A 230,686-nucleotide genomic window follows, 5' to 3' on the forward strand; every position below is an offset into this window, starting at 1 on the left:
AGCATAAAGGGCTCGGTCCAACAGGCTCAGGCGCTTCAAACCGTGCCTTTCATTATGTACCTTCACCGCGTAGACCACATCCGCAGGCAGGCCGTTTTCCTCCAGGATTTGAGCACCCAACAGCGAATGCTTTTCCAGATCGTCTACCGTAATATCATAATCAATATCATGCAGCAGCCCAGCCAGGGCGAATTTTTCCACATCTTCACCCAAGCTTTCCGCCAAACCCCGCATTATGGCTTCAACCGCCAGGGAATGATGGAAGAGATTTTCATTATGCAGGTGCGTTTTCAGTAATTCCAGGGCTTCCTCTCTTTGCATATTTCTTATCTCCTTTCTCAAAGCTAATTTCATTAAATTCATCTTATGATTAGCACGAAAAGTGAGGAGTGAAAGGTAAGGGGTGAGGGGTTTAGTTTATTCCCTGCAACATCTTACCATTCAAGCTCTTACTAAATCACTTTTCATCGGTGGTTGTGGCCCCCGGCCATGAGGGGTTCTACGGCAAAAGGCTATTAGTGTTCATTGGTTGTATAAATATACCGCTCAGCTCCATTAATAGCGACCGTAGGGAGCATCAGTTGTACCCGACAGGGCGCTTCGCATGGGCAGGCTTGGCAGGTCTTCATCTCGTTATAAACTCGGCCAATTCGCGGGCAATTTTCTCCTTCTCCGGACCCATGGTAGCAACATGTTCGGAATTCTCTAATTCCACCAGCCTTGCCTCCCTATGGCGAAGCTGTGCGGCCAAATACCTGCCGCTTTCGCTTTTCACCACTTCATCATTTTGCGACTGCATTATAAGCACAGGAACTCTCAAATCCCCCAGCTCCCGCACCACCTGATTTCGCAATTCCATCATACTCTGAAAAGCCCGCAGGGGAAAGCAGTCGTAGGCAAACCTCCCCTCTGCTTCCAGTTGCCGCTGTCGTCCCTGCTCCTGCTTGGGCCAGTAAGGCCGGAATATTCTGATAAGAGGAGCCAGGGCGGTCGTCCGGGTGGAGCGTTGAAAAACGGGGGCGTTTATGGATGATACCCCACAGACGCCTGGTACATGAAGTCCGGAGTACAGTGCCAGCAGTCCTCCCATGGAAAGACCCACCGCGAAAACTTGGGCATATTCCTCCTGCAAATCCAATAACGCTTTTTTTACGGCGGCAAACCAGTCCTGCCAGCGGCAAAGGTTCAAATCCTCCGGCCTGCTTCCATGACCCGGCAAGAGCAAGCCGCTTATGCTGCAAGCACAGAGCTCATGCAGCAATTCCGCAACCGGATAGAGCTCGGAAGGTGAAGCGGTAAAGCCGTGGATAAAGAGCAAGGCCACCCGGCTATCCCCTTTAAGAAAAAAAGGCTGAGCTTGTTTATACATAGCTGATTATTACCTCCTCTGCCCTTTCCACCTCAAGTTTTGCAATAAGAAAAAGCAGGTAAGAATCCCTCACCTGCTGCTTTGCTGCCCTCTATTTTATTATTCCTGTCCTACTGGTTCATTATCGCCAGAGTCAGAGTCAAAATCATAAACAATACGGCAACATAGGCGGTTATTTTGGCCAACAGGTCGTCCAAGCCTTTTTTCTTCCCGCCAAAAATGGTCTCACCGGCTCCGGCTATACTTCCCGAAAGACCAGCACTCTTTCCCGACTGCAGAAGAACGGTGGCAATCAGCCCCAGAGCGCAGATTACTTGCAGGATCAGGATAATAGTTTTTAACACGGGTACACCTCCAATTAATTCGGCATCCTTAAGAACTGGCTATTATTTTATCACAAGGAGTTGTGAAAAAACAAGCTGTCCTTTTGCAAATATATCCTTAACTCTACTGCAAAACCCCTTTTATTTGCATAAGGGTTGCATAAATATACAAAGCGAGCCGTTGACGAAGCATTACCCTGCGGGTAGTCCTGAATATAGTTAAGTTAAGTTATTTTAAAAAAGAATCAGCATTAATCATAAAAATCAGCGTCCCCCTGCGTCAGAAACCATATTTTCTTACTAACCACCCTTTTATTATCCAATCAATATAGCTGAGTGCCAGGCCATTCCACCCTCCGATTTCCGCCTTCTGTCTTCCGTCACGACTTCTCTGCTAGCGTTTAAAAGCCTTTATGCCCCGGTATACAGCGAAGACATCCAGTTCCTCCTCGATCCGCAACAGTTGGTTATACTTGGCTACCCGGTCAGTACGAGCCGGAGCACCGGTCTTGATCTGCCCGGCATTGGTGGCCACGGCAATATCGGCAATGGTAGAATCCTCCGTCTCCCCCGAGCGATGCGATATTACACAAGTATAGCCGGCTCTCCTGGCCATTTCAATAGTATTCAGGGTTTCGCTTAAGGTGCCGATCTGGTTCACCTTAATGAGAATACTGTTGCAAACTCCCTCTTCTATCCCCCGCGCCAATCTCTGGCAATTGGTAACAAAGAGATCGTCACCCACCAGTTGTATTTTAGAGCCCAGACGCTCAGTAAGCTGTTTCCAGCCTGCCCAATCATCCTCCGCCAGGCCGTCTTCCAGGGATATAACCGGGTATTTTTCCATCATTTGGGCATAGAAATCGACCATTTCGGAGGAAGACAATACCTGCCCGCTGCTGGCCAGGTGATATTTGCCATCTTGGAACAGTTCGGTGGCGGCAACATCCAGGGCCAGGTTAATATCACTTCCCGCCTGGTATCCCGCAGCGGCAATGGCTTCCAGGATCAGGTCCAGGGCGGCCTCATTGGAGGGCAGGTTGGGCGCGAATCCTCCCTCATCGCCAACTCCGCTGCCTAGTCCCTTATTGTTTAAAACCTTTTTCAGGCTGTGGTAGACTTCTACCCCCATACGCAAGCCTTCGGCAAAATTAGGCGCTCCGCTGGGAACAATCATGAATTCCTGGATATCCACATTATTGTCCGCATGTTTACCGCCATTTAATATATTCATCATAGGTACCGGAATCTCCCGGGCGTTTACCCCGCCGATGTATTGATACAGCGGAATAGCCAGGTGAGTAGCGGCGGCCCGGGCGACAGCCAGCGACACCCCCATTATGGCATTGGCCCCTAATTTAGCTTTGTTCGGTGTATCATCCAGATCAATCATCAGTTGGTCTATATCGATCTGCGCAGTGGCATCCATGCCGATGACTTCCGGCGCAATTATCATATTCACATTGTCTACCGCCTGCAATACCCCTTTGCCCAGGTATCTTTTGCTGTCGCCGTCCCGCAGTTCTACGGCTTCATGGGCTCCGGTAGAGGCACCCGATGGCACTACGGCTCGTCCCATAGTCCCATCTTCCAGAATTACCTCCACTTCTACGGTGGGATTCCCGCGGGAATCCAATACTTCGCGCGCAAATACATCTACTATGGTACTCATCTTTTCGCTTCCCTTCCTCCTATGTTACTATTTTATGCCCTCATACCTTACCCCTCACAGCTTACCCCTCAAGCCTCACCCTCTTAAAATAGTTTTCCCGGTCATTTCTGCCGGAACCGGCAAATCTAAAAGCTCCAAGATGGTAGGGGCAATATCCGATAAAATAGCATCATCCCGCAGCTGGCAATCGATATGTTCATTTGAAACCAGAATAAAAGGTACCTTTTCGCAAGTATGAGCCGTAAAGGGATTCCCTGTTTGCGGACAAACCATCATCTCACAATTGCCGTGGTCTGCCGTTATCAGAGTTATCCCCCCTTTCTCCCGCACCAGCCTTACCACCTCTATCATACATTCATCCACAGCTTTAACTGCCTTGACGGCGGCTTCCAATATACCGGTATGGCCGACCATATCGGGATTGGCATAATTCATTATTACTACATCATAGAAATCCCGCTCTATTTCCCGAATAACCCTTTTGCTTACTTCCGGGGCACTCATTTCCGGCTGCAGGTTGTAAGTGGCCACTGCGGGCGAAGGTATTAAAATTCTATCTTCCCCCGGGTTGGCTGTTTCCACACCACCATTGAAGAAAAAAGTGACATGGGCATATTTTTCCGTCTCGGCGATGCGCAACTGCTTTAGACCGGCGGCGGCCAACACCTCCCCCAGGGTATTCTCCAGATTCTGCGGGGGGAAGGCAACCGGGGCCTCGATAGTAGCATCATACTGGGTCAGGCAAACAAAGAAAACCTCGGGCCGGACTTTTCTCTTAAAGGAATGCAGTTCTCTGTCTGTGAAAGCCCGGCTTATTTGCCGCGCCCGGTCCGCCCGGAAATTAAAAAATATTATGCTGTCCCCGTCCTTTATTAATCCTAAAGGCTCGCCCTTTTCATCTATTATCACTGCCGGTTCCATGAATTCATCGCTTAACCTGGCTTCATAACTGTTCTGCAGAGCGGCAAAAGCATTGGGGGCCTTCCGGCCTTCCCCTAAAACCATGGCATTATAGGCTTTTTCTATCCTATCCCAATGCTTATCCCGGTCCATGCCATAAAACCTGCCGCCCAGAGTGGCCATCTTTCCCACTCCGAGCCGCCGCATTTCTTTCTCCAGTTCCGCAATATACTTGCCTGCCGTTTGGGGCCCCACATCCCGGCCATCAAGAAAGGCATGCACGAATACTTTTTCCACCTCTTGCATCTGGCACAGGCGCAGCAAGGCATAAATATGCTCGCTGTGGCTATGTACCCCTCCATCTGATAATAAGCCCATAAGGTGAACGGCTCCCTTTTTCGCACGAGCAGAATTAATGGCTGCTAAAAAAAGCGGATTGGAAAAAAAGGAGCCATCTTCAATAGCATTGCTGATGCGGCTTATCTCCTGGAATACGATGCGGCCTGAACCTATGTTCAGGTGCCCCACCTCGGAGTTGCCCATTTGCCCGTCCGGCAAGCCCACATCCTTCCCGGAACAGGCCAAAAGAGTAGATGGGTATTTTGTTTGCAAACGGCAAAAATGCACGGGGTTGGCCAAGCTGATAGCATTGTCGCTACAGGCTGCCCGGTTGCCCCATCCATCGAGAATCATCAAAACCAGCGGTTTTTTAGGCATGGCTGCTCAACCTCACAATACGGGCCAAAGAGTCAGCCTGCAGGCTGGCCCCGCCTATCAAAGCCCCATCCACATCCGCTTCTTCCAAAATTTCGGCGATATTTTCCTCTTTAACACTGCCTCCATATAAGATTCTGGTCGAATCTGCTTCTTCCCGGCTATAGATTTTCTCCAGACAGCTGCGGATAAAAGCAATCATCTCCTGGGCATCATCACTGCTGGCGTTAACTCCGGTACCGATAGCCCAGACCGGTTCATAGGCTACCACCAGTTTCTCCCCGGAGAGCTTGATATCCTTCAGGCATTTGGCAAGCTGCTCCTTCACTACTTCCCGGGCCCTATCTTTTTCCCTCTCCTGCAGGGTTTCCCCCACACAGAGCAGGGGAGTGATTCCTGCCTCCGCAGCGGCCTTGACTTTACGGTTTATCATATTGTTGCTTTCTCCCATTATCTGCCGCCGTTCGGAATGCCCCAGAATCACATAACTGCAAGCGGCGTCCAAGAGCATGGATGGGGAAATCTCCCCGGTATAAGCTCCCTTTTCTTCCCAGAAGGCATTTTGGGCGCCCAGTTTAATCCCGGAACCTTCCATAATAAATCTTAATGTACTTAAAGCCGTAAATGGAGGACAAATCACTATCTCCGGTCGCTCGTTACTGTTAGCATCCGGGATTAGTTGCAAAAACTCCCGGGCAAAATCTTCGGCCTCCCCGATACTTTTATTCATTTTCCAATTAGCGGCAATTAATCTCCGGCGCAGAAAATCCCCTCCCTTTAACTTTTTTCCCACAAGGGCGCTCCCTGGCCCAACTCGGCTCCTGTTCCGCGGGATGCTTTCTCCTGGCAGGCAGCCACTCCGGGAAGCCTTATTCCTTCCAGAAACTCCAGGGTAGCTCCCCCACCGGTGGAAATATGGGTAATGCCTTCTTCCAAACCCATATCATGTACTATTACTGCCGTGTCTCCTCCACCGATTACGCTTACCGCGGAAGAACGAGCTATAGCACGGGTTATCTCCTCGGTTCCCCGGGCAAAGTTCGGGTATTCATACACCCCCAGGGGACCATTCCATACAATGGTCGAAGCCTTCGCAATATATTTTTTAAAAAGCTCTATGCTTTGCGGCCCTATGTCCAGAATCATCATCTCCGCAGGAACATGATCAATATCCACGATTTGCCCCGGGGCCTCAGCTGATAATTCCGGGGCCACGACCGCATCCAGCGGCAGGATTAGATTCACATTTTTCTTTTCGGCCTCTTCTACCAAACCCCGGGCCTGTTCCAGCAAGTTATCCTCGCAGATTGATTTTCCTATAGTTTTTCCCAAGGCTTTTAAAAAGGTATTGGCCATACCCCCGCCAATAAGTATTACATCCATTTTTTGCAGAAGATTACCAATCAGGCCCAGTTTATCCGCTACTTTGGCTCCACCCATTATAGCCATCCTTGGGCTCTGCGGGTTTTCCAGAACCTTTTCCAGCATTTCCACCTCTTTTTCCATCAAAAACCCGGCATAGCAAGGTAAATAATCAGCTATGCCGGCAGTTGATGAATGAGCCCGGTGTGCTGTGCCAAAAGCATCATTAACATAAATATCACCCAGGGACGCCAGCTCCCGGGAAAAGGCGGGAGCATTCTGCTCTTCTTCCGCATGAAAACGCAGGTTTTCCAAAAGCAGTACTTCCCCATCCTGCAGTCCCATTGCTGCCTCCCTTACTTCCGGACCAATACAATCATGGGCCATGTATACCGGTGCTGCCAGCAATTTTCCCAAATGGGAAGCCAGCTTTTTCAGGCTGTATTTTTCATCTATCTTACCCTGGGGTCGACCCAGGTGGCTCATAAGAATAAGCCGCCCGCCTTGAGCCAGTACATGCTCAATACTGGGGAGTGCTGCCCTCATCTTGGTATCGTCAATAATATTGCCTTCTTTATCTGTGGGTACATTGAAATCCACCCGCATTAAAACTCTTTTTCCTTTTAGTTCGAGCTCTTTTAGACTACGCAAGCAACATACCTCCAAATCAACTCGTTATAGCCCTTTGGCCGCTAAATAGGATACCATATCAACCACCCGGGCCGAATAACCCCATTCATTATCATACCAGGCAATAACCTTGGCCAATCTATCACCCATTACCATGGTCAAGGGTCCATCTACGATAGCGGAATGTTCATCCCCGCGGTAATCTATGGAAACCAGCGGCTCTTCTTCATAACGCAAATAGCCCTTCAGGTAACCCTCACTGGCCGCCTTGAAGGCCTGATTAATTGCTTCAGCAGTGGCCGGCTTCTCCAGTTCCAGGGTAAAATCCAACAAAGAAACATCCGGGGTGGGAACCCTTACCGCCAAACCATCCAGTTTCCCCTCCAGTTCAGGCAAGACCAGGCCCAGGGCACTGGCCGCTCCGGTAGTCGTAGGAATCATGGACAGCCCTGCCGCTCGGGCCCGGCGCAAATCATCATGCTCCAAATCTATAACCCGCTGGTCATTGGTATAGGAATGTACCGTATTAATCAAGCCTTTATTAATCCCAAACTCATCCAAGAGCACTTTGGCCACGGTAGCCAGGCAATTAGTGGTACAGGAAGCATTTGATACCACATCGTATTCCGGCCGGTATTGCTCGTGATTGACTCCCATGACCATGGTCAACTCCACCCCTTTGCCGGGTGCGGTTATAACTACTTTTTTAGCCCCGGCCTGCAGGTGCTGGGCGGCCTTTTCCCGGGTACGAAAGGCTCCACTGGCTTCTACCACCACCTCGGCCCCCATTTCTTTCCAGGGTAGTTGCCGGGGGTCCTTTTCTGATAAATACCTGATTTTTTGTCCATTGAGAAGCAAATACTCGCCATCAATTGCCACCTGTCCTTTGAACTCTCCGTGAACCGAATCATATCTAAAAAGATGACTGCTGGTTTTAATATCTCCCAGTCCGTTGACGGCCACAATTTCTACGTCTTCTCTCTGCAACGCAATCCGGCCTACCAACCTCCCGATACGCCCAAAACCGTTGATCGCAACCTTGACTGCCATTACCCATCATCCTTCCCATTGTTTTCTTCTATAATTTTTCTTGCCGCTCCTTCGTCGGTTATTAACACACTCTCATGCTGATGACTCAAAACGGCTTTGATGGCATCAGCTTTATTCTTTCCTCCAGCTACCGCAGCGATAATTCCGATATTCTGCAAATCAGGGAATTCCAGCCCTATTCCCGGCACTTCATAGACTATTTTGCCCTTTTTATCAAAATAATATCGAAGAGCTTCTCCAATTGCCCTCTTTTCTTGCAAATAATCAATTTCCTCAGGAGCCAATCCTCTACGGTTAGCCATTTCCATAGCCGAGCCTATACCATGCAGGAGAATATCACTGTTCTTTATGGCTTGAACTACGGTCTTAATATGTACATCATTTTTCAATATCTCCACCGTACTCTCCTCCAGGTTATCAGGAATATGTAAAAGACGATATTGGGCACCAATGGCTCCCGCAATCCGGGCGGCTATCACCCCGGCCTGCTGTTCCATTTCCTCCCCCAGTCCACCGCGGGCCGGTACTACCAAAACATCTCTGGCATTGATGCCATCACCAAAAGCTGTAGCCATTTCCGCCAAAGTACTTCCCCCGGTTACGGCTACCGTACAAGCAGGATACAAGTTTCTCTTGAGAAAGCGGGCGGCGGCCCGGCCTAAATCCCGTTTAGCCAAATAATCATCCTGCGAATCCCCTGGAACAATAATAACTTCTCTGAGATTAAACATTTGTTTAATTCTTTCAGCTAAAGTTTGTGTGTCAAAAATATAGGGTATTAGTTCATCTATATCACCTAATAGTTCTTCACCATATGCCGTCAGACAGATGCCTGCAGCAGTGAAATAAACCGCCCCCCTTGATCTCAGCAGTTCCATCTCACTTCTTACCATTCTCTCACTAAGTCCCAGCTCTTTACCCAATTGTCTTCTTCCCACTGGTTGGTGGTGAAGTATCTGTCGCAACAAACGATATCTTGTTTCCATAATCTCCAGGCTTTCCGGAGCAAAACGCTGTACGATGGTAAAAAATCTATCCATAATCTATCCTTTTCCAAGTTTATTCCGGGACTCAATTTAATATTAGGGACAAAATTGTCCCATTAGGCACAAATATTTTTAGGAAATATTCTTTTTTGATGTCACTGCAAAAAGTTATAAATATGCATTAGCTTGCATAAATATACCGCTCCAGCGTCCTTAATAGCGACCGAAGGGAGCATCAGTTGTGCCCGACAGGGCGCTTCGCATGGGCAACACCTGCGGCTTGTCTCGTGGCTCAAGGGGTGCCGCGCCTCCCATCCTGGTCACAACCTTAATAGTGACACCCGCAGGGTGGAACACCAGGAGTACCCGCAGGGTGATAGCGCTCTCGCGACGTCCTGTCGCTCGCCCCCTTTCGCCTGCTCGCCTTCGCCGGTGCAACCTTAATAGTGACATCCGAAGGATGGAACATCAGGAGTACCCGCAGGGTGCTGCATCCATGCTTCGCCAACGCTCGCTTTGTATATTTATGCAACCCTCATGCAACAAAAGGGGTTTTTGCAGTAGAGTCTTTTTTTAATATTATATCACAATAGGATAAAATGATGCACATTAGAAAAAATCTACCTGTTGCAAAGGCTTTCCGAATTTTCCAAAATAAAGCTAGCCAAAGCAGAATTCTATTGTAAAATAATTAATAGGGTAATCTAAGGGGGAATATTAAATTGAAAGATATTGATTTTCAGAATCTGGTGATTGAACAATTATCGCAAATAAATTGCCGCTTGGATAAACTGGATGAGGGACAGGCTAAACTGGAAACTGGTCAAGCTAAACTCGAAGCCGGTCAGGCTAAATTGGAAGCTAGACAAGCTAAACTCGAAACCCAGGTAACTAAACTCGAAACCCAGGTAACTAAAATACAAAAAGATGTTAACGTTATCAAGCGGGATTTAAAAGGTGTTTGGTCTGATATTGGCCGTCTGGATAAGCGTTTAACTTCTCAAGAAAACGAGATTGACTCTCTAAGACGGTAAAGCGACTGCTATATCGAAGCCCCCGCCCTACTTTTGTCGTTGCATATATGAAGCAGTTTGGGTTGCTAATGAAAGGAAGTTGCGCAGATGGAACTCGACCAATGCCTGAATTTTGTTCTTACCAAGGCTCAACAATCGGTACATCAACTTTTTAAAGCCGAGCTAATGCCCTACGGGGTAACCCCTGGACAATATTCCGTTCTCAAGTGCCTTTGGAAAGACAACGGTCAAACCGTAAAGCAACTGGCAGAACACCTATATCTGGACAGTTCAACCGTCACCGGTATTCTCGATCGTATGGAACAAAAAGGAATGATTAAAAAAAAGGCTGATCCGAAAGATCGGCGTGCCCTGCAAGTCTTACTGACCGAAAAGGGTCAGGACCTCGAAGAACCCTTGACCCAGGCCATCCTCAATGCCAACAAAAAGGCCTTGCGGCAAATGGATGAAAATCAATTCGAATCGCTTAAAGAACTTCTGCACAAACTAAGCCCCGGCAACTAATCCGGGGCTTTTTTTGTCGAATAAAGAAAAATGATTGGTGTACAAACTAATGGTTGACAACATATATTTCCGGTTTTACAATGCTTACAAGGGCAGTTTTTGGTTTAGAGTAAGTCATCGTTCCTTGACTTATTCAAAAATGAAAGGAGTTGGGTTTTAGTGGATTTTAAATTAAGTGAAGAGCAGGAATTGATCAGGGAAAATATAAGAGAACTGGTCAAGAAGTACCTTGACCCCATTGCGGTGGAAATCGATGAGTCCAGTCGCTACCCGGCTGAAGTCATTGAGCAATTGGCGGCAGGCGGCTGGATGGGGATGCCTTATCCGGTTGAGTACGGCGGAGCCGGTTTGGATTATGTCAGCTATGCCATGGTAATCGAAGAAATATCCCGTTCCTGTGCGGCTACCGGTTTTACCGTCTCCTGTCACACCTCCCTGGCCAGCGGCCCCATCTTCAATTTCGGGAATGAAGAACAGAAGCAAAAATACCTGGTTCCCCTGGCCAAAGGCCAGCACATAGGAGCTTTTGCGGTGACTGAACCGGGAGCAGGCACTGATGTCGGAGCAGCTACTACCACTGCCACTTTGGACGGTGATAGCTATGTGCTCAACGGAATCAAAACCTTTACTTCCAACGGCCCGGTTGCTGATACTTTTGTGGTTTTTGCCTTTACTGACAAATCCCTGGGAGGCAAAGGATTGAGCGCCTTTATTATCTCCAAGGATAATCCGGGTCTTAAAGTAGGACAACATTTTTATAAAATGGGCATAAGAGCTTCCCAGACTTCGGAGATTATTTTGAAAGACTGCCGGGTTCCCCGAGAAGACCTGCTGGGCAAAGAAGGGCAGGGGTTGCAGATAGCTATGTCCTCTTTTGACCATGGCCGTATCGGCATTGCCGCCCAGGCCGTTGGTATTACCCAGGCTGCTCTGGACGAGTCCATAAGCTATTCCAAACAGCGCGTGCAGTTTGGCAAACCCATATCCAAAAACCAGGCTATTCAGTGGATGATTGCCGACATGGCTACCGATATTGCCGCCGCGCGTTTCCTCTATTCCTATGCCGCTTTCTTAAAAGACCAGAAACAACCTTTTACCAAGGAAGCTGCCATGGCCAAGGTTTTCGCTGCGGAAATGTCTACCCGTCATACTTCCAAAGCGGTGCAGATCCACGGGGGCTACGGTTATATTAAAGGTCAGAAAGTTGAGCGCCTGATGCGCGATGCCAAAATTACCGAAATATACGAGGGTACCTCAGAAGCCCAGCGTATGGTTATAGCAGGTAATCTTTTGCGTTAAGCCCGGGATTATGAGCCTGGATTAAGAAACGAGGTGTTTTGATGCCCCGAATTATTGCTTGTTATAAATGGGTAGTTGACGAAGCCTATATAAGAACCGACAGCTCGCCGGAGCTGGATTTGGAATATGCTGATAAGAAAATGAGCGACTATGACCGCAATGCCATTGAAGCAGCCATGCAGCTCCATGAAAAATATGGCGGCAGCGTGGCAGCCATTACCGTAGGTCATCCTGACGATACCAAGGGAGTTAAGGATGCCCTCTCCCGCGGCCCGGAAAAAGCCTATTTTATTAATGACCCCTCTTTTGAGAATTTGGAGCCGGCGCAAACCGCAGCTATTCTCGCTGATGTCGTCACTGCAAAAACAGAATATGACCTGATCATCTGCGGTGAGGGATCGAGCGACCTTTATGCCCAGCAAGTAGGCCCGCGCCTGGCTGAACTTCTCGATATTCCATGCGTTACCATGGTAAGCAAGATAGAATTGGCAGGGGAGCAGCTCATTGCCGAGCGCAAAGTAGATGATGGTATCGAAACTGTTTCGCTAAGCCTGCCTGCTCTCTTAACGGTATTGCCGGATATTAATTCTCCGCGAATACCGGGACTCAGAGATACCCTGGCGGCTTCCAAAAAACCAGTAATCGAAATCGTCAAAGATGAACTGTCCGGAGATTTTACACCCTGCCTGCAAGTCCTGGCTAGCTTCAAAGCCAATATGGAACGAAACGGGCAGAAACTAAGCGATGAAGCCGCAGATATCGCGCTTCTGCTGGATACTCTTCAAAGCAAAGGAATAATTGCTCGGGGGGTGAAATAGATGGCGGGAATTTGGATTTTTGCTGAAGACTACGAACATAATCTCGAACTAATACAGGGGGGAAAGGAACTGGCCCAAAAGCTGGCCGGTAAAATCGTGGTTATCCTTCCCTATAATTCCGGGAACGATGAAAAAGCCCATGACTGTATTGCCCGTGGTGCCGATGAGGTACTCTATCTCCCTCCCCTGACCGAAGATGGGGATTTTATGGCTTGTATTCCGCTAATAGTCGCCGAAGCTTTACAGGAAAAACCTGATATTTTCCTTATCGGTTCTTCTTTACGTGGAAAAGAGCTGGCAGCCCGAATTGCTGCCCGTTTAAACACCGGTTTGTGCAGTGACTGTATTTCTCTAAAGCCAAGTAATGACAACCAGAGTTTGATAATGGAGCGGCTTATCTTTGGCGGCGCAGCGGTACAAAGGGTTGCTATACCCACCCGCCCCCAAATGGCCACCATTCCTCCCCGTCTCTTCTTCCCTGCTGCTGTGCAGGAGGGAAGAACAGGGAATATACGGGAACTGCCACCTGCGCCTCCATCGAAAGTAAAAATTCTGGGGAAAAAGACCCGAACCCATGAATCCGCTGCCCTTACTGAGGCTAGAATCCTGCTCTGCGCGGGCCGGGGAGTGGAAAAGGAAGAAGACCTCTCCCTCGTGCGGGAACTGGCTGATTTACTGGGGGCAGAAATAGGCTGTACCCGCCCTATTTCCGATGAAATGCATTGGCTGCCGGAAGAATGCTGTATAGGCCTTTCGGGAATACAGGTTAAACCGGAGCTTTATATCGGCATCGGGGTTTCCGGTCAGATTCAGCATATTACCGGCATCCGTGATGCTCGCATCATCTGTTCCATAAACAATGATGAAAACGCTCCCATATTTGCTGTCTCCGACTATGCTATTCAAGGAGACCTTTATAAAGTTCTTCCCCTAATGATTGAAGGACTTAAGAAGTCAAAATAAGGTGTCAGGGGAGGTGTCAAGGGGACGACCCTTTTGATACCTAACCCCTCACTCCTTACTCCTCACCTTTCACACTAAAACCTTTTACGTACCCGTTCCGAGCCGGGACAGGGTTTTTTCAGCACGGATGGCAAATCATGGTCGGATGTAACCGGGGTTTTTGAAGCAGGCAAGGGGACGGTTCTGTTGCCTGCTAAAACCTTTTGCGTGCAGTGGTAGCCGGGATGCCCATTTCCTGACGGTATTTGGTCACGGTTCGGCGAGAAATACGATAACCCCGTTTCTTCAAGAGCTTGGCAATGGCTTCATCACTCAAGGGCTTTAAGCTATCTTCCTCGGCAATAATCTCCTCTACCTTGCGTTTAATACTCTTGCTGGAAACCTTCTCTCCACCATAACAAGACTCCAAACCAGCCCCAAAAAAATACTTCAATTCAAATAAGCCCTGTGGAGTTTGAATGTACTTGTTGGTAGTGGCACGGCTGACCGTTGATTCATGCACATCAACTATTGTTGCCACTTGCCGGAGATTAAGCGGTTTTAAAAACTCGATACCTTTGTCCAGGAATTCGCTTTGTACATCAACAATACAACGGGCCACTTTATACAGAGTCATACGCCTCTGCTCTATACTGCGGATAAGCCATATCGCTGAACCCATTTTATCCTCCAGGTATTTTTTGGCATCCTGAGGAAAGGAGTCAGGCTGACGCAGGATATTTCCATAAAGTTGATTAACCATCAAGCGCGGAAAATGGAAATCGTTTACAATTACTATGTACTCACCCTCTACTTTTTCCACAAATACATCGGGAATTATATATTTGATTTCATCAATATTGCTGTATTGCAATCCGGGCCGGGGATCCAGGGTTCGGATTAAGTCGGATATTTCCTGAACCTGGTGAACTGGAACCGAAAGGGACTGAGCAATTTTATTTAGCCTGCCCCGGGCCAGGTCATCCATGTGCTGTTCAATAATTACCCGGGCCAGAAAACTCTCCTTGCCATAATGCTTGAGTTGCAGCAAAAGACATTCCGGCAGGTCCCGAGCCCCAACACCGTGGGGATGAAAAGAATGAACCATCTCCAGAACTTCCTCTACCTGTTCCAGGCTAACCTCCAAATGAGATGCCAGTTCCTTCAAATCTATACCCAGGTAGCCATTCCTATCAATACTGCCAATTAAATAGTTCCCTATTGCCAACTCATCCCGGTTCTTGCAGCTCAAGCGCAGTTGGAATTCAAGGTGTTCATAAAGGCTGGGTCGCCGGGCAAAAAAGTTTTCAAAGGATTTTTCTGCTTCTGCTTCTCTGCTTAAAAAGCCAATGTCGCGGTCATTGTAATATTCAAGCCAATCTTCCAGTTTACTATCGCTGTTATCAGCAGCCTCCTTTTCGTAGTCCACATTTTCTTCAGACTCTTTCTCCTCCAAAAAAGGGTTCTCTTCTAACTCTCTTTGAATATACTCGTTTAATTCCAGGGTGGACATCTGCAATATTGCAATAGCCTGACGCAATTCAGGCGTCATCAGTAGCTTCTGTTGTTGCTGAATAGAAATATCCTGAACTAATTTCATGTTCTTGTCTCCCCTTATATCTCTCTAGTACTATATCTATCTATAATTAAGTATAATGAGGTGAAATATATCTCCCGCTTCTTTAGGCGGTCAGGTTCCTATTAACAAAACAGGCGGCGGGTTCTAATCCCCCTCCTCGCTGCAGTGGTGTGTTGAAACTGCTCCGCAGTTTCTTCCGATGCTTTAAATACTCCCCTGAAAATAACCTATCCTTAGTAAACTATAAAAAATATTCTCCACCCGCCGGATAATATCCTGCCTTTCTTGCACAATAATAGCTTTACAAAAATGGAAGTTTAATCTTCCTGCAGTATCTCCTTTATCGTTTCCTCCAGTTTTCGCATCCGATAGGCCACTCCGGACTTGCTCAAGGGCGGGTTCAATAAAGCTCCCAGTTCCTTCAAACTAGCATCACTATAGCTCATCCTCATTTCCGCCAAATCCCGCAAGTTTCCCGGGAGAATTTCTAAACCTTGCTCTTCCAGCAGTCTCCTAATCAGTTCAATTTGCCGCAGCGAGGCATCAATGGTTTTGCTAAGATTGGCTGTTTCACAATTGACCTGTCGGTTGACATTATTGCGTACAGATTTGATAATGCGGACATTTTCAAAGTTCAATAAGGCTCTACTCGCCTCCACCACTCGTAAAAAATCTACGATTTTTTCACTTTCTTTGAGATAAACGACCAAATAGTTTTTTCTCTCCACCAGCCCAGGTTCCAGGGCAAATTTATCCAGCATTTTCTGAACAGCAAGAGCCATACGGCTATCATTCAAGAGCAATTCCAAATGGTATTCTCCTTCGGGGCGATTAATGGAACCACGGCTTAAAAATATCCCCCGCAAATAAGCCCGCTTACAGCATGTCCGCCCCAGCAACGAACGGTTAAGCACTGAAGTTGTTTCCTTTTCCCGGAGAAGAAGAATCTCTTCCAACTCTTTATTCAGGGCTTCATCTTCTCCGTCCAGGAGTACATTGACTTCATATATTCGTTTCCTTTTAAATCTCTTTTGTTCTAATGCCTTAACCGTTGATGGTACTTGATAATTCTCTTTGAGCAGGGTAATGATTTTCCTGGCGGTAGCTGCGTTGTCTGCTTGCACTCGCAGAACCCGCCGGCCATCTTCGCCTCCAACAAGATCTCCACTGATGGCCAGCAATGCTGCCAGTTCTGCCTTGCGGCAACATTCCTTCTCCGGAATAATCCGGGCCAGCTCATTTCTAACATCACTGGAAAAACTCATAGCTGCTCCTTTTTCCCGATTACGGCTCTGCTACAAAACGCCTTTTGTTGCATAATGATTGTATAAATATACCAGCAAGCGTTGGCGAAGCATGGATACAGCACCCTGCGGGTACTCCTGATGCTCCCTTCGATCGCTTTCAAGGTTGCTGAGCATTATATTTATACAAGCTTTACCACATCATAGGTTCATAATAACCCGAGCCAATTTCTCCGAGTCATGCCAGGCCAGATCAGAATCAGAAACCAGGTCCGCCTCAATAAGCTTGATACCCATAGCTTCAATTACCGGACGATTAGAAAGCACCGGAACCGCTTGCTCCCCTCGATATCTTTTCAATATCCCTTCATCAATAACCCCATTGTTGACGATTACGTATTCAACAACGGACTCTGGCAGGTATCTCATTATCACCCGCAGATGATCGGCAGCAGTAAAACTATCGGTCTCCCCGTGCTCGGTCATGATATTGCTGACATAGACCTTCCGGGCTTTGGATCTTGCTAGGGCAAAGCCTATCCCTTCTACCAGGAGATTAGGAATAATACTGCTGTACAAACTGCCAGGACCGAGGACTATTATGTCAGCTTCCATAATGGCTTCCAGAGCATCCGGCACCGGCAGGCATTTTTCCGGTACCAGAAATAAACTCTCGATTTCTCCCCCATAGTTCCTAATGGATGTCTCACCATATATCAACATCCCGTCTTTCATACGAGCTCCCAGGGCCACATGTTCCAGAGTGGCTGGCAATACCCGGCCACGAACCTTCAGTACCTTGCTTACTTCTTGTATAGCGGAGATAAAATCCCCCGCTATTTCGGTCAGGGCAACCAGCAGCAAATTACCCAGATTATGGCCCTTCAAACTTCCCGGATGGTTAAAACGGTGCTGAAACACTTTGTCCATGAGCGTCTCCGTCTCCGCCAGGGCCACCAGGCAATTACGAATATCCCCAGGTGGCAGGACTCCCATCTCTGCCCGCAGGCGCCCGGAGCTTCCTCCATCATCGCTAACCGTTACCACAGCCGTCAGGCGGGAAGTGTAGTTTTTTAATCCTTTTAACAGAACAGACAGTCCCGTCCCCCCACCTATAACCACCACTTTTGCTTCCTTCTCAACTACTATCATTTATTCCTCCGTCTTGTGTTTTGCAATATCTCTATGCCTGACGATTACATTATATCCCATCTTCTCTAGCTGTTTTCCGGTATAATCCGCTAAAACCACCGAGCGGTGCTGTCCGCCCGTACATCCAATAGCAAGGGCCAGATTGGTTTTGCCCTCTTTAATATAATACGGAATAAGGTATTTTAAGAGGTTTAAAAAACGCCGCGTAAAGGATTTGGTGACCGATGAGTCCAGTACATAATCTATTACCATGGGGTCTTTTCCCGTCATAGTTCGCATAAGCGGGTCATAAAAGGGATTGGGCAAAAAACGGACATCGATTACCAGGTCGGAATCCATAGGCAGGCCCAGCTTATAACCAAAAGAGACTATGCTGGCCGAGAAACGAAGCGATTCATTCTCGCTATAGCGAAGATCCAATTTTTCCTTAAGTTCTCGTGGACTGAGATTGGAGGTGTCAATCAAGAAGTGCGCTTTACCTCTTAATTCCTGCAGTATTCTTCTTTCCTCTTGGATGGCCTCCAGCAACCGGGAGGAACTGCCCAGGGGATGGCGGCGGCGGGACTCTTTGAATCGTCTAATCAGAACCTCATCCGAAGCTTCCAGGAAAATAATCTGGTAGTTGATTTGGCTATCTTCCAGTTCCTCAAGTACCAAAGACAAATCCGGAAAGAAATCCCCTCCCCGAACATCGATAACCAGGGCCACCTTTTTTATGCCTGCGGATTGCATGCTCAATTCAATAAACTTAAACATTAATGCCGGAGGAAGATTATCTACACAGTAATAGCCGACATCTTCCAGGCAATTTATGGCCTGGGTTTTCCCGGCTCCAGATAAACCAGTAATTATGAGTATCTGCAGTTCTTCATTTTTTTCCCCCATTGTGCATAACCTCCCCCTGCTTCCAGGTTTACCACCCTATCAGGGTCAATCTTCAGCTGTTCAAGTACCTTAGCACCATAATCCAGCTCCCCCACCGTTTCTTCAAAATGGGAATCGCTGTTTACTATAAAGCAAGCCCCCGCCCGTTCTGCTTCCATTATATCAGAAATATCGGGATGCTCATGAGCACAATTTATTTCAAACAAAACCTCTTTCTGGGCACAAGCCTCGGCTATTTCCTGGACATCCACCGTAAAAAAAAGACCCGGGTGAGCCAAAATATCTAAATCCGGGTTTTGGCAAATGGCCTCTTTACATGCCTTGGTATTGGCATTGATAGCCTTTTCCCGCTGCGCTGCCCCCAGATGACGCAGCGAATTGCGAGCAAATAAATCCCAACCATCCTTGATTGTGCTTGGCAAAGTATAGGGATGCATACCGGCAATGAGCAGGTCTAAATCCTCAATAACGCTCGGAGGGATATCCAGAGTTCCCTGCAAATCCCGAATATTGGCCTCAGCCCCGAGCAGAACCCGCGGTCCCTCCTTATCCCAGCAATCCTCGTCTATCCTCTCTCTTATCTTTGAGTATTCACCGGCATTATCCACCCCGATAACCGCCGCCAGAGGACCGTGGTCAGTAATCGCTACCTCTTTGAGACCTCTCTTTCTCGCCGCCGCAGCAATATCTGCCTCACTTTGCCGCCCATCGCTATGCCGGGAATGGGTATGATAATCACCATAGAACTCCATCATAAAACTCCTTGAATCCAATATATCAAGGGGACAGCCCCGGTTTATAACTATTTATCAAAAGTGCGCTTTTCCCGACAGCTTTATTATTTAGCCAGTTCCCCCTTTAAATAATCGATTAACGCCACCGGAGTCGGGTTTATTCCGTTTTCCAAAGCCAAATAAAAGCTGGCATAGTCTCCGGTATAACAGAGCGAATAGAGCCGGGCCAGGAATGATTCGCCCCGGCTTTCTACCTCAATAAAACCCTTAACCCGCTGCTTGATTATATCCCGGCTTATTTCCATCCGCCGTTTTACCCGCTCATGGTCAAAACGGTCTTTCAATATAACTACAAAGAGCCGGGATACAAGTTCAGCAGGAACTTCAAATCCGACAATCTCGTTGTGGTTGAGCTCGGGGAAAATATGGTAATAAGCCGGACTCTTGGCATTCTCGTTAATCTGAGCTTTCCAGCGCAGGGCCGCCGCCTCGGAAATTCCGCTGCTGCCCCAGATTATCGGGATACTATCCTTAAGCTCCCGGGCTATTTTTTGAGCCGGGTTTTTCTCTATTTCGATTTCCGGATGAAGTGAATCACGGATATCCCGTAAAACCTGGACACATTCCTCCAATTCGTCCCTTGCACCGGCTACTATCTCCAGCTTTTCCAGCAACAAGGCCAATGGAGCAAAGAGATAGCCGGTAGCTGCTCGCGGTACCAGACCAGCCGGTACTTTTACCACCGGCTTGCCATCCAGCCGGGCCATCTTCTCCAGTTCTCCCCCACTGCTAAAGCAGACTATGGCTGCCCCCCGTTCCCGCGCTTGCCGGTAAGCGCTCAAGGTTTCTTCCGTATTCCCGGAATAGCTGACCGCGTAGAAAAGGGTCTTCTCCCCCACAAAGGCGGGAATATTATAATCGCGGTTTACCACTACCGGTATACTGGCTTTTTGTAGTGCAAAAGTACGCAATATATCCCCACCAATGGCTGATCCCCCCAGGCCGGTAACCACAATATTTTCATAGGCTGAGCGGTAATCCCCGGCAAAGTCGAATTCCATCTTGAGGCTTTCGGCAAACTGCTCCGGCAGGTGATACAGGTAGTCCCTCATTTTCTCGACTGTCATATCAGCTTCAACCTTCCTTTCCCAAGTACTTCCAATACTTTTATTTATGCCACCCTGGTTCTACTGCAAAAACCCTGTTTTCGGGTATATGCCCACCACTACATATGGTGCTCAAAACCTCACCATTATACTAGATATGGCGGTTCTAATTTTGAAAAATGACTTTTTGCAGTGGAATCAACCCTTATCCGTCCCCTGTCTTCCAACATCTGACACCTGATGACCGATGACCTATCCCCCGTCTTCCGTCTTCCGACATCTGACGACTGACGTCTTATACCCCCCTATGTCCGATGCCTATCTTCCGTCCTCCGTCTTCCGCCTTCCGACATCCGCTATGCATCCATAAAGCACTACATCCTCCCCCAGGCGAGTAACCTCTATCCGCAAATCCCGGGCATTAAGCGGGAAAACTTCCGCCTTAACCCTTTCCCGCAGCGGCTCCAGAAGAAGGTCTTCCCAACCCAGGCTTACGGCCCCGCCCAATACTATTTTCTCGGGATTGAATATATTAACCAGGTTGCTCAGGGCTATTCCCAGATAATCTACCACCTGAGCTACAATGGTCCGGGCTTCCCTATCTCCCCGGCGGGCGGCTTCTCCCACCTCTTTGGCCCCGGCCGTGCCCAGGTCGAAAGATATTCCCTGTCCTTTTCCCTCCTGCCCAAGTTCCTTCGCCATCTGCGCTATGGCGGTTCCTGAAGCCTGAGCTTCCAGGCAGCCCCGCCTTCCGCAGCCGCAGGTTCTCCCCCCGGAATCCACTACCATATGCCCGATTTCTCCGGCTCCCCCATTTTGACCCCGGTAAAGCTGGCCTCCTAGCATTATTCCTCCGCCGATTCCGGTACTAACAGTAATATAGAGCAGGTTCTGGCAGCGCTGCATCTGGCCAAAATAATATTCTCCCAAAACAGCCATATTGGTGTCTTTCTCCACCAGCGGCTCCCAACCCAGCCGGGCTTTCAATTCCTCCTTAATGTTCACCCGGTTCCATCCCAGATTGGGCGAATCCCAAACCACCGTATCCGGAAACGAAAGCGGCCCGGGAGTAGCTACTCCTATAGCCATAATCCTATCAGCTGTTTCCGCCTCTGCTTTTAACATTTCCTGAACCCCGGTTGCTATACGATCCAGAATATCTTCCGGCCCCTTTTCGCACTGCGTGGGAAACTTCAGGCGGCGCAAGAACTGCCCCTCAGCTGTAGCAATAGCCATCAGCACTTTGCTTCCTCCCAGATCCACACAGAGAATCAAATCCCTGTTATTCGGCTTAATTATGCGGGGGGCTTTTCCATGCATCTTTCCTTTGTCGATATCCGTAACAATCCTGCCCCCCTTACATAAACAACATAACTATGGTTCTTCTGCAAAAAGTTATTAATTCTCATTGGCTTGCATAAATATACCGCTCCAGCGTCCTTAATAGCGACCGAAGGGAGCATCAGTTGTGCCCGACAGGGCGCTTCGCATGGGCAACACCTGCGGCTTGTCTCGCGGCTCAAGGGGTACCGCGCTAATCTCCCATCCATGGGAGGAAGCGCTCTCGCGACATCCTGTCGCTCGCCCCCTTTCGCCTGCTCGCCTTCGCCGGGTGTTGCATCCATGCTTCGCCAACGCTCGCTTTGTATATTTATGCAACCCTTATGCAACAAAAGGGGTTTTTGCAGCGGAGTCAACTATGATTAGTACAAAAATAGCCATCAGTTTATCTTCCCCGGCTTTTCATCCTTCTATTATGACAGGTATAAGCTCACACCTTAACCCTTATTACTGTTCTTATCAAGTATTAATTCATGCAATACCCGGGCTACTCCATCTTCCTCATTGGAAGGGGCCAGATAATCAGCGGCTTCTTTTACTACTTCCGGAGCGTTGCCCATGGCTACACCAATTCCGGCCCACTTTATCATAGCCAGGTCATTATAACTGTCACCAAAGGCCAGAACCTTTTCCCGAGGAATACCAAAGTAACGAGCCAGCATCTTTAAAGCCAGCCCTTTATCAACGGAACGCTTCATTACCTCCAGGAAAACCGGTTTAGAACGGGTAATATACAATTCTTCCCCGTAACGCCGGTTCAATTCTTCTTCTATCGATAGCATCAGCCTTTCATCGAAAATAGAGGCTAATATTTTAGGTGTATCTTGCTCCCGCGAAACAGCTATGAGGTCATCATGAAACCAGGGCTCCATTCCGGATAATTCCGCGTAATATTGTGCTTCCGGGCTCCATCTCTCTATACAAAAACAATCATTAAAATAGCTCTGGTAAAATATCCCTCGTTCTTTAAAAAATATCATAATCTCGGTTGCCAGCTTGCGCGGCAATGGCTCATAATAGAGAACCTCCTCGGAAAGCGAATTTTTTACCAGGGCTCCTTGATAGGTGATTAATGGTATATCTACCTTTAATTGTCGGGCATAGGGCACGGCAGAGCGAAACATGCGCCCGGTAGCCAGCGTTACTTTAACTCCTTTTCTTTGCACCTGGCTGATAGCTTCCAGACAGGATTCCGGTATCTTCCAGGTAGAATCCAGCAGGGTATCATCCAGATCAATTGCAACCAGTTCTATGGACATCTTTTTCCCCCAGTTCGACAGGCATGGGGACGGTTCTCTTGCCTGTTTAAGGGGGACAGGCATGGGGACGGTTCTCTTGCCTGTTTAAGTACTACATGAGCAGTATAAGCATATTAAAAAATCATCACCTTGACAGAAAAGCCGAGCAGAGGCCCGGCTTCCCGTATAAATATTTTAAATCAATAGCTGACTCTGCTGCAAAACCTATTTTGATGCAGAAGGGTTGCATAAATATACAAAGCGAGCGTTGGCGAAGCATGGATGCAGCACCCTTCGGGTACTCCTGATGTTCCATCCTGCGGGTGTCACTATTAAGGTTGCTGAGCGGTATATTTATACAAACCAATAAACATTAATAACTTTTTGCAGTAAAATCAATATCTTAATTCCTGAATCTAAAGGTCTTGTCATCGATAAAGAAGCTGATTATAAAACTGATGATACTGATAAGCAAAGCACTGACAATAGCCCAGCCGAAGCCATGAATATCAAAACCCTTGACGGTTGCCGAGGTTATCCACAGCATTACACCGTTAATAACAAAGGTGAAAAGCCCTAGCGTAACAATATTCAGAGGTAAGGTCAAGATAATCAACAACGGCCGGATTACCGCATTTACTATTCCCAGAAATATGGACCCGACAATAGCCCCCCAGAGCGTAAGTTCGAAATTCTCTAACAAAGCAGCAGTAATAACAATAGCCAGGATATTTAAAAACCACCTGAGCACCCAACCCTGCAAACAAGCCCCCTCCTTTCTCGCTTTAAGTATCGGAAGAAACTGCGGAGCAGTTTCAACACATAATAATCTCTTTCTTAAATCATACGGAATTTTCTTGCTTATTCCAACAGCTTTTTTCTCCACTTCGACTTATTTCCCGGGAAATATTCCGATAAGTGGAGTTTTCAACAAGCAGACTGGCGAAAGGAGGCGAATTGGGCGGAGCAGTGAGCAACAAAACCAGGTTTTAAATTTTTATTAGACTTATAGGTTCTGATTTTGGAAGAACTCTACTACCGCCAGCGCCGCTTTCCGGTTCATTCCCGGAACGGTTGCTATTTCATCCAGTGAAGCTTCCTTAATTTTGGCCACCGAAGTGAAATGAGCCAGCAGATTATTCTTTCTCTGCTTCCCTATTCCCGGTATTTGGTCCAGGGCGGAAGACCTGATTTTTTTTGCCCTTCTTTTCCGGTTATATTCAATAGCAAAACGATGAGCTTCATCCCGAAGCCTTTGCAGTAATTGCAGTCCATTATCCCGGGCCGCCAATACCAGCGGCTGGCTTTTACCTGGCCGGTATATCTCCTCATTCTTTTCAGCCAAACCAAACATCGGGATATCCAGATTCATTTCCTGCAAAACTGCTGCCACAGCATTAACTTGCCCTAATCCACCATCGACCAGTATTAAATCCGGCTCAGGCAAAAAAGCCGGATTAGCCTGGCGGGCATTCTCCAAACGCCTTCTTACGGTTTCAGCCAGTGAGGCGGTATCATTATTCTGTTGAGTTCTGATTTTAAAATGGCGATAAGCCTTTTTTTCCGGCTGGCCTCCGACAAAAACCACCATAGAGGCCACTGTTTCCTCCCCGGCCAGATGAGATACATCAAAACATTCCAGGCGATTAGGTACAACTTCCAGGTCCAGGACCCGCGCCAAATGTGAGAGGGCGGAGAACTGCTTATTTTCTTCCCGCTGCTTTTCCTCCAGCAACAAACGAGCATTTTCCAGCAGCATGTTGAGAACCTGTTTCTTTTCTCCTCTTTGCGGAACCCGGAGTTCTACCCGGTGGGAGACCCTGGATTTCAGCCAGGCCTCCACCAGTTTGGACTCGGAAGGCAGGTGGCTCAAGAGTATCTCCGGTGGAATATCCGGGTTTTCATCATAATAGTGTTTAATAAAAAATTCCATGGTTTCATTCTCATCTTCTTGGATAGGGCGCTTCAGCCAGAAGGTATCTTTGGCCACTATCTTTCCCGAACGGACTTTAAAAACCAGGACCAGGTTCTCCTTTTCCCCGCTTAGCATCCCCACCAGGTCCAATTCATAAGGTGAAGCCAGCTCAATCTTTTGTTTTTCCCCCAACTGGCGCAGGGATTGGATCTGATCCCGCAGGCGAGCGGCTTTTTCGAACTCCAGACTCCTGGCGGCCATAGCCATTTCTTTTTCTTTTTCCCGGACTATCTCTTGAAAATCACCCTCCAGAAAAGTGATTAAGGCTTGAACCTTCTGGCTGTATTCTTCTTCTGAAATTTCACCGCTGCAAGGAGAGAGGCATTTACCCATGTCGCGGTTGAGACAGGGCCGGCGCCGGGACTTCATAGTCCGGCAACTGCGCAGCCCGAAAACGGCGTTGAGCAGCTTGAGCGTATCGCGCAAGGAAGTAACATCGGTATAAGGTCCAAAGTAGCGTGATATTCCGTCTTTTTTCTCCCGAGCCAGATAAACCCGCGGAAATTTGTCAGCGACAGTGACTTTGATGTAAGGATAGCTTTTATCATCGCGCAAATCGATATTATACCTGGGCTTATAGCTTTTTATAAGGTTGTTTTCCAGAATGAGAGCTTCCATCTCACTGTGGGTGACGATAAAGTCAAAATCACTTACCCAGGCCATCATCGCCTTTACCTTGGGATGCATTCGCTCCGGGGCCTGAAAATAGGAGCGCATTCGCTGGCGAAGAACCCGGGCTTTTCCTACATAGAGCACCTGCCCCTCCCGATTTTTGAACAAGTATACTCCCGGTTGGAGCGGCACCTTTTTTAATCTTTCCTTCAGCATCTCATCACCCATACTTCCCTCACCCCATGCCCCCGATTCTTGTATAAATATACCGCTCCAGCGTCCTTAATAGCGACCGAAGGGAGCATCAGTTGTGCCCGACAGGGCGCTTCGCATGGGCAACACCTGCGGCTTGTATATTTATGCAAGCCTTCTATATCAACAGGAGTTTTACAGTAGAGTCATAACTAACTCCTGAATACCCCCTACGTCCTCCGTCTTCCGTCATCCGTCCTCCGTCTTCCGCTCCGTCCTCCGTCTTCCGTCATCCGCCCTGTCATCCGCCTTCCGACCTCCGACTTCCGTCTTCCGCTCCGTCATCCGTCATCCGTCATCCGTAAGGCATCTTGCAAATACTTGCCGGTATAAGACAAGGGGTGCTTGGCCAATTCCTCCGGGGTCCCTTCGGCTACAATATAACCGCCTTTTTCCCCGCCTTCCGGCCCCAGGTCGATTATATGGTCAGCGGATTTGATCATATCCAGGTTATGCTCAATAACCAGTACGGTATTTCCATTATCTACCAATCTGTTTAGTACCGTAAGCAAATGTTTAACATCTTCCTTATGCAAGCCGGTGGTGGGCTCATCCAATATATACAGGGTCTTGCCGGTCGAACGTTTGGAGAGCTCGGTGGCCAGTTTCACCCGCTGGGCCTCGCCGCCGGAAAGACTGGGGGCCGGCTGGCCCAGTTGGATATAACCCAGGCCCACATCCTGCAAGACCTTGAGTTTACGATAAACCCGCGGGATATTTTCGAAAAGCTCCACTGCTTCATCTACGGTCATTTCCAGTACATCCGCAATAGTTTTACCCCGGTATTTGACCTCCAGGGTCTCCCGGTTATAGCGTTTGCCCTTGCAGACCTCGCAAGGTATATAAACATCAGGCAGGAAATGCATTTCTATTTTTATTATCCCATCTCCGGAACAGGCCTCGCAGCGTCCTCCCCGCACATTAAAACTGAAGCGTCCGGGCCGGTAACCGCGCAGGCGTGCTTCTCCCGTATGGGAAAACAGCTCCCGGATACCATCGAAAGCCCCGGTATAAGTAGCCGGATTGGAACGGGGAGTGCGTCCGATAGGGGACTGGTCAATATTTATTACCTTATCGATATTTTCCATCCCTTCCATCTGCCTATAACTGCCGGGACGATGCCGGCCTCCATGCAGTTCCTTCATCAAAGCAGGGTAGATTATATCCTCCACCAAAGTACTTTTGCCGGAACCTGAGACACCGGTAATAAGCACCAGTTGGCCCAGGGGAATGGCGACTTCAATCTCTTTCAGGTTATGCTCCGCCGCCCCTTTCAGCAGCAGTTTTTGCCCGTTTCCTGCACGCCGCCGTGAGGGAATGGCTATTTCCAGTTTTCCGGCCAGGTATTGGCCGGTCAGCGATTCTTCCGCAGCCATAATGTCTTCCAGCCGTCCTGCGGCCACTACCTGTCCTCCATGTATGCCGGCCCGGGGGCCGATATCCACAATATAATCCGCCGTTCTAATCGTATCTTCATCATGTTCCACTACGATTACCGTATTTCCTAAATCCCGCAGCCGCTTCAGCGTAGCCAGCAGGCGATCGTTGTCGCGGGGATGCAGTCCGATACTTGGTTCATCCAGCACATAGAGAACCCCTACCAGGCTGGACCCCACCTGGGTGGCCAGGCGGATGCGCTGGGCTTCACCCCCGGAAAGACTCCCCGCTGCCCGGTCCAGGGTCAGGTAATCCAGCCCCACATCCACCAGAAAAGTCAGCCTTTCCCGGATTTCTTTTATCACCTGCCGGGCAATAAACAAGTCCCTCTCGTTCAGCTCCAATTGGCGGAAAAAATCCAGGGCATCCCTTACGGAAAAAGCGGTAACCTGGTTGATGTTCTTTTCCCCCAGCAATACCCATAAAATTTCGGAGCGCAGCCGCTTTCCCCCGCAGGCCGGGCAGAGGGTGGAACTCATATATCTTTCGATATCTTCCCGGGCCGCCTCGGATTTGGTCTCGTGGTAACGGCGCTTAAGATTGTTGAAGACCCCCTCGTAACTGGAGCGAAAGCTGCCGGTTTCTCCGTAAGAATTGGTATAAACTATCTCAAAGCGCTCCTTACCGTTTCCATATAAAATAGTTTTAATTTGTTTGGAGCTCAACTCCTTTAAAGGACTATCTACAGGGATATTATTCCTGGCCGCCATAGCCGCCAGTATCTGGTTATAATAAGTGTGAAAGTTCCTGGACCAGGGGATTACCGCCCCCTGCTCCAGGCTCTTGTTCATATCCAGCAGCAAATCCGGGTCAATTTCCCGTTTCTCCCCCAACCCATCGCATTCCGGGCAGGCCCCGAAGGGACTGTTGAAGGAAAACATGCGGGGACTGAGCTCCGGCAGGCTGAACCCACATTCCGGACAGGCAAATTCCCGGCTGAAGAGAATTTCTTCCTCATTGCCATCTTCCTGGAGCAAGCGGGCTTTAACTATACCCTCTCCCAGTTCGAAAGCCAGCTCCAGGGATTCCGCCAGGCGGCTCCTGATGCCCTCTTTCAGCACCAGGCGATCAACCACCGCAGCGATATCATGCTTCTGGTTTTTAGCCAGAACAATCTCCTCATCGGCCGTGTACTCGAAGCCATCCACCAGCACCCTTACGAAACCGTCCCGGAAGAGGTTCTCCAAGACTTTCTTATGCTCCCCCTTTTGCCCTTTGATAATGGGCGCGAGCAGTTTGAGCCGGCTTCCGGCAGGCAGGGCGAGCAAACTATCCACTACCTGGTCCACCGTCTGTTTTTTGATGGGCTGCCGGCAATGGGGACAATGCGGTTTCCCCACCCGGGCAAAGAGCAGGCGCAGGTAATCATAGATTTCGGTCACCGTCCCCACCGTGGAACGGGGATTATTGGAGGTGGATTTCTGGTCAATGGAAATGGAAGGAGAAAGCCCTTCGATATGGTCAATATCCGGCTTGTCCATTTGCCCCAGAAACTGCCGGGCATAGGTGGAAAGCGACTCCACATAACGCCTCTGTCCCTCGCTGTATATGGTATCGAAAGCCAGGCTGCTTTTGCCCGAGCCCGATACTCCGGTAAATACCACCAGCTTATCCCGCGGTATCTCCAGGTCAATGTTCTTCAAATTATGCTCCCGCGCACCTTTTATTATAATGCGGTTTTTCATCTTTTCCCCCGTCTCCTGCTTTTCTTGACCGGTTGCTGCAACTCCCGAATACTGTCCCGTAAGCGGGCGGCCTTTTCAAATTCCAGGTTTTCTGCCGCCCGGTACATATCGGCCTCCATTTCCCGCAAGAGCTTTTCCCTCTCCTCCCGGGGCATTTTTTGAAAATCGCGGATATCGTATTCCACCGCTTCTTCGGCAATAGTTGCTTCTACCGGAGCATATATGGCCTTCCTGATGCTTTCCGGAGTAATATGGTGTTCCCGGTTATACTCCAGTTGTTTTAAACGGCGGCGGTTGGTTTCATCTATAGCCGACTTCATTGAGGGGGTGATTTCATCCGCATACATTATCACCTTGCCCTCAACATTGCGGGCGGCCCGGCCGATAGTCTGAACCAGCGAGCGGGCTGAACGAAGAAATCCCTCTTTATCAGCATCGAGTATGGCTACCAGGGCCACTTCCGGCAGATCCAGACCTTCCCGCAGCAGGTTTATCCCCACCAAAACATCAAAAACTCCGCTGCGTAATTCTCTCAAAATCTCCAACCTTTGCAGGGCGTCTATGTCCGAATGCATATAACGCACCTTCAAACCTGTATCAGCCAAATAATCCGTCAGGTCTTCCGCCATCCTCTTGGTCAGGGTGGTTATCAGAACCCGGTAACCCTTATCCACCACCGCCCGGGCCTCAGCCATAAGGTCATCTATCTGATTCTGGCTGCTCCTGACCTCCACCTCCGGGTCAACCAGTCCGGTCGGGCGGATAATCTGCTCACTCACCTGTACGCTATGCTGTAATTCATAATCAGCCGGGGTGGCACTGACATAAATCACCTGATTAACCTTCTCCTGAAATTCAGCAAACTTTAAAGGCCGGTTGTCCAGAGCGGAAGGCAGGCGGAAGCCAAAATCCACCAGGTTTTGCTTGCGGGAGCGATCTCCCTCGTACATACCTCGAATCTGGGGCACGCCAATATGGGACTCATCGATAAAGAGCAGGAAATCATCCGGGAAAAAGTCCAGCAAGGTATAGGGCGGCTCCCCAGGGGCTCGTCCCGTAATATAACGCGAATAATTTTCAATCCCCTTGCAATAACCTATCTCTCTTATCATTTCCAAATCATAACGGGTCCTCTGCTCCAGCCTCTGCGCCTCCAGCAGCTTGCCTTCCATTTTGAAACGGGCCAACTGCTGCGCCAATTCTTCTTCGATTTGCCCGGCGGCCTCCAGCATGCGTTCCCGGGTGGTGACAAAATGGGAAGCAGGAAATATCATGCTATGCAAACGGCGGCCTATGATTTCCCCGCTCAAGGGGTTAAATTCGATAATACGATCGATTTCATCGCCGAAAAACTCCACCCGGAGAGCATTCTCATTGGAGGAGGCGGGAAATATCTCCACCACATCCCCGCGAGCCCGGAAGTTCCCCCGGAAAAACGAAAAATCATTGCGTTCATAATGGTTGTCCACCAAACGGCGTAAAAGATCATCCCGGGCTATTTCCATTCCGGGACGCAGCGATACCGCCAGGGAGTAGTAATCCTCCGGAGCACCCAGGCCATAAATACAGGAAACGCTGGCTACTATTATCACATCGCGCCTCTCTAAAACGGCAGCCGTAGCCGAATGGCGAAGCTTGTCTATCTCATCATTAATAGAGGAATCCTTTTCAATATAGGTGTCAGTCTGGGGAACATAAGCCTCCGGCTGGTAATAATCATAGTAGCTAATAAAATACTCCACGGCATTATCCGGGAAAAACTGCTTGAACTCGGAATAAAGCTGGCCGGCCAGGGTTTTATTAGGGGCCATAACCAGGGCCGGTCGCTGCAGCTCTTCTATAATCCGGGCCATAGTAAAGGTCTTACCGGAACCGGTTACTCCCAAGAGGGTCTGGTCACGAAATCCTGCCGCCACTCCGTCCAGAAGCAGCTTTATCGCCTGGGGCTGGTCTCCGGTCGCTTGATAGGATGAATGCAATTTAAACTCCCGCATAATATAACCCCCTTTCAATGCCACTATAAAAAACACTTGGAGGCTCAGAACCCAACTCTTGCTCTATCTCCATTCTTTTCTTATCGACAGAATCATAGTCCATATAGCTCGCATTAATCTTTTTAATCTTTTTTACCGCCAGGCCGGCATTCTCCAGTTCATCTTGCACCTGCAAGAGCATGGCTTCATGGTTGCGGTAAGCCTGGCTGTTTTTCATCCCCAGCAGTCTGCAGTCATAATCATTGAGACATTTTCCCAGGTCCACCAGCAGGTCGCAGGGTTTCAGCTTAATCTCCATCTCCCCGATATCTATCAAAGCCGTCTGGGAACTGGTGATTATCACCATCAATAGCCTTTCCGGCTCCAACCCAGAGTGATAATATTCCAGGAACTGCCCCTTTTCTGCTGCCTTGCGGGCCAACTCCGCAATCATGGTCGATTTCCCGCAGCCCTCAGGTCCCTTGAAAATATACCTTTTCCGGCAGGGGGTACTGAGTTCCTCCATATAGCTGATTATACCGTCAGCAGTCACCGCATTGGCAAAATAATGTCTTTCCCGTACTTCTTCCTCTGCCAGGCGGGCTTCGAGCTCCTGAAAAATCTGATTGAATTTGCTGTTGTCCAGTTGGCGAGCGGTTAGCTGTCTTAGCTCTTCCCTGGTCTGGATAACGCTTTTTAAAATATTATAGGCTTTGCTATGGTGCTTTTCTACTCTTTGCACCAGTTCCAAAATCTCCCGGCTCTTTTCGGCTGCCGCATTTCTATCCCGATAATCTTCCAAATTGATTATTTCCGCTCTCCCTGCGGGATAGCCGGGGTCAATGGTAATAGGCAGACTGCCATTAACTACCGCCGCCTCCACTTGGGGTAAGTATATTCCCTCCGGATTAAGCGGATTCAGGGCTGACAACCATACCTCCACTTCATAACCCTGTTCGGCCATGGATTGACCCAGAAGCCGCAAAAAGCTGGATTTCCCCGTGCCGGCGGGACCTTTCAAAATAAAAATTTTCTGCAGCCCCGCCAGCAGTTCCGGCATAAAGCTGCAGTAACCTCCGGCAGTATTGCTGCTAGTAAAAACATAACGAACTTTTCCCTGCTTGCCCAGCATAAACAACTCTCCCCATGCCAGTTTTTTTAGTCTATTCATTTTGCATCCAAAGTGTGAACAATTAGTAAGGAAAGTCGACAGGCAAGGGGACGGTTCTTTTGCCTGCTTCCTTTTATTATTTATCCCCAACCCAGGCAGGCAAGAGAACCGTCCCCTTGCCTGCCCAGTGTTATTTGAATTTCTCCCATATTTTTTGCAAAATTTCAAATACATTATCTTCTTGCCAGAGTAAATACCTGCGGTTATAGGGGTCGGGAGCAGGGATGATACCCAGCTCTCTTCCTGATTTTTGCTCCAATTGACATGGCATTCTTTTCCCTTCACGCAAAACCTCCAGGCAAACCCGGCCCTGCGAGCGCTCCCATTCTGTTTCCAGGCCGAATAAGCTCCGCAGTTCCTGGTCATTGACCGTCAATATAATATCCCGGGATCTTATTCCCGCCCGGTCAGCCGCCGTTCCCGGGCTCACATCCAGAACCATCACTCCAGATCCGCTTTGCAGGTACAGGGGTGGCTTTCGCCTTTCTTCCCGCTGTCCTAACCATATTACCAGTTCGTGGCCCAGGGGACCGAACAGAGCGGCGGCCAGGCCCAAAGCCTCCCAACGCGAGGCCCCCAGAGCCAACAAAAGCAGAATCAAACTGAAAGCAAAAAGCTTTCCCGCCGAATGACGGATTCGTCGCGCCGGGGTAGTGGTAGTAGTTATTTCCCCGTAACCCAGAATAGCTAAAACCGGGAGCAGGGCATAAGTTTGATCCGGCGATACCGCAGGATAGTCTTTTAGTAAAGGCCACCAGGCCGGCATATCTATTCCACTGCCGGGTTCAATCATACCAACACCGATTAAGGCTACCAGAGGAATAGGCCAGAATTTTTGCAGGTTAAAACCTCCCTGAACCGTGCCGTCTTTTTTAACATAAATCGGAGAAGGATGAAATTTTCCATCGAGCAGGATGAGCATACTTTCAACCATATGCAGCACGGCAATCAAACCCATCAAATGCGGGACATTGATTTCCGGATAGCCGGTAAGCAGGCTGAACAGGGAAAGTATTCCTCCGGCATAAGCAAAGCACAAAAAGCGGGGATTAATGAACATTAGAAGGATAGCCAGCAGCCATAGCTGCGCTATTCCTATGTTGTTGAGGTTAATGCCCAATATAACCAGCAGTATGCTTCCCATTCCTCCCCCCAGAAGCCCCAGGAAGCTTGATAGTAAAGCTGCCTTCCAGCAGCTTTGGCGTCCATTATCCAAAATCCGCCCGGAAAGCTTATCCATGCGTCTATATTGCCAGGCTACAATCATAAAAAGAAAGAGGTATATTAAAAGAAAAAGAGGCGAAGTAAATGTAGTTACAAAAACTCGCCCCATCATCTCTAAAACAGCTAATGATTGTTCCAGTCAAACCACTCCTTTTATCAAGAAGCCTTGCTTACCGGCCCGGCTATCTGCTGTTTCACTATCTCCAGAGCCTTTTGCAGCTGCCGATCCTCTTCGCTATTAGTCTCATTTTTAACCGGGAAGTCCGGGGTTATGCCAATTTCGTTTATATCCGTACCATCAGGAGTAAAGTACTTCTGAGTAGTCAGCTTCAAGGCTCCCCCATTGCCTAGAGGATAAACTGTCTGTACCAGACCTTTGCCATAAGTTTTTTCCCCTACCAGCAAGGCCCGTTTATTATCCTGTAAGGCTCCGGCCAAAATTTCTGAAGCACTGGCGCTATCACCGTTTACCATTACTGCCAGCGGAATATCCAACTTGCCATGACCGGCCTTGTGTACGGTTTTATTGCCTTTGCGGTCGACTACACTTACAACTTCCTGCCCATCCAAAAAAATTGAGGCTATGGCAATGGACGCATCAAAATCGCCTCCCCCATTGTTACGCAGGTCTAAGATCAGGCCCTCGATTTTTTTCTCCTCCAACAGCTCATCTATACTCTCTTTCATCTCCTCGGCGGAATGTGAGTGGAACTGGTTGAGTCCAATATAACCGATACGGGGCTTTTCACTAATTATCTTGTCTTCCACCGAAGGAACATTAATTATCTCACGGATTATGCGAAAATCGTATTCTTTCTTATCTGATTCCCGGTATACTCCCAGGAGCAATTGGGTCCCGGGGTCACCCCGCATCAAATGTACCGCGTCATCTGTGCTCATATTCAACGCGCTCTTGTTTTCGATGCGCAGAATAATATCCCCATGTTTTACCCCCTCCCTATAAGCTGGAGTATCCTTTATGGGTGATACTATTTTCAGGCGGCCTTCATTGTCCTGTAGAACATAAACCCCAATTCCTCCGAACTCCGCTTCCAACCTTTCTCTGAGGTCCTTCCAGGTTTGCTTATCCAGGTATTTGGAATAAGGGTCATGCATGGAATCAACTATCCCCGCCGTTGCCCCTTGAATAAGCTGGCTGCTGTTTACTTCATAGAGAGCCTGGCTCTTAACCAGCCCCAATACGCTGATAAGAGTGCTTATACCGGCGGCATTGGTAATGTAAACATACAAAAGGCCAGCCACAACCAGCATTCCCAGCAGCGCAAAAAAAGTCTTAAAACTATTTACCAATCGGCTTCTCAATTCTCCACCACCATATGCAATTATATTTTAAAACTACATTTAATATGTTACTTCATTAGACAGTTCAATACAATCTTTACGAAAGCTTAGAGATGAAGGATTTAGACCCCAGCTTAACATATATTAGCGCACAAGTAAAAACGGCGGGAGTCCATACTCCTGCCGTTCCCAATAAGCTTTTATGTCTAATAAAATCCGCATGGGCAACACTTGTGGTTTTCCCTATTTTACATAGCCCGCGGGGTCAACCGGACTGCCATTGACCCGAACTTCAAAGTGCAGGTGGGGGCCGGTGCTCCAACCGGTACTGCCCACCTTGCCTATGGCCTGTCCTTTGCTTACCTGCGCCCCTTTCTTCACCAGGAAAGCAGACTGGTGAGCATATAAAGTGGACATCCCGTTTCCGTGTTCCAGAACCGTTACCTGTCCATAACCCGACATCCAACCAGCATAAATAACCTCTCCACTATCGGCAGCCACAATGGTACTGCCCTGGGAAGCGCCTATATCCATCCCGGTATGTAGTTTTCTGGTCTTAAGTATCGGGTGATATCTCATTCCATAAGGCGAAGTTATCTTTTTACAGGAAGGAGTCGGCCAGGTATAGGTTCCGGAGCCAAGCTGAGCCCCGCTGCCACTGGATTGAAGCCTCTTGATCATGGTTTCAATTTCTTGGGAAGCTTTCTCCAGTTCCTCCAGGGCTTGCTGTAGAGCCTTCTTTTCTTTTTGGAGACTATTTAATACTACCGACTTCTGCTCACGTTCCTCACCCAGTATACCCTTCTTTTCTTCCTGGCTTTGCTGAGCATTGAGCAAGTCTTTTCGACCTGCTTCCAGCGATTCTTTTTTCTCGTTCAAGGCTTTTCTCTGTTCATTTATGGAATCAATCAACTCCACATCCTGTTCCACTATGAGGTTTAACATATCATAGCGGGTTAGAAAGTCGTTGATATCAGTGGCCGCTAACAATACTTGCAGGTAGGTCAGGTCTCCCTCTTCATAAATAAAAACCATGCGCTCGCTTAATATGTCACTCTGCTCCGCCAGTTTAGCCTCCATTTCCGTGATATCCTTTTGGGTTTTTGCTATATTGCCCTCCAGAAAACTTATTCGCTCTCCCAGGGTTTTGATTTCATTTTCGGTCCGCATCATATTCTGTTCAATATCTTGCAGCTGCCCCATTATGGTTTTTTCTTTTTTCCGGGCCTGATCTAAATTGCTCTTTTGCCGGTTTATCTGCCGGTCAACATCCTGCAGCTTTTTTTGCTGTTCTTCCAATTCACCGGCTGAAACCGGAAAAATTAAAGCTAAACCCAGGAATAGCGTCAGGAACCAGGCCAGCGTTTTCGTTGCTTTGCTCATTTTTCAAATCCTCCCCTATATATAAACCAGCATCCGCGTTTACTTTCTTACTAACCATCCAAGGGTTGACACGGGAACGGGGTTGTTGATAACTTCCGTCTTCCGTCTTCCGCCCTCCGTCTTCCGATTTCCGTATATCACACATCCAGGAAACGGTTTAACGAGATATAGGTCCCAACGACCCCTAAAACCGCTCCGGCAGCCAACAAAGCTATATAAAGCTGGTTCAAAATGGGACCACCGGTTACCAGGGGAATAAAATATACACTCCCCATATTGCTGACCAGTGAGCTGTAGGCTCCAGCCAACAAAAGGATGGAAAAAAGAGCCCCCAGGGTTCCCAGCAATATGCCTTCAATAAAAAAAGGCCAGCGTATAAACCAGTCAGTGGCACCAACCAGCTTCATCAGGTATATCTCCTTGCGCCGGGCATAAATAGCCAGGCGAATGGTAGTGGCTATCAAAAAAATAGCCCCCAGGGACAGCAATACAATAAAGGCCAGGCTGATAGCCCGCACCCACTTGGTCACAGCGAACAACCTCTCTACTACACCCTGGCCGTAATTCACCTTGTAAACTCCCTCGATTTTTCCCACTTTGCTAGCAATACGTGGTACATCGTGGGGGTTTTTGGCCTTGACTTCGAAGCTATGGGGCAAGGGGTTCTTGCCCAGGGTGGATTTAAGGTCATATTCTTTATTGCCATAACTTTTTTCCAACCGGGCCAGGGCCGTATCCCGGGAAACAAATTTGACGCTCTTTACCCCGTCAAGCCGGGAGATTTGCTCCTCTATCTGCGAAATCTGCGATCTGGTCAAAGCCCGGTCCAAAAATGCCACCATTTCAACATCAGATTCGAGCTTTTTCATGACATTTCCCGCATTTGCCGTCATTAACACGGCCATTCCCAGTATCAATATGCAAATAGAAACGGTGGAAACACTGGCTATAGTCAAAACCTTGTTCCGGCGCAGAGATTTCCAGGCCTCCCGCCAGAAATAAACAACATTTCTCAGTCTCATACGATTGACTCCCCGTTCGGGTTATCCGCAATAACCCGTCCTTTATCCAGCAGAATGACTCTTTTACGGGCAGCCTTTACCAGTTCCCGGGCATGCGTAGCCATGATAACCGTGGTTCCCTTACGATTAATATCAAAAAGAAGCTCCATAATCTCCCGGGAAGTGTCAATATCCAGATTCCCCGTAGGCTCATCGGCTATAAGCAAAAGAGGGCGATTGGCCAAAGCCCTGGCAATACCTACCCGCTGTTGCTCTCCTCCCGATAATTCGCCGGGGAAAGAGTTTTCTTTGCCTTTCAAACCCACCATCTCAATAACTTCGGCTACCCGCTGGCTAATCTCTTTAGGATTGGCTCCTACAACTTCCATGGCAAAGGCGATGTTTTCGCTGGCGGTCTTGTTTTCCAGCAACTTAAAATCCTGAAATACTATTCCTATATTCCGCCGCAAGCGGGGTACTTCACTGCGCTTCATCCGCACAATACTGCGGGAAGCAATAAATATTTGCCCCCGGGTAGGTGCTTCCTCCCGGAAAAAAAGCTTTATCAGGGTTGATTTTCCAGCCCCGCTGGGCCCCATAAGAAAAAGAAATTCCCCCCGTTCGATCTTCAAAGAAACATCATCCAGGGCCTTAACCCCATTGCTATAAATTTTGGAAACATTATAAAATTGCACCAGCATTTATTATCCTCCAAAGACAGAAAAAAACCACCTTCAAAGGTGGTTCTACAAAAAGGACGAAAAATCCTTTTTTCTTTTATTTCTTTTTTAGTAACTTTCGGGCTTTTTCCACTATTTGTTCTACTCCCAGACCATAATACTGCAAAAGTTCCTCCGGGCTGCCGGACTGGCCGAAGAGGTCATTTATCCCCAGGCAAGTCACCGGCACCGGGCAATACTCGCATACTGCTTCACAAATGCTGCTGCCCAAACCGCCTATTATGCTATGTTCTTCCAGAGTCAACAGGGCTCCGCTTTCTCGAGCCTTGCGAATAATCATTTCCTTATCCAACGGCTTGATGCTCAGCATGTCAACAACGGAAACCTCTATCCCCTCGGCGGCCAAGATTTCCGCCGCCTGTAAAGCCTTGCTTACCATGATGCCGCAGGCCATAAGACTGAGGTCCTTCCCTCTGCGTAATTCCACCGCCTGCCCAATGGCAAAGTCCAGCCCTGGATCGTGAACCTGCGGAACGGCCGGTCGCCCCAGGCGCAGGTAGGCGGGACCATCATGCTGGTAAAGCTGAAAAAGGGCCTGGCGGGTGCTTATTCCATCCGATGGTACTATCACCGTCATATTGGGTACACTGCGCATCAAGGCGATGTCCTCCACCGATTGGTGTGAGCTCCCGTCTTCACCCACGGTAATCCCGGCATGAGTGGCGCAGATTTTTACATTTAGCCTGGCATAGGCAATGGAATTGCGTACCTGCTCGAAGGCCCGCCCGGTGGCAAAAATGGCAAAGGAACTGGCGAAAACCACCTTGCCGCAGCTAGCCAGCCCAGCGGCCATACCCATCATATTCTGCTCCGCAATCCCGGCATTTATAAATCTTTCGGGATAGGCCCGGGCAAATTCCACCGTCTTGGTGGACTTGGACAGGTCGGCATCCAAAACTACTATATTATCATATAAGGCCCCCAGCTCCAGCAGGGCCTGGCCATAAGCATCTCTCGTTGCTTGCTTTTTCAAAAATCTTTCCTCCCTAAATTCACTGCAAAATGTACTATTCTGCTTCAGGCCAGTTCCGCCAAAGCTTTCTCCATTTCCTCCCGGTTAGGAGCGGTACCATGCCATTCCACCCGGTTTTCCATGAAAGAGCAGCCCTTGCCTTTGATGGTGTGGGCAATTACCGCAGTGGGACTTCCCTTAAAAGAACGAGCGCTGTTTAAGGCTTCCATAATCTGGCGGTGGTCATGCCCATCAATCTCCAGGATATTCCAACCAAAAGCGGCAAACTTATCCGCTATGGGTTCAGGTGACATGACCTCGGCAATCTTACCGTCTATTTGCAGGCCATTATTATCCACCAGAGCCAGCAGGTTGTCCAAGCGGTAATGGGCGGCGGCCATGGCGGCCTCCCATACCATACCTTCTTCCAACTCGCCATCGCCCAGCAAGGCATAAACCCGGTAATCCCTCTGGTCTATCCTGGCAGCCAGGGCCATTCCCACCGCCCAGGAGATGCCTTGCCCCAAGGAACCTGTACAGGCTTCCACTCCGGCCAGCTTGCGCATATCCGGGTGTCCTTGCAGAGGACTGCCTAATTTGCGCAGAGTTCTCAGGTACTCCCGGGGAAAGAATCCTTTCTCCGCCAGAGCAGCATATAGAACCGGGGCGGCATGACCCTTACTGAGTACAAAGCGATCCCGATCTTGCCAGTCCGGTTTTTGGGGGTCAAGCTTCATTTCCCAGAAATACAGGCAGGCCACCATATCGGCAGCTGACAGGGAGCCCCCGGTATGTCCGGAACCGGCTTCACCCAGCATTTTTATTATTTCCTGCCTGATAATTCCTGCTTTTTCGCTGGTAACGGCCAGCTCTTCTTCACCAATCCTTCTCACATTCCAATCTCCCTTATATTTGAAATTCACTTTATCCAGTCCTTACGGTATTTTGCTCTTCCAATGCAGGCAGGCGAAAATCAAGTCATCCAATTCCCCGTCCAGCACCGCTTGTACATTGCCGATCTCCATATTGGTCCGGTGGTCTTTTATTAGATTGAAGGGGTTTAAGGTATAGGTTCGGATTTGGCTTCCCCAGGCAATCTCTTTATAGTCTCCCTTGATACTCTGCAGCTTATCCTGAGCCTCCTTCTGCTTTAAAGCATAGAGCCTGGCTTGCAATATTTTCATGGCTGCCAGCCGGTTAGCATGCTGGGAGCGCTCGTTTTGGCACTGTACTACAATTCCGCTGGGCAAGTGGGTTATACGAACCGCCGAATCGGTTTTATTGATATGCTGCCCCCCGGCTCCGCTGGAACGATAGGTATCAACGCGTAAATCTTCAACATTGATCAATACCTCGATATCTTCATTTATTTCGGGCAGTACGGAAAGGGAGGCAAATGATGTATGGCGGCGCCCGGAAGAATCAAAAGGGGATATGCGAATAAGGCGATGTACTCCTTCTTCACATTTTAATTTGCCAAAGGCATAAGGGCCCTTGACCAAAAAGGTCACACTCTTGATACCAGCCTCATCACCATCCAGAAAATCTAAAACTTCAGTACTATAGCCGCTGTTTTCCGACCAGCGGCTATACATGCGAAATAGTATTTCTACCCAGTCCTGGGCTTCAGTTCCTCCGGCCCCGGCATGAAGAGAAACGATGGCATTGCTGTAATCATGGGGGCCAGAAAATAAAACCAACAGTTCGAATTCCCGGAATCTCTTCTGCAAAGCCAAAAGTTCCCGCATGCTTTCCTGCCAAAGTACTTCATCATTTTCTTCTTCGGCCATTTCCAGAATGTCATTCAGGTATTGAGCTGTCCCCATCAATTCTTTATAAAGATTAAGGTTTTCCTGGAGCTTGCTGATTTGTTTCAGTATTTCCTGGGCCTCTTTGCGCTCACTCCAAAAGTTCTCTTGCAGGGTCTTCTTCTGCAGGGATTCTATTTTTTTCTCACAGTTATCCAGGTCAAAGAGAAACCCTCATCTCAGATAAACTATTAATTATCTCCCGACAGGTATTCTTGGGATCAATCAGCAAAATCTTCCCCCCTTGATATCAATAATTATTCCTGAGTACCGACCTCTTGTGGGTTGCTTTGAGGCGGTTCAAAATAATCATATTTCTTCTTTAATATTACTATATCCACCCGGCGGTTCATAGCCCGGCCTTCATCGCTATCATTGGCCACCAGGGGACGGTGTTCCCCATAACCTATTATCGACAGGCGTTCCGCTGGAATACGGGCATTCTCGTTTAAAACATGCACCACATTGGAAGCCCGCAAAACGGAAAGCTCCCAGTTGGAGGGGAATTTTCTCGTATTGATAGGCCGGTTATCGGTATGACCCTCCACCCTGATATAATTGGGCAGCTTGAGCAAGGCTCCTCCTATCTGCTGAATGATTTCCCGTGCTCGCGGGGTAAGCTCATCCGAGCCGCTGGCAAAAAGCATGGTATCTTTAAAACTGATTACCAGTCCCCGCTCCTGCTCATAAACTATCAGGCTGTCACTCAAGCGGGTAGTGGAGGTATTCCCCCCCTTCTGGGCCTCACCGTTAGCCAGATCTTCTGCCTTAATGAACTCGGCAATCATCCGTTTAACTTCGTCCAGTTGCCCCTGGTTGTCCGGGATGGTACCCGGCCCTTCAGGCAGCATCTGCCCGGACAGGCCCTCAACCATTGATGGCCCCTGGGTACTAAGGGTGGACATGGCCTGCCCGGTGAGCACCAGGCTCAAAGAATTAGCTACAGCCGCAAATTTCTGGGCGTTAATCTGGCTCATGGAATACATCATAACAAAAAAAACCATTAACAGGGTAATCAAATCCGAATAGGTGATAAGCCAGCGTTCCATGCCACCGTGTCCTTCATCCTGGACTTTCTTTCTTCTACGACCAGCCATCTATATCACATCCCCATCCTGGCTCTTTCCTGTTCTGCCCCCTTTTCCCTGGCATCAGCCGGCAGGAAGGTCATCAGTTTTTCCCGGATGACCCGGGGATTTTCCCCGGCTTGAATGGAAAGGATTCCTTCCAAGACCAGTTCCATCAAGAGGATTTCCCGGCCTGATTTTACCTTTATCTTGGTTCCAAAGGGTATCCACAGGCAATTGGCGGAAGCAACACCATAAAGGGTGGCTAAAAAAGCCACCGCAATAGCACCGGCCAGCTTGTCCGGTTCGGATATATTACTCAAAACATGGATCAATCCCATAACAGTTCCGATTATACCCATAGTGGGAGCAAAACCGCCAGCCGTCATAAATATGTCAACACCTACTTTTTGGCTTTTCTCGTGGGCCTCTATCTCCATTTCCAGCATGCTGCGGGTTAATTCGGGGTCGGTACCATCGATTACCAGCTGCAGTCCCCGAGACAGGAATTCATTATCTATTTCCCCCAGTTGGCTCTCCAGGCTGAGCAGTCCCTCACGCCTGGCCTTGTCCGCCGTTTCCACCAGTGTTTCCATCACGCTAAAATAATCGATTTTCTTTTCGCCAAATACCACTTTAACAAAAAATGGCACTTTCCTAAGCTCTTCCATCGTATAGGATACTACAGTAGCCCCTATGGTGCCGCCAAAGACTATTATAAAGGCGGTATATCCCCACAGGCTGCTCAAATGCGCGCCTTCCAGCAGGAAACCTCCTGCCAGGCCTCCCAGGCCCACTACCAATCCGATAAAAGTAGCTATATCCATTAACTAACCCCTCTCCCACAACATTTCTTGTACTTTTTTCCACTTCCACAGGGACAGAGGTCATTGCGTCCTATCTTTTTACCCACGCGTACCGGCTTCTTCTCTGCCTCTTCCCCCTGGTTCTCAAAGGTTTTTCTTTCCTCCGGCTGTCGAACCACCTTCACCCGGAAGATGTAGCGCACCACATCTTCCTTCATGCTTTCAATCATCATTTGAAAAGCTTCAAAGGCCTCGAATTTGTACTCGATTAACGGGTCCTTCTGACCATAAGCCCGCAAGGAAATCCCATTGCGGAGCTGATCCATGGCATCAATATGATCCATCCATTTTTCATCAATTATCCGCAAGAGGATAGCCTTCTCCAGCTCCCGCATCACCTCGCTGCCCATTTCTTTTTCCCGCTGTTCATAGAGGGTATGCGTTTTTCCCGCCAGGAATGCCGCAACTTCAGTTTTTCGCATTCCCCGCAAATCCTCCTGCTGGAAATCAGGTTGGGGAATGATACTCTGTTCAATATAGGAAAGAAAAGCTGGCAAATCCCACTCATCCGAATATTTTAATTCACCGGCAAACCTCTCCACTGCCTGCTCTATAACATCATCCACCATACTGGAAACGGTTTCTTTCAGATCCTGGCCGAAGAGCACCTTGCGGCGTTCCCCGTACATTACTTCCCGCTGCTGGTTGATAACATCGTCATACTCCAAAACATTCTTTCTTATACTGAAGTTGCGGGCTTCTACCTTCTTCTGGGCACTTTCGATCGCACGGCTTATCATTTTATGCTCAATGGGCATGTCATCATCCATACCCAGGCGATCCATAAGACCTTCAACATTGGCTGAGCCAAAGAGCCGCATCAGGTCATCTTCCAGGGAAACATAAAAACGCGATTCGCCTGGATCCCCCTGGCGGCCGGAACGCCCGCGCAGCTGGTTGTCTATACGGCGGGATTCGTGTCTTTCCGTTCCCAGAACATAAAGACCTCCCAATTCCTGTATTCCTTCCCCCAATACTATGTCGGTTCCTCGTCCCGCCATGTTGGTGGCAATGGTTACCGTTTCCTCCTGCCCCGCCTGGGCAATGATCTCCGCCTCTTTTTCATGGTATTTGGCATTTAATACCTGATGTTTAACCCCTCTTTTGGCCAGCATTGCGCTTAAGTATTCGGACTTTTCCACCGAAATAGTACCCACCAGAACGGGCTGTTTGGCTTGATGCCGGGAAATAATATCTTCTACTACCGCCCGGAACTTCCCTTCTTCCGTGCGATAAACCATATCCGCCTGGTCTTCCCTGATCATGGGGTTGTGGGTAGGAATGCCAACTACATCCATACCATAGATCTTGCGGAATTCCTCTTCTTCAGTTTTGGCTGTTCCCGTCATTCCCCCCAGCTTATGGTACATGCGAAAATAGTTCTGGAAGGTAATAGTGGCCAGGGTTTGGGACTCCTTTTCAATCTTTACTCCCTCTTTGGCCTCAATAGCCTGGTGCAGGCCATCGCTATAGCGGCGGCCAAACATCAAGCGCCCGGTAAATTCATCCACTATTATTACCTGTTCATCTTTAATCACATAATCCCGGTCCCTCTTCATAAGGCTGTGAGCCTTCAGGCCCTGGTTTACATGATGGGCAAGTTCCATATTTTCGGAAAGATTCTCTATGGCAAAATACTTCTCAACCTTTTTTACCCCTTCTTCGGTCAGGGTAACTACATGGGCCTTTTCGTCCACATTATAGTCTTCTTCGTTCCTCAAACGGGGTATAAATTTAGCAATCTGGTAATAAAGGGTGGTAGGTTTGTCCCCTTCTCCCGAAATAATCAAAGGGGTGCGGGCTTCATCAACCAGTATCGAGTCAACCTCATCAATAATGGCGTAATGCAACTCACGCTGAACCATATTGTCCGCAGACACCACCATATTGTCACGCAGGTAATCGAAACCCATTTCGTTATTGGTACCATAAGTGACATCACAGGCATAGGCGGCTTTTCTTTCCTCATAGCTTAAGCCGTGTACAATTAAACCTACCGATAGGCCGCAATATTCCAAAACCGGTCCCATCCAGGCCGCATCGCGGGCCGCCAGGTAATCATTAACGGTTACGATGTGAACCCCTTTATCCTCCAGAGCATTCAAATAGGCCGGCAAGGTAGCCACCAGGGTTTTACCTTCACCGGTTTTCATCTCGGCGATCCTTCCCTGGTGAAGAACCATTCCCCCAATCAACTGCACATCAAAGTGCCGCATGCCTAAAACCCGTCGTGAAGCTTCCCTTACCAAGGCAAAAGCCTCAGGTAATATATCGTCAAGTTCCTCGCCATTCTTTAATCTTTCCTTAAATTCACCGGTTTTTTGCGGAAACTCCTCCTCCGCCAACTTCTGGAACTTTGCTTCCAGGGAATTTATTACCTCCACCGTTCGCCTGAGTTTTCTTACTTCTCTTTCATCATCATCCAAGAGGGATTTCAATACTCTTTTAATCATCTTATATACCTCGCAAAAAAGAAGGAACCATTATGGTTCCTAATATTTTCATTGATATTAATATTATCACTTTTTCCTTACTCGCTTCAACTAATCGAAATCCGGCTCGATTAAACCGTAATTTCCGTCTTTTCTTTTATAGACTACATTTACCTCTTCGCTCTGGGGATTAAAGAAGACAAAAAAGCTGTGCCCCAAAAGGTTCATTTGCATTATGGCTTCTTCTACATCCATGGGTTTTAAGGCAAATCTCTTGCTGCGAACGACCTTAAACTTCTCGATTTTTTCGCCCTTATCCAACTCATTCTTGATTTCCTCGGCCAGAGCTTTCTTCAGGCCTGCGCCCCGGTTGCTCCGGTAAAGCCGGGTTTTATACTTTTCAATCTGCTTCTCCAGCTTTTCCTCCACCATATCAATGGAGCTGTACATATCATCGCTCAATTCCTCTCCCCGGAGGATTATTCCATTCAAGGGTATAGTAACTTCGACTTTATGATCCTCTCCCTCAATTGATAAAGCTACCTGTGCCTCCTTTACATCATCGATGTATTTCTCCAACTTGGAAAGCCTCTTGGTGGTGTAATCTTTTAGAGCTTCGGTAATCTCAATGTTCCTTCCTCTGATGATAAATTTCATAGAAACACCTCTTTCCCTGTTGTTAACTATATTATACTACTAAGCCGCCTAAAAATCCTTAGCGGAAAAGAATCTTGTCGAAACAAAGCTGGGGTAACACGGGAGTAACCAGATGACAATAAAAACCTTCCCCGCACCGCCCCAGAAATGTAAAAACCGGGCTTATAAAGCCCGGTAATAAATTCATGATTAGTATGCTGCTTCTTTTTGTTTTTGGAAACATTCCATGCAGTAGACCGGTCTGCCTTCAACTGGTCTAAAGGGAACCTCGGTCTCAGCTCCACAACCGGCACAGACTGCCGCGAACATTTCGCGCGGCCCCCGGCTATTGCTGCGACTATTACGACGATTCACTCTACATTCCCGGCATCGTTTGGGCTCGTTTTCAAACCCTTTTTCACTGTAGAATTCCTGTTCACCAGCAGTGAAAACGAATTCCTGTCCACAATCCTGGCACACTAAAGTCTTGTCTTGAAACATGTGAAAAAAACCTCGCTTTTTTGAAATTTGCCCAATGTGCACTGGAAAAAGTAGCCCATTAAGCCTTACGCCTAATTATACTGTGAAAAGATTAAAATAGCAAGAAATAACGCAATTATTCCTTAGCCATGAGCAAGCAGGAGGACAAAAATTATTGTCCTCTCTCCCCATCAACTATCAATTTTATGCTCCATGGATTGCTTGTAGGCCTGGCTGGCCTGCCGGCTGCTGCTTCGGGGCCCTTTTTTCCGTTGGGAATTTATGGCCTGCTGCATGAGTTCCTGACTTCGTTGATCCTTTTCACTAATCATTTCTAAAAGCTTGCTTAGATTGCTTATTTGTTCTTTTAGAGCCTGATACTGCTCAGATTCCAATTTATTCTCCAACTGGCTCAGAACAAATCCTTCTAAACCCAGCTCTTTTACTATTCTCTGTTGAAGATTCCTATTTTCCTGGTTATTCTGGTTTATCTCCTCTAAAAGCTTATTTCTACGAGCAAGCAGGACTTCTATCTCATCTGCATATACCTTGCCCCGGTTTTTTTCCAGAATAGCCAGCTGTTCACCGGCTAAATCCAACATACGAAAATAACTCTGCCTTTGCTGCTTAAAACTTTCAATTATTCTTAAAATAATTTCCCTGGTCATTATAAAATTATTCCCCAATCTGCCATATTTCAACCCGCTATTTTTTCTGGTCAAAAAACCAGCCGTCTGAGCAGGTGTCGACATACAAGTAGGCATTCGAAGCTGCCTGGCTTCTTTTCAGATCGGCCAGCCCTTTTTCCGCTTCCTGGCGCGAGTTCAGGATGATTTTTCGTCCTACCTCATCATGAGCCTGAATCTCTCTAATTATAGCGATAATTTCTTGTATTACTTTATCATGTGCTTCCGCTTGCTGTTTTCCCAGAGAAAGCGGGAATTCAACCCGGCTATTTTTACTGCTTACTGTATTGTCCCTATTTTCCCCTTGATTTATCTCCGACATCAGGAGATCAATCCCTTCCATTATTTCCTGGCGTTTTTGGAATAGATTCAGCATCTCCTGGCCAAGGTCTTTATCAGCATTAATGCTTCGAGCCAGCAACAACTGCTCCTTGGATAGCAGGAGCAAATCACCGTATAATCCCCGGGCTTTTTCAATTGGCAACATCACTTCCATCAATCAACCCTACCTCTCCCGCTAATACCAGCAACTCCCTTACGCCAGTTAATTAGCGAAGAGACTCACCAACTGCTTCGTCATTTCTTCACCTTTTCTAATAATAATCGAAATTATCGGGAAAACACTTCGCTTGTTTAACCGGTAACATTAATCCCTTTGGGTACATTGGCAGCAACCGGGTTTACCGGTTTGGCACTCCATGCTGCGGTAGGAGCCGGAGCGGCTGGCACTGAAGCAATCCTGCTCTCCTGGTGAGTGCTGCTCTTCAGTGTGTTAATAGCCTCCTGCCAGGTTCCCTTCAATTCCAGCAAGAATTCCTCCACCTCGTCCAGTATCGCAATTTCTTTTTGAGCATTCGCCTGGGTAAGGCGGTGGTAGAAATACTCATAAAGAAGAAACAAGTTTCCGGATATTTCATATTCCATATTCAAAGTAGTCATCAGCTCTACAATAATTTCTTCAGCCCTCAATATTTGCTCGTGAGCCCGGTTTATGTCCTTTTCTTTTATGGCCTTCCTGGCATTATCTATGTTTTTTATGGCCGCATCATAGAGCATAAGCAACAACTTTTCCGGAGCAACGGTTTCCACCACGGATTTCTTGTATTGATTATAAGCCTGAGCATTCATACTCATCTTTCAACCTCCCCGCGATATGATATCGACCATGGACTATGGGCCTATAAATAGGCCTATGAACAATATCGAGTGATGCCGGCAAAAACTTTATACAGATTGGTAAAATTAGGACCACCAGCGCCTACTCCCGATGACTGCCGGCTAAAACATGATGAATCACGTAATCCTGTTCTTCCCGCTTCAGTCCAGGGAAAATGGGCAGGCTGATTTCTCGCCGGTAGAAATCCTCTGCCACCGGGAAATCACCAGGACCGTAAGCGTAGTTTTTGCGGTAGTAGGGCTGCAGGTGCACCGGGATATAATGCACTTGTACTCCTATTTCCCGCTCCCGCAGATAAGAGAATAGTTTCCGGCGATCAATCCCGGACGATAAGAGCAAAGGATAGAGATGATAGGCATGGCGATCACCAGCAACAGGCTGCGGCGGAATATTCAACTGCTTCATGCCGGCAAAGGCCCGGTCATAATAGCGGGCTATCCGCTGCCGTTCCTCCACAAAATTCTCCAATTTCTTCAACTGGGAAATACCCAGAGCTGCCTGGATATCGCTCAAGCGGAAATTATAACCCAGGCTTTGCATTTCATAGTACCAGGGTCCGTAGTTTTCCATCATCCGGGAGGCATCACGCACTATTCCATGGCTGCGAAATCGCCGCAGCCGCTCCTGCAGCTCCGGGTTATTCGTTAACACCATTCCTCCTTCCCCGGTAGTAATATGTTTTACCGGGTGGAAACTCAAAATGCTCATATCCGCATCCTGGCCTACCGCTCGCCCCTGCCTCCACGCCCCCAGGGCATGAGCGGCATCCTCTATAATCAGGAGATTATGCTTCCGGGCTATTTCCTTTATCACGCTCATATCCACCGGATAACCGGCATAATCCACTGGAACAATGGCCCGGCTGCGAGGAGTAATAGCCGCTTCAATCAGCTGCGGGTCAATACAATAGCTGTTAATATCCATATCCACAAAAACCGGGCGGGCACCTGTGTAAATAGCCGCATTGGCCGTAGCCAGAAATGTTATAGGGGAAGTAATCACTTCATCCCCCGGCCCTATCCGGGCAGCATAAATGGCGGCATGCAAAGCCGAGGTGCCGCTGTTAAAGGCCACCGCATAGGACACCCCGCAGTAGGCGGCCACCTGTTTTTCAAACTCCTCTCCCCAGGGTCCCTGGGTGATCCAAGCAGAGCGTAAAACTTCTACAACCGCATCAATATCATCCTGCTCTATGTTTTGCCTGCCATAAGGGATAAAACCATCTATTGCCATGTTTCAAACTACCTCTTTTCCCCTGACATCCGCTATCCGTCTTCTGTCTTCCGTCATCCGGCAATCATCCACTCCCGGGTTCTTTGCAACCCTTCTTCCAAGCTTATCCGGGGCTGCCAATCCAGCAATTCGCGGGCTTTACTATAGTCGCAAAGCAGTTTTTGGATTTCGCTCTGGGGATGAATATGAGCAACATGCCTGATGTTTCCGGCATTACCGCCTATCATCCGGGCCAGCTCGTTGACGCTGATATCCCGCCCCAACCCAGCATTAAGCACTTGCCCATTCGCCCGTTTGTCCATACCTGCCCGGATAACAAAATCGGCGCAATCCTCCGCATAGAGTAGATCACGGGTCTGGGTGCCATCCCCGTATATATTGAGCTCTTTTCCGGCCAGTTCCCGCTGAATAAAAATGGCTACCACCCCACCCTCGCCGGAGGATTTCTGGAAAGGTCCATAGGTATTGAAGGGCCGAACTACTACTGTGGGCAGGCCATAGGCGTAATAATAGGAAAGGGTCAGGGCCTCTCCCGCCAGCTTGCTGGCCGCGTAAGGTGAAGCCGGTTTAACCGGGTGCTCCTCAGTGATGCCGGTCTCATCCATGCTGCGCTCGTAAACCATGCAGGTAGACATAAATACCATCTTTATGTTCTGCCGCCGGCATTCTTCCAATATGTTGAAAGTTCCGGTCACATCATTATCAAAAGTTGTACGGGGATCATCTATGGAATCCTGCACATTGATGCTGGCCGCCAGGTGATAGACCAGATCAACCCCCCCGGCAAACACCTGCTCCAACTTATCCCGTTCCTTGATATCTCCCTCTATAAACAAGAAATCAGGGCTATCCCTGAATTCATCTATATTCATTAACCTGCCATTGGATAAATCGTCCAGGGCAACTACCCGCTGACCTTCCGCCAGCAGTTTTTTAACCACCCATCTTCCGATAAACCCGGCTCCACCGGTAACCAGAATGTTCACAGATATTCCTCCCAGTATACCATACTATTTTATTCCATATAGGCCTCGCAAAGCAGCCCCACTCCCATCATACAGGAAATTACGGAACTAAATCAAAATCTAAACAATTTTGTTTACAAACAAGCCCACCACTTCATTCATCATCTCTTTTAGTTTTTCCGCCATCTCCAGCATATAGTCCGGCGGTATTTTCCTAATAACTTCTTTGGTTTCACTATCAACAACCTTAACCTGGTAAGAATCACTGTCCTTGTAGGGCTGAAATTCAAGATGAAAGTTGGCAATCCTCATGACCTCGTTTAATATGCCGGCAACTTCCTCCATCTTCTTTGCATTCTCGGCATTCAACGACAAAGAATCGGCACTTATTTTTTCCTTCTTGGCTTCTTTTGCCTCTACAGCCTCTCCAACCGGCTTTACTACCTTTACGGGGGAATAATCCGCTGCAGTCCCTTGCATATCTACCCGCATCTTGCCCGCCTCCTTGCGATAAATTAAATCTAGTTTTATTATCGATATTTTAAGTGGAGAATTTACTGTTTTACACTTAATAATTATCAAGCCACTTCATCCACAAATATCCCCAATAGTTTACAATAGGTTTCAATCCTTTCCTTTATCAAGGCAGATAACCTCAACATCTGCTCCGGGGGTATTTCTCTGATAACTTCCTTGGTTTCGTCATCAATCAATTTAACTTGAATACGCTCACTATCCTTGTCGATTCTAAACTGCAGATGATACTTGGACAAAACCAGCAATTTATTGCTTTCATTAAGAGCTGTCAGCCAATCTTTCTTATCCGGTTTATTATTGATCGGTACCAGGCTAAGGCTCGGGTGGTTCTCTTGCTTACTTTTTTCCTCATCCTTTTTTTTAGAGTTAACAACATAAAGCCGTTCCAAGCTTCCTTGTTTTACCTCCTCCAATGAGATTTTGGCCTGTGCTATCATTTTCACATTCACACCTTCCCAGAATGTTTATAGCAGCTTTACTAAGGATTGATATCCGGGGCTTTAAGCATTTTTACCTTAAGAATCCTTATAGGGTTTTAAGCCCTTCTCCAATTCATATTGCCATTTTATAAAATTAGGCAGCAGGTCATACTGCAATTCCACATGGGCCTTTTCCAGGTCATTGGATTGGTAGGCAAGCAACATTAAATCCAAACAATTCTGGAAATTCAAGCTTACCTTCTCAAGCGTTATTCCCTGCTCTTCGGGCAACTGCTCCAAAAGAGATTGAACCAGGGTAAAAGCCTCAAGTATATCCTGGAAAAGATAAAAAGTGCTTTCCAGGTGTCCTGCGGCCATTCTTCGATTAATATGATCCAAAGCTTCCAACATCGTATGGGAAAGATCCATCATTTCTCGAGCAATTGAATATAAAGAACTCATCTTATCTCCCTTTCATTTCATAGCTCAGCAGCGCTGTTTCCATTTAGCATAGCCTTAATATCCGCCAGTCTCATGAGTCCTGCGCCGGTAGAGCTATATGTGCCAATCTCAGGCAATCTGGTATTTGCATAGCGCTCCTGATACTGCCGGCGGTCATAATCATACGGCAGGATAAGAAAAATCTTATCCGTTTCCAGCGCCCGGGCGCTTTCTTCCTCGCTCATTAACTCTTCATACATCTTCTCCCCGGGCCGCAGGCCGATTATGCTCATTTCCACATCCTTGCCCGAATTCTCTAACACCGCCCGGGCCAGGTCGCCAATCCTTAAAACCGGCATCTTAAATACAAAAGTCTCACCGCCCCGCGACATAGCCAAAGATTCCAAAATCAAATCAACCGCACGGTCGGCACTCATGAAAAAGCGAGTCATATCAGGGTCGGTCACCGTAACCGGTCCCCCCCGCGCAATCTGCTTTTCAAAGAGCGGAACCACCGAACCCCGGCTATTAATAATGTTGCCGAAACGTACAGAAAGAAACTTGATTTGCCGGGGACCCTTCCAATGGTCGGCGGACGATATCAGCCTTTCCGCCAGCAATTTGCTGGCCCCCATAGTATTGGTAGGGGAAGCCGCCTTATCGGTGCTGGTATAGACCACTGCAGAAACACCTGTTTCCATGGCACACTCGATTACATTCTGGGTTCCCATCACATTGGTCTTAACCGCTTCCGAAGGATTATATTCGCAGGCCGGTACATGCTTTAAAGCAGCCAGGTGAAATACTATATCTATATCTTCCATCGATCTCTTCAAACGTTCCTTGTCCCTGACATCACCCAGGAAAAAACGCATCCGTTTCATGTCCAGGCCATGATAGGCAAAATGCTCCTGTATAGTAAACTGTTTATGTTCATCACGGGAGTAAATGCGGACTACCGCCGCCTCCAGTTCCAGCAATCTTTGGGCCAGCTTCTTCCCCACCGTCCCCGTACCCCCGGTTACCAGAACCTTCTTATCCCGAATCGTCTCGCTTATGTTCATATTTGCTTCTCCTCGTCTCAACCAGCAGTATAGCTGCAACTACCTGCTCTCCCAAACCATCAAGCTGCCCACGACCGGACCGGTCACATATTACCAGTACCGGTACAGCACAAGCAAGCAGTTCGTAAATGATACTCCTGCTGTTAATAGATATATCGCAAAATTCCATCGAATCCTTTATTGCAGGATTGAAACGTAGGCTGCAACTGCCAGCAAAGCCGGTACACCACAGGCCGCCAGCTCAAAGTAGTGCTTCCGGCGGCAATGATAGATATATCACAATTGCAATTCTCCGGATTTCTGCTCAAAAAATAACTTCAGCCCCCAGCTTGCCAAGCTCCCGGTAATTGTACTACAGACATCAAGAGCACCATCAGGCAATATTTCCCTTTTTATTGCGTGTCTTCTTATAGAAATTAAGTTATACTTTTAAAAGGGGTGTGTTATGAATCCAAAAAAACTTTTGAAGAAAATCTTTAACAACAATCGCAATATTCGCTTTGCTGATATGATAAAGTTAGTTACAGCCTATGGATTTGAACTTAAACGTATAAATGGGAGTCATCACATTTTTGTTCATCCCGCACTTAAAGAAATTATCAACCTTCAGGAAATTGATGGCAAGATAAAACCATATCAACTGAACCAGTTTTTAACCCTGGTTGAAAAATATAACCTGCAAATGGAGGGCGAAGAAGATTGAAAGACTATCACATCAACATCTTTTATAGTGAAAAAGACGGCGGTTATATTGCTGACATCCCTGACTTAAAAGGATGCTCCGCTTTTGGGATTAGCCCGGAAGAAGCTGCCAAAGAAATACAACTGGCTAAAGAAGCATGGATAGCAGCCGCCCGTGAAGCTAATATTCCAATTCCCCGCCCCCGCTATAAACCCCTTATTTATCAGAATCAATGAAAACGCTCCAGCCCATTATGCTATGTACCATAGCTTTTACGTATAACCGCTAGGGCTGAAAGGAGGTTTTAAAAATGCTCATTAAAATCGATGCCGATAAACTGCAACAAGTAGTAGAAAAATATCACCTGAAGCTATTAGTATATTACGGCAGCTATGCCCGGCAGGAAGACTTTGACCCCTCCCGCAGTGACATAGATATTGCCTTTATATCAGAACAGCAGCTTAATAGCCAGCAGTTGTTTGATTTGATGAGCGATTTAATCCTGCTCCATCGCAAAAGCAACATAGACCTGGTTAACCTGCAAACCGCTTCCGGTCTTTTAAAAGAAGCAGTTGCCAATGATGGTAGAGTTCTTTATGAAAAAGAAGAAGGGTACTTTCAAGAATTATGCCCCTATCTATATAAATGCTATTACGAAACCCGTAAATTCCGCCAGGTCAAACACGCCCTGTTCGAGAAAAAATTAGCGGAGGAATTAAAAAATGTCAGACCGCGATAGAATATGTGCCAAATTAGACAAACTACAAACTTACTATACCGAGCTAAAATCTCTCTCTTCTATTTCACTAGACGAATATATCAGCAACTCAATATATCGGCGAGCTATAGAAAGAACCATGCAGCTAATAGTCGAGTGTGCTACAGATATCAATAATATGCTCCTGAAGATGCAGGGCAACAAAGGCGCTGTTGATTACTTTAACTCCTTTATTGATATCGCCGGGCAGAACATCATACCGGTTGAATTTGCTTTAAAGATAGCACCTTCTACCGGGCTCAGGAATATACTGGTACACGAATATGAGGAAATCAATGACGAAGTCGTCTATAACTCTATAAACACCTGCTTACAATACTACCTGGAGTATATGGGTTTAATTAACCAGTACCTAAAATGCATCGGGTAATAAAGCATAAAGAAACTGGTATGGGGAGTCTGAATAAGCACCCGTGTAAATGTCAATAATCTAGCATTTGCTCCGACCTTAAGAAACGCGGTGTTACAGACATTTTTATCGCTTGCCACGATAACCTGAAAGGGCTTGGAGAAGCCATTAACGCAGTATTTCCAAAGACTAAGCAGCAGTTATGCATAGTACACCAAATCCGCAATTCAACTGAGTTTGTGCAATACAAGGACAGAAAGCAAATCTGTGCCGATCTCAAGAAAATCTACGGCGCAGTAAATCTTTAATTCTTCCATTATCTATTTTTCCTCATCTCATCCATCAGTATAGCTGCAACCCGCTGCGCGCCTCGGCCATCGATAAGCTCCTGCCCGCAGACAGCCATCTTCTCCCTTAACATCTGATTATTTATCAAACTATCCAGAGCAGAGTACAACCTGGCCGCCTCCAATTCATGATGCCACCCCAGGTTAAACGCTATTCCCTGCTGCTCTGCCTCTCGGGCCAGCCGCAACTGGTTATCGGCCGCAACTACCAGCATAGCCGGTACACCACAGGCCGCCAGTTCATAAGTGGTACTCCCGGCGGCACTAATAGACATATCGCAAAAATCCATCAAATTCTTTATAGCAGGGTTATAATGCAAAACCACATTGGGACACACCCGGGCTACCGCCTCAATCTCTGCAAGATTACAAAATACCGGCCCTATCACCACATGCCAGTACAAATCTTCAAAATGCTCATAACTTCTAAGAATATGCAAAAATCCTGGAGTAATATTCTCCATATCCGCCGCCCCAAAAGTAATCAACAAATGCTCCACACCTGGATTTGCTGAGCGCAGAGGAACCCCGGCGAACTCCTCCCGCATCAATAAATATTTAGTGCCCAGCAAAAACCTGGCCCTCCCTCGGTATGGAAGCCCCTGAGCATACAAATTGCCATTAACTATAAAATCCGTATTAAATGGGTGGCGATTGAGATCGTCCACATACACGCTTAATAAGGGCAACTGCCCTACCCGATCCAGCCTCTCCTGAGTATACTCATAGGAATCAATAATAAGCATTCCCGCCTGTATATTCATCAGTATCCCTTCTACCGGCAGATCCTCTTCGTCCCTGGCTTGCGGGTCCAATTGCAATACCCGGTATCCCTCAATATTTTCCGGATTTCTGCTCAAAAAAATAACTTCAGCCCCCAGCTTGCCAAGCTCCCGGGCCAAAGCCTTCATTCTCATCAAATGCCCAAAACCTATTTCACTGTTGCCATCTACCCGAATGGCGATAATCTCATTCATACTAATTAGAGCTCCTTAGGTATTTATAGGTATATACTACATTACAATGACCCGGCCCTACTGAAAAGCCACGCTTCATGGTGGATCTTACAAATCTGGCTCCCACTTCTGGATTCGTTCAACACTATCAATAATATGAGGGGTTAATCTTAATACTTCTTTAAATATTTGCTCAATCGCCATCGGCACATACTCATGGGCAATTTCATTGCGCAAATACCTTATTTCTTTGAACACTTCCCCGGAAGAAATCAAGTTTCTTTTTTCTGCTCGGTTTATTCGATCTATTATACTGCCCGGTTTTTTCCAATTCCAGAACATCTATTAATCTGAAGATTCTTTGAATCAATATATCGCTTGTTCTTGCAAAACGGCTGGTCAATGCCTCAAACTTATCTAATTCTTCCAGCGCATAGCTTTCCTTAATACCTATTTTCCTGCATGCTTCATAAGAATAAGCCAGAATTTTGGCGGCCTCATCTAAAAGCTTTAATTCCTTGGCAAACAATTCCAGCTCATCATTCTTCACAATAAAACCGCCTCCTTTAACACAATTCTCGTAAAGGGGTCAGACTCATCCCGGACAATAATAATATCTATTTTCTGCTCCCCTATTTGTTCCCACAAATCCCTCTTGATTCTAAATCTATCTTCTTCTTTTAGCTTATAGGAGAATATCAACAAATCAATATCTCCCCCTCTTTTTTTTTATCGACCCGGGAGCCAAACAGATATATCCGCGCATCCTGATCAACGTTTTTTACTGTTTCTTTAATAGAGTTTATTTCATGGCCAGATAGTCTCATGATAATTCACCAACTATCCTTCCTTTACGGTTTTCCGGGAAAAGAGCTATAAAACTCCAAAAATCTCTGCAGTAGTATTACCTGGTACTGACATTACATCACTATATCTAATATCAACCTTATTTTACCGTAGTTATATCAAATCCCAGCTTAATGGAGTACCTTTTTTTACAGCCTGCTTAACCTTTTTCCCTAATAATACTTCATAATACTTCGGTTCCAAACCATATCCCGGTCGTACAATACGTAGATTCTCCGGGGTCAAAGCTTCCCCTGCCGCCATGTCTTTAGCTATATATAAAGAACGCCGGAATTTTAAAGATTTCCTTTCCTGTTCACCTGGGCTATAGCTTATTCTCCCCAATGCCTGCCAGGCCCGTTCCGATTCAATTACCAGTTGCCCCATTTCTTCAGGTTCCATGGAAAAAGCGGAATCCACCCCTCCGTCCGCCCGGGACAAGGTAAAATGCTTCTCTATCAAACAGGCTCCCAAAGCAACCGAAGCCACAGCTGCACCAATTCCCATAGTATGATCCGACAGCCCTACCGGACAATCAAATAGTTTTCGCATATGGGGAATTGTAAGCAAATTACTGTCCTCCGGGCTGGCCGGATAAGAGCTGGTACACTTCAGCAGAATTAAATCTTCACAGCCTGCCTCCCAGGCCACCCTGACAGTTTCGTCTATCTCGGCAACACTGGCCATGCCGGTAGAAATAATCATAGGTTTGCCGGTTGCTGCTACCTTGCGAATAAGAGGTAAATCGGTATTTTCAAAAGAAGCAATCTTATAGCAGGGAACCTCCAATGATTCTAAAAAATCCACCGCGGTCTCGTCAAAAGGCGTACTAAACGCCATCAATCCCAGCTCCCGGCAACGCTTAAAAATCGCCTCATGCCATTCCCAGGGAGTATAGGCTTCCTTATATAACTCATGCAAACTTCTACCCTGCCACAGGCTGTCCGTATCCTCTATAAAAAAATCGCCCTGGTTTATATCCAGGGTTATTGTGTCCGCAGTATAAGTCTGTAATTTAACCGCCGCAACACCCGCCCTGGCAGCCGCTTCTACGATTTCTAAAGCTCGCTGCAGGGATTGATTATGATTCCCCGACATTTCAGCAACGATAAATGGAGGATGCTTTTCCCCCACCAAACTTCCCCCAAGGTTAAATTCTTTCACTTATAAAAAACCTCCCCAAGGCCTAATTGCAACACTCTATAACAAAAAACGGCCAAGTTAACCTGTCTGTTATTTTATTGCATCCGGGCCAGTTGCCTGCAAGAACAAAGGGTCATCTCTACGCCCTTCCCAATTATCTTTAAACAAGGCCAGCACTATTACATCCACATAAACCCCGTTATGTAAATGATGTTGCAATAAACGCCCTTCTTCCTTAAACCCTAGCTTATGATGATAATTAATACTCTTTTTATTATTGCTCAGTACCTGGCTGCACAGTTTCCTGATATTTAATACCGAAAACACATATTCCATACTCAAATAGCCCATTAACAAACCGGTTCCCGGAGGTACATCGCTTTCACCGAGATAAAACCCCCAGCTGCATCGATTATCATTTTGATCAATTTCAGTAAAATTAACCAGCCCCACCGGTCTTTGCCGATATTCAAAAACCAAATATCGACAGGTATTATGATCCAGGTTAAAAAACCAACTCCTGTGCTCCTCCTCGGTAATAACATGAGTTGATAACATGTTTAACCGTACCCGGTTGGAATTGCGCCATTTTAAAACCATATCCAAGTCTTCTGTTTGAAGAATGCGCAAATGGCCGTCCCTGATATTTATCGTCATTTGAACCTCCGGTATTATTTGCTCAAAACAAACCAGGTCAGATCACCCTGGGGGAAGTTATTATCCCTATGATAGGTGAAACCGTAATCCAGTAAAGCCAAATCAGGATATCTATCCATCATCTCCCCAGCAAAATCCCGTTTAAACAGCTTTCCTTTATTGCCCCGGTATTCTACTTCTACCGGTGTAGTATTATAATATTCTGCCAAACATATATAACGGCTACTGCTTTCATATAAAACCTGATAAGCCCTGGGCAACATTTCCGGTGCAATATGTATTAACAATCCTTTGGACAATACCAAATCACGCTGATAATCTACAGAAAAATCCAGGATGGATTGCTGATATATTTTAAGATTATTAATGCTCTCCAATTCCTTTACCGCTTTCGGGTTAATCTCGATCGCCGACAGTTCCACAGCAGGCAGCAGACTTCTTAAGGCCAGAAGATCCAGACCCCGGTTTGCGCCCAACTCCAGAATGCTTTTTACCTGCCGGGTTCTGGCTATTATTGACGCAAACAAAGCTGTGTTGCTGGCTATTAGCTGAGAACCCTGATTTCGGTTCGTATAATCATCACCAAATTGACCGGTCCAGAATTCTTCCTGTTCCGTTTTATATCCACTCATTTCCACACCTCACCATTTATAATTCTTTTTGTTTTACCGCAGCATTAATCTGTACCCATTCCGGGTGTTCATTTAAAAGACCAATCAACTCCATCCAGCTAAACCTGCTATTTAGTGGATAAAGTTCCTGCAGGATAAGCTTGATAAACTGGAAATCTTCGGGAGTATCTAACGTCCATCGGTGTTGGCTGTAATCTATAGCATTGCTGGAATTAGCCAGTCGAAACTGTTCCGGTCGCCGGTACATAAAAAGGGTAACATGCTCTCTTTCCGGCTTTTCCCGAGCTTCTCTACATGCTTTTTCCAGAGCCGCCATAGAAAAAACTTCTGTATCCAATCCCCGCGGGTAAGTCCGTTCCAGGGTATTTGATACATAGTCATATTTTTCGTAGTTATTTATGTATAATGAAATCACCTCATCCATTACTCCAGGGTCAATGAGGGGGCAGTCCGAGGTTACCCTTACCACTACATCTGCCCCAAATTGGGCAGCTGCTTCATAATAACGTGATAATACATCCTCTTCCGGGCCACGATAATATGCCACCCCCAGGCGTTTACAAAGTTCGATTATAGGTTGGTCAGTATCATTAGTAGTAGTTGCAATGATCAGTTCATCTGCCTGCGTAACCTGGCGCAGCCTTTCTATCTGGTATTCCAGCAGGGGCTTGCCCATCACCTCGCACAATACCTTACCGGGTAAACGGGTAGAGGTCATACGTGCCTGTACGATAACTACAATTTTCATCTATGGCCTCCCAAATATTTAAGTTCAGATTAATACTATTAAAGAATATGCACCACAAAGGATACTTGTGGATTTTGGACAGGTTTCATATACAGAACAAAAAAATAAGCTTCGTAGTGAGGTCAGTCTGGATAAATAATACTAACCTGAATCCTGCCCCCACTATCAAATTTAAACTCATAGCTTTTATCGCCGTAGTTAAATATGTAATTACTATCTAAACTGAAATCAGTATCCGTACTGTTCTTTTGTATGTCTTCCCCATGAATCATAAGAAATCGTTCAAACAACTCCATATCTGTTTGCCCGGCCTCTTTATCTCCTGCCGGTATACGATTATAGAACACCATATTGTACCGCTGTAATATCTCCACACAACGGTCTTTATCATAAATTGATGTAACCCCGTTATCCTCAGAATGAAAAATATGATAACAGGTCTCTGAGGGAATCCTATGTTTTTCAAATAAGAGGCTGCGAATCTGGCGGTGGCTATCGGAAAAATAATGCGGAACCGATTCGTTTTCAATAGTCCAGGGGTTATTACAAGCGGAAGCAATATAAAATTTCATATTGTTATTCAGATCAAAACTAAACAGGTAGTCAGCTTCCATAATCTCCCCGCTTACCACATGTTTCAATTCCACCCGCGAATAAGCTTCCCGGTCTATGATGGTTGAAAAGGTATGTGGAGCATATTTACCCATTAAAAGTGCTATGTAAGCTCCATATCGTTTACCAAAGGCCAATATCTTACGGGTGTTTAGCTGATAACGCTGCAACACCTCACCTAAAACCTGAAGACAGTCAACTGCAGGTAAAAATCCCCATGATTGATATTCATCCTTACCTGTTATCAAATGAGGTTGACACCTTAAATCGAGGCTGGTTATACCTTTAGCCACAACTGCTTCAGCGATTATCCTGTATACATCTGCTGCACTTTGAACTCCAGTAAAACTCTCCAGGGTTAGATTCATGTTGTATATACGGTTGATATTATGCAGGAAGCTGGGTCTTATCTGAATCTGGCTGTTACGGTAAACCCCAAAGTAATTAACGCCCACCGCAATGCAATTTAACTTATTAGCTAAATAAGGCCTGAGTTCATTTTTCTGATAATCGCTGTCAGCCAGCTCCCCCAATTCATTTACCACCATAATTATACCGGTATCCGGGTTTATCCCGGCATCCGGCATAGTTAAAAACGCCTTAATTTCTTCACGCTCCTGGTTTAACTCTATGTCAGGGTGCGGGTTTAATTTAATTGTCGTTGTCTCTGCCATAATATACTCCCTCTGTTGATATATTTAATTGTTCATGCCATCAGTTGTTCATTATTCAACCAGGTTTCTTAAAACTGAAAAAATCATATCTACATTAAGCATCTTATCAATAAATTCGTCTGGAATCTCTACTGAGAATTCTTCTTCCAGAGCTAATATTAACTGCATATGTTTTAGTGAATCCCATTCTTTAACAGTATCCGGTGTTGTCTTACTATTAATACTTTCTTGCTTAATCCCTAAGATCTCAGCCATTATTCTCTTTACCCTTTCTTCCATGCTTTATTCCTCCACAATCTTAATAAAATCAATTTGTTCTGGCTTAAATTCACTTGTAGCTAATGAGTATTTCTTAATTCCGTTACCCTTTGACTGCAGCGTAAAGCCCATATCTTCCCAAAAACTCATAACTTGCTGATTTTTTTTACTGGGAATGTATTCCGCCTGCCATTGCGAAATGTTATGACTTTTTATAATTTCTTTCATGCAATGGAAAACAAAAACCTTCTCTAATTTTCTTCCTAATATACGACAACTGAGTAAAAATGAATCTAAAATGCACTTATGATCCTCAAAACGTGCGATTAATATGCCAGTTAATCCATACTCTCCATATCTATCATTGACATACAAAACATAAATGGCTGCATCAGGATCATCTGCAAAACGCTTAATATCGGCTTCCGAATATCTCCGGGTGGTCAGGTTAAACTGGTTGGTTTTTTGGGTTAATTGTGCAACCCTAGCAATTTCACCTGGTCTTATGGGATGAATTGTTTCAACCAGTTCCAGCGAAGCAAGATAATCATCAATACTACTAAACTGCTTTTGATCCTGTTTACGCCTGGCTTCGGATTGATACATTTGGGTTCTGTTTTTATCTTCGCTGCTAAAATTAAGGGTATCAAATAGTCCATCTCTTAATAAGAGAGGAGGATATATATATAGTTTTTGAGGCACTGTTATTACCGTAACATCAGGTAGATATTGTTTAACCTGTCCGCATTCTACTGGACTGTCATCTACCAGTACCATACTATCCAGACCAATATTCAGTTCTCGTGCCAGGGATTCAATATTTTTAACTTTATTTTCCCAGTTTATCCGCCAACCCGTCAAATGAGAACGCTTTAATAGCGAATAGGGGTGATTATCCAGCACTTCCCATACATCTTCTTCATTATTTTTGCTGCAAAGCGTGATTAATACCCCTCGCTCATATAAATAAAGAAGATTCTTCTGAAAATCAAAAAAAACTCGCCCAGGATAACTATGTTTATCTAATTTTATCCCGTCCAGACCATCTTCTCCTACTACCCCTCCCCACAGGGTATTATCACAATCCAAAATGACACATTTTTTACTCAGTCCCTTTAATGCACGTACGATTTTAGTAATTTCCCGGGAATATAAATCAAGAAAGGCATTTTTAAACGGAGCTCGGGAGGAATACCAAAACCGGTAATCAATACTATTTTCCTCTCCTAAAATACGAATCAATCTCTCCCAATCGACAAGAAAAAACCTGTCCGAATGATTGGAAACGTATTCCCTGATATGCTGGTTAATCTTACATATAATATATTCAGATTTTGATACATGGGAAAGGCTAGCAATCCCCCATTCAGAATACATAGAAGGGATAAAAGTATTAAGAATAATAAGGCTATCTGTATTCACTAATAATAGTTCAAATTGTTCATCCAAGTCACTCAGGAAATCTATAAGCTCATCTTTTGAGGACAGTAACTCAGGAACAAAGTTATCCATAAACATTGCCAATATAATTATTTCCGGGTTAACCTTGTGTAAATTTGATTGGGGATCCAATAATTCCTGGTTAATAACATCGTACTCACCAAAAATTACTTCCGGTTTTATTCCGTTGGAATAAAGATTGTATTTCAGATAGGGCTCTATCATTTCTATAGTAAAATTACGCAGGAAATATATTTTTGTTGATTGTTCATAATAGTCTGTATTCTCAAATTCACGAACCTGTGGAATTATATCCGTTAAATTCGAGATTTGTACCATCTTATACCCCACCTTCTACCTTTCGACAATAGCTGCATAACTTAAATTTGCCTTTTTCTGCTCCCACAAATCCTTGGGCGTATTATCATTGCAAACAATAATTTCATCCATAATACGTAGATTGGCCGTGTAAAAAAGTTCTCGGATTTCTTCAATATTATTAAACAAGTAAATATGATCAATAACAGGGGCATTAGCACATGTTGAAATATATGCCTTCCCACCACGTTTCATCATAGAAGCAATTTTGTCAATAAGCAGTTGTGGTTTTTCAACATGTTCTAGGACTTCACCCATACAAACGAAGTCAATTGAATTATCATATTGAGTCAATTCCATAATATCATTTAATATCAGTTCATATTTTAAATTCGTACCCATTCTATCTAATAAATCTCGAGTCATTGAAAGTGATGTTTCACTAATATCAACCCCTACATATTCTTCGAAACCACTATTTTTAACTGCACTGGTAAAAAACCATCCATGACCTATGCCAATTTCGAGATATGTTTTCCCTTTGGATTTACTGAGATGTTGTAACCAGAATTTATACATTAAATTATGATTCTCCCATAAAATCTGCGAGATTCCAACTCCAATCATATACCTTTTCATGTAAGTTTTGTTATTATATACCTTGTCAATAACATCATCTATTCTGTTATATCTATAATGTTTTTTCCTCTTAAAGTAAATTTGCTCCTTTAATATTTCCCGGCACATCCACGAATAGTCTTCGGCCATTTCCTCCAGACTGTATCCTTTATCTAACAAAGCCAGCAAATAGTCATCGGCAAATTCTTCTACTTGTTTAAATTGCACTTCTGTTAGTTGTGAGAAAAATCTTTCAACACTTTTTTTCTGGAAACAATCAATATTTGATATGTTATTGATCAGGCTAACAAGCAGTGATTTGCTTTTATCCATATCCGTATCTCCTAACACTGTGCTTGGTTTTTAAACCTTTTAGCAAAATCTTCTTTCAACAAACCTATTTGATATACATCGTGATAAGTTCCGTTTTTGTATACATCCTGCCGGGAAATTCCTTCTATTTGGAATCCAAAAAACCTGCACATAGCATCTGCTAATTCTTTAACTATGGTTCCTCCATAAATACGATTTAAGTTTAATGTATGAAAACCATGCATTATCATTAATTTGTTGGATTCATAAAAAATCTTAACATTGCGCGCCGAGCTTTCTCCAATTATTGTGGCAATCTCAGCCTTCCTATTAAGGTAATCAATAGAACTTAAACTAACGCATCCGACAATATTTCCCCCCTGGGCAGGGCAAATTCCCAGCTGAATTTTATTATCGTTTCCTTTTATCTGGCTTTCCCAGAATTCCAATTGCTGTTTCTTGGTATTGGGATAGTAATGTTTTTGCATAAATCTGGTAGTCTTTTCATCATTAAACCAATCGTACCAATTACTATTTTCAATATCAGTTTCATCAAGGACTTTTAACGCTACATATTCACCCTGTAGAAATATATCTTTATTTCTCATTAGAATAAGACCTCCAAACCTTTGCAAATGCTTTTCCCACATCATTCAGGTCATCTTTACTCATGGGCGGGCGTATTAATTCATGGGTAATCAGTTCTTCATAATGCATTTTCTCGCAAACTGGGCACAAACCCTGGCGGTAATTTATAGTCCCCTCATAATGCGGACAGTTAAAAGGACAACCTTTATCGCCATAAAGCACTTGCTGCTGGTAAAGCGGTTGCAGGTACAACGGCTTAACGTATCCGCAACCTACGTTTACCCCTTCGCTTTCCCTCAACTCTACAGGCATCAGTTCAGCCTTAACCGCATTTATAAATAACTCTCTATTAATATCGACCATATCCGACTTGAACTTGAGAGCGTGAACATAGTAACTGTGTTGACAGGAATCCCTGACCGCAGGCATTTGTAAACAGGGAATCCGCGATATTTGTTCTTCCAGGTATATAACGTTTTCACGGCGCTGTTTTAGCAACCCCTTCAATTTTTTCAGCTGTTCCCGGGCAATCGCTGCCTCCACCTCGGTCATACGGTAATTGAAGCCCAGCATATTAATAAGATTGTTGTAACCTTTATTCTCTACCACCGCTTCGGCATGGTTCCTTATCAACCTCACTCGTTCTGCCAGTTCATTATTATCAGTTACCACAATCCCCCCCTCACCGCTGTGGATATGTTTATGATAATTAAGGGAGAATACCCCGATATCACCCAGGGTTCCGGCCCATTTACCCTTATACCGGGCTCCGGGAGCCTGAGCGGCATCTTCAATAACCAATAAATTGTGTTTTTGAGCAATAGCATTGATGCGGTCCGCATCGTAGGGCTGCCCAAAAATATCTACAACTATAACGGCCCGCGTATACGGGGTAATCCGTTGCTCCACTGAATGTGGCTCCAGGCAAAAACAATCCTCTTCAATATCAGCAAAAACCGGAACGGCGTTATACACCAGAACGGCAGCAGCTGAAGCAGTCATGGTGTACGGTGATACTATTACTTCGTCACCAGGTCCAACACCCGTTGCCCCCATGGCGCAGTATAATCCTGATGTAGCCGAATTTACTGCTATAGCATGTTTCACTTCAAAATACTCAGCCCATTCTGCCTCCAATGCCCGCACCTGTGGCCCCCCATAAAAATCCTCATGCCAGGTACCCAGGAAACGGGATAAAACTCCGGATTCCAGCACATGCTTGACTGCGGCTATTTCCTCTTCGCCAATAACCTTATAGGCTGGGAATAAGCTGGTTCTTACCTTTTCTCCACCGTTGATGGCCAGTTTATGCATAGTAATTCCTCCATATAGGTAATGACTTTATCAACTGCCCCGCTTTCAATATGCCAGTTGATAATGGGTATATCTTTATCCACCAGTATTGTCCGCAGGGTATTTTCCAGTTCCTCCTGTTTAAGGATAGGAGAAAGGATACCCCTTTTAACCAGAATTAAGGGGCTGGCCCGATTCAGTCCGATTTGTATGCTTAAAACCGGACACCCCAGAATAATCGCCTCCATCAAAAGCATAGAGGACATTCCGCAGACCAGATCAGAAGCCCTGAGTAAAGACCAGGAATCAATATCTTTTACTGTACTGATGCTAATATGCTCATTGCTTATTTCATTATTGAGAAAACTATAATTATCTTCATTTTCACGAGGATGCTGCTTGATAATAAGCCTAACCCGTTGGCTACTTCGTTCCAGTACCTTATCCAAGGTATGCAGGAGCATACTACAAGTGCTTTTTTCATCAAAACCCCAGAAAAGTTCTCCATTGCTGTCGGCATAATCCTGGCTGATAGGTTCAGAAATAAATGTAAATATCAATTCGTCAGGCTGAAGGCCCAGTTCTCTCTTAACCTTAAGAATTTGTTCAGCAGAAAAACTATTACGTGCTGATACAATCAGGTCAAAATAAGGTTGACCGCTTATTTTCACCCGCCGGCCATCAATACCTGCACTGAGCATCTCTTGCCGGGCGGTTTCATCCATTACCAGGATATAATCAGGCAAGTAGGGATGCAGCTTATTCTGCCAGTATTGGCCCTGTTCCTTCAAAGTGAAATTCGAAAACCTGATACCATAGTTCATCCATTGGTCAAGGATGGCAAAGGTCTTTATACCTATACTTCGGGCCGCTTCCCATAAATACCTCTCGGTAAAATCATCCCCGCTGGTTCCGGTAATAATAAAGTCCGGATGCTGCTGGGATAAGAAATCTTCCCAACTGCTTGTCTTTATCTCAGCTAGGATTTCGGTGATATCCTGCCCCTTTAGCCCCATCTGCCGGTAACGCTTAAGAGCAAGGTCCTTGCCGTACAAATCCACCTGATAGCCTCTCTCCCGCAAAGACTCTGCCAGGGGAATTACAGTATTGGCTCCTCCCGGGTCACGTGCCAGCAGCATTATCTTTTTATTCATACTTGCAATCCCTCTTTTAACTGGTGGCATAGCGTAAGAACACTAATACCATCATCGAGCCCACAATATAGCGGTTCATCTTTATCCAGGTGCCGGTAAATATTCTCTGCCGCATAATAAATGGACTTGCTCAGCGAAGTCCTCTGTTCAGAAACCACTAGCGGATTCCTGTAACCTGCAAACAAGGGGCTTTCCCTTATCTCATATTCCTCAATGACAAATCCGGAATCAATCAAGCGAACCCTGCGCCGTTCAAACAACAAATCCATTTCAAAAATGGTATAGGCCCGGCAGTCTATGCTCTGTAAAAAAAATGGCGTTCCCTCCGCCATGGTTAAAACAGCCGATACGCTAGGGTCGTCATCATAAAAATCATTTATAACACCGGTTAAACGGCAATCACTGACATCACCCAATAAACTAAGCAATAAATCAAGCAGATGGGATCCATTATGCAGCAGTCCCTTGCCATAATAACCAGTACCGGATAAATATCGGCCATATAAGCCATCCCTTATATTATTACGCAGCGTAATTATTTCAGGAACAAAACGCCTGGAGTAATTGAGTTGAACAGAGATGGGTAAACTTGAATAGCGTTGCTTAATTTTCCGGGCTTCGGGCAGAGTTTTGGTCAGAGGTTTTTCGGCAAAAATTATATTAATATTGCGATGGGCCAGTTCCTGTAAATACGGGTAGTGGTATTCATCAGGTACAGCCAGGCATACTACATCAACTCTATATTTATGTAATGCCTCGTCCAGGTTATTAAAATATTCTCCACCCCAGATAGAAGCAGCTTTCTGAGCCTGTCCTGTATCACTATCAACAAAGCCTGCTAGTTGAAAACCTGGATGGGCAGAAAAGGCATGGGCATGGGTTAATATATTTTCGGAACCCGGTTGGTCAAAAAAAGCCCCTATCTTACCTGCTCCAATAATTAAAACATTATATATCCGGGTGTTCTCTTCTTCCATTTTCGCTTTACCTGACTTTCTTTTGCATTATATTGTTGTTAATAGATCTTAATTCAGGTTTGCGATTCAATAGTCTCATCATATCGTATAAATTAAAATCAGCTTTTTGCGGATATAGTTCTTCATAAATTTTGCCAATAAATTCATAGTCCTCTTTAGTATCCAGAGTCATCCTCAATTTGGCATCCCGTAAAAACGGTGGAGCCTCAATATTGGAAAAGCTATAATCGAAGGGATGTTCATATAGATAAAGGCAGACATGCTCGCGATGGGCCGGGTCACCCGTACTCTGTGCCGTCTCCTGTAATACCCGGTTGGCTACCGCAATGGTATCCATGCCAATAGGGTAAGTCCGCAAAAGATTATTGGATACCAGATCAAACCCGCCCTCCAGGTAGCGTTCAATAACCCGGTCGCTTTCTGCAATATCAACCAGGGGGCAATCACCGGTAATTTCTACTACTACGTCCAGATTAAAATAACTTGCTGTTTCTGCTACCCGTCCCAATACATCATCCTCACTGCCGCGATAATACGGAATATTTTCTTTTTCCAGCAATTCCACCAGAACATCATCGCTAGCATTAATTGTTGTGGCCACAATAATACTATCGATAAAACGAGAACGCTGAATGCGCTCTATCTGCCTGATAATAGCAGGCTTTCCCCATATATCCATTAGTACCTTTCCCGGTAGCCGACTAGAGGTCATCCGGGCTTCAATAATACAACCAATTTTCATTTCAAGCTAACCTCTAACGTAAGATTATTTATACAAACGGAATTGTTAAACAATCCTCTATTTCCTTGTCTTTTGACAAACGAATTGAATCCGTAGTCCCTACAAGTTCCTGCATATTAACAGCAACAGTGAGATTTGCCCCTTCGTACTGCTTATCTTCCTCAGTTCCGTTTAGCTCTCTCGTTGTTATTGCCTTTATGATATTTAAATATCGATTGCTAAGGTTGTATACATAAGTTTCGTAATAAAGGAATGCCTCCGCTTCTGCATTTTTTCCAGTAAAATTATAAAAAACCCCAGCTTGATAATATATTAGAAAGCGATTTAGCATTTGCATAACAACTTTTTGAAAAAAGTAGTTGCTATATAGTTGACGGTTAATCGCCTGAATAGAAGCAACTAATTCTTGCATACGCTTTTCACTACTTTGTTTTTCTATTAGCTGTTGCAATATCTCAAGCATATCTCGTTTTTCCTCATTCATCTCTTGTAGATTTCTAATTTCATCCAAAAGATGCTGATAAAAAGTATCTATGTCATTATCTTTATAAATATCATAAAAACCTGGTTGATCTAATATCTCTTCCATAATTCTTCTGACTTTAATATCCTGCCTGGCAATATAATCCTCTATTACGTCTCTGAATTTATAATTAGGTATACCCGGTATACCCAATCCCGCTTCACTAGCATTAATAATAGTATAAGTATTCTTATACTTTAGGTTCAGAAGTTCCATATCCCGTCTATTAGCCAAAAATCCAGGAACAGTATATACCCTTTCCCCATTAATATCAGTTGCTTCCTGCAGTGATTTACGTATAGATTCAGGCAATGTATCCTTTTCTTCGCCTGCGTGTACCTTGTTATCGTAATAACATAAATCCTGTCCTACAAGGATAATAGGATTGCAACCCAATTTTACGGCTAAATCCACCGCCGAGGAGGATACGGAAGCATGGTCATTTATAATATCCACCGGCAAATCAAGATAATAATGATAATACTGGGCAATAAAATCGTTACTAATCGCCATTCTAAGCAAGTGATTAGGGAATTTTTTATCCACTTCGGGATGAAGGCGGTACGAACCCACCAATATATCTATATCACTATCTTTAAAAATATAGGCTTCTGCTTTTTGGGAATCCATGGCGATTGCCATATGAGCTTTTATTCCTTTCTGTTTACATATACGAGCTCCAGTTCCAGGAGCTATAATCACGGCTTTATCCTGTATTTCTTTAAGCTCATCAATTCTCTTCTCTAAAGACGGGCCTGCCGACACAATAACAGCTGGTATATTATTGAATTTATTGTTTAAAACAGAAGCACTGGGTTGCTTTTTAGCAATCGATATTAACTGATTTTCTGTCCATTCGTTTAGAAAATAATTGATGGTAGTGGTGCTTGCCATAAAAGCCAGCTTCTCATCGCTAAATATCCGGCTTATCTCCTGAAAGACATCACTGTATAGACTACGGTAGGATAAATGATATATAAACTTTACTTTACGAGAGCTCATTACCTGTCCCATAATTTGGGACATAATTTGCCGAACATCATTGAATATGCTAAGGGAGACACCTTTTTTCTTTAAGAGCAGTTCTAGATCCCTCCATTTCAGCAATTCCCTAAATATATTGTTAAAAGGCTCCAAAATTAGAACCCTGCGATATCTAACCCTGTGTTTTTGTATATAATCAAGGCAGTATCCCATCCCGAGGCCGAATATTATGAGAATCTGTTCCGGATCATCCGCCTCCCGGAGGAGCTCCTGCATTTCCCTGTCTAGATTATAGCTACTGTGTAAATAACACTGGCACGATGGTGACTGTAAAAATAGATTTCCATCATTTAAGCCGAAAATCTGCAGGTTACTGCAGGTATATTCAACAGCAGTAGCCTTGCTATAAAAATCCGGGAAATGTTTTTTTAAAAAATTAGAATTTTTAATCCACATGTTCATATATTATCTTCCCTGTTAGATAAATCCAAAAAATTTTCAAGTTCAAATTGCGTAATATCAGCCAATAGTAAATAATCCTGCTTCTGTAAGGCTTCCAGGCAGGCCTGCATAATATGATTGAACCTTTGCACCTTGTCAATATCACTCAGGTCAAAGGCCGATGTTTCAATAATAGTTGTCATAAGGTTACTGAGCTGTGCTGGTACTGTCCCTATATTGTAATCAAATATATCCCTCTGTAACTGTTTGATTTTTTGTTGTAACATCTTTAATTACCTTCTCTAATTAATCTTATTAAACCTGAATTTATAAATAACTGTAGCGGAAAGCAATATTCCGCTACAGTTAAGTGAATAATAACTATCTGAGTAATTGCAGAACTGTCTGCGGCATCTGGTTGGCCTGTGCCAGCATAGCTGTAGCTGCCTGCTGGAGGATGTTGTACTTGGTGAAGTTCATCATCTCTTTGGCCATGTCGACATCACGGATACGTGATTCGGATGCACTCAGGTTCTCGGAAGTTACCGACAAGTTATTTATGGTGTGTTCCAGTCTGTTCTGGAGAGCACCAAGTTTAGCTCTCTCTGAAGATACCCGGTTAATAGCGATATCAATCTTACCAATTGCAATATTGGCATGTTCGTTGCTGGTAACTAATATGTTGTTTACTCCAAGAGCCCGGGTACTCATATCACCAATACCTACTCCAATATCCTGTTTCTGGTTGGCACCTATATGGAATACGGTGGTATTATCTGATATATGAATGAAAGTACTTTCACCCTCAATAGTCCCCGTAAGAGTAAACTTCTTATCAGTGTCATCCCAGGTTACCCTAACACCAGTATTGGAGGCAAACTGTACGTCTACATCCTTATTTACTACCCCTATAAGGTTGTTACCTGAGATCTCCACATCCTTGGCCAATAATACCTGATTGTGGGCTTCGTATACGCTGACTTTAAACTGGGTCTCAGTAGCCTTTTGAATGGTCTGCAGGCTCAGCGCACGCAGAACCGGGTCATCCCCGATAAAGGTAATCTTGCCATCATTACCGGATATACCGGAACGAATAATGAAGGTACCTGGTACAGCCTGCAAACCTTCAGTTCCCCAGGGGTCATAACTGACAAAGCGGTCTTTGGACACTGATGAATCCACTACATATTTCTGTCCCAGACCATTATATATGGCCTCATTAAGCTTATTCCTAACTGAACCGATGGTATCGGTATCGAACAAAGTAATATAAGTCTTTTGTCCATCTCCCTGTACCAACTGGATGGTCTGGGGATTGGCCAGAATGAAGTTCCCAGAACTATCCCAGAATTCCTGGATATCATAAAGCTTCGTACTTTCCAGGGCAATTTCTCCTACACGTTCAATCTTGGTGGCCTGGAAATCAGCCATTGCAAGCCCTGCGTCAGTTCCAGATGTGATTCCCGAAAACGATGCTGTTGCATCCTCGATTCTCATATCCAGGAAGTAACTTACGTTTACTCCAGTCATGGATTCCCCAGTATCGTTAAGTTTAAGTGCCATTACAGCATCAAATACCTGTTGCTGGTTAGTCTGCATTAATCCGCTTATGGATGAACCGGATGCGCCGATTTCAAGAGTTACATTAATAACTGCAGATTGCCCGCTCATATGACCTGATACGGCAAAAGCCCCAATACCAGAAGCATAAGTAAACTGGAATACTACCCCAGTCATCAAAACCCCGCTGGGACCTGTGAAGTTCTGCAGCGCTACAAAAGATAACCCACCACCAGTTAATAACGTATAGGAACCTACTCCTCCACTTACAGTAACCGTTTCATGCTTAATCCGCATGATATCAGTCTTCAGCACTTCAGCCTGTCCGGGTGTAGCGGTAATCTTCAGCTCATAGTTGCCCCCACCCGGAGCCTTCTGTCCAAACTGGTCGAGCTGGCGGAGGCCATCCCGCATGAATACGCGGGTGCTGATCTTGTCGGTGGATACCAGAGCGGAACTGGTGCCATCCAAAAGGTTCTTGGTATTAAACTGGGTAGTACCGGCAATGCGGTCGATTTCATCAGTTAACTGGTTGATTTCCTTTTGAATCTGGGTTCTGTCCTGAGAAGTGTAGGTACCGTTGGCAGATTGTACCGCCAGTTCCCGCATTCTTTGCAGGATAGCGTGGGTTTCGTTTAATGCACCCTCAGCTGTCTGGATAAAGGAAATGCCGTCCTGGGCGTTGCGGCTGGCCTGATCCAGACCTCTGATCTGGGAGCGCATTTTTTCGGAGATGGCCAGTCCGGCAGCATCGTCAGCCGCGCGGTTGATGCGCAGGCCGGAGGACAATTTCTCCAGGGCCTTGGACATCCCCAGGTTGTTGAGTACCAGCTTGTTATAGGTGTTTAATGCTGGTATGTTGTGGTTAATAATCATATAAGTTCTACCTCCTTGTAATTCTGACTCCTACATCCGTGTAGGGCCCTATCCTATACTATGCTTACTGCACAATCGAGCTCACCGGCAGGTCGTTTAGCATCGACCTTTAAACCAAACACCCCCTCCCACCTTATTAACCGCAGTACAGGAACAATTCCCGCCTGCTTTATCATAAAAGCGTCTTGAGCTCAATTGCATAGCTAAACTATATATCATAATATCATATCGATGATTTTTGCCGGGAAGTTTACTCATTTCCCCAGCTTTTATAAGCTGTTTTCAGCTCTATTTTTGCTGACGCATAAAATACAGCGTCAATGGTATAAATAAAACCTCTTCATTTAATTTTTCATTTTTCTGTTATTGATTACTTCCCTGCAAATCGCCGATTTTTTGGGACAACCATTGGCTCTGCATATTAGCCCAATGTATAGCCTTTTCCATCGCGGCGAACTGCCTCCGGTATCGTAATTCCAGGGCTTTCATGCGCTCTTCCAGGGTGCTTATCCTCTCTCCTATGCGCGTAATGTCGGCGGTCAGAAAGCTATTGTCATAAACGGCATCGGCAGTTCCCGCCTTGGCATTGATCCGGCTTACGGCCGCATTGACCATCGTGTTTATTTTCAAAGCCAGGCCTACATCATAGGTTTTTACTTTTCCATCTACCAGCACCGTTTGCGTGAGGTTGAACAGGTCCATAACCCCTTCCGGGTCGGCCTGCAGGGCTTCGCGCAACTTGTTTTCGTCAATCACCAGCTTGCCGTTGTCCTTGCTGCCGGTAAGATAGCCCCCGGTTCCTATACCGATAGCACTGAGGCTGGTAAAGGGCAGGTCTTTCACATCTTTACTGTAGCCTATCAGGTTGGATCCAGGCTTGTACACACCGGTATTGACCTCCAGCTTCAAGGTGCTTTTTAAAAATAAATCGCCGTCCGCCACGATTTCCAGGCGGGCATCGGGACTCTTGTTAAGCGTAGTCAGCCGAAAAGAATTATCAATGGTCGAATAGTGGGCTTCTATTCCGCTGTATGCGCTATTGGCATTGATGGCATTGACTACATCGTTTATGTTTTGGGTGGCGGAATCGAAACTATAAGCCCGGTCAACTCCGTCCTCTCCCTTGAGGGTAAAGCCAACCGTGCCCGTTATCCCAAACTGATCCGCCAGGGTACCGGCATAAGCGCTCAGGGCTGTCCGGCTGTACAGATTGACTCCTGCTTCATAAACCAGATCATCATTGTTTTTCAATATGTTGTTGGTTGTCATTTGGATTTCCGCCGCCAGCGATCGCAAGATGGATTCATTGTTCATTATCCCCTTTTTCGCCGCTGCCTCCCATTTCTCTATCTCTTTTTCGCTCATTTCCTTTCTCTGGGCATCGGTCAGGGGCTGGTATTTGAAACTATGGCTTTCCTTGTCATATTCCCGTCTTTCATTGAGTTTGACATTGATATTTTCCATGAGCGCATTGTAGGCTTCAACGAAGCTCTTTATTTTGGCTACCCCGTTTTCGATGTCATGGCTTATCGTAATGCTGACGGTTTCGCCGGCTTTCTTGAGATCAAAATTAATATCATTCAGAGTAAACTGGTTGGAGGTAAAGGTGATGCCGGTAGCCCCGTCAAAATCGATGGAAGCATCGGTGCCTTGGTATACGCCTTCAGCCATGCCTAACTTCAAAGTGCTGTTGATGAATGAATCCGGATCGGCTTCCAGCTCGATAACTTCCCCGGCGCCCTTATCCGTGGTTGAGATGATAAAGCGGTTGCCGTCAGCCGAGTAGCCCGCGCTGATACCGCTGGCCGAGGCGTTATCATTGATTTCTTTGACTACATCGTTGATGCTTTTGCTCGCCGTATCAAAACTGTAGGCATGGGAAACCCCATCCTTGCCTTTCAGGGTAAAAGTAACGGTATCCGTTATCCCAAATTGCTCCGCCAGGGTATCTTTATATTCGGCCAGGGCGCTCTGGCTGATGCGCGTTACTCCAGACATCAGGCTGTTGACCTTAATAATGTGAGTTCCGTTTGGGGCATTGGATTTTGCTATGGCTGCCAGCACAGTGTTGTCGCTGACCTCGACTTGTTTGGAATTAAAGGTTGATTCCAGCTTCAAATCCAATATAGAGTTGCGAAAGTTAAATATCTTCATATTGGTATCACGATAGCTGTCGCGCTTCCACTCCAAAATCTGCCTCTGTTGTTTGACTTTGTCAACCTGGGCCAGCTTGGCTTTCATCATATCCTTTATTATGCTTTCGGTATCCATGCCGCTGACCAAACCGCTAATCTGCAATGGCATAAAGTTCAACCTCCTCTATCAATCATCCGCTCGCCAATCCTGTCCTTAATCCTGGTAATTCTTATAATCTTTAAGATTCTGCACCTGTTTCTTAAGCTTATCCAGGTTTTCCGCCGCTTTGCGATTCTCTTCCTGGATTTCATCATATATTTCCTGGCGATAAATGCGAATGTCCAACGGGGCGGATATGCCAATACGCACATTATCGCCTTGAATATCAATTATACTTACGGTTATCTGCTCCCCGATGACAATGGCCTGATCTTTTTTCCTGCTTAATACCAGCATAGTTTACAGGCCTCCCGCCGCATTAACCGCAATGTTTTTATTTTCCTGCCTGAATATGAAGTGGCGGGTGCTGTAGTTTGTCTTTATCGATACATACTGCATTCCCAGCCTGTTTTCAATATTGATAAGCAGCGGTGCCAGCAGGTTAGCCGTAGTCTTTTTAAAATCATCCGGAACCGTAAGTATTAAATATACCGCCAATTGTGATTCATCCTTAAGCTTTAATCTCTTTAAATCTTCATCATCCACATCTATCTCGTAATCCGGGAAAAAGGTAAACGGCTGCGCCAGCAAGAGACATAACTCGCTGTTGTTTACCGATTGTAAATAATAAAAGGGCACGCCTTCCGCCATGGGCAGGAGAATAAATTCTTTTTCATTTTCAAAAGCCGGTATGCCCTGGGGAAAATGAATTATATAGTTTTCATCAAACTCCAATTCTCCTAAAAGGCTGCTTTGTATTTTCATCTTGGACTCCCTTCTCTGTCTAAATCTAAAACTCTATTCTAGGCTGTGGCATCCAGGAGCTTTCCGGGACAAGCGAATCTTACAAAATTCTTCTGTAACAAATAAACCTCCACCCGGCCATATTCAAAATTATTATCCACCCGGCCTCGTTGAAAATCGTAATTGATAACTCCCGGTTGAAAAGCGACTTCCACCGGAAAGGTTTCAAAAGTGATTCGCGGTGGTTGCTTGGGTATGGCTGTTACATTATAATCCCGTTTCTTATCGGATTTGGAAGCTATTATATCAATAATATCCGGTCCGTTTATTTTCGCCAGAGCATCTCCATTGGCAGCAATGCTTCCTATTCCCTCCAAAAGATCCTGCTGTGCTTGTTCCAGCAGGTAATCCCTTAACATTTCCGGGGTTCTGAGACCGGCATCGGCAAAACACTGCCTCTGATCTATGTGCAGTTTGGGCCTGGGCGACCTCATCGTCAACTGTCCGGGAATGCTCTCCATTTTCAACTCAGGCTGGACGCTATGCAGGCGGATAGCCGGTTCTTTTATATTCAGCCCGATCCGGGCATACTGCTGGTTAATCTGTATTATTACCAAAACGCTACCCCCATTCCCCACATGACAAACTAGCGTAAGAAATCCAACAAGGTGGGCTGGATTATCCTGGCTCCGGCCGCCAGCGAGGCATTATATACATTCTCCTGCATCTTTAAATTCATGATAACCTCGGCTAAATCAGCATCTTCATTTTTCGATAAAAGTTCCGTAAAATTCAGTTGGGTGCTGGTCAGGCGGCTGTCCTGGAGTTCCAGGCGATTAATCCGCGCTCCAACGGTTGAACGGTGCATCAGCATTTCCTCCAGCCGGATATCGGCGCCGGCCAGGGTATTTCCAACATCCGGTATCCTGCCCAGCTCAATCTTCTGGCTTACATCGTTGAGAAATTCAAAAACACCCATCTGGTAAGAAAATGCCACCGCCCTGTCCACGGCAGCGAATTGGCTCTCTTCAACGGTAATGGAACCATCATAGCTTATACCGGTTTTGGCATTAAGAGTAAAGAATTTGAAGTCCTCCGTGTCATAATTCAGGCTCCCGGCATCTCGGTTGAAATTAAAGGTTCCGCCATCGATTTTATTGCCATTGGTATCCGGATATTGCAGGTTGATGCCAACTCTATTCATAGGCAGGGTCTGGGGCGAGGAAAAGGATATTACCGTCTTATCACCAACCGCCAGCGGGTATTTCAGTTGATCCGCAGGTACTCCGGGATCGCCGGGGTAGGGATAGATTCCGCCCAGGGCACTGCCGGAAATGCTATTGTTCCAGATAACCAGATCCTGGGTTGCTCCCGGCAATTTGCTGGCCGGTATGGTCAGGATGGCTTCCCCGGCGGCTCTGGTCATATCGATAACCACCTCTTCCATCTCCACATACTTGTAACTGCCGTCACTCTGATAAACATGCCCTTTTATATTTACCACCGCCGTATTATCTCCAGGATTTATTCTGGTGGCCTCAATCAACAACGAACCGGAAAAGGGGGTATCATTCTGGTTGGCGGCTGTCCCGATACCCAGGCGGGCGGGGGTGGAATCACCCTCGTAGAAAAAAGCCTTGTTGTTGGGCACCGAGCTTAAATAGCTCTGGGCTTCAACCGCATTAGCTTCCGCAGAAGACAGGGCAATATAAGTCTGGTTGCCCACGGCGAATTCCGGATTAGCATCGTCTATACCCCCCAGGGCCGCGCCGCTGTTATTCCAGATAACCAGATCCTGGGTTGCCCCCGGCAACCCCCCGGCTGCCAGTTGAGCGGCGGTAATCGTCAGTATCGCCCCGTCATTGGCGGCGGCCATATCCATGGTCAAGCCGGCTATGTTTATATCCTGGTAGGCTCCGCTGTCTATAGCCACCCGCCCGGAAATATTTACAGTCAAGGTATTCGCCGCTTCGTCAACTGCGGTTACTTCAATTTTTAGGGAACCGCTGTATCGGGAATCCTGCTGGGTCGCGGCGTTGCCCACAGCAATAGGCGCCGCCTCAGCAGCCGAGTTAAAAAAGAAAGCGCCCGGGTTGTTGTCTGCCCCCATGAGACTGCGCCATTCGTCGGCTTCCGAAGGCGGTAGGGTATTAGCGGTACTGACCAGGTAATCGCCTTCCTGCAGGCCTTGGGCTTCAAGCTTATCCGGATTTATCCCTGATAGAGGATCTACATAAAGGTCTTTTAACCGTCCCATAAAAAAATCTTTTATTTTTATATTTATCGGTATCTTAACCCCAACCCCTATTTCCGCTTCCAGGTCTTTCTGATTGCCCCGCCATTCTCCATTTTGCAAGGGCGCCTCGGTAACATTGCTGCCGGCAAAAATATGTTTACTGCCGTTGGTAGTATTGGCAATAAGTTTCAACTGCTCGTTTAATTCCCTTATTTCCTGAGCAATGGCGCTATAAGCTTGCGGGTTGTTGGTTGATGCTGCTTGCACCGTTAATACCCGGGCCCTTTGCATTACTTCGTTAATATTATGCAGGGCGCCATCGGTTGTCTGCAAAAAACTTACCGATTCTCCAATATTGCGCAGGTACTGTTCCCCTTCGATAAGGTTGGTGCGCAGCCGCAGGGATTTGACCAGCCCGGCCGGATCGTCGGAAGGGGTGTTGATCCTCCTGGTGGTGGAAAGCTGGCGCTGGAGTTTGTCCATGCGCCACAGGTTGTTGGACAGGTTGCGGTTAAGCTCATTAACCAGCATCTTATTAGTAACTCGCATCATCATAGCTTATCATTCCTCCATCCAGCAACTGTGCCTAGCGTCCCACCAGGCCCATGCGGTTGATAATCACTTCCAAACCTTCGTCAACGCCAGTAATGAAACGGGAAGCCGCATTGAAAGCATGCTGGTATTTAATCACATTGGTCCATTCCTCATCCAGGGAAACACCCGATATGGACTCCCACTTGTTTTGCAACTGGCCCAAGAGTATTTCCTGGTTTTTTACCATGCGCTGCGCTTCCTGGCTTAATACGCCTGTATTGGCCGTTATTGAGCGCCAGAAATCATCGGTGCTGGCATCTTCCACCATACCGCTGTTGCCCCATTCGCCCTCATAATAGGACAGATAGGCCGCCGGTTCCTCCGTAGCCAGAGCCGCGTTGGTGGTTATTTCAATATATCCATCATAGGATTGGCCGAAAAGATTGCTCTCTTTATTGTCATTCATTGTAAAGAAATGCAGCTCGTTTGTAGCTGAATCCAGTACTCCGTTATCAAAAACAAAGCGTTGCGGCACTTCGCGAGGAGAGTTGAAATTGAAATTTATATCCACCTGCTGGTACGGGGTGGCCGCAGCCGTTGCCGCCGTCAAGCCCAGTATTCCCTTGTCCCCTACTTTCAATTCTACTGCTTCCATTTTAGTCTTGCTGTCCAGGCCCGTTATGGTCGTTGTCATGGAGCCGATAGTTATGCTCTGCGAGGCGGCCCCGCCATATTTGAGGGTAAAGCCTCCGGTTTTTCTTTCGTAGGTTCCATTCCGGTTGTATTCATGAGAAACATAAGAATAACTGACCTGCCCGCTGTAGCTGTCAACATCGCTTACCGTTATTTCAATGGAAGCGTTAATGTCCAGTGCCAGGTTGTTGGGCTGTTGCAACTGGCCAATACCAAAAACACTATCGGCTGTCTTCTGGTTGTAGCTCTGCAGCAAGCTTAGAGCCGCATCATTGGCTCCGGGAATGCCGACCCGGGTTTGCAGCTGGTACTCGCCGTTCTGCAGCTCGGCAGCTCCCAGGTCGCTTAAGGCCGAACCCGGATAAATAACTTCCAGCTTTCTATTAGTTGTGGAATAGAATACGATTTCCCCGCCCTCACACCTGACACTGGCGGAGATTTCATTTTCATCAAGTTCTTTCTGCAAAGCCTGGGCCAGCCTCTGCATATCAGGAAAGCTGTAGGGCGGTGATATCTCAATCTTTTTTATCCCCGCCCCTCCATCCATCAGAAAGCTCAGGGGATCGTGTGAAGAAAAGTTAATATTTAAACCTTCCGTCTTGACTTTGAACTGGGGGCTATTCAGGTTGTGCTTTAACTGGGCGATCTTCAGGGCATTGCTGCCATCGCCAAAATTCTCCTTATTGCCCGCTGTATCCCAGGTGCGGCGGCTAGCCGCGGCGATTTTTTTCACATCATCCTGTATCTCCCGGGTCACCGCCATGAATTTGGCCCAATTCTCATAAGTATCCGCATCTTCCGGCATCATGAAGAAGTTGCTTCCATCCGGTACCTGGCTTTTATTGACCAGGCTGTAACCGCCCCGGTGCAGCTCATTGGTCTTCACCATTATGGTTTTGGCCAGCATATTGAGCTCTTTAATCATATTGGGGATTATTTCCTTGTATTCAGATGGCTGGCTTTCATCCGGCAGATTAGTCTGCCCCCGGGCATCGAGCAAAGCCCCAATCTGGCCTCCGCTTATCCTGGCCTTGGTCCGGCTGTCCGCCCAAACCAGCAAATACATGCCCTGATTATCCTTCTCTTCAGAAAGTACTATGTGATCCACGCCCTGCACCAGCATCCGGTCGGCCAGTTGCACCGCGATCATACCATTCTTATCATTGTAAACCCTGACCTCCGCAATCTCACTCAATTGCTCTACGAGCAGGTCACGCTTATCTTTCAAATCGTTGGGCTGCTTGCCGGCATTGGTAACAGCCGCAATCTGCTGGTTTAGATCCGCGATCTGCTTCCCCAGCGAGTTTACCTCTCGGGCCTTTATTTTAATCTGGTCATTTATATCCACCCGCAGATCCTGCAGTTGACTGTAGGTATGGTTAAAGACCTCGGCCAGGGCCATTCCCCGCTGTACAACCACCGAACGCACCGACTCGCTTTCCGGGTTGAGGGAGAGGTCCTGCCAGGACTCCCAGAACATATCCATTACCCCCCTCAGACCATCCTTCGAGGGCTCGTTCAATATAGCCTCCACCCGGTCCAGGCTCTGCTGCATAGACTCCCAGTAACCCGAAACCTTGGTCTCATTCCTGATCTGGGCATCCAGGAATTCGTCCCGAATCCTTTTAACCTGGGCTATATCCACCCCGGTGCCCAGTTGCCCTACCCGGTTGGCATTGTTCAACATGGGAGCATGAAAAGGACTGGTCGTCACTATGCTGGGCGCCTGCCGGGAAAACCCGGGAGTATTGGCATTAGCAATATTGTGCCCGGTAATACTAAATGCTGTCTGATGCATGAGAACCGAGCGCTTGCCGATTTCCAAACCGAAGAAATTACTCATTTACAACCTCCATCTGGTGCCAGGCACTTAAGTTGTTAAGTTATTGCAATAACTTAACAACTTAAGTGCCTGGCACCTTCTTAAATTTTCTTGTCCAGCAGGTTTAGCCTGGGACGGGATTCAAATTCATCAGACTGTTGGCCTTTATCGGAATAAATTCCGGCTACATCCCCATTGAACAGGGACTGTATCTCCCCTATAAATACCAGGGACTGTTCTATTAATTCATTGTTATGGGAGTTTATCGCTTTCAACCGGATCAAGCAGTAGTCCAGTTGATTTATTACCTCTTCCAGGGCAGGATAAAGCTCCGGACAACCTTCCCGCACCCAGGCCAAAAGCTTTTTGGCGCTGAACTCCTCCGCTTTAAAGCCCAGTTGAATAGCCAAGTGTTCCTGTAATTTAAAGCGGGCACCTTCCATTTTATCCAGGTTGGATACCGTGATGCCCTCTTTCTGAATCAAACTATCCAGTTCTCTGACCTTGCCCGCTATAATCAGCTCCTGCTTCTCCTGGCCCAGCGCAGCCAAGCGCTCGAGAACCTGGTTTTGTTTAGCGATGCTCTCGATAAAATCTTGCAGTAGCTTGTTCACCTGTTTCACCGCTTTCTATGTTTTCTATATTAACCTGTCTACCAAAACCCTTTCTATCATCTTCTCCGCCACTTCATCATCGGATAGAGTATAGGTTCCTGCGGAAATCTGCTCCTTCAATTCAGCCACTTTATCCAGGCGAATATCATCCGCCTGCCGGACAGCATGCATAGCCTTCTGCTTAACCTTGCTCTCCCGGGAAATGGCCAGTTCGTCCGCCCGGGCGGTCCCCCTGGCAGCCTGTGCCTTTTCCACCTTGTTGTCGCCTTTGTTGTACACCTTCAAAACGTTTAGCAATTGGGTTTTGGAAATAATCATCAAATGTCACCTCAGAGCTCTTTTTTTATCTATTTTTTAATCTATTCGCCTATTTCTGTTTTCGCAAAAATAAAGCAGAGGCTTAATATCCCCTGCATGCGTTTATAAAGTATTTACTCCATTTTTTATTAATTTCCTGCGCCAGGCTATGTTTTTAATTAAGCAGTATTATTCCCAAGTCATAGCGACTCCATCTAGAATTTTAGAAAAAACCCTTATCTTTAATATGCATCTTATCTTTTACCTTGCCGCGGGGTGGTCTTTTCGGCTCTTCACTCTTGGCTTTTTGGGGCAGATGCCCCTGAATTTCAGCGTTAACCTCATTAATACAGCTTTCGCAAAAGCGGCCAGAGTTTATGCTTTGTCCACATCTTTCACAACGCAAACTGGCTGTTAGTCCCTTGGCCTGCAGCCTGCCATCCCTTAAGAATTGCAGAATCTTATCTTCCTCTACTCCGGTTTCTTCTACTACCTCAATTACCCCAGCCCCGGGATGGTCGCGAACATATCTTCGTACCACCTGATATTCATCTTCCTCTTTTTCCAAACACCTGGGACATATGTTCCGGCCCATATAGGGAAAAACCCTCCCGCACCTGGAGCAATTTCGCAGATTGGACATCCATAATACCTCCCTATGCATGGTATTCTTAGAATAATTTAACTCATTATTTCTATAGAGCTGTAGAATAAATCCATATCCATATTATCGATATTTTTATTATAACATTGAATATAGAAGCAAAAACTTTTTAGCCCCTTCCAACTAAAACCCTTTTCCAATAGCCCAGGTTATCACCGATACCCGCTCGGCCCCCGCTTCCAACAATACCCGGGTACATTCCCGTATAGTAGATCCGGTAGTATAGACATCATCAACCAGCAAAATTTTCTTGCCCAGCACTTTTTGGGGCTGTGTCACTTTAAAGGCATAGAGCAGATTTTTCTCCCTCTCTTCCCGGGTCAATTCCCGTTGTGAAGGAGTCTCCTTTATTCGCACTAGAATTCCGGGTTCTACTGCTATTTTAAGCCTCCTGCCAATTTGCCGGGCTAAAAGCTCCGTCTGGTTAAATCCCCTCTGTCTCAGGTTGCCCTGGGAAATCGGCACCGGCACAATAATATCCAGTGGCCAGAAACGCGGCTCTCTTTCCACCACTTCCGCCATCATGTCCCCCATTTTCTTGGCCAGTTGCTTCCTGCCCAAGAATTTAAAAACCTTGACCGCTATACGAAAAGGTTCCTCATAGGGTCCAACGGCGCGGGCAATATTGAAACTCGGAGGGTTCTGGCGGCATTCCACACAAAGGTTTTCTCCCTCCCCCAGGTATTTCCCACAGTGATCACAAAGCGACAAGCATTTCTTAAGACGATCCATTTCATCTTCACAGGCATCACACCAGGGATACCGGCAGCTATACCTGCCTGGTTCTCTACAGATATAGCAAGCAGTTTGGGGAAATAGAATATCCATAATCAGATCAATCATGCCTGCACCTCGATATCATCAGCTTGTCCTATAAAACTAGATTCAAACATCATCGCATTACGCCATTTTTAAGCATCGGAAGAAAGTGTTTTTTGCAAGGGAATCATAATTTCTTATTATAACATAAAATATATGCAGGTGTTGCCTATACATAGATTGCAAGCGGAATATTTATACAAGCAAAAATAACCACCCTAACTTGTCCCCTGATTTAAGAGCAGGCAAAAATACCGGTCTCTTTTCTTTCTATAGTAATCCTCATCCAGCTTCATGTTAAAGCGTTTCACCTTCTTGGGATTATTCCCCCGATAAGCAATAACTACTGCCAGCATTATAAATAACCAGAGGGCCAGGCTCAAGCTTTTTAACAAAACAAGCACAAAACAACCCCCTTCCAACATATTTGTACATAATATGCAAGAAGAAGGCTTATTGAGTACTGAAACATATTTTGCCATGATCCCAATGTTAGTAAAAAAGTGAGGAGTGAGGGGGGGCTCCCGGCCATAGGGGGTTAATTAGGAAAAGCAAAGTGTGAGGGGTTATTGGTCGTCTATCGTCGGTCGTCAGGCATCAGTAGGGGGAGGGGGTTAAGCGAGGTGGGGGGGTATGGATTCATCTCTCTTCGAATCAGAGGAAGCATTCCCTTGATAGTTTTGAATCAAGGGAATGCTTCCTCTGATGCCGTTTTCAGCTCATTCCTCACTTACAATGCGATTCTTCAAGGCATAGATAGCTGCGTGGGTCCGGTCCTTTACACCCAATTTGCGAAAAATACTGGTCAGGTGATTTTTCACCGTCTTTTCACTAATGAACATTACCTCCGCCATTTCTTTATTGGTATTTCCTTTCACCAACAAAGTAAGAACATCTTTTTCCCTCTTGGTCAGCCGTATTTCACTCTTCCGGTTCTCACTCTGCCGCAATTCCCGGACCAAGCGGTTCGCTACCCGGGGATAGATTACTACCTCTCCGTTCATTACCCGGTGAATGGTATCCACCAGTTCGCTACCCGCCACATCCTTAAGTATATAAGCCGAAGCTCCGGCTTTGACCATATCAACGACTTCTTCCCCTTCGTACACGGTCAGGGCAATAATCCGGACTGACGGCAACTCCCTCTTTATTACCCGGGTGGCCACAATACCATCAGTTCCCGGCATATTTACATCCATAATAATGATATCCGGTTTTTCCTTACGGGCTATGTTGATAGCGCCCTGCCCATCTCCTACCTCGTCTATAACTTTAATATTGCTATCGAGTTCCAGCAGCTTTCTCAGGCCCTCCCGGACCAAAACATGATCATCCGCTATCACTACCCTTGCCTTATCCATTATTTCCCTCCTCTTCCCATGGTATCCTGACTATTACCTGAGTTCCAGAACCTGGTGAAGAAATAATCTCAATCTCCCCTCCAAATATCTCTACCCTCTCTTTCATGCCAATAATACCGTAACTTTCCTTATTGGCCCTAGCCCCTTCAACACTAAAACCCCGGCCTTCATCTTTTATGACCAGCCTCAGGCATTTATCTGTATTCTCTATTTTTACCATAGCATGGTTGACCCCAGCATGTTTCTTTACGTTGGTTATTGCCTCTTGAATCAAGCGAAACAGAGCTATTTCCATAGAAAAATCGTAATCCCGATCATCACCCAGTACTATTAAATCAGTGGTAAAATTATAACGGGCTTCATATTCACTAAAAAATTCTCTGAGGGTCTGACAGAAACTATGTTCATGAACCAATAGTGGTTTGAGGTCAAACATTATGCTCCTTATATCAGCCAGACTTTCCCGAGCCATATCCTTAATATTATTTATCTCGTCACTTATCCTTTCCTTCTCCTCATAGCCCAGTTGTGCAATTAAATCCAGCCGAATCAACATGCTAACCAGGTTTTGCGCCGGACCATCATGTAATTCGCGGGCGATTTTTCTTCTTTCCGCTTCCTGCGACTCGATAATCCACATCCCTAGCTGTTGCTGACGCTGGAATTCCTCAATACTCTCACCTATTCTTTCGACATTTCCCTGCAAGATCTTTAATGCTACTCCGGTACTGCTGAGAAATCCATCAGCTTTTAGCGCAATGGCCTTGAAATGCTTTATATCCAGATCCAAGTGATCCCGGCGCCGCCGCAGGTACATCTCCTTCTTTCGTAAATCCAACAATGCAAGCTGCAATATCCTGGCTTTATCATAAGCATCTTTTATATCATTCTCCGAAAAAGACAAAAAATTACAGCTGACCTCAGCCAACCTTAAGCGAGCATACCTTTCCAGTTTTTCATACTTCTCTACTTCTGCAATAGTACGCGAGGCCTCGATATTTACTTCTTCCCTTTCGAGCTCCAATCGGTTACACTCCTGGTAACATTTCTCCGCGATATCATAAATATCATTGCGTCCTTTCTCCAGAGTTTCGACTAACTGCCCCAGGATATCTTCCAATTGTCCCATTTGTATGGTTTGTTTTTCCTCGCTCTTCGCCTTCTCCCCATTACCAGCCATCCTTATTCCCCCATCTAACCCTGGGCGCCGATGCGCACATAGAGAAAATCCTTGATCACATCTACGATTCGAATTGCCGCCTGCCCATCCCCATACGGGTTGATGGCCCGGGCCATTTTCTCATATTCTCCCCTGCTACTAAGGAGCAGCCGGGCCTCATTATAAATCTTCTCTCGTACCGTACCCACCAGCTTCACCGTCCCGGCTTGCAGGGCCTCCGGCCGCTCGGTGGTGTCCCGGAGAACCAGAACCGGTTTGCCCAGGGAAGGAGCTTCCTCCTGCATACCGCCGGAATCGGTTAAAACCATGTAACAACAATTCATCAGATGGGCAAAAGGCTCGTAATCCAGGGGCTCAATAAGGTAAAAACGCTCCCGCCCCTCCAGCATCTCCCGGGCCACATCTCTTACTACCGGATTACGGTGAACCGGAAATACCACCGCTACATCCGGGAATTCATCCACCAGGTCAATTAAAGCCTGATAGACCTCCCGCATGGGACGACCCCAATTCTCCCGGCGGTGGGTGGTAACCAGGAGCAGGCGCTTGGATAAATCTATTTCTTCAAGCTCAGAACCAAACTCATAATCAGGACGGATAGTATCCAGCAGAGCATCAATAACCGTGTTGCCGGTAACCCATATCTTGAAACTACCGGTCCCTTCATTTAAAAGATTCTCCCGAGCGGTATCAGTGGGAGCAAAATGCAACTCTGCCAGGCGACCCGCCAGGGTACGGTTCATTTCCTCAGGATAAGGTGAGTACTTGTTCCGCGTACGCAGGCCGGCTTCCACATGACCTACCGGAATCCTCTGGTAAAAGGCCGCCAGGGCCGCTGCAAAAGTGGTGGTAGTATCACCATGTACCAGAACCAGCTCAGGCTGCTCCTTTGCCAGTATCCCCTTCATCCCGTTCAGAACTCCGGTGGTAATACTGTAGAGGTCTTGTTTTTCTTCCATAAGGTTTAGGTCATAATCTGGTGTGATATCAAAAAGCTGTAAAACCTGATCCAACATCTCCCGGTGCTGCGCCGTTACCGCTACCACCGTTTCTATGTCCTTTACTCTTTTCAATTCCTTAATCACCGGAGCCATCTTAATCGCTTCCGGCCGGGTACCAAAAACCGTCATAACTTTTCCTAAACGCATGTTTATTTCTCCTTACTTATGCTTAAGACAACTTTTATTTTTACTAACCCCCCATGGCCAGGGGATGTTTCCCGTTTTCCGTCTTCTGGCTTCTATCTTCCGCCCTCCGCCCTCCGCCTTCCGCCTTCTGTCTTCCGTCTTCCACGGCTTACTTCCTGAGCAAAGAAACCGGAAGAATCTTTACAATCTTGAATACCAAACAATTTTTTAGCGGGAAATTTTTATAGGTCGTATTATCCAGGCGTTTTTTGATACGGTCAAAATATTCCCCTTCCTGCAGGTCAGCACTTAGCTCGACATAGACCCTTATCCCATCCTTGCTCTTATCATTATCAGTAAGAAGAACCATGAAAACCCCTTTGCCGGTCTCCTTCAAATTAGCATAGGTTTTATCCGCCCCGAAACGGGCACAAATAATAGTATCGTCACCGATCATCTCCAACACTGATATTACCGCGATATTTACCTCATAATTACGGTCAACCGTACTGAGTGTGGTGGAAATATAATTAGCGTTAATCAATGACCGGGCCTTTTCCAGCAATTCTCTATCCATTATTTCTAACCATTCCTTTCGAACACTTTCGAGCACAAAACATCATGCCAGAGTCTCTCTTAAACATAAGCTCACTGGCTAATGCTTGTGTTTAAGATACTCATTTAGTGTATAGGTTGCCCAGTTGGAGCAGAATTTCACAGGCTTATTTTATTTCCTTACCCTTCTTATTTATACATAATCTTCATTCTTCCTGCTTTTTGGGGAAAGCAAAATAAAGAAGGGGACCAGGTACTCCGATTGTTAAACTTTAAAACAAATAACTTAACAACTTAAGTGCCTGGCACCTAAACCCGGCGGGGATATTCCGGGCCGCCATTTACCCTTATTTTATCTTCAGCGATAGGCTCCCGGTCCTTACGGAAAGTACCGGAGAGGGCAAGTCCAATGACAATCATAATGCTAAGACCCAGCACATTATAAGCTATATCCGGGAAACCCAGGTTCTTAATAGTGACCTTGCGAAAAGCTTCCGCCATCCAGGTAAACGGTGTTAATTCGGAGATAGCGATGATTATCCCCGGTATCCGGTAACGCGGCCAGGTATACCCGGATATCATAAATATGGGAATTGACAAGAGAATCAAGTAACGGCTGATTTGCAGGCTGTTCTCCGCATACAAGGAGATAAAAAAGCCCAGGAAAATAATGGCGCAGGTATAGAGAAAACCCAGCAGCGCTATTAACAGGATGCTCCCCTCAATCTTGAGCAGGATAAAATGATGAGCAAACCATAGCAAAAGGGCATAATTAAAAAAGCCGGCTATAATATAAGGCAAAGACTTGCCGAATATTATTTGCCAGCGTTCCAGGGGACTGGCCAGATAATGAATCCAGGTGTTGCCCTCCTTTTCCCGGGGTATAGTAAGGGTAACCCCCAGAAGACCAAGCTGGTGCAAGATTATAAAAATAACCCCCGCGTAAAGGAAGTTAATATAACTATATGTAGGATTATACCAGGTCATTATACTACAGTTTACCAAATTTAATACTTCATCACTCTGGGCCGGATGCATACCCATAGACTGCAGGTAAGCAGCAGCATAGCGGCGGTTGAATTCATCCATCCCTTCATAAGCAAATTTACGTATATTATAACCCCAGAGCAAGTTGCTCGCATCATAGACGACCAGAACCTCAGTACTTTGTTTCCGGGCGAGTTTTTTAGAAAAATCCTCCGGGACGACTATTCCTCCACGAATTATTCCCTCCCGCATAGCTTTTTCCATTTTCTCGCAAGTATCAATTTCGGGATTTATTTTAAAATGCTGACCAGTGCTAAAATAATCCGCGACCTCCCGGCTGGCCAGGCTATTATCCAGGTCAACCAGAGCAAAGGGAACATCGTTTATGGCAGCGGAGTAATAAACCGAACCCATCAAAAAAGCAAAAAAGAGGGGAGCGAGGAAGACGATAGCAAATGCCACCCGGTCTTTTAGGATGTGCCGCACTTCGTAGTTGGCTATATTCAGCATAGTTCTCATGATTCTCCCCCTTTTTAGCTGGTTTTCTGCGGTACTAACCTGAAAATTACCGCAGTTAAAGCGTAGGCCACCAGGGCAAACAACAGGAATTGAAAATAGTATTGCGACATATAGGCCCAACTGGCATCTTTCATACTGAGAAAGATTACCCCCTGGAAAAAGCCGGTCTGTGGCAGCCATTTGACCACCTGGGCCAGTATTTGCGGCATCGCCTCCAGAGGCCAGGAAAAACCGGAAAGTACAAAAGCAGGTACCGCTATAGCCATGACTATGCGGCTGGCATCGGCGGCAGTGCGGGAAAAGCTGGAAACCAGTGTCCCCAGGCTATGCATCGCCACCGCAAAACCCATGGTAAACAGCATTAATTTGCCGAAATCACAACGCAAAGGAAGGTGCAGTACTTCAAAACACAAGCCGTATAAAACTGCCACCGTAGCCATGAAAATAACCAGGTGAGCCAGGATCTTAGCTAGAAAAATTATAAACAGGGAACGGGAGGATGATTTTAAATGTACCCAGCTGCGGGTGCCCGTTTCACCTATAATGGTCATGGCTGATAGCAAAGTACAGCATTGTTGCCAGATATTAAGCACCAGTCCCAGCACCAAGAAGAAAGCATAATTAATAGTAGGGTTAAACCAGGGTTCGTCAACGATATTTACTGCCATCAAAGCATTCATCGCATCCTTCATATGTTCTCCCTGGGCGAGCAAAACTTTTACCCCGCTTTTTACCTCAATAGTACGTACCACCTGCAAAACGGCCACACTGGCATTGATCGCATAGACCATGTTGCTGCCATCAATAATCATGGCCACCCGGGTGGGGCGCCTCAATTCTTGTTGCTGTCCGAATTTTTCCGGAATAACTACCCCGACCACTACTTCGCCTTTTTCGATAGCTCTTTTTATTTCCTCGTAGCTATTATAATAAGCAACTACATCAAGGTTTTCCGCCTGCTTTATATCAGAAGCCAAGGCCCGGCTTTGCGCGCTGCGATCCAGGTCGGCAATAGCGGTCGGTATATCGGTCAAAACCTGCGCTCGGTAAGCCAACCCAAAAAGAAGCAAGGAAAGAAGCGGCATCACCAAAAGCACGACACGCAGGCCGCGATCACGCCATATATATGTAAACTCCCGCCGGAAAAAAGCATAAAAAAGCCTAAGCATCCTGTTCACCACGCTTTTTGGGAATCACAGCATTTAGCTCTTTCCATATATTCTCCGCCTCATCCGGGCTATAAATCTTAACCATACCGTCATCCAGCCAGGCTACACGATCCAGGTAATGAACATGTTCCATATTGCTAAAGCCGCATAAACAGCTATTGCCCTCCTCAAGATATGCTTCCAATACCTGCAAAATGACGCTGCGCGACTCCAGGTCGATATCACGGATAATTTCATCAATAATCAAGATTTCAGGACGATTCAAGAGGGCACACGCCAGAGCTACACGCTGGTAAACACCAACCTGCAGGCTGGGTAGAGTTTCGCGCAGGTAATCTTCTAATTGCAAGCGTTGAATAACGTCCTCCAACCGCTCGAAAGGGGCTTTTTTGATTACCCTGAATAAATCCAGGTTTTCGGCTACATTCAAGTCAGCAAAGAGACTGGGTTGCTGGGTTACCAAACCCATCTTTTTCTTGTAGGCCTGGTTTTTGGCGATATTCTGTCCCAGTATTTCTATAGTCCCGGATTTGATTCGATCAACCCCCAGGGCTGCGTGCAGAAGCGTAGTCTTGCCCGTACCGCGCAATCCGAACACCCCCAAACACTCTCCCCGGTATAGATCCAGGTCAACGCCTTTAAGCACCGTACGCTTGCCTACTTTCTGCACCAGGCCCCTGATAGAAATAACTACTTCCTTGTCGCCGGTGTTTTTCATAGGCTCCTACTCCTTCTCTAAAATACGTACTGATGCCGTCATTCCGGTTTTCAGGCGTAAATCATTATTGGGAATATCCACCCGCAGCTCGAAAGAGCGAATATCATGACTGTACATTTCATTAACCGCCTTATGTACGGCAAATTCCCCGGCATCACTTACTTTGATGACCTTACCCGGGAAAACCTCATCCGGATGAGCCGGAACCCTTACCTCAGCTAATTGGCCCAGTTTAACCCGGCCAATCTTGCTTTCATCAATATAGACCTTGACATAACTCTGCCGCAGGTCACTTATTTCAAAAACAGGAGTACCTGCATTAAGCATTTCCCCGGTTTCCAGATATTTTATAGTAATAAAGCCATCAATAGGAGAATGCAATTTAGTGTTAGCCAGGTAAGCTTCTGCCTCCTGTACCGCCCCCTGAGCCTGCTCAGCCACCCCCCGGGCTGCCTCGCATTCATGCCGCGCTACTTCCACCTTTTCCCGCCCGGCCAGAGCTTCATTCAGTTGACCCTGAGCCGCTTTCAGCGCATTGCTGGCTTCATCAAACTGGCTGTCGGCAATGGCTCCGCTTTCATGCAGGCTTTGGGCCCGATCGTATTTCTGCTGGTAGTTGGTCAGGTTGGCTTCCGCCTTGGTTATCAGCGCCTCAACTGTCTGGCTGGTGGCAACTACCCCGCTCTCCGCTTGCCGGGCCCGGCCCTGGGCCGCAGCCAGTGCCCCCTGGGCCTGCGCCAGTTTCGCCTCGATTTCACGATTATCCAGCTCCGCCAGCAACTGCCCCTTTTTTACTTCCATACCTTCATCCACATAGATGCTAGCAATTCTACCAGGAACCTTGAAAGCCGCATTAACTGTTGTCGCCTCAATGGTTCCGGTAGCGCCAAGGCTTTCGTGGGCCTGGGTAACCACCGTTTGCTGTCTCTGAAAATACCCAAGCAGAATAGCTATGGCAGCCACGAACAACAGCAATAAAAGAATGAATACAGCGTTACGCTTGGTTTGAAGTAACCCTGACACCTTGGATTGCATTATTCCTCTTCCCCCTTTTTCTCCTCTTTTTTTATTCCAGTACCCGGCAGATAAGTTATTGCAATTTTATCTGTCGGGCAGCTAGCTGCTAAACCGCTATACCATGCCAACTAGGCCAAAATCCCCCGCGTCAAAACCAGCTTCATCAGACTGGTAATCCGCTCCGGAGCAAAATCCCAGTTTTTTTCACCCACAAAAGGAAAGGTGGCGTCCTGAAAGATGGTTTCCAGCAAACGAGCCAGCTCGTAGCTGTCCACCGGAATCAACTGTTTCTCTTCCTGCCCCCGTTCAAATACCGCCACTGCCATTTCCAACTTCCTTCTAAGCTTATTAAGGATATCCTCCATCCATTCCTCCCGTACCTTGTTTTGCAGGCGGCGCCGGACCCAGGAAGATAGAATATGGTTATATCCCCGGAAGAATTGAAATTGCAGAACCAGATAGTTGTCTATGGCGGACAGTAAATCATCATTATCCAGGCACTGTTCCTTAATGTCCTGGCAGAGCTGACCCAGTTCCTGGGATATAAGGCAGGTCAGCAGGTGATCCTTGTTCTTAAAGTAGAGATAGATGGTACCCTTGCCACAACCTACCTCCCGCGCTATCTCATCTACCGTCACCGCCTCAAAAGGCCGGTTGGAGAAAAGCTGGAAGGCCGTTTCCATAATAACCTGCTTTTTAAGCTCCTTTTCCCTCTCTTTCAACAAGAAATTTCACCTCCCTGTCCAGTCAGTTCTTAAACTGACCGCTCAGTTTTATAGCCTCATTTTACCCCTGCCAGTAAATTTTGTCAAAGAATAAAATAGTACCAGGCAGCAGTTGTTAAGTAATTAAACATTAATTAAAACAACCAGTACCTGGTACCAAGGTGTTAATAAGGAAAGTAAACTAACCCACTTATCATCAATGGTTGTGGCCCCCGGGCCATGGGGGGTTAGTTTAAAAATTTATTTTTTCAAGCCGTTCATGAGTATGTCGGTAACATCGCGGGCCAGCACCTCCGGTGCAATTTCCCAGCCGTCCAGGGTGATGGGAGCCCACATAGCTGCTACGGAGCCGGTTAATAATACCTTCACCAGCATGGGGTCAAGCTCGCGCAGCTCTCCCCGGGCCATTCCCTCTTCTATGATTTCCACCACCCGCTCTTCTTTTTCCTGGCGCTGAGTGTAGATCCATTCCCTCAGTTCCTGGTCAAAAACATCACTATCCCAAAATACCAGGCGGGTCAGTTCTTTATTATCCCGGCAAAATTTAATGTGGGTCTCAAAAATGATACGAAGCCTTTGCTCTACGGGTAATTGCTTCATCTCTTCCGGGTTGAAATTTTGGTAGTAGACCTGCAGGCTTTTATTGAGCATATCCTGAAATAGCTGCAGCTTGCTGGGGAAATATTCATATATGGTTCCCTTCCCTATCCCCGCCACGGCAGCAATCTCCTCCATACGGGCATTATGATAACCCTTGGAGGAAAAGACATGTACCGCCGCCTCCAGAATCAACTCTCTTTTACCTTTTTTCATATCTACTCTCCTCTGCAGGATACTATGGCCTGAAGCAAGGGGAAACAAGGGGACGTTCTTTTTGCTTCCCCCTTACTATCCTCTGCGAAGCTTAAGCTTTTGCCCCCAGTCGTCAAATATGCTGTAAACCACCGGCACCAGTATCAGAGTGATAAAGGTGGAAACCAGCAGGCCGAAAATTATCACTATGGCCAGGGGAGCATCGGCTTCGGCTCCTTCCCCTATCCCTAAGGATAACGGGAACATGGCCAGTATGGTGGCAAAGGCGGTCATAAGTATAGGGCGCAGCCTTACCCGCCCGGCTTCAACTATAGCCTCATCCCGCTCCATGCCGCGCTCGCGCAGCTGTTTCAGGTAGTCCACCAGGACAATGGCATTGGCTACCACGATTCCCACCAGCATTATTATCCCGATGAAAGCCGATACGCTGAAGGCTTTGTTGGTCAGGAGCAAGCCCAAGACCACGCCTATAAAAGCGGTAGGCACCGAGAACATTATAACAAAGGGGTTGAAGAAAGATTCATATTGTATAGCCATTACCGCATAAACCAGGATAATGGCCAAAATCAAAGCAATACCCAGACTTCTGAAGCTATCCATCATATCTTTGTTCTGCCCGCCATATTCAATACTATAACCTGAAGGCAGGTTAATCTTATCTACCTCGTTTTGTATATCCTTCATTACCACGGAGAGATCGCGGTTTAAGAGGTAGGCGTTTATCTCCGCTCGGCGCACCCGGTCCACCCGCGTAATCTGAATAGGTCCGGGGGCCATTTCGAAGCTGGCGATTTGCGACAGGCGCAAAACCCCTCCCCGGGAGGTGCTGATAGCCAGGTTTTCCAGGTATTCGAGTTCTTTATGATTTTGCGGAGAATAACGCACCCGGACATCCACCTCATCACCCCCAACCCGGTATCGAGTTGCGACATTTCCCTGCATGGCGTTCTTTATATCTGACGCTACCTGCATCGGGGTTAAACCATAAGCAGCCGCCCGTTTGCGGTCAATCTTGACCTGTATCTCCGGAATGCCGTCACTCAATGACGAAATGACTTCGCGGGTACCGGGAACTTTTCTAACTATCTCCGCAACCTCTTCCGATATTTCCCGCAGAACCTGCATATCGTCTCCCCGCACCTGTACACTAACCGGCCCGCCGCCGCTGGGACCGGTGGAAGTTAGATCCATCATGCTGACTTTGATTTTAGAACCGGCTATCCCGCTAAGCCTGCTGCGGATATCTTCGGCCACCTCATCCCCGCTGCGCTTACGTTCGTTTTTCGGGACTAATTTAATATAAATGGTAGCCTGATCCGCTTTGGTTCCGGAATCGAAAAACATGCTGGCCGAGCTGCCCACACTGGAAAATATGGTAAATACCTCGGGAACCTCCCGCAACTGGGCTTCCACTTTTTCCACTACCTGTTCCGTATCTTTCAGCAGCGTACCCTTATCGTTTTCAATGGTGATGGAAATTTCCCCCGCATCCATCGCGGGCAGGAACTCCGCCCCGATAAAAGGAACCAGGGCCAGGGCGCCAACCATCAACAATGTAACTAAAGCCACCACATGACGCCGGTGCCCCAAAGCCCAGCGCAGTATTATTTTATACCTCTCCCCCAGATTATCCAGCCAGTTGCCGAAGTTAAAGACCACCCGGGATACCCTCCCTTTTTCCGGATCCAGCGGCTGCATGGCTTTATCACTGAGCATCCGCGAAGCCAGGAGAGGCACAATGGTTAAAGCTACCATAAGGGAACAAAAGATGGCGAAACTGACGGTTATAGCCAGAGGTTTAAACAAGACAGACGCCAGACCCTCGGCAAACATTATGGGGAAGAAAACCGCAATAATGGTAGTGGTAGAAGCGATAACCGCATTGCCCACCTCTGAGGCCCCGGTGAGGGCAGCTTCCATAGGCGGCAGGCCCAGGCTGCGGTGCCGGTAAATATTTTCAAAAACCACTATGGAGTCATCCACCATACGCCCTATTCCCAGGGCCAGGCCCCCCATGGTAATAAGGTTCAAGGTGCTGTTGTTGACATACATAAGAATAAATGTGGCGATAATCGATAGAGGAATAGCCGTAAAGACTATTAAGGTACTGCGGCCATTGCGCAGGAAAAGAAAGAGAACCAGTATAGCCAGCAGTGCCCCCTCCACCATCATGCGCTTGGTTATATCCAGGGACTGGTTGATAAAAGACGACTGGTCCATGACCACTTGATAATCGAGGTCCAGATCCAGCTCCGCCATTATTTCTTCCATTTCTTCTCTTACCGCCGCACAAGCCTTGACCGTATTAGCATCGCTTTGCTTCAAGCAGTGAATACCCACGGCTTTGCTTCCATTTACCCGGGTAATCTGGGTGTCATCCTTGTAGGCATCTTCGATCATGGCAATATCGTTCAAATACACGCTATTGCCGCTGGGGGTGAGGATAGCCACATTCCGGATATCGTCCAGGTTTTCAAACTGCTGCAGGCTGCGGACATAGTACTCCCGCTCGCCTTCTCGGGCCTTGCCGCCGGAGAGATTGAAGTTTTCCAGCTGCAAAACCTGGTTGACCTGGGTCAAGGTGAGACCGTAATCCTCCAGTTTTACCGGATCTACTTCCACCTTTATCTCCCGTTCCAGTCCCCCGGTAATTACTACCGAAGCTACCTCCGGGATACGGCTGAGGCGAGGCTCAATGACATCCTCGGCAATAGACTGCAGCTGCCCCAGGGATATTTTATCCCCCCCGCGGATACCCATCTGTATAATAGGCATCATGGTAGGGTCCATCTTCAGAACCATGGGCTTTTCCACCCCGCTGGGCAGCGATTTCTCAATTAAACCTATTTTCTCACGGATATCCATGAGAGCACTCTCGATATTCGTTCCCCAGTCGTACTTGATGAGGATAAGGGAATTACCCGAAGTGGATTGAGATTGAATCTCTTTCACCCCGCTCAGGGTATTCAAAATACCTTCCAGGGGCTCGCTAACCTGCGATTCCACCTCTTCCGGACCAGCGCCCGGATATGAAGTCATAACCGCCGCATAGGGGAATTTCATCTCTGGATATAGATCCAGGGGAATTTTAGAAAGGGTAAAAAAGCCGAATATAATCACTACCGCAACCAGTATGCTCATAGTAACCGGTCGTTTAACCGCAAACTCTACTATTTTCATTATTTTGACCCCCCGGCAACAACCCTTACCAGGGTTCCGTCACTGACCAGCGTATTCCCCCGGGTAATTATCTCCTGTCCCGGTTTGAGGCCCTTGCTTATCTCGATATAGTTTTCATTTTTGATACCGGTTTCGACCTCTACTTCCCGGGCCCGGTTCTCCTTATCCTTCATTTCCAGCACATAAACTACCTGGCGCCCGGACTTGGGAACTACCGCATTAACCGGTATGGCCAAAACATCTTTTTTACTCTGGGTATCCACCCGCGCTTCGGCAAACATCCCGGACTTAATAAGGCCCTCCGGGTTGGGCAGGCTTACCTTCACCGAATAGCTGCGCTTAACCGGATCCGGCACCACGGATACACTTTTCACCCGGCCTGCAAAAGGCTTTTCACCTGCAGCCTCTATAGCAACATCAACCGCACTGCCCACTTTTATATAGCTTACTTCCGCTTCGCTCACCAGCAGTTCAATTTCCAATTCCCCGGTATCCGTCACTATCGCCGCCGGCATCTGCGGGTTGGCCGTTTCCCCCAGGGAAAGGTTGATACTGCCCACTATCCCCTCTATAGGAGAAGTCAGGTTGCAGTTTTCCATCTGGTTCTGCAGGCTGGCCAGAGCCGCCTCTGCCTGGGCTACACTGGCGGCCACCGCCCCCGAATTCAGGGATTCATACTTAAGCTTTTCTTCTTCAAACTGGCTGTCGGAGATAGCTCCCGCTTTATGCAGTTCTTCATTGCGTTCAAAGTTCTTGCGCGCTTTTTCCAGGTTCAGCTCATTGGCTACCTGCGCCGCACGTGCTCCGGCCAGAGCCGCCTCCGCCTGCTTCACCGCCACATTTAAATCTTTGCTGTCCAGGCTAAGCAAAAGTTGCCCGGTCCTCACCTTCTGCCCCGGCTGAACATGAATGGCCGTTACCCGAGCCGGCATCTTGGGCATTATGTATACTTCGTTGTGACCCCGTACCATTCCCGAATAACGCATACTCTTGGCTATATCACGTGTTACCGCCGGAGCCGTGTTTACCGTCAAGGCACTCTCTTTGACCAGTTCCTTTTCTTTACCACAACCTGTCGCCAGCATCGAGATTAAAATCAAAAAAATTAGTAAAAAATATTGCCCTTTGCCTTTTCCCTTCACGGGTTCCCCTCCCCATAATCATAACTTACCGACCGACCGGTAGGTCGGTTATATTGAAAGTATAGCCCTAAGGGAAAAAAACGTCAATACGGTGCCAGGCACTTAAGTTGTTAAGTTATTATTCATAACTTAACAACTTAAGTGCCTGGCACACCGTTTTTATTTTATTTTACTGCAAATCGTTAATAGTAAAATGCATAATTATTTGCTTACCCAGGGGTTTCCCAGCCAAGCTTTTGACTTCTGGACTAATGAACAGGGTATAGGTTTGCCCGGGTTGATAACTATAAACTCCTCCACTAGCCTTCATGATTACAGAACGTTTATTAAATGTCAGTTCCGGTATTATTTCATTAATTATCTGACCTGCCCCATCTTTGATATAGAAGTATTCAGAGGTCACTGTCTTAGGGTCGAGTTCTGCACTAAAGTTAATAATGTAATTTTTATCGGTCTGCTTTTCTGTTTTTTCTTCCCATAGAATAGTCTGTGCCTGACCAGCAATGCTATCATCTTCATTAATTAAGATCCTGCTGCGGATATTATCACCGATAATGGCATTGCCCGTTACATTTTTAAGATATACATAAAAGTATTTAATATCGCCTGCTACATTATTGTCCACTATGGTTACCGGTATGGTTTTTGATGTTACCCCAGGCTCGAAAACCAATGTGCCGTTGCTTGTGAGGTATTCATTGGGCGCTTTGGCGCTGCCATCCTTTGTATAGTACTCCACACTTACGCTATTCTGTGCATTGCCGCTGCGGGTAACTGTTATCGTTGCAGTACCATCATTTTCATTCACCTGTTGAGTAGCCTGGGAAAACTGAACAACATCTGATTCGACCGATGTAAAACTGGAGCCTTTTATAAATACGTTAGAATCTAAAATATTATCACCTGCATCGGCTATTGACATCCTGATGGTATGTTTCTGACCCACCTGAACAGCGGCAGTTACAGTAAGCACTGTAGTCAGGCCGTCCATTTCAGTCATTATTTGAGGATCGTTAACATAATCGTATTCATTATCTCTATAATACTGACTGTTCATGCCGTTGTTTACATTATTGATGGCTACTGGGATGTCAGTATTAGGAATTAAGGCTATGTTTTTGCCATTGAGGAAAAAGCCGAATACATCATTAAATCGGGAGTTAACAAACTCATTGTATTCATCGGAAGAAAATACATAATCGAATGAGAAAGTATTCTTGGAGGGAATAAAGTCGAATTCGAGAATTGTAGCATCTTCGGTTTCATATCCAGGAATTAGCAGGTCCAAATGTTCATCACCTTGAAGACCGTTTACATGGGTTATGCCGGGACTAACATTGGGGCCATCAACAAGCCTTATATTGCCGGAACTTAATATAACGCCCTCGTTAAAACCAATAATACTACTATCTGTTGCTGTAAAAGTACCTGCTGAAACATTTGTGCCGGTATATTTTACATTTGATATTTGAACACCCTCACCCATTATTTGTTGTGCTAATTGTTCTGCTGTCTGCTCGGACAGATCCTTTGTAATAATGTATTGGGAGCCTTTTTCAGGATATTGGCCCCAACCGTCATCATAGTCTGGATAGTCAGGATATTGGTTCCAATCACCCTCATCGTTAATGCTGCCAATGTTGTTCTGTTGAGATTCTCGTACAAGCAGGTCATCCCGAGCATAAGCAGGCAAAGCCACCGCCAGACTAAAAAGCATCAAAAGTGTTACCAGCAGGGCCAGCGATTTACAAACAGTCTTAGTCCAACTCCTTACTGATTTCTTCTTATATACTAATTTCATGTGCATCTCCTTTCTCCCGGCCAGGCCGGCCCAAAATCTCATATTTTGCATGGACCTGTATAAGCAGAGGTTTTTTATCCTAACAACACAACTTAATAATTATTGATTGGCACCTCCTCCACATTTTGCATAAGATTCCTAATTAATTTTAAATTAATTTGGAGAAAAAATCTATCCTCCTTAAAAGGAAAAGATACGGCTTTATATAGTTATTTGAGCCATGAATTATTGAATTATCTTACCCGGGAATTGCAGGATTTTCTCCTGGATTCCTCAATCCTGCCTTATCTGGAGCCAATTTTATGCCAGGAGGTATTGGGCGATACCCGGAGCGAAGAAAAGATTAATGAACTTCATCTCATGGGCCTCCTCAGCCAGGTGGAAAGCAATACTACCATCTGGCGCTTTCATCATCTTATAAGGGAATTTCTGCTGGAAAGAGCGCTAAATATACGCAGCCCGGAATATATAGTATCTTTGCGGCGCCGTGCCGCCGTCCATCTCGAGAAAAACGGTCATATAGACCAAGCTTTAGAACAATTAGCTGCATGTGCTGATTGGTCTAAAGCCGCAGATTTAATCCTGGCTTATGCAGAGCCCTATTTCCTGGAAAACGGTTGCCATAATGCTTTATATTCCTGGATTAAGACTCTGCCCGTCAATTACTTAAACTCCCATCATCAGCTACTCTATTATAAAGGAATCTGCCTTAGAGACAACCACCCACAGAAGGCCCAAGAAATCCTTTCCCGAGCAGCCGCTCTGGCCAGAGAGAAAGGGGATGTCAAGGGAGAAATCCGCTCCCTTATGGCTATCCTGGCTGTACATATTTTTAGTAGTGATTCCGCCCGAAGCGAAGCGGTGGCAGAACGTATTCCCATGATAGCCTCCCGCCTGAAAGATAGCTGGGCCCAGGGATTTGCGCTGGTAGCTGCACTGGGTAAGGCTGTCTCAGAAGATGACTTGAAACGGGGATTATACTTAAGTCGTCTGGCAGCTAAAACTCCCCTGGAGCAAGAATGGCAGTTGTATTACCTCCTGTTGAGCGGGGTCGTACACTACCGCCTGGGTAATCTGGATACAGCCCGGCAACTGGCTGAGAAAGCTCTGGCTCTGCCTTTGGTGCAAAAAAGTGATCGCTGGCTTGGCGTTGCTTATGTGCTGCTCTCGGGCATTTATTGTGCTAAGGGTGAAATTAGACCGGCTGTTGAAATAAGCCGGCAACTAATTCAGCTGGGACATAAATATAATATCCCCCATCAAATAGCCTACGCTCATCGTCGTTTAGCCCAGGTATATCTTCTCCAGGGCAAGCTGATCGAAGCCCTTTATGAATCCGTATAATACGGTGCCAGGCACTTAAGTTGTTAAGTTATTGTTGTTCAGTTTAGGAATCGCTTAATGAGCAGGGCTTGTATTGACAAGAATAACACGGTGCTTGGCACCGTGGTTATTCTTTATTAAACGTAAACTTCTTAAGATACGATAAAGGTAAATTTTATTGGTTCTTTTAGCGCCTTAGCAGGTTTTGCGGCGGAGCGCAGGGTGTCGCGGATATAGATGGTGTAGGTACCGGGGCTGTAACCACCGTTGGGAGCAATAATTTTAATACAGTCCTGGCCCGCAGGAGCGAAAGAAACCATCTGCTGCTGGTTGGCCTCATTTAATACCAGTATGCCGGCATCTGCGCTTAGAGCATTGAGCGATGTAAAGTCCACCGGAGCACTGAATTTAACGGTCCAGGAATGATTGCGATTGGGTGCCGTTTTGGGTGTATCATACCGGCTTTTGAAACTGCCGGAGGGAGGATCTAGTACCGGAATAATCTCATAAGCACTCCAGCCGTTTACCTTGATAGTTAATGTTCCATTGGCACTATCCCAGTTATAATCAGAGATCTTCCCACTCAAATCACTAGGATTCGAATCTCCTGGGCGAATAGCAACCTGGGATAAACCGTCACTGTCAGTATATTTTACGCCTGGAGCCCCTTTGCTCTGGATATTATGCATAGTAATAGTAGCTGGCAGGTTCATGGCTGCCATTCCTTCTACGGCCATATCCATTGACATTTTGCCATAAGCCAGTTCCATGTTTTTGCCCAATTCCTGCGTCGCTGCGGCAGTAGTAGGATTACCTTTGTCATCAATCCCACAGAGATTAATTGGGTGCTGGGCATCACCCAATTCCAGGCGGGCAATGCGCATGCCATTATCCCAACGTTCAAAAACCAGACCGGGAATACAGGTAAAATCCTTAATCGTACTCCAGTCTGTAGTATCCCCCGCCAGACCCATATTGAAGTCCTTAGGATTGATGTTCATAATAGCCATCATAATCGCTGCCGGAAAAGGCTCTCCCTGCCACTGGGTAGAAATAATTATCTCACACGGACCTGAAATACTAACATTGGCCGGAATCCGGTAGCTGAGTTGCCAGTAACCCGAAGCCTCATCGTAATTTAACGGCTGGCTCAGACTCGGGATAATAGAACTCAAATCAGCGCTAAGACTATAATCCGGGGGCAGGGTGGCATTCGCTTTTGCTTTCAACCTGAGATCAATTGACTGGCCGGGAAAATAATAATACACTCCTAAACTACTCTCGGCCAAATTCGAAGCGGGAATCCAGTTTCCGTGACCATTCTTCACTTCAATGGTAAACAACCCCGGAGGCAGGTCTTCACTGGAAATGGTGAAACTCCAGGTAAACGGTGTTTTTAGTGCTATGCCATCCAAGGATTTCACTCCCGTTCCAGCCTGCACCGTATAACTGCTGTTCATATCCAGAGGAGTCGCCAAGAAAATAATCGCCTTATAGTTGCCAGCATCATAATTGACGCTGAAGTCACTGACTGTGCTGCCTGTATTCTGATTCGTAATCGTTATGCTACTGTTGTTTAAGGTATTATCGTCTGCCGGAGCAGAGAACTCAATCTCTACAGTCGTATAGCGCGAGACCTGGGCAGCACCCTGACCGGGGGATACCGTCTTTATAGCAAAATCCTCACTCCCTGCCCCTTTTATACTAAGCATCACATAGCCAAGCTGCATACCATCCTGAGTACCTATTCCAACGATATAGTCTCCCGCTTCCAGGCCTCCTGCCAGGGTAAATTGCATCGTTTTATCCAGAACCTCTTCGGGTCTAATATTCGGGATAGCTACTGTGGGCTGACCTGATTGAGTCAACTTCATCACCTGTAGACCCAATCGGTCCCCCGCCTGCCATAAAGCTGTTCCCTTGTTGTTGGTAATAAGCATTGAAGTCGGACTGTAGCCAGCCGTCAGAGTGGAAGGGGTCAGTTCCAACTGAAGCCCTGCTCCAGCAGCTGGGGCGCCACCAATCCCATAAACAACTTGATTGACACAGAAAACACTGCCCAGCAAAAACAAGCAACAGATTAATAGAACCACTTTTTTCATGCAATTAAGCATCCATTCATCTCCTCTTAAATTAGAGTTTAGAAACGGTTCTTCTGTTTTGCCTCTTTATCCTTCCGGAAATCCCCCTCCCATATTTAGAATATGCCATGGTTACAATAAATACCCTGAAACCATGTTCCAATTCTATAATACAAAAGCGATGTTTTTCCAACAATACCAACCAGTAAAAAAACCGTTAGAGATGATGGTGATGATCCGTTTTGGGGAAAGGTTTTTTCCTATTAACGGCGAATTGATAATCTGAGGTTATTTTAGCCAATTTAAAGAAAAGTGAGGGGTAATTCATAATGACAAAATCATACCTGCGAGCCGGGATAATAATAAGTTTGCTAACCCTGTTCTTATTGGGAAACCTGCTGCCGGCTCAGGCTGAAGGGAGCAGGCCGGTGGCGCAGAGTTGGGTCTGGGTTAACCCTATGAATGCGGGGGAGAGCATTGAACACCCGACCATGGTTCGTACACTTGCTGCCACCAGTAGTTCCACTGCCAACAATCTCCAGGAACTTAAATCCATTTTACGTACCGGTTTAGAAAACCGGCAGACCCCTATTAATATCCTGTATACAGGCAGCGAATCGGATTTAAATAAAGGTTTAGATTCGGGTGCAGCCGGGCTGACCGAGATTTATGAGTCGCTGCTGGCCGAGGATGATTATTTAAAGTACAACACTGGAAGTGCTGAGCTTGGCTACCAGGGTCCTAATGTTGGCCCGTTTAATGTCTTCTTTACCGTGGTCTATCGGACTACTCTGGAGCAGGAGAACTATGTCAACGAGCAAGTAGCAACGATTCTATCCACTATAATCATACCCGGTATGAACGAACACCAAAAAGAAAAAGCCATCCATGATTATATCGTTAAGAATGTGGCTTACGATGAGAGCTTAAGTGACACTTCCCATTCCGCTTATGCGGCGCTTTATAACAAAAAAGCAGTCTGCCAGGGTTATGCTCTGCTGGCCCACAAAATGCTAAGCGAGGCCGGGGTATCTGTTCGCTGTGTCGTTGGGACAGGCCACGGTGAAAACCACCTGTGGAACCTGGTATGCCTGGATGATAAATGGTACCACCTGGATTGTACCTGGGATGATCCTGCCCCGGATACGCCTGGTAAAATAAGATACAACTACTATAACCTCAGCGACCAGGAGATGGCAGCTGATCACATCTGGACCGCCGGCGACTATCCTGCCTGCAGCAGCTCATATTACCATGAATTGAATAATAAGTTGGGAAGCGATACTAACAACCAGGCCCTATGGCAGTCATTACTGATTGAAACTGAACTCTATCTATTATCACCGGAAAAAACGGCTGAAAATGCTGCTGCGCTGGAGGAAAAGATACATAATAGTATGCTGCTTTATGAACCGGCTTTGAAACTGCGTTTTAACAGTGCCGGTGCCGACCCGGGCAGTTTACTCGATTCTGTCTTAAATTCTGCCCTTACAGATACTGACTGTTCAGACTGCAGTTGTCAATACTCAAACTATAACCGGGGCGGACAAAACGGCTATTATCTCCTGGAATTTACCTTTACCTATCATAACAATACCGGAAATGCCAATTTAAGCAGTCTTACCCTGAGCAGCGGTACCCTGGGTCCGGCTTTTGACCCGGGAATTACCAGCTACAGCGTAAACGTGGATAATACCGTCAGCAGCATAAGCATTACCCCAACAGCAGCCGCTGCCCAGGCTGCCATAAAGGTCAACGGAAGTCCGGTCAGCAGCGGAAGCCTCTCACAAGCTATTGCTCTAAACCCGGGCAATAACACCATCATCATTCTCATTACCGCTCAAAATGCTGCCGCCAGAACCTACACCATCACCATAAACCGGGCTTTTCCCTTGCCCTCAGTAGTATGGACCCCCTGGAAAGAAGAAAAAACCGTAAGCCAGAACCACCCTTACTGGACTATCACCTTCTCCCAGGATGTGGACGACAGTACCGTAAACAGCCAGAACATTTTCGTTGGCATCGACCCCGAGGGAACAACCCCTTTACCCGGGGTATCCGTTCCCCAGTTGCTTACAGCCAAACAGATCAGGCTCTCTCCTCCGTCAGGCTCAGAACACTGGAGTCCGGGTACTTACTATCTTTTCATCAGACCTGATGTGGAGTCAACCGGCAACAAAACCCTGGGAAAGGGTATACGCATGAAGTTTACCGTCCAATAAGTTGCCAGGCGCCTTATAAAGTAGGACAAACAACTTAACAACTTAAGTGCCTGGCACCACAGAAAGGAGTAAGCGATATCAAAAGGATCGTTAAATCAGTTTCAGTATCATTAATTCTAATATTAAGCCTGTTGCTGACGGCCGGGTCTGTGGGGGCGGCTAGCCCCGAGGACGGATTCAAACCTGCTGCCATTATTGAGCTGCCCTCACACCGCCTGGCTGCTTATAACAGTGACAGCACCCCGGAGGAACAAGTACGCTACTGGCTGCAGCATGCTTACGTCGACCCGGTGCCGGAAAGGGTTCTTTACGCAGGCAGTATTGATGAGATGATAAGTGCGTTAAATGACCCTTACACCTCCTTTATGACCCTTGAGCAATATAACTCCTTCATCTCTCCCGGGGTGATCGGTATAGGTATATACATAGAAAGCGTTCCGCAGGGGATATTGGTTAAATCCTTAATACCCGATTCGCCTGCCGAAGAAGGTGGATTGCAAGCCGGCGACATTATAATCCGGGTAAAAGAACATCAAAAGGAAAATTGGATCTCGCTGGCCGGCCTTTCGACTGAGCAGGGGGGTAGCTTCATCCGTGGCCCTGCCGACAGCCAGGTGGATTTAATAATCCTGCGCGGGGAGCAGCTGCTGCAGTTTACCCTTACTAGAAAAAAGGTGGAAGTTCCTCCGGTGATTTCCTCACTGCCCGATCCGACTACGGCCTATATAGACCTTAATACGTTTTTAAATAGTGAAAGCCAGCCCTCCACTGCCAGCCTGTTCGCTGAAGCCCTGCAAGACCTGGAGTCTCAGGGGGCTCAAGGCTATATTCTGGATTTACGCGACAATGGCGGTGGTTATGTGTACATCGCTCTGGATATAGCAGGTTTTTTCATTGGAGATAAACCGGCCATGCAGGTCAGGCCTCTGGTAACCTCCGAAAAAGCTGTAAAGCACGAGCTTTTAATTACTAAACCGCTAGTTGTCCTCATCAACCAGAACACGGCCAGCGCCTCAGAAATCCTGTCCGGTGCTCTCAAAGATTACAATTGCGCCCTTTTCCTGGGCCAAAGCTCTTATGGCAAGGGATGCATGCAGAGTGCCTATCCAATATATAACCAGGGAGAGCTGTACGGCTACCTGAAAATGACTACCGCCCGTTATTATACCCCCCTGGGCCATGTTGTTGACCAGGCCGGAATAAACCCGGATATTACCATAAATCAATCCGATCCCCTGCTGGCGGCCCGCCTCCTGCTATCAGCAACAGTCCCGAGCGGCAGCGACAGTGATTCCAGGATGGTAAAGCTAATCAACGGAAATCAGGAATATCGAATAGATATTAACCGGGTACGACAGCAAGAATACTGGCCGGTTTACAACGAAATAATCGACCATGCCGGTTCTACACGACTTATGCTGCCTGACTCCAGCGCTTGGACCCAGGCCAGCCCCGAACAATTACAGGCCAAATGGCCCCTTTATTATCCAGGATATCACCAGGTTTCAACCATCAATAAGCATCCCGATGAATCCATCACCATATCTTTTTCCCACGCGGTTGACCCCGCATCCATAGTCAGCCAGGCCATTGAACTGCGGGAAAAAGAGAACGGCAAAAGCCTGGACCTGAATTTCCAACTAAAAAATGAAAAAGAGCTGCAGCTTACTCCCCAAAGCCCTCTGCAGCCCGGCCAGGAATACTGGCTGATAGTCCACCCGGGAGCCAACGGAGTCCGTTCCCACGACCAGCACACCCCCCTATCAACCGGATATATAACTATAATAATGGTGCCAGGCACTTAAGTTGTTAAGTTATTATCTGGGGGGTTGAAGGCAAAACAGTCTAACGTTCTTTTCGTTTGCTTGCACCCCTGATGTAGCAATTCAGAAACAGAAGAAGAACGCGAAAGGCTCTAAAGCAAAAGATAATTGAACAAAAAGAACGCCCCCCTATTTGGGGCAGTACCTACCCCTACGTGCCTGGCACCTTTTCTACTTTGAATCCAGTTTATAATTTAATAAATGGCTAATAGCAACATGGGATAAATTAATATGCAGGCCTATTTCCCGCATCGTATATCCTTGCCTTATTGCTTCCCCGGTGAAAGCAATTTTATATTCCTGCAATGACCTTTTACGCGAGCCTTGTTTAATCTGTTGCAATTCTTCAGCATCAACCCCGGTGTTTATGAGGATTTCATCCAGACTAACCCGAACCACTTTTTGCTTTCTTGGCTCAATCAGCTGGGCAAACGAATCATCCCCTACATAAGGTATATTCTCCCAGTCTTTCCCATCGTCATTTTCCATGAAACGCTTATACTCTCTAAGCGCTATCTGTTTCTTATCTGAAAACATCCTCAATATGAAATCACAGTTTACGAAATCGTCTCCTCCCGGTCTGTTACCTTGCTGTCTATAACAAGCATCACTGCTCCACCGGTAATCGCAAAGCCTCGATACAATACCAGCCCTAACCGGATTTCGGTGAATATACCTAACCAGGGACAGCAAATAATCATCATTTTGTACCAGTATAGCCTTATATCTCCCTTCAAAAACTACTCCCGTTCTATCCCTTCCACTGTCATGATTAAAATATCTACTATACTTCGTATTAATACGGTGCATGACCTTGCTCAGGAATTCTCCATCGGTTCGCAACAGTAAATGATAATGATTACTCATCACCACATAGGCAAATACGGTAACACCGTCCACCTCAACGGCATTACTAACCTGCTCTATTAAATAATTACGCTCATCCGGACGCCCGAAGATAAACTCCCGATTATTGCCCCTTTGCACTACATGATATATGGCCCCCGGATACTCCACCCGCAACCTACGCCCCATGAAAAAACCACCTCCTATTACAATTATAACCAGAGGTGGTTTCTATCGCAACAATAACTTAACAACTTAAGTGCCTGGCACCACAGTAAATTTCATGTGGATGTTGTCCTTGAGGTATGTTCTTCCTCCTACTGCAGAACGTACGGCTTTGCTGATGTAAAGAATGTATCTTTCTCCTGAGGTATAGAGGGTTTTGGGTGTTAGCGAAACGGTTTTATTGTCTGGCATGGATAAACTGGCAGCGAGTTTTATACCGTTTTTATCCAGAATGTATATGTTATTATCAATTACCGATGAAGGATCAACATCTAGACTGAATTTAATGGTCCAGGGTTGATAACTGGGTTTACTACCAGGACTAGTCCATTCCTCCCAGGTTTCTAAGAAACTATCCACTATTCTCCCATCAAGTGATTTGAGCTGCTCACCCGCAGCCTCGCCCCGGGTATATTTGATGGAAATTTTCTTGGCCCCAATAACTTTGTTTTGAAGAACCAGTTTTATCTTGGTCGGAGTGTTGGTATTTTCTACTGCCGTAACTGGAACCTTGCTGCCATCCACTTCTACTGCAAACTGATTATGAGTTCCCGATGGATTAGCCATCTCCAGATCAAAAGTCAGGCTCAAGTCGCCTTTGGTAGTTATTTCTGCTAACTTTAATTCCGGAGCTTTTACCTCGGGCACGGCAGAATATTTTTGATACTTAAAGGTCATAGAAGTAACATTATCATACGCATCAGTAGTCAAATCGATATTGGTAATTACGAATTTGTAATAATTATCACCCACCTTAGCCCAGTAGGCATGGCCGGAAACAGCAGGAATTTCACCTTCATATCCAGAAGCGGGAGGCAAAATTAATTGATCCAAGGTAGTACTGCCCATGTCAATAAGATTTCCTCTTAACATTACAGCTGCCGGTTTACCGACTATTTCCAGATCATCACTGTACTGCTCCGGGTTTCCTTCCCAGAAGCTGAAAGCCTTGCCTCTGGTAAAGTCAAAAGCTGCACCACTGATCCAGTGGTTGGCCAGAACAATGGCGTCAGGATCTACAGGGATATTAATGCTAAAGCTGGCGCTGGTAGTTATGCTGTCATTCATCCCGGCTTTGCTAGCTTTGGCTTTGATGGTCAGACTATGGCCAATCTGGATAGGCACTGTATAGATAGTCGAATTACCGCTCGGTTCAGTACCATCGGTGGTGTAACGAATGGTAGCTCCGCTGGTAGCTGAGCTGATACTTACCTGCTGGGCCGCAGTGTATGTACCTCCAGACGGGCTAAAAACCGGAGCTTCAACGCTTTCTACCGGAGGGTTCGCCCCGCTGGCCCCATAACAGACAAAATAATTCTTCCCGTTGTAACTATCGCAGGCAGCAAAGTAAATACTACCACTTTGATTCATAATCATGTTTGACGCCATGTAACGGTAACCATCATTATTCGGAATAATGGACTTTTGCCAGAGCAGCTGCCCAGCTGCATTCAATGCGTAAATATTGGATTGCGCCCCAAAATAAATATTACTGTTGGCATCAACAACGGGGCTGCGATATGGGGTGCCAATATCACTTACTGTCCAATTCTGCTGACCATTAAGTATATTGTAGCAGGATACCTTGCCATCCTTCCATTCCAACGCAATAGCCTCATTATCCTTGTTTACAGCCGGTTCACCACCCAAGCCCGCCCCCTGCTTAAGTTCGGCTGGCGAAAGCATTACTCCCGTTGCCGGGTTCAGCATGCACAATACATTGTAATAATTATTGGCAATCAACAGTGACCCATCATGGGCAACAACCGGGGTTTTATCTGTATGCATATTATCAATGGACCAGATGGTATTTCCGCCGGCCGCATCAATTGCTTTTACCGTCCCCCACTCATTTCCCGCGTAGAGCACGGTCTCATCATTGGAAAGGGTACAGCCGTGCAAATAACCGCCGCCGATATCAGTATTCCAATACTCTGCCCCGTTATTACCGTTAAATGCATAGATCATGTTAGTTCCGGCGGTAACGTAAATAGTATTATTTGTACTAATAACGGGCTCGCCGCTGAGGCTGATATTATCATAAGTCTTTTCCCAGTTTATGTTACCGGAAGCATCAAAAGAATAGATATAACCCTTCTGGTTATTAGGGTCATAGGAAACCGCAAATATGGCTCCATTGTTTCCTATTGCCAATTCAAAAGGTGCCACGGTAGAAAAAACGTCCGTATTAGAGATCATGGTTAATAAAACCTTGTCAAATTTCAAAGTGCCGTTTTTGTCAAAAGCATACAGGTGCAAATCCGATATGTTTTTGGCAGCAGCATTTTCTTCACCGAAATAATTTCTGGCTGAACTAACATACACGGTACCGTCATCGGCGATTACAGGATTACCCGGTTCACCGGTAATTTCATACTGCCACTTAAGTTCCGGTTCGTTCTGCAAACCGGTAATATTAATATAACTGCGGTGTTGCGGTCCATTTAGATACTGGTTCCATTCTTTCGCCATTGTTGGAAAAGCTACTACTCCAAGGAAAACTAAGACCAGGGTAAGTACACTTGCTGTTTTTGAAATTTTCTTTCCAAACATCCGCATTCTCCCTTGCTTTAATATGCTGCAGTCAAACACCTTGGGATTCCAATACAATTTTAATTTCACCACCTCTTTAGGAAATAAATTCATTGTTCTCTTAATATCTTTATACAACAGAAGCTCGGTGTTTGTATATAATTTTTTTTGAAGCAAACAACCCCCTGGCCAGGATAGCAGCGAGAATTGAGCAAACAGGGTCAACCACCGACGGTATGGCAGTTGACCCTGTGTTATCTATTGGGGCCAGCCCCCTATTCTCTCTCCTACAATAACTTAACAACTTAAGTGCCTGGCACCGATATAGAAGTTCATTTTGTAGCCAGATTTTAGCGGCTGACCGTCTGAGGACATAATTTCTGGCTCGATGTAAATAGTATAATTGCCTGGCAAGAAAGCTCCTGCCGATGGATAAATTAAGGCTGATATGCCATCGTCGCCTGCTACTATAGTTATCTGTACCGGGTCACCAGTACTATCCTCTATTCTGATGTGGTTCTGTAGAGTAGCAGGGTTTACGGCCTTATTAAAGATTACCGTGCGTTTTGCGTACTCAGTAAAGGTTTTCTCCGGCAGCTCTATATAAGTATCAGGTTCCAGCACTGCTGCAGACGTTATTTCCAAGTTAATACTCTTTTTGCTGGAGAGACCGGCGCTGTTGGTAGCGGTCAGGGTAATCTGATGCCTGCCGGCAGCAAGTTGGCTCGTAAACACCGATGGTCCGCGGCCCAGTTCACCCGTACGGTCGGAAGTCCAGACAAGTCTGTTATCGTCATAAATCTGCCCTTCTTGCGGATCATAAGCCGATCCCTGCAGGACTACACCGCCCTCAGCGGCAGAATAGCCGGCTTCTGAGACCGGAGCTTCAATAAACACTTCCGGTGCTTTCAGAGCAACGCTGAAGATGCCGCTAACCGCAGCGGTACTGTTTATGCCGTCATGGGCGGTAACCCGGATTTGGGCTTGGTCGCCACCTGGCAGCTGGCTGAAGTCCTGTACCCATTGTGTATCCCTGATGTCATAAGCGAGCAATTCCCAGTTGGAACCGTCGGGGCTGTATTCAACTTCATAGGATAAACTGTCTCCGTCATCATCTTTTGCTGTCCAGGTGATGGTAGCGGTGCCGGTCAGATTTTGTCCAGCAGCCGGTGCAGTAATGGCCACGGTGGGTTTATTGGCAGTTACCGGAATCTCGGCCAGTATAGTGTTGTTTTGATCAAGCACTACAAACTTATCGGTTCCTGCCGGGAAAGGTACCAGCACCTGGGCAAACGGAGCCCGCTCAAGCTGCCGCGGCGGGTTGGAACGAACGAAGAATGACGGGGTGAAACCATTACTGGCTAATACGGTTCCTTGGGCATCTACTGCCTGGATAATATAAGTACCGGTCTGATTAACTAGCGGCTGGGTAGCGTAATAACTGTGCCAAGGCTGGCTGAGTTCCACTACTCCGCCGCGGGTTACCCATCCGCATGCTTCGACTACCCGGGTTTGCCCAGTTGCGCTCTGTTGGGCATGGTTAGTACTGAGCAATGCGGCAGCAGTTGGAGCTGCCAGAGAACTAAACAGTTTTTCCCATACGCTGGGGGATATCCAGTTCTTGCTTTGGGCTGCTCCGCTGCCCATGAAACAAATGGAGTCTTCCAGCAAGCCGCGCCCGCTGGTATCATAAGGGAACAATTTTTTTGAGATCAATGCTCCTTCCGCACCCGGGAAAGGCTTAACCTTGGGATCACCGGCGGTAACAGTTTTTTTCGGATCATCCCAGTCCGTACCCTGGTAGCCCAAGGGGGGTGAATTTACTCTCAGGTTATATGACCCGCCCTGATATTCATCACCGATTGCGTATGAGTGGGCTACTTCATGGGCTATAGTTGTCTTCATATCCTGATCAGAATTAACTACTATGTTGGATGGTTCTCCGTAAGTATAACCCTGCAAGATGTTGCCATTTGACAGTAGGATACCTTTTTCAATGAAGCCGATAATCTGGTCATAGGGGTCGCCATTATTTTGCAACTTGTTCAGGGCCTGCCACAATTTTAGCTGGCCCGCATCAGTGGTGATGTCATAACTGGCATCGCTGGCATTAAATAGGCTGCCCAGCTTATAGGTGAAATCATCATAGGAAACAGGATAAACCTGGCGGATAAAGGTACCTCCATTCTTCCACTGATTACCTGCCGTTTCAACGCTGCCGGCGTAGTTAGCCTTGAGCGGCACCGCTAATATCTTGAGTTTGCGTTGTTCTTGAAATTTGACATTATCCATGGTCAATTCTTCAGAATCACCCAATTTAGCTACAAATTTATAGGTTCCCGCCTGCCAGTTGCCGCAGCTGGAGCGACTGGCAGGAATGAAAATCAGAGCATTGTTTTGCAGGTCTTTCTTGAATTTGCTCAAAGTGGCTATTTGAATACCTTCCCGGTATATCTTCACCTGGGCTTCTGTTTGCTCTGCAGCCTTAACATCGTCCGGCAGGATTACCTGGATGACAGTATCTTTGCCGGCTACAAAATCTGTTGCCGGTACATAGTCGTCATCGCTGTTGTACTCGTAACGGCCTAAAACCTGAATGGGTTGGATACTTTTCGCGCTGGGCTTACGATTGATTTCATAAGTGATTTCTATGGAGGACTGACCATCTTCATCGTAGAAAGAATGCTGAACCGTTCCTTTGCCCCGGTATTCACCGCTGGAATAGCTTAGATCACCTTCTGCGCAACTACCATCAGGGCTCTTATCCAACCGGTCATGCCAGGCTTGATTGGCCAGGCTCGGGGCATTATGCCCAGCATGGTTTCCCAGTTCCCCGGATTCAGTATGGCTGCCTTCCCAATCACTCCAGCTAATGCTATATGTACCCGTGGTTTCGAAATATTCATCAGCAGTATCATAATCAATAAAAAAGAAGGGGTCAAAGCATATCCGGTAACGAGTCTGGTCATCTTTAGATTCCGGTGGAATAATTTCCAGCCGGGAAATTGGGGTATACTCAGCGTATTCATGCTCCTGACCAGGCCAGTGATATGACCATTTATCAACCGTTGTGCTCTCGAAATCCTTTTTTACATACCCTTTCTCTGTCCATTTTCCCAGTTCATTAAGATGCCAGGTTGTGGAAGTGCCTCCCCCACTACAACTCCTGCTATATTCGTTGTCAGTAATCGATTCGAAATAAGGGTGTCCGCTCCATGACTTTCCGGTTCTGGTCAAAACAGTGGTGCCGCTTAAATTTAGCGTAAAGGAATCGTTAACATCATAACGAGCATAAACCTTATCATCTTCCCTGGCACTCTGGCTCGACCAGGCGCGATCAGCGTTGGCCTTAATTTGCCAGGTTATCTCCAGCTCTTCCGGTGTTTCAACATTTGCCGCCCAGGCTGTTTGCGGAAAACACATCCACGTAAACAGCACAGCTAGTGTAAGCATTAGTGTTAAAGTAAACTGCAGCCTTTTTTTCATTCCCTACTCCTTCCCCTCTTACCATTCCAGACAGTTATTAGCTTTTTTTATCATTATAGCATATATAAACCCTGTTACTTCTAAGCCATGCAAAAGCTCCCCCAGAGAACTATCTCTCCAGGGGAGCCGGTTGGTCGTTTCGGTTTTAGGTTATGCAACTGTCAACTAATAACTTAACAACTTAAGTGCCTGGCACCTTTTTATTCGATTTTAAATGGCATGGCTATTGCTGCATTTAGCGGGGTTTTCTGGGCTGATTTCAATTCTTTATCAATATAAAGGGTATATACAGCCCCAGCGGTATATGCCGATTGTGCCTGCACCTTGACGGTGGTGTTGTTATCTGACCAGATAAAATCTTTTAGCGGTACTTTGCTGCCCTGAGCATCTTTCACATAGATATACTGCGCGGCCCCAGTGGTATCAACCGCCTGGTTAAACCTAATAGTCCAGCTCTTCTGCGCCTCTACCGGCCAGTTTTCGTAACCCTGCTTCCAATTTGGCTTGCGGCCAATATTAATAGTATAAGTGCGATTGGTACGGTCATCCTGGATTACTACTATATCCACCCGATTATCCCAACCGACAGCAAGATTAGATATCACCCCACCATTCTGCGGCACGCCATTAAGCTTGATGTCTGTCGTGGCACCAGATACTGCGGTGGGCACCACTTTAACTGCATCGATGCTGTTTTCTACCGCTACATTATAAGCATAACTAGTCCCACTAAACCCAGTCAAGTATTCATTACCGCTCCCATCTGCTTTACCTTTCACGCTCAGGGCGGTCAGAGGATCAGCCAGGCGCAGGCGTCTGATATTAATGTTATAGGTAAGATCGTCCTTGCCAGATTCGCTGACTACCACTTCTACTTTATTCTGTCCTGGATCAACCGCCAGATTTATTACCCCGTCATTCTGGATCACGCCGTTCAGCTTGACTACGGCAGTTGCTCCAGAAACCGGATCTGGAGTAATTTTAACCGCCTCCAATGGATTCTCCACAGTCATCTCATAGCCGGTAGTTTCCGGAGTAAAGCAGGTAAGCAGCTGCGGCCCGCTGCCGTCCGCCGCTTGTACCTTCAAACCGTTAAGGGGGCGGGCCAGCAGGGGAACACCTTCCACCTGTACCGGAACAGAATTGTCCTGAGGCTCTATCCCTAGCTGGAAGCTGTCATTAGCTCCCCAGCCCCATACCGTGCCATCGTTTTTATAGGCCAGGGAGTACCCCCACCCGGCAGCGATGGACACAACCCCGCTGATATTGTTGGTCACTACCGGAGTAAAACTATCATCTTGCTCTCCGTTACCCAAGCAGCCGTAGTTATACCCCCAGGCCCGGATGCTTTCATCGTTTTTCATTACAACTAGGCTATGCAATGTACCACAGGAGATCTTATCTACACCTTCAAGAAAACCCAAATCATTTACCCCGTGGACCTGCAGCGGGGTCGAACTAAACTCTTCTGTATCTGCGGTTAGGCCGTCACCCAGGCAACCCACATAGTGCCTGTATCCCCAGGCCCATACTGTACCGTCGTTCTTAAGCGCCAGGGAAAATGATTCTCCGGCAGCGATGCTAATTATATTAGTCAGGTTTAATACCTGAACTGGATACATTTCATCAGGGTAATCTTCGCCATTACCCAGGACACCGTTAGTACCCCTACCCCAGGCCCATACCGTACCATCGTTCTTCAACGCCAAACTATGATAGAGGCCGCAAGTGATAGCTTTAACATTATCCAGCTCGCCTGCGCCCCCCAGGCCCTTGACTTTTCCGGGGGTTTTTATGTAGGATTCTTCGCTTCCCCTGCCCAATATACCTCCAGTCCCATCATTATTCTTCCCCCATGCCCATACCGTACCGTCCTCATCCAAAGCCAGGGAGAAAAACCTTCCACAGGCTACAGCTTTCATATTCTCCAGGTTTGGTATCTGCTGCGGTGTTTTGTGCGGTCCCATGGACAGATTACCCAACTGGCCGTCTTGATTATCTCCCCATCCCCATACAGTACCGTCGTTTTTCACGCCCAGGGAATGCCGTTCCCCGCAAGCAAACTGTTTAAACCCCTGATTGAACCCTTCATTCGTTATCAAAACCGGGGGCATTTGACCATTTCGCTGGTCCCCTTCTCCAATTATATCGCCATTGCCCACCTGACCATAATCATTTTTTCCCCACCCCCAGAGCTTCTGGTCCTGTCTGAGGGCGAAACTGGTTGCGTCGCCTGCCACTACCTGAGGTGCTATTAACGTGGTTCCCGGCACTGGCGAACAGTCCCTAACCATAGAATCCTGTGCTGCCACCGGCATAACCGTTCCCAGACTCAAAAGCAAAGACAACAATAATACCAATGCGACAGATCCACCACTACGTTTTAAATGGTTTCGTTTCACAACAAAATCCCTTCCTTTCTTATTGGTGAATTTTAGTATTTAATATTATACAATTCTATTTCTATTAATATTTTCCTTCTTAGTATAAAGATTCTTTTCTTAGTTGTTTAAATAAGGGTAAGTTATGAAAATAATTCTCCCCCGGAAAAACATCTCTCCAGGGGAGCAAAATCGTTACTTTCAGCTTTAATTCATATGAGTTCAGGTTAGGCCCTCGGTCTTATTAATCATACAATAAGTTAACAACTTAAGTGCCTGGCACCGTTAAACTTAAACCGAGGTCTTGACCGGCCTGTTTAAAAGGGTGTCCGGCTCTCCTGCATTGACCGAAGGCTGCCACAGGTACTGACCCTGACCGTCTTTAAGCTTTCTGATTTCCTTTACCGTGGCATCGTTGGTGATAAAGACCGCCCGCTTACGGTAAGGAGATTTAAGGGAATAAAAGAGGTCGAATATCTCATCCATCTTAATAGCTGCTGCAGTAGTAGTTACCCCAGTCTCCCCGCCGTAGGTATCGTCAAAGATACCAGTGGGTTTGCCTCCACCATCTCCTACTAAAAAGGCTTCTTCTTACTTAGCCCCGATGCGGCGGGCGAACTCTTTAGCAATATAGCTTTCCAGGTTGAAGATACTGTCGTTTAACAGTTCTTCGGAAACCTTAATCATGGTAGCCACTTTATAGGCTCCGATGGAAACCTGGCCGAAGGCATCGTCAGCATCGGGGATAAGCCCTTCTTCATCCACCCAAGAAGCAGTGCCCTTTGAAGCTACCACCGGAATTTTCTTATCTCCACTGGAAGTGGTAATTACCTTGGCCAGCTGGCGCATGAGGTTTTTCTTTCAGCACTCCCGGATGTTCCAGCACCACACTGGGCCGAGCATCATTGGCAAATAGTTTAGAGCCATATTCTTCGGTGGCCAGGGCCATACCGATGGAGTTCTTGGCCATGGCTATTGGGGAGTAACCCACTAAGCCATCAAAGCCACCTCCTTAAAAATGAGCATGAAAAAAGCACCTACCGTTTGGCAGATGCTTTAGTTTTTACGTTTACGCTTTAATCAGTAACCGTTTAAGCTAGTTTGTAAAAAGATAACATTAATTAGTTAGTTAAAATCAGCCATATTCCACAACATAAACACTGCATTTTTTATTTCATCCCAGGAAATATCATCAGCATAGGTATATTTCTTTTGGTATCTGATCCACGATTCGTACATATTTTTATCTGCCAGAGTCTCTTGTAAGATGGTTTCCCCATCCGGTAAAAGCTCTTGTGTTCCCCGGCTTTGAGCCGTTGCATTAACCGCCTCGGCCAATGTTTTAGCATCGATGGTTTGCCCTCTTAGCTTTGAGAGGATATACAGATCATAAAAATCCCGCATCCTTGAATTGGCAATACCCCTTGCAAGAATAGTTTCCAGCTTTTCAGCAATGACTGTTTCGATGTTATAGGCAAGTATATCTATGCTCCTGTTTTCCAATAATAAATCAAACCTGTACACTACTTCCTTAGGAGTAATAACATCACCAGCAGTTATATCAACTTTAAGGGGAATACGGGCGCCACCAAATCTGGCTTCAAGTGATACCCTGACCCCGCTATAATCTGCTTCATCACGTATTTCTTCCGCATTTTCCAGCACAATGGTCACACCATCATCCACAGGCACGGATAGGATAGAACTAAAAATATCTTGAACCGTTTCTAGCGATAAAGGATAGCTTTTTATAGTAGCATCCATGTCAATGGTTGAGCGGATATCAATGCCTACTACAGCTGCTACGAGCATTCCGCCTTTTAATATAAAGTTATTCCTAAATTCCGATAGGGCTATCCTTTCAAGTAACCGCTCTAGCATATAGTTTCTTAACAAAATTTGTGCGTTAATCCCTTTTTCCCGGGCCATGTTTCTAATTAAATCTTTAAGCTGTGTTAAATTTTTCATAACAAAATCTCCAGGTATCCCCTTAATGTATTTTGAACGTTTAATTTCCCTGCATACCTTAACAGTAATGGAATGTTTTTATCCTTTTGTTTTAGATATCTTCTGATGGCATCATTTAAAATTGCTACATCCATATTGTTGCGATTACGGACGATATCACAGATAGTTCTTTCTCTATTGTAGATTTGGATCAGCCTTCCGTATAAGGTTTTCCCCTCAGTGACCCCCAGTTGGTAAAGCTCCTTTTTGACTGTATATACTTTTACGCCTACCTTTCTTAGATGAGTAGCATTATATCCATAAGGAACAGTTACCGACCATTCGATGGGATCCCTGTCAGTCAAGTCATGTAAATACAAGGCAGTTTCATGAGAGAAAATAATTCTGCGGTTTTTGGCCTGCAACCTGTACATCTCATCATCAAAAGTATCCGGAGCTAGGTAAACTCCTCTGGAGACTCTCTCAAGTTTATCTTCTTTGACAAATAAGGCTAGGTAATGCCTTGGGACATTTTTAGCATCCACGTCTTCTGTTAATACCAGGCCATTCTTCTTTTCGATAAGTTTGTTCAGTTGGGCTCTGTAGTTCATTTGATCAACCCCTTTACAACTACGCTATAATTATATCTGATTTGAGCGTAATTGTAAAACCTAATTTCCTGCAACTATTTTAGCTTTTCTAAATCCCTCCAACCACGAATTTGTCGATTTATGCTTACAGTAAAATTATTATCCCTACTAAAATAAAATCCAAACCCATGTGAAAATTCGCTGTAATTAACTATTTTTTCGCATTAATGGTTTGGAGTTTATTTTGCTTACTTTTTGCTCAGTTTACTGATTCCGCACAAAGAAGATATGCTTGTATCTGTATTCTTCCATTTTGCGGTAACTTTTTTATCATTTTCGCTTTCAAGTGTTGCCATTGCTTTTGCCTCCTGTTCAATCGTTATATCCATGTAAATCATAGTAGTTTGAAGCTGAGCATGACCAAGCAAAAATGATATCTGAACTATATTCATTCCGTCTTCAAGCCAATGGGAGGCTTTTGCATGACGAAACTGGTGTGCATGCAAATCCTCTGGTATATCCGGATTCTTCGCATGGCCAGAAGTAGCATGTTTTTTTAACATCTTTGAAACTGCAGCCTGGGTCATCTTAATATGAGTTCCTTTAATCTTAGAATAGAACAGGTACGCTTCTGGATCAGGGATATTACCATGAAATAAAACTATATATTTTTTCAAATGTGCGACTGCCTTTGGCAACAAATACAGTGTTCTTAGCTTATTGCCTTTACCCACGACATTTATATACGCTTTTCCGTTAAGACAAATGTTTTTAATTTGCAGCGATAAGGCTTCATCTAAACGAATAGCAGTTGCATAAAGCAGGATTATTAATGTAAGATCCCGTACTCCTGTCTTTGTTGTGCCATCGGGTTCTTCCATAAGAGTCTTAATTGCACTGCGGGATAAGCCATTGACCTTACGGTTTTTTCTCTTTCTCAATCTTATGGTTGCCGCCCCATTGGATAAATCTGAATATTTTACATCACGAGATGCCAGATATTTTAAAAATGCCCGTAAAGATGCAAGCCGGTTGTTGCATGTCTCAGGACTACAGTTTCGTATTTCTGTCAGCCATACAAGCCATCGCTCAATTTTTTCTTTATCGAAACAGCTTGCCTCAAAACATTCAAGCGTTATACCGGACTGTTCTAGAAAGCCAACATATAAAGTCAAGGCATTCTCATAGGAGCGGAGTGTGTGCGGACTACCGGTAAGGTGATTTGGAGCATACTCTCTGAGAAACAGAGAAATATATTTTGCAATGTCGACAGCTTCCGTTTTAGCTTTCTTCATATTCAGTCACCTCCGGAATGATATCATCAAATCCTTGCTGACTGTGTGAAGCAATCGTATCAGCTAATGCTGGAATCAGAGAGTAGTAATATTTTGTACTCTCCAGCTGCATATGTCCCATGCTTTTACTAAGATAAAGAAATTTATCTGAAAACCCAAAACCCTCATGTGTCCACGAATTTATATTTCTGATTGCGTAATTATGTCTGAGATCATAGGGATTAGCGTGGTCACGGTTGACTTTATCCCATATCCTTCTGAATACCAAAGGAGACCATTCCTGGTAAAAAGGAACCGTTGCTGTATATGCAAAGAAATATGTTCTTGAAGGAAAGATTTTTTCAATTACACTGTTGTAACTCTTTAAAATCTCAAGCATGGATTCATGTAGCGCAACATAGTGCTGGTCTACACCCTTAGATTCTTTTATATCAATGACACCATTAACGAGATCCATATTTTCAGTTGCCAACAGTCTAGCTTCAACCGTTCTCATTCCAGTGCTGAAGATGAGTCTGAAAAAAACGGAAACAGTAAGCCGTCGGGCAGCTGTTAACTGATTAGGTGCTTTTGATACTTCATTATCGCATTCTGCAAAAAACGATGAAAGCTCTTCATCTGTAAATGCATGAGGTATATATGTTCTATGGCACTCTGCCTTAATCAGTTCAGGAACAACGAGGGAACATATCTTTCGCTGATTCAGAAATTCGACTAATTTAGCAATGATATAGGTTCTGCAATAGCAGGAAATGGATTTTTCTGTTTTGCGCTGAATACACCAGCTGTCAATCATGTCCTGAGTTATTCCTTCTATCTTCGGAAAGTTTTCAAGACAATGACGGTCAAAATATAGCATCAGCTTATCATTAGCCTTATTCCAACGGTCGGATGCAATACGAAAGTCTCGGAATGGTTGTATAAGTACTTTCCTGGATGCGCTTATTTCAAACATGATTGAAACACTTCCTTTGCCATAGGAAAATCTTCTACGGAAAGAGCACACTCTCTCAGGTGTTTCATGTCAGCATGAAGATATGACGATAATGATTCCGGTGCCGTATGTCCCATAGTTCTGGTGATGACTGGCTGTGGAACTCCATTTGACAACAATTTTATAGCTAAATGATGTCTGAATATATGGGTCCCTTTTCTACGGCCTTTCTCTTGTCTTATATTTGCGGCTGACATTATTTTTTTCACACTATAGCCGATGCCATCCGTTGTAAGGTTATTGTGCGGCGCTCTTGAATCAAGAAATAGATAAGGTGAAGCGCTCATTGGACGTTCATTGATGCAATAATCATAAATAGCGTTTCCAACTACAGGGAGAAGCGGGATCTCCAATGGTTGGGATGTTTTCTGCTGGACAATGCGAATTCTGTCATTATTCCAATCGATAAATTCCAGTTGCATACATGCAATATCTATTCCTCTAAGACCTGTATGCAGCAAAAGGCGCCCAACAGCACGGTCTTTACAAGATAAAGAATAATTGCTGTCTTCCAATACCTGCCGGATTTTAGCTGCTTCACCGTCTGTAAGATAATCAATGTTTTTTCGGGCAATCCGCAGGTTTGGAATATATGCAAGAATTCTAGTGGCTTCTTCGTTCCCGGATTCAGAAAGGATTTTAAAAAAACGTATTATATTTGCACAAAGTGAACCAGATCTTTTTCTTACACCGTCTGCAAAAAAACAGGTTAGTACATCTTTTTCGGTTACATCCGAAAGTGAAGTGGCTCCTTTACATTGCAGTTCATACAGGAAAGAAGAAATCTTTGTCCTATAGGATGCAACTGTGGAGCTTTTTAGTCCTTTGCAAGTCTGTGTCTCAAAGTCCTCATACAGTTGCTTATACTCGCTGCTGAGCTTTGTATATGCAGACTTTATTTTCCAAAACGAAGAATAACTCTTTTTATTGTCCGGAAAGTTTCCGTGAAGATGAAACTGCTCCAGCTTGCCTATAATTGCCCTGACCTCATGAAGATAAGTTGGGCTGTAACTCTGATCGACATACCATTGGTAAACATCTTCGTATGTGGTCCAGTTATGATTACTGGCATTATCAGTAATCTGCTTGATAGTAGTTTTGTAACGATTGACATATGTTTCTGCATAATCATGCTCACGCAGATATGTCAAGAGCTCATCGTGATGAATGAGTAAGTAATTAATATCCATGAGATACCTCCTTTTTCAAAAAGTATCTCAAGGAGTGTGAATAAAATCAAAACATTTATAGGATTTTAGATGGATATTTAATGATTTTTTATGTGTGGTTTGGATTTTATTTTAGTAGGGATAATATTGCTTATCAGTACGTACTGATAAGCAATAGCCCCCGCGCATCATAGACCGATTTTTCGCTAACCCCTTCATTCCGGATACACCGGTCAAGAGCCATGATCATAGCCACCGCACCGTCAATCGCCAAATTCAGAGCAGAAGTGTTTCATGATTTTAAGATAAGTCTGGGCAATAGATACCTGGGGAACATAATCACTGGTATTGTTTATTACATTTATTGAAATGGGTGATACAGGTGCCTTACCAAGTAACTGATAATTAAATAAATCGACTGATTTTTGGATGTTCCAGTTACTAGCTACATTCCTTTGGGGCTGAGAGTAGACCCAGGTGGGCTGTTGCAACTGCTGGGTAGGCTGGGGTAAGGGTGACTGGAAACAGGGGTGCAGAAAATAGCAAACAGGGTCAACCACCGTAATGGCAGTTGACCCTGTGTTGTCTGTTGGGGCTATGTTGGGGCTAAGTCCCCTATTCTCCTACAATAACTTAACAACTTAAGTGCCTGGCACCTATTCTACCTCAGATTTCCATCATATACCTTAACAATTGAAAAGCAATGTCTTTTCTAAGTGCCTGGCACCTGTCCTACCTTAAATATTCTATGTACGGTAAACCCGGTCATCCTTGATAACTGCCTCAGAGAAACCCCCTCTTTCTCCTTTAGATATCTTAGGACTTCGGTCTGGATTCCGGACTCCAAGCTATGGAGCTTAGCTAGCTCTATATTATATTTATCCAGCACTAACTGCCTTACTTCATTATCAGAGATCGTTTTCCTTTTTGTAGCGATATCTAGACATTGATCGTCGTTGGCTTCTAGATGAAAACTACGAAATCTTGCCAGGGCTTTATCCCTTTCAGTAGCGAACATCGCTAGAACGAAATTGGAATTAACTATCTTTGCCTGCTTTATGTATTCCTTATAACTACTCCATTTATAGGTTTCAATATCACTTGACAAACCGGCCTTCACCGGGTTTTGGTGGATATATCGTAATACGGTGAGAAAATAGGCATCGTCTTCTACAGGCTCACTTTTAAATCTATCCTGGAATAAGTGACCTATTCGATTATACTGCCAGTTATACCAGTACGCATAACTAATACCGATACGCCTCATCGTATTACCGATTTCTTCATTCCCCTCCTTCATCAGCAAGTGAACATGATTACCCATCAAGCAGTAAGCATATATTTCATATTCAATTTCTTTCTGATATCCAGCTAAAGTATCAATAAATCTTTCGTTATCCCCATTCTCCACAAATATATTCTGCTTGTTAATTCCCCTTACTATTATGTGGTAAATACCTGTCGAACTCAACGCTCGCCTTACACGTGGCATTACTTCTCACCCCTAATCCATTAAATTATAAAATAAAGGAGTTCTGCCGTCAAACAAAGAACCGTCCCTTTGTTTGCCTGTCATAAGTGCCTGGCACCTGTCCTACCTAATTTTCTATTTCTTTTGCTATTTTTCCTATCTCTTTTTTGGGCAGTCCTGTTAATTTTTCAATTAATCCCAATTCCATACCTTCCCTTATAGCATTCTTAGCCACTTCTATTTTACCCTGTTTTGCTCCGACCTCCATGCCTTTTAAGATACCTTCTTCTTTTCCCTCTTCTCTAAATATCTCCGCTAAAGTCATCACTACCTCACTCCCTTCTGGATAAGTAGTTTCAATTTTCTTAACCACTTCATTGAAATCCGCCCTGGTCAAATCGGCTCTGGCATTAAATATATACCTCATCAGGGTCTCAAAGTATTCTATTCCCGTTTTTTTATCATCTAACTCCCGCAGATAGCTTACTGCTCTAAAGACAGAATCCTGCAGGCTCTTGCTATCCTTTGTAAATATATCTCTTAATGTGGTAAACAGTATTCTAAGCTGGGCTTCACCTTTTATCTCATCATCGGTAAACTGCGATAGGTCATAAAGTAAGTATTCATAGTTCGGGGTAAATTTTTTAATATCTTCCGGGAGGTCTTTGTATCCCACTATCATTTCTCCCAGGGTGGTTCCTATTTTCCAGCGGTCTTTGCCATGGTATACTACCAGCGGTATTATCACCGGCAGCTCATCAGCTTTTTCTTTTTTGCTTTTAGTTTCCCAGATTTCCATCATATACCTTAACAATTGAAAAGCAATGTCTTTTCTGGTATAGCTTTTATGTTCAAAGAGAAAATAAATATATCCTTCCCTGTTGTTTATATTGGCCTTAAAAAGCAAATCGGAAAAACCTTCTTGCAATTCCTTATTTATAAAGCTGTCCTTTTGGGGTTCCAGGGTATCTACATCTATGACTTTAATAATGTTTCCCGGCAGATAATTATTTAAGAAGTCCTTTGCTACCTCCACCTTGCCTAAGGTTTCTTTGAAGAATCTATCATGGGGATTTTGGATTTTCATTATATCACCTGCCTGTTTTCATTATATCATTTGGCCTGATATTATAGCATTATTTATTCTCCTGAAATAACTTAACAACTTAAGTGCCTGGCACCTGTCCTACCTGTCGAACTCAACGCTCGCCTTACACGTGGCATTACTTCTCACCCCTAATCCATTAAATTATAAAATAAAGGAGTTCTGCCGCCAAACAAAGAACCGTCCCTTTGTTTGTATTTCAACGGTAATCCCTTGTGCTTCTACAGCAGCCACAAAGGCCCAAACTATTGAGTTGACTTGATTTGCTGCAGTAACCATTGTACCACTTCCTTGGTCTTGGTTAGATAATCCCAAACAACCTCTTTGGGATAACGCTTGATAGCATCGTCCAACATATCAGGGTAACGTGCTCCAACTCCAGCCATGTTAAGAACTGCAATGAACTCTAACTGAGATTCAGAGAGTTCTACCTTAGCAATCTTCACTAATTGAATAAGGTTATGCGTTTGGGTGGAATATCCCCAGTTCGTTCAACAATTAAGCCCTTAATAGCTTTTTCGATTGCCAACTGGCACATAAATGCAGTATAAACGTACCTGCTAGTATTATATTATACATTGCTTCTGCCGTACCGATATCATAATCTGATTGCCGTAACCATTCCACAGTTTCGGGACGCATTAATATGTTTCATCACTATCCCTTCTTTTGCTCTGATTATAGCTTACCCATGGTAATTCGTAAAGCGTTAGCTACAAACCGACAATTTCGCATCATTGCTATCCGATGATCCCCGCAGAGCACGTGGCAGGAGGCTCCTAGTGACGACCTTAAACTAGTGGGAATCGTATATACCAGCCCAAAATCTCAGAAACGTTCCCGTAGCAAGTGGCAGGCCATAAGTGGACAAGGTTCCTGTCCCCCTGTCCACTCCTGTTGACTGACTGCATTATTCCTCCGGCAGACCGCGGGGACTGTCCTCATGGTTCCTCAAACAAAGAACCGTCCCTGTGTTTGCCCCTGTCAGCACTGCCGCCAAATACGGGGCAAAAGGGGACAGGCTACAGCAGGGCTACTGCTTGGGCTTTGTCTTTCTGGCTGGTGTTGATGTAGTAGTTTGCTGTTGTTGAAATATCAGCATGCCCGGCTAGCTTAGAGACAGTTGTGATTGGAATGCCGGCTTGCACTAGACGGGTACAGAAGGTATGCCTGAGCTTGTGGGGATATATTTTTAGATCGGTAGCTGTTCCTATCTTCTCCAGTACAGTGTTGACTGTATCCCGGTTGAGTTTGTCGGCTCGCTGACTAACCAGGAGGTAGGGACTACTGTTCTGCTTGCTGTTTTGCCGTTCTCCATTGATGTAGAGCTGCAGCTTTTCTACCAGGTCCGGTCTTAGTGGTACATCCCTAATCTTCCCTCCTTTCCCAAGGATTCTGACCTGTCCCAGCAGAAGATCCAGGTCAGCCAGCTTTATACTGCACATTTCACTAACTCGGCAACCAGTGTAGAGTAGGAAGTGGAAGATGAGGTTGTCTCTGGCTGATAGGTTTCCCTCCCGGTCTACATAATCCAGTAGCTGCTCCAGTTCTGCTTCAGAAAACACCTCCACCTGATGCTCACTGTCGCTGTCCAGTTTTACCCGATCTTGCTTCGGCTTGACTATGGGTGGCCCCGCTGGGAGAACTCCTGTCTGGACCAGGTAGGTAGTGTAGGAACTGAGGCTGTTGACTGCCTTGTTGACAGTAGCCGGCTTGTAGTCCTGCTCCAGCATCCAGTTCCTGAAGCCAGTGATGTGCGACCGGTTGATCTTGTCTGCCTGACTGATTCCCTGGCCTTGTAGGTACCTGTGGAAACTACTCACATCAGCTAGGTAGCTCTGGATGGTCTTTTTAGCTTTGCCGTCAGCTAGCAGATGCTGTTCAAACTGTTGTATGGTATTCATGCTCATCAATCTCCTTTCACTGCATTTCTTTTTCATGCAACTTGGTCAGAAAATAGCAAACTCCCTGCCTAACTTAGATTAAGCAGGGAGCTGTGGTCGGTAGCTTTGTCACCGTTGCTGGGTTTCAGGAATAGGATGCTGGTCTACGGTGTTTTGCAGCCAATTTTAGCTGCTTTTTGCAGTCAGCTGGGGATAGGGTTCTGATACTGCTCCCGGGAACTGGCTGCATTATTCCTGGGCTGAGACTCTGCAACTGTGGGCTGTTTCGACTGACTGGGTAGGCTGGGGTCAGGTTGACTGGGAATAGGTTAGTAGAAAAAAGAATACAGGGCCAACCACCGCTATGGCAGTTGACCCTGTGTTGTCTGTTGGGGCTAGGTCCCTATTCTCCGACAATAACTTAACAACTTAAGTGCCTGGCACCTGTTCTACCCCGGCTTCATCACTACTATGAGGTAATCCGACTTCTGGCAGACCTTCGTCTCTCACTTAGTTTACAAGACCTTGTTTGAGCCTACCGCAACTTAGCGGAGCCTGTCAGACCTCCCAGGTATGCGTGTACTATCTTTGTATGCTCGCCACGCTCTATTGATCCCGGCGGAATCTCCCTAACCTCGCACTATCGGTTAGTTCTTGCTGTCTGCGGTGAAGAGGAACACATCGACTTCCGCTCTATATATATATATTACGGGGCTGAATCGCTTCACGGTTTCCCATTGCGGCTCTCATACTCCCTATCCTACGCTTAAACCTCACCTCACGGCTTCGGCTCCAAGGACTCGGTACCGGCTGTTTGCTAGACTTTACCAGGCGAGGACTCCCACCTCGCTATATTACACGCACCGAACTGGCGCTCCCTCTATCTGATTATACCAAAGTAAACCAGCCAACTAGGTAAGCTATTAGGAACCCGCACCATGCTTGGCTGGTTTTGTTGTCCGGCTCTCACTCCCGGAACAAGAAAACAGGGCCAACCACCTGAATGGCAGTTGATCCCGCATTCATCGCAAACAGAGAGCCGTCCCCCTGTTTGCCCCTTGATGTTTGTGAGAAAAAGCCCCCTGCAGAGCAGTTGATTGCTCTCGCAGGGGGCCTTTCGGTCGGTCAGTTATTACGACAAACCTTCGTTTAGGGTATGGCTATTGGATATTGATCGCGGTCTGTCCTGGGGCCAAATAATTGCCAAGTAGATCCGTCGGACAAGTAGCAACCGGCAACGGAGCTGATGTACTCATTGTCGCATGATTAGGTGCTGTACCAGCAATTATCAATCCGGCGCCAGTATCTTTAGAAGCAACGTTCAGTACTAATTGCGTTCCTGCTGCACCTGTGAGCTTACTCAAGTCATTTGCTGAGAAGGTTGCATCGGTAAATGCTGCAGAACTATTAGTACCATTTTTCGTTACTGGGAAGTTTGCATTCACATCACCAAACAACGGGGCTGTAGCGGTTAAGAAATTAGTATTAACCTTTTCTGAGAATGTTAATGTTAATATATCGCCGATATCATTACCAAAACCTGCAGTACCTCCAGCTTTTGAGGTAACCTTAGCTTTGATTACAACCGGTTCTGCACCGTCCAAGACTCTGGCTGCACCAATCAGGATTGCACCGTCGGGAGCTTTCAGTGTCAGGGCCGATGAATCTGTACCGGTTATCGGAGATGCGGTGGTAATAAATACATACTTATCTGCTGCACTGCCAGGTGCCAAAGGAACGGTTTCTCCCAACTCCCCTAATCTGGCATTAAAGCATAACATTTGATATACGCTAGCAGTAACAGCATTGTCGGTAGTATAACCAGCAGCAGTTGTTTTTCCACCAAAAACTAGTGTTTGTCCTGTAGCCAGTACTTCTACGTCAGTCAGAGTTCTGCTTACTCTTAATACTGCACCATCAATCTTTCCGTCTCTATTGGCATCAAAAGCAACGGATCCAGTAATGATTACCGGGAGAGCACCAGTTAATGCATATGCATAACCAGAACATACATACTGGGCTTCAAAGAGCATATCACCATTGGCTACAGCCACTCCAGTTCCAGTATCAGTCAGTTCTACCTCGTGAGCTCCGGACAGTAGTTCACCATCTGCAGCCTCCAAGTTATTCAGAACATTCAGCGTGCAGGTAAATGAAGGTCCAACTCCGGTTCCCCAGGTTCCCTTTGGCATAGCGATGGTTACGCCATCCCAATCAGCAGTTACACCAGGTATACCCTTGCTAACAGAATTACCAGGAGGCAGCGGAGCTGCGTTGAACTGATAGACTGCTGACGAAGCCACACCAGTTACTCCAGTCGACTTCATGGGTTTGGTGAATTTAATGTATAGATAGTCTTTGTCAGCATCAGTACCTGTATTGATATTGTCATCGAAAGCTGCCCAAGCAATTTTTGTTGCAGTGTAAGTCGTAGTACCTGAAATTGTGAAATTAAATGTCTGCGTTGCAGAAGTATTACCAACATCATCAGATATGGATCTGATAATCAGGGTCCATGTACCAGGCTCAAGGGTAGTGGGTGCGCCAGCCAAATTAACCGGCTGTATTACAAACGAATAATCGTTGTCTACAACTGTAGTGGTAAGCGCAGGTAAATCAACAAGTTTACCTTGCCAGGTAAGATCGCCCTTGACAAATTCGAAGGTCGGTTGTGGTATACCTGTTCCCAAGGTTTGCTGTTCGCTGGGGGTTAATGGCATAGTATTCAGCATGTCAACGCCAGCATCATATGTTCCATTACCGTTTACATCGGTAAATGGAATCTGTACCGGCTCATTCATCTTGACATAAACACTCTGCCCTGCACCTATAACGGCAGGACAGCCATTGATTGTTTTACCATCGATTTCATAAACATCTTTGACTTCTTCAATTGTCGGCGACACAGTATCAATAGAATTGGTTAGAGTTAAAGCTACAGGAACTATGGCATTACCAGCAGCGTTTTCAACTACATCAACTGCAACTACATAAGGATTATAGGTTGAAGTGTAGTAATTATCGCCACTGACGGATGTATTATAATGCACCGTCCAGTCATTTAAGAATTCAATCAGGAAGTACTTGGCAGGAGTATTTACAGCTACAGTCGGGTTCATTGCTACATTAGTTATAGTTTTGCTACCATCGCCAGATATAATCTGATAATCTACTCCATTGGTTAGCGGTTCCTTGGGTGATGCAGCATAGCCATCAGCTTTGTAAATCTTGATAGCATCTGCAAGTGTCTTCCCAGTAACTGTAGTTACGTTTTCGGAGAACTTAAGCAGCCATTGTTCTGGGGACTGCTTAATCAGCTCTACGGTCGGCTTGGTTGTACTAGCTGTTACAGTAAAATCAAAGGTCTGGGTTGCAACCATGTTGTTCGGGTCAGTTAGAGCTGCCCAATCACCAACATTATTGGCCTGCAAAGTATAGGTGCCTGGAGCCAGCTTATGCAGACGGTCAAGCTTGATGGTTACAAAGTTTCTGGTATCGACACCATCAAGATATCCAATGTGGGTTTTATCATCTTTACTTACATATAGCCCCGTTGCAACAATGTAATTGTTCAAATTGGCGAAATTGATATCAGCAACGGTTGCTGCAGCCGGAACGATCATAACCGGTTTGCCGTCAACTCTGAAATGATCGTTTAAGCGAGTTCCGGCTGTTGGTGCACCAGGAAGTGCTGAAGTCTGTTCACAAAGATCTTCAGCCATGGCCTCATAGAACTGAACCCGTAAGGTCATCTGTTCTTCAACAGTAACGCCAGCAATGTAAGGTTGCTGCGGATCGGTAAAGATAAAGTCTTTACCTGCATTATTTGCTACTACTTTGGTTCCTATATTGGCGGGAATACTTAGATTATGAGTAACATTGTCTCTTAAATATGCGCCTGGATCAGCAGCATTTATTACTGTTATAGGTCCAGTTTTAGTATCTAAACGGTCAGTGGCGTTTGCAGCACTATAGAAGTTGTCAACATTTAGTATTAACATCAAGGTAGTATCATTTACTGACACTACATCTTTAATTAAAGTTCCAACTACTACATTACCATCAACTTTGAATCCAAAGTTAGCGGCTTTTGCTGCTGCCAGTTTGGCTGCCGGAGTTCCTCCAGGAACAAACTGGCTAACAATATCATTCTTGTTTATCTTGCCGCTGAATTTAGCAATGATGCGATCAGCTGTATTGGCTTCGGCACTTACCAGCGTTACCATCTCAACACTATCGCCGCTTCCAGCAGGATCAAAAGTAATTTCCAGTGTTTCTGCTGGTATACCGACAAACGCTCCATCTTCACCCGAAGCTACCGCTGCTACAGTGGCATTGATATAAGCGGTAACGGTTTTTGCAGATGCAGTTGAAGTAAGCACAACTGCTGCTTCACCATCATTCATAGCTACGGTAGTGTACGATAGAGCACCTAGGGTAGTCGACATGGTCAGTGTAGCATCGACATTAACTGGTGTTGTTGGGTTGGCTTTTTCAAACATTTGAGCTTTAATTACAGTGTTATCAGCGCCATTAGCGGTTAATTTTGCTTTATCTGATGTAAGTTTTAATTCGTAGAGGTCGGTAACCTTCGGTACTTTTATTGTGTTGCTGTTCGTAGCTACAGTAGCGTTACCTGCGGTTACACCTGTGACTACTATTGTGACATTATCGTTATAGTTTAGTCCCTGTACAGTTATAGTAGCTTTTGTTTTGTCAGCGCCTAATACGGCAGACTGAACTGTCTTAGCTTCTCCACCCACTTTTACATCAAAGTTGGCAGGGTCTACAGCATCAACTGCTTTATTAAATGTTACCTCAATGGTTGTTTTGTTAATAGCACTTACACTGCTAACAGTTAACGCTTCTGCTGCTGGAACTGTGAAAGCAGCCGCCCATCCTTTGCTGTCTTTATACTGCCAACCAATTTCAATTGATTGTGCTGCAGCGGTAGCAGCAAAGGGTGCAAATGTAAAGGCAACCGTCTTGGTCGCTTCGGTCCAGTTAAAGTTGCTTACAGCTAGGTCGGCTTTTCCGGCTCCATCGATTCTGGAAACAAAAGTGAAATCACCTTCTACCGGTGTGCCTTCTCCTGTCATGGTGATAGTAATGTTGCCATTATCGGCAACTACATTGCTAACAGCCAAGCCGCTCGGTATCAAGTCGCCGTCTCCAGCTGCATAATTAGACACTTCACCGGCATCATTCTTATAAGTGATGGGCGGTAAAGCTGTTATCTGATCTGCTGTTAAGGGTGTACCCCCCATTATTGACGTCCAACCGCTTGTTTGGCCATCAATATTATAGGCCAGCATGCCTGTTCCCAGGTTGTCAAGAGCGGCTTGGATTTCTGCTGCATTGGCGGGATTAGTGACATAGCCAATGCTATACGCCTTGTCCCCAATGATAACGCTGTCTGTAGGAATAGCAGCTGATGCTACTGATGCAAACAACATCAAAAAGGTTAGAGTTAAGGCTATGACTTTATAATTCCTTCTCTTTATCACTATTAAATATGCCTCCTTTTTAAGAAATCTCTCTCCGGTAATCCTGACTGTATACTATCGGTGAATACTAATAGTAATTAACCCCGATAGTATAGCGATTGCAATTTACCTTTAACCCCGCCTCCTCTCCATAATTCTAAGTCAGGGTTTAAACAGGCCTATTATTCAAACTCCCCTCTGACTGAACCAGGTTAACGGATTTTAACTCGTAATAATCCGTTTTCCCCAGAAGGGAGTTTGTTAACGCCCCTTCCCATCTTAGGTTCCTTCAAAAATCTAATAAATGTCCACTACCTCAAAGGCAACATCTCCGCCACCCGGTATTACATCACCGTTTCCGGCTGCATAAGTAGCTAAAGAACCTTGAGCATCTCTATATTGTATCTCAGGAAAAGCAGCTATCTCGGGCGCAGTGGCCGAACTACCTGTGAAAATTCCAGTCCACCCTGTTGTCATGCCGTCAATGCTGTACCACATACTTCCAGGATCGGCATTGTCCAAGGCTTCTTGTATCTCGGAAGCATGAGTCGGGTCAGTTAAATACGCTATAGCAAAGGCCTTATTCCCTATAATGACGCTATCAGAGGGAACAGCTGCTACAGCTACTGTTGCATATATCATCACCAGGACACAAGCGATAAGCATTACCTTGGCCGTTTTCTTCACCTTAACTCCTCCTTTCCTGGTAATTGTGTGTCGCTAAAGCATTTTTCCTATTGAATGTCTATGGATACATCGCTTGCAGCTGACGCGACATTAAGGGTTCCCGTTCCGAGAACGGTGGTTCCGTCACTAGCCAGTATACTTACAGTAACACTTTCAGCACTGGTCATATAAGCAGCTGCTACTCCCAAATCCTTTGCAGCCGAAGAAGTCGTTCCATCTGAGACTTTGTATTTCGCTGCTCCGTTTACGGTTGTAGATGTAACGGTTATGGTCTTAAATGCTGCCATGGCACCGCTTCCAACTGCCACGGTGCATACTGCCTTTTTGTCTGCCGGTTCCGGCGGTGTTTCGGATCCGCTTATAGCGATGCTAGTGCTGGCGGCTGCTGTTACGTTAAGGGTGCCGGTTCCGAGAACGGTGGTTCCGTCACTGGCCAATATGGTAACAGTAACACTTTCAGCACTGGTCATATAAGCAGCCGCTACTCCCAGATCCTTTACAGCCGAAGAAGTCGTTCCATCTGAGACTTTGTATTTCGCTCCTCCGCTTACGGTTGTAGATGTAACGGTTATGGTCTTAAATGCTGCCATGGCACCGCTTCCAACTGCCACGGTGCAATCTGCTGTTTTATCTCCCACTGGGGGCTGTACTGCAGTAATAGCGATGCTGGTGCTGGCGGCTGCTGTTACATTGAGCGTGCCGGTTCCGAGAACGGTGGTTCCGTCACTGGCCAATATGGTAACAGTAACACTTTCAGCACTGGTCATATAAGCAGCTGATACTCCCAGATCCTTTACAGCTGATGTAGTTGTTCCATCTGAGACTTTGTATTTCGCTGCTCCGCTTAGACCGGTTGTAGATTTAACGGTAATAGTCTTGAATGCGGACATAGCGCCACTACCTACCGCAACATCCACACTGGCACTGGCTTCAGGTACGGAAACTGAATACGCTAAGCTTGCAACCAGGCTCTGGGTTTGGCCGACTTTGATAGCAATAGCCCTGATGGTGGTTGCCGCATTAATGGTAATAGGAGCGGTATATTTTGTGCTGTTGCTGCTCGGTACGCTTCCATCAAGGGTATAGTAAATAGTAGCTCCGGCTGTAGCGGTGCTCAAAGTAACCTGGGTACCTGCAGGAACCTCACCGGCAGGAGGAGTAGCATTAACGGGTTTAACCCGGTTGCTGTCATCGCTGCTAGTAGTAGGGCCTCCGCCGCCACCGGAGGTTCCAGTTACAGCTACGCCGCCGATATTGGCAGTGATACCGCTGGCTACTTCATAAGCAGTCGGCTTCATCTCGATTACTACATTTGCTACATAAACCACGGCTTTATCAATAGTACCCTGCCCGCTTACCTTCACGGCAGAGTTGGCCAGCAATTCGCTAATAGAGGTGGTTCCGGAAAGAACCACATTTGCTTTGCCTTCGGCCTTCTTGATATTGACTTTGCCCAGTTTGCAGTTTTCAAAATTAACCGTCTCTCCGCCTTTGATAGTAGTGGTCCCCTTTACGGTTACGTTCTTCAGGGTGGCTTCGCCCGAACCTACTCCCTCAGCGATGAGGAGGTCACCGGTTATTACGGCATTCTGCAATATGACACCAGAAGCGGAAATAGTAACATTCCCGTTAATTTCCTGGCTGCCACTGGCAGGTCCATATGTACCGGCTTTGTCTAAAGTGGATATATCGACCGGTTTTTCCGGTGCAGCTTTTACATCTAAAGTGCCGCTGATAACGACAGCAGCTTCAGCTCTGGTGGCATTGGCTTTGGGATCAAAGTTGCCATCGGGGCGTCCTTTAATTACTCCCTGTGCCGAAGCAGTAGACACCGCTTCTTTAGCCCAGGCGGAAATACTGGCATCATCAGGGAAAACCTTGGCTGCGCCTTCGGCTTTCCACCCGGCGGCCTTGACTATCATAACGGCCATCTGTTCCCGGGTGATGGGGTCATTGGGTCCAAATTCCGTGTCGCTATAACCACTGACGATACCGTTGGCATTGGCAGTGGAAATAAAGGCCTTGGCCCAGTGGTCACTGGTATCGGTAAATACTTTTCCGGCTTTTTCTTCTAGTTTGAATGCTTTTACCACCAGGGTGGCAAATTCAGCTCTGCTGATGTTGTTATCCGGTTTGAAGGTACCATCCGGCTGTCCGGCAACCACACCGGCATCCACCATTTTTTGAATGGTATCAGCAGCCCAGTGTCCCTGGACATCACTCAGACCGGGAGCCGCCACAGCGGTCAAACCGGACCCGAAGAAGATGGTCATCGTAAATACGGCTAACACTAACCAGCTCAAATGACTTCTCTTACGCAAATTTTTCCCTCCTTAAACAACTTACTTGAACTCGAAATGCCGCTTGAAACTGATTTTTGTTTACCACCTCCATTGCTATAAGCGAAGCTTTATGAAAGCTTTACTTATTATCAAGAGTCGGGCACAGCCATTCCCATAATTACTATATATGTGCCATTCGCCAATGTATGACAGTACTATGGCTGTTATACATTAGACGATTTGTGCCCAGACCTGGGTTCCATTTGATACCAATGGCAAGCTTTTTTAGACATCGAAACCCTACCCTCTCAGCTTGAAAACCGAAAAAGTAGTAATTCCCGATATTCTGCCTAAAACTAAAGACTGCCAAATTATACACATCCATATAAGTTATTGGCGATTTAATTAATTTTTCCTGCTAAAAAAAGAAAAAAATTATTTTATTTTATCTACGACATACACTTGAAAAGAAATCGTTTTTGAATTTCTTATCACCACCACCCTGGCTGCAGTTTCACTACAAAAATTAAGTATTGGAATGAAAATACTGAAATATGGGGAAACTAATATTTTTTATGAGATGAATTAAGTCTGTGATTAAATGAATTCTACCATAGTATTCATCGGGTGTAAATGATTTCTATGGGTTAAAATGGGCTTGTACAGCACTATCTAACTCTTTCTTGGGTATTATGTGGATATAATAGCAATACCTCCTCTTTTATTATAGAGAAGGGAGGTATTGTCATTATTTGCATATATTTGGCTCATTTATGTTTAAGCGCTGCTTAAACGCCTGGCAGTGTTAGAATAATGGAGTTATTATCAGCATTCCAGTCAACAATTGCTCCCAATGCCTGAACGATATACCTGATGGGAACCATAGTATAACCGGATTCACTGGTTTCAATAGATGTATCCATTACATAGGCCAGCTGTTCATTTACGCTTATGGTATTGTTTCTCACATCAATCCCCAGTATCTTGCTTTCCTGTTTGAGCGTAATCATCTTTGATTCTGCTTCCCATCTTATATCATCAATACCCAGAGCTTCGGCAATGAATCTGATAGGGACATAGGTTCTGTCTTGCTTGATATACGGAGCTAGCGTTATTTCTTTTTCTTCTCCATTAACTTCCGCCTTTTTTTGACCTATGCGAAGCTCTATCCTAACGGCTGCTTGGGCTTTATCCTCCTTATCCGCATCACTACTGCCGCCGCTATCCTTCTCCAGAGTTTTATTGTCCTGCACCGGCTCCTTTTGCGATTGATTATTACCCGGGGACTTGTCTGCTTGCAGGGTTGCTGGGATCGAGCCGCCGGGCAGTATTGCCTTTAAGGCCTGGTTAGAGGGGGAGTCTATATCTATGCAAACATCTCCTTCTATGCTGTCATCAATGTAAACCCGATTGGAGTAAATATAAAGGTAGCAATCCTGGGAATTATCGGGTAAAGCGATTACCTCTAGCAAAACCTCTCCTTTGCTTAAGGAACTTACTGCCAGGGTGGGATTGGCAGCGTTGAATAGTCCATTGGGATTTCCGGCGTGTGCCTCCGGAACCAGAATATAGTTGCAATCAGTTCCATACCTCATGTTTGCGGCATCCAGCATGGTCGTTGTGCTCCATTCCGCACTGCTTTGCAAGCAGGTCATGGCAGTCGACTCATCGGTATCTATGGGGGCTTTGGTCCAGAATGAGTTCAAGGGTAACCTGAAGGTTAGAATATCGCCTTGCTGCAGTTGCCCTGCTATATAATGCCCGGCTATCCCTCCTAATTCATTGACGGTCCCGGGCAGGACAACGGTGTTTTTCATCACTCCATATTCGGCAGCAGGTACGGGCTGGCTTGAAAACATAAATAATAGGGCGAAAAGGATAATGGATAGGAATTTTTTTGTTTTCACAAAGTCACCTCCCCTGTATATAATTTTTTATCTGCCCGGCACAGTCTGACGGTTCTTTTGGGCTCCTGAGAAACAAAAGAACCATCAGATTTTTTCCCTAAGTACCTGGCAGCTCTATCGATACGGAAGAGCTGGCGGCATCCCATTTGACTGTCCGGCCCAGGGCTTCAGCCAGGGCCCTCAAAGGAACCATGGTGCGGCCATCCTTTATATGGGCTGCTGTATCCATACTTATTTCATTACCGTTGCGATAAATAACCTGGTCACCGATTTTTAGCTGGATGATGATATTATCCCGGCTATGTATAGTAACCCGGGCGGCGGTCTGGTCCCAATGAATGTCATCGGGATTTATGCCGGCAGCTAGAGCTGCATAACGGATGGGTACAAAGGTACGGCCCTCCAGTATATATGGTTCCACATCCATGGGGGTGGCCTGCCCGTTGACCTGGTATGTTTTCTCCCCTATCTTGAAGATTATGCTTCCCGCTACCGGGATTGGGGAAAGGGCATCTTTTTTCGCGGGCTGGATAATTTCTTTACTGATACTGGCATTGGCTACCTCACAAACCCAGTCGTGGCTGGGAAAAATAGGATTGGACCCTGCATTTACTTCATTTACTGCCGGACCTCCCAGCTTTATTTGAAGATCGCCATCAGGTAGCATATTATTAAGGTTATATACGATATCTTTGATAAGCAGTTTAGCTGCACTGGAACTGGAATTCTGAATGGGTATAACCAGTCTCTCCCGGTCGCCTTCCTGCTTCAATACGGTTCTGGATAATATCATATCTCCGGCCGTAATTTCCACCTTGGGACTGCGTACCAGCTTTATAGCAGAGGGAAAATCTATCCAGAGCTCGCGGGCCAGGAATACCCGCCCGGCACTTTCGCTTATTTCCAATTCCCCAGCGCTCTGTTCCTGCTTCCCAATAACTAAAGCAGGTTTGGAGGATGAAACCGTAAATGCAGGCTTGACCCGGGCAACAATAATAGCTCCGGATGCTCCGGCGGAACCGGTTACCTTAATTGCCAAGTCACCTCTAAAGTCAGTAGCTAAATCTACCTTACCCTCTTCCAAAATTATCTTACCGGGGCGTTCCCGGCTGCAATCCTCAATTTCGAAACTGATCTGATCTTTTTCACTATTAAGAAGTAACGGGCCTATATCCAGATAATTATCCCCTTCCAGTTTGACCGAGGGGAGTTTGGCCCATTTTGCTCCTTTAGGAAGGGTAAGGGTAACATAACGGTTTCTCACCATAGTTTCAGGAGCATTCTCACTGATAATGATATTGCCGATTTTCTGAGCGCAAAGCCCTCCGTAAGCCTCTCTTGAATTCTGTACGCTCAGGTCTGTTTTCTGCTGGCTATAGCTGCCGGCCTTGAGGCTGCTGACATTAAGCTCAGCATTGCTGTTAAGCTGCAGATTGAGTTCGCCATAGGAGCTTTGCCTATCAGTTAATTGTACCGGGCATTCTATTTCCATTTTGCCGATCGTTGTCGTCCGGAACATGGTCTCAATGCGCAAAGTGGATTGCCCGTACTTATCAACTTCTACACTTATCAAAAAATCATTCTCATCGTAACGGCCATCACCATTATGATCGACACGGAATCCCAGCATGGGGTCAATATAACATTTTTCTTTAATCCATTGATAACCGCCGGGGAGGGTCATTTTAAGATACTCGAAGGTACCCGACATGTTTTCCGTAACTTTAATAGGGCCCAGAACCTGCTCTCTGCTAACTATGAATTGGACTTCACTGGCTTCTACCGTCAAACGGGCGCTCAGGATATTGGCTATGGTAATTGTGCCGGATGAAAAACCAGCTCCCGCGCTATCGATGCTAAGTTCAGCATTGCCCTTGAATCCACGGGGTACTACCACCCGGTTGAAATACAAAACCAGTTCGGGATAATCATCGGGATATTTAATGTTTTCTACCACAATTTCGAAACCCCGGTAATGGCCAGGGTTGTTCCTATCTTCAGCTATAGGGTTAATCTCCACTTTCCGCTTCTGGTCCTCAAAGCCTTTGCCCCTGGCCAATTCCACATCCATCTGCTGGCCCTGGCCATAGATTCCGGCTGAAGTTATATAGAAGTTTCGGGGCAGGCGAAATTCGGCCCAGTAGGATTCGCCGGCAGCAGTAAAGGCATCTTTGGTGCTGGCAGTGATTTTTACAGTGGCCAGGGCACGAGTCTGCTCTTCTTCCTTAAAATCACTGTCCGGGTACTTGGGAAGCTCACCCTGTACCCGGTAGTTAGTGGCCCCAATAGCGTAACCCGAGGGTAGTAGTAATAATATACTGAAAATAAGCAATAAGCCCAATGTTTTTAACACTTTCCACAAATATGCATCCATACTTTATTTTATTCCTCCGGAAATATTTAGGGTTTTAGCAGCATAACTTAATTAGCTGATACCATCTGTATGGTTTGCCGGGCTTGATTCCAATCTACCCGAAAACCGAAGGCCTCTGCAATAAATCGGGCCGGAAGGTAAATATGTCCCTCCTTATTCAGCGGGGTAATATCCATCTCTGCCGTTTTCCCATTGATAATAATACGGTTATTTTTAGTAGATACTTCTACCGTAACTTCATTTCTCAGCAATTTTACACTCTGGGTTGAATCATCCCAAATAATAGCATTCTCGGGTACCCCCAGAGCCAGGGCCAGGTAACGGACCGGGACGAAACTACGCCCGTTTTGCAAAAATGGAATGGCATTCATCGCTCTTATTTCTTCGTCAGAGCGGTATATTTTCTGGCCAATGGTAAATTCGGCCTTAACCTGGCTTTTTTCAGAAAAGGTAGAGAAACGCAATATAAAGTCTTCCTTTAGATTGCCCCCGGTGATATCCTTAAAAGCATCAGCCGGGATTTTTAATGAATAGTTATGATTCTTTTCCAGCTTAACTGTGGGGTCTACTACCAGCGTGTTTCCTTCCATGCTTTTTTGAATACTTATAATATTAGTCAATTCGTCAGTCAAATTTATTCTGTCATATCCCCTATCGGTCAAAACACCCTTGTTCAAGGTGATTCTTATGGTTTTATCCAGAGCAATGTTTTCCGAAGCATGGGGAGGGTCGCAGGCTTTAACCTCCAGAGGGCAGGTTTCGATCGCATACAATTTTCCATCCCGGGAACCCACATAGATGATTCCATCTTCCCCCAGAGCTACGCCTCCTTCTATTCCCCCTACAGGATAGTCCCATATCTTGCTGCCATCCTTGGCGATAGCATAAAGCATTCCTGAGCTATGGCTGGAAGCAACATAAACCGTACCATCGGCTCCCAAAAGCGGAGCGGAACAATTAAATACAGCAGCAGTCCAATTGGCTGTACCGGACGGAGCAAAACGATAAAGAACATCCGCCCCGGCATAGATGCTGCCATCGCAAGCAATAGCCAGGGGGGGATTCACTTCACTGCTACCATTCAAATTATAGGCAAAACGGATCTTACCCTGGGGACTTACCAGATATAATGATTTGCCGGAACAAATATAGATATTGCCATCCTTGTCGAGCGCTGGGGAACTAGTAATAGCTTCTAAATTGCATTTCCACTTTTCCGTGCCATCTGCTTTCAAACAGAAGAGCTTCCCGTCCCGGGTACTCACATAAATGAAACCATCATTCCCTACCGCAACAGCATTGTCTATTCCTGCTGTAGGAAAAATCCATTTTTCGCTGCCATCAGGATTAACCGCATATAAGCGCCCGTCTTTGCCTCCAATATAAAGCGTTCCGTCTGCCCCGATTACGGGTGAAGACTCAAAAATATTATCGGTAATAAAAACCCACTTGAGTGTTCCGTTTGGATTCAACGCATACAAACTGCCATCCTTCGATGATGTATAGATTGTGCCATCAGCCCCTATGGCAGCAGAGGAGACTATTTCATAGCCGGTTCTAAAGCTCCACCTTTCCTTTCCATCTCTATCAACAGCATAGAAGATTCCATTCCTGGCTCCAAAATAAAGAGTGCCATCAGCTCCGATAACCGCTGTCCCCACAATAGGACTGGCGATGGAAAACTCCCACTTAAACCGGGGACTAGTCCCTGCTGTATACCTTGATTGCCGGGTCCAGTTGTCCGCAGCAGGTTGTACCGCTTCACTATCGTAAAGGCCGGCTTGATACCCGCCATAACCGCCCTGGTTCTGGTCAAAAGCTATTTCCTCTGCCCAGGCCTGCTCCGAAGTCAAGAGGGAAGTGCCGCCCCAGGCCATCCCAACGAGAAGCAGAACAAGAACCCCCAGTATGGATAAGCTGGTACTTTTCGTTTTCATTCATTTTCACTTCCCTGCATAATGTTTTAAGCATCGGTAGAAACTGCGGAGCAGTTTCAATACAGCACTGCAAACTACTCTTCCGCTGCACTTGAGGCCGGGCTGCTTCCTGCCGAGCTCAAGTCGGCCGCCCAGGGTTTGCTAAAGGCCAGCTTCATATAGGAGTGGGTTGCAGCCATTTCAAGTGCTGTGTAGCGGGCGCTGTCCAGCTTTTTCTCTTCCGCTTTTACTTCAGCTTCCGTGGCCATGCCTACCTCTAACATCAGGCGTTTCACCCGAAGGTTTTCCTCCGCCATTTTAATAGCTTCCAGGCTGCCGGCATAGGCTTCCTCCAGATTGCGAGTCTGGTAATAGAGGGTACGGGTGGCCATAGCTACCAATTTTTTGGCGCTGGCGGCATCCAGCTCCGCCTGTTCCACTTCAATCCGGCGGGCTTCTCCGGGACGGTACTGCCCGCTGCTGTATATTGTTATATCTTTTAGAAAATTCTTCATGTTTACCATTTCGTCCGCCTGCCAAATTACCGGGGATCTTTCCAGAACACGGGAAACCTCATGTTCCAGATCACTAACTTCCAGAGGCTCAAACTTTATGCTATCACTGAGCTGGGGCCGTTCGGTGATCCAAAGCCCAATATGTTGGTTAAAGCTATTATAAGCATTATCCCGTCCATTCTGCGCAGCGGCTACAGCTGCCTGGGCCCCCGCATACTGAGCTTCCGCTGCCAATACCAGCTGGGTGGGGGATTGGTTGGGAATCAAGGACATTCCTACCTGCTGCGCCATCCGAGCATTCTGTAGCTGGCGCAAGGCCGCTGCCTGGCTGCTTTCAGCTGTTTTTAACTTTTCGACCGCCTTGAGAACTTCCCAGTATTTCTTACAGGTATCAAGAATCACCTTGTCTTCCGCCACCGTAAAAGAACGCTGGCTGAGCTGCCAGGTCAAATCGCTGGCCAGAACATTGGTATAGGCCATTTCTACCGCAGGAATACCTATGTGCCCTACTGGAATATAATCCAGCTGGCTGCCGGCATAATCGCGTATTTCCTTGGTCCGATCCATTTCTTTGCTGGCCTTGCTTAGCGCTTCACTATGCTTTAAAGCCTGGGCAATGGCCGCGTTCAAAGATAACCCTGCTGTCGGTTCTGCTGCCGGGGTTGAAGTCTGCTCGGCCACTGCCGGGGAAGCCGTAATGCCGATGGCCAGGGCCAGTACCAGGGCTAAGGCCATTAAATTACGAAGCCACTTTTTCCGCTGCTTGCTTGCTAATTTGTTCATAATAGAATCAACTCCATATCTATGATTTCTTACCAGAGCTTGCCTTTAGTATAAACAGTTCCCGACTGGCCGGTCAAGCAAAATCAGCTATCGGTACTCCGGCATTGATAAAGACTATAAATAAGATCTGATAGTTAAAACCGGTAATTTTTAATTTAAAAAAAAAGGAGCCCGCTGCGGGCTCCTTTTTTTATCACTTATTTAATGGTTACGGTCTGATTAGCTGCATCCCAGCTGGCGGTAGCTCCGAAAGCATTGGCTACGAAGCTGATGGGCAGCATGGTACGGGAGTTGCTGATTTCAGGAGCAACATCCATAGTTACTGAAGCACCATTAATCACTAGGGCTGTGCTGCCAACTTGAAGTTGGACAACCTTGTCACCCTTCATCAGGGTAACGGTCTGTTTGGCTCCATCCCAGAGGATATTGGAATCGTTAATTCCCAGTGCATAGGCCACATAGCGGATGGGCATATAGGTGCGGCTGTCCTTGATATAAGGAGCTACATCCATGGTCTGCTCTACGCCATTTACCTTGTAGCTGCTGGCACCGATTACAAAGGTTACTTCGTTCTTGTAATCGCCAGGAGCCGGAGTTACGGTAACAGCGTTGGCTACCTTAATTACCGCCTCATCAGATGGCAGAGTCTGGTCTACGGCATTGCCGGTCAGCTTAACAATTACATCTCCCTCAGGAACAGTACGATCCAGGGTGTATTCAACATCACTGAGCAGAATGGTAGAAGCTTCGGAACTGGTCTTGTCGATCGGGAGCAATAGCCAGTTGTCATTCGCAGCCAGTTTAATGTCGAAATCTTTCAGTTTAAGGTTGCCGGCGGTAACTTTAACGGTCGGCTTCTTGGCAAACTTCACGCCATCGGGCAGATCAACCACCAGAGTGGCATTTTGATTGGGGGTTGTTACCAGAGCAGTCTTGTCATAGTTGTTGGCAATTTCAGTTACCTGGTATTTCAGCATGCCGGCGGCAGCTTCGGTGATGGTGATATCGGCTGCCTTCTGGTTGGCAAGACCGATCTTGACATCGTTCTTGCTGGCGGTGGCGTTAATCGGTTTTACCACTTTGCCCAGAACTACTTCATATTTTCCGCCCAGGGCTTTGCCGTCAGCAATAACTTTCAGGTCGCCTTCGGGAGCATCAGGATCCAGGAATATCTTGATATCTTCAAAGGTAAATTCGGTCTTGGTCGGAGCTCCAGCGGCAGCATAGGTAAAGGTCAGTTTATGGCGCTGGTTGTCCAGAGCACATTTTGCACCCTGGTCAGCCGCAAAGGTGCCATTTCCTTTTTCCACTGTAATAGTGGGTATCGCAAACCAGTGAGCATAACTGGGCAATTCCAGACAGAAATCACGTCCGTTTACAAAGCTATCTTTGAGGTTTTCTTTAATGGTCATCTTCTGCAGTTCCTGTCCTGCGAAACCGGCTTTTACGGTCTTGGCATCGCCTTTGCAGAGAACTTCAATACTGTAGTCGGCTACTTTACCGACAGTAAGCTTCTGGGTGGTAACATTGTCACCTTTAACCGTAAACTCTAGCGGACCTCTCAGGTCGCGATCATCTACATCAATTTTCAGGTCGATGTTTACAAATCCAGGGGTAGTGCCAGGAGCAGTTGGATTAACTGTCAGGGTCAACTGGCTGTATCCATCAGCATTCTTGGCTACATTAAAGCTTGCCGGGGTCCAGTTGGCCCAGGTGCAATCTGCAGCAGTGCTGGCGATGGTGATGTCATCAGGAGCCACGATCTTGATCTGTTTGCCAGCTTTGATGGAGTTGGCGCGGTTTTCAGCAATACGGATGGTGCCAACAAGCTTGTTGTTGCCAACCGGAACAGTGGAATCATCCATAACAGTAGCGGTGGTTCCAGCAGAAGAACTGCGGGCTACAACTACTTTGCCCTGGGTGATGCCGGTATTGGGAGCATAAATCTCGATGGCGATGTCAGCATCGGGAGCATCGATGGTAGCAGTAGAAACTCCAGCCACATTGAACAGGAAAGACAAAGATGCCCTGTCCAGAGTGGAGGTCCGGCTGTTAAGAGCGATGGTCAAGCTCTTGTTGCTGCCGGCTACAAATCCCAGGTCAGCAGCGGTCAGGTAAGTTCCATCAGCTACTACATAGCTGGCCAGGGTGGCAGCGGTAGGAACTGCATCATATTCCACACCTGAGGGTAGATTGATGGTAATCTGTTGTCCAGCCGCCAGTGAACCCATGGTGGCACTGGTCTCAGTAATCTTCAGGGTTCCCAGCGTAACTCCGCTATCGGACTGAGATACGGTGGGAATGGTCAAGGCTACATTTTCAGTAGCCGCACTTGCGGTTCCCACTCCGACAAACATGGTTGCCAGCATGGTCAGAACCAGCAGAAGTGCAAAATGTTTTCTTTTAAGCATTTATTTCCCTCCTATAATTTTTCCTTGTTTTATTTTCCTTGTTTTAGGCGTTCAGAACTGTCGCCCTAAATGAGAGGTGATCATCGATAAATTCGATAGTTAAGTCTGCTTTTCTTCTCGCCTCCTTTTTCTAGCCGGTTATATGTAGTTGAATTGCCGGCTGCTCTTGAATCCAGTGCTATTCCCTCTACCGAATTGCCCGGTTGCGGGGGCACTATGGTTTCACTGATTGGTTAGACGCGATGATGAGTCAAAAAGTTCCCAGCCAGGAGAATTATTTTTATTTCTTTCCATTTTTTCTGTGGTTCTGCTGCCAACATGATATAATGAAGCAAAATTTTTACATGAATAATCTGTCCAATTTGTGAAATATGCGGGAACTTTTTTTCACCGCTGACTGTCTAAAAAGATAAGCGGGATGTTTTTCCGCTTCAAGGAGTGTTTTATTTCTTGATGTCAATTAAAAAGCTGGTGGAAAAGGCCAGCCGGGGTGACCTGAGGTCTTTTGAAGAGCTGGTAGTGCTTTACCAGGATCGGGTTTTCTCCCATTGCTTTCGTCTTACTGCCAATAGCGATGATGCTCAGGATTTGGCCCAGGAAGTGTTTATTCAAGCTTTTCGAGCCATCAAGACCTTTCGTCACGAAGCCGACCTTGGCACCTGGCTGCACCGGATTACGGTAAATAGCTGGATAAATTGGCAACGTAGAAACAAAAAACTGCTTATTTTCTCCCTGGATGATCCGGTGAACACCCCGGACGGGGAAGTAATCCGGGAACTGGCGGCGAGCGAGGCCAGTCCGCTGGAAGCCGTGGAACAGCAGGAGTTGAGTGCAGCGGTTAGGACCGCTCTCGATCGGCTGGCCCCTGAGTACCGGACGGTGCTGGTGCTGCGAGAGATGGAGGGCTACAGCTACGAAGAAATTGCCCAAATCTTAGACTGTTCGCTGGGTACGGTGAAATCCCGCATCAGCCGCGGACGGCGGGATATAAAGAAGGAAATAGTTAAATTAAGGTGTGAGTGGGATGATATGTAATGAAGCCAGGGAATTGTTTTCTCTCTGGATAGACCATGAAATAGAAGAGGCAGAGCGTGAAGCCCTGCAGCTGCATCTGGACTCCTGCCCGGATTGCCGGCAGGAACTGGCAGACTGGGAGAGGATTTCGGCTCTACTGCGCGAGTCCCTGGCTAAAGCAGCTGAAGAGCAGACGGCTCCCCCAGAGCTGTCCCGGGTGGTTATGAAAACGTTGCGGGAGCAGGATCAGCCGAAGCGCCTGCCCGGGTGGAAGAAGGGGGCAGCGGGGATAGCGGCGGCACTGGCCCTTTACCTGGGTTCGAGCGGTCTCCTGTGGACTCCGCTCTGGCAGGTGGCGAATAAGGAAGCACCGGTAATTAAAGATCCGGTGCAACAAAGCTCCAAACAGCAGATAGCCGAACAAGCGAGGGAAAAGACGCCTGGCAATAATGCAATAATCCCGGCCGGGAAGCAAGATGACAAAAGCAGCCCGATGGCTCCGCAGGGGATGAGTAAACCAGCGGATAAGAATAATCCCACAGCTCCTGCCGGGCCGGAAAATCCAAATATAGCAGCGGTAGATACTGGTAACCCGACAGCTGCTCCGGTATTTTTGAGTAAAGAAAGAGTACTTGTTTCTACTATTTACAAGCTGGTTCCCTATGATGCGGATCAAGCCAAAGCTCAGCAAGAAGCACAAAAAATAGCGGCAGCAGCTGGAGCTAGCGTACAGTTGCTGGGACAACAGCTCGATGGACAGCGAAGCGCAACGGTTTTAAAGTTTAGCTGCCCGGTTGAAACGGCGGAACAGCTTAAACAGGAATTGTTAGGATTGGGCAGCCGGCTCTCCCTGGAGGAAAATCGTCAGGATCTGACCAGCCGCTTCAACGATACCCTGGAGCAATACCGTATGCTAAGTGCACAGGCGGCTACCGTACATGATAAGGAGCAAGCCAAAGAGCTGGAGATACAGATAAAGGCTCTGGAGAAACAATTGAACAATTGGGATAAAGAAGCAGCCCGGGAGTCCATTGTCCTCTGGCTGGAGACTTAATAAGGCGAAAAAAAAGGTTCCCTTCGAGGGGAACCTTTTTTTTCGCCTTGCATCTTACTCTTCACTCCACATTTTAGCTATAATAGCTGCCGCTTCAGCCCGGCTAAGAGGACGCTCAGCATCAATGTAGCTGCCTCTTGCATAATCCAGATAATCCAACTGCTGCGTATGATATAAATGCCGAAAGGCCTTCATGGCCCAGGAGGGTAATTTATTAAATCTATCCAGAAAGGGAAGCTCCGGCAGGGTTTGCTCTTCCTGCTGGTCATTCTTTTTCTCGCTGCACTGGAGGGCCGCCATAATAACTGCCATTTCCGCCCGGCTAATATTTCTCCAGGGGCGAAAACTCCCATCGGGATAACCCTTAATAATTTCCTGCTCTTGCGCCGCATAAACCGCCCCCAAAGCCCACCAGGGTATTTCCCGATTATCGCTAAAGTAGTTTTGTTCCCTGCTCTCACCGATGTCCCATCCCTGGGCTCGAGCCAGTAGGCAGATGAACTCCGCCCGGCTGATGGATTTCTCCGGCTTAAAACAGCCATCTTCATAGCCGCTGATTATTCCCGCCTCAAGAAGTTTTTTAATCTCGTGCTCCCAGGGATGACCTGCCAGGTCAGAAAATTCTTTACCTGCTTCCTCAGGGGCGAAGCTTAGCAAGGGAAGACTCAAGCCCTTAATAGCTCCACCGGAATGTTCTATGGCGAGGAGAGTGACTTCGTGCTCATCCTCCTTCATTTTGAAAAGCTGACTAAAACTGCCGTCTGCTCCAACCTCCAGGGGAATGCAACCCACATCACTGCGATAAATATAAACCAACGGGCTGCTGCTCCAACCTTGAAGAATTAAGATTCCATTAAGAACATAGGCTTTGGCCTCCAATTGGGGACTGGCTGTTCCAGGCGCAACCTCTACCTCCAGGCGGGCCAGGAATTCGTTGCTCGATCCTGCTATGGCCAGGGTTACGATATTGACCTTTTCACCGGGTATAAGCATTTGCGGAGAAATGTTATATGACCCCTTTATTATCTGAGTATAGCGGCTGATGGAAAGGATAGAGCCATCCTGTAAATTGACCGTCTGCCTGACCGGGTCATATGCAGAAAAATAGCTGCTATCTTCACGGGCACTGTATACTGCATCTACTCTCCAAGCCTTATCTTGATCAGGGCAATTAATTACCCGCACCCAGGTTCCTGGAAGCAGAGAAAGAACCCCGGCCTGCAAGCCGCTATGGAAGATTTCCGTCTGTGTATCCAACGGCACCTTTCGAAAACTGCTAGAGTTAGCCTTGCTCTCCTGAATATATAGCATTTTTTCCCGCTCACTGTAAAAGAGAACACGCCCGTAATATACCTCGCTGCTAACCAGCAAATGGAGGATATTATTAGTGCCGTTTAATAAAAGCGCAGCAATATGATCGCCGGTTTTAACTTCTTCCAATTTACCCGCCTGTTGATCCTTAATTATGGTGTTTCCCGGGAAAAGCCGGTAGCTCTGGCCTGATTCCAATTTTATTTCTCCCTCTTTGGCGTCTACCTCTGCTGCCTGTCCTAAAGCCAAATCTCTTTCTACCTTTATGTATTGTATCTCCTGGTTGCTGGGGGATAGCGTAAGCGTTACTTTCAGACCGGGAGCCAGGTTTTCCAATCGCGCCACCTGTTCGGTACCGTAGGGAGCGTCTACCGGGTCGCAGTCTATAAGCCTATCCAGGTAGGAGATAACTACATGCTCTGCTATACGATAGTTTCGCTCATCATGTAAAAGCTTAAGTTCCCGCTGTTCAGGATTTAATGTTTCAATGAAACCATCAACCTCCTCATAAGCCGCCTTAAGCTGCCAGATAGTTTGTTGGCTGGGATTAATCAGAGCATTTACCTCGGAACCGGGAGGTACTGTTGTGCTGTCATTTACCGGAATTTTATTGAGAAGAATCCTGCCTTCGCCTGTAAGGCTGGGATCAATAAAGAAACCGCCTTCACGAAGCTGCTTGTTCATTTCTAAAAGCAATTTCTCCGTATAGCCTAAACCTTCTGACAAAACTTGAACTCCACGAGCCAACCAGCTGCGGCTAACAATATAGATCTTCTGGCCTATAGAGTAGTAGTCGCTCCCCTCCGGAATTTCTGCCGTTTGCTCCTGCATCCGGCCATTGGAGAGCTTAAAAAGCTGTAGTCCGGAAGTATCTTTTTGCTCTCCTTGTGATAGTTTTAATATCTGCCCTTGCTGTTTGCGGATAATATCATGTTCCAATGCCTGCCCATACACCAGGGCAAATTTCTGGGAGCGATCCAGGCGGGTGCCGCGCACAGTTATTTTATATTCACCGGGGACTGCATCTTTAATATGAATCTGTTCGACATTATTGGCTGTATCTGTTTGACCCTGTCCCCGGAAATCATTTCCATAAAAAATTCGTCCCTGGGGATCTTCTACACTTAGATCAAGATTGTTGACCAGGGTATGCTGAGAAGCAGGTGCTGCCGGGGGATCCACCCAGGCCAGGGTAACCTTGAAGTCTCCCCCCCCCTCGGTCAAACGGGCCTGGTATTTCACGTTCTCTCCGTTATGTATTCCATTATCATTATCTATAATTTGAAAACTGCCTTCCTGTAAAGCCAGCACTGTTCCAGCTAAATCCAGGACTCCAAAGCCCTCTTCGTTAGAAGGAAATCCCCCTGGAGTACGCGCTCCATTTATTAGTAAAGCCTTCATTAAGGCAGATGAAGGCCGGCTCATTTGCCGCTCTAACTCCAGATATTCGCTCAAGAGTGCCAGGGCACCGCCGGTAACAGCTGCAGCCATGCTGCTCCCCCCCATCAGGGTATAATCCGGGTTGGGAGCATAATTGCTTTCCAGCAGACGGGAGCAGACGGAAACAACTGCCGAACCTGGAGCTAGGAGATCAGGCTTTATGCGTCCATCCGCCGCTGGCCCTCGACTGGATGAAGCAGCAATCTGCTCAGCATAACGGGCTTCCGGACCAAAGGCAGGCCGGGGCAGCTGACTGCATCCGATGGTAAGGGCATTCTTGCTATTGGCCTCGGCCGTTAGACTGGCTTTCTCCGGCCCGTTATTTCCCGCTCCAAAAACGGGAAGGAAATCCGGAAAACGATAGACGAACTGGTCAATCTGGGCACTACGGCCAGAGTAAGCATTACTCCCTCCTCCCCATCCATTTACATGAATCCTTACACCAGCCTCATAAGCTGGGCGGAAAAGCTCTCCTATCTGCTCGGGCAATTTGAGCTGGCCTGCCTGATCCAGGAGGGCCTGGAAATACAAGCTGGCCCCGGGGGCAATCCCGCGGTATTTTCCCGCGGAGGCATTGCCACTCCCGGCTATGGTAGCTGCCATGTGGGTTCCATGCCCTATGGGATCATCGGGTAGACTTCTGCCAGCATAGGATTTTAACATTGCCACTCGGGGCATTTTCCCTGCTTCACTCTGCAGGTCAGGATGAAGGTCGGAAATGCTGCCTTTATCCAGGCCGCTGTCAGCAATACCGATTATTTGTCCCTTTCCGCTCAAGCCAGAGGGGGTTAAAAGCCCCGGAGCAAGTAGGATATTAGAGGCTATTATGTCTGCCGTACGATCATTAAGCAGTTCTGTCTCGCTGCTCGCTTCACCCGGCCCAGCCAGAACTGGTCCCGGAAATAATAGCAGGAATAGGAGCATAAGAGCTATTGTCTTATCTTTTAAAGATCTGCCTGGCTTTTTTTGCTTATTTTGCTGGTATAAATGTTCTGTTCGCAGTAGAGTCATACTTTCACTACCTCAATATTTTTGGGGTGTCAAGGGGACGGTCCTTTTGACACCGTAGCCTTACTCCTCACTTTTCTTGCTAAATCCCTGGTTAGGCCGTAATAAGACCAGTTCAAGTTTTGCGTGGAACGGCTTTTGCAAAGCCTTTATATCAACTAATGCTTATTTATCTAAGCAAAAGCAATTTGCTTGGATGTTCTGTTCTTCCTTTCATCTATGTTTTTATCAGTAGTTTAGGGCTACGCCAACATTATATATATACACTAGGTTTCGCTATTTTCTTACACTACTCCTCCTCCGGGTTTTTTCCTTTATTTATCATTGATTCTACTGCAAAAAGTTATTAATATTCATTGGCTTGTATAAATATACCGCTCCAGCGTCCTTAATAGCGACCGCAGGGAGCATCAGTTGTGCCCGACAGGGCGCTTCGCATGGGCAACACCTGCGGCTTGTCTCGCGGCTCAAGGGGTACACGCTAACCTCCCATCCATGGTCGTCAACCTTAATAGTGACACCCGCAAGGTGGAACACCAGGAGTACCCGGAGGGTGATAGCGCTCTCGCGACGTCCTGTCGCTCGCCCCCTTTCGCCTGCTCGCCTTCGCCGGGCGTTGCAACCATGCTTCGCCAACGCTCGCTTTGTATATTTATGCAACCCTTATGCAACAAAAGGGGTTTTCGCAGTGGAGTCATAATTTACTGTGGATAACTGATAATGGGGACATTTTTCACCTGCTTATAAAAGAGGATAGCACCGGCAGCAAGGCGAATATTTATGTATGTAAAAGTGAGACGTAAAGGATTAAGTTAAAAGGAGAGCATCATTTGGAACATAGTATATTTATGGTAATAATAGCGGCCATGACTCCGGTAGTAGAATTGCGCGGGGCCATACCCCTGGGACTGGCTCTGGGGATACCCCCGGCCGAAGTATTCTTGCTTTCGTTAATAGGCAATATCCTGCCTATCCCTTTTATCTTACTGGGGATAAGGTGCTTGCTTAATGAAATAAAAAAAATACCCCGACTGCATAACTGGATAGACCGCAAGGGTAAAAAAGGGGCCGGATTGCTTAATGAAAAAATACGACGATGGGGTTGGTTAGGTCTGATGATATTTGTCGCTATCCCCCTCCCCGGAACCGGAGCATGGACCGGGGCCCTGGCTGCAAGCTTTCTTAGCCTGAAGTTTTGGCCTTCCTTCCTGGCCATCGTTGGGGGAGTTTTGATTGCTGGCCTCCTGGTTACCGGTGCCAGCCTGGGAGTAATATCATTTTTTTAAAAGGTGAGCGGCCCGGTTTTGCCGGGCTTTTATAAAAACAGAGGCGGGCTCTACTCCTCCACCTCGTTGTAACGCTGTGTTGAAACTGCTCCCCAGTTTATTCCGATGCTTAAAAATGATGATTCCACTGCTCCACTATTTAATCCCGCTGCTTTTCTTTATCCGGTTGCCTCTTTCTTCTAAATAAATTACTTCGCCCCGGGGGATAGGTTTTTCGTTTGCTTCGCTCCCGCAGTATTCCGGGATGAGTTCCTGGATGAACCGCATTATCTCGTTTCTATCGGGGGGTAGATTTTTTATCCAGGCAGCGATATTATTTCTTATCCCGTTGTAACGCTCATCCAGTTCTTTGCTGGAAATGAAGATGCGCTGGTGCCGGGTGGCGGCCATTTCTTCGTAGCCGGAAAAGAGTTCTTCGTAAAGCTTCTCTCCCGGCCTTATGCCGGTGTATCTAATTTCAATGTCGAGTTCCGGGTCATAGCCTGACAACCTGATTAAGTCGTTGGCCAGATCCGCTATCTTTACCGGTTCTCCCATATCGAGCACAAAGATTTCTCCCCCTTGGGCAATGGCTCCGGCTTGAATGACCAGCTCCACTGCTTCGGGTATGGTCATAAAGTAGCGGGTCATATCGGGGTGGGTTACGGTAAGGGGCCCCCCTTTTTGAATCTGTTTTAGAAAAGTGGGGACTACGCTGCCGCGGCTGCCCAGCACATTACCGAAGCGTACGGCAGCAAAACGGGTCTGGCTGCTGCGGTTTATATCCTTCGCAATCAACTCGGCTATACGCTTGCTGGCCCCCATGACATTGGTAGGGTTGACCGCTTTGTCGGTGGATATCAGTATAAAAGTCTCGCTTCCATATTTATCGGCCATTTCCGCTATGTTCCTGGTACCCAGGACATTATTGTTCAAGGCTTCGTCCGGGTGCATTTCCATCATGGGGACATGCTTGAAAGCAGCCGCATGGAATATAACCTGGGGAAAATGCTTTTCGAAAACGGACTGCATTTTTTCCCGGTTGCGGACATCAGCGAGTTCTGCTTCCAGAGCCTGTTCCGGAAAGGATTCACGCAGTTCGTTGTCTATATCGAAAAGGTTGTTCTCACTGCATTCCAAAAGTATCAAGCGTTGGGGCCGGTGCCGGCAGACCTGCCGGCAGAGTTCGGAGCCGATGGAACCGCCCGCTCCGCTGACCAGTACTGTTTTACCCTGCAGGTAAGCAGCAATCTCCTCCAGATCAATTTTAACCGGCTCGCGTCGCAGCAAGTCTTCCAGTTGGACATCGCGAATCTTACTGCGGCTGTGTAGAAGGTCGTCGGCTCCTTCAAATATCCGCAGCCGAACTCCGGTCGCCTGGCAAATATTCACTATTTCCCTTATGGTCCTGCCTTCTGCCGAAGGCATGGCAATAATAATTTCTTCTATCCCGTGGCTGGCGGTGAGAAAAGGAATCTGCTCCCGGCTTCCGAGCACCGGAATGCCAAAAATACTGAGCTTCTGCTTCAGGGGACTGTCATCTATGAAACCTACCGGAAGCAGGTTTAAGGACTGGTTGTTATTCAGTTCCCGGGCTACCATGGCCCCGGCATCGCCGGCCCCGATAATCAAGGTTCTTTTAGCTTTTTTGTTGGATTCCTTAATAATGAGATCCCGCAGCAGGCGCCAGCTCAAGCGGGAGCCGCCAATGAATATAATCATGAAAACCCAGGACATTATGTATACGCTGCGGGGCAGGTAGGACAGGGGTATGGTGTATATCAGTATAATTACTATAGCGGTGCTGGTAGTGACTGCCTTTACTATCCCATATAATTCGCCAATGCTGGCATACTTCCACATACGGTGATAAAGGCGCATAGCGTACAGAGCTCCCAGGGTAATAAATGTATACCAGGGGATCAAGGAGAAAAAAGCTGTCAGGTAATTGGCGGGGATTCCCCCTTCACCTTCGAAGCGCAACCAGAGGGAAAACCCGATGGAGAGGTTTATCAGGCAGCTATCGAATAATAACATTAGAATTAAACGAAGCCAATAAGTCATATATTACTCCTTCGTGCCGGTGCAGCGGTTCGACTTTCCTGCTTCACTCTTTGCCGGCAATGCCTGCAATTGCAGCAAGCTGCGGTAGAGGGCGGCCGACTGGGGATTGCTTGAATGCAGTCCCAGGGCCAGAGCTTCGGCCTGTTCTTGTTCACCGCTGCGATAGAGAGCGGCCAGGTGCCAGGCTGGAGTTTCCGGGGACTGCCATGAGCCGTCCTGAACCATGGGCAGCAGGGGTTCTATCGTTGCCCGAGCTTCCGGGTACTGACCCAGCAGGTAGTAAGCCTTGCCCAGGCTAAGCTGGGCGGCAGGGCTTAATTCCAGGGGCTGGCCCGACCAGTATGGATAAGCCGCCTTCACCGGGTCGATGGCTTCTTTCTTGATTTGCAATTCCCGGTTTTGTTCCACAATACTCTCTGCGTAAAATGCAGCTTTCTCTGCCTGCTTATTATTAAGATGAAGTTCAACCGCCTTGAGAGCCAGTTGTATTACCCCTTCATAAGCATTGATATCGTTGGGGTTGCATCGTATCGCCCACCGGGCCTCTTCTATCGCTCCTTCCGGGTCATTGAGTCCAATGCATAGATTGGCCAGGCTATTGCGCAGCTTAATACTATAGGGGCCAAGTTCTCCGGCCTTTTTTATCTCCTGCCGGGTTAGCTCATAACACTCCCGGGCCATTGGGTTCTTCGACTGGACCGCCTGGATAAACTGCAGGGCGCAGGCCTGGGCCAGGCCAGCATGGTAGTCTGCATTTAATGGGTCGAACTGGGTGGCTTTTTGGTATAAACTCCGGGCTATGAGAATTTCAGCTTCCTTTTCCTGCAATTGCTGTTCTTCACTGATCTCCTGCAACAATCCGTTTCCTTCGCGGGCTGAGCTGTGGGCCAGGCTAAAACTGCTGCCGGCAATAATAATCATAAAGGCCAGGATTGCGGCCAGGCTGGTATTCATAACCGGCTTGTGTTGCAGAAGCCTCTTTTCTTCCTTACTCGCCTCCAGCCTGCTGCCTGCATTAAGCAGGGCAAAAAGGGTCCACAACAATATGGCCATAGCCCCCAGGGAAAGATCAAAATCCATGGCGGCATGGAGACCAAAGGCCAGAGCAGCCGTAGCGGTTCCCCAATTAAGAATCCAGCTATCACCGGTGGCTTGTCCCCGCTCCCGTTTTCCTCTGTATATTTTCCACAAAGCCAGGAAGAAACCAATCCATATGGAGATAAAGGCTATGAAGCCTATGGTTCCTGCTTCCACCCAGACCTGTACAAAATGATTATGGGTTTCAGTAGTCCAGGCCAGGTAATCTTGATATTGATGGTAGAGGGCATTCCAACCCCCGGCTCCGGCACCAACGAGAGGATAATCCTTCACTATCGCCAGTCCCCAGTGGGCATAATCCATGCGGGAAGAGTAGCTGGTACCGGTGGTGTCCTTTATCTGGGAAAATCTTGCGGTCAGGTTTTCGGGGAGTATTTGTTGGGCTGACTGTGGTATCTCGGGCAAGCGGATCACCAGCAACATCAGCAGAATAAGCAGGGATGCTGCATAAGCAGCCAGGGCCCGTCCTCCCCACTTCCGCTGCAAGAATATCCCCAGGTCCCAGACCGCCTGACCAGCCAGTACTATTATGAAGCCCAGCAGGAGTTTCTGCAGGGCTATGCCGGGTTCCTGTTGGGTCACTACCGGCAGAGCGGCCATAAACTTGCCGTATGTTGCCAGAGCCGCCACTCCGGCTAACCCCAGTATATAAAGGGATTTCAGCCGGTAAAGCCCGGGCATGCCAATAAGGAGGAGTAAGGCTCCCACAAACAGGATAACCCAGGCCCCTTTGGAGAAAGCAGCCAGGACTACCAGAAGGAGGAGGTAAATGCAGCTGCCGTAAATCAGCTTTAATAATGGATTCTTTTCTCTAATCCACAGGGTGACCCCGAGCAGGCTAATAACCGCCAGGTAGGCGGCAGTGGTATTAGGATACTGCAAGGTAGAGAGAATTCTAATGCTATTAGGGTCAAAAGCTGAGGGATAATCCGAAATTCCCACTGCAGCCAGGATGCCGATCAGCGCTACCCCTGCTCCGGAAGCCAGGATAACTCGCAGAATATCCTCATAACGGCGGTAGTCCCGCACGACCTGGCTTACCATCCAGTAAATCATAAAGTAGTTCAAGGCCTTCAGAAAGCCATAAAAGGCTTCACCAATATGTACGGCTCCAATGAGGGAGAGGAGGTAGGCTCCGGCATAAGCCAGGATGGCCCAATCCAGAGGGGTTTCGATGAAGCTGAATTCCCTGCGCTTTATTTTCTCTATCCAAAGCAGGATGAAGACCAATCCGGTGAAAGTATGGTAGAGAAACATATCCTCACTAAAGAAAAGGCCGCGGAAATAAGGAGGATAAAATATTAGAAAGCCTACGGCAATAAAGACCAGGGTGTAGTACCAGGCTTCGACCCGGCGAAGTTTGAGGGATGGGGATAGACCCCTTGTGGGGGACTGTTCCCGTAGAGTATCCTTAATAGAATTCCCTTTTATATTCTTTTGCTGCTGTTTTTTCTTTTTAGCCATTGTTTCTCCAGTTGTTAAGCGATAGCCAATACGATTAGCTTAGAGTTTATTTCGCGTTATTTTTACACCATTTAGCATATCATATTAGCTATTCCATATTATTTGCTTTTTTCCTGCATTTCCTGCAGATTTTTTCCTTCACCATTTCCAGCCAGTCTTAAGGATTCAAGCAAAATCATTTAAAAAAGCTCAACTAGCGGTTTTAAACTGATAGTTGACTCTACTGCAAAAACCCCTTTTGTTGCATGAGGGTTGCATAAATATACAAAGCGAGCGTTGGCGAAGCATGAATGCAACACCCGGCGAAGGCGAGCAGGCGAAAGGGGGCGAGCGACAGGACGTCGCGAGAGCGCTACTGACCAGGATGGGAGATTAGCGCGGCACCCCTTGAGCCGCGAGACAAGCCGCAGGTGTTGCCCATGCGAAGACTGCGAGCGGTATATTTATGCAAGCTAATGCATATTTATAACTTTTGCAGTGACATCATAGTTGAGCTTTTAAAAAGTCGACAATTTTTGATTGTCATCGAAATCCCTGTCGTTTTGAAAGAAAAGTGAGGGGTTTTCTTCGCCTCGTTACAATTTTATCTCCGCACTTCCGCCGCAGTACTGGGTGATGCCATCGGCTATGGCTTCAGCGGCCAGGGTGCGGAAGTAGTCCTGCTGCAGGAGCTGTTCTTCCTCGGGATAACTGAGGAATACTACTTCAGCCAGGGCTGAAGGCATCCGGGTGTTCCTTAGTACAGAAAAATTGGAGCTTGGCCCGGTTTTTACCCCCCGGTCCACGCGGCGGAGCTTGCTCACCAGTTGCTCCTGGATGCAGGTGGCCAGGCGGCATCGTTCCGCACTCTGCATAAAAAGCTCGGGGTTGTCTAAAGGAGCATAATAATGGGTCTCGCTTCCCTGGGCCGCCGGATTATTCTGGCTGGCGTTATTATGGATGGATACGAAGAGCCGGGCATTATAGAGGTTGGCGATATCGGCCCTCTCCTCCAGGGAAACATAAGAATCGTCATCCCGGGTGAGTACTATTTCCATTCCCCGCTGCCGCAAAAGGGCGGCTACTTTCAAACTGATATCCAGGTTGGGCTCTTTCTCCTTTAACCAACTGCCGATGGTCCCGGTTTCTTTGCCGCCATGTCCGGGGTCAATGACTATAGCGGAACCAAGCTGCTGTACATCGCTCTGGTCCACGAAGAGGATATGGAGCTGGTTGCCTTCAGCGCTCTTACCGAAGGCGAATTTGGCCGGGTTTTTAGTCTCAATGGTCAGAACCATACCCTGAGTCCCGTTCACTTCACTTTCGTTTAACTGCAGGCGCTGCATCAACTGGCTGTCGAAGCTGTATTCGGATGGGGCGCTGCCCTTCAGCAGGAAGGGCAGTTTTATCTTCATCTGGGTTCCCTGCTGTTCGGAGCTATAGTCCAGGGGCAAGACGGTCTTTAAGATTATCCTCTCGCCTTTGCTGCCAAAGGTCTTCCTCTCTATACCGGTAATAAAGTTGCTTATGGTTATGGTTTCTTTCTTGCCGCCTTCTTCGCTGGCGCTGCGGTATTTCAGATTGGCCGGTATGCTGATATAAATAACGGCATCTTCACCCTGTTGTTCAGCTTTAACCTCCAGTATCTCACCGGCGATATTCTCACGGATAATGGTGTTGCCCTCAATGGAACGACCGGTAAAATAGTAGCGCAAGTTATTGCCGCTTTCCTCCAGGCGCCCTTTTAGCTCCACTCCCGAACCAATGATTATCTTCAGCCCGGTTTCGTCTTTGCTGGATAATATACGGATGTTCTCCGGTGATGCGGGCGGGGGCAGTTCGCTCGAAGAATTACCGGGAGTGCCCGGGGAAGTAGTCACCGGTACAGCCGGGGGTTCGTTTTCCTGCCAGGCCACATCTACCACCTCGCCTGATACCCAGGCTATTTTTCCTCCGCGGCTGACCTGGTACCAGCCGTCCTGGGCGGCCAGAACCTGCATCCTCTCTCCGGAGCGGGCCTGGTCAAGCTGAGCGTGGCCGGTGGAGGGACCGCTGCGCAGGTTTATAAGTTCTTTATTGACGGTTACGGCTACCGCCTTCTTGCCGCTACCGGCAGAGGGAGCGCTGGGGGCCGGAGGGCTCTTGATATTTATGGTGCGGGTGCTTCCCTCCCAGTCTACGGTACTGCCAAAGGCTTCACCTACGAATCGCAAGGGAGCCAGGGTGCGGTCAGCCACTATTTTGGCGGGTACATCCAATTGCCGGACCTGTCCATTGACGGTAGGGGTAAGGGAACCTATAGCCAGTACTACCGTGGTGCTTCCTTTGCGTGAAGTGACGGTGCGGGTGGCATTATCCCAATCCACCGTAGCGCCCAGAGCCTCAAAAATAGCGCGCAGGGGCACCAGAGTGCGATCGTTTTCAATAATGGGAGGTACTTCAAAACTTAAGGCCTGCCCATCCAGAAAGACCCGGGGAGCACTACTGCTAGCCGCAGAACCGCCGGTGGCGGCGCTGCTGCCGCCGGCAGCGGCGGGCGGAATTACCGTGCTGGAGGCCATGCTGCTTTCCTTCACCAACCAGCCCGCTACATAGGCATCGCTGCCGTTGGCGAGACGAATCTTATACCATTCCCCTTCTTTACTTATGACGGGATAGGCGGTTTTTTCATCAATGCTGCCGAGTTTTGGATAGCTTTCACCCGGACCGCTGCGAATATTTATAGGGCCGGAAATGACCTCAACCTGCCTGGTAACGGCAGGAGCCGGGGATGAAGCCGGGGCGGTGGTCGTTGTTTCCGGCTGGCTACCGGCTGCCGGGGCGGAGGAGCTGTTCGCAGCAGCTGCCGTTTTGCTTACCAGGAAGGAAGCTATGTAAGCGCTGCTGCCGCCGGGAACCTGGACTTTATACCATTCTCCCTCCACATCCAGCAATATCAGGCTGTCCCCTTTGCGCAGCTGCCCGACCTGGGAAGAGCTGGTCGAGGGGCCGGACCTGAGGTTGGCCTTGTCAGCAGTTACCTGCAGCCGTATTTCTTCTTTTTTTACCTGCAGGAGGGAGTCAGCTACCCAGCCGTTCAAGGAGCCTAGCTGGATTTTCTTCCAGCCGTCCTTGCTCTCCAGGATTGCTACCTCCGTGTTCTGGTAGAGGGTGCCCGCTATTTCGTGGCCGGTACCGGGACCCTGGCGTATATTGACCACACTACCCTTGATAACCGCAGTAGCGGCCGGGGACGGCTGGGCCCAGGCCAGGATAACAATCAGGCTGAGTAATATGGTATAGGTGAAAATATGTAGAGCCTTTTTCATAATATGTACCTCCGGGCAGGCAAGGGGACGGTTCGGCAGGCAAGGGGACGGTTCTTTTGCCTGCCTTTTTTCTTTTTTTATCTCCCAGGCAAGGGGACGGTTCTCTTGCCTGTTGTTCTTATCTCTTGGGTCAACCCTTCCGTCTTCCGCTTTCCGTCTTCCACCCTCCGCCTTCCGTCTTCCGCCTCGGCAGGCAAGGGGACGGTTCTCTTGCCTGTTGTTCTTATCTCTTGGGTCCACCCCTCCGTCTTCCGTCTTCCGTCCTCCGCCTCGGCAGGCATGGGGACGGTTCTCTTGCCTGTTGTTCTTATCTCTTGGGTCAACCCTTCCGTCTTCCGCTTTCCGTCTTCCGCCCTCCGCCTTCCGTCTTCCGTCTTAAATATAGCCGGCTGGTCCGGTAGGATCCGGGCTGGGATTGGAAGTCTCAGATTTATTATTGGATGGGGCCGGGTTCCAGCTTCCCGCATGGCCGGGACTGGGCAGTTTCGACCTCTCCACATCCCTATTGCTGGAAATGTCATTTTCAGCGCTGCTGCTATTATTTTTAGTAGCTATCGCCTTTTTCTGGCTGTTAGTAGAGCTCTGAATCACAGCTACGGTTTTCCCAGCCAGCATATTGTCCAGCAGGCCGGCAAGGTTCTTCTTATCGGCTATCCAATAACTGCAGGTGAGGTTGCCGTATTCGTCACATTCATCATAGAAATAACCGGGAAGCGTCTGGGTCACAATGGAATCGGCAGTAAAGCCGGGAGCCCAACTGGCCAGGCGCAACATATCGCTTTTCTTAAGATCAGTATCCATATGTTTGTCCAACTGCCGTACCAGGGTGGGGAGCTTGGTCAGGGTTTTGGGTTTTAATATTTCATCAGCCAGGGCTTTGAGGAATTCCTGCTGGGCTGCCGTCCTCTGTATATCGCCCATAAGATATTCGCGGTAGCGGACAAAAGCCAGGGCCTGCCTGCCGTTTAGCTTCTGAGTGCCCGGGTAGAGGTCAATATCCTCAGTGGGTTTGTACATGCGCTGGGGTACATTGATGGTAACCCCGCCCAGGGTATCTACTATCTCCTTGAAGCCTTTGAAGTTCATTTCCACATAATAGTCTATTTTGGTATCCATCAGCTTTTCCACAACTTCAACCGCATACTTGGGGCCCCCCAGGTAGTTACCGGCACAGATTTTGTCCACCGCTCCGCCCTTAAGCTGAACCCTGGTATCGCGGGGAATGGAAACGATGGCCGCCTTGTCCAACTGGGGGTCAATGGTCACCAATATCATAGTATCGGAACGGGAGTTCGTTTCCCCGGAGCGGGCATCTACCCCCAGGACCAGTATTTTAGTTCTTTTCCCGTCTTTGGGCTTATTTGCCGTTTCTTCCTCTTCCACTGCCGGATCGGCATCCCGGTCAGCATATAGTATATGGCTCAGACCGGAACCAATGCCAAAAAAAACGCCAAATATAAGTCCAGCTATGAAAACATATTTTAGATAGGATTTAGTTTTGGCCATCGGCGCTTTCTCCTTGCTTAAATTACCAGGAAATGTTGCAAAAATTTAAAGACCGGTAATTATATCTTTAGACGCCATTTTTATCGTTTTTGATTCCCCTATTGACAAAATTCTTAAATATGTTCGCTTATTTTAGTTCTGGAATTGGACTCTATGGCCTGCCGGGCCATCCGAGCGCTGCTTCCGCTGAACATGCCAATCTTGCTGGCCCCCAGAACTATTAGTATAAGGAGCAATCCGAGCAAGAGACTGGCTTTAGGGCTGGTTACAAAACTAAAAGTAATAGCCACCAGGCCGAAAAAGCCGCTAATACCATAGATTACGAGTACACAGTTGCGGTGGCTCATGCCCATGGCCAGCAGACAGTGGTGCAAGTGATCCTTGTCGGGCTTGAAAATGGGCGTCCGCTTATTTATACGGCGAATTATGGCAAAAAAGGTGTCAAATATGGGGATGCCCAGGATAACGATGGGCAGCAAAAGGGATATCAGAGTAGCGCTCTTGGCGGTACCCAGAATAGCCAGGCAGCCCAGTATGAAGCCCAAAAGATTGGAGCCGCAATCACCCATAAAGGTTTGGGCAGGGTTAAAGTTATAAGGGAGGAAGCCCAGGATGGAGGCCAGCACGAGGAAAGCCACCAGGGCTACTTCCACCTGCCCTTGCAGCAGGGAAACTACACCCATGGTAACGGCGGCTATGGCAGAAACCCCGGCAGCCAGGCCGTCTAAACCGTCTATGAGGTTTATGGCATTACTGATGCCTACTATCCATAAAAAGGTCAGGGGAATACTGAAATAACCCAGGGCCATCAACCCGTCAAAGGGATTAGTAACAAAGTGTACCATTACACCGAAATATATGGCCACGGCTGCGGCCAGGGACTGTCCCAAGAGCTTCACTCCGGCGGAGAGCTGAAATATATCATCCAACAAACCTACCAGGAACACTATACTGGCACCCAGAATAATGCCCAGGTAGGGACCGGAATACTTCTGCAAAATAATCATGGAAAAAATAAAAGCCAGAAAAATCGACATTCCGCCCAGGCGGGGCATATTGGCGCTGTGAACCTTTCGCTGATCCGGCTGATCAACGGCTCCGATTCTGTAAGCGATTTTAATAACTCCGGGCGTGGATAGATAAGCTATAAAAAAGGCTGACAACAGCACAATAATATACACGGGTGCCGACATTATATTACAAACCCCCATCTTCAACACTAGGTTCATTCTAACACCGCTCCCCAGGCTTGTCTATATGGGAAGTTCAGGGGAAATCGATGTTGAAAGCTGTCGTAATGCTTATTTTTTTCGTTTTTTTAGGACTTTTGTGAAACTATACGCTGGCAGGCGCTAAAACTTTCACCAGGCCATTGTCTTGTCACCGGCCAGCAATAAAACTATAATGGATTAGATTAATAGATTTGGGAGTGACTTATGAGAATCGCCCTGTCGGGATATTACGGTTTTGACAATGCCGGGGATGAGGCCTTGCTTTCGGCTATCACCTCAACCATAAAGAAACTGGAGCCGGCTGCAGACTTCGTGGTCTTTTCCGGCCATCCCCGGAAAACTTCGTCCCTGCACGGCATCCGGGCGGTTTATTATTTGCACCCCGGGCAGATCCTGCGCGAGCTTTTCCGGGCTGACCTTTTGATCAGCGGGGGTGGCAGCATTTTCCAGGATATAACCAGTGCCCGCTCCCTTCCTTATTATATAAGCGTGGTGGCCCTGGCCAAATTCCTGGGCAAACCGGTGATATTTTATGCCCAGGGGGTAGGCCCTATCAATCGTTCTTTAAGTAAATTCTTGATGCGCCTGGTGGGCAACCGGGTAGATCTTATAACCCTGCGGGATCATGATTCCGCTGTCTACCTGGAGAGGCTGGGGGTTAGCCGCCCGCCTATGATTATTACCTCTGACCCGGTCTTTTCCCTGCAACCGGAGCCGGGCGTACGGGAAGAAATGGATAAACTCTTGCAGGCAATGGGGTTACGGGGCCAGGTCCTGGTAGGGGTGGCGGTGCGCCAGTGGTTGGCTTTGGAGGGATACCAGGAGTCTCTGGCCCGGGTTTTGGACGAGCTGGCGGAGAGGGGCTGCCGGATTCTGTTTATCCCCATGGCCTATCCTGAGGATATCCCTGCTGCGCGGAAAGTAATGAACCTGATGAAAAATGATGCTTGGCTGCTGGAAAGGCCGCTTGGCGCCAGGGAGCATCTGGCCTTGATTGCTCACCTGGATATAATGATCGGCATGCGCCTGCATGCCTTGATTTTTGCGGCCAGCCAGGGGGTACCCTTTGCCGGGATTTCTTATGATCCGAAAGTTGATGCTTTTTTGAAACTTTTTGAGATGAAGCCTCTGCCGCTGGCTTACAAAGATATGAAAGCTGAGATAGAGCGGGTGCTGGAAGATAATGAATGGAGAGAGCGGATAAGGCAGAGAGCCGGGGAAATGCGGGAAAAGTCGGTAGAGAATGCTCGTCTGGCCCTCTCATTACTCAGATGAATCTGAAGGGTGACAAGGGGATATATCAGAACCGTCCCTTTGGTATACCTACAGCCTGCGAAGGATTGGAAGGAACAAGTGAGAAATAAGGAGAACAAAACGGGTAAAAACTTTATAGGGGTTTCGATATTAATATTTTTTTCCAAGCTGCTGGGCTTCGCCCGGGATATTGTCTTTGCCTCGGTTTTTGGCACCACCATATTGACCGATGCCTTTCAGGTGATTTTCAGTTTTCCCAGCCTGCTCTTTTCCAGCATCGGTATGGCCTTATCGTCAGTCAATATTCCGGATTTGACTTATTTCGTGAAAAGCCGCAGCCGAGAGGAACGCAACCGCTACATAGCCAGTCTCTATGCGCAAATCACCATTTGGGGCAGTTTGATTGCGCTTCTGGGCATCATTTTCGCACCGGCGCTTACGCAATTAATTGCCCCCGGCCTGAGTGGGGAAGTGACCGGAATCGCCACCTTTTTGACCCGTATCATGATGCCTACCCTGCTCTTTGTCAGCCTGACCTACCTGACCACTGGAGTCTTGCAGGTTCACGGCTATTTCATGCTCTCGGCGGTTATCAGCATTCCTTTTAATCTCCTGATAATCGGGGCGCTTCTGCTGCGGGGAGCGGACATCATCATATTGGGCTATGTGACTACGGCGGGCTGGTTCCTGCAGTTTCTTATCCAGGTTCCAGTGCTGGTAAAAGAAAAATATCGCTTTTTAGGAAAAATTGAATTCAAAAATGAAAAAATCATCAACCTGTATAAGAATTTGCTTCCTATATTGCTGGGAAACTCTCTTTTACAGCTTTGTTTAATAATTGACCGCTCCTTCGCCACTCACCTCTCCGAAGGTACTACGGCCGCGCTGGCCTTTGGCAGTAATCTTTTTATCACCGCTACCAGTATTTTTATCGTGGCCATGTCCATCGTGGTTTTCCCGCGGCTGTCCGAGTACTGCCTGCAATTGGATTATGAGCGTATGCGGGAAACGCTGGCCGCGGTTTTCAAGGTACTGCTTTTCATCCTGCTCCCCTATCTGCTGCTGGTTGTAGCCTATAATCGGGAAATTATCACCCTGGTCTACGAGCGGGGGGCTTTTACCAGTAAATCCACGGCCATGACTTCGCTGGCCTTTCTATTATACAGCCTGGCGGTGGTGGGTTATGCCTGCCAGGAGATCTTCAACCGGGTATTCTATGCCTTGAAGAAGTTTCATATTCCTATGAAAGCGAGTTTGCTCTGCCTGCTCATAAATCTGTTGCTGGATTTCCTCTTGTTCCGGCAGGCCGGGATAGCGGGGATAAGCCTATCTACCTCGTTTTGCCTCTTGCTTTATGGTGTTATAATGAGTTTTATGGTGCGGCAAGAAGTTGGCAGCTTTGTGGGCCGGGATTTCCTGCTCTTCGCCGGCAAGCTCTCCGTTCCGGCGGGAGCGATGCTGGGAGTAGTCTATGCCAGTAAATGCTTCTTCCCGGGAGGGCCGGTCTATGCCTTCCTGCTGCCTCTGTTGCTTAGTGCGGGGGCTTACCTGGGAGCCGCCTGGGTAATGGGCTTGCGGAAGGATTTGCTTTTGAAATAAATCTTCACTGTAAAACCCCCTTTTCTTGTATAAGGCTTGCACAAATATACAAAGCGAGCGTTGGCGGCGGTATATTTATACAAGCCAACAAATATTAATGTGGGGACACAAGGGACGTTTCTTTTGTGTCCTCCCAATAAAGGCATATCACCACGATAGGGCACAAAGGGACTGTCCCCTTGGAAGTAACGCAAATAGGAGGTAAAGTTGATGAGGAATAGATGGCTGATTAGCGGATGGTTTTTCTTGTTGCTGACCCTGCTGCTGGCAGGGGGCGGCTTATGGCTGCGGGTTTCCAATGAAAATCAGAACCGGGCGGTTATTACGGTTATCGACTACCGGGAGTTCTGGAAAACTGCGGATGCGGCTGATATGGAACTGGATGAAGTGCTAAAACAGCTTAAAGAAAGCGGAGTCACTCATGTGGGAATCAAGGAGACCTCTTTGCGCGACCTGGCTTACAGCGGGGAGATTTATCTATCCCCCTGGGGCGAGTTTATGGCTTTCAACCGCAACTATGCCCCGGAGCTGGAAGCGGCGGCCCGCCGGGCCGTGGGGGAGCAAGTTATAAGCCCGGACAAGCTGGTGCTCTGCAGTGACCGGCCTGATACAATTAGATTTCTGCAGAAGCAACTAGCCAGCCGTTTTCAGCCCGAAGAACTGCTTAGTTTCAAGGCCGACGGGCAGAGCTATTTTATCATAAATGCGGAACTGCTTCCCCTGGATAAGCCCAAAGACCCCAAAAAACCAGCCAATGAATTTGTAGAAGTCGATGCCCGCCTGGGCTTTGACGATAGGGTGCTGGACCGGCTGAAAGCCGGGGGCTTTAATATCGTACTGCGCCCGGACAACAGCATGGGTTCCAATGATGCCTACCTGCAGGAATACGAAGAACTGGTTGGCAAATATGATGTAAAATACCTGGTCTTCGGCAATGAGGTCAGCGGGGCTCCGGACCGGCTAGAGGTCATGGAGGATTTGGTCAAGAAATATGGACTTATTATCGGGATTATCGAAACTCCGGTGCAACTAAAGTATGTGGAACAAAAGGGCCTGGATGAATTGATGGTGGCTGCTGCCTATCCCATCAACCGGCTTTATTCGACAACTAACGATGAGTTTGTACAGACAACGGATGAGCGCTATTACCGCTGGGTGCGGGCGGTAGTGGACCGGGGGATACGGATTCTTTATGTTTCACCGTTCAAGGACCGAAAAGTAAGCTATTCGGAGAATATCAACAATACCCAGGAAGTAATCGAGCGCTTCCATGCTGCTATTCAAGGGAAAGGCTTTACCATTGACCAGCCCTTGCCGCATCTTTCCAGTGAACAACCGGGTCCCTGGCAGCAGTTAGCCCTATCTATGAGCCTGTTGCTGGCGGGGACACTCTACCTTTTCTATCTGTTCCGCCCGGGACGCCGCTTCATTATTTTGTTGCTGGGACTGGGGATAGCGGGATGTCTTCTCTGCAATCTGGTGGTGGGAATGGACCTGGCTAAAGTCTATGCCCTGGCTGCGGCCATACTCTACCCCTCCCTTTCCAGTTTGTTGCTGCTCATATACCTGCGGAATCACCGGGAGCAGGCACTGGCATCCAAGCTTTTGGCGGGACTGGCCATCATCCTCGGGGTTAATGCCCTGGGGATGCTCACCGTAGTCAGCAGCCTGGCCGATATCCGCTATATAATGAATGTAAAGGTTTTCAGCGGGGTGAAACTGGCTTTTATCATGCCCTTATTGCTCTTCGTGGTGAATTATTTCGCTTGTTTTGCCGGGGAGGAGGGTTTCAAGGAGAAAGTTATGGGGTTCTTGCGGATGAATCCTAACTACCTGGTGCTTTTCACCCTGGGTGTAGCCGTTCTGGCTCTCTACTATTATTTGGGGAGGAGCGGAAACAACCCGCAAATCGCAGTCTCTTCGTTGGAATTAAGGTTCCGCGAGGTTCTGGAAAGCGTTTTCCTGGCCCGCCCGCGTTTTAAGGAGATCATTATCGGCTATCCCTCACTATTTGCCCTGGTTTATCTTTACCATCGTTATAAAGAGGAAGTAATTTTGCTGGTTTTGGGCTTCGGGGTGGTCATGGGCAGTATCTCCATGGTCAACAGCTTCTGCCATGTCTTTACGGCGGTGACGATTTCCGCCAACCGCACTCTGGCGGGCCTCTTGGTGGGGGTGTTTTTTGCCCTGCTGGCCCTGCTGGGGATAGGGATACTGGAGTGGATTCTGCGGCGCTGCGGGGTTATTTCTTAATAAGTACCCCGAAGTCTTCTGGTATCCGGGGGTCGGAGCTATTCATCACCCGGTGGGCGATGAGGGTGCCGATATGGGGATAAACATGGCTGGCATCATAATAGTTGTCAAGGTCGGTAGTAATGGAATTAGGACCCATGAAATTGTAAACTTCGCCGAAAACCTCTACACAGTTCGAAAGCCAGCGCTGGTAATAGGGATAGAGACCCTCTTCCAGCATTAACTCATAAAGAGGCTGGGAGATAGGGGTGGTAAAGACGATAAAGCGGGTATGGGGGTTGCTTTCCTTCAAGTGACTTAGAATCCCTTTCACATCGACATAGTGATAATTGGCATAGATGTCCCGGCGGTATTTGTCCACCGTGGCATCTATTTTTTTTTGCTTTTCGCCGGCGGGTACCAGGTTCAGGGTCTTTATATTGCGGCGGTCATAAGCAAAATTCTGCGGCTGGCCCTGGCGAGAAGCCTGGAAATTCTGCCAGGAGTAGCGCAGGACATCCCGAGACAAGAGGGTCTTGTAGCGGTAGCCAAACTCATTGGCCTGCTCAATATAGAGGGAGGGCTCATGGAATTCCCGCTTAAGGTTCTGGTTGCTGGCGTAAAAGTCGAGGCCGATGATGATAAGTTCGAATTCCTGGCCCTTCCGGGCTTTGGCATATTCTACATAGTCGTAGTATTCATCCAGCAACATATTGCTGACCGAGTAGTTGTAGGCCTTGCAGCCGGGAAAGTCATACTGGCTGATATAGGTGGTGCGGCTGCTGCCTAGAATCAGGCTGTCGTAATCGAAAGAGCCAAAAGTTACCCGGTTGGTTTTTTGCTGCCGCTCGTCAAAAGAGGCCTGAATCCGGTTGTAGTGGTGGGCATGCCCGAAGTTCCACAGGGGATCAATATAGAAATTGAAGCCGGCAATGGCTATTAAGGGCAGCAGTATTAGGCTTAAGGTCACCAAGAGCCATTTCTTATATGATATCATTTAGAAACTACATCCTCCGATAGAATCTGACAGGGGGACTGACAGGGGGACGGGATTGTTTGCAGGCCGTCCCCTTGGCAAGCCCTCAATAATTCTTAAGAATATCGTGATGCCCTATAGCCATCAAAGTATACACATTGGATTCCGGCAGGTAAATCATCCTAACATCCATATTTACATATACCTCCCAGAAATCTGTCCCTTTAATAATATGCACTTGCAGCGAAGGATGACGAGGATTTTCGTTCAGGAGGCGGATGGCCTTACGAGCTTGCTTCTGTTCAGATGGGGATAATTTCCGGAACCCTTCTAAAAAAGTATCGGTTAATATTATCTCAGGCATTATCATCCTCTTCCCCACCCAGCTTTTCCATGAGCGATTTGATATCCTGGAAGTGCTGCACTCTCCCCTGGGCAAGATCTTCAGCACTCTTTTTCATCATATTTTGCCACTCTTCGCTCCAGAAGTATTCCTGGTTCTTTTCATGCCAACCCACCGGGGAAATAAAGATGCCCCCATCCCTTTCTTCCAACAATACATGATCCCCTTCATGTATATTTAAGTTTCGTGCTACCTGGGCCAGGCTAACCAGCATCCGCTTCTGCACTTGTTGAATAACTGTTGACATGGTATTACCTCCAAACATTTAGGCTGTAATTACAGTTTAACTGTTGTTGGAATAGGAAGTCAAGAATCATATTAGCAGTAAATACTTTACCCGGTTTCTTAATCATCAATAAAATTAAGCATTAAGTACTTTTAAAAATTAAAATAGAGGAACTCGCTGACGCCGGTAAGGCTTAATATGGCGGCCAGGGCCATGGCTCCCACCCAGACGGCCTGGCGCAGTCCCGGGGTGAAGTCCTTTTCTAATTCCATGGAATTGCGCCAAAACAGAACCAGGGCCAGACTTATTGCCAGCAACAGGGCGGCACGGGCCGGGTTTTGCAGGGTAAATTCGCCGAAAAGCACCCCGGCGGGGGCGAGAAAACCGAGTTTTCCGGCCAGTCCGGCCGGCAGTACGATGCCGCTGAAACCCAGCATGCCTTTTATGACTTTCAGGGCCTCGGACCAGCTTTCTGCGCGGAAGAATACCCAGCTGAAGTTGACAAAGTTAAAACATAAGAGCCAGGCCAGAACCTGGTTCATCCGCAGCCCGGTCTTCTGCCAGAGGCGGTGGATAACCAGGGCCAGCCCGTGCAAAAATCCCCAGAAAACAAAGGTCCAGGCAGCCCCATGCCAGAGGCCGCCGAGTAAAAAGGTAATTATGAGGTTGCGGTAGAGTTTGCTTTCGCCATGGCGATTCCCCCCCAAAGGGATATAGAGATAGTTGCGCAGGAAACGGCTCAGGGTCATGTGCCAGCGGCGCCAGAATTCCTGGATGTTTCGGGCTTTATAAGGTGAGTTGAAATTTATGGGCAGGCGGATATTGAACATCAAGGCGGCGCCCAGGGCCATATCGCTATAGCCGCTGAAGTCGAAGTAGATCTGGAAGGTATAGGATAGGGAAACTATCCAGGCTTCCAGGAGGCTTAAGCTGCTGGCCTGATCAAAGCCGAAGCTGGCCCAGCCGGCCAGGGTATCGGCGATTATAACTTTTTTAAACAGACCGGTGAAAAAGAGAAAAAGACCACGGGAGACATTTTCATAATTCCAGGACTTGTTTTCCGGGGAAGCAAATTGGGGCATCATTTCCCGGTGGTGAACAATGGGACCGGCAATGAGATGAGGGAAAAAGCTGACAAATAGGGCATAGTTCAGCCAGTCATATTCCTGCGCCTTGGCCTGGTAAGCGTCTACCAGGTAGGCGATCTGCTGAAAGGTAAAAAAACTTATCGCCAGGGGCAGAGTCAAGCGCAAGAGGGAAAAATGGGCGGAAAAGAGCAAATTAATGTTGCCGATAAAAAAGTCGGCATATTTGAAATAGCCCAGAAGAACCAGGTCTCCGCTGATGCCGGCAACGAGCAAAAGGTGCCGGGTGGGATTCATGCTGCTGCTGAGCTTTGACAGGCTGGAGCCAATGATGTAGTTAAAAAGCATGGAAAAGAGAATCAGGGGCAGGTAAATCACATTCCACCAGCTGTAGAAAAAGAGTGAAGCCAGAACCAGCCAGGCTTTGGCCGCTCCTTTCCACCCGCGGTGGTTAAGAAAAAAATACCCCAGAATAGTGAGGGGCAGGAACAAGAAAATAAACTCGTAGGAATTGAATAACAATCTTCTTTCACATCCAAGTTAACGGTGCCAGGCACTTAAGTTGTTAAGTTATTGAAGTAGCAGCCCAACCATCGATGAAAAGTGAGTTAGTAGGTGCTGTAATAGTAAGATGTAATAGAAAATAAATTAACCCCTTACCCCTCACTCCTCATTTTTCTAGCTTACCCCTTACGGCTCATTAATGCGCGGGCGGAGAGTGGGGAAAAGGATGACGTCTCTGATGGAGGGTGAGTCGGTCATCAGCATCACCAGGCGGTCTATTCCTATGCCCATTCCTCCCGCCGGAGGCATACCATATTCCAGGGCGTTTATGTAGTCTTCATCCATCATGTGGGCCTCAGCATCGCCGCCAGCCCTCTTCTCTACCTGCTTGATAAAGCGTTCCTTCTGGTCTATGGGGTCGTTCAACTCGGAAAAGGCATTGGCTATTTCCCGCTGCATGATAAAGAGCTCAAAGCGGTCGGTAAATTCGGGGGTTTTCAGGTTTCTCTTGGCCAGGGGCGATACTTCCACCGGATGCCCGTAGACAAAGGTGGGCTGAATGAGCTTGTCCTCCACAAATTGCTCAAAAATTTCGTTAATCAGCTCTCCCCGGGAAGCACCTTCTTTGACCTCCAGACCCAGCTGCCGGGCGGCTTGGCGGGCATCTTCATCGCCCTTAATAAGGGAGAAATCCAGTCCGGTGGCTTCCTTGATAGCATCCAGCATGGTCACGCGCCGCCAGGGGGGGGTGAAATCGAGCTGCTGCCCTTCAAAATCTATTTGCATGCTGCCATTTACCTTAAACATCACCGCGGAAATCAAATCCTCGCAAAGCTGCATCATCACTTCATAATCACCATAGGCCTGGTAGATCTCCAACATGGTAAACTCGGGATTATGGCGGGTGGATATGCCTTCATTGCGGAAGTTGCGATTTATTTCATAGACCTTTTCCAGCCCGCCCACTATCAGGCGCTTGAGATAGAGCTCCGGGGCTATGCGCAGGTAAAGCTCCATGTCCAGGGCGTTGTGGTGGGTTATAAAGGGCCGGGCGGTAGCGCCGCCGGGTATGGGCTGCATCATGGGGGTCTCCACTTCCAGGAATCCCCTGTCATCCAGGTAGTTCCTCATTTCTTTGATTATGCGGCTGCGCTTAACGAAAACTTCCTTAACCTCAGGATTTACGATTAGGTCCACATAACGCTGGCGGTAGCGGAGTTCCACATCCTTCAGGCCATGCCATTTTTCCGGCAGAGGGGTAAGGGATTTGGAGAGGTAGTAAAGATTCCTCACATGGATGCTTATTTCTCCCTTCTGGGTGCGAAAAACTTCGCCCTGGATTCCTAGAATATCGCCTATATCCAGCTTTTTATATAGTTCGTACTTTTCCGGGCCTAAATCATCCTGGCGAAAATAGAGCTGAATGCTGCCGGATAAATCGGCCAAATTGGCAAAACCGGCCTTGCCATGTCTTCGTTTGGACATTATCCGTCCGGCAATGGCTATAGTCTTCCCTTCCCATTCGGAGAAGGTTTCCTTTATATTCTGAGCCATAGAGTCGCGTTCAAATCTCCGGCCAAAGGGCTCAATTCCCATTTCCTTTAGTTCAGCCAGTTTCTCGAGCCGTACCTTCTTTAGCTCGTTAATATTTAATTCGGATTCCGACATTAAAACACTTCCTCAAATTCTTTTTAACCCTCCATGTCCGCAAGCTTAATTATTTGTGACAAGGGGACGGGGTTGTTGACATACTCGTTCCCTTTGGTTGCTATTAAAGTTACTGTGGTCGGCACTCAGCCAGTAATCCGCCAAGTTTATTACAAATTATCGCTTCTGAGTACCGGGTCTGCGTCACAACCATTGATGAAAAGTGGATTAGTATGCGCTTGGTATAATAAAATGTATTTGGGAATACCCCTTCTAATCACCGGCATCTGGTGACCATTCCGTCTTCCGATTTCCGTCTTCCGTCCCCTGATGACCGACGACCATTCCCACTACTTTTCAACTTTCATAATCTTGTATTTAATAGTTCCGGCGGGTGCTTCTACCGATACGGTGGATTTAACTTTCTTACCCATAATGGCTTTGCCTACCGGTGATTCATCTGAAATTTTCCCGTCTTTGAGCTTGGACTCAACGGAAGATACCAGGGTGACCGTAACCTCACGACCTGATTTCATCTCTTTGAGGGTGATGCGTGACCCCAGGGAAACCACATCGGTGCGTATGTCCTCATCTTCCATCAAACGGGCTTTTTTCAAGGTTTTTTCCAGGCTTATTATGCGTCCTTCGATAAAGGCTTGTTCATTTTTGGCATCTTCATATTCTGAATTCTCCGTTATATCTCCAAAGGCAATGGCCTGTTTAATCCGCTCTGCAACCTCTTCTCTTCTCACCGATTTGAGGTGCTCCAGTTCATTTTCCAGCTTCTCCAGGCCTTCTTTGGTGAGAACTACCTCTTTTTCCTCCGCCATCTAATTCGCTCCTATCCATAATAAATTCATAAAAGCGAGACGGGGCTCGCTCGCATTTAAGCATTGGAAGAAACTGCGGAGCAGTTTCAACACAGCGCTGCAACGAGGCGTGGGATTAAACCCCACCGCCTGTTTTGTTAATAGGAACCCGGCCGCTTAAAGAAGCGGGGGACATTTTTCACCTCGTTATAAAGGCCGCTTTTCCTTTATGGTATTATAAAGAGCTCATATTGCCTTGTCAAGGAAGAGCTCCCATAAGCCGGTCTGATTTCCCAATTCCTGCAGAAGCAGAAATTTCCGGCCTTCTTCCTCCCTGGCATTATCCTGTTCGGCATTGGGACCAAAAAATCCTGCTTTTGCCAGCAAAGATATCTCCAGTATCGGGGCCAGGTTATGCAAAGCAGGGTCAATGCCATTGCCGGCCAAATGATTCTCCATCTCTCTGGAGAGGCCTTTTACCTGATCGCTGAACTTGATACAAAAAGCCCGGGGCGAGCTGATTGCCATCTGGCGCATATCCGGGTCAAACATCAAGACCAGTTCTCCCCTTTCCCATTTTTCCGGGTTCAGGTAACTGGTGCTTACCGCCTGCCCTTTTTCGTAGAGCAGGTGATAGGCCAGAATCTCATCGCGTGAAGGATGGGTGCTTTGCAGGGACACCGGTACACCCAGGGCGGCTGTTTCCGCTATAAATTCGGGAAAATACTCGGTTTCCCCGGTAATAATCAGTTTTCTTATCCCTCGCCGGGAATGGATTTTCCGGACAAAAACACTGGCCAGGGCTTTGATGAAATTATCCCCAAAAACCAGGGGGAGGGAGGGAAAAAGGAGGCGCAGCTGTTCCTTGTGCAAGCGATCTACGGCCATGGCCGGCAACTGGTAATCTTCCAATATCTCCGTTGAGCGCTGGCTTATGTTTTCCTGCTTTTCCGCATCCAGCAAGCGGAGGTTGCCCGGCCCCAGGGGAAGCAAAATATTGCAGCCCCGAGAATTAAGACCGTCAAGGTGAATCAGTTTTTCCACCCGGGGGGAAAAAAATAGGGGGGCCAGCCTGTCCAATATGGATTTCCGGTAGATTAGCCCCCGCCGGTCCTGCTTTCTTAAATTAAAAAAGGCAAAGTCCAGGTCAAGCACTGAATTCCTCCAGATTCACCACCCCTGGCTTCAGGTTTAGCTCCTGCAGCATGGAAAAATAATCGGCCGGAGAAATTTTATCGATGGGACGCCCCATCAATGTAACCATTATGGCCTCTATAACATTGGTGCCAAAAGAGCGCCCGCCCATGTCCGGGGTGGTGGTAATAACTTTGCTGATGCCCCGTTTTTTTAACATCTGCATATCCTCACGGGTGGTGGTGTTGGTTATTATCACCTGCCCGTTGAGTTTCTCCGGCAGGTAACGGCGGATATAAAGGAAGTCGCCGGCTAAAACATCAGCTAGATAATAATATTTTGAATGCTTGGGAATTATGACATCCTGCTCCTTGCCGGTGGGATAAAGCTTGTCAAAAGGCATGTTAACAATAAAGGGAGCCGCGACACTTCCCAATATTCGCAGGGTTCGCAGCGAATGCATGGGGATGGGCACACCTACGGTGTAAATAAAATCGCCCAGGGTCAGGCGCGCTCCGATTTCCTCAAAAGCTTCCGCCATGCCAAAGCGATCCACGGCACAGACCATCAAGACCCGTTTCCCCTTAAGATCCATGATTCCATCCCGCTGGATATCCATGATACATTTGCGCTCCAGGGTATTCTTCAAGCCGCTGCCGTCCAGCATCGGGGTTTTCCGGGCTTCATTCATTAAGCGGCGGGCGTCTTTTATTACATAACGCTTACCAGCTATGTATACATAGAGGTCGATACCCCCCATGCCGAAGGCATCCACCTTGCCATCCAGTTCCCTTATGAGATCGATAGCGCGATTCCAGTCTCCGTCAGTTCCGATACGTTCTATGTAAAATTTCACTCCCATAAATTCCGTTTCAAAGGAGTGATCGCGGCGCGATGAACCCAGGCTGACACTGACAATACGTTTCAAGTACCTGCCTCCTTTTTTTCTTGGCTGCTTCCCCAGAAACACAAGGGGACGGTTCTTTTGTGCCGTTCCGTCTTCCGCCCTTCGTCTCCCTTCTCCCGACAAGTGATGACCGATGACTTTTCTGCTAGCGGGCAGCTCTGATAGAGCGCAGGATTTTCCTAATTTCCTGCGGGTCCACCCACTTGTCTTCAGTTATGGGGGAGGCACCTATTTCCACCCCGATAAACTGCCCGTCCAAAACACCTTCAATGAGCTTCAGTCGTTCATCGGAGCCAATTCCTATTACTATTTCGTAGCCCCGGACGCGGGCGGTCAGATCCATCAACTCGTTCAACAGTTCCTTGCCGCTGCGCTGGTTGACAAAATCCAGCCTTTCTTTTTCACTCATCAATAATATAAAGTCTACCCCTTCTTTTTCCAGAATATCCTGAACTTCCTGTTTATTTTGCAGGGGAAAACCGATACAGGCTATGGATTGCCCTTTGCGAATTTCACCAATGCCTTCGAGACGGGATATAAAGGTACGATCGATCGCCAGGCGATCGGCCGTTTCTTGCTGTGACAGACCCCGGGCCCTCATTTGCAGAGCTTTGCGCAAAATATTCTCAATCTTCTGCCAGCTTATAATCTTATCCTGAATACGAAATGTTTCCATAAACTTCTCCTTCTATTATGGGGATGTGGGGATGGTTCTCTAAATCGACGTTATCATGGGGACAGTTCTTCTGATCAGGGACAGGTTGCCAGGCAAAGGGACGGTTCTTATGGCTGGTCTTCTTGGTTTGCATCCCATGAGACAAATGAAACGGCCCCCTGGCTCCCCCTATCTCGGAAGAATTGTCCCTGGCTTTTCTGAGCACAATATTGTTCACAACATTGATAGTATTATTTTACCACCAGCACAAAACAGGAATCAAGCGCTAATGCTGAGGGACCCGATTAAGGGGAATGAGGAGATAGGCTTCACAACAGGGAATTGAGGGCAAAGAGCAGTTCATCACGGGATGCGGCGTGGTTTATCTCCTGGCGAACACGGGTGGCTCCAGGGAGTCCCTTGATATACCAGGCAAAGTGTTTGCGCATTTCCCGGACGGCTACTGCTTCGCTTTTAAATTGGCAGACAAGATCTAGATGCCTGGTGGCAGTTTGCAGCTTTTCTTCGCGGCTGGGTGGGGGTAACCGGCGGTTATATTCCAAGAGCTCCAGCGTTTCCCGGAAAATGAAAGGGTTTCCCAGGGCGGCCCGGCCAATCATTACCGCATCACAGCCGGTGAAATCAATCATCCGCCGGGCATCATCAGCCGACCAGATGTCGCCGTTGCCGATTACTGGTATCTTAAGCTCCTTCTTCATCTCTTTTATTAAATTCCAGTCAGCCAATCCGGAAAAGAATTGCTGGCGGCTGCGGGGATGAAGGCAAACAGCAGCAACTCCCTCTTCTTCTAGCGCCTGGGCCAGCTCCAGGCAATTAATGCTGTTTTCATCCCAGCCCTTGCGCATCTTAACGCTTACAGGAACTTTTACCACTCGCAGTACTTCCCGGACTATGGCCCGGCTTTTGGCTATATCCAGCATCAAGGCTGCCCCTTCCCCGTTTTTTACGATCTTGGGGGTAGGACAGCCCATATTGATATCAATAATATCTGCTCCCATCTCTTCTGCTATCCGGGCAGCAACGGCCATGCTTTCTGCTTCGGAGCCAAAAATCTGTACGGCCACCGGCCGTTCTTCTCCACTGCTATCGGCTATTTTGCTGGTTCGCCCCTGACCGTAAACCAGGCCTTTGTCACTTACCATTTCACTGCAGACCAGCCCACAGCCAAAGTCTCGCGCCAGAATGCGATAGGCCTTGTCGCTAACTCCGGCCATCGGAGCAGCACAGACGCGGTTCTCAATCTTCTGTTTACCAATAAAAAACACTGACTTCTCCTTAAATAAGAAATAAATTATTTGGCATTTAGCGGTTCATTTCGTAGATCAACCGCAATCCATCCAATGTGAGGAACTCGTCAACTGTATCTATCACATCGGTCTCACGGGCGATTACCGCGGCCAGGCCGCCGGTGGCAATCACCTGGGGTGTAGTTTCGATTTCCGTTTTCATCCGGGTTATAATCCCCTCCACCTGTCCTACAAAGCCATACATTATCCCGGCCTGCATGCTGCTGACGGTATTTTTGCCGATCAGGCTGCGGGGCCGTTGCAGCTCCACTCGCGGCAGTTTGGCGGCTTTGGAGACCAGGGCTTCAGTGGATATTATTATCCCGGGGGCAATGGCTCCGCCCAAATACTCTCCTTTCGCGCTTACTACGCAAAAGGTGGTGGCAGTGCCAAAGTCTACGATTATCAGAGGCCCCCCATACTTGTCATAGGCGGCCACCGCATTTACCACCCGGTCAGCCCCTACTTCTCTGGGATTCTCATATTTTATAGCCAGGCCGCTCTTAACTCCCGGGCCGATAACCAGAGGGCGGCAGGCAAAAAATTTACGGCTCATCCACTCCAGTTCCATCATCAATGTAGGAACAACCGAGGAAATAACCACCGATTTTATATCCTTTAGATTTAATTTATCGTTTTCCAACAGGGAGCGCAGCAATATTCCGTATTCGTCACAGGTACGCTGGGGATTGGTTCTAATCCTCCAGTGGTTTAAAAGCTTCTCCCTATCATAAACACCGATTACTGTATTGGTATTGCCCACATCAAAGACCAGTATCAAGGCATATTCCCTCCAATTTCAAACCAGGGCCGGTTTTTTTTGTTTCTTAATCCACAAAACAGCGGAATCCGCAAGCTATATTTCTTCTAATTTCTTCTCTCTAAGTTTCCATTCTCCTGCAAAATTGCTCGGCAATTATGGCGGCTATGGCAATTTTTATTAAGTCGAAGAAAACAAAGGGGAGAAAACCCAGTTTAATTATTTGTCCAACATTTACAGTATGTCCCAGGTAGAAATTTAATATCAAATACATATAAGGCAAACCAAGCAGGTAATAAATGATTATTCCTAATAAACCGGAAAGGGAAAATTTTAATAAAATGGACGCTTTGCCGCCAGTGATGGCATTATGATAATGCTGCTTTCCCAAAACATGGCGTAAAAACCAGGATTGCAGGTAGGCAGCCAGCGGAAATCCCAGCAAAAAACCGAAGCTGGGTAGCAAAACATAGGCCGGGCCGCCATAAGGGGGTACGGAAAAAACCGGCAGGCCAATGAGCCCCAGAAGAAGATAAGCCAGCATACTCAAAGATGCGGCCAAGGGCGAAAGCAGCAGGGCAGCCAGGAGCATTACCAGTGGCTGCAGGCTGAAAGGCATCACCATCACTGGCTGGAAAGCCCTCACCAGTATGGTAAGAACACAGAGCAGGGCGGTAAACATCGCCGCCAGAACCATTTCCCGGGTAGATATCCTCATCCCATCACTCTCCCAAAGTTGTTAACCTCTATTATAACATGTGGTTAACAAGTCAGGGAAGAAAAGCATACTGCCCTATAGTATTTTGAAGCTGATGTCGAGGCTGGGGGCGGAATGGGTAAGGGCCCCGCAGGAAATGAAGTCGACTCCGGTTTTGGCTATTTCAACAATGTTTTCTTCATTGACGCCACCGGAGGCTTCCAGGAGAGCCTGGCCGTTTACTATTTCCACCGCTTTTCTCATGCTTTCGGAATCCATGTTGTCCAGTAATATTATGTCGGCCCGGGCTTCCAGGGCTTCCTGCAATTGCTGCAGGTTCTCCACTTCCACTTCAATCTTCAGGGTGTGGGGAACCTTTTGCCGGAGGGTGGATACGGCTTTTTGTATTCCTCCAACCGCCTGGATATGGTTGTCTTTTATCATTACTCCGTCATAAAGGCCAAAGCGATGGTTCTTCGCCCCTCCTACCCTAACGGCATACTTTTCCAGCAAGCGCAGACCGGGGGTGGTTTTGCGGGTGTCGACCAGAACTGCATGCTGGTATTTTATGCTTCCTACCATATTACGGGTTTTGCTGGCTATCCCGGAAAGCCGTTGCAGAAAATTCAGGGCTACTCTTTCTCCACTGAGCAGGGTGCTCATTTTCCCCTCAACTCGGGCAATCCTATCCCCGGGCTTGATTTCATCTCCATCGTGGTTAAAGGCGGTAAATCGCGCCGCCGGTTCCAGGCAGCTAAAAACTGCGGCAGAAACCTCCAAGCCGGCTACAATTCCACTGGCTTTGGCCAAAAACAGACCTTGCCCTTCTTGCGTTTCCGCTATCAGGTTCCGGGTGGTTATATCCCCGTTCCCCAGGTCTTCTACCAGGGCTCTTTTTATTATTTCTTTTACCATCCAATCGTTCATTTTCATCCTCCGAATCATGTCAAGGGGGTGTCAAAGGGACGGTCCTTTTGACACCGTAACTCCTCGCTTTTCTTACTAACCATGTCCAAGGGCCACATCCACCGATGAAAAGTGGGGTAGTATGCGCTTATACAATAAACTGGGGTATGAAATAACCCCATTCCTCTCCCGATGACCGATGACTTTTCTTACTACATCTTACTGTTCAAGCGCCTACTAACTCGCTTTTCAGCAATGCTTGTGTCTTCCCATTATAGCGGCTACTTTACCAGCCACAAGAACCGTCCCCTTGGCAGACCGACGGCAAAAGAACCGTTCCCCTGCCTGTCAATAACTTAACAACTTAAGTGCCTGGCACCGCTAGCAGTTGATGAAGGAGAGGTGTTTGAGCCAGCGGAGTTCGTCACGGGCGGGGTGGTCGGAGCGGAAATGCCCGCCGCGGCTTTCCTGGCGCCACAGGGCTGCTTGTACTATGATGCGGGCTACGGTTAGCATGTTGACTATTTCATAATAGGTGAAGGGATCTTCCCCCTGGGCTATATGGCTGTAGATTGCTTCGAGTTCCCGGTTGGCGACCTTTAGCCCTTCCTCATCCCTTATTATACCCACCTTTTCCCACATAATTGACTGCAGGCGATTTTTAGCTTCCGGGGGGTCTATTCTCTGCTCTTGCGGAGAGTAAACCCAACTCTGGTCAAAGTGGCGGAATACTTCATCAATGCTGATACGGCGGCGATACATGATTTCTTCGGCACGATCCACTATGCGCTGTCCAAATACTATGCCTTCGAGCAAGGAATTACTGGCCAGGCGGTTGGCGCCGTGTACTCCGGTACAGGCGGCTTCACCGCAGGAATAAAGGGCATAAACTCCGGTTTCTCCATAAGTGCCGGTTTCAATTCCTCCCATGATATAGTGGGCGGCGGGGGAAACGGGTACCTGCTCCCGGGTGATGTCAATGCCGCTTTCCCGACAGGTACGGTAGATATTGGGGAAGCGTTTTTCCACCTGCTTGATGCCGCTCATGTCCAGGTAGACATATTCGCTGCCGCTGCAATTCATCTCATTTACAATGGCCCGGGATACGATATCGCGGGGGGCCAGCTCAGCCAGGGAATGGTAAGCGGGCATAAAACGCTCTCCTTTATGATTGTAAAGCAGGCCTCCTTCTCCTCTAACCGCTTCGGAGATGAGAAATCGCTGGTTGCTGTAGCTGAAAAGTACTGTAGGGTGAAACTGGATAAATTCCATATCGCTGAGCCGGCAACCGGCGCGGTAGGCGGCGGCCATGCCATCAGCGGTAGCTACGCTGGGATTGGTGGTGTAACGATAGAGCTGCCCGGCCCCGCCAGTAGCGATTATGGTGGCTTTGGCGAGATAAGCCAGCTGCTGCCGGGTTTTGGCGTCATAAACCAGGGCACCATAGCATTCCTTGCGCTGGTCGTGCCCTAGAATATCCACCAGGAACTGGTCTTCGATTATCCTTATATCGCTGCTTTCTTCACATTTTTTGACCAGGGCTACGCGGATGGCCTCCCCGGTGGTATCGGCGGCATGCAGGATGCGGGCTTTGCTGTGGGCTCCTTCCCGGGTAAGGGCTACATTGCCGTCCTTCATGTCGAAGCTGGCCCCCGCCTGGATTAATTCCCTTACTCGCTCCGGTCCTTCCCGCACCAGAAGATCAACGGCCTCAATATTGCAGAGACCGGCTCCTGCTTCCAGAGTATCCTCCAGATGCAAAAAAGGGGAATCCTCTTCGTGCACAGCAGCGGCAATTCCCCCTTGAGCCAGTCCGGTATTGGAGTCTTCTATGGTTTTTTTTGTCAATACGATAACTTTCCCATACTGGGAGGCTTTCAAAGCGGTAAAAAGCCCGGCTATGCCTCCGCCAACTATGAGGAAATCGGTAGTCTCTACCGGGGTGTCCTTATGCAAAACCCCTATGTAGCGTGTAATTATCATAATTCACCTGATCGTTTATTTAATCTGCCATTGCCTTTTTCAGGGTGCAGCAAGGTTATCAGGTTAATAATAAGAAGCGAGTTTTCCTGCCCCTCGCTCCTTACCCCTCACTTTTCACCCTTTAATCTCTATCATGCGCTCCAGGCTGCGGCGAGCTCGGCGGCTTATTTCCGGGGGTACTTCCACCTGCTGCTCCATTCTTTCCAGGGAGCCGGCCAGTTTCTCCAGGGTAATATACTTCATATCCGGGCAGTGAAAGCTTTCCCGGGCCAGGTAGAGTTTTTTCCCTGGGCAATTCTTCTGCAGGGTATAGAGAAAACCTTCCTCGGTTCCAATGATGAATTCCGCCCCATTGCTGGAGCGTAGATATTCCAGAATGCCGGCGGTGGAACGTACGGCATCCGCCCTCCGGGTTACCTCAGGAGGGCATTCGGGATGTACCACAACCTGGGCCTGGGGGTGCAGCTCTTTTTGTTTTTCCACCTCCGCCCAGCTCAGAGCATGATGAATGGGGCAGTATCCTTCCCAAAGCATCATCTCCCGCCCGGTCTGGCTTTGGATGTATGCTCCCAGGTTCTTATCCGGTACAAAAATTACCGTCCTATCTTCCGGGATAGAGCGCACTACATTAAGGGCATTGGATGAGGTACAACAAATATCACTCTCCGCCTTAACCTCGGCGCTGGAGTTGACATAACAGACGACTACCGCGCCGGGGTATTCGGCTTTCTTTTTGCGCAAGGCCTCTGCTCCGACCATGTCCGCCATGGGACATCCAGCTCGGATATCGGGCAGGAGAACCGTTTTATCCGGATTCAGTATCTTGGCACTTTCGGCCATGAAGTTAACGCCACAAAAAACTATTACCTGGGCCTGGGTAGAAGCGGCCTGTATAGCCAATTGCAGCGAATCACCAACGAAATCAGCTATATCCTGTATTTCGGGCAACTGATAAAAATGAGCCAGGATGACTGCGTTAATCTCCTTTTTTCGGCGCAGCACATACTGCTCCAACTCTGCTAGCATAGTCTAAGCCTCCTATTATCTAAACCATAAAAACGCTGGCTAGCCAAGTTCTTTGATGTTATTATTTCCGTCCATAAAAACCAGTCTGGGTTTGTGGTTGTGGCACTCTTCATCCTGAAGTACGGTATAGGTAAGAATGATTACTACATCCCCTTCTTGTACCAGGCGAGAGGCTGCTCCGTTCAAACAGATTACTTTTGATCCCCGTTCACCTTCGATAACATAGGTGTCAAAACGCGCGCCGTTGTTATTATTTACTATGGTCACTTTTTCATTCTCCAGAATGTCGGCAGCATCCATCAAATCCCTGTCAATGGTAATACTGCCCACATAATTCAGATTAGCATCCGTTACAACCGCGCGATGAATTTTTGATTTGAGCATATGCCGCAGCACCAGTTACACCTCCACAATAAGGTTGTCAATCAACCTGGTCTTGCCAAACTTTACCGCCAGGGCTATCAAAACCTTACCGGTGCAAGTTTGCAGTTCCGACAAATCATTGGCATTATTAATTGCAATGTAGTCGATTGCAGCCCGGGGACAGGCCTCAATCATTTCCTCCATTTTCTGCCGGATTATCCCAATCTCTCTTTCCCCGTTTTTAATCTCTTCTTCCGCCATTTTCAGCGCCCGGTACAATACCAGGGCTTCTGCCCTTTCTTCGGGACTCAGATAGACATTGCGGGAACTCATGGCCAGCCCATCTTTTTCCCTTACGATAGGCACCCGGATAATCTCCAGGGGGAAATTCAATTCCCGCACCATTTTTTCCACAATCATCAATTGCTGGGCATCTTTCTGCCCGAAATAGGCCCGGTCAGGCTGACAGATATTGAATAATTTGCTTACTACGGTGGTAACTCCTTTGAAATGTCCCGGGCGCGAAGCTCCGCACATTTTCTCGGTTATTTCACCATATGCTTCTACGAAAGTCTGAAAGCTGCCGGGATACATATCCCGGATACCGGGGCTGAATAGTGCATCTACTCTTTCTTTTTCCAGGAGAGCGCTGTCCTGCTCCAGATCACGCGGGTATTGCTCAAAATCTTCGCCTGCCCCAAATTGGATGGGGTTGACAAAAATGCTGACCACTACTTTATCACACTGCCGCCGAGCCTCCTTCACGAGGGCCAGGTGGCCCTCGTGAAGATAACCCATGGTAGGAACCAAAGCGATGCTTTGGCCCTGTTTCTTTTGTTCCCGGGCCCATTCTTGCATTTTTGTTATATTCTCAAATAATTGCATAGCCTTTTCCTCATCAATATTAATAAGAAAAGTGAGGGGTAAGGTGTAGGGGTTGCGGTGTCAAAAGGACCGTCCCTTTGACACCCCTTCCCCCCAACTCACTTTTCATCGGTAGTTGCGGCCCCCGACCATGGGGATTAGTTAAATAATCGCTCCCGAGAGCTTAGTAGAGTCTATCCAAAACTTCTTCTTTGATGGTGAAGCAGTGTTCTTCCGCCGGGAAGGTCCCGGCTTCCACTTCGGCTTTATAGCTTTTCAAGGCTTCCATTATCAATGGTTCCAGGTTGGCAAATTTCCGGACGAACTTGGGGATAAATCCCTTGAACATCCCCAGCATATCGTTAATCACCAGAACCTGCCCATCGCAATATGGCCCGGCACCGATGCCGATGGTGGGCACGGATATTTCTTCCGTAACCCGGCGGGCCAGTTCGCTGGGAACGCATTCTAAAACGATGCAATAGACTCCAGCCTGGTCCAGGGCTCTAGCATCTTCCACCAGCTTTTTGGCGGTTTCCAGATCTTTGCCCTGTACTTTAAAGCCGCCAAACTGGTGCACCGATTGCGGGGTCAGGCCGATGTGTCCCATAACCGGAATCTGAGCGTCCAGTATGGCTTTAACTGTATCCACTCTTTCACTGCCGCCTTCCAGCTTTACCGCCTGACAGCCGGCTTCCTGTACGAACCTGCCGGCGTTGCGCACAGCTTCCTTTTTCGATATGTGGTAGGAAAGAAAAGGCATGTCTCCTACCACCATGGCGTTCTTGCTGGCCCTCACCACCGTTTTGCTGTGGTGAATCATATCATCCATGGTAACGGCCAGGGTGTTATCATAACCCAATACCACATTGCCCAGAGAGTCGCCTACCAGTATCATGTCGATACCGGCTTCATCCACCATTCCCGCCAGGGAATAGTCATAAGCAGTGAGCATGCTTATTTTTTCCTTGCGTTTCTTTTTATCCTTTAAAACTGAAACCGTTACTCTTGCCATATTTCTAACCTCCTTTAGAACCGGAGATCTACAAACACTGCCGGCGTTCCCCCTGCCTCCAGAGGGAGCAAAACCGTCCTTAATGAAAAGAAGAAACTAGCTGGCCGATTCTATCCGGGCCAGTTCACGGAGGAAAAGCTTCTGGAACTCTTCCAAGGACTTTTCATCGATGCTGCCTTTTCCCCGGGCAATCGAGGCGGTATAAAAACCTAACCAGCTATACAGTTTCATCAGCTCCGGTGCCATTTCTTCCATACAATGCAGATGGTCCACTACCGTAGCCAAATCGCCTCGAGCAATGGGGCCGGTCAGGGCTTTGGGTATACCAATATTTTCAATATTTTTAACCGTACCGGATATAAGGGGCAACAAAGCCTTGGCCGCCATGTTCCGGGGTATTCCCGTTGCTTCCAGAAGTTTAATTCCAAAATCGATAATGGTAACCAGGTAATTGGATACCACACAGGCACCGGCATGGTATAAAGGCTTGGCTCTCCGGTCAATGAAAAAATATTCCCCTTCCAGGGCCTCTACTATACGGCCCCCCAGGGCATAAGCTTCCTCATCCCCTTCAATGCTGAAAACTGAACCGGGCAGTATCTCTATAGCCCGGTCGATACTGGCAAAAGCTTGCAGGGGATGCACGGACAAGACCAGGGCACCGAATTCCTTGGCCTGGTCCAGAATCTGCGAAGATTGAGCCCCACTCATGTGCAAAATGATTTGCCCGGGGCGAAAAGCCCTTTTATCGGCAATCTGCCCTACCACACTGGCAATAGCCGTATCGGAGGTTGTAACAAAGATTATATCCGCCGAGTGAGAAACATCTTGAGGTGATGGGTAAGCGGTACAGCCGATCCGTTCCACAAGCTGTTGTGTAGATTCGGATTTAATATCCTGCACACCCGTAATCTCATAGCCCTTGTTTTTGAGTACCACCCCAACAGCGGTTCCTACCACTCCCGCCCCAATAATACCTATCTTTTCTCTCATCAATTAAACCCCCTTTTGGGTACAGGAGAAATCATATCAGTCTTCCGGCAAACAGCTTGTCGTCTTGTTCACAGAGTGATACCAGCGAGGCTGCCATAACCGGGATTTCTGGTGGGAGAACCTCATACTCTCTTGATTTTCTTGTTTCCTTCCCGGGCTAAGACTCTAATCAACACCTCCTTGATTTTGGCTCCGTCATCAGGAAAGATGAGTTCCGCATTTACTTCCTGCAAAGGAACCAGTACAAACAAACGCTGCCGCATGAGTGGGTGAGGGACTTTCAATTCCGGAAAATCCAGCACCTCATCTCCAAATAAAAGGATATCCAGGTCTATTATCCGAGGGCCCCATTTTTCCTGACGCTGGCGGCCCATTTTAATTTCAATTTTTTGCAAATCCTGCAACAAAGCCAGCGGCTCCAAAGCCGTTTCGATTTCTATTACCTGATTTATAAAATCATCCTGCTCGGTGCGGCCCCAGGGAGCGGTTAAATAAAGGGAGGAACTCTTAATAATCCTGGTTCCTTCCAATTCAGTAATCTTGTTCCTGGCAATAGCCAAATTCTCTTGTTTGAAGCCGCAATTTGAACCTAGTCCTATGTAAACTCTATTTTTCATGAGGGTTCACCCTAAAAAATATCATATAGCGGGGGGAAGAGCAAGAAAATTTCATCATTTCTCTCTTCTAATTTTTACAGCAAAATAATCAAAGTTTCCTTTCACCGGAGCATCGGGTTTAGATACCTGTACTTCAACTGCCTGCAAAGCGGCAAAGGAATCCAGCAGAGCATGGGCAATCTTCTCGGCCAGGGTTTCCAAAAGATTATATGATTGGTTTTCGACAATATTTTTCACCAGGTGAAATACTTTATCATAATCAACGCTCAAAGCCAGGTTATCCTGCTCCGCCGCCGCCTTTATATCAAGAAATAGATCCAGGTCCACCAGAAAGCTCTGGGGGCTTTCTTTTTCCGCTGCCAGTACGCCGTGGCAGGCTTTAAACTCCAGACCCCGGGCCATTATCTTATCCACTTTCTTATCCATTTTCCCGTATCACCGCATCCGTCATCATAGCTACCCGCTTGCTCTCCCGGACATCATGCACCCGCACTATATCCGCGGCATTCATTATGGCCATGGCTACCACCGCCAGGCTGCCCTCCAGGCGCTGCCCCACTTCCAGCTCCAATGTTTGGCCGATAAATGTTTTCCGGGAAGCCCCTATCAATAGAGGTTGTCCCAGGCTTTTGAATTCCTCCAGCCTTTTTATCAGCAAGCGGTTTTGGGCGAGGTTTTTGCCAAAACCCAGTCCGGGGTCAATTATTATTTTATTCCGGCCCAGTCCGGCTTCCTGCGCCATTTCTATGGACTGGCCCAGTTCTTTTATAATATCACTTATAAGATCCTGGTAGTGCATAAGGTCCTGGGTAACTTTTTCGGCATCGATTACCTGTCCGGATTCATCCCGGAGCTGCATGCGGTTGTGCATCAGTATCACCGGGGCCTGCTTCTCTGCCAGGACAGGCAAGAGACCGGGGTCAAGCTGCAAGCGTCCGATATCATTTATTAAATGAACGCCTTCATCGAGGCAGGCTCTGGCCACCCCGGCCCGGAAGGTATCCAGGGAAAGGATAAAACCCTCGCGGGAGAGGCTTTTTACTACCGGCAGGACGCGCCGCAGTTCTTCCGCCTCGTCTATCATTTGGGACTGGGGACGGGAGGAGGCTCCTCCGATGTCAATAATATCGGCCCCTTCTTCTCGCATCTCCCGGGCTCGCTCCACCGCCTGGCCGGTTTCCATATAGCGGCCTCCGTCGGAAAAGGAATCCGGGGTAATATTTAGTATCCCCATAATTAAAGTTCGCTGGCCCAAAGGCAATTCTTTGCCATGAGCCAGCGCTATAGTCCGCTCGCCTGCTTCCAGATTATCCAGTATTGCTTGAATTTCGGCGGCAATTTTTTTCAAGCCAAAAGGCTGCTTCTTGAGCTTTTCCAGCAGCAGGCCGTAATGTTTTAGGGTTCCCAGCAACAATATATCAGTAGTCCCTTCCAAATACAGCGCCTCTCGCTTTACGGCGGCTTCGCCTCCTTTGGCCAGCATTTCCTGCTTGATGATATTGGCTGCTATACAGGGTATCCCTTTCAGTTTAATACAGCGAAAAACAGCCTTCGGCAATAGATAGACAAAGGCTGCGGGATCAACCGCTATTTCCTGCAGAAGCCGCTGGGCTTCCCGGCGGTCATGTATTAATACGGCATGGTGCCCCTGCTGCATCAAGGCTTCCTCCCCGTGATATATTAGTAAGTAAGGAGTTAGAGGTAAGGGATTTAAGTTGTTTCCTACTACATCTTACTATTCAAGCCCCTACTAACTCACTTTTCATCATTGGTTGTGGCCCCTGGCTTCGTACTTATTGCTTCCCCTATTTTCATCGGTGATTGTAAGCCCCGGCCATAGGAAATCAGTATTCAAAATTGCTGATGGTAAGCTCCTTATTTTTAAACTTGGGGCATTGTTCGTTATACTCGCAGTTGCGGCAGACCCGGGACAGGTTGTCGGCCCGGTGCAGCCTCTCGCCCAAAAAACTCATATCCTGTCTAATGTTGCGATGTTCATAAACTGCCCGGCTGATCAAGTCTATTTCCAGGGGATTGAAATGAGCGCGAGGCAGGATTTCCCGAGCCAGGCGGGAGCCGAAGGAGGCGTGGTCAATTCCGGTTTTATATTCCTGCCATTTGCCGATATCATGCAGCAAACCGGCGGCATAAATCACTTCTTTCCCCGCCAGCTTGCCACTAAGACCACTTTCTTTAACGAAATAAGCCAGAAGGTTTTGTTCCAGTATTAAAATGTAGGCTATCCGGGCAACATTGAGGTGGTGCTGAAAATCGTGCTGGCAAAATTTGGGTTCCAGCTCTTCTTCATGATTGCGGCGCATATATTCGGTATAAAACTCGTCATTTATCAGTAGTTCTACTCTCTTCAATTATTTTCACCCCCTGAGCAGTTTTACTGTTGACTGGTATTAGTTATATTAAACATGCTAGTAAAAAATCCTTCCCTTTTATGGGGAAAATCTAACAGGCAAAAGAACCGTCCCCATGCCCGTGCGGGGAAATGCCATGACCGGGGTTAATTGCCTCAGGCCGGGCGCATTATTTCCTCAAATTCTTCGCCTTCCAGGGTCTCCTGTTCTATCAAACGGGCAGCTACCTGGTGCAGTTTATCCATATTTTCCTGCAGTATTTTTTCGGCCTTCTTGTAACTGCTTTCCATATAGTGGCTGGCTTCTTTATCTATGGCATAGGCAATGGCGTCAGAATAGTTGCGATCCCGGGAAATATCCCGCCCCAGGAAGACTTCCTCGCTTTTATGGCCGAAAGTAAGCGGTCCTAATTCTTCCGACATGCCGAATTCGGTTATCATCTTCCGTACTATACCGCTGGCCCTTTCCAGGTCATTCTGGGCTCCGGTGCTGATGTCATTTAATACCAGAGCTTCGGCCACCCGCCCGCCCAAGAGGGTGGTAACTTCGTCCAGCAGGTAGGATTTGGTGATGTAATTGCGGTCTTCTTCCGGCAGCAAGAGGGTATAACCTCCAGCCCGCCCCCGCGGAATAATGGAGATTTTATGCAATTTATCGGTATGGGGCAGGAAATAGCTGACTACCGCATGCCCGCCTTCATGATAAGCCACCAGGCGTTTTTCTTTTTCGGAGATAACCCGGCTTTTCTTTTCTGGACCGGCAATGACCCTTTCAATGGATTCTTCCAATTCTTCCATACCGATTTTATTCTTGTTGCGGCGAGCAGTGAGCAATGCTGCTTCATTAACCATATTGGCCAGGTCAGCTCCGGTAAAACCGGGAGTGCGCTTGGCTAATATTTCCATATTAATATTGTCGTCCAGGGGCTTGTTCAGGACATGAACCCCCAGTATGGCTTCTCTGCCTTTGACATCAGGTTTGTCTATCAGTATATGCCGGTCAAACCTTCCTGGCCGTAGGAGTGCCGGGTCCAATATGTCCGGGCGATTGGTGGAAGCCATGACAATAATGGCTTCACCGGTACTGAATCCATCCATCTCCACCAGCAATTGGTTTAAGGTCTGTTCTCTTTCATCATGTCCACCGCCCAGACCGGCTCCCCGCTGGCGTCCAACCGCATCAATTTCATCAATAAAGACTATACAAGGGGCGTTTTTCTTGGCCTGTTCGAAGAGGTCGCGGACTCGGGCCGCGCCTACGCCAACAAACATCTCCACAAAGTCCGAACCGCTGATGGAGAAGAAAGGTACTCCAGCTTCGCCGGCCACAGCCTTGGCCATGAGGGTTTTCCCCGTTCCGGGAGCACCGTAAAGCAGAACCCCGCGGGGAATCTTGGCTCCGATCTGAATAAACTTCTGCGGATTTTTCAGGAATTCCACTACTTCCTGCATTTCCTCCTTGGCCTCTTCCGCTCCGGCCACATCCTTAAAGGATACTTTTACATCTTCTCCGCTCAACAGGCGGGCTTTGCTTTTGCCGAATTGCATCACCCGGCCTCCGCCGCCCTGGGTCTGGTTCATAATGAAGAGCAGGAAGACCACCAGAATAATTATGGGAAACAGAGTAGTAAGCAAGGTCATCCATATGGAAGGGGGCGGCACGGGATGGGTAGTATAATCTACCTTCTTTTCCCGCAGCAGCTTGATAATGTCAGCTTCTTTGGAAACCGTGGCGGTGAATTTGCTGTTATCTTTTAACTCGCCGCTGAGGTTGTAAACCAGCTCGGCTACTTCTACCTGAACCACCTTCACTTGACCCTGTTCCACCATCTGGTAGAACTGGGGCTCGCTAAGTTCCTTGATTTCTATATCCGAGCGGCTCACCATTTTCATGGCAAAGAGAGCCAGGAGTACTATAAGCATATATAGTGCGATATTTTTTAGAGCTCTATCCAAAATACTTCCTCCCCATAAAAACCTGGAGAATTTGCGTCATATTGTAGCATATTAAGCCTTTCTTTTCAATTACGCCGTAAACGGCAAAATTTATGAGCGGCTGCAAAATGGCATACTTACTATTTGCAAAAAGTTATTTATATTCATTGGCTTGTATAAATATACCGCCGGGCGTTGCAACCATGCTTCGCCAACGCTCGCTTTGTATATTTATACAAACCTTTATGCAACAAAAAGGATTATTGCCATTTCATCAATTATAGGTTTTCCTTTCTAATTATCAGCACTCTTTGGCTCTCCGTATCCACTTCGGCCAGGCGGGATACTCGATAACCGACTATGGCATATACATTTTTCCCCGAGGTTAACAAGGGAACCCGGGCTCTTTGCTCTCGGGGCAATTTGATATCTATAAAATAATCTTTTACTTTCTTGCTGCCCTTCATTCCCGAAGGCTGAAAACGGTCTCCGGGTTGGCGCGAGCGTAAGAACAAAGGCTGCTTAAGTTTATCATAATCCAGGCAAGAAGATAAGCCCGGTTGAAAAGTTGCCGGCTGGCCCAGTTCTATAATATAGTTTTCTCCGGTTTCGGGAATACTAAGCCGTCCGGGGACGGAAATTGGATAGCAAAAACTTCCTTCTCGAAAGGGCCGGTTCGTGAAGTGCAATTCCCGGTAAACGCTGCTGACTCGAAGGCCTTGTCTAAGCTGAATATATTTGGAGGAACCGCTTTGATAAAGCAAGCGGAGTATTCTTTGCACATCCTTGAGTTCCCAACCGCTTTCACCCCGGAGACGAGCCAAGGCTTCTAGAATAAGCCGTTTTTGCAAAGCCGGGTGCTCTTCACCCAGGGCTTTCTTGTCCAAAATTATTAAACCGGGTTCCTGCCGGAGTAAGAGCTTATCCCAGGAGAAGTGAAGCTGTTTTTCCAAATAATCATTCTCATCACGGGCAATCCCGGCCAGTTGATTCAGGCTTTCCATAATGCGGGGGTTGTAAGTCTTTTGCAGGTAGGGTATGAGTTCGCGGCGAATACGATTGCGCAAAAAACGCAAATCATTATTACTCTGATCCAGGCAATAGGGTATTTGGTTTTCATCCAGGTAATGAATAATCTCGGCCTTGGACAAGGCTAATAAGGGGCGAATCAGTTGGCCTTTCCGGGGCATAATTCCACGCAGCCCTTTAAGCCCGCTTCCCCGGAGCAGGTGCAGCAGGACGGTTTCCGCCTGGTCATCCTGGTGGTGGGCGGTGGCGATGTAATCAGCCTGGAGTTCCTCCAATTGCTCGAAAAAATACCGATAACGGCAATCCCGCCCGGCTTCTTCCAGGGTCTTTTTCTCCTGAAGGGCCCGGGCCCGGATATCGGCTTGCCGGGAATAGAAATCTATTCCCCAATTACGACAGTGCTCGCGGACAAATTCCTCTTCCGCAGCGGCTTCCGGGCGCAATCCATGATTAAGATGAAGAGCTGCCAGGCCTAAATCCATTTCCGCTGTTAATTTATGCATAATATGAAGCAGAGCCATGGAATCCGGCCCGCCGGAAACGCCCAGCAAAACCTTTTTCCCCGGCTCCAGCAGCTTTTCTTCCCGGATATATTCTCTAACTTTGCGCAGCATTATCTTTCTCCACCATTAAGAAATCTCCTAGTCTTAATGCTACCCAAGTTTCCCCCTTTGTCAAACCATGATATCAGCTGCAAAAAGCGATAAAATATTCCGGGTGTTGGCTTCGCCAACGTTCGCTTTGTATATTTATGCAACCCATGTGCTACAAAAAGGGGTTTTTGCAGTGGAGTCAATAATATTTCAGACCGTCCCCATAATATATTACTGCAATTCAACGCGAAGACAGATTACGGTCATATCATCGGCCGGTTTTCCTTTGCATATAGCCAGGGCTTTATTCATAATCATTTCTGCCAGGAGTTGTGGGTCGCTTTCGTCCACCTGGCTTAAAAAGTCCATTATCCAGGTTTCATTAAACTGACGGGATACCTCCAGAACTCCGTCGCTTACCATGACCAGTATATCCCGGGGGCAGAGGCTGTGTCTTTCGCTTACTACATCTACATTCTCCAGTATTCCTATGGGCAGGGAGTGGGCGCTTATCATCCCTACCTTTTTATCTCTTTTTATATAAGAGGGCGCACTGCCTACCTTGATAAAATCCGCATCACCGCTATAGAGATCGACCATAATCATATCCAGGGTGGCAAAGCTCTCCTGGGCTGAACGAAGGAGTAATACCGTATTTATGGTATTTAGCGCTACATCGCGCTGGAAACCGCTTTCCAAAAGGTTTTCCAGCAGTCTTACTGTAGCCTGGCTATCACCGCAGGCTTTTTCCCCCACCCCCATTCCATCACTGAGGGCTATTAACTCTTTTCCTTCTTTAAGACTGGCTATGGTAAAGCTGTCGCCGCAAACCGCTTCCTTGCCCACTTGTACCACCGCGCTATTTATCTTGTAGCTGCAGGCTCGGCTCATGGTAAATTTGCACTGCCCCCAGGCGCGGAAACGGGGACAGGTTTTTTCACAAACCTCCATCCTTTCTCCCAGGATGTTGGAAAAAGCGGGGGCAATGATATTTTCGCAAAATTCTCCTTCGCGACAAGGATCGGCCACTACATTCAGCAATAATTGCCCGTTGCTGCGCAGAGGAGTCATTTCTTTTATTTTAAGACCCTGTTGTTTGCTTTCTCTCAACAGTTTTTCTCTGAGCTCCAGGTCAAACTCGGCTTTTACAGTAATTTCCTGAGCCAGTTTTTTAATCAGCTGACTCACCCCTTTAAGCTGGATAGCCACTAGTTCCCGTGATTCGCAAAGCTTGTCGGACCAGTACTCGTTCAAGAGCAGGCGATCAAAGAGGTAGTTTATAGTGCTTATCATTTCCCGGGCATAAAGGCAACGTCGTTTAAAATCGCGGGGGGCTTTTTCATAGCTAAGTTCGGCCTTTTCAACAATAGAGAATAGTTCCAAAATCTGCTGGGAGCTATGGTAAGAATCCCGGCCCCAGCAGATATCATAGCGCGAGCATTTCTCACAAAAGTTTTGCGAAACCTGTTCATAAAGGTAATTTAGATAAGCCGCCTGGTTGTTTTTTCTTTTCACTTCCATTTCCCCGCTAAAACTGCTGCTCAGTTCTTCAAAAACTGCTGCCAGGTTTTGGATGCGGGTGCGAGCGCTTTCCTCCAGCTGATTGTCAATTATTTCACCTTGCTCCCTTAGGCTACTGCTTAAGGCTCCCAGGGCTTGCAGGGGCATTTTATCCTGCAATGACTCCGGCAGTAGGAAAAACAAGAGGCTGGCTATGGCTGTTTCCCATATCCCCAGAATGGTAGCCGAGGTTTCCGGTATAAACATGGACAAGGCCATAGTTCCCAGCATGAAGCCCAAAACAATCCCCAGGCGGCCCAGATTTCTAAACAGCCCGGCCAGAAGACCGGAAACAGCATACATGCCCAGGCTCTGGGCAAAAATACTGGAAGAAATAGAAGGAATGATTCCGGTCATTACTCCAACTATGGTTCCCCCGCCGCAACCCCACAACAGGGCTGCCAGCATTATTCCCAACCGGCAGATTATGCTGCTGACACTTAAACCCGCTACCTCAACATTATTCAAACCCATGACCAGGCCTATGCCCAGAACTAAAAAGGCGGCAAACTCTTCAAAATTTAAGCTGGCCAGAGGTTTCCTCCGGGCCATGGCTTCATGGGCAACAATAAAAACGAAGCAAAGAACACCGGCTATCACCGCTTCAAAAACCACTACCATTTCAGCATATAAGGAAAAATCGCCTCCCAGGAGAAAAAGGCTCTTGCACACAAATAGCACGGAAATGCTGACCAGAGGAAGCATCCACCAGGCTCTTTCCGGCAATATTGTCAGCCGGTGTAGCACTGCCAGCAAAATAAGCAAACTTAGTATACTGCTGCCCAAAGCAAAACCATGCAATACACTGGCCATTCCCAGGCTGGCAAATACCAGCAATAAAAAGGCCCGGCCTTTCTGATTTCTGCCGAAAACAGCCAGATAGGCGTAAATAAAGGGAAGCAAATCACCCAGAACGAAGGCCCGGGACAAAATCAACGCTCCCAACGCCAGGAGCAGGTTTTCCGGGTTTAACAGCGAGTGAAGAACAGTGGAACCTTCTTTTCTTATTAAGTCTCTTAAATAGGCTTGTCCCTTTCCCGACCTTTCTTTAAAAAGCCGCAGCCACTCATGCTTTTTGCCCCGGGGTCTATTGTCTGCTTTTTCGGCAACTCTCTGATAAGGATAAATCTCCGTTTTCCCCAGCATTTTATCCCCCATCTCCGAACTTCTAATTTAGCTTAAGATGATTACGGCTTGTTTAAAGCCTTGTCCACCTATTATAAACAAGAGGCGTTGGTAAATTTTGTAATTTGTGGACGAGCGTCTGGTTTTTTCTTTATACAAAATCTGCTGGGAAAATGCTATCTTTGCTATTTTCCCTAAGCTTTTCACTTGGGACACGGGGACAGGTCCCTTGTCCCAGAAACTGTTCGCTCTTCTTACTAACCCCCCATGGCCACAACCTTAATAGTGACACCCACAGGGTCGAACACCAGGAGTACCCGCAGGGTGAGAGCCACAACCATTGATGAAAAGTGGGTTAGGTGAGCAAAAAAAAAGGAGACTCGATTTCGGAGTCTCCACTGCTAGATAGCATTATATTAGCCAGCTATGGAATCATAGCTGATTTATCCATACAGGGTTATGCAAAATGAAACATTCAGCCCATCCAAGGATGGATTGTACGGGGAAAAAATTATTTTTTCAAATAAATAAACCAGTAGAACATAGCTACAAATATAGAGCCGCCTACAATATTCCCCAATGTTACCGGAATAAGATTGGCATTGATAAAATTGCCATAGGTGAAGAAAGCAGTTACCTGCTCCGCAGTCATATTAAAAACTGAAACAGCCGTTCCATCTGCCCCTATCTTGGTGGCAGCTGCTACCAGTTCGGGGTTGTTCTGAGCAATGGTAATACCCATGGGAATAAAGAACATGTTGGCGACGCTATGCTCAAATCCGCTGGATACGAAGGCCATGATGGGGAAGAAGATGCCAAAGATTTTTCCAATAATATCTTTGGAAGCAAGGGCCACCCATACGGCCAGGCAAACCAGCCAGTTACAACCAATAGCCCGGCAAAATGCTTGTCCCCAGGTTAATGACATTTTAGCTTTGGCAATGCCCAGGGCTTTTATTCCATGGGCACTGATTGCGGTGGCAACAGCACCATCACCCCAGAATCCACCATAAAAAATGATATATACTAGCAATACTGAACCTACAAAGTTGGCCAGAAAAACAATCACCCAGTTTTTAAGTAATCCGCCCCAGGTGGATTGTCCATTCAAAGAGGAAATACAACAGAACATACAGTTGCCGGTAAATAATTCGGAACCGGCAATAACAACCAGCATCAGGCCTACGGAGAAGACTGCTCCAAACAGGAACTGTCCGCCCGAGGTATCTGAGGCTGCCATCGAGCCTATCTTGGTAGCCAGGTTAGCTCCGAATCCAATATATACGCCGGCCAGGATTCCCAAAACAAACATTTTTATAATTGGCAATTCACATTTCGCTTTACCCGCATTCGCTGTAGCCACGGCAATTTCGGCTGGAGTCAGAAAATTCATTAGCTTATTCACTCTCCCTTTGTTATTGTAATCCTCGAACATAGCAAATAGATACCAAATTCTCTAGTATTTTTGCCGTTATTGCAAAATACCTTTTCTATAGCGCTGGAATTGATGAAGATGTCCCAGCAAGAATCAAGATTATATTCCGGGACCTGTTAAACCCGACCGGAATATAATTTTCTCTTGTGCTTCGTTCTTCCCTCCTTCCTTTTTGTTCCCAGTAACTGTTAAGCTCCTCGAACAGTTACTTTAACAATACTCAAGTATGCTTCTCTCTCGTCTACCATACCCAAGTTTATTGCCCTGAAGAATGAAGAATAACTCCCAACCTTTCCTTTTCTACAAAAATTGATAAAAACCTGCGCGGAAAAATTAATTATTTCTATCCGTTATATTAATCATAATATTATATTATGCCAAACTCCAGATAACCCCGTCCAACAAGTCGCTTTCGCTAACAATGATTTCTCCTTTTTCTAATATATCCATTAATAATAAGATTATCCGGGTTCCCCAGGGAATAATATCGGCTCGTTCCGGCTGCAAACCCGGCAAACGCCGGCGAAGACTCAGGGGCATTCTTTCCAGCATATTATAGATATCCGCAATTTCTTCTCGCTTTAAAAGCTGCCCATGAACCAGGCTGGGATCGTATTGCACCAGGGAGTGTTTAATAGCTGCCAGAGTGGTTGCAGTTCCCCCAGCCATAACCAATGGATGGGGAGCAAAGTCTTTTTTGTGAAAGGCCAGAGGGGACATCACAGCGGTTATTTCAGTAATTTTCAAGTTCTGTTCCATAGCCCTTACTGCTCCCAAAGGAAGAGATAAGAATATAGGTTCTGCTCCTCCTTCTAGAATCAATTCCAGGCTTCCCCCACCCAAATCCGCTACCAGCGGTGACTCCAAAGAAGGTAATCCCCGGCTTACCCCCAGGAAGCTCAGCCGGGCTTCCTCCTCGCTGCTTATTACCTGAATCTGCATCGCGGTTTTTTCCCAGGCTCTCCCCAGAAATTCTTCCTGGTTTTCGGCTTCCCGCAAAGCACTGGTAGCTACCACCCGGTAACAGTCTACTGCCTTTTCTTCAACGGTGTTTTTGAAAGCCTCCAAACAATATATGTTCCGTTCTATAACATCCTTCCGGATACGAATAGTGTTTTTGAGGCCTTCCCCTACCCGGGTAGTCCTGGTTTCACGGTGAAGTGGGTGCAATCCTTCCGGGCTGACATCAGCTATCAGCAAACGGCAGGAGTTGGTTCCAATATCTATAGCTGCACAACGCAATAAGTCAAACTCCTTTTCATCAAGTAAGACTTGCTTCAGGTGGAGTTTTAACCTCCACCTGAAGCTTAGCCGCACTTATCCAGGGACTTAGTCGCTCTTACTCCCGCCTATAGAGGCGGGAGTCTTAGAGCGAGTTAGTCATCGGATAAAAAAGCACTTCCTGCGGGAAGTGCTTCCTGTTGTCTGCTAGATATTAATTAAAGCGGTTACGCTTCCTGGGTTCCATTTTATTCTTAAGCGGCTGCATTCTCTCATCGCTTTCTTTAAGAAACTTGGCAATCTTGTCATCCAGACTTATCGGGGTACTGGCGCCCTTACCGATAGGGCTATTATTGTAGCGGTTACCTGCAACATTGCTGCTGCTCCGGTAATTCCTCTCAAAAGCCTTGGGTTCACTTTTCGGGGGAGGGGATACCTGCTTTATCGAAAGCCCAATCTTTTTCCCCGCAACATTGAGTACCTTAACCTTGACACTTTCGCCTTCTTTGATAAAATCCTTAACATCTTTTACATAGGTGTCGGCTATCTCGGAGATGTGAACCAGCCCAACCACACCTCCTGGAAGTTCAATAAATGCTCCAAACTTGGTGATTCCCTGTACCTTTCCTTCCATTATGCTGCCAGGTACAATATTAGTTTGTTCAGTAGGCATAAAGCTAAAGAGCCCCCTCAAAATATACTATTTCAATTGTATAAAATGCCCATGCAGTAGTCAACAGCAAAGGGGGGTTAATTATGGTCTTTCTTCCTTGAGGGGAATAATGATTTTTTCTCCTTTTTTTACCATACCCAATTGCTCGCGAGCGATTTTCTCAACCGCTACTGCGCTATCCATCTCTATTAGTCTAGCTTTCAGTTCCTGGTTCTTCTTTTCCAATTCTTTTTTTTCCTGCTCCAGCCTGTGTCGTTGCCCATCCATTTGGTAAATGATTTTTAGTTTGGGAGCAACTATCATAAGCATAAGGCCGCATAAGACTCCGATAAGCAAAAATCTCCATATGCCCTTGCGTTCCAGCTTATTCTTCGCCATCCTCTTCTTCTCCCTTGAAAATGCCCGGTGTATCTCCGGGAAGTATAATTACTACTTCATAATCTTTGGACCGAGCCCGGCTAAATAGAGTATCTGTGGACAATTTTATTATTCGGGGTACGATGGCTAAATTCCTGCCAGGGGAAAAATTTTTAATTCTCACTATCGCCCGGGGGCGGAGTTTTACCTTTGCCTTTTTGGGTTTTCCAATAGCAGGAGAGGCGTAAAAAAGGGCTTCTAATAGCTCGGGCCAGCCCGGAAGAAAACTCTACACTTCCCTGGGCAGCACGAGAAAGGATGGGGGTCATGTACCGCGACAGATAACGGAAATAGATAGCGATCCCACAGGCCAGGGCCAGGAGAACATAGAGCCGCATTTCCGCTCCGTTTATCAGCAGAAGAAAGACAAAAACAATTAAAAGGAGAATAATCCATAGTATCAAATCGATTAAGTATAGCCAATACCGGCCTATCCTGGCTTTTCTAACGGTTAAGTGATAATAATGAAAAAGACCTCCGCTGAATATGCCCAGTATCAGAGTCAGGAAAAAAGCTTTTAGCTGGCCCAAAAGCACGGACAAAAGGCACTCCCCCTCCATGCTGCATTAATGGTCATTTATTATTTGAGCAAGCGGTTGATAATACTTTTTCCTTTAGCCTTGATATCGGTACCGGGAGCCTTGTACTCGATAATGTCTATATTGCCTTCCAGGGCCACCCGGCCTTGCTCCAGGTTCAGGGTGCCAATATGCAAGTCCTGGCCAATTATGTAGATGTTACCCTGTTCGCTTTCAAGAATTATTTTTTCTTCATCAAAATTATTAACATTTTTAATTCCGGTAAGTTCCATATTCCTGCGGTTGCTCAATTTAATGGAATGTTCCGCCATTTAGCCCGCCTCCTTAATATAATGGTCTATGAAAAAATATGCGAGCCAGAGCATATTTATTCCTCATATGGAATTTGGGTCTGACGAAGGGACGGGGTTAATTACGGGATGGAAGCTGGCCCTCCCGCCTCCAGGCTATTTAGCAAGCAACGGGTCAAGGTTCATCCGTTGCCATTTATATATACCCTTGCTTGCAACTCCAAATTCGGCAAGCATGGCACGGTTTACCATTACCGCAGTTCCGTCCCGCGTATATACCTCGATGGGATATGGAAAAAACTCGATGATCTTTGAGAACAGCTCTTCCTGCCCCAGAACAGCCTGAAAGGAGGCCTGAAGCATATTAAGTCTTTCCTGCTTTGAATCACGTGCGTTTTCTATGTTCCCCATAGTTTCCCAAACCCCATGACTTAATAACATTATAGAATATTATCATGTTCTGTCCAAATGCCTTAGCTCTTCTTGAAATCTTTTTTCTTCCGGCAATAAATCAATAGCTCTGTAATATGCGTTTTTCACATCTCCCATAGGTGCTTTCAACCATTTCAGCACCCTCCCCAAATCACGCCATGCCCATGCGTGACGCATAGGCGGGGCTTCCATTTGAATTACCCGTTCCAGTAAATCGCGGGCCTCCATTAATAAGCGACGATTTGTATCCCGCCGGTAATTATCTTTTCCGCTTCTGTTAATCCACAAATTACGAGCGATATCTATTTTCGTTTGAGCAAACTCATGCAAAGCCCGCACATCGGAAAGAACTGAATCACCGGCCCGTTCAAAATAATTGTGTGCCATCTTTTGATTTCCTAATCGACGAGCTAAAATCGCTGCATCAAAAGCATCAGCCGATGACAATAAAGTCGGTAATTGTTTCATTAAGGCTTTTGCTTTTTCAGTTTGTTTTTGATCCACATATACATTTACCAAGGTATTTAAGACATAAGGATATGCACTTTTTGAGCCTTCTGATTTAAAAGCTTCAAATACATCTTCTGCTTTTTGCAGGTTTTGATTCTCTCCATAAATACGCATTAATTCAGCACTTAACATGGCCGAACCTGGAAGGAAGCGCCACGCTTCTTCAACTCTATTGACAGCTTCTTTGTTTTTTCCCAATGCGCGAAGATGCGCCGCGTCTCTAAGAGCAGTTATAGCTACATATTCCGGATGGGCGGGCAGAACAGCTCTAAAGTATGTTCTATCCGGATCAAATTCAAACCGTGGTTCGGGAGAACCATTTTGATTCATTACTGCAAAAACTTTTTTCAGCCCCGTTCCCCGACCCTCGGCAAGGCGCAATTCTTTCAGAAATTCACCGATTAACCGGTTGCGAGCAGGTACCGGTGGAATCGACGCGCCGGGTTTGAGATGCTCCGGCTGAATACCCGGTACCGGTCCGGGATAATTTATAACTTCCATACGATCGGGATACAAATATATTTTTATCGGTTCGTAGACACCTTCGTAACTCCTGTGATAAACAGCGTTTACTAAGGTTTCTCTAAGGGCGGGGATCGGATAACTCACCCAGCCCCGTATACGAAATGAGTCATCCTGTTTCTCCAGGTGTTGAGTTGAAATATTCTCAAGATATCTTAAACCATCGCGAATTTGTTCATGAATACCCCCGCGAAATATCCTTTCTTCCTGAACATTTCCCGTAGCATCGGCAGAGAATTGAACAACTTCAATACGTACGCCGGGGAACCATTTTTCGGGATCATCTGAAAACAGAAGCAACCCTGCATTAACAGGAATATCATGACCATTGGCGCGCGCAGAAATTCTCATCCGTCTGTATATTTCAGCCGAATCCGGTTCATCCAATAAACCGCTTCGCACATCACGTAAAAATTCCCTTACTTTGACCTCACGCAGGTCTTCAATACGTGCATCCTGGGCTCTACGACTATCGAAAGGAACACGCGCAGTAAGCTGGAGAAGCTGCTGCAACATGCCATTTTTTTCTGCATCAACAGTCTCCGAGCCTATTCTTATCCAGTACTTCTTTTCACCCCTTGGCCCATCAGGAGCCCGGTGCGGCCGGACATCACTGCCTGGCACCCATAGTACCAGAATCATCCTGTCATCCAAGACTTCCGGAGAAAATACCGGTTGGTATTCCGGGTCAATACGATTACAATTGCCGCGAATCCATCTTTGAATATGATCAATCTGTTCCGGCATTATTCCTTTGGGGGGCATAATTGCGACACCGTTCTCTTCTTCGACTCCAATGATTATATATCCACCATTTAAATTATGAAGATCATTGGAGAATGCACATATGGTCTTTAGGACTTGATAACCTGTAGTGTCTTCATCCCAACCACCTTTAAACTCTACGCGAGCCGATTCAACTGAACGAAAAAATATTATATCATTTATGTTTATCGGAAGAATAGACCTCATCGCTAATCTCCTTAAAGTAATCGGAACCAATATAAGCAATACCACTTTCTATTTAATAAGAGTACCATATTATAAATTGATGCCTGCAAAAAGTCATCTTTCAAAATTAACACCGCCATATCTAGTATAATGGTGAGGTTTTGAATCCCCTATGTAGCGTTGAGTATACCTGGAAACAGGTTTTTTGCAGTAGCATCTAAATTTAATATTATATTTTTGTCCTAACCTGATGCCAAATATGACTTAATTAAAATAATATACTATCATAATATAGTAAGGTCAACCTACGAAAACCCCCTTCTTTCGCATTATCTGACCAGATTGAATGTTTTGAAGCGCCGGGATCTCTCCTGTCGAGAAATCAGCGGGGTTAAATTTGAAGGTAATGGTTACAGATTTACTAAAGCTATAGCTGGATTTACCATCAACAGTGAAATTATAGATATTGCTGCCAGCATTGAACCCGGATGGATATCTGGATAAAATATATTGAAAAAGTGATAGTAAGAAGGTAATGTTTTCCCCACTAAATTTAAGAGGGGCTATGCTGAAAATTGAAGTTTCAACACAGCCCCTTTAACCCCGTCCCTTCATCAAGCTCAACTCATTCAATAATTCGGTAAAGATTCCCGGCATCTGCTGCCTTTATATTTTCCTTAATATCCAGAACCTCATAAACAAGCGTTTTCTCTCCCATACGCAGGGTAATTATATCCCCAATCTTTACTTCACTGGATGGCTTGGCTACCCTGCCGTTTAGCAAAGCCCTCTCGCTCTCAGCAAAATCCTTGGCCAGGGTTCGCCGCTTAATTATCCGTGATACTTTTAGATACTTGTCCAAACGCATTTTAGCCCAGAGCGTCTTTTAGTGCTTTGCCTGCTTTAAAGGCAGGAACTTTAGTAGCCGGGATGTTGATTTCCTCCCCGGTTTGCGGATTTCTTCCCTTCCTGGCCTGTCTGGCTCTTACTTCAAAGGTGCCAAAGCCTATTAATTGAACTTTATCATCCGCTTTTAAAGCCCCTTCGACTGTATTGAAGAAAGCATTTACTACTTTCTCCACATCTTTTTTGGTCATCCCGGTTTTTGCTGCTACCTGACCTACTAATTCCGTCTTATTCAAGAAGCTATCCCTCCTCTTTTGTATTTGGCATATTGTGGCTATTCGCCGCTTCTTTACGATTTCCTTCTTCTTGAGAAAAAATCTTGTATTTGTAGGGCTACTTTCCGGAATATCATAATCCTTTGGTCTTGGCTTCGTCCCAAATTTGATCTAATTCCTCCAGCCCATAATCGGCAAAATCCTTCCCTTCCGCCCTTATCTTTTTTTCAATGTAATTAAACCGAGCGGCAAACTTATCATTGCAGGACTGCAGCGCTTCTTCCGGATCTATGTTTTTAAGGCGGGCTACATTTACCAGGGCAAAAAACACATCCCCCATTTCTTCTTTGATCTCTTCCGGCTTAGCGGCAACTACGAGTTCCTCAACTTCCTCCTTGAATTTTTCCAGGGCTCCTTCTGCCCCGGGCCAGTCAAAACCTACCCGGGCAGCTTTTTCTTGCATTTTTTCCGCCCGCATCAAGGCCGGTAAGATAGCGGGAATACCCTCCAGCAGATATTTTTTGCCTTCTTTTTTCTTAAAATCTTCCCAATGAGCCATAACCTCATCACTGCTTTTCAGGTCCATATGGCTGAATACATGAGGATGGCGGGCAATCATTTTTTCCTTGACTGTATCAGCCACTCCGGCGAAATCGAAATGGCCCTCCCGCTCCGCCAGGGCGGCATGGAATACTACTTGCAATAGTAAGTCTCCCAATTCCTCCCTTAATTTATGCATATCCTGCATTTTGATGGCTTCAATTACCTCATAGCTTTCCTCAATCAGATATCTCTGCAGGGATTCATGGGTTTGTTCGCGATCCCAGGGACAGCCATCAGGTGCCAGAAGCCGATCCATTACTTCCAGCAGTGCATCTATTGCTTGTCCGTTTTTACTCAAAATATCACCTCCACTGGGTGTCAAGGGGACGGTCCTTTTGACACCGTAACCCCTAAACCTTACCCCTTACTCCTTACTTTTCTCACTAACCACCCATCATACCGACTGTTCTGTCAGGCAAAAGAACCGTACTCATGCCTGTGCCACGACCTGGCTCGGTCGCTCCCGCCCCCTTGCCTTGCCTCCTACCCCCCGCCGCTTAAACGCTTCAACATATTTATATCCAATTCTCTAATTAAAAATAGCAGTATTCCATAGAGCAAAACTCCCAGGGAAATAGCCATAAGGGTGGCCAGGTGCGATCTGATATCGGCTGCCACCAGGGTTGTATAGGAGAATTGTACGGCTAAAGCCATCAAGACGGTAACCAGGCTTATCTTCAGCATTCGACCCTTTTCATAGCTGATCCCGGTAAGCTTTCTTAGATAGACAATGTTGAGAAAAGAACCGATAAGGAAGGCCAACACGGTTCCAATAGCGGCCCCTTTTATGTTCAGCATCGGAATGCCGGTAAGGCTGTAGTTGAAAATAACCTTAAAAACGCCGGTGATAATCAGGTTGCGCATGGCAATCTGCGGCTTGCCTATGCCCTGCAGGCCAGCACTGGATAGCTGGAAAGCCGCTAGAACTATACAGGAGAAAGCCAGGGGTTCAAGGGGTACCCCAGCTGAGGGGGTGGCATAGAGCAAATCGCAAATCGGAAAGGCCAGGACATAAAGCCCGGCGGCACAGGGCAAAGAAATAATCATTCCGGCCCGGAAGCCATAATTCAGACGATCATTTAAAAGCTTGCGCTCATTGCGGGCCAGGGCTTCCGCTACTGCCGGCACCAGGCTGGTGGCTATGGAAATGGTAAATATGGTGGGAAGGCTGATCAGGACAGCGGCCATTCCCGCCAGTTCACCATAGAGGGCGGTAGCCTGGGAAGTGGCATAGCCGGTGGCCATCAAGCGCCCGGGGACGATAATGGCGTCCAGCATCTGTACCAGGGGAAGTACCACCGCTCCAAAGGAAACCGGAATGGCCAGGCGCACCATTTCCCGGCCCAGCTCACCAGAACTGCTTCCTGAATAGGCCAGCATTTCCCCGGAGCGTCTTTGCGCCTTGCGGAAAGAATAATAATAGCCGAGCAGGACCAGCAACCCTATTATGCCCCCCACTACCGCGCCAAAGGTGGCGCCTGCCGCCGCATATTCCAGCCCGCGGGGAAAAAGCAAAAAGGCCAGGATTAAAACCGCCGTAACCCGAAATAATTGTTCTATAACCTGGGAAACCGCTGTGGGGATCATGGACTGATGTCCCTGGAAATAACCTCGGAAAACCGACATCAAACCGGCGAAGAATATGGCAGGAGCCACGGCCAGAATAGGGTAATAGGCCCGGGGTTCTTTTAATACCGAATTGGCTATAAAGGAGGCCGATTGCATGACCAGCAGGGTAAGCAAGAGTCCAAAAACCAGTAGTATCAAAAGTGAGACCCGAAAAATCTTCCGGCTATCCCCGGAATAGCCCTGGGTTTCCTTGCGCGAAACCAGCACCGATATGGCTACGGGAACTCCGGCAGTGGCCAGGGAAAGAATGGTGGTATAGATGGGGTAGGCCATTTGATACAGCCCCATTCCTTCACCGCCAATCAAACGGGCCAGGGGAATACGATAAATAGCTCCCATTATTTTGCTGATGGCTCCAGCAATACTGAGAACCATGGCCCCTTTTAGAAAGTTTTGCTTCTCTTGCATCTATACCCTCCCTGTTTCATGAGCTTTATTATAACACAGTGCATATTGGCAGAATTAGCATACAGAATTTTAATTTTTGACTTTACTTCAGGATTAGTAGAAACCGTCCCCATGATATATACCCCTGTCCTCAGCAAAAAAAAGCGATCTTGCTTAATCAAGACCGCTTCTTGCTTGAATCCTATGAATTACTGCTCCATCTGTTTGGCCAGGAATCCGGCGGCGGTTTCCGCCAGCTTTACTTCCATATCCCCCATCTTGACGGCTTCCTTGCTTACTATGATAACGGCACCGATGGGATCTCCTTGAGTAATTATCGGAGCAATTACTTGTGCTTTGATGGTATATTCCCGGTCATCATTCTGAATAACATGCAGGTTGTCGTCATCCGGAGCATCCAGGTCATTCATGATCAGGGTGCTTCTTTCCTCAATAGCTCTCTCTACTGCTTTGCCGATAGCTTTACTTAAGAACTCTCTTTTATTGGCTCCGGCTACGGCAATAATCACATCCCGGTCAGCTATCATAGAGATATGACCAATGGTTTCGTTTAGCGAGTCCGCATACTCTTTAGCAAAATCCCCCAGCTCTCCTATGGGTGAATATTTCTTTAAAATAACCTCACCTTCACGATCAACGAAAATTTCCAGAGGGTCTCCCTCGCGAATGCGTAATGTCCTGCGGATTTCCTTGGGAATAACAACCCTTCCCAGGTCGTCAATGCGGCGTACAATTCCGGTTGCTTTCAATTTACTCTATCCCTCCTTTTCAAGAGTTATTTGGATTCTTAATTTCTTTTTCATTGATAGTATATAACTCAAAATACCCTTTTATTCACTTTTTACCATCAAGCTGCGAAAAAATTGTGTGCAAAGTTTTCCCTATGAGTTATAAAAAGTTTCTGTTGCCATATTTAACATCATGGTGCCACTGCAAAAAACCTGTTCCCGGGTATACTCAACGCTACTTGACACCGTATCTTAACTGTCATAGTGGTTAAACTATTAAGAAGAAATATGGGGAGCTGTTTTTTTTGTGTTTAGAATAAGCCATTTTCAACTGTACTGTATACTACTGCTGCTGGTAGGGCCGGTTGCTTTCCTGGAAACGCCCAATATATTGATAATTCACCTGGGCTGCAATGCCTGGCTGGCGGCGATTGGCACTATCGTACCAGGTATTTTGTTGGCAGCTATGTTCCAATACATTATTAAAAAGAGCAGCCAGCCTTTTCCCCTGCTCCTGGAAGAACACCTGGGGAAAATACTGGGGAAATTTTTGGGGTTCTTATACATCCTGGCCTTTCTCCTGGCCAGCAGTTTTACCCTGCGCCTTTTTGTGGATTTCATAGTAACCAATGTCCTCCCTCAAACCCCGATCAGCGTGTTTATAGGAGTACTCTTGCTGGTGGGCTTTGTGGCTATTAAAAGCGGGCTGGAAAACCTGGCCCGCTGCTGTGAACTGGTTACCCTCCTGGGATTACCCTTTGCTTTTCTCATTTTTCTAGCAGCCATTATAGAAAACTGGAACCCCGGGAATCTTCTTCCTTTTGCTTATATGGATTTAACTTCTTTTAGCCTGGGGCTATTATCCTGCAGTTACGTCCTGGGTAAGATGCTGCCGATATTAAGCCTGGCCTTTTTTTGTCCCCGCCAGGAAAAGATCCGCCAGGTCATGTTTTTGGTAATCTCTACCTATGTCGCTCTTATGTTGGCTACCACCCTGGCCACGCTGATGACGCTGGACATAAGCATGTCCAACATTGCTACTTTCCCTACTTTCTCTACCATCCGTTTGTTACATATTGCTGACTTTATCCAAAATATAGATATTGTCTTTATCGGCATCTGGATAATGGGCGTATTCGGCTCAGTTACCATCCCCTGGTTTATGGCCTGCTACACTGCCCAGCAGCTTTTCGCTTTAAAAGACTACCGCTTTTTGGCTGCTCCTTCTTCTCTTATCATTGGTGTTTTTTCCATATTGATGGGCAAAAACATTTTGGAACTCCTGGCAGTCAGCATGCATATTATTCCGCTGCTATATTCCTTTGTCTTTATACTGCTTCCTTTTTTGCTCTTTCTCTTAACCCTTTTTAAACCATATCCTGAATCCGCAACATTGGCGGAGCCCGGCTCAAAAGCAGAAAGTTCTGCATAATTTGCCTCTTTTTCGTTTAAGCTAGTAAATGGAATCAAGATCTAGTATTTTTGGGGGATAAGAATGCGCTTTATTAAAAGCAAGAAGCCAGAAAAAATAGACATCCCTCCCGGCGAACTGGTAGAGCAAGCCCTTTCCCCGGTCTTACAGGATAACCGGGAAAAACTAAGGATTCTGCTGGCGGGCTGTTCCGATGTGGTAATGCGGGATTTTATGCTCGCCAGCCATCCCCCTACCCCGGGCTTGCTGCTCTATTTTGACGGGCTGGTGGATAAAGAACAAGTAGCGCTGCACCTCTTGCAACCACTGTTGACGGAACAGAACACTGGAGATAGCTCAGAAAATTTATCCCCGGATGAGATGTTAAAGCGGGTTCAATACCGCATCCTCTCCATCAGCGAAGTCAAGACCTTGAGCAACATTGAAGAGCTGCTGCATCATATCAGTTCCGGGGACACGGTATTATTAATAGACGGCTGTTCCTCAGGACTGGTAGCGGGTACCCGCTCCTGGCAAAGCCGGGCTATTCAAACCCCGGAAAATGAGATTACCATATATGGTCCCAAGGAGGGTCTCTCTGAAACCCTGCGCTTTAATACCGCTTTGTTACGGCGCCGGATTAAGTCCACTAATTTCAAAATAGAAAATATGGTCATTGGTAAATTAAGCAAAACAGATGTAGCCCTTTTTTACATTGAACATATTGCCCCCCGCCCTATGGTGGAGGAGCTGAAAAAGCGCCTTGAAGCTATAGATATTGACGCTGTCCTGGATCCCCGCTACCTGGTTGAGTTTGTGGCTGATGAGAAAAGAAGCATTTTCACCCAGGAGCAGTATACGGAAAAACCGGACCGGCTCTGCGGCTATCTCCTCGAAGGCCGTATAGCTGTTATGGTTGACGGCTCACCCATGGCCCTTATCGTACCGGTTTCCTTTTTGGAGTATTTGATATCCCCGGAAGACTATTATATCAACTATATCGCCGCTTCCCTGTTTCGCCTGCTGCGTCTGGGGGCTTTTGCCATAGCTCTCTTGCTCCCATCTTTGTATGTGGCCGTTATAACCTACCACCATGAAATGGTGCCCACCCCATTGTTATTGACCCTGGCCGCCACCCGCCAGGGAGTGCCTTTCCCGGCTTTTGTAGAGGCGCTTTTACTGGACCTGACCTTTGAGCTATTGCGCGAGGCCGGGCTGCGCCTGCCCCGGGCGGTGGGCCCGGCGGTCAGTATCGTTGGGGCGTTGATAATCGGTGATGCTGCAGTAAGGGCAGGCCTGGTTTCCACTCCTATGGTGGTGATTATTGCCGCTACCGGTATCGCTTCTTTCGCTTCCCCCTCGTATAATGCCGGAATTATTATCCGTATCGCCCGTTTTGCTTTTCTGATAGCTTCCGGTCTCCTGGGATTCCTGGGGATAATGATCGCTCTTATACTGTTGTTTGTCCGGATGGCTTCCCTATCCTCCCTGGGTCTGCCTTACCTGGCACCTCTGGCTCCGTTCAACTGGCAACAGCTCGGCGATATCTTTATCCGCCGCCCCTGGTTTGAAAACCGGAAGCGCCCTTATCTGGAAGGGATGGAAAACCAGTGGCGTCAGGGAAAAAGTACGGGAGGGTAGTTCAGATGAAGAGAGCATTCTTGCTGCTATTTTTGCTGCTGCTTGGCTTCAACCCCGGCTGTGGGATAACTGAATTGGACAAAGCCTCAATACCTCTGGGCCTGGGGGTCGATGTGGACGGTGAGCAAATAGTGGTAAGTACTGAACTGGCCAGTCCCATAAGTCCTGAAGAAACAGAATCTACATCCGACCCAGCCTTTTATGTAATCTCGGGGCGGGGGCCAAGCGTAGTGGAAGCGGCCCGCCAGATAACCCTGCAAATACCGCGCAATCCCTTGTGGAGTCATACCAATACCATGATAATCGGAGAAAAGCTGGCCCGTCAGGATATGGCTCTTTTTATGGATTTTTTATCCCGCAACCGTCATGTGCGTAAGAACATCCCGGTATTTGTAAGCAGTCAAAGTACGCCGGAAGAAATTCTATCAGTAAAACCGCCCATTGAGCCTCATCCCTCCATAGCCATCAAAAATATCCTGAACTTGCAGGAGAAACAAGTGGGAATTTATGTGCCTATCGACCTTAAAGAAATGGAATTCCGCTTCCTTAGCCCGGGGATTGAACCCCTGGTCCCTCAAGTTAGTATCCTGGAGAGTAATACGGGTAAGCGACTTTGCCTGGAGGGGGCGGCCGTTTTCCGGGGCCGGAAAATGGTAGGTTCCTTCAACGAAATGGAAAGCCGGGGCTACCGCTGGATGAGTCCGCGGAGGATTCAAGGCGGTCTTTTCCTGGTACCCTCCCCGCTTCATTCCGGCAAGCTTATTAGTCTGGAATTGTCCCGCTCCCTGGCCCAAATTACTCCAAAACTGCAAGAGGGAGCCATTATTATGCGCATTGAGATAAAAGCGGAGGGGAATTTTTACGAACAAAACGAAGCCGGGGAATTATTTACCCGGGAAAGGTTTCAAGCGATTGAGGAACTGGCCAATCAGGAAATCAAGCGACAGATCCTCCTCTCTATTGATAAGGCCCAGGAATTAAATAGTGATGTTTTTGGCTGGGGCCAGATGATAAAACAGAATTATCCCCAACAATGGGGGGAGATGGAGGGTAATTGGGAGGAGCTTTTTCCCACGGTGGATAAGCAGATAAAGGTGGATTTTTCCTTGCGGCGAAGTTATTTGGCCGACAAATCCTTTAATTTCCAGTAGCCTGGCGCGCAAAATGAAATCTATGTTTGATGTCACTGCAAAAAGTTATAAATATGCATTAGCGTGCATAAATATACCGCTCAGCTCCCTTAATTGCGACCGAAGAGAGCATCAGAAGTGCCCGAAAGGGTGCTACCTCAATAGCGACACCCGAAGGGTGCAGTGGTACCCGCAACCTTAATAGTGACATCCGAAGGATGGAACACCAGGAGTACCCGAAGGGTGCAGGGTGCTGCATTAAAAGCCACCGAAGGGTGTGGGGGGAACGACCCCCGTGTCGTTCTGAATCAGGCTTCGCCGGCGCTTTGTATATTTATGCAAAAACCCTTATGCAATAAAAAGGGTTTTTGCAAGGGTATAAGTTTTAACCCGCTTACTGCGTAGCTGCGGCATATTGAATAGCATCTGAAATTGCCTTGTACACGCTATTAAACTGAATCAATGACAGGGGTTGCTAAGATTCTATGGTATGGCTATTGTTTGCGATTTATTTTGCCATAATCTATATCGAAGTTCCCGGGCTGCTTCGGGGAAAAATGTACCGGGAGCTGGGCCTGTTCACCGCGGTTCTGTCTCTGGGAATTTACCTTTCCCTCAGCCAGTTTTACGGCTGGCATATTTTCAATCCTTTTGCACCCTGGATTGAGGTTCTTATGCCTTGATAAGGAGGTAATCATGCCAAGACGCCTGCTTTTATTTATCGTTATATTTCTTCTTCCCAGCTGCAGCGCCTGCTGGGATATACGGGAACTTAATAATTCCGCAGTTTGTACCGGTGCCGGAGTAGAGCTTTCCCGGGAAGGAAAATTTATCTTTTCCGGCCAGATGGTAAAGCCCAGTGCCCCCAGCGAAAGCGGGACCCAGACTTCAACCGCCGTGGTATTGTCAGCCAGCGGTTCCGGGGTAGCGGATGCGGCCCGCCGCTTTATGCTCTCCCTGTCTCGCTTTCCCGAATGGTCCTCGATCAGTACCTTTGTAATCGGGGAAGAGCTGGCCCGGGAGGATCTGGCCTTATTGGTGGATTTCCTGCTGCGCAACCGCAATCCCCGCCCTACTGTCAATCTGGTACTGAGCAGGGGCTGCACCCCGGAGGAAGTCTTGTCGCTTCCTATGCCTTTAAGTCCCTATTCCGGCAAGGGTCTGGAAACTATCCTGGATCTGCAGGAAAAGCAACTGGGCATCTATGTTCCCACCAATGTGCATGAATTTATTCATAAATTAACCACAGCAGGAATTGAACCGGTTGTTCCCCAGGTGAGCATAGAAGAAAAAAAATTGTTCATCAGCGGTACGGCTGTTTTTAAAGGGCGCCGCATAGTGGGATCACTTAATGAAACAGAAAGCCGGGGTTACCGCTGGATGAATGCTCGCAGTTTCAATGGGGGGATAATAGACCTGGGATCTCCCCAAAATCCCAGCGAGTTGGTAAGCCTGGAGGTTAAGCAATTTACCGGCAAAACTACCCCGAAACTGGAGCAGGATCAGCTAAAAATGAAAGTTACCATCCGGGCTGAGCTAGTCTTCTACGAAAAAAGTAAAAGCGGTGAGCTCCTAACCTTATCGTGGAAAGAGGAAATGGAAAGACTGGCGGCCCAGAAAATAAAACAGGAAATTTCCGCTTGTATCAAAAAATCACAACTCCTGGGCAGTGATATTCTGGGCTGGGGTTATATTTTGCAAAAACACGAGCCCCAGCTTTGGGAGAGCTTCTCAGCTAACTGGGACGATTTTTTCCCAACAATAGAAAGTGATATTGAGGTGGAAACTCTGATAGTGAACAGCATGCTCAGCCAAAAAAGTTTCCGTTTTCGCTAAAGGGATTAGAAAAGTGGGGAGTAGGGGGTGAAAGCTCTATTTTCTTACTAATAATGAATATATTGCCACGCGGATTATGGAGGAAAACTACTGATGTATTACAACCTGATTCTAAGCATAGTTTTATTTTTTCTTCTTTTTTTGCTGCGGGAGGGGCGTTCCTGGTTGAAAAACCCCCTGGGGATTGAATACTGCTGCGCGGTATTACTCTTTCTCTTGTCCCTTGCCTATACCTTAGATCTGGTGCAGGGTTGGCACTTGATGCCCAACCCGGGGGCAATTTTTGCGAAACTAAAACCGCTTTCCGATTTATTGGAAATTATATGAGGGAGCGCCCTGGCAGCCGGAAGAACCGTCCCCGTGGCTGCTTACAGGCAAGAGAACCGTCCCCTTGCCTGCTCCCCCTCACTTATTAAAGGAGATGCTGATGGAAAATAAAACTCTTTCCTCCCAACAGATTGCTTTTATGATTTTTCTTTTTTTAACCGGCAGTTCACTCGTTTATATACCGGAAATAGCAGCCAGACAGTCGGCCTGGATAGCCTGCCTTTTAGCTTCGCTGATAGGTGTTTATATCATTATCATACTGCTGGCGCTCTTCACTCGTTTTCCAGATATGAGTATTACCCGCATTAGTGAATTGTTATTAGGGAAAATTGCTGGCTCCGTCTTAAATATTTTACTCTTTTTCAGTCTTTTTCTTATTGCCCAGGGTCTGCTTTACAATCTATGCCTCTTGCTAGGTATCATTTACCCAACTGTTTGCAGCTTTATCCACCGTTCACTGGTTCTTTTCTCTGCGGCTTACTGTATTTACCGGGGGCCTGCTGCGCTTGGTCGTTTATGTGAATCATTTATCGGCCTTATCCTCTTCTTTTTCCTGCTGGGCATTACTGCATCTTTTCCGATAATGGATTTGAGCGAACTGAAACCGCTTTGGCCGGAATGGAAGCCCTTGCTTTCCGGCGTCTTTTTCGTGGCTGACTGGCCCTTCGCACAACTGCTAATCCTGGCTTTCTTTTTTCCCCTGGTGCAGGGATTGAAAGAAAAGAAAAAGGCTTTTATAGGCTGGTACCTGCTGGCGGTTGCCATACTGATCTTTGAAGATCTGCAGGTGATATCCATTCTGGGCCAGGAATTGGCTGAGATATCCCGTTTTCCTCTTTTGAAAGTGAATCGCCTGACTGGCTTCGGTGAATTCCGACGGGTGGAGCTCTTTTTCTTTATCCTCTGGTTCATTGTCGGCTTTACTGCCCTGACTGTCTATTATCAAGGTCTGGTTTTAAACCTGAAGGAACTCCTACGCTTGGAAAATCCTCGTCCCTTGATTCTTCCCCTGGGATTGTTTCTTATGGTATTTACTTCCTATATGTATCCCAGCGATTTAAACTATATCACTACCCGGCTTCGCTACGTTCCTTTTTATACCATAAGCGTCAACCTCCTCTATCTCACTATAATCTTTATCGCTGCCAGTTTGTCCAAGCGACGGCTTAGCAGGCATAGTCGAGGGGAAGGGTGATTTTTACAACATTTGCAAAATCTCAGCCAGGGCTGGTAGTGAGCTGTTTTCATATTTTTGAATGATCAGGGTGTGGTCATTGACTCTCCTGATGCCCCGGAAACGCTCGGACAGGTTGCTGGGCAGGCGCTGCAGGGTCTGTATCTCTATCTGGCGGCCTTTGCGGCGCAGGGACTTTATCTCTTTGTCCCGGGCCAGTAGACGCAGTACGGCTATTTGCAAAAAGTTCTCCACTGCCTGGGGCAGGGGGCCGAAACGATCCCGGATTTCTTCCCGGATTTCTTCCACTTCTTCCTGGCTGCCGGCCAGCAAGAGACGGCGATATATTCTCATCTTGCTGCCGGAGTCAGGGATATAGCTTTCAGGAATATAATAATCGATGTCGATATCCAGCTGGGGATCTACCCTGCTTTCCTGAACTTGCTCGCCCTTTAAGCGACCGGTCTCTTGCTCCAGCAAGCGGCAATAGAGGTCAAAGCCCACGGCCTGGATATAGCCGTGCTGCTCTGCTCCCAGGATATTGCCGGCGCCTCTGATTTCCAAATCCCGCAAAGCAATTTTCATGCCGGAGCCCAGCTCATTGAATTCCCGAATGGCATTCAATCGTTTTTGCGAAGCTTCACTTACCACCCGGTCGGGACGGTAGGTAAGATAGGCATAGGCCAGGCGATTGGAGCGCCCCACCCTCCCCCGCAGCTGGTAGAGCTGAGCCAGGCCCATTTTATCCGCTTCATCCACTATTATGGTGTTGACATTGGGCATATCCAGGCCGGATTCTATAATGGTGGTGCAAAGAAATAGCGGGTATTTGCCGTTAACGAAATCCATCATTACCCGGGCGAGTTCATCTTCTTTCATCCGCCCGTGTCCTACCGCTATCTTTATGCCGGGAAAGAGTTCATCCAGCTGTTCCTTTACCCGGTAGATATCTTCGATACGATTGTGTACGAAGAAAACCTGTCCCTGGCGCTCGATTTCCTTCGTTACCGCCTCCACGATTATTTCTTCGTTATATTCGAGGACATAGGTGGTAATAGGGTAACGCTCGGGGGGAGGGGTCTCTATTACGCTGAGATCACGCAAGCCGGCAAGGGCCATGTGCAGGCTGCGGGGAATGGGGGTAGCGGAAAGGCTTATTACATCAACCAGTTCCTTTAAGGCCTTGATTTTTTCTTTTTGGGCTACTCCGAAGCGATGTTCTTCATCTACCACCAGAAGACCCAGGTCTTTGAATTTGACATCACGGGAAAGCAAGCGGTGGGTAGCGATTACGATATCCACCACCCCTTTTTGCAGATCCTCAACGATGCGCTTTTGCTCCGAGTTGCTGCGAAAACGGCTGAGCACCTCGATAACCGCCGGATAAGCAGCAAATCTTTCCGTAAAAGTCGAGAAGTGCTGTTCCGCCAGTACAGTGGTAGGAACTAATATGGCCACCTGCTTGCCATCCATAATGGCTTTGAAGGCTGCTCGCAAGAAGACTTCGGTTTTGCCGTAGCCCACATCGCCGCAAACCAGCCGGTCCATGGGCCGCCGGCTTTCCATGTCCTTTTTTACTTCATTAACAGCCTTGAGCTGGTCGGGAGTTTCCCGAAAAGGGAACTCATCCTCAAATTGACTCTGCCAGGGGGTGTCAGGGGAGAAGGCATAGCCTTCGCGGCTCTCCCGGTGGGCATAGAGCTGCAGGAGATCCTCTGCCAGGTCCTGAATTGATTCTGCTACCTTCTTCCGGGTTCTCTCCCAGGCGTGTCCCCCCAGCTTGTTTAAGCGGGGTTCCTTATCCCCGGAGCTGGTGTATTTATATAAGAGATCCACTTTTTCCAATGGCAGGTAAAGCCGGTCGGTTCCGGCATACTCCAGAAGGATATATTCCCGGGTAATCCCGCTGTTTTCTACCTGGCTTACTCCGCGAAATATGCCGATGCCATAGCTCTCGTGAACTACATAATCTCCGAGCTTGAGGTCTTCCAGCAGTATTCTTTCTTCTCCCTTGTGTTTAGGTTTTTTCCTGCTGGTAGGGCCGGCTTTTTTCCCCCAGATATCGCTTTCAGAGACCAGAGCAGCCTGCAGGGTGGAACTGCTAAAACCCTTTTCCACTACCTGGTCGAGATATGCTATCCCGGTGATGCCTTGTTCCGACAAATCCTGCTGTATCTGCTCCCGGGCTACCCGGCTTTTTACCGCCAATATAACCTTTAATCCTTTACCCTGCCATTCTTTTATCCGGGCAAAGAGGGTTTCATACTGCCGGTAGAAAGGCTCCATTTCCTTCTGGGAAATATGCTGCAGTGAAGCTACCGCCACCTGGGGAATAGTGGAGGAAAAATAGGCATGATATATTACACTATGGGCTTCTATTTCTTTTTTAAGGTATTCACTATCCAGCAGCTTTATTTCTCGAATTATTTTGCCGTCCTTGCGGGCTTCTTTCAATGACTCCCGGTAACGGCGAGCACTGCGTTTAAATTGCTTATAAAACTCCCGGGGCTCGTCAAAAAATACACTGCTGCTTTCATCCAGGTAGGAAAAAATGCTGGCAGTCAATTCATCTCCGTAAAGTTCATCGGCGGGTAAAATCTTCACTTGTCCTTCGTCTTTACCTAATCTTCTCTGGCTGTTTATATCAAAACGATGTATGGATTCGATGAGCTCACCGAAAAATTCTACCCGGCAGGGGTCTTTGTGGCCGAGGGGAAAAATATCTATTATGCCGCCACGAACGGCAAATTCCCCTTGCCGGCTGACGGTATCCACGCGCCGGTAACCTCCGTTCACCAGCTTCTTCAGAATTTCGCGCTGCTCCTTTTCCTTTCCCTGCTGCAGCAAGAGGCTGCTATCTCTCATGGCTGAGGGAGTTGGCAATGGGTAGATTAAAGAACCGGGGGTAGCAATAATAATGGCGCTTTGGCGGGGATGATCCAGGCAGTGCTGCAGGCTTAGAATTCTTCCTACCTCAAGCGTGGATAAGTTTTCCTTCATAAATAAAAAATCACGAGCCAGAAACATGAATAGCCGCCCCGGCTCAATAAATGCTTGCAAATCGCGGGCCAGGTCATAGGCTTTCTCTTCCTCCGGCAGCAAGCAGAGTATTTTTCGATTTTGCTTTTTAAGTATTTCCGCCAGCATAAAGGCTTTAGCGCTTCCGGAAAGCCCGGTTAACAAAATGTTTTGCCTCTTTGACAAAACTCCGCACAGTAAATCCCAAAAATTCTCTTGCAAAAGCAAAAATCCTCCCCAAAGAAAATGGTGGACACCTAAAAAAGGCCCCCACTGCTGGCTAAATTTATAGTTGATTCCGCTGCAAAAAGTAATAATTATGCATTTGCTTGCATAAATATTCCGCTCGCAGTCTACGCATGAGCAACACCAACGGCTCGTCTCGCGGCTCAAGGGGTACCCGCAACTTTAACCGCGACTAACAGGAGCATCAGTGGTAACTGAAGGTAATTCATGCACTGTCCCCATGTCTCAGTTAATTATAATACTGCTTACCCCCCAGGGAAGCCGATTCCAATAATCCCATTTCCATAGCGCATTCTTCGCATATTCCCTTTACTTCTACGCTTCCATCCTGTCCTTCTGTTTCCACCGTGGAAAATACTTGCTCACAGTATTCACAGATGTAATAAATAGTCATATGCCTGCCCCGCCTTCCATCTTTTTATATATTTTCTCTTTTGAGGCAGGCAAATATACCTTTTTGATTCTACTGCAAAGTTTTTACTATTCATTAGCTTGCATAAATATACCGCGCTAATCTCCCATCCATGGTCACCAACCTTAATAGTGACACCTGCAGGGTGGAACACCAGGAGTACCCGCAGGGTGAAGCGCTCTCGCGACGTCCTGTCGCTCGCCCCCTTTCGCCTGCTCACCTTCGCCGGGTGCTGCATCCATGCTCCGCTAACGCTCGCTTTGTAAATTTATGCAAGCCTTATGCATCAAAAGGGGTTTTTACAGCAGAGTCTCCTTTTTCAATTGTACGCATTCATACAGGCATCTATTCCGCTTTTTATCCAGCACTCAATGGCACTGGCGGCTTTTTCTACTGCATCCTGCATGAGGGGTTTTTCGCTTTCGCTGAATTCACCCAGAACCCAATCAATGGCCCCTCCGGGGGGGCGGCCAATTCCGATTCTGATCCTGGGGAAATCGCGGCTCCCCAGGCTTTCACAAATGGATTGCATTCCTTTATGTCCCCCGGTACCGCCGGAGGCTCGTATTCTTACCGCACCCGGTGGTAAATCCATGTCATCGTAGACTACCAGCAACTCGGATAACTCCAGCTTGAACCAGTTAAATAAGGGTCGGACTGCTTTGCCGCTGAGATTCATAAAGGTCAGGGGTTTAACCAAAAGGAGCTTTTCCTGATTTATTCTCAAATGTCCAACAATAGCATCATAGCGGCTTTCTTCTTTTTCTATCCGGTGGCGCCTGGCCAGTTCCTCCAGTACCTTGAAGCCAATATTATGCCGGGTATGGCTATATTTCTTTCCCGGATTCCCCAGGCCCACAAGCATCTTCATCTCTATCCCCCAGTAGAATAGCTATTGCTCAGGCTTCTCTTCAGCCTCTTCTCCTTCGCCGGCTCCTTCTACACCTTCTTCTTCACCGGCAGTAGCCTTGGATGGAGCTAATATGGAAGCAATTACTGCCTCTGCCTCAGTTAAAATTTCCACCTCTGCAGGTACAATCAAGTCAGCTACATGCAAAGTGTCTCCTATTTCCAGGGAGGAGATATCGGCACTCAGGTATTCGGGCAAATCCTGGGGGAAACAAAGTACTTCCACTTCTTTTAAGCCCGCTTGCAGAATGCCTCCTTTTTTCATAACTTCTTCTTCGCCACCCAGCAAAACCCCTACATTACTATTAATTTTTTCATTTAAGTTTACACTGAGAAAATCAAGATGAATGAGCTGCCCGCTTACCGGGTTTCTCTGAATTTCTCTTATCAGGGTCATCATGGGTTGGCTTTCTCCTTCTATTTCGAGGGAAAAAATGCCTCTGGAGCCGTGTACATTAAAAATTCGGTTCAACTGTCTCTTCTCCAGGCTAATGGGTACAGCTTCTTCCCCTTTGCCGTAAATAACGGCCGGTACCTGCTCACTGCGTTTGAGCTGGTTGAGATAACCCCGGTTCTTAATCTCCCGTTTACGAGCATTTAACTTTTGACCTAACATTGGGACATCACCTCTTTTGAATTTTTAATCTTTTTAAACTGCTGTCTATTCCTCAAATAGTTTGCTTACCTCCAGGTCTTCATGGATACGCAAAATTGCTTCGCCTACCAGGGGCGCAATGGAAAGAATTATCATATTGGGCAACTTTTTGCTTTCGTCTATGGGAATGGTATTGGTAATTACTATTTCTTTCAGGGGGGCTCGCGATAACCTGTCCAAGGCCGGTCCGGAGAAGACCGCATGGGTACAGCAACTATATACATCCCGTGCTCCCTTTTCCAGCATGACCTCGGCTGCAGTACATAGCGTTCCTGCCGTATCAATAATGTCGTCTACAATTATTACTGATTTATCCTTCACTTCCCCTATTACATTCATTATCTCTGAAACATTGGGAGCCGGTCTTCTTTTATCAACTATGGCCAGGGGTGCCCGCAATTTTGTAGCCAGATCACGGGCTCGGGTAACGCCTCCGACATCGGGAGATACTACTACGGCATCTTCTTCCAATCCTTTGGTCTTGAAATACTCGGCCAGAGTGGGAACTCCGGGCAAGTGATCCACAGGAATATCATAAAAACCCTGGATCTGGGTAGCGTGAAGATCTACCGCTACCACGCGTTGAGCCCCTGCTTGTACAATCAGATTGGATACCAATTTTGCGGTTATGGGGTCGCGGGCTCGGCTTTTGCGATCCTGCCGGGCATAGCCATAGTAAGGAATAACCGCATTAATCCGTGTGGCTGACGCCCTCCTGAAAGCATCAATCATGATCAATAATTCCATAAGGTTCTCATTTACCGGGGTACAGGTTGGCTGAACAACGAAAACATCGACACCACGGACACTCTCATGGATGGCACAGCTTATTTCCCCATCAGAAAAACGCGAAACCCTTGCATCTCCAACTGGAATCCCCAGGTACCTGGCTATTTCTTCTGCCAGTTGAAGATTAGCATTACCGGAAAAGAGTTTCATCCTCCATCTGGATGCCTGCATAATATTTATACCTCCCGTTATGGATATAGCAAATTGAAGGGGTGTTATTCATTATCGCCGGATTCTAATCATCCCCTGCGGGGAAGGTGCTTCTGCCCGGCGCGCTCAACTGCCAGGGTATGGGGAGGAACATCGCGGCTGATGGTAGAACCCGCTCCCGTTATAGAATTCTCGCCTATTCTTACCGGAGCTACCAGGTTGGTGTTGCTCCCGATAAAAACTCTATCCTCCAGAACTGTTTGGTATTTATTCTTTCCATCATAATTGCAGGTTATGGTTCCAGCTCCAACATTGACTCCCTGCCCAATAGTTGCATCTCCTACATAACTTAGATGCGGTATCTTGCTTCCGCTTCCGATAGTGGATTTCTTAATTTCCACAAAATCCCCTACTTTAACTCCTTCCTGCAATGTTGTTTCCGGGCGAAGATAAGCAAAAGGACCAATGTTGCAACGGTCGGCTACCGAGGCCTGTATGAGCCGGGAGCTCTCTATCTTCACCTCATTGCCGATAATGGAGTCACTTATGCGGGTACCGGGTCCGATTTCACAGCGTTCACCTATTCTTGAATTTCCTTCAATAATGCTAAAGGGTAATATAATAGTATCATGTCCTATGAGAACATCGCTATCAATAAATGTAGATGCCGGGTCCATAAGGCTTACTCCACTTAACATTAGCTCCCGGTTCTTCCTCTGCCGCAGAATGTTCTCGGCCTGGACTAGCTGTACCCGGTCGTTAATTCCATAAATATCTTCTTCCCCATCACTGAGGAAAATACCTATTGATTCCTGCTGGTTTTTAAGCAACTCCAGGGCTTCGGTAAGATAGTATTCTCCCTGGGCATTACGGGTACTGGTACTGTGCAGAGCGGAAAACACCTTACGAGCAGAGAAACAATATATGCCGGAATTGATCTCTTTTATCCCTTTCTCCTCATCATTGGCATCTTTTTCTTCAATAATGCGTAAAAAAGCGCCCTGTTTATCGCGCAATATACGGCCATAGCCGGAAGGGTTCCGCATATTGACGCTGAGTACAGTGGCGGTGGCCTGCTTTTGCCGGTGGTTTTTAATCAGCTTCCGCAGGGTTTCAGCCTGTATTAAAGGAATATCTCCGGCCAAAACCAGGATAGTATCTTCCGGAGCTACCACGGCTTCAGCCTGCATCAGAGCATGCCCGGTTCCCAATTGCTCTTCCTGCAAAACAAAACGAATCTTTTCCCCGCTACAAATCTCTTGCACTATTTCCCGGCCGTGTCCCACTACTACTGCAATATCCTCAATACCCGCCTCTTTTACGGCCTTGATAACATGAAGGATAATAGGCTTGCCGGCCACCTTGTGTGCTACTTTGGGTAAATCCGACCGCATTCTTAAGCCTTTGCCTGCGGCAAGTATCACTGCGGAAAGTTTCACTTCACACCCACCCTTTAATTCTATACATAAGATGTTTTGCCCTATGAATAAATAGTTCTACATAAGCCCCGCTTATCCTGTTTGCCCAGTAAAAAAGTTAGCCTATACCAAACCCTAATCATAATTAATGCTTAAGAGACGGGTTTTGCTACTACCCATAAAAGTGATTTAAAGAGTAAGATCTAACAGGTATTTTTGGGCAATCTCCAGGTCGCTGGGTTTATCCACATCTACCCCCACCTCAGCATACGGGGAAATAATGGCTTTCCCCTTTATTCCCAATACCTTAAAGAACCTCTTTTCTGCCGCTGCAATGGAGAGGCGTCTGGTCAAATAGCGCCACATCAATCCAAAGCCAAATAAACTGGCTATGGCCAGGGGATTTTTCCTTCTTTCCACAATCTGTGAGGCCTTTTCCAAAACCTGATCAATAATCTCACTGCGTAAGATAAAGAGATTTCCTCCAGTAAACACTCCGTCCTTGAGTTTTACATAAGTACGCACTACGCCGGGGAATTTTAACTCATTTACCTCTCTGGAGGTTATAGCATAGAAGAAATCCGCTTCGTAATTCCGGCACTGATTAGCAAAATCATCTATGGCCGTGGTGGTGATAAAAGGAATATCCGTGGGAAGAACCAGCAAACGCTCGGTAGTACCCTTCTCCCGTAAAAGTTTTACTGCACAGGCCAGGCTTTCCACCGCGTTTTTCCCTCCCTCCACAAAAAACAGCTTTTCCTCACGGGCAAAAATATTGCGCAGGGCTTCGGTGGGTCCGCTAATGACAATATTCCTCACCTGGGAAGACTGGCGCAAGGCATTATAAACATAGTAGATCATGGGATACTTGCCTATTATTATCAAGGCCTCGTTATCATAGGGAGCAATCTTCTTCAGCTCGCTGCTGTTAACACCACCGGCAAGTATCACCGCATCATATTGCATGCAGGCACCTCCATAATTAAGCCCAGGGCAAGCCATTTTTTTTAATACTATCGATCATGCTCTGTTCGGCATTTTCAATGTGTTCCTGGGCTAATTGCCTTGATAGCTGAACATCCCGGGATTGGATGGCTTCCACTATATCTCGGTGCTCTTGCATGGATTGCTGCATCCGACCGGGATAGGACAGTGATGTGCTTCTAAACCTTTGTATCTGTTCTCGTAAGTTGTTGATTATGGCGAATAGTCTCTGGTTGCGGCTGGCCCGATAGATGGCCTCATGGAACTTGGTATCCACTTCCACCAGTTTATCCATATCATTACTGCTGATAGCCTCAACCTTTTCCACCAGCAGCCTTTCCATTTCCTCTAACTCCTCATCAGTTATCCTTTCCGCAGCCAACCCGGCAGCCAGGGCCTCCAAAGCCGCCCTAATCTCAAAAACATCGGCAACATCCTTAAGCGATATATCCGCTACATAGGCTCCCTTACGGGGAACCATAACGATAAAACCCTCCAGTTCCAGCTTGCGCAAAGCCTCCCGAATAGGAGTTCGTGATACTCCCAACTCTTCCGCCAACTGGATTTCCATCAACCTTTCCCGGGGTTTCAATACTCCATTCTTAATAGCTTCCCTGATGGCCTCGAGTACCAGTTCCCGTAAAGGCTTGTAGGAGTCAAGATCCACCGGTGATAAGCGTTTTTCCCCTGTATTAATAAAAATCACCTCTTTCCCAAGCTTGCCGACTAAGGGGTGTCAAGGGGACGGTCCTTTTGTCACCGCAACCCCTACACCTTACCCCTTCTTTTTCTTACTAACCCCCCATGGCCCAAGAACCACAACCACCGATGAAAAGTAAGTTAGTAGGGGCTAGCATAGTAAGATGTAGCAGAATATATTGAACTCCTCACCCCTTACTCCTTACTCCTCACTTTTCGTACTAACATAGGATGAAAGCAAAAACACCTCCTGATAACGGGTCCGAAATTGTTCCCGGGCCTTTAAGGCCTGTTCCTCCTCCATAAATATCCCCATAACGCTGGGTCCGCTGCCGGACATCAAGGCATTTAATGCCCCTGTTCTTATCAACTCTGCTTTTATGGCCGCGATTTCCGGATATTTCCTTATACTCACTGTTTCCAAGACATTCCTCATGTTCCCGGCTATATTAATAATATCATAAGCCTCCCAGGCAGCAAGAAAGGCGACATTATCAGGGAATTCTTCCACTTGAGTCAAATCCAATTCACGGTAAACTTCAGCCGTAGAAAGCTGAAAATGGGGTTTAACCAGGATTATATAAGGTATCATTCGCTGGGGCAAGTTGCTCAATATTTCACCCCGTCCCCGGGCTAACTTGCTGCCGCCCGCCAAACAAAAGGCTACATCAGAGCCTATCCTGGCTGCCATTTCCAGCAGTTCCTCTTCTTCCAAGCCCAGGTCGCAGAGCTGGTTTATCCCCTGTATAACAGCAGCAGCATCAGTACTTCCCCCGGCCAGTCCTGCGCCTACCGGTATATTCTTTTCTATATAGATCTCAACTCCCTCTTTATGGGCATATTCCCCCAGGATCATTTCCGCTGCCTGGTAAGCCAGGTTTTCCTCGTTAGTCGGAATCAAGCTGCTGTTGCTCTTAATCTGGATACCGCCTGTGCCCTGGGAGATTCTTATTATATCAAGCAGATTCACCTGGTGCATCACCGTCTCTAATTCATGATAACCATCACTTCTTTTTCCTTTAACATCCAGGGTTAGATTGACCTTGGCTGGAGCCTTTAAAATTATATTTTTTCTCATAGACATAGCCATTCCTTTCGTTAATAGGCCGAAAATAGATTAAAATAATGATTTAACTCTTCCAAGAATTAATCGCCATTTTTTACCAGATGCCTGTAAGTAGTCTATCACAAAATTATATATGCTGCAAAAATAAAAGGGAACGGAAAAATTCCGCTCCCAAAGGGGGAAAGGATAGTTTAATGGTTGGATGTACGAAATATTGCTCCTTTTGGGATTAGTTCCAGGCATTTGAAGCTTACTTTGGCTTCCTCCGGGCTATGCAGGCTTAGGCCCTGTTCAGAGGAAGAGACCATACAGAGGGGCGGGAACAAGACGCACCACCAGTTTTTTCCTTCGCCACCGCCTATGGTGACTCGCACTGCCTGGTATTCTCCCTGGGGCAAAACCAGGTTGCCATATGATTTGGTGGGGAATTGGTACTCACCCAAGGATACTTGTACCGGATAATTATAGCCATTGGCTTGTACCACCGCTTCAGCAGTTCTTTTTATTTCAGCTATATCCTCCAGAGCAGCCTGGCGAGCCTGTTCCATATTATCCATTCCGGCAAATTCCTTTTTCATCATCTCTACTACGGCGTCTTTTACCTGTATTTTGAGGGCCTGGTCAGCCAGGCTGTCACTGTTGGCTATTACATGCAACCTCAGAACACTTTTGTTGAGGGGCTTTTCTTGCAAGCAAAGACTGCTCCCCAGAAGGATTAAAATAGCAATCATTATGATTCCTAAATATTTTCTAGGCATAAAAAATACTCTCCTTTCTCAGTAAAAGTCTTTCCTAAACTTTTATTTTTTAAACCTGATAATTATGATTCTACTGCAAAAAGTTATTAATATTTATTGGCTTGTATAAATATACCGCTCGCAGTCTTCGCATGGGCAACACCTGCGGCTTGTCTCGCGGCTCAAGGGGTACACGCTAACCTCCCATCCATGGTCGTATAGCGCTCTCGCGACGTCCTGTCGCTCGCCCCCTTTCGCCTGCTCGCCTTCGCCGGGCGTTGCAACCATGCTTCGCCAACGCTCGCTTTGTATATTTATGCAACCCTTATGCAACAAAAGGGGTTTTCGCAGTGGAGTCAATTACAGATAAGAAAAAAGAAGAGTGCAAATAATGCCTGTATATTATGCTTGATCCTTGCTTTTCTACCATTACAAGCATTTATCGTCATTAGCTTTTAAACCTTGCCAGCCTTCCCTAATACCAGGCAGCATAATAATCAGGAAGGCTGCCAGTATAGGCCGGCAGCCTTCTTCAGGGCTTTTCTATGGGTAGTTTTCCTATTCGCTTTTATTCCCTTCCTGTCTGGCCAAGTACTCACGGATTATCATTCTAACCAGGGCACTGCGCGATATCTGGTTCTTTCTGGCCAGTTCTTTTATAAGATCCACCTGATTTTTTGTCAGGTAGAAGGTGGCATGTTCAAATTTATCCGTTGCCATTTTAACCTCCTCCCCGCCTCCAACCGCAATTAGGCCAAATCCTTGCTTTGTGGATATTATATGTAAATAACTGTGCTTCTGTTACTCAGATCAATCTTCTAATCCTCTTTTTATTTCATCGATTTTGGCTTTTGCGGCTCGCCTTCCCGCCCGGATAATTCTTTCCGCCTGCTCGATATCATCCAGGCGAACTGCTTTTACCCGGGGGTGAATAACCAGATCGGCAAAAAGCGCCTCGGCGGTGGCGGAGGTTTCATAGCTCATAATATTTAAACTGCGGGATACGATTTGGGTGATCCCGGTGACTTTTTCCGCATAACTCTCCCGCCCTAGATTGACGGAAAGAATATAGCCGACGCCCATAACTTTTTGTACTTCTACCGGAACCATTTCTTTTACTCCCCCATCAACCATCTGCATTCCTCTGAACTGCAGCGGAACGAAGGTGGCGGGAATAGAAGTACTGGCGCGTACTGCTTCGCTTAAGAGGGCTTCTTTAATTACTAGCCTGGGGCCGGTGACCTCCATGTTTTGATTGGTAAATATAATTTCCTGACCGGAGTCAATATCACAGGCGATAATACTTAGGGGAATTCGGCTTTCCGCCAGGGTCTTCCCCCGGGTCCATTTATAAAGCAGTTTTTCCAGCTTATCTCCTTTGACAAGGCCATCCAGTCTGGTCTTTACCCCAGGAAGCAATAAAGCCCAGAAAAATTTGGTTAAGGCGACGATATCATAGTCAATATAATCCTTGACTTCGAGCTGCATCGCAAGCTCCTGCATCCGCCAGGGCGAGAGTCCGCTGGCATAAAGGGCCGCAACTATACTTCCGGCACTGGTTCCCGATATGGCGGAAATAGGGATGCTGTTTTCTTCCAGCACCTGCAGAACTCCAATATGCGCCAACCCTTTTAGCCCGCCGCCTCCGAGGGCCAGACCCAGGCTTTTCATGTTAACCTCCATCTCGCGCCGCATGCGGCGATACAAATAGTAATGAAAAAGTATTTTTCATGCTACCACCCATGGCCGAGGGCCATAAGCACCCATGAAAATGCTGGGGTTAAGTTATTAGAGTATTCAACATAAACCATAGAAATCAGCGTCCTTCCGTATCAAAAACTATTTCTTACTAGCCCCTCGACCGCAACCCTAATAGTTATACCCGCAGGGCGGAACACCAGGAGTACCCGGCAGGGTGAAGGCTACAAGCACCAATGAAAAATGCGTTAGTAGCTGCTTGAATAGTAAGATAGAATAGGAAATAACCCCCACCCCCTTCTGATGTCTGACGTCCGACGACTGACGACTAATATGGAGCAACTGCTCCTTTGGGGCTTATATTCAGCGATTACATTTGCGCACCATATAGCGGGATACTCTCTGTATGCTGTCTTTATTGTTCTGTCCAAGTTCCTGCCAAAAACCCCGGTACTCCTCAACTACGCTTTCTTGCTGATAATTATTAATTTTTTTATCCAAATCCTTTTGGATAGACAGTATTTCTTCCAATTGTTTTCTCATCAGGTTTTTATCCTGGCGGTTGATTTTTAAGCTGCTCAAAATATCCCCCCGCTACTTTAAGAAAGGTAAATGCCCGGCTAATGAGCCGAGCATTTTCTGGTTTTAGCCTTGAGCTTAATAATCTACATCCGGATCCAACTCTCCGTATACCACTACATCATGGAATTTGCCCAGTTTGTCGATGATATCCACGTATACTTTAAGCCCTATACAGGTTCCCTTGATGGGCGTGGTCAATTTACAAGGATTACTGCTGTCCTCGCAGTTGCCTTTAATTTCGAAATCAAAACTCCAGTTCTTTAGAATGATTTCCGACTGTTCAATTTCGATGCGGAATTCTTCAGAGGTTAGGGGTGGATCAAATTCGTCCAGTTCTATGGATTGTTCATAGCGGTCAGTTACGGTAATAATCTGGTACTCACCTTCCACTAACACAAAAAGGATTACTTCGTAGTCGATGAAGATTTTTACTTTGTTGAAACACAGATCCTCGTGCGCCTTGATAACTTTAACCTTAATGTCTTCCACACAGGATACTTTTCCGCCCACTTGCTCATCAGGTACACAAAAGACCGTGTCCAGTACTTTAACTTGTTTTTCGATGTATTTGGCTTTAATAACCTTGGCCCAGAGATCCAGCATACAACCTTCAGGAAATTCACATTTTAACAATCTAGACACTTTACTTTCCCTCCTTTATCTAGTATTCGCCTGCTTGAAACAGGTTCTGAAATTTGTTCTGTCAAATTTCTAGGATATATTATGAAAGGAGGTAACAAAATGTGATTATCCTTACGGTATTTTTGTCTTTTTTGACGATAGTAAAGTCGTATCTTCCCTCATCAAATGGATACATTCTATACGGCCATCACAAAAAATGCCTATCCCCTTTTCCTGTGCCTGGCGACAAAAGCCGATATCCTCAGCCCCGTCATCTGAGGAGTATCTTATTCCCAGCGATGCAATAACCTTTCTCTTAATCAGGTAGGCTGCCCCGGTACAATCAACTGGAAAAACCCGGTCCCGGGGGAAATCCCGGCAATGCACCAGGTTGCCGGCAGCATCCTTGACCAGTATATTATAAATCGAATTATCCCCCACTTCCTCCCCGTTGCAGACCAGAGCGGACACAATATCGCAATCATCCTGCAGCAAGAGGGATAAACTATCAACTGGCACCAGAATATCACTATCCACAGAAAATAAGTAAGCCGCATCAGACTCCAGAAATGCTTCCAGCAGACGGTTCCTCAGTCGTGCCAACTGGGAAAAGTTATATTGACCTCGCAGGTGCCCATACTTCTGACCCAGGTCATAGTAGATTAATCGTACCCGCCCGTTTTCTCTGCGGGCAAAATCTTCCAAAATTTGCGGAGTCTCATCTATACAATCGTTTATTATAAAGCAGAATTCGAGCCGGGACTCGGGGTATGCCAATCGTTTTATGGAAGTCAGGTAATAGCCTAAAGACCAGGCCCGATTGCGAACCGGACAGCCTATCATTATTTTTTCAGCCATATCAATCATAGTTGAGGACTCGTCCCCTTTCGCCTGCTCGCCTCGCCGGGTATCAGCCATAGTAGAGCCCCAGTTCCTTCTGATGGCGCTGGGTGTAATAACGAAAGCCGCTTTTTTGCACTACTGCAATATCTCCTGCCGGGAAAGCGGAATCAGCTCTACTCCAAACATTTCGGACTCTATCCCTGTCCCGGGATTCTTTGCCGGGATAAATAGAATAACGGAAGCCGGAACCCGGTGATACCAGCACTTGCTGAAAAGGGCTGAGACTAGCACGGAAAGGTTCATTAAAGTCAGTATAAGCACTGTCCGGTAGCAGAGTATCCATTATGCCATCTACCCGGTATTCCGTTTTTTTAATGCCTTTTTCCGCCAGTGTGTTTTCAATTATATCGATTATTTCTACCGCTCTAGCCGACCAGGAATTCTGCCGGGCCAGTTCCATTCTTTGTTTTTGCCGGAAGGGATTATCGGTAACGAGGGCCTTTCCGATATTTTCAATAAACTCTTCTTCGTTTTCCGAATAGTAAATTAGTTCCTGGAATTTGTAAACTTCAGGAAGAGCTGTAGCCACAACGGGCATTCCGACAGCCATGTACTCCCACATTTTTATGGGGTTTACCGATTCCGTCATACTGGAGAGCTTAAAGGGTATTAATCCAACATCAAAGGCCTGGGCATAGGCGGGAAGGTCTTTATAGTCTTTAAAGCCTAACCAGTGCAGATTAGGGCGCTGTGGCAGTTCAGACACATTATACAAAGGCCCCAGCATAACAAAATTAAAATGCGGGAGCCTGGCAGCTACCCTATCCAACAGTTCCAAATCAACCCAGGTGGCAATAGCTCCGATATAGCCAATTACCGGGCTATTGATGCC

195 protein-coding genes and 6 pseudogenes (2 of these 201 only partly in view) are annotated in these 230,686 nt (G+C 47.0%); 27 read left to right on the forward strand and 174 right to left on the reverse strand.

Translation table 11 applies throughout. From position 1 onward, the window contains the following. The 9 genes from AWB54_RS00535 to AWB54_RS00575 form a co-directional block, all read right to left on the reverse strand. Window positions 1-354 carry the 5' portion of an HD domain-containing protein gene (locus AWB54_RS00535; RefSeq protein ID WP_268873627.1) on the reverse strand. 231 nt of this gene lie to the left of the window's left edge, so only the first 354 of its 585 coding nucleotides appear in the window; the start codon lies at window positions 352-354; its stop codon lies off the left edge, out of view. A 271-nt stretch (window positions 355-625) separates the two neighbouring features. Continuing rightward, window positions 626-1,369, reverse strand: a complete 744-nt coding sequence (locus AWB54_RS00540) for an alpha/beta hydrolase (protein ID WP_061212698.1) — start codon at window positions 1,367-1,369, stop codon at window positions 626-628. Window positions 1,370-1,479: 110 nt separating this feature from the next. Next, complete coding sequence (gene secG / locus AWB54_RS00545; RefSeq protein WP_061212699.1) at window positions 1,480-1,713, reverse strand: preprotein translocase subunit SecG; 234 nt, start codon at window positions 1,711-1,713, stop codon at window positions 1,480-1,482. 373 nt (window positions 1,714-2,086) lie between these two features. Further along, window positions 2,087-3,364 carry a phosphopyruvate hydratase gene (gene eno, locus AWB54_RS00550; protein ID WP_061212700.1) on the reverse strand — a complete coding sequence of 426 codons (1,278 nt, stop codon included), beginning with the start codon at window positions 3,362-3,364 and terminating at the stop codon, window positions 2,087-2,089. 75 nt (window positions 3,365-3,439) lie between these two features. After that, the gene (gpmI, locus tag AWB54_RS00555) at window positions 3,440-4,981 is read right to left on the reverse strand and encodes a 2,3-bisphosphoglycerate-independent phosphoglycerate mutase (RefSeq protein WP_061212701.1); all 1,542 of its coding nucleotides are present in this window, start codon (window positions 4,979-4,981) and stop codon (window positions 3,440-3,442) included. After that, window positions 4,974-5,771, reverse strand: coding sequence for a triose-phosphate isomerase (gene tpiA / locus AWB54_RS00560; RefSeq protein ID WP_082735926.1), 798 nt, complete (start codon window positions 5,769-5,771; stop codon window positions 4,974-4,976). Before tpiA ends, gpmI begins: the two co-directional genes overlap by 8 nt. Then, window positions 5,756-6,991 (reverse strand): phosphoglycerate kinase, encoded by a 1,236-nt coding sequence (locus AWB54_RS00565; protein ID WP_082735927.1) that lies wholly within the window; start codon window positions 6,989-6,991, stop codon window positions 5,756-5,758. Before AWB54_RS00565 ends, tpiA begins: the two co-directional genes overlap by 16 nt. Window positions 6,992-7,015: 24 nt before the next feature. Next, window positions 7,016-8,020: a type I glyceraldehyde-3-phosphate dehydrogenase gene (gap, locus tag AWB54_RS00570; RefSeq protein WP_061212702.1), complete on the reverse strand. Its 1,005-nt coding sequence runs from the start codon at window positions 8,018-8,020 to the stop codon at window positions 7,016-7,018. Continuing rightward, window positions 8,020-9,060 carry a sugar-binding transcriptional regulator gene (locus AWB54_RS00575; protein WP_061212703.1) on the reverse strand — a complete coding sequence of 347 codons (1,041 nt, stop codon included), beginning with the start codon at window positions 9,058-9,060 and terminating at the stop codon, window positions 8,020-8,022. Before AWB54_RS00575 ends, gap begins: the two co-directional genes overlap by 1 nt. Before the next feature lie 668 nt (window positions 9,061-9,728). Here AWB54_RS00575 and AWB54_RS00580 point away from each other — a divergent pair. From AWB54_RS00580 to AWB54_RS00600, 5 genes are all read left to right on the forward strand, one after another. After that, complete coding sequence (locus tag AWB54_RS00580) at window positions 9,729-10,040, forward strand: hypothetical protein (protein ID WP_061212704.1); 312 nt, start codon at window positions 9,729-9,731, stop codon at window positions 10,038-10,040. A gap of 87 nt (window positions 10,041-10,127) precedes the next feature. Continuing rightward, entirely contained in the window at window positions 10,128-10,544 is a 417-nt protein-coding gene (locus tag AWB54_RS00585) for a MarR family winged helix-turn-helix transcriptional regulator (protein ID WP_061212705.1), read from the forward strand. A gap of 159 nt (window positions 10,545-10,703) precedes the next feature. Next, the gene (locus AWB54_RS00590; RefSeq protein ID WP_061212706.1) at window positions 10,704-11,843 is read left to right on the forward strand and encodes an acyl-CoA dehydrogenase; all 1,140 of its coding nucleotides are present in this window, start codon (window positions 10,704-10,706) and stop codon (window positions 11,841-11,843) included. Between the two features lie 41 nt (window positions 11,844-11,884). Beyond that, on the forward strand, window positions 11,885-12,661 hold the full coding sequence (locus AWB54_RS00595; protein WP_061212707.1) for an electron transfer flavoprotein subunit beta/FixA family protein: 777 nt from the start codon (window positions 11,885-11,887) through the stop codon (window positions 12,659-12,661). Beyond that, a complete protein-coding gene (locus AWB54_RS00600; protein ID WP_061212708.1) occupies window positions 12,662-13,624 on the forward strand; it encodes an electron transfer flavoprotein subunit alpha/FixB family protein in 963 nt (320 codons plus the stop codon). A gap of 193 nt (window positions 13,625-13,817) precedes the next feature. Here the strand turns inward: AWB54_RS00600 and rpoN are convergent, their stop codons facing one another. From rpoN to AWB54_RS00780, 36 genes are all read right to left on the reverse strand, one after another. Continuing rightward, entirely contained in the window at window positions 13,818-15,203 is a 1,386-nt protein-coding gene (gene rpoN / locus AWB54_RS00605) for an RNA polymerase factor sigma-54 (protein ID WP_061212709.1), read from the reverse strand. Window positions 15,204-15,499: 296 nt separating this feature from the next. Continuing rightward, complete coding sequence (gene whiA, locus AWB54_RS00610) at window positions 15,500-16,447, reverse strand: DNA-binding protein WhiA (protein WP_061212710.1); 948 nt, start codon at window positions 16,445-16,447, stop codon at window positions 15,500-15,502. Between the two features lie 180 nt (window positions 16,448-16,627). Continuing rightward, on the reverse strand, window positions 16,628-17,578 hold the full coding sequence (locus AWB54_RS00615; protein ID WP_061212711.1) for a gluconeogenesis factor YvcK family protein: 951 nt from the start codon (window positions 17,576-17,578) through the stop codon (window positions 16,628-16,630). Then, window positions 17,579-18,463 (reverse strand): RNase adapter RapZ, encoded by an 885-nt coding sequence (gene rapZ, locus AWB54_RS00620; protein ID WP_061212712.1) that lies wholly within the window; start codon window positions 18,461-18,463, stop codon window positions 17,579-17,581. Further along, window positions 18,427-19,218 carry a PHP domain-containing protein gene (locus AWB54_RS00625; protein ID WP_082735928.1) on the reverse strand — a complete coding sequence of 264 codons (792 nt, stop codon included), beginning with the start codon at window positions 19,216-19,218 and terminating at the stop codon, window positions 18,427-18,429. The genes rapZ and AWB54_RS00625 overlap by 37 nt, the downstream gene beginning before the upstream one ends. A gap of 83 nt (window positions 19,219-19,301) precedes the next feature. Further along, window positions 19,302-20,324: a bifunctional phosphoglucose/phosphomannose isomerase gene (locus tag AWB54_RS00630; RefSeq protein ID WP_061212714.1), complete on the reverse strand. Its 1,023-nt coding sequence runs from the start codon at window positions 20,322-20,324 to the stop codon at window positions 19,302-19,304. Window positions 20,325-20,621: 297 nt separating this feature from the next. Beyond that, complete coding sequence (locus AWB54_RS00635) at window positions 20,622-21,623, reverse strand: ROK family protein (protein WP_061212715.1); 1,002 nt, start codon at window positions 21,621-21,623, stop codon at window positions 20,622-20,624. 458 nt (window positions 21,624-22,081) lie between these two features. Then, window positions 22,082-22,903, reverse strand: coding sequence for a Cof-type HAD-IIB family hydrolase (locus AWB54_RS00640; RefSeq protein ID WP_061212716.1), 822 nt, complete (start codon window positions 22,901-22,903; stop codon window positions 22,082-22,084). A 382-nt stretch (window positions 22,904-23,285) separates the two neighbouring features. Further along, window positions 23,286-23,645 (reverse strand): phage holin family protein, encoded by a 360-nt coding sequence (locus AWB54_RS00645; protein WP_061212908.1) that lies wholly within the window; start codon window positions 23,643-23,645, stop codon window positions 23,286-23,288. 243 nt (window positions 23,646-23,888) lie between these two features. After that, window positions 23,889-25,697, reverse strand: coding sequence for an excinuclease ABC subunit UvrC (gene uvrC / locus AWB54_RS00650; RefSeq protein ID WP_061212717.1), 1,809 nt, complete (start codon window positions 25,695-25,697; stop codon window positions 23,889-23,891). Window positions 25,698-26,002: 305 nt separating this feature from the next. Further along, entirely contained in the window at window positions 26,003-28,843 is a 2,841-nt protein-coding gene (gene uvrA / locus AWB54_RS00655) for an excinuclease ABC subunit UvrA (protein ID WP_061212718.1), read from the reverse strand. Further along, on the reverse strand, window positions 28,840-30,837 hold the full coding sequence (uvrB, locus tag AWB54_RS00660) for an excinuclease ABC subunit UvrB (protein WP_061212719.1): 1,998 nt from the start codon (window positions 30,835-30,837) through the stop codon (window positions 28,840-28,842). The genes uvrA and uvrB overlap by 4 nt, the downstream gene beginning before the upstream one ends. Next, on the reverse strand, window positions 30,824-31,987 hold the full coding sequence (locus AWB54_RS00665; RefSeq protein WP_153014626.1) for a hypothetical protein: 1,164 nt from the start codon (window positions 31,985-31,987) through the stop codon (window positions 30,824-30,826). The genes uvrB and AWB54_RS00665 overlap by 14 nt, the downstream gene beginning before the upstream one ends. A gap of 130 nt (window positions 31,988-32,117) precedes the next feature. Continuing rightward, the gene (locus AWB54_RS00670) at window positions 32,118-33,323 is read right to left on the reverse strand and encodes a PDZ domain-containing protein (protein WP_061212721.1); all 1,206 of its coding nucleotides are present in this window, start codon (window positions 33,321-33,323) and stop codon (window positions 32,118-32,120) included. A 44-nt stretch (window positions 33,324-33,367) separates the two neighbouring features. Next, a complete protein-coding gene (locus tag AWB54_RS00675; RefSeq protein ID WP_235811052.1) occupies window positions 33,368-34,534 on the reverse strand; it encodes a S41 family peptidase in 1,167 nt (388 codons plus the stop codon). A gap of 222 nt (window positions 34,535-34,756) precedes the next feature. Continuing rightward, a complete protein-coding gene (locus tag AWB54_RS16580; RefSeq protein ID WP_061212722.1) occupies window positions 34,757-35,896 on the reverse strand; it encodes a murein hydrolase activator EnvC family protein in 1,140 nt (379 codons plus the stop codon). Between the two features lie 137 nt (window positions 35,897-36,033). Then, window positions 36,034-36,918: a permease-like cell division protein FtsX gene (gene ftsX, locus AWB54_RS00685; protein ID WP_061212723.1), complete on the reverse strand. Its 885-nt coding sequence runs from the start codon at window positions 36,916-36,918 to the stop codon at window positions 36,034-36,036. Then, on the reverse strand, window positions 36,915-37,595 hold the full coding sequence (gene ftsE, locus AWB54_RS00690; RefSeq protein ID WP_061212910.1) for a cell division ATP-binding protein FtsE: 681 nt from the start codon (window positions 37,593-37,595) through the stop codon (window positions 36,915-36,917). Before ftsE ends, ftsX begins: the two co-directional genes overlap by 4 nt. Window positions 37,596-37,674: 79 nt before the next feature. Next, window positions 37,675-38,610, reverse strand: a complete 936-nt coding sequence (locus AWB54_RS00695; protein ID WP_061212724.1) for a transketolase family protein — start codon at window positions 38,608-38,610, stop codon at window positions 37,675-37,677. Window positions 38,611-38,654: 44 nt separating this feature from the next. Then, window positions 38,655-39,482 carry a transketolase gene (locus AWB54_RS00700; RefSeq protein WP_061212725.1) on the reverse strand — a complete coding sequence of 276 codons (828 nt, stop codon included), beginning with the start codon at window positions 39,480-39,482 and terminating at the stop codon, window positions 38,655-38,657. Between the two features lie 42 nt (window positions 39,483-39,524). Then, a protein-coding gene (gene prfB, locus AWB54_RS00705; protein WP_394326487.1) for a peptide chain release factor 2 occupies window positions 39,525-40,629 on the reverse strand; the annotation gives its coding sequence in 2 pieces (ribosomal slippage) (window positions 39,525-40,559 and window positions 40,561-40,629; 1,104 coding nt in all). A gap of 25 nt (window positions 40,630-40,654) precedes the next feature. Then, window positions 40,655-41,494, reverse strand: a complete 840-nt coding sequence (locus AWB54_RS00710; RefSeq protein WP_061212727.1) for an OmpA/MotB family protein — start codon at window positions 41,492-41,494, stop codon at window positions 40,655-40,657. 5 nt (window positions 41,495-41,499) lie between these two features. Beyond that, the gene (locus AWB54_RS00715; RefSeq protein ID WP_061212728.1) at window positions 41,500-42,291 is read right to left on the reverse strand and encodes a flagellar motor protein; all 792 of its coding nucleotides are present in this window, start codon (window positions 42,289-42,291) and stop codon (window positions 41,500-41,502) included. Then, complete coding sequence (secA, locus tag AWB54_RS00720) at window positions 42,291-44,783, reverse strand: preprotein translocase subunit SecA (protein ID WP_061212729.1); 2,493 nt, start codon at window positions 44,781-44,783, stop codon at window positions 42,291-42,293. The genes AWB54_RS00715 and secA overlap by 1 nt, the downstream gene beginning before the upstream one ends. 90 nt (window positions 44,784-44,873) lie before the next feature. Continuing rightward, window positions 44,874-45,419 (reverse strand): ribosome hibernation-promoting factor, HPF/YfiA family, encoded by a 546-nt coding sequence (gene hpf / locus AWB54_RS00725; protein WP_061212730.1) that lies wholly within the window; start codon window positions 45,417-45,419, stop codon window positions 44,874-44,876. Between the two features lie 189 nt (window positions 45,420-45,608). Then, window positions 45,609-45,899 carry a zinc-ribbon domain containing protein gene (locus AWB54_RS00730; protein WP_011639697.1) on the reverse strand — a complete coding sequence of 97 codons (291 nt, stop codon included), beginning with the start codon at window positions 45,897-45,899 and terminating at the stop codon, window positions 45,609-45,611. Between the two features lie 170 nt (window positions 45,900-46,069). After that, window positions 46,070-46,546, reverse strand: coding sequence for a hypothetical protein (locus AWB54_RS00735; protein WP_153014627.1), 477 nt, complete (start codon window positions 46,544-46,546; stop codon window positions 46,070-46,072). Between the two features lie 37 nt (window positions 46,547-46,583). Beyond that, on the reverse strand, window positions 46,584-47,063 hold the full coding sequence (locus AWB54_RS00740) for a hypothetical protein (RefSeq protein WP_061212732.1): 480 nt from the start codon (window positions 47,061-47,063) through the stop codon (window positions 46,584-46,586). A gap of 134 nt (window positions 47,064-47,197) precedes the next feature. Continuing rightward, entirely contained in the window at window positions 47,198-47,698 is a 501-nt protein-coding gene (fliS, locus tag AWB54_RS00745; protein ID WP_061212733.1) for a flagellar export chaperone FliS, read from the reverse strand. 124 nt (window positions 47,699-47,822) lie between these two features. After that, window positions 47,823-48,974 carry a UDP-4-amino-4,6-dideoxy-N-acetyl-beta-L-altrosamine transaminase gene (pseC, locus tag AWB54_RS00750; protein ID WP_061212734.1) on the reverse strand — a complete coding sequence of 384 codons (1,152 nt, stop codon included), beginning with the start codon at window positions 48,972-48,974 and terminating at the stop codon, window positions 47,823-47,825. A 53-nt stretch (window positions 48,975-49,027) separates the two neighbouring features. After that, window positions 49,028-49,960 carry a dTDP-glucose 4,6-dehydratase gene (locus tag AWB54_RS00755; protein WP_061212735.1) on the reverse strand — a complete coding sequence of 311 codons (933 nt, stop codon included), beginning with the start codon at window positions 49,958-49,960 and terminating at the stop codon, window positions 49,028-49,030. Window positions 49,961-50,059: 99 nt separating this feature from the next. Continuing rightward, a complete protein-coding gene (locus tag AWB54_RS00760; RefSeq protein ID WP_061212736.1) occupies window positions 50,060-50,431 on the reverse strand; it encodes a flagellar protein FlaG in 372 nt (123 codons plus the stop codon). A gap of 86 nt (window positions 50,432-50,517) precedes the next feature. After that, complete coding sequence (locus AWB54_RS00765) at window positions 50,518-50,913, reverse strand: flagellar protein FlaG (protein ID WP_235811056.1); 396 nt, start codon at window positions 50,911-50,913, stop codon at window positions 50,518-50,520. 78 nt (window positions 50,914-50,991) lie between these two features. Next, on the reverse strand, window positions 50,992-51,357 hold the full coding sequence (locus tag AWB54_RS00770; protein ID WP_061212738.1) for a hypothetical protein: 366 nt from the start codon (window positions 51,355-51,357) through the stop codon (window positions 50,992-50,994). 17 nt (window positions 51,358-51,374) lie between these two features. Next, on the reverse strand, window positions 51,375-52,400 hold the full coding sequence (locus tag AWB54_RS00775; protein WP_061212739.1) for a UDP-N-acetylglucosamine 4,6-dehydratase family protein: 1,026 nt from the start codon (window positions 52,398-52,400) through the stop codon (window positions 51,375-51,377). Further along, on the reverse strand, window positions 52,372-52,569 hold the full coding sequence (locus tag AWB54_RS00780; protein ID WP_061212740.1) for a hypothetical protein: 198 nt from the start codon (window positions 52,567-52,569) through the stop codon (window positions 52,372-52,374). Before AWB54_RS00780 ends, AWB54_RS00775 begins: the two co-directional genes overlap by 29 nt. Window positions 52,570-52,845: 276 nt before the next feature. Here AWB54_RS00780 and AWB54_RS00785 point away from each other — a divergent pair, with 276 nt between their 5' ends. The 5 genes and pseudogenes from AWB54_RS00785 to AWB54_RS15130 all read left to right on the forward strand — a co-directional run. Further along, window positions 52,846-53,103, forward strand: coding sequence for a type II toxin-antitoxin system HicA family toxin (locus AWB54_RS00785; protein WP_061212741.1), 258 nt, complete (start codon window positions 52,846-52,848; stop codon window positions 53,101-53,103). After that, complete coding sequence (locus AWB54_RS00790) at window positions 53,100-53,318, forward strand: type II toxin-antitoxin system HicB family antitoxin (RefSeq protein ID WP_061212742.1); 219 nt, start codon at window positions 53,100-53,102, stop codon at window positions 53,316-53,318. Before AWB54_RS00785 ends, AWB54_RS00790 begins: the two co-directional genes overlap by 4 nt. A 74-nt stretch (window positions 53,319-53,392) precedes the next feature. Next, window positions 53,393-53,821: a type VII toxin-antitoxin system MntA family adenylyltransferase antitoxin gene (gene mntA / locus AWB54_RS00795; RefSeq protein WP_061212743.1), complete on the forward strand. Its 429-nt coding sequence runs from the start codon at window positions 53,393-53,395 to the stop codon at window positions 53,819-53,821. Further along, the gene (hepT, locus tag AWB54_RS00800; protein ID WP_061212744.1) at window positions 53,805-54,230 is read left to right on the forward strand and encodes a type VII toxin-antitoxin system HepT family RNase toxin; all 426 of its coding nucleotides are present in this window, start codon (window positions 53,805-53,807) and stop codon (window positions 54,228-54,230) included. The genes mntA and hepT overlap by 17 nt, the downstream gene beginning before the upstream one ends. Window positions 54,231-54,292: 62 nt before the next feature. Beyond that, window positions 54,293-54,514 (forward strand): annotated as a pseudogene (locus tag AWB54_RS15130) (transposase); the annotation flags it as partial. An 11-nt stretch (window positions 54,515-54,525) separates the two neighbouring features. On the opposite strand, the gene pseG reads toward AWB54_RS15130, so the two are convergent. The 44 genes and pseudogenes from pseG to AWB54_RS01015 form a co-directional block, all read right to left on the reverse strand. Then, the gene (gene pseG, locus AWB54_RS00805; protein WP_061212745.1) at window positions 54,526-55,533 is read right to left on the reverse strand and encodes a UDP-2,4-diacetamido-2,4,6-trideoxy-beta-L-altropyranose hydrolase; all 1,008 of its coding nucleotides are present in this window, start codon (window positions 55,531-55,533) and stop codon (window positions 54,526-54,528) included. Between the two features lie 205 nt (window positions 55,534-55,738). Continuing rightward, complete coding sequence (locus AWB54_RS00810) at window positions 55,739-56,062, reverse strand: hypothetical protein (protein ID WP_061212746.1); 324 nt, start codon at window positions 56,060-56,062, stop codon at window positions 55,739-55,741. After that, complete coding sequence (locus tag AWB54_RS16115; RefSeq protein WP_201785601.1) at window positions 56,059-56,217, reverse strand: hypothetical protein; 159 nt, start codon at window positions 56,215-56,217, stop codon at window positions 56,059-56,061. Before AWB54_RS16115 ends, AWB54_RS00810 begins: the two co-directional genes overlap by 4 nt. Window positions 56,218-56,472: 255 nt before the next feature. After that, window positions 56,473-57,522, reverse strand: a complete 1,050-nt coding sequence (gene pseI, locus AWB54_RS00820; RefSeq protein WP_061212747.1) for a pseudaminic acid synthase — start codon at window positions 57,520-57,522, stop codon at window positions 56,473-56,475. A 69-nt stretch (window positions 57,523-57,591) separates the two neighbouring features. Beyond that, window positions 57,592-58,158: a UDP-4-amino-4,6-dideoxy-N-acetyl-beta-L-altrosamine N-acetyltransferase gene (gene pseH / locus AWB54_RS00825; RefSeq protein WP_061212748.1), complete on the reverse strand. Its 567-nt coding sequence runs from the start codon at window positions 58,156-58,158 to the stop codon at window positions 57,592-57,594. Window positions 58,159-58,172: 14 nt separating this feature from the next. Further along, complete coding sequence (locus AWB54_RS00830) at window positions 58,173-58,790, reverse strand: pseudaminic acid biosynthesis-associated methylase (protein ID WP_061212749.1); 618 nt, start codon at window positions 58,788-58,790, stop codon at window positions 58,173-58,175. Window positions 58,791-58,806: 16 nt separating this feature from the next. Then, window positions 58,807-59,538, reverse strand: a complete 732-nt coding sequence (locus AWB54_RS00835) for a cytidylyltransferase domain-containing protein (protein ID WP_061212750.1) — start codon at window positions 59,536-59,538, stop codon at window positions 58,807-58,809. A 122-nt stretch (window positions 59,539-59,660) separates the two neighbouring features. Beyond that, window positions 59,661-60,824 (reverse strand): DUF2920 family protein, encoded by a 1,164-nt coding sequence (locus AWB54_RS00840; protein ID WP_061212751.1) that lies wholly within the window; start codon window positions 60,822-60,824, stop codon window positions 59,661-59,663. A gap of 51 nt (window positions 60,825-60,875) precedes the next feature. Then, complete coding sequence (locus AWB54_RS00845) at window positions 60,876-61,103, reverse strand: acyl carrier protein (protein ID WP_061212752.1); 228 nt, start codon at window positions 61,101-61,103, stop codon at window positions 60,876-60,878. 3 nt (window positions 61,104-61,106) lie between these two features. Continuing rightward, window positions 61,107-62,861, reverse strand: coding sequence for an HAD-IIIC family phosphatase (locus AWB54_RS00850; RefSeq protein WP_061212753.1), 1,755 nt, complete (start codon window positions 62,859-62,861; stop codon window positions 61,107-61,109). Window positions 62,862-62,876: 15 nt separating this feature from the next. Beyond that, window positions 62,877-63,791, reverse strand: coding sequence for a class I SAM-dependent methyltransferase (locus AWB54_RS00855; protein ID WP_061212754.1), 915 nt, complete (start codon window positions 63,789-63,791; stop codon window positions 62,877-62,879). A gap of 11 nt (window positions 63,792-63,802) precedes the next feature. Next, a complete protein-coding gene (locus tag AWB54_RS00860) occupies window positions 63,803-64,378 on the reverse strand; it encodes a GNAT family N-acetyltransferase (protein WP_061212755.1) in 576 nt (191 codons plus the stop codon). After that, window positions 64,368-65,672, reverse strand: coding sequence for a DegT/DnrJ/EryC1/StrS family aminotransferase (locus tag AWB54_RS00865; protein WP_061212756.1), 1,305 nt, complete (start codon window positions 65,670-65,672; stop codon window positions 64,368-64,370). The genes AWB54_RS00860 and AWB54_RS00865 overlap by 11 nt, the downstream gene beginning before the upstream one ends. Beyond that, the gene (locus AWB54_RS00870; RefSeq protein WP_061212757.1) at window positions 65,636-66,805 is read right to left on the reverse strand and encodes a DUF354 domain-containing protein; all 1,170 of its coding nucleotides are present in this window, start codon (window positions 66,803-66,805) and stop codon (window positions 65,636-65,638) included. The genes AWB54_RS00865 and AWB54_RS00870 overlap by 37 nt, the downstream gene beginning before the upstream one ends. Continuing rightward, window positions 66,802-67,782, reverse strand: a complete 981-nt coding sequence (locus AWB54_RS00875) for a Gfo/Idh/MocA family protein (RefSeq protein ID WP_061212758.1) — start codon at window positions 67,780-67,782, stop codon at window positions 66,802-66,804. The genes AWB54_RS00870 and AWB54_RS00875 overlap by 4 nt, the downstream gene beginning before the upstream one ends. 7 nt (window positions 67,783-67,789) lie before the next feature. Beyond that, window positions 67,790-68,524: a cytidylyltransferase domain-containing protein gene (locus AWB54_RS00880; protein WP_061212759.1), complete on the reverse strand. Its 735-nt coding sequence runs from the start codon at window positions 68,522-68,524 to the stop codon at window positions 67,790-67,792. A 28-nt stretch (window positions 68,525-68,552) separates the two neighbouring features. After that, complete coding sequence (locus tag AWB54_RS00885; RefSeq protein ID WP_160328885.1) at window positions 68,553-69,941, reverse strand: motility associated factor glycosyltransferase family protein; 1,389 nt, start codon at window positions 69,939-69,941, stop codon at window positions 68,553-68,555. Between the two features lie 548 nt (window positions 69,942-70,489). Then, a complete protein-coding gene (locus AWB54_RS00890) occupies window positions 70,490-70,759 on the reverse strand; it encodes a hypothetical protein (protein ID WP_061212761.1) in 270 nt (89 codons plus the stop codon). A 94-nt stretch (window positions 70,760-70,853) separates the two neighbouring features. After that, window positions 70,854-71,129, reverse strand: a pseudogene (locus AWB54_RS16800) (flagellin); the annotation flags it as partial. A 1,320-nt stretch (window positions 71,130-72,449) separates the two neighbouring features. After that, window positions 72,450-72,908, reverse strand: a pseudogene (locus AWB54_RS16805) (flagellin N-terminal helical domain-containing protein); the annotation flags it as partial. A gap of 363 nt (window positions 72,909-73,271) precedes the next feature. Next, window positions 73,272-75,212, reverse strand: coding sequence for a flagellar filament capping protein FliD (gene fliD / locus AWB54_RS00900; RefSeq protein WP_061212763.1), 1,941 nt, complete (start codon window positions 75,210-75,212; stop codon window positions 73,272-73,274). 45 nt (window positions 75,213-75,257) lie between these two features. Beyond that, entirely contained in the window at window positions 75,258-75,500 is a 243-nt protein-coding gene (gene csrA / locus AWB54_RS00905; protein ID WP_061212764.1) for a carbon storage regulator CsrA, read from the reverse strand. Window positions 75,501-75,503: 3 nt separating this feature from the next. Then, complete coding sequence (gene fliW, locus AWB54_RS00910) at window positions 75,504-75,968, reverse strand: flagellar assembly protein FliW (RefSeq protein WP_061212765.1); 465 nt, start codon at window positions 75,966-75,968, stop codon at window positions 75,504-75,506. 38 nt (window positions 75,969-76,006) lie between these two features. Then, entirely contained in the window at window positions 76,007-76,564 is a 558-nt protein-coding gene (locus AWB54_RS00915; RefSeq protein WP_061212766.1) for a DUF6470 family protein, read from the reverse strand. A 29-nt stretch (window positions 76,565-76,593) separates the two neighbouring features. Next, window positions 76,594-78,738 (reverse strand): flagellar hook-associated protein FlgL, encoded by a 2,145-nt coding sequence (gene flgL / locus AWB54_RS00920; RefSeq protein WP_061212767.1) that lies wholly within the window; start codon window positions 78,736-78,738, stop codon window positions 76,594-76,596. A gap of 31 nt (window positions 78,739-78,769) precedes the next feature. Then, a complete protein-coding gene (flgK, locus tag AWB54_RS00925; RefSeq protein ID WP_061212768.1) occupies window positions 78,770-81,253 on the reverse strand; it encodes a flagellar hook-associated protein FlgK in 2,484 nt (827 codons plus the stop codon). 80 nt (window positions 81,254-81,333) lie between these two features. Next, the gene (locus AWB54_RS00930; RefSeq protein ID WP_061212769.1) at window positions 81,334-81,846 is read right to left on the reverse strand and encodes a flagellar protein FlgN; all 513 of its coding nucleotides are present in this window, start codon (window positions 81,844-81,846) and stop codon (window positions 81,334-81,336) included. A gap of 24 nt (window positions 81,847-81,870) precedes the next feature. Then, window positions 81,871-82,164 carry a flagellar biosynthesis anti-sigma factor FlgM gene (gene flgM, locus AWB54_RS00935; RefSeq protein ID WP_061212770.1) on the reverse strand — a complete coding sequence of 98 codons (294 nt, stop codon included), beginning with the start codon at window positions 82,162-82,164 and terminating at the stop codon, window positions 81,871-81,873. A 202-nt stretch (window positions 82,165-82,366) separates the two neighbouring features. Then, on the reverse strand, window positions 82,367-82,786 hold the full coding sequence (locus tag AWB54_RS00940; protein WP_061212771.1) for a TIGR03826 family flagellar region protein: 420 nt from the start codon (window positions 82,784-82,786) through the stop codon (window positions 82,367-82,369). A gap of 144 nt (window positions 82,787-82,930) precedes the next feature. Beyond that, a complete protein-coding gene (locus AWB54_RS00945) occupies window positions 82,931-83,650 on the reverse strand; it encodes a ComF family protein (RefSeq protein WP_011639649.1) in 720 nt (239 codons plus the stop codon). A gap of 194 nt (window positions 83,651-83,844) precedes the next feature. Continuing rightward, window positions 83,845-84,030 carry a hypothetical protein gene (locus AWB54_RS00950; protein WP_041427254.1) on the reverse strand — a complete coding sequence of 62 codons (186 nt, stop codon included), beginning with the start codon at window positions 84,028-84,030 and terminating at the stop codon, window positions 83,845-83,847. 315 nt (window positions 84,031-84,345) lie between these two features. Further along, window positions 84,346-84,987 (reverse strand): response regulator, encoded by a 642-nt coding sequence (locus AWB54_RS00955; protein ID WP_011639647.1) that lies wholly within the window; start codon window positions 84,985-84,987, stop codon window positions 84,346-84,348. Beyond that, complete coding sequence (locus tag AWB54_RS00960; RefSeq protein WP_061212772.1) at window positions 84,980-86,167, reverse strand: sensor histidine kinase; 1,188 nt, start codon at window positions 86,165-86,167, stop codon at window positions 84,980-84,982. Before AWB54_RS00960 ends, AWB54_RS00955 begins: the two co-directional genes overlap by 8 nt. Before the next feature lie 14 nt (window positions 86,168-86,181). After that, window positions 86,182-87,315 (reverse strand): non-hydrolyzing UDP-N-acetylglucosamine 2-epimerase, encoded by a 1,134-nt coding sequence (gene wecB, locus AWB54_RS00965; RefSeq protein WP_061212773.1) that lies wholly within the window; start codon window positions 87,313-87,315, stop codon window positions 86,182-86,184. Window positions 87,316-87,463: 148 nt separating this feature from the next. Next, on the reverse strand, window positions 87,464-87,907 hold the full coding sequence (locus tag AWB54_RS00970; protein ID WP_011639644.1) for a hypothetical protein: 444 nt from the start codon (window positions 87,905-87,907) through the stop codon (window positions 87,464-87,466). Window positions 87,908-88,158: 251 nt separating this feature from the next. Further along, window positions 88,159-89,355: an ABC transporter permease gene (locus AWB54_RS00975; protein ID WP_061212774.1), complete on the reverse strand. Its 1,197-nt coding sequence runs from the start codon at window positions 89,353-89,355 to the stop codon at window positions 88,159-88,161. 14 nt (window positions 89,356-89,369) lie between these two features. Then, entirely contained in the window at window positions 89,370-90,524 is a 1,155-nt protein-coding gene (locus tag AWB54_RS00980) for an ABC transporter permease (RefSeq protein WP_061212775.1), read from the reverse strand. Continuing rightward, the gene (locus AWB54_RS00985) at window positions 90,517-91,242 is read right to left on the reverse strand and encodes an ATP-binding cassette domain-containing protein (RefSeq protein ID WP_061212776.1); all 726 of its coding nucleotides are present in this window, start codon (window positions 91,240-91,242) and stop codon (window positions 90,517-90,519) included. The genes AWB54_RS00980 and AWB54_RS00985 overlap by 8 nt, the downstream gene beginning before the upstream one ends. A gap of 6 nt (window positions 91,243-91,248) precedes the next feature. Continuing rightward, a complete protein-coding gene (locus AWB54_RS00990) occupies window positions 91,249-92,277 on the reverse strand; it encodes an HlyD family secretion protein (RefSeq protein ID WP_082735933.1) in 1,029 nt (342 codons plus the stop codon). A gap of 110 nt (window positions 92,278-92,387) precedes the next feature. Beyond that, window positions 92,388-92,984, reverse strand: a complete 597-nt coding sequence (locus AWB54_RS00995; protein ID WP_061212777.1) for a TetR/AcrR family transcriptional regulator — start codon at window positions 92,982-92,984, stop codon at window positions 92,388-92,390. Between the two features lie 240 nt (window positions 92,985-93,224). After that, complete coding sequence (locus tag AWB54_RS01000; protein ID WP_061212778.1) at window positions 93,225-93,797, reverse strand: TetR/AcrR family transcriptional regulator; 573 nt, start codon at window positions 93,795-93,797, stop codon at window positions 93,225-93,227. 75 nt (window positions 93,798-93,872) lie between these two features. Beyond that, window positions 93,873-96,977: an efflux RND transporter permease subunit gene (locus AWB54_RS01005; RefSeq protein ID WP_061212779.1), complete on the reverse strand. Its 3,105-nt coding sequence runs from the start codon at window positions 96,975-96,977 to the stop codon at window positions 93,873-93,875. Continuing rightward, on the reverse strand, window positions 96,977-98,119 hold the full coding sequence (locus tag AWB54_RS01010; protein ID WP_061212780.1) for an efflux RND transporter periplasmic adaptor subunit: 1,143 nt from the start codon (window positions 98,117-98,119) through the stop codon (window positions 96,977-96,979). The genes AWB54_RS01005 and AWB54_RS01010 overlap by 1 nt, the downstream gene beginning before the upstream one ends. 169 nt (window positions 98,120-98,288) lie before the next feature. After that, entirely contained in the window at window positions 98,289-99,920 is a 1,632-nt protein-coding gene (locus AWB54_RS01015) for a choice-of-anchor L domain-containing protein (protein WP_061212781.1), read from the reverse strand. Window positions 99,921-100,148: 228 nt separating this feature from the next. Between AWB54_RS01015 and AWB54_RS01020 the strand changes: the two genes are divergently transcribed. Next, on the forward strand, window positions 100,149-101,264 hold the full coding sequence (locus AWB54_RS01020) for a hypothetical protein (RefSeq protein ID WP_153014629.1): 1,116 nt from the start codon (window positions 100,149-100,151) through the stop codon (window positions 101,262-101,264). Between the two features lie 131 nt (window positions 101,265-101,395). Here the strand turns inward: AWB54_RS01020 and AWB54_RS01025 are convergent, their stop codons facing one another. Continuing rightward, on the reverse strand, window positions 101,396-103,357 hold the full coding sequence (locus AWB54_RS01025) for an Ig-like domain-containing protein (RefSeq protein ID WP_061212783.1): 1,962 nt from the start codon (window positions 103,355-103,357) through the stop codon (window positions 101,396-101,398). A 296-nt stretch (window positions 103,358-103,653) separates the two neighbouring features. Between AWB54_RS01025 and AWB54_RS01030 the strand changes: the two genes are divergently transcribed. Next, on the forward strand, window positions 103,654-105,546 hold the full coding sequence (locus AWB54_RS01030; protein ID WP_061212784.1) for a cadherin-like beta sandwich domain-containing protein: 1,893 nt from the start codon (window positions 103,654-103,656) through the stop codon (window positions 105,544-105,546). 149 nt (window positions 105,547-105,695) lie between these two features. Then, window positions 105,696-107,351, forward strand: a complete 1,656-nt coding sequence (locus AWB54_RS01035; RefSeq protein ID WP_061212785.1) for a S41 family peptidase — start codon at window positions 105,696-105,698, stop codon at window positions 107,349-107,351. 189 nt (window positions 107,352-107,540) lie between these two features. Here AWB54_RS01035 and AWB54_RS01040 read toward each other — a convergent pair whose 3' ends face one another. The 23 genes and pseudogenes from AWB54_RS01040 to AWB54_RS01150 form a co-directional block, all read right to left on the reverse strand. Further along, window positions 107,541-108,404 carry an REP-associated tyrosine transposase gene (locus AWB54_RS01040; RefSeq protein WP_061212786.1) on the reverse strand — a complete coding sequence of 288 codons (864 nt, stop codon included), beginning with the start codon at window positions 108,402-108,404 and terminating at the stop codon, window positions 107,541-107,543. Window positions 108,405-108,470: 66 nt separating this feature from the next. Continuing rightward, a complete protein-coding gene (locus AWB54_RS01045) occupies window positions 108,471-110,993 on the reverse strand; it encodes an outer membrane protein assembly factor BamB family protein (protein ID WP_160328886.1) in 2,523 nt (840 codons plus the stop codon). A gap of 276 nt (window positions 110,994-111,269) precedes the next feature. Beyond that, on the reverse strand, window positions 111,270-114,458 hold the full coding sequence (locus AWB54_RS01050) for an Ig-like domain-containing protein (RefSeq protein WP_061212788.1): 3,189 nt from the start codon (window positions 114,456-114,458) through the stop codon (window positions 111,270-111,272). Between the two features lie 200 nt (window positions 114,459-114,658). Beyond that, window positions 114,659-116,860: an RCC1 domain-containing protein gene (locus tag AWB54_RS01055; RefSeq protein WP_153014631.1), complete on the reverse strand. Its 2,202-nt coding sequence runs from the start codon at window positions 116,858-116,860 to the stop codon at window positions 114,659-114,661. A 270-nt stretch (window positions 116,861-117,130) separates the two neighbouring features. Next, window positions 117,131-117,700 (reverse strand): annotated as a pseudogene (locus tag AWB54_RS01060) (phage major capsid protein); the annotation flags it as partial. After that, window positions 117,696-117,851, reverse strand: a pseudogene (locus AWB54_RS15570) (phage portal protein); the annotation flags it as partial. The pseudogenes AWB54_RS15570 and AWB54_RS01060, both read right to left, overlap by 5 nt. A gap of 113 nt (window positions 117,852-117,964) precedes the next feature. Next, window positions 117,965-118,807, reverse strand: coding sequence for a nucleotidyl transferase AbiEii/AbiGii toxin family protein (locus AWB54_RS01070; RefSeq protein ID WP_061212791.1), 843 nt, complete (start codon window positions 118,805-118,807; stop codon window positions 117,965-117,967). Next, window positions 118,804-119,397 (reverse strand): type IV toxin-antitoxin system AbiEi family antitoxin domain-containing protein, encoded by a 594-nt coding sequence (locus tag AWB54_RS01075; RefSeq protein WP_061212792.1) that lies wholly within the window; start codon window positions 119,395-119,397, stop codon window positions 118,804-118,806. The genes AWB54_RS01070 and AWB54_RS01075 overlap by 4 nt, the downstream gene beginning before the upstream one ends. Window positions 119,398-119,624: 227 nt before the next feature. Continuing rightward, the gene (locus AWB54_RS01080) at window positions 119,625-120,671 is read right to left on the reverse strand and encodes a tyrosine-type recombinase/integrase (RefSeq protein WP_061212793.1); all 1,047 of its coding nucleotides are present in this window, start codon (window positions 120,669-120,671) and stop codon (window positions 119,625-119,627) included. After that, complete coding sequence (locus AWB54_RS01085; RefSeq protein ID WP_061212794.1) at window positions 120,658-121,626, reverse strand: tyrosine-type recombinase/integrase; 969 nt, start codon at window positions 121,624-121,626, stop codon at window positions 120,658-120,660. The genes AWB54_RS01080 and AWB54_RS01085 overlap by 14 nt, the downstream gene beginning before the upstream one ends. Further along, window positions 121,614-122,855 (reverse strand): tyrosine-type recombinase/integrase, encoded by a 1,242-nt coding sequence (locus tag AWB54_RS01090; RefSeq protein WP_061212795.1) that lies wholly within the window; start codon window positions 122,853-122,855, stop codon window positions 121,614-121,616. The genes AWB54_RS01085 and AWB54_RS01090 overlap by 13 nt, the downstream gene beginning before the upstream one ends. A 691-nt stretch (window positions 122,856-123,546) precedes the next feature. Next, window positions 123,547-124,326, reverse strand: a complete 780-nt coding sequence (locus tag AWB54_RS01095; protein WP_061212796.1) for a transposase — start codon at window positions 124,324-124,326, stop codon at window positions 123,547-123,549. A gap of 106 nt (window positions 124,327-124,432) precedes the next feature. Then, the gene (locus AWB54_RS01100; protein ID WP_061212797.1) at window positions 124,433-125,392 is read right to left on the reverse strand and encodes an Rpn family recombination-promoting nuclease/putative transposase; all 960 of its coding nucleotides are present in this window, start codon (window positions 125,390-125,392) and stop codon (window positions 124,433-124,435) included. Window positions 125,393-125,655: 263 nt separating this feature from the next. Beyond that, window positions 125,656-125,948 (reverse strand): annotated as a pseudogene (locus AWB54_RS01105) (HEPN domain-containing protein). 484 nt (window positions 125,949-126,432) lie between these two features. Continuing rightward, on the reverse strand, window positions 126,433-127,314 hold the full coding sequence (locus tag AWB54_RS01110) for a tyrosine-type recombinase/integrase (RefSeq protein ID WP_061212799.1): 882 nt from the start codon (window positions 127,312-127,314) through the stop codon (window positions 126,433-126,435). 1,139 nt (window positions 127,315-128,453) lie between these two features. After that, complete coding sequence (locus tag AWB54_RS01115; RefSeq protein WP_061212800.1) at window positions 128,454-132,800, reverse strand: hypothetical protein; 4,347 nt, start codon at window positions 132,798-132,800, stop codon at window positions 128,454-128,456. Between the two features lie 276 nt (window positions 132,801-133,076). Further along, window positions 133,077-133,466, reverse strand: a complete 390-nt coding sequence (locus tag AWB54_RS01120) for a hypothetical protein (RefSeq protein WP_061212801.1) — start codon at window positions 133,464-133,466, stop codon at window positions 133,077-133,079. A 47-nt stretch (window positions 133,467-133,513) separates the two neighbouring features. After that, window positions 133,514-135,787 carry an S-layer homology domain-containing protein gene (locus AWB54_RS01125; protein WP_061212802.1) on the reverse strand — a complete coding sequence of 758 codons (2,274 nt, stop codon included), beginning with the start codon at window positions 135,785-135,787 and terminating at the stop codon, window positions 133,514-133,516. A 749-nt stretch (window positions 135,788-136,536) separates the two neighbouring features. Next, window positions 136,537-137,655 (reverse strand): copper amine oxidase N-terminal domain-containing protein, encoded by a 1,119-nt coding sequence (locus AWB54_RS01130; protein ID WP_061212803.1) that lies wholly within the window; start codon window positions 137,653-137,655, stop codon window positions 136,537-136,539. 97 nt (window positions 137,656-137,752) lie between these two features. Then, on the reverse strand, window positions 137,753-140,029 hold the full coding sequence (locus AWB54_RS01135; RefSeq protein ID WP_061212804.1) for a copper amine oxidase N-terminal domain-containing protein: 2,277 nt from the start codon (window positions 140,027-140,029) through the stop codon (window positions 137,753-137,755). 47 nt (window positions 140,030-140,076) lie between these two features. Next, on the reverse strand, window positions 140,077-141,966 hold the full coding sequence (locus AWB54_RS01140; RefSeq protein WP_061212805.1) for a stalk domain-containing protein: 1,890 nt from the start codon (window positions 141,964-141,966) through the stop codon (window positions 140,077-140,079). Between the two features lie 74 nt (window positions 141,967-142,040). Next, a complete protein-coding gene (locus tag AWB54_RS01145) occupies window positions 142,041-143,243 on the reverse strand; it encodes a TolC family protein (protein WP_061212806.1) in 1,203 nt (400 codons plus the stop codon). 197 nt (window positions 143,244-143,440) lie between these two features. Beyond that, window positions 143,441-145,654 carry a copper amine oxidase N-terminal domain-containing protein gene (locus AWB54_RS01150; RefSeq protein WP_061212807.1) on the reverse strand — a complete coding sequence of 738 codons (2,214 nt, stop codon included), beginning with the start codon at window positions 145,652-145,654 and terminating at the stop codon, window positions 143,441-143,443. A 453-nt stretch (window positions 145,655-146,107) separates the two neighbouring features. Between AWB54_RS01150 and AWB54_RS01155 the strand changes: the two genes are divergently transcribed. Both AWB54_RS01155 and AWB54_RS01160 read left to right on the forward strand, forming a co-directional pair. Continuing rightward, entirely contained in the window at window positions 146,108-146,689 is a 582-nt protein-coding gene (locus AWB54_RS01155) for a sigma-70 family RNA polymerase sigma factor (protein ID WP_061212808.1), read from the forward strand. Further along, window positions 146,679-147,722: an anti-sigma factor family protein gene (locus AWB54_RS01160; protein WP_061212809.1), complete on the forward strand. Its 1,044-nt coding sequence runs from the start codon at window positions 146,679-146,681 to the stop codon at window positions 147,720-147,722. The genes AWB54_RS01155 and AWB54_RS01160 overlap by 11 nt, the downstream gene beginning before the upstream one ends. A gap of 54 nt (window positions 147,723-147,776) precedes the next feature. Here AWB54_RS01160 and AWB54_RS01165 read toward each other — a convergent pair whose 3' ends face one another. Then, complete coding sequence (locus tag AWB54_RS01165) at window positions 147,777-151,484, reverse strand: S8 family serine peptidase (RefSeq protein WP_061212810.1); 3,708 nt, start codon at window positions 151,482-151,484, stop codon at window positions 147,777-147,779. Window positions 151,485-152,311: 827 nt separating this feature from the next. Between AWB54_RS01165 and AWB54_RS01170 the strand changes: the two genes are divergently transcribed. Next, a complete protein-coding gene (locus AWB54_RS01170) occupies window positions 152,312-152,767 on the forward strand; it encodes a COG2426 family protein (protein ID WP_061212811.1) in 456 nt (151 codons plus the stop codon). Window positions 152,768-152,902: 135 nt separating this feature from the next. Here the strand turns inward: AWB54_RS01170 and AWB54_RS01175 are convergent, their stop codons facing one another. The 5 genes from AWB54_RS01175 to AWB54_RS01195 all read right to left on the reverse strand — a co-directional run bounded on the left by AWB54_RS01175 (window position 152,903) and on the right by AWB54_RS01195 (window position 163,394). Continuing rightward, window positions 152,903-154,810, reverse strand: coding sequence for a polysaccharide biosynthesis protein (locus AWB54_RS01175; RefSeq protein WP_061212812.1), 1,908 nt, complete (start codon window positions 154,808-154,810; stop codon window positions 152,903-152,905). A gap of 3 nt (window positions 154,811-154,813) precedes the next feature. Further along, window positions 154,814-157,372, reverse strand: a complete 2,559-nt coding sequence (locus tag AWB54_RS01180) for an O-antigen ligase family protein (RefSeq protein ID WP_061212813.1) — start codon at window positions 157,370-157,372, stop codon at window positions 154,814-154,816. Window positions 157,373-157,947: 575 nt separating this feature from the next. Beyond that, on the reverse strand, window positions 157,948-160,659 hold the full coding sequence (locus tag AWB54_RS01185; protein ID WP_153014632.1) for an SH3 domain-containing protein: 2,712 nt from the start codon (window positions 160,657-160,659) through the stop codon (window positions 157,948-157,950). A 375-nt stretch (window positions 160,660-161,034) separates the two neighbouring features. Continuing rightward, the gene (locus tag AWB54_RS01190) at window positions 161,035-162,165 is read right to left on the reverse strand and encodes an LCP family protein (RefSeq protein WP_061212815.1); all 1,131 of its coding nucleotides are present in this window, start codon (window positions 162,163-162,165) and stop codon (window positions 161,035-161,037) included. Between the two features lie 113 nt (window positions 162,166-162,278). Further along, window positions 162,279-163,394, reverse strand: a complete 1,116-nt coding sequence (locus AWB54_RS01195; RefSeq protein WP_061212816.1) for a glycosyltransferase family 4 protein — start codon at window positions 163,392-163,394, stop codon at window positions 162,279-162,281. 207 nt (window positions 163,395-163,601) lie between these two features. Here AWB54_RS01195 and csaB point away from each other — a divergent pair, with 207 nt between their 5' ends. From csaB to AWB54_RS01210, 3 genes are all read left to right on the forward strand, one after another. Continuing rightward, complete coding sequence (gene csaB / locus AWB54_RS01200; protein ID WP_061212817.1) at window positions 163,602-164,672, forward strand: polysaccharide pyruvyl transferase CsaB; 1,071 nt, start codon at window positions 163,602-163,604, stop codon at window positions 164,670-164,672. Between the two features lie 78 nt (window positions 164,673-164,750). Next, window positions 164,751-166,250, forward strand: a complete 1,500-nt coding sequence (gene murJ / locus AWB54_RS01205) for a murein biosynthesis integral membrane protein MurJ (protein WP_061212818.1) — start codon at window positions 164,751-164,753, stop codon at window positions 166,248-166,250. A gap of 210 nt (window positions 166,251-166,460) precedes the next feature. Further along, window positions 166,461-168,503 (forward strand): DUF5693 family protein, encoded by a 2,043-nt coding sequence (locus tag AWB54_RS01210; protein WP_061212819.1) that lies wholly within the window; start codon window positions 166,461-166,463, stop codon window positions 168,501-168,503. Here AWB54_RS01210 and AWB54_RS01215 read toward each other — a convergent pair. The 34 genes from AWB54_RS01215 to AWB54_RS01385 all read right to left on the reverse strand — a co-directional run bounded on the left by AWB54_RS01215 (window position 168,493) and on the right by AWB54_RS01385 (window position 203,019). Then, complete coding sequence (locus tag AWB54_RS01215; RefSeq protein ID WP_061212820.1) at window positions 168,493-169,479, reverse strand: hypothetical protein; 987 nt, start codon at window positions 169,477-169,479, stop codon at window positions 168,493-168,495. The genes AWB54_RS01210 and AWB54_RS01215 overlap by 11 nt on opposite strands. 85 nt (window positions 169,480-169,564) lie before the next feature. Continuing rightward, complete coding sequence (locus AWB54_RS01220; RefSeq protein WP_061212912.1) at window positions 169,565-169,822, reverse strand: type II toxin-antitoxin system RelE/ParE family toxin; 258 nt, start codon at window positions 169,820-169,822, stop codon at window positions 169,565-169,567. Continuing rightward, window positions 169,815-170,108, reverse strand: coding sequence for an AbrB/MazE/SpoVT family DNA-binding domain-containing protein (locus AWB54_RS01225; RefSeq protein WP_061212821.1), 294 nt, complete (start codon window positions 170,106-170,108; stop codon window positions 169,815-169,817). Before AWB54_RS01225 ends, AWB54_RS01220 begins: the two co-directional genes overlap by 8 nt. 131 nt (window positions 170,109-170,239) lie before the next feature. Continuing rightward, window positions 170,240-171,694, reverse strand: coding sequence for an MBOAT family O-acyltransferase (locus tag AWB54_RS01230; protein ID WP_061212822.1), 1,455 nt, complete (start codon window positions 171,692-171,694; stop codon window positions 170,240-170,242). A 168-nt stretch (window positions 171,695-171,862) separates the two neighbouring features. After that, window positions 171,863-173,344: a lysine--tRNA ligase gene (lysS, locus tag AWB54_RS01235; protein ID WP_061212823.1), complete on the reverse strand. Its 1,482-nt coding sequence runs from the start codon at window positions 173,342-173,344 to the stop codon at window positions 171,863-171,865. Window positions 173,345-173,673: 329 nt separating this feature from the next. Beyond that, window positions 173,674-174,153: a transcription elongation factor GreA gene (greA, locus tag AWB54_RS01240; protein WP_061212824.1), complete on the reverse strand. Its 480-nt coding sequence runs from the start codon at window positions 174,151-174,153 to the stop codon at window positions 173,674-173,676. Between the two features lie 225 nt (window positions 174,154-174,378). Continuing rightward, window positions 174,379-175,287 (reverse strand): hypothetical protein, encoded by a 909-nt coding sequence (locus AWB54_RS01245; protein ID WP_061212825.1) that lies wholly within the window; start codon window positions 175,285-175,287, stop codon window positions 174,379-174,381. Beyond that, on the reverse strand, window positions 175,280-176,194 hold the full coding sequence (locus tag AWB54_RS01250) for a hypothetical protein (protein WP_061212826.1): 915 nt from the start codon (window positions 176,192-176,194) through the stop codon (window positions 175,280-175,282). The genes AWB54_RS01245 and AWB54_RS01250 overlap by 8 nt, the downstream gene beginning before the upstream one ends. Window positions 176,195-176,318: 124 nt before the next feature. Next, window positions 176,319-176,849, reverse strand: coding sequence for a hypothetical protein (locus tag AWB54_RS01255; RefSeq protein WP_061212827.1), 531 nt, complete (start codon window positions 176,847-176,849; stop codon window positions 176,319-176,321). A 308-nt stretch (window positions 176,850-177,157) separates the two neighbouring features. Next, window positions 177,158-178,114: a tRNA dihydrouridine synthase DusB gene (gene dusB, locus AWB54_RS01265; RefSeq protein ID WP_082735939.1), complete on the reverse strand. Its 957-nt coding sequence runs from the start codon at window positions 178,112-178,114 to the stop codon at window positions 177,158-177,160. A gap of 37 nt (window positions 178,115-178,151) precedes the next feature. Further along, window positions 178,152-178,916 (reverse strand): type III pantothenate kinase, encoded by a 765-nt coding sequence (locus tag AWB54_RS01270; protein WP_061212829.1) that lies wholly within the window; start codon window positions 178,914-178,916, stop codon window positions 178,152-178,154. Between the two features lie 100 nt (window positions 178,917-179,016). Further along, a complete protein-coding gene (locus tag AWB54_RS01275) occupies window positions 179,017-179,613 on the reverse strand; it encodes a biotin transporter BioY (RefSeq protein WP_061212830.1) in 597 nt (198 codons plus the stop codon). A 75-nt stretch (window positions 179,614-179,688) separates the two neighbouring features. Next, on the reverse strand, window positions 179,689-180,525 hold the full coding sequence (gene nadC, locus AWB54_RS01280) for a carboxylating nicotinate-nucleotide diphosphorylase (protein ID WP_061212831.1): 837 nt from the start codon (window positions 180,523-180,525) through the stop codon (window positions 179,689-179,691). A gap of 354 nt (window positions 180,526-180,879) precedes the next feature. After that, window positions 180,880-182,481, reverse strand: coding sequence for an L-aspartate oxidase (nadB, locus tag AWB54_RS01285; protein ID WP_061212832.1), 1,602 nt, complete (start codon window positions 182,479-182,481; stop codon window positions 180,880-180,882). A 114-nt stretch (window positions 182,482-182,595) separates the two neighbouring features. Further along, window positions 182,596-183,507: a quinolinate synthase NadA gene (gene nadA, locus AWB54_RS01290; protein WP_061212833.1), complete on the reverse strand. Its 912-nt coding sequence runs from the start codon at window positions 183,505-183,507 to the stop codon at window positions 182,596-182,598. Between the two features lie 39 nt (window positions 183,508-183,546). Further along, complete coding sequence (panD, locus tag AWB54_RS01295) at window positions 183,547-183,903, reverse strand: aspartate 1-decarboxylase (protein WP_061212834.1); 357 nt, start codon at window positions 183,901-183,903, stop codon at window positions 183,547-183,549. 3 nt (window positions 183,904-183,906) lie between these two features. Then, window positions 183,907-184,755, reverse strand: coding sequence for a pantoate--beta-alanine ligase (gene panC / locus AWB54_RS01300; RefSeq protein ID WP_061212835.1), 849 nt, complete (start codon window positions 184,753-184,755; stop codon window positions 183,907-183,909). A 163-nt stretch (window positions 184,756-184,918) separates the two neighbouring features. Further along, window positions 184,919-185,749: a 3-methyl-2-oxobutanoate hydroxymethyltransferase gene (gene panB, locus AWB54_RS01305; protein WP_061212836.1), complete on the reverse strand. Its 831-nt coding sequence runs from the start codon at window positions 185,747-185,749 to the stop codon at window positions 184,919-184,921. 96 nt (window positions 185,750-185,845) lie between these two features. Next, window positions 185,846-186,742 carry a Rossmann-like and DUF2520 domain-containing protein gene (locus AWB54_RS01310; RefSeq protein WP_061212837.1) on the reverse strand — a complete coding sequence of 299 codons (897 nt, stop codon included), beginning with the start codon at window positions 186,740-186,742 and terminating at the stop codon, window positions 185,846-185,848. A 122-nt stretch (window positions 186,743-186,864) separates the two neighbouring features. Beyond that, window positions 186,865-187,359, reverse strand: a complete 495-nt coding sequence (gene folK / locus AWB54_RS01315; protein ID WP_061212838.1) for a 2-amino-4-hydroxy-6-hydroxymethyldihydropteridine diphosphokinase — start codon at window positions 187,357-187,359, stop codon at window positions 186,865-186,867. A 54-nt stretch (window positions 187,360-187,413) separates the two neighbouring features. Beyond that, complete coding sequence (gene folB / locus AWB54_RS01320; RefSeq protein WP_061212839.1) at window positions 187,414-187,785, reverse strand: dihydroneopterin aldolase; 372 nt, start codon at window positions 187,783-187,785, stop codon at window positions 187,414-187,416. Continuing rightward, entirely contained in the window at window positions 187,778-189,016 is a 1,239-nt protein-coding gene (gene folP / locus AWB54_RS01325) for a dihydropteroate synthase (RefSeq protein WP_061212840.1), read from the reverse strand. Before folP ends, folB begins: the two co-directional genes overlap by 8 nt. Before the next feature lie 187 nt (window positions 189,017-189,203). Beyond that, window positions 189,204-189,728: an HD domain-containing protein gene (locus AWB54_RS01330; protein WP_061212841.1), complete on the reverse strand. Its 525-nt coding sequence runs from the start codon at window positions 189,726-189,728 to the stop codon at window positions 189,204-189,206. A 155-nt stretch (window positions 189,729-189,883) separates the two neighbouring features. Continuing rightward, window positions 189,884-191,683: an ATP-dependent zinc metalloprotease FtsH gene (gene ftsH, locus AWB54_RS01335; RefSeq protein ID WP_061212842.1), complete on the reverse strand. Its 1,800-nt coding sequence runs from the start codon at window positions 191,681-191,683 to the stop codon at window positions 189,884-189,886. A 257-nt stretch (window positions 191,684-191,940) separates the two neighbouring features. Beyond that, window positions 191,941-193,305 carry a tRNA lysidine(34) synthetase TilS gene (gene tilS / locus AWB54_RS01340; protein ID WP_061212843.1) on the reverse strand — a complete coding sequence of 455 codons (1,365 nt, stop codon included), beginning with the start codon at window positions 193,303-193,305 and terminating at the stop codon, window positions 191,941-191,943. 210 nt (window positions 193,306-193,515) lie between these two features. After that, complete coding sequence (spoIIE, locus tag AWB54_RS01345; RefSeq protein ID WP_061212844.1) at window positions 193,516-195,990, reverse strand: stage II sporulation protein E; 2,475 nt, start codon at window positions 195,988-195,990, stop codon at window positions 193,516-193,518. A 490-nt stretch (window positions 195,991-196,480) separates the two neighbouring features. After that, complete coding sequence (locus AWB54_RS01350) at window positions 196,481-197,362, reverse strand: formate/nitrite transporter family protein (RefSeq protein WP_061212845.1); 882 nt, start codon at window positions 197,360-197,362, stop codon at window positions 196,481-196,483. A gap of 414 nt (window positions 197,363-197,776) precedes the next feature. Beyond that, on the reverse strand, window positions 197,777-198,646 hold the full coding sequence (locus tag AWB54_RS01355) for a Ppx/GppA phosphatase family protein (RefSeq protein ID WP_061212846.1): 870 nt from the start codon (window positions 198,644-198,646) through the stop codon (window positions 197,777-197,779). Window positions 198,647-198,839: 193 nt separating this feature from the next. After that, a complete protein-coding gene (locus tag AWB54_RS01360) occupies window positions 198,840-199,298 on the reverse strand; it encodes a S1 RNA-binding domain-containing protein (RefSeq protein ID WP_061212847.1) in 459 nt (152 codons plus the stop codon). Between the two features lie 81 nt (window positions 199,299-199,379). Beyond that, window positions 199,380-199,676, reverse strand: a complete 297-nt coding sequence (locus AWB54_RS01365) for an FtsB family cell division protein (protein WP_061212848.1) — start codon at window positions 199,674-199,676, stop codon at window positions 199,380-199,382. Between the two features lie 152 nt (window positions 199,677-199,828). Beyond that, window positions 199,829-200,251: a spore cortex biosynthesis protein YabQ gene (gene yabQ / locus AWB54_RS01370; protein ID WP_235811057.1), complete on the reverse strand. Its 423-nt coding sequence runs from the start codon at window positions 200,249-200,251 to the stop codon at window positions 199,829-199,831. Between the two features lie 44 nt (window positions 200,252-200,295). Next, a complete protein-coding gene (gene yabP, locus AWB54_RS01375; protein ID WP_011639553.1) occupies window positions 200,296-200,565 on the reverse strand; it encodes a sporulation protein YabP in 270 nt (89 codons plus the stop codon). Window positions 200,566-200,700: 135 nt separating this feature from the next. Then, on the reverse strand, window positions 200,701-200,955 hold the full coding sequence (locus AWB54_RS01380; protein ID WP_061212850.1) for a hypothetical protein: 255 nt from the start codon (window positions 200,953-200,955) through the stop codon (window positions 200,701-200,703). A 42-nt stretch (window positions 200,956-200,997) separates the two neighbouring features. Then, entirely contained in the window at window positions 200,998-203,019 is a 2,022-nt protein-coding gene (locus AWB54_RS01385; RefSeq protein ID WP_160328887.1) for an RNA-binding domain-containing protein, read from the reverse strand. 291 nt (window positions 203,020-203,310) lie between these two features. Here AWB54_RS01385 and AWB54_RS15845 point away from each other — a divergent pair, with 291 nt between their 5' ends. Continuing rightward, window positions 203,311-203,463 (forward strand): hypothetical protein, encoded by a 153-nt coding sequence (locus AWB54_RS15845; RefSeq protein ID WP_160328888.1) that lies wholly within the window; start codon window positions 203,311-203,313, stop codon window positions 203,461-203,463. Between the two features lie 121 nt (window positions 203,464-203,584). On the opposite strand, the gene AWB54_RS01390 is transcribed toward AWB54_RS15845, so the two are convergent. The 5 genes from AWB54_RS01390 to spoVT form a co-directional block, all read right to left on the reverse strand. Further along, the gene (locus AWB54_RS01390) at window positions 203,585-203,827 is read right to left on the reverse strand and encodes an RNA-binding S4 domain-containing protein (RefSeq protein ID WP_061212852.1); all 243 of its coding nucleotides are present in this window, start codon (window positions 203,825-203,827) and stop codon (window positions 203,585-203,587) included. A gap of 1 nt (window position 203,828) precedes the next feature. Next, window positions 203,829-204,101 carry an HU family DNA-binding protein gene (locus tag AWB54_RS01395; protein WP_061212853.1) on the reverse strand — a complete coding sequence of 91 codons (273 nt, stop codon included), beginning with the start codon at window positions 204,099-204,101 and terminating at the stop codon, window positions 203,829-203,831. Between the two features lie 112 nt (window positions 204,102-204,213). After that, window positions 204,214-204,981 (reverse strand): nucleoside triphosphate pyrophosphohydrolase, encoded by a 768-nt coding sequence (gene mazG, locus AWB54_RS01400; protein ID WP_061212854.1) that lies wholly within the window; start codon window positions 204,979-204,981, stop codon window positions 204,214-204,216. 185 nt (window positions 204,982-205,166) lie between these two features. Further along, on the reverse strand, window positions 205,167-206,720 hold the full coding sequence (locus AWB54_RS01405; protein ID WP_061212855.1) for a putative polysaccharide biosynthesis protein: 1,554 nt from the start codon (window positions 206,718-206,720) through the stop codon (window positions 205,167-205,169). Window positions 206,721-206,908: 188 nt separating this feature from the next. Then, window positions 206,909-207,469 (reverse strand): stage V sporulation protein T, encoded by a 561-nt coding sequence (spoVT, locus tag AWB54_RS01410; protein ID WP_061212856.1) that lies wholly within the window; start codon window positions 207,467-207,469, stop codon window positions 206,909-206,911. A 286-nt stretch (window positions 207,470-207,755) separates the two neighbouring features. Here spoVT and AWB54_RS01415 point away from each other — a divergent pair, with 286 nt between their 5' ends. From AWB54_RS01415 to AWB54_RS01445, 7 genes are all read left to right on the forward strand, one after another. Continuing rightward, window positions 207,756-208,880, forward strand: a complete 1,125-nt coding sequence (locus AWB54_RS01415; protein ID WP_061212857.1) for a GerAB/ArcD/ProY family transporter — start codon at window positions 207,756-207,758, stop codon at window positions 208,878-208,880. Window positions 208,881-208,943: 63 nt separating this feature from the next. Continuing rightward, complete coding sequence (locus tag AWB54_RS01420; RefSeq protein WP_061212858.1) at window positions 208,944-210,500, forward strand: spore germination protein; 1,557 nt, start codon at window positions 208,944-208,946, stop codon at window positions 210,498-210,500. 5 nt (window positions 210,501-210,505) lie between these two features. Then, window positions 210,506-211,651, forward strand: coding sequence for a Ger(x)C family spore germination protein (locus AWB54_RS01425; RefSeq protein ID WP_061212859.1), 1,146 nt, complete (start codon window positions 210,506-210,508; stop codon window positions 211,649-211,651). 464 nt (window positions 211,652-212,115) lie between these two features. After that, complete coding sequence (locus AWB54_RS15140; protein ID WP_082735944.1) at window positions 212,116-212,313, forward strand: hypothetical protein; 198 nt, start codon at window positions 212,116-212,118, stop codon at window positions 212,311-212,313. Between the two features lie 13 nt (window positions 212,314-212,326). Next, complete coding sequence (locus AWB54_RS01435) at window positions 212,327-213,466, forward strand: Ger(x)C family spore germination protein (RefSeq protein WP_061212861.1); 1,140 nt, start codon at window positions 212,327-212,329, stop codon at window positions 213,464-213,466. A gap of 93 nt (window positions 213,467-213,559) precedes the next feature. Beyond that, window positions 213,560-213,793, forward strand: a complete 234-nt coding sequence (locus AWB54_RS01440; RefSeq protein WP_061212862.1) for a hypothetical protein — start codon at window positions 213,560-213,562, stop codon at window positions 213,791-213,793. A 100-nt stretch (window positions 213,794-213,893) separates the two neighbouring features. Continuing rightward, entirely contained in the window at window positions 213,894-214,988 is a 1,095-nt protein-coding gene (locus AWB54_RS01445; RefSeq protein WP_061212863.1) for a GerAB/ArcD/ProY family transporter, read from the forward strand. A 3-nt stretch (window positions 214,989-214,991) separates the two neighbouring features. On the opposite strand, the gene mfd is transcribed toward AWB54_RS01445, so the two are convergent. The 16 genes from mfd to AWB54_RS01515 all read right to left on the reverse strand — a co-directional run. Next, complete coding sequence (gene mfd, locus AWB54_RS01450; RefSeq protein ID WP_235811053.1) at window positions 214,992-218,207, reverse strand: transcription-repair coupling factor; 3,216 nt, start codon at window positions 218,205-218,207, stop codon at window positions 214,992-214,994. Between the two features lie 253 nt (window positions 218,208-218,460). Continuing rightward, window positions 218,461-218,625, reverse strand: coding sequence for a hypothetical protein (locus tag AWB54_RS15850; RefSeq protein ID WP_160328889.1), 165 nt, complete (start codon window positions 218,623-218,625; stop codon window positions 218,461-218,463). Between the two features lie 337 nt (window positions 218,626-218,962). Beyond that, entirely contained in the window at window positions 218,963-219,514 is a 552-nt protein-coding gene (gene pth, locus AWB54_RS01455; RefSeq protein ID WP_061212865.1) for an aminoacyl-tRNA hydrolase, read from the reverse strand. Between the two features lie 21 nt (window positions 219,515-219,535). Next, window positions 219,536-220,168 (reverse strand): 50S ribosomal protein L25, encoded by a 633-nt coding sequence (locus tag AWB54_RS01460; protein ID WP_061212866.1) that lies wholly within the window; start codon window positions 220,166-220,168, stop codon window positions 219,536-219,538. Between the two features lie 45 nt (window positions 220,169-220,213). After that, the gene (locus AWB54_RS01465) at window positions 220,214-221,167 is read right to left on the reverse strand and encodes a ribose-phosphate diphosphokinase (protein WP_061212867.1); all 954 of its coding nucleotides are present in this window, start codon (window positions 221,165-221,167) and stop codon (window positions 220,214-220,216) included. 68 nt (window positions 221,168-221,235) lie between these two features. Then, on the reverse strand, window positions 221,236-222,585 hold the full coding sequence (gene glmU / locus AWB54_RS01470; protein ID WP_061212868.1) for a bifunctional UDP-N-acetylglucosamine diphosphorylase/glucosamine-1-phosphate N-acetyltransferase GlmU: 1,350 nt from the start codon (window positions 222,583-222,585) through the stop codon (window positions 221,236-221,238). 168 nt (window positions 222,586-222,753) lie between these two features. Further along, window positions 222,754-223,530 (reverse strand): nucleotidyltransferase family protein, encoded by a 777-nt coding sequence (locus AWB54_RS01475; protein ID WP_061212869.1) that lies wholly within the window; start codon window positions 223,528-223,530, stop codon window positions 222,754-222,756. A 16-nt stretch (window positions 223,531-223,546) separates the two neighbouring features. Then, on the reverse strand, window positions 223,547-224,254 hold the full coding sequence (locus AWB54_RS01480) for a GntR family transcriptional regulator (RefSeq protein ID WP_061212870.1): 708 nt from the start codon (window positions 224,252-224,254) through the stop codon (window positions 223,547-223,549). A 195-nt stretch (window positions 224,255-224,449) separates the two neighbouring features. Continuing rightward, a complete protein-coding gene (gene ispE, locus AWB54_RS01485) occupies window positions 224,450-225,325 on the reverse strand; it encodes a 4-(cytidine 5'-diphospho)-2-C-methyl-D-erythritol kinase (protein WP_061212871.1) in 876 nt (291 codons plus the stop codon). 179 nt (window positions 225,326-225,504) lie between these two features. Further along, complete coding sequence (gene spoIIR, locus AWB54_RS01490) at window positions 225,505-226,071, reverse strand: stage II sporulation protein R (protein WP_061212872.1); 567 nt, start codon at window positions 226,069-226,071, stop codon at window positions 225,505-225,507. A gap of 537 nt (window positions 226,072-226,608) precedes the next feature. Further along, window positions 226,609-226,770 carry a ribbon-helix-helix domain-containing protein gene (locus tag AWB54_RS15145; RefSeq protein ID WP_081424733.1) on the reverse strand — a complete coding sequence of 54 codons (162 nt, stop codon included), beginning with the start codon at window positions 226,768-226,770 and terminating at the stop codon, window positions 226,609-226,611. Window positions 226,771-226,860: 90 nt separating this feature from the next. Further along, the gene (locus AWB54_RS01495) at window positions 226,861-227,721 is read right to left on the reverse strand and encodes a patatin-like phospholipase family protein (RefSeq protein WP_061212873.1); all 861 of its coding nucleotides are present in this window, start codon (window positions 227,719-227,721) and stop codon (window positions 226,861-226,863) included. 390 nt (window positions 227,722-228,111) lie between these two features. After that, on the reverse strand, window positions 228,112-228,330 hold the full coding sequence (locus AWB54_RS01500) for a hypothetical protein (protein ID WP_061212874.1): 219 nt from the start codon (window positions 228,328-228,330) through the stop codon (window positions 228,112-228,114). 75 nt (window positions 228,331-228,405) lie between these two features. Beyond that, on the reverse strand, window positions 228,406-228,972 hold the full coding sequence (locus tag AWB54_RS01505) for a hypothetical protein (protein WP_061212875.1): 567 nt from the start codon (window positions 228,970-228,972) through the stop codon (window positions 228,406-228,408). A 111-nt stretch (window positions 228,973-229,083) separates the two neighbouring features. Continuing rightward, complete coding sequence (locus AWB54_RS01510) at window positions 229,084-229,869, reverse strand: glycosyltransferase (RefSeq protein ID WP_061212876.1); 786 nt, start codon at window positions 229,867-229,869, stop codon at window positions 229,084-229,086. Then, window positions 229,862-230,686, reverse strand: the 3' portion of a protein-coding gene (locus tag AWB54_RS01515; protein ID WP_061212877.1) for a glycosyltransferase. 507 nt of this gene lie beyond the right edge of the window; only the last 825 of its 1,332 coding nucleotides appear in the window; its start codon lies off the right edge, out of view — the gene reads right to left on this strand; the stop codon is at window positions 229,862-229,864. Before AWB54_RS01515 ends, AWB54_RS01510 begins: the two co-directional genes overlap by 8 nt.

The organism is Syntrophomonas wolfei subsp. methylbutyratica, assembly GCF_001570625.1.
Taxonomy (GTDB): Bacteria; Bacillota; Syntrophomonadia; order Syntrophomonadales; family Syntrophomonadaceae; genus Syntrophomonas; species Syntrophomonas methylbutyratica.

Bases quoted from the DNA above. Each gene is read 5' to 3' on its own strand.
- AWB54_RS01160 (WP_061212809.1), top strand. From the start codon at position 146,679: ATGATATGTAATGAAGCCAGGGAATTGTTTTCTCTCTGGATAGACCAT.
- hpf (WP_061212730.1), bottom strand. From the start codon at position 45,419: ATGAAATTTATCATCAGAGGAAGGAACATTGAGATTACCGAAGCTCTA.
- flgK (WP_061212768.1), bottom strand. From the start codon at position 81,253: ATGAGTAATTTCTTCGGTTTGGAAATCGGCAAGCGCTCGGTTCTCATG.
- AWB54_RS00880 (WP_061212759.1), bottom strand. From the start codon at position 68,524: ATGAAAATTGGTTGTATTATTGAAGCCCGGATGACCTCTAGTCGGCTA.
- AWB54_RS00630 (WP_061212714.1), bottom strand. From the start codon at position 20,324: ATGACAGTCGAGAAAATGAGGGACTACCTGTATCACCTGCCGGAGCAG.
- AWB54_RS00715 (WP_061212728.1), bottom strand. From the start codon at position 42,291: ATGGATATAGCTACTTTTATCGGATTGGTAGTGGGCCTGGGAGGCCTG.
- AWB54_RS15850 (WP_160328889.1), bottom strand. From the start codon at position 218,625: ATGACTATTTATTACATCTGTGAATACTGTGAGCAAGTATTTTCCACG.
- AWB54_RS00875 (WP_061212758.1), bottom strand. From the start codon at position 67,782: ATGGAAGAAGAGAACACCCGGATATATAATGTTTTAATTATTGGAGCA.
- folK (WP_061212838.1), bottom strand. From the start codon at position 187,359: ATGAAAAATAGAGTTTACATAGGACTAGGTTCAAATTGCGGCTTCAAA.
- AWB54_RS01445 (WP_061212863.1), top strand. From the start codon at position 213,894: ATGGAAAATAAAACTCTTTCCTCCCAACAGATTGCTTTTATGATTTTT.
- AWB54_RS01510 (WP_061212876.1), bottom strand. From the start codon at position 229,869: ATGGCTGATACCCGGCGAGGCGAGCAGGCGAAAGGGGACGAGTCCTCA.
- AWB54_RS00870 (WP_061212757.1), bottom strand. From the start codon at position 66,805: ATGAATAAAAAGATAATGCTGCTGGCACGTGACCCGGGAGGAGCCAAT.
- AWB54_RS00770 (WP_061212738.1), bottom strand. From the start codon at position 51,357: ATGAGTTCTTTATATTCAATTGCTCGAGAAATGATGGATCTTTCCCAT.
- fliD (WP_061212763.1), bottom strand. From the start codon at position 75,212: ATGCCATTGCAGATTAGCGGTTTGGTCAGCGGCATGGATACCGAAAGC.
- AWB54_RS16580 (WP_061212722.1), bottom strand. From the start codon at position 35,896: ATGAGCAAAGCAACGAAAACGCTGGCCTGGTTCCTGACGCTATTCCTG.
- AWB54_RS01195 (WP_061212816.1), bottom strand. From the start codon at position 163,394: ATGAACCTAGTGTTGAAGATGGGGGTTTGTAATATAATGTCGGCACCC.
- AWB54_RS01220 (WP_061212912.1), bottom strand. From the start codon at position 169,822: ATGCCTGAGATAATATTAACCGATACTTTTTTAGAAGGGTTCCGGAAA.
- AWB54_RS01085 (WP_061212794.1), bottom strand. From the start codon at position 121,626: ATGTTTGAAATAAGCGCATCCAGGAAAGTACTTATACAACCATTCCGA.
- nadA (WP_061212833.1), bottom strand. From the start codon at position 183,507: ATGCTAGCAGAGTTGGAGCAGTATGTGCTGCGCCGAAAAAAGGAGATT.
- greA (WP_061212824.1), bottom strand. From the start codon at position 174,153: ATGGCGGAGGAAAAAGAGGTAGTTCTCACCAAAGAAGGCCTGGAGAAG.
- AWB54_RS00575 (WP_061212703.1), bottom strand. From the start codon at position 9,060: ATGGATAGATTTTTTACCATCGTACAGCGTTTTGCTCCGGAAAGCCTG.
- gpmI (WP_061212701.1), bottom strand. From the start codon at position 4,981: ATGCCTAAAAAACCGCTGGTTTTGATGATTCTCGATGGATGGGGCAAC.
- panB (WP_061212836.1), bottom strand. From the start codon at position 185,749: ATGGCAAGAGTAACGGTTTCAGTTTTAAAGGATAAAAAGAAACGCAAG.
- AWB54_RS01070 (WP_061212791.1), bottom strand. From the start codon at position 118,807: ATGAAAAATTTAACACAGCTTAAAGATTTAATTAGAAACATGGCCCGG.
- AWB54_RS01110 (WP_061212799.1), bottom strand. From the start codon at position 127,314: ATGAATACCATACAACAGTTTGAACAGCATCTGCTAGCTGACGGCAAA.
- AWB54_RS00665 (WP_153014626.1), bottom strand. From the start codon at position 31,987: ATGAATAGACTAAAAAAACTGGCATGGGGAGAGTTGTTTATGCTGGGC.
- fliW (WP_061212765.1), bottom strand. From the start codon at position 75,968: ATGAAAATACAAAGCAGCCTTTTAGGAGAATTGGAGTTTGATGAAAAC.
- AWB54_RS00940 (WP_061212771.1), bottom strand. From the start codon at position 82,786: ATGTCCAATCTGCGAAATTGCTCCAGGTGCGGGAGGGTTTTTCCCTAT.
- pseC (WP_061212734.1), bottom strand. From the start codon at position 48,974: ATGGCAATAGATGGTTTTATCCCTTATGGCAGGCAAAACATAGAGCAG.
- AWB54_RS01040 (WP_061212786.1), bottom strand. From the start codon at position 108,404: ATGGGGCGTAGGTTGCGGGTGGAGTATCCGGGGGCCATATATCATGTA.
- AWB54_RS01225 (WP_061212821.1), bottom strand. From the start codon at position 170,108: ATGTCAACAGTTATTCAACAAGTGCAGAAGCGGATGCTGGTTAGCCTG.
- AWB54_RS00960 (WP_061212772.1), bottom strand. From the start codon at position 86,167: ATGGCTGGTAATGGGGAGAAGGCGAAGAGCGAGGAAAAACAAACCATA.
- AWB54_RS01310 (WP_061212837.1), bottom strand. From the start codon at position 186,742: ATGAGAGAAAAGATAGGTATTATTGGGGCGGGAGTGGTAGGAACCGCT.
- AWB54_RS01440 (WP_061212862.1), top strand. From the start codon at position 213,560: ATGTATTACAACCTGATTCTAAGCATAGTTTTATTTTTTCTTCTTTTT.
- secA (WP_061212729.1), bottom strand. From the start codon at position 44,783: ATGATTAAAAGAGTATTGAAATCCCTCTTGGATGATGATGAAAGAGAA.
- AWB54_RS01190 (WP_061212815.1), bottom strand. From the start codon at position 162,165: ATGGCCAAAACTAAATCCTATCTAAAATATGTTTTCATAGCTGGACTT.
- AWB54_RS01210 (WP_061212819.1), top strand. From the start codon at position 166,461: ATGAGGAATAGATGGCTGATTAGCGGATGGTTTTTCTTGTTGCTGACC.
- gap (WP_061212702.1), bottom strand. From the start codon at position 8,020: ATGGCAGTCAAGGTTGCGATCAACGGTTTTGGGCGTATCGGGAGGTTG.
- AWB54_RS01155 (WP_061212808.1), top strand. From the start codon at position 146,108: ATGTCAATTAAAAAGCTGGTGGAAAAGGCCAGCCGGGGTGACCTGAGG.
- AWB54_RS01135 (WP_061212804.1), bottom strand. From the start codon at position 140,029: ATGGATGCATATTTGTGGAAAGTGTTAAAAACATTGGGCTTATTGCTT.
- wecB (WP_061212773.1), bottom strand. From the start codon at position 87,315: ATGCGTTTAGGAAAAGTTATGACGGTTTTTGGTACCCGGCCGGAAGCG.
- AWB54_RS15145 (WP_081424733.1), bottom strand. From the start codon at position 226,770: ATGGCAACGGATAAATTTGAACATGCCACCTTCTACCTGACAAAAAAT.
- AWB54_RS01350 (WP_061212845.1), bottom strand. From the start codon at position 197,362: ATGAATTTTCTGACTCCAGCCGAAATTGCCGTGGCTACAGCGAATGCG.
- AWB54_RS00955 (WP_011639647.1), bottom strand. From the start codon at position 84,987: ATGGATAAGGCAAGGGTAGTGATAGCGGATGATCATGTTTTGGTCCGG.
- AWB54_RS01255 (WP_061212827.1), bottom strand. From the start codon at position 176,849: ATGGAAACATTTCGTATTCAGGATAAGATTATAAGCTGGCAGAAGATT.
- flgM (WP_061212770.1), bottom strand. From the start codon at position 82,164: ATGATTATTTCCAAAACCCAATTGCTAAACGTTTTGAAGGTGTACAAC.
- AWB54_RS01425 (WP_061212859.1), top strand. From the start codon at position 210,506: ATGAAGAGAGCATTCTTGCTGCTATTTTTGCTGCTGCTTGGCTTCAAC.
- AWB54_RS01145 (WP_061212806.1), bottom strand. From the start codon at position 143,243: ATGAACAAATTAGCAAGCAAGCAGCGGAAAAAGTGGCTTCGTAATTTA.
- spoIIE (WP_061212844.1), bottom strand. From the start codon at position 195,990: ATGCTGGGGAAAACGGAGATTTATCCTTATCAGAGAGTTGCCGAAAAA.
- AWB54_RS00855 (WP_061212754.1), bottom strand. From the start codon at position 63,791: ATGGATAAAAGCAAATCACTGCTTGTTAGCCTGATCAATAACATATCA.
- AWB54_RS00975 (WP_061212774.1), bottom strand. From the start codon at position 89,355: ATGAGAACTATGCTGAATATAGCCAACTACGAAGTGCGGCACATCCTA.
- ftsX (WP_061212723.1), bottom strand. From the start codon at position 36,918: ATGAGACTGAGAAATGTTGTTTATTTCTGGCGGGAGGCCTGGAAATCT.
- fliS (WP_061212733.1), bottom strand. From the start codon at position 47,698: ATGAGTATGAATGCTCAGGCTTATAATCAATACAAGAAATCCGTGGTG.
- AWB54_RS00585 (WP_061212705.1), top strand. From the start codon at position 10,128: ATGGAACTCGACCAATGCCTGAATTTTGTTCTTACCAAGGCTCAACAA.
- uvrB (WP_061212719.1), bottom strand. From the start codon at position 30,837: ATGCGGGAGTTTAAATTGCATTCATCCTATCAAGCGACCGGAGACCAG.
- yabP (WP_011639553.1), bottom strand. From the start codon at position 200,565: ATGGCGGAACATTCCATTAAATTGAGCAACCGCAGGAATATGGAACTT.
- AWB54_RS00615 (WP_061212711.1), bottom strand. From the start codon at position 17,578: ATGATAGTAGTTGAGAAGGAAGCAAAAGTGGTGGTTATAGGTGGGGGG.
- AWB54_RS01275 (WP_061212830.1), bottom strand. From the start codon at position 179,613: ATGAGGATATCTACCCGGGAAATGGTTCTGGCGGCGATGTTTACCGCC.
- whiA (WP_061212710.1), bottom strand. From the start codon at position 16,447: ATGAGTTTTTCCAGTGATGTTAGAAATGAGCTGGCCCGGATTATTCCG.
- ispE (WP_061212871.1), bottom strand. From the start codon at position 225,325: ATGAGAAAAAATATAATTTTAAAGGCTCCAGCCAAGGTCAATCTAACC.
- AWB54_RS01405 (WP_061212855.1), bottom strand. From the start codon at position 206,720: ATGCAAGAGAAGCAAAACTTTCTAAAAGGGGCCATGGTTCTCAGTATT.
- folB (WP_061212839.1), bottom strand. From the start codon at position 187,785: ATGGATAAGAAAGTGGATAAGATAATGGCCCGGGGTCTGGAGTTTAAA.
- AWB54_RS01360 (WP_061212847.1), bottom strand. From the start codon at position 199,298: ATGCCTACTGAACAAACTAATATTGTACCTGGCAGCATAATGGAAGGA.
- AWB54_RS01030 (WP_061212784.1), top strand. From the start codon at position 103,654: ATGACAAAATCATACCTGCGAGCCGGGATAATAATAAGTTTGCTAACC.
- AWB54_RS00765 (WP_235811056.1), bottom strand. From the start codon at position 50,913: ATGATAGCACAGGCCAAAATCTCATTGGAGGAGGTAAAACAAGGAAGC.
- AWB54_RS01095 (WP_061212796.1), bottom strand. From the start codon at position 124,326: ATGCCACGTGTAAGGCGAGCGTTGAGTTCGACAGGTATTTACCACATA.
- AWB54_RS15140 (WP_082735944.1), top strand. From the start codon at position 212,116: ATGGTATGGCTATTGTTTGCGATTTATTTTGCCATAATCTATATCGAA.
- pth (WP_061212865.1), bottom strand. From the start codon at position 219,514: ATGAAGATGCTTGTGGGCCTGGGGAATCCGGGAAAGAAATATAGCCAT.
- AWB54_RS01180 (WP_061212813.1), bottom strand. From the start codon at position 157,372: ATGGCTAAAAAGAAAAAACAGCAGCAAAAGAATATAAAAGGGAATTCT.
- AWB54_RS01495 (WP_061212873.1), bottom strand. From the start codon at position 227,721: ATGAAAAGCCTGGGTCTGGCCCTCGGAGGCGGCGGGCTAAAAGGGTTG.
- flgL (WP_061212767.1), bottom strand. From the start codon at position 78,738: ATGATGATGCGAGTTACTAATAAGATGCTGGTTAATGAGCTTAACCGC.
- AWB54_RS00885 (WP_160328885.1), bottom strand. From the start codon at position 69,941: ATGGCAAGCACCACTACCATCAATTATTTTCTAAACGAATGGACAGAA.
- AWB54_RS00945 (WP_011639649.1), bottom strand. From the start codon at position 83,650: ATGATTGATCTGATTATGGATATTCTATTTCCCCAAACTGCTTGCTAT.
- AWB54_RS00730 (WP_011639697.1), bottom strand. From the start codon at position 45,899: ATGTTTCAAGACAAGACTTTAGTGTGCCAGGATTGTGGACAGGAATTC.
- AWB54_RS00865 (WP_061212756.1), bottom strand. From the start codon at position 65,672: ATGCATAAACTGGCCATCAACGGTGGAGAAAAGGTAAGAACCAGCTTA.
- AWB54_RS00785 (WP_061212741.1), top strand. From the start codon at position 52,846: ATGAATCCAAAAAAACTTTTGAAGAAAATCTTTAACAACAATCGCAAT.
- AWB54_RS00640 (WP_061212716.1), bottom strand. From the start codon at position 22,903: ATGTCCATAGAACTGGTTGCAATTGATCTGGATGATACCCTGCTGGAT.
- AWB54_RS01390 (WP_061212852.1), bottom strand. From the start codon at position 203,827: ATGCGTTTGGACAAGTATCTAAAAGTATCACGGATAATTAAGCGGCGA.
- uvrA (WP_061212718.1), bottom strand. From the start codon at position 28,843: ATGAAAAACCGCATTATAATAAAAGGTGCGCGGGAGCATAATTTGAAG.
- AWB54_RS00985 (WP_061212776.1), bottom strand. From the start codon at position 91,242: ATGAAAAACACCGGCGACAAGGAAGTAGTTATTTCTATCAGGGGCCTG.
- AWB54_RS01100 (WP_061212797.1), bottom strand. From the start codon at position 125,392: ATGAAAATCCAAAATCCCCATGATAGATTCTTCAAAGAAACCTTAGGC.
- AWB54_RS00710 (WP_061212727.1), bottom strand. From the start codon at position 41,494: ATGGCTGGTCGTAGAAGAAAGAAAGTCCAGGATGAAGGACACGGTGGC.
- AWB54_RS00540 (WP_061212698.1), bottom strand. From the start codon at position 1,369: ATGTATAAACAAGCTCAGCCTTTTTTTCTTAAAGGGGATAGCCGGGTG.
- AWB54_RS01150 (WP_061212807.1), bottom strand. From the start codon at position 145,654: ATGCTTAAAAGAAAACATTTTGCACTTCTGCTGGTTCTGACCATGCTG.
- AWB54_RS01080 (WP_061212793.1), bottom strand. From the start codon at position 120,671: ATGAAGAAAGCTAAAACGGAAGCTGTCGACATTGCAAAATATATTTCT.
- AWB54_RS01365 (WP_061212848.1), bottom strand. From the start codon at position 199,676: ATGGCGAAGAATAAGCTGGAACGCAAGGGCATATGGAGATTTTTGCTT.
- tilS (WP_061212843.1), bottom strand. From the start codon at position 193,305: ATGCTGCGCAAAGTTAGAGAATATATCCGGGAAGAAAAGCTGCTGGAG.
- AWB54_RS01045 (WP_160328886.1), bottom strand. From the start codon at position 110,993: ATGTTTGGAAAGAAAATTTCAAAAACAGCAAGTGTACTTACCCTGGTC.
- AWB54_RS00600 (WP_061212708.1), top strand. From the start codon at position 12,662: ATGGCGGGAATTTGGATTTTTGCTGAAGACTACGAACATAATCTCGAA.
- AWB54_RS01075 (WP_061212792.1), bottom strand. From the start codon at position 119,397: ATGAACTACAGAGCCCAACTGAACAAACTTATCGAAAAGAAGAATGGC.
- AWB54_RS00860 (WP_061212755.1), bottom strand. From the start codon at position 64,378: ATGAGAAATAAAGATATATTTCTACAGGGTGAATATGTAGCGTTAAAA.
- rpoN (WP_061212709.1), bottom strand. From the start codon at position 15,203: ATGAAATTAGTTCAGGATATTTCTATTCAGCAACAACAGAAGCTACTG.
- eno (WP_061212700.1), bottom strand. From the start codon at position 3,364: ATGAGTACCATAGTAGATGTATTTGCGCGCGAAGTATTGGATTCCCGC.
- AWB54_RS01380 (WP_061212850.1), bottom strand. From the start codon at position 200,955: ATGGGGAACATAGAAAACGCACGTGATTCAAAGCAGGAAAGACTTAAT.
- AWB54_RS00735 (WP_153014627.1), bottom strand. From the start codon at position 46,546: ATGACCAGGGAAATTATTTTAAGAATAATTGAAAGTTTTAAGCAGCAA.
- nadB (WP_061212832.1), bottom strand. From the start codon at position 182,481: ATGATAATTACACGCTACATAGGGGTTTTGCATAAGGACACCCCGGTA.
- panC (WP_061212835.1), bottom strand. From the start codon at position 184,755: ATGCAATTATTTGAGAATATAACAAAAATGCAAGAATGGGCCCGGGAA.
- AWB54_RS00835 (WP_061212750.1), bottom strand. From the start codon at position 59,538: ATGAAAATTGTAGTTATCGTACAGGCACGTATGACCTCTACCCGTTTA.
- AWB54_RS00775 (WP_061212739.1), bottom strand. From the start codon at position 52,400: ATGAACATAAGCGAGACGATTCGGGATAAGAAGGTTCTGGTAACCGGG.
- nadC (WP_061212831.1), bottom strand. From the start codon at position 180,525: ATGAAAATGAACGATTGGATGGTAAAAGAAATAATAAAAAGAGCCCTG.
- AWB54_RS01090 (WP_061212795.1), bottom strand. From the start codon at position 122,855: ATGGATATTAATTACTTACTCATTCATCACGATGAGCTCTTGACATAT.
- AWB54_RS01465 (WP_061212867.1), bottom strand. From the start codon at position 221,167: ATGCAGGCATCCAGATGGAGGATGAAACTCTTTTCCGGTAATGCTAAT.
- AWB54_RS01175 (WP_061212812.1), bottom strand. From the start codon at position 154,810: ATGACTTATTGGCTTCGTTTAATTCTAATGTTATTATTCGATAGCTGC.
- AWB54_RS00595 (WP_061212707.1), top strand. From the start codon at position 11,885: ATGCCCCGAATTATTGCTTGTTATAAATGGGTAGTTGACGAAGCCTAT.
- rapZ (WP_061212712.1), bottom strand. From the start codon at position 18,463: ATGGGGGAAAAAAATGAAGAACTGCAGATACTCATAATTACTGGTTTA.
- AWB54_RS01420 (WP_061212858.1), top strand. From the start codon at position 208,944: ATGCGCTTTATTAAAAGCAAGAAGCCAGAAAAAATAGACATCCCTCCC.
- AWB54_RS01140 (WP_061212805.1), bottom strand. From the start codon at position 141,966: ATGAAAACGAAAAGTACCAGCTTATCCATACTGGGGGTTCTTGTTCTG.
- csaB (WP_061212817.1), top strand. From the start codon at position 163,602: ATGAGAATCGCCCTGTCGGGATATTACGGTTTTGACAATGCCGGGGAT.
- AWB54_RS00980 (WP_061212775.1), bottom strand. From the start codon at position 90,524: ATGCTTAGGCTTTTTTATGCTTTTTTCCGGCGGGAGTTTACATATATA.
- folP (WP_061212840.1), bottom strand. From the start codon at position 189,016: ATGCAGCAGGGGCACCATGCCGTATTAATACATGACCGCCGGGAAGCC.
- AWB54_RS01460 (WP_061212866.1), bottom strand. From the start codon at position 220,168: ATGTTAGGTCAAAAGTTAAATGCTCGTAAACGGGAGATTAAGAACCGG.
- AWB54_RS01215 (WP_061212820.1), bottom strand. From the start codon at position 169,479: ATGATATCATATAAGAAATGGCTCTTGGTGACCTTAAGCCTAATACTG.
- hepT (WP_061212744.1), top strand. From the start codon at position 53,805: ATGTCAGACCGCGATAGAATATGTGCCAAATTAGACAAACTACAAACT.
- AWB54_RS00850 (WP_061212753.1), bottom strand. From the start codon at position 62,861: ATGGTACAAATCTCGAATTTAACGGATATAATTCCACAGGTTCGTGAA.
- AWB54_RS01475 (WP_061212869.1), bottom strand. From the start codon at position 223,530: ATGCAATATGATGCGGTGATACTTGCCGGTGGTGTTAACAGCAGCGAG.
- pseH (WP_061212748.1), bottom strand. From the start codon at position 58,158: ATGACGATAAATATCAGGGACGGCCATTTGCGCATTCTTCAAACAGAA.
- spoIIR (WP_061212872.1), bottom strand. From the start codon at position 226,071: ATGCCTAGAAAATATTTAGGAATCATAATGATTGCTATTTTAATCCTT.
- AWB54_RS00625 (WP_082735928.1), bottom strand. From the start codon at position 19,218: ATGATGGAGTTCTATGGTGATTATCATACCCATTCCCGGCATAGCGAT.
- AWB54_RS01435 (WP_061212861.1), top strand. From the start codon at position 212,327: ATGCCAAGACGCCTGCTTTTATTTATCGTTATATTTCTTCTTCCCAGC.
- AWB54_RS00760 (WP_061212736.1), bottom strand. From the start codon at position 50,431: ATGCGGGTAGATATGCAAGGGACTGCAGCGGATTATTCCCCCGTAAAG.
- AWB54_RS00840 (WP_061212751.1), bottom strand. From the start codon at position 60,824: ATGGCAGAGACAACGACAATTAAATTAAACCCGCACCCTGACATAGAG.
- AWB54_RS01015 (WP_061212781.1), bottom strand. From the start codon at position 99,920: ATGAAATTAGTATATAAGAAGAAATCAGTAAGGAGTTGGACTAAGACT.
- AWB54_RS01000 (WP_061212778.1), bottom strand. From the start codon at position 93,797: ATGAAAAAAGGTAAAAGAGAGTTGATTCTGGAGGCGGCGGTACATGTC.
- AWB54_RS01025 (WP_061212783.1), bottom strand. From the start codon at position 103,357: ATGCTTAATTGCATGAAAAAAGTGGTTCTATTAATCTGTTGCTTGTTT.
- csrA (WP_061212764.1), bottom strand. From the start codon at position 75,500: ATGCTGGTATTAAGCAGGAAAAAAGATCAGGCCATTGTCATCGGGGAG.
- AWB54_RS00890 (WP_061212761.1), bottom strand. From the start codon at position 70,759: ATGTTACAACAAAAAATCAAACAGTTACAGAGGGATATATTTGATTAC.
- AWB54_RS01165 (WP_061212810.1), bottom strand. From the start codon at position 151,484: ATGACTCTACTGCGAACAGAACATTTATACCAGCAAAATAAGCAAAAA.
- mntA (WP_061212743.1), top strand. From the start codon at position 53,393: ATGCTCATTAAAATCGATGCCGATAAACTGCAACAAGTAGTAGAAAAA.
- AWB54_RS00830 (WP_061212749.1), bottom strand. From the start codon at position 58,790: ATGAGTGGATATAAAACGGAACAGGAAGAATTCTGGACCGGTCAATTT.
- pseG (WP_061212745.1), bottom strand. From the start codon at position 55,533: ATGAATGAGATTATCGCCATTCGGGTAGATGGCAACAGTGAAATAGGT.
- AWB54_RS01005 (WP_061212779.1), bottom strand. From the start codon at position 96,977: ATGAAAATAGTAGAGTTTGCGGTTAAACGACCGGTTACTATGAGCATA.
- AWB54_RS00845 (WP_061212752.1), bottom strand. From the start codon at position 61,103: ATGGAAGAAAGGGTAAAGAGAATAATGGCTGAGATCTTAGGGATTAAG.
- AWB54_RS00990 (WP_082735933.1), bottom strand. From the start codon at position 92,277: ATGCAATCCAAGGTGTCAGGGTTACTTCAAACCAAGCGTAACGCTGTA.
- AWB54_RS00780 (WP_061212740.1), bottom strand. From the start codon at position 52,569: ATGGAATTTTGCGATATATCTATTAACAGCAGGAGTATCATTTACGAA.
- lysS (WP_061212823.1), bottom strand. From the start codon at position 173,344: ATGTCGGAATCCGAATTAAATATTAACGAGCTAAAGAAGGTACGGCTC.
- AWB54_RS01050 (WP_061212788.1), bottom strand. From the start codon at position 114,458: ATGAAAAAAAGGCTGCAGTTTACTTTAACACTAATGCTTACACTAGCT.
- uvrC (WP_061212717.1), bottom strand. From the start codon at position 25,697: ATGGGTGATGAGATGCTGAAGGAAAGATTAAAAAAGGTGCCGCTCCAA.
- AWB54_RS01185 (WP_153014632.1), bottom strand. From the start codon at position 160,659: ATGAAAAAGGCTCTACATATTTTCACCTATACCATATTACTCAGCCTG.
- AWB54_RS00635 (WP_061212715.1), bottom strand. From the start codon at position 21,623: ATGCATGGAAAAGCCCCCCGCATAATTAAGCCGAATAACAGGGATTTG.
- AWB54_RS00670 (WP_061212721.1), bottom strand. From the start codon at position 33,323: ATGATGGGGCGAGTTTTTGTAACTACATTTACTTCGCCTCTTTTTCTT.